Source organism: Schaalia georgiae DSM 6843 (assembly GCF_000429245.1).
GTDB lineage: Bacteria > Actinomycetota > Actinomycetes > Actinomycetales > Actinomycetaceae > Pauljensenia > Pauljensenia georgiae.
The window spans coordinates 184,393-415,078 of the sequence record NZ_AUBM01000006.1 but is presented as its reverse complement, the minus strand read 5'-3'; the positions used below and the strand labels follow the sequence as shown (position 1 = coordinate 415,078).

The following is a 230,686-nucleotide window of genomic DNA, read 5'->3' as shown; positions in this document are numbered from 1 at the left end:
CCTCGACCAGGCCCACCGGGCCGGGTTCGTCCCGATGATGACCCCGACCCTGGTGTCCCCCCAGATCATGGGCGGCACGGGCTTCCTGGGCGAGCACTCCGACGAGATCTACTACCTGCCCGCCGACGACCTCTACCTGACGGGCACCTCCGAGGTCGCCCTGGCCGGTTACCACGCGGACGAGATCCTGGACCTGGGCGACGGCCCCAAGCGCTACCTCGGATGGTCCACGTGCTACAGGCGCGAGGCGGGAGCCGCGGGCAAGGACACGCGCGGCATCATCCGCGTCCACCAGTTCAACAAGGCCGAGATGTTCAGCTACTGCCGCCCCGAGGACGCCGAGGCCGAGCACATGCGCTTCCTGGCGTGGGAGGAGGAGATGCTGGCCAAGGCCGAGCTGCCCTACCGCGTCATCGACACGGCCGCCGGCGACTTGGGGACTTCCGCCGCCCGCAAATTCGACTGCGAGGCGTGGCTGCCCACCCAGGAGCGCTACATGGAGGTCACCTCGACCTCGAACTGCACGACCTTCCAGGCCCGCCGCCTGGGCATCCGCGAGCGCCGCGAGGGCGGCACGGCCCCCGTCGCCACTCTCAACGGCACGTTGGCCACTACGCGCTGGCTGGTCGCCCTCCTGGAGAACCACCAGCGCCCCGACGGCTCCATCCGTGTGCCCGAGGCGATGCGCCCCTACCTGGGCGGCGTCGAAGCGCTCGAGCCGGTGCGCTGACATGGCCGAGGCGTCCTTCCTGACGGTGCCCGGATCCGACGAGCCGACCCGGCCGTTCGCCGAGGTCGTCGACGAGGCCCGCCGCGCCCTGCCCCCCGCCTTCCCCCGCGAGGCGGGCAAAGTGATGGTGGCCCTCGACATCGACGGGACGGTCCTCACCCCCCGGGGGGCCTCCCACCACGTGCGCGCCGGGATCCGGGAGCTCGCCGGGGCGGGCGCCCAGGTCGTCATCGCGTCGGGCCGTGCCCCCGAGGACGAGATGTTCGAAGTGCTCGACGAGCTCGGCTTCACCGACGGATGGGTCGTGTGCAACAACGGCGCCACCGTCCTGCGGGTGAGCGGGGGAGGGGTGGAGGTGGTGCGGCAGGAGTTCCTCGACCCCGCGCCCTTGATCGACTCCGCCCTGGAGGCGATGCCGGAAGTGGTCTTCTACTCCGCGGTCCCCGGGGCCAAGCGCCTGCTGTCCGCGCCCTTCCCGCCCGGGGAGCTGGAGCAGGAGTCCGAGATCATACCGCTCGAGCGCATGCGCTCCACCCCGACCCCCAAGCTCGTCGTCCGGGCGCCCGGGATGGGGCGCGAGGAGTTCGACCGCGCCATCCACTCCCTGAGCGCCGCCGACCGCTACGAGGTCTTCGTCGGATGGACCTCGTGGGCGGACATCAGCCCCCTGGGCGCCACGAAGGCCAGCGCTCTGGAGTGGTTGCGCTCGCGGCTGGGAGTCCCCCGGGACGGCACTGTCGCGGTGGGGGACGGGACCAACGACATCGCGATGATCGAGTGGGCGTTCTTCGGCGCTGCGATGGGCGGTGCCATCGAGGAGGTGCGCGCCTGCGCCGACCATGTGACCGCCGCTGTCGAGAACGACGGGGCCGCTGCCGTCATGCGGGTGGTCCTGGAGCGCTGCGGGGCGGACGGGGAGCGCTGAGCCATTCACCCATGATCGTGAAGGCGCGGTCCGGGTGTCCCGGTGCGCGCTGCTGGTGCGACCCGCCCCCGCAGGGCTCCCCTGAGCTGCTTTCCGCGAATCTATCGGTGCCGCGTTCTTGGTGTTATCGTTAACAGCAGACTTTCCCGGGGACCCGCCCCGGCCTTGTCAACGACGACCACGGAGGACACAGTGACCACCGACGCGAAAGCGCTCATCGAGGGCGGCGGCACCGCCCTCGGAATCGAATTCGGCTCCACCCGCATCAAAGCCGTTCTGATCGGACCCGACCACCAGGTCCTCGCCTCGGGCTCGCACGGCTGGGAGAGCCGCCTCGACGACGGCCTGTGGTCCTACTCCCTCGACGAGGTCCGCGCGGGGCTGCGCGGCGCCTACGCGTCGCTGGTCGGCGAAGTGCGCGACAAGTACGGGCTCACGCCGACCACCTACGGCTCCATCGGCGTCTCCGGGATGATGCACGGCTACCTGGCCTTCGACGCGGAAGGGCGCCAGCTCGCCCAGTTCCGCACTTGGCGCAACACCAACACCGCCGAGGCCGCGGCCGAGCTGTCCGAGCTCTTCGGCGTCAACATCCCCCTGCGCTGGTCCGTCGCCCACCTCCACCAGACGATCTGCTCGGGCGAGACCCACGTCATGCGCGTCGCCTCCATCAACACGCTGGCCGGATGGGTCCACGAGCAGCTCACCGGCCGCCACGTCCTGGGCGTCGGCGACGCCTCCGGCATGTTCCCCATCGACCCCGCCACCGGCTCCTACGACGCGCGGTGCCTGTCCGCCTACGCGAACCTGGTCGACCGCCTGGTGCCTTGGGACCTCGAGAAACTCCTGCCGACCGTCCTGTCCGCCGGCGACGATGCGGGGGCCCTGACCGAGGAGGGGGCGCTCCTGATCGACCCGACCGGGGCGCTGCTCCCCGGAATCCCCTTGTGCCCGCCTGAGGGCGACGCCGGGACGGGAATGGTCGCCACCAACGCGGTCGCCCCCAAGAGCGGCAACATCTCCTGCGGCACTTCCGTGTTCCTCATGGTCGTCCTGGAGAAGGCGCTGGACAACCTCCACATGGAGATCGACATGGTGACCACCCCCGATGGCTCGCCGGTCGCGATGGTCCACTCCAACAACGGCTCCTCCGAGATCGACGCGTGGGTTTCCCTGTTCGTCGAGTTCGCGCGCCTGGCGGGCACGGAGGTCCCCGTCCCCAGGGCCTACGACCTGCTCTACGGCAATGCGATGACCGGTGACGCGGACGGAGGGGGCCTGCTGGCCTACAACACTCTTTCCGGCGAGCCCCTGCTCGGCCTGGAGTCAGCGCGCCCCCTGTTCACCCACACACCGGACGCGGCCTTCACCCTGGCGAACGCCTTCCGCGTCCAACTCATGACGGTCTTCGCGCCTATGCGCGTCGGAGTGGATGTCCTGCGCGGCGAGGGCGTGGTCCTCGAAAGGCTCTTCGCCCACGGCGGGCTCTTCAAGACCCCGGGCGTCGCCCAGCAGATCCTCGCCGACTCGCTGGGGATCCCCACGACGGTGGGGGAGACCGCGGGCGAGGGCGGAGCGTGGGGCATCGCCGTCCTGGCGCGCTACGCCGCCGACTCCCACGGCCTGTCCCTGCCGGACTACCTGGCTTCCCGCGTGTTCACCGAGGAGCGGGCCTCGACCTGCGAGCCCACCGCTCAGGGCGTCGCCGGGTACGAGCGCTTCCTGGAGTCCTACCGGTCCGGCCTGGGAGCGGTGAGGGCTATCGCGCACGACTGAGGCGGGTTCCGAGGCGGGGGCCGCCCTCCAGCCGCCCGGCGCGTTGGAGTGGATGTCCTGCGCGGCGAGGGCGTGGTCCTCGAAAGGCTCTTCGCCCATGGCGGGCTCTTCAAGACCCCGGGCGTCGCCCAGCAGATCCTCGCCGACTCGCTGGGGATCCCCACGACGGTGGGGGAGACCGCGGGCAGTCGTCCGCGAAGCGGGCGGAGCCGCTGTTCACACAGCGGTTGTGGCCCCGGCCGCCTCAATCGCCGCCTTCAGGACGTGCGCGTGCGAGCGCGCGGTGTCCTTCGCGGCGAACAACAGGGTGACCCGCCCACGGCGGGCCCGTTCGGCCAGCGCCGCCACACTGGGGTTCCCGTCGAGCTGCGCGGCGTACTCCTGGCGGAAGGCGCTGTCGGTGATCTCCCCGTGGTGCCACGCCCTGCGCAGGTCCGCCGATGGCGCCACATCCTTCGCCCACTCGTCGTAGTCCAGCTCGTCCTTGCGCACGCCCCTGGGCCACAGGCGGTCCACCAGCACCCGGTAGCCGTCGTCGGGGGAGGGGTCCTCGTACACGCGCTTCAGCACAACACTCATGCCCCAACGCTACGCCCGCAGCGCGCGCCGCGGTCCCGCGCGTGACCGGGTAGACGGGGGCCGGGCGGGCAGGTGGCGCCAGCCCGCATGACCTCGTGCGCAGAGGTCCGTGCGCACGACAAGGCACTATTCCTGTGGCCCGTTCTCCAGTAGGTCGATCAACCAGGGCATTGCGGAAGAGGGATTGGGGCCCCGCTCGTTGACTGCGAGCCCGTTCCACGCGCGGTGGGCACGGTCGGCGGCTGCGGTGTAGCCCTCGATGGGGAACTCCTTTGCCAGGTGCTTCCCGTCCCGGCCGGAGCCGTGCTTGTGGGACTTCAACCGTTCGCCCGCTTTTTTGGGGTTGATGTGGGCGTGGTGGTCCTCGCTGTGCCAGAGCAACCACAGCTCGAAGCACGGGTTGGTGACGATGGCGGTGATGCCGCTGCTCCGGCACTCGGTGAGAACGGCGTCGAGTGCGGCGTGTTGATCGACATCGACGACAATGACGGCGCCGTCGTACTTCTCCGCGCGGAGTGCTTTCCTGCATTCCTTCAACACCCGCGAGGGCTCTCCGCCGCCGACTTTGATGTCGAGGGCGACGTGGCGGCTGCGGATGCGCTGACGCAGGCGCTCCAAGTACTCCCGCTCGGTGACGCCCTCGGTCACCACCAGGTACCTCCGGTACTGGGGCTTCTTCTGTTTTCGGGGCCTGCTCCTCCGACTTCCCACTGCGCTTCACTCCCCCTTCCGTTCGAGCAGGCTGTGGATGAGGGAGGGGACCGTGTAGGGCACCGCTCCGAAACGCCCCTCCAGGTACTGCTTGGGCACGTTGCTCTTCGGTTGCAGAGCGAACTCGCCCAGGTTGACGAGCTCCGAGGCGCCCTCCGCGTCCTTCTCCACCAGCCACACCTGTTCGCGCTTGTCCCGCTCGCCACTGCCCGCGCCCATCAGGGACATGTCGTGGCTGGTGAAGACCAGTTGCGCGCCTGTGGCGTTGACATCAGGGTCCTCGAACCAGTCGACGATGATCCGGGAGAGATCGGGGTGCAGGGCGGCGCCGAGCTCGTCGACGACCAGCACCCTCCCGTTCCTCAGGGCGTCGAGGACCGCAGTGCCCAGGGCAAGCCACGCCATCGTCCCCGTGGACTCGTCGCGCTCGCGCAGGTCCGCCCCCTTCCGGCCGTGGGTGAAGGCCAGGTTGCGGGCGATGAACTCCCGGGCCAGGCGCGCGTCCTCCGCTTTGGTCTGCTGGTCCGGGGCGCCGTCGGCGTTCGTCGACTCCTGGGCGTTCCACTGCATCTGCTGAATGAACGCGCGGAACACTCTGCGAACCTCTTCAGGCGCCTCGTGCTCCTCGACGCGGATGCGGGTGATGCCCGTATCGGCGATCCGGGCGAGGGCGACGAGCTCGTCGAATTCGAGTCCGCCCTCGACGAGCAGGTCGACGATCCGCGCCAGGCGCGCCCTCACCTCGCGGTCCCCGACGCGGTACACGTCGAAGCCCTCCACGAGGTCCCGCCGGATCGGCGCGAGGGCCTCGTGGTCCATTTCAGCGGCGCGCGAGAGCGCGAGCTCACGCCGCGCGACGCGGGCCAGTCCGCCCACCCGTGAGACCTTCCCGTCCCGGGTGCGCCTGAGAAGGGTCGTCCACCGCTGCTTTCCCACGACTTTGAGGCTCTCGTCGCAGATGCCCTCGGTGTCGGCGGAGAAGCGGTAGTCGTAGCGCCTCCCCCGTGAGACGAACTCCAGCTCGTACTCGCCCGGGTCGCCGAGGCGCGTGGGGTCGAGCGCGAAGGGGGCCCTCGGGAACTCGGGGGCTCCGAGCCACGTGCTCGCGGAACTCTTGATGGCGATGAGCGCGTAGTGGAGGGCGTCGAGCAGGTTCGACTTGCCTGACGCGTTCGCGCCGTACACGCCATCGACGTGGTGGATGTGATCGGCCCAACGGGTCCCCTCGGGAGGGCTCAGCCTCTTCTTCAGGGGGGAGCGCGTGAGGTCGAAGACCGCTTCGTCGCGGAAGGACCGGTGGTTCCGGAAGGTGAATCTCAGCAGGATCATGACCCCTATCGTAATGCAAGAGGAATGATTGAGATATTTTTTATCGAAGTACCTTTGCTCGAATCGAATTTGTGTACAGAGCAATCCACCTGCGCGCACTGGGCGGGGGTGAGTAGGGCGCAGGGCGCACGTCTGCCCGGCGCCCCCCGCCTCGCGGGCCACCCCCGCCTCGCCGGATGGGCGGAGCCGCTACGATTGCCCCCATGGGTAAAGCAAGCCGCCGCAAGAAGGTCACCAATCCCGCCAAACTCGCCGCCTACCGGCCGCCGATCCCCTTCGTGGCGCGTCCCTACGAGGGGCTGGCCAAGGAGGTCGAGCTGGTCGCGATGCGCGAGATCATCCCCTGCGCCACGCTCACCGCGCGCACCGACTCTGCCCACGGCGGCGTCGAGTTCGACTTCGTGACCCTGCTGCCCGACGGGCACTCCGCGATGATCCGCCCCGACGGGCGCATCCTGGTCGCCCTGCAGACCCGCTTCAACTCCGCGGACCTCTCCCACGACGCGGGCGCGGCCGTCCTGGCCGCCGTCGCCGCGAAGGACAAGGGCACTGAGGGCGTCGTCCCCGTGGACGTGCGCGAGCCCTCCGAGCGCCTCCAGGACATCCTGGACCCCCAGGGCTTCACCTCCATCTCCCTGGAGGACGACTTCTCCTACTGGTTCGACCCCTCCGAGGAGGTCGACGACGAGACCAGGCGCGCCCTGGAGCGCAACCGCGAGGAGATCATCCCCACCGAGGCCGTCCCCGGCGTGCCCGGCGCCTACTGGTGCGAGATGAACCGCAACTTCGTGCGCTATGTGACCGCCGTCGACGAGTCCGCGCTCTTCACGGCCCTCGCGCGCCTCGCCGTTGACGGCGGCGCGAACGTGGGCGAGGGCTCGCGTTTCGTCGGCGCCTTCCGCGCCTGCGGCATCCCGATCCCCGTCTTCGAACTCGGTGAGGGAGTGGGCGCGGCGGACGCTGCGCCAGGCGTCGCCGCCATGGCCGAGGCGCTCGCCCGCGCGCTGAAACTCACCGACGCCCTCACCGCCGACGAGCGCCGTGTCCGCCAGGGGCTCGTTTCCCGTCAGGTGACGATCCGCTGAAGCTCTTCTTAATCAGCCACACGTCGGGAGTGCAGCGGGCCTTCAGCGTCCAACGCTCCTACAATATTGTCCGTGAACCATGCGCGAGGCGCTGCGGGCAGGAAAGCCCCCCAGAGGATCGCGGCCGTCATACCGGCGCACAACGTCGGCCATGACGTGGCCGCGACGGTGCGGGCATGCCGCGCGATCCCAGGAGTCGATCTGCTCATCATGGTGGACGACGGCTCCACCGACGACACGGGCCGCGCCGCCCGGGCGGCCGGCGCCGTCGTCGTGCGCCACTCCGTGGAACGCGGCCGCGCCTCGGCCATCGAAACAGGGGTGAAGGTGGCCGCCATGCGCGACCGTGCCGACTGGCCCGCCCGTCACCTGCTCATCCTCTCCCCGGACCTGGGCGAGTCGGCTGTCGAGGCGACCGCCCTGGTCGAGGCGGTCAATTCGGGGCTGGCGGACTGCGCCTCCTCCGTGCCGCCCGGCGAGGCGAAGGCCCAGAAGGCCCGCGCCCAGCGCATCGCGCGCTCCCTGATCCGCCGCAAGACCGGGTGGAACTCGCACAACCCGATGTCCTACCAGAGGTGCATCACGCGGGAGGCGCTCAAAGCGGCGATGCCCTTCCTGAACCGGTACGCCCTGGAGGTCGCGATGACCATCGACGTGCTGTGCGCCGGCTTCTCGGTGGTGGAGATCCCGTGCAACTTCGTGCATTCGGGCGCCGACAAGTCCCTCGGCTCGTTGAACCGCTCCGCCCGCATGGCTGATAATGTGATGGCGGTGCTGCGCCAGGCGTTCCACCACGGGGCACTGCCTGCGGGAGCCGGGAGTGCCCGGGCGCAGGCAATCGGGCAGCCCTACCCGCGCCCGGCCCGCGAACGCGGCGGGGAAGGGGGCGCGGGCACGACGGACTCATAGGAGGCACAGTGGGAATGATCGGCCGCCGCGCGCGCGAACTGGCCGTCCCCGTAGTGGTCTGCGCGCTCACTCTGGGCGTGTACTGCCTGTTCTCCGTCGGGCAGTGGCGGATGATGGCCTCCCCCAGCTGGGACCTGGCCATCTTCACAGAGGCCGTCAAATCCTACTCCCAGGGGCACTGGCCCATCGTCCCCATCAAAGGGCCCGGCTTCAACCTGCTCGGCGATCACTTCCACCCGATCCTGGCCCTGCTGGGTCCCGTCTACCGCGTGTTCCCATCCGGCCTGACCCTGCTCATCGTCCAGAACGCCCTCTTCGCGTGGTCCGCCTGGCCCGTGACGCGCGCGGCGGCCCGACTGGCGGGCAGTGCCGGGGGGTTCGTCATCGGCCTGGCCTACGGTCTGGGTTGGGGCCTGCAGGGCGCTGTCGGCGCGCAGTTCCACGAGATCGCCTTCGCGGTTCCCATGCTCGCCCACGGCGGTGTCGCCTTCGTCCAGGGGCGCTACCGCGCCTGTATGGCGTGGCTGGCGCCGATGGTCCTGGTCAAGGAGGATCTGGGGCTGACCATCATGGTCGCCGGCCTCGTCCTCGCCTGGCGCAGGCGAACGGAGGGGCGGCGCGCGCTCGCGGAGTCCCTGGCCTTCGCGGCCTTCGGCGCGGCGGCCTTCGCGATCACCACCCAGGTGCTCCTGCCCGCCCTCAACCCTGCGGGCACGTGGGCGTACTCGCTGGACGGGTCCGCGACGGGCGCGGGCAGTTCCGTCGGGGGCGCCGCCTCGGCGAAGGTGTGGCCCTCCGTCATCGAGATCCTCACCTTCCCGTCCGTGAAGATCGCGACCGTCCTCGTGTGCGTGCTGGGCGCGGGCGTCGTGGGGGCCGCGTCCCCGTGGTTCGCACTGGTGGTGCCCACCCTGGCGTGGCGGTTCATGGGGTCGGTCGCCTTCTACTACGGGTGGAGCTCGTGGCACTACAACGCGGTCCTGGTCCCCATCGCCAGCGCCGCCCTGCTGGACGTTCTCGGGCGCGCGGCCCAGTGGCGCGACCGGCGCAGCGCCGACGAGGAGCGGGCCATGGCCGACGAGGCGGGGGCCGCCGCGTGGCGCGCCGAGCGCCTCAGCTCCTGGTGGGGCACGGGCGTCATCAGCGTCGGCGTCGCGACTCCGCTGCTCGCGCTGGCCGCGACCGCGCCCCTGCTGCCGATGTGGCAGCTGACCTCGTCCGGCTTCGGCCAGGACAGCCCGCGGACCGAGGCCGCCCACCAGGCGATGGCCGCGGTCCCGGCCGGAAGCGCCGTGGAGACGGACATAACGCTCATGGCGCGCATGGTGCCCGACCACGAGGTCTACTGGGTGGGGTCCGCGAAGGACATGGACCCGCTGCCGGAGTACGTGGTCGTCGATCAGCGCTCCTACGTGTGGGGCGGGCGCGATGTCACCGCAGTCGGCTGGGCCACTGACGCCCACCCGGGGCACTCCTACGAGCTCGTGTTCGAGCGCAATGGCTTCCAGGTGGCGCACCGCACCTCGTGAACCGGGTGGGCTCGGCGGGCCCGGCTCCGCCTCGGCTCACTGGGCATGGGGCCCTGCGGGCTGATGCTCGTCTGGGACGCCTCTGGCCGCGCTCCTGGGCGTACTGCTCCATCAGGCCGGGGGCGGGCGACGCCAGCTGGGGCGCCTCTGGCCGCAGCGGTGTTCTACTCCGACCTCGAGGTCGTGGCCGCTCTGACCGCGCCTCCGAGTGCGAGCAGCGCCGCCCCCACCAGGAAGGGCGCTGCTGTCGAGAAGCGGGCCATGAGGAACCCGCATGCCGCATAGGCGATGGGCGCTGAACCGTAGGTCACCAGGTTGATCGCGGAGTAGACGCGCCCAGCGAAATCGGGGGGCGTGTTGTTCATGATGTCGCCGATCAACGTCGGCGCGGCCACTCCCGCGCACAGCCCCAAAGCGGCCACCAGCGCCAGCGACACCGGCTCCGAAAGCGCGAAATACAATGCGCAGGTGAGCGCGGCGAAAACGAGGATCCCGCCGTTGATGACCGCGTTGCGCAGTGACGGACGGTCTGCCGGGATGCGTGAGGCGATGGTTCCGCCCAGAACGCCGCCGAGGGCGAATAGGCACACCGCGACGCCGAAGCTCCCGCCGCCCCAGCCCAGTTCCAGGTAGCGCGCGGGGAGCACGATGTTCAATGCCCCCGATAACGACGCGTCGATCAGAAGGGCCGTGAGGAGTCCAACGGCGACCGTGCCGCCGTTTGTCATCATGACGGTTCGCAGCGAGGCCTTCGCGCTGGAAGGGGACTGGTCCGAGGGGGCCTTGTCGGCCGCTGGCGCTGCCGAGGGGGTGGCCGGTATCGCGTGGAACAGTGCGAACGCGGCCAGCGCCAGCAGTGCGAAGGAGAAGAACAGGCTGTGCAGCGGGACGGCCTCGAAGCTGAAGCCGCTGGTCACGCCAGCGAGCCCCGTGGCGACACTGGTGATGACTTGGACCCAGGAGATGGTGCGGGAGAAGTCCCCGTGGTTGGTGAGCCGTTTCAGCAGTGCTCCTGACGAAGGCAGGTAGAGGCCGTCGCCCGCTCCGAATAGGACCACGCCGCATGACAGGAGCGGAACACTGGGCCCTCCCAGGGAGTCCAGGCCGACGATGAGGAACGAGGCGATGCGCAGGACCAGTCCCACCTGGATGCAGCGGTAGGGCGACCACCGGTCCGCGGTCCAACCGCCGACCAGGATGAGCGCCAGGCGCGCGACCGACGCGGCAGTGAGGAAAGAAGCGGCGATCCCCGATCCGTAGGAGGAGAGGAGGAAAAGGCTCAGGATGACGAAGAACGCCTGGTCTCCAATGGCGACGATTCCGGCTACAGCGAGCCATGTGCGTAGTGGCTTCATGACGCGTCCTGCTCTTCGTGGATGGCCCCATCCTACGTTGATTCGTCTAGAGAATGCAAATAAATGGTAAAGTTACAGGCTGTTCTGTGTGTCGTGTTGGTACCGCGCATCTGTGTTCCCGAGTTGGGGGATAGAGTGCGCGCCTCGTGTTTGTGCCCAGGGTGCGCGCCCACGGCACCGATGATGGTCGCTGCCGCCGACGATGGCCACATGAGCACCAGGGCGGCGACCATGCGCGGGCGCCGATGATGGTCGCTGCCGCCGACGATGGCCACCGGAACCGGCGCCGACGCGCGTTGTCGACACCAGCGCGCGTTGTCGACACCGACGCGCGTTATAACCCCCTCGCGGTGTCGACAACCCCCTCACGATGTCGACAACTCGCGTCCGTGTCGACGACCCCCTCGCGGTGCCGACAGCGCGCAGCTCATGACGCCGAGCGCAGGCGCAAGGAGTTGAGGACCACGAACACCGACGAGCACGCCATGGCGGCGGAGGCGAGCATGGGGGAGAGCAACCCCGCGATGGCCAGCGGCACCATCGCGACGTTGTAGAAGAACGCCCAGAACAGGTTCTCCTTGATGACGTGCAGTGTGCGCCGCGAGATGCGGATCGCCGTGGCCGCGCTGGCCAGGTCGGATCCGGCCAGAGTGATGTCGGAGGCCTCGATGGCGACGTCCGTGCCCGAACCCATTGCGATCCCCAGTGACGCTTGCGCCAGTGCGGCTGCGTCGTTGACTCCGTCGCCCACCATGGCCACGACGGCGCCGCGCTCCTGCAGCTCGGCGACTGCCGCTCGCTTCCCGTCGGGCAGGACGCCCGCGATGACGCGGTCGATGCCCACTTGGGAGGCGACGTGGCGCGCTGCCGCCTCGTTGTCGCCAGTGAGCAGCACGGGCTCGATGCCCAGGGAGCGCAACTGGGCGATGGCGGCGCGGGAGGTCGGCTTGACTGTGTCGCGCACGACCAGGACCCCCAGGACCCGCGCTCCCGTGAGGCGCTCGGGCAGGGCGATCACAGGGGAGTCCGGCCCAGGTCCGGGCTGCGGGGCGTCCCCGGATCCCTGCGGGGCGACCCCGGATCCCACGGATTCCCGGGTGCCCATCTGACGGGCGATGGCGCCCGCTGCGGGCACCCCGGCGTCCACCCCGGCAATGGCGCCCACGGACATCCCTGCGGCGTCCACTCGGGCGGTGGCGGCGTCAGCAGCCTGGCCCCCGTCCTCCACGCGGGAGGTCACAGCGCCCTGGTACCCGGCGGCCCCGACGACGCCTTCCAACTCTTGGTCGGAATAGGGGCGGGTGAGGGTGATGCGCGCGGACTCGGTGGCCAGGTTGACCGAGGCGGACACGCCGGGGAGTTTCCCGAGTTTGCGCTCCACGCGCCGCACGCACGAGGCGCAGGTCATTCCGCCCACGCTCATCGTCACCGTGGTGGCGCCCGGAACGGCCCGGTCGTCGGCGCTCCGTGCTGTTCCGTCGTCGACGCTCCGCCCAGCCCTGCGCGCTCCGGGCACGGGGGCGGCGGGGGTATGCTCCCAGTCCTCGACGACGGCAACGACGACCGCTGAGGCACCCGAGGCCTCGGCGCCCCGCAGACGGTCGGCCAGGGCGCCGTCGATGGAGACGCCCAGGGACTCCAACCACGAGGCGCGGCCCACGAGTGCCAGTGCCCCCGCCTCGGAGTCGAGGACGGCGCACACCCCCAGCCCCGCCTGGTTCGTGAAGGCGGACGTGGCGGCGGGGGCGATGCCGCGCTCGGCCGCCCCCGCTACGATCGCGCGGGCGAGGGGGTGCTCCGAGGCTGCCTCCGCCCCGGCTGCCATGCGCAGCAGCTCCGAGTCGGCCACCCCCGGGGCGCCCAGCGCCGACTCCAGGGACATGCGGCCGGTGGTCACCGTCCCCGTCTTGTCCAGCAGGGCCGTGTCAATACGGCGGGTGCGCTCCAGGGCCTCGGCGTTGCGGATGACGATACCCAGCTGCGAGGCGCGCCCCGACCCCACGAGCAGCGCGGTCGGCGTAGCCAGGCCCAGCGCGCACGGGCACGCGACTACCAGGACGGCGACGGCGCTGGTGAGGGCGACTTGGAGGGCGGCCCCCGACGCCAGCCACCCGATGGCGGTGAGCAGGGAGACAGCGATGACGACGGGCACGAAGACCCCGGAGATCCGGTCCGCGAGGCGCTGGACGGGGGCCTTGCCGGCCTGTGCCTCGGCGACCATACGGCCGATCTGAGACAGGGCTGTGTCGGCGCCGACACGGGTGGCGCGCACAGTGAGGGCGCCCCACGTGTTGACGGTGGCGCCGGTGACCGCGTCCCCCTCGCGCACGTCCACGGGCACGGACTCCCCGGTGAGCAGGGAGGCGTCGATGGCGGACGCCCCGGAGACGACGACGCCGTCGGTCGCCACCTTCTGGCCCGGGCGCACCAGGAACAGGTCGCCGACGGACAGGGACGAGGCGGGGACCGTCCGCTCGACGCGCCCGCCGTCGGGGCCCTGCTCGACCAGAGTCGCCTCCGTGACGCCGAGCTCGAGGAGGGCGCGCAGGGCGTCGCCGGCGCGGTAGCGGGCGCGGGCCTCCATCCACCTGCCAGTGAGCAGGAAGACGACGATCATGCACGCGCCCTCGAAGTAGATCTCGGCGTGGCCCGAGTGGGAGGCGCGGGGGACCAGGGACATGCTCATCCGCATCCCCACTTCGCCCGCGCCGCCCAGCAGCAGCGCCCACCAGCTCCACAGGGTCGAGGCGATGACCCCCAGGGAAACCAGGGTGTCCATCGTGGTCGAACCGTGGCGCCCCGCAGCGAAAGCGGCCCGGTGGAAGGGCCAGGCCCCCCACGTCACTACGGGGACGGAGGCGAGGGCAACCGCCCACTGCCAGCCCGGGAACTGCCAGGCGGGCACCATTGACACCGCCATCGCGAAAAGTCCCAGGGGGGCGCTGATGGTGAGTCGGCGGGCGAGTTCGCGCGCGGTCCGGCGCGCGCCCTGGCCGATGCGGGGCGCGTCCTGGTCGATGCGGGTGGTGGCCGCCCGGGCCGTGGGCACCGCGGCGGGGTCGGTGGTCGTAGTCGTCATAGTGAGCGTGTTGTCCGTTCCGGGGCGCGGCCGCGGGGGGCCCTGGGCGGGCCGAGTGCCCCGAGGGGTCCGCGGTCCCCTCGGCTAGAAGTCCCGGGCGATCCCGGCCAGTTCGAAGCCCGCCTCTGAAACGGCGTCGGACAGGGCCGCGTCGTCGAGGGGGACGTCGGTGAGAACGGTGACCTTCGAGGCCCCCTGCGGGTTGAGGATCACCTCGACGTTCTTCACGCCCGGGATCTCCTGGAGTTCCTCGGTGACGCTCATGACGCAGTGCCCGCACGTCATCCCGTTGACGGACAGCTCGATGGTGCGGTCGATGTCGGTGCTCATTGTGCTCTCTCCTGGTGGGTTGTTGGTTCGAGTGGGTCAGGACTTGATGAGGCGGGCGATGGCCGTGGTGGCCTCCTCGACTTTGGCGGCCCCCGCCTCGTCGGATTCGCGGGCGGCAGCGGCCACGCAATGGTTCATGTGGTCCTTGAGCAGTGCGATGGCCACGGAGTCGAGCGCGGACTGGACCGCGGAGACCTGGGTGAGGACGTCGATGCAGTACTCGTCCTGGGCGACCATGCGCTGCAGGCCCCGGATCTGGCCCTCGATGCGGCGCAGGCGCGCGAGGTAGCGCGCCGTGTCCGCGGAGTAACCGGGGTGCCCGTGCGTGTTCGTGCCGCTCATGGGATCAATATACCCCTAGGGGGTATGCGTGTCGATGGTTGGGCGGTGGTTCTGAGCACAGCCCGGGCCGACGCGCGTAAAGCGCGGACGCCCGCGCTCCGAGGCCTTAGAGTTGGCATTGACGCACCGCGAGGGAAGGGAGCACATGGCCGCAAAGCGACGGGCGCGCGCCTCGCGCCGCAGACGCCGCCGCTACCACTCCCTGCGCCGGGTCCCCCAGGCCTACTCCGGCATCTACCTGCGGCTGCGCCTGGCGCCCATCATCCCCGGGATCGCCGCCACCATAGCGGTCGGAGCCGCCGCCGACGCCCAGTTCCTGCCCGAGGGCGCACGCCAGCGGGCCCGCGCCAGGGCCGACGCGATGGGCGGCGCCATCTCGGAGGAGGCGCAGAAGGTGTTCTTCGACCAGCCCGGCCTGGACACCCTGGTCGTCCGCTCCCTGGCCCACGCCGCCCGGCGCCTCGCCTTCCTGGGCCGCCTGTGGGCGCGCGCCGCCATCGCGGTGGGGCGCGACCGCGATGGGCGCCTGGCCGCCTCCCTGCCGCTCATACCCAGGCGCGGCTTCGACGCGCTCATGACCGGGATGCTCACCGTCGGCACCGCCGTGGGGATCTGGAGGGGCGGCGGTGTCAACACGCGGATCATCAGGGACTCCACCGCCGATCCTGCCATGCTCGAGCCCCCCGGGGGGCACCCAGAGGCGCAGATCCGCCGGGCGGCGCCGCCGGAGTGCCTGGCCGACCTGTGCGCCGACATCGACGAGCTCTACTGGGCGGCCACCACCGGGGCGGTCATCAAGATCTGCCGCGTGGGGACGGGAGAGGCGCGCCGGTGGCTCGTGTCCATGGTGGGCACCGAGAGCATGCAATTCGGCTCCTCCCACAACCCCGCTGACATCGAGGCGAACATCCGCCTCATGCTGGGCCTCGACTCGGCGATGGGCGTCGGCCTAGTGGCCGCCCTCCACCGCGCGATGGCCGCCGACTCCGTCCCCGAGGAGCAGTGGAGCAGCGAGCCCGTCCTGGTGTGCGGCCACTCCCAGGGGGGCCTCGTCGCGTCGGTCCTGGCCTCGCGCGACCCCTCCGAGTCCGGCGTCAACGTAGTGGGCATCCTGTCCACCGGGGCGCCCAACAGGCGGGTCGCCGTGCGCCCGGACGTCACCATCATCGCGGTCGCGCACGACCAGGACGTCGTTCCGAGTATGGACGGCAGCCCCGACCGCTCGCCCGACCGCAGGGTCACCGTCGGGAGGACCCTGGTGCGTCCCCGCAAGCGGCCCCTCTACTACGCGCACTCGTCGGCCACGTACACCGAGACCGTGCGCCTCATGGAGCGCCGGGCGGCCGTCGCTCCGTGGGACCGCCTCGGAAAGGCGGTCGCCTCTCTGCGGGCCATGCTGCCCGCCCCGGGCGAGGAGGTGCGCGTCACCCACCACGAGATCTGGCAGGACCTGCTGGAGCCCACAGCGGTGAGCACGTGGAACACCGTGGCCTCCCTGGAGCGTGCCGACCCCCGCGCGGTCACCTACCCCATCGACTACGAGGGCGCCCGGCCGATCTCGGCCACGGCCCGCGGCATCGGAGCCGCGTGGCGGGCGCTTCGCAACACGGCTCTGAGAGGAGTGAAGGGACTATGAACGAGCAGACCCCCTGGCGCGAGGTCCGGCGTTGGATGCGCGTATCGACTCCGGTCAACAAAGCGGGCGCAGGTGGAGCGACCCGTCGCCTGCCCCAACTGGCAGGGCCGCTGGTCATCGGCGCGCTCGGCGTCGGGGCCGTGGGCGCGGGCATCGCCTGGCGGGCCCTCGCCACGACCCGGGGCGGGGGGCTGGCCCAGCGCTTCGAGGCCATCGTGTGGTCCGCGATCGACGAGGCGGGGGCCGGACCGCACCCGGGGGGAGGCGCGCACCATGGGCGTGGATCGCGCGCCACCAAGGGGCCGCGATCGGGCGGTGCCCCCCTGTCCGCCAGTGGGGCGGGATCGGACGGCGGGAAACGCAAGGGCGCCCGGGGCGGTGCTGCCCGCGTCCTCGTCGAGGTCGGCGAGGGTTTCGGGCGGCCGAGCCTGGTCAGCGCCGACATTATCGTCGCCGACGGAGGCGGCGGGGCAGTCCCGATGCTCGACCGGGTCACCCGCGCGCTGTGGGACAACCCCGAGATGGCGCCCGTCAACGTGCGCGCCCGCGTGCTGCAGTCCACCGGAGGGGAATTGGAGGAGCCCGGCGCCCAGTCCGAATGCCTGGCGGATATGACGACGATCGGTTTCGCCGACGAGATCGCGCGGCCCGACGAGCTCTTCGCCCGCTACGGCGCCCCCGCCTCGGACCCCGCCTGGAGGCCGTGACCCTGGCCGGGGAGTTTTGAAAGCGAAGTTGAGTTCTCAAAGGGATACCGGCGCTTTGCAAGCGTTATAACACTTGCGAAGTGTGGTATCGCTTGCAAAGTGCGGCATCGCTGTGAGGATCGGCCCCGTCCCGCCTCTTCAGTGCTCCCAGTGGGCCAGGCGCGAGGACAGGCCCACGTAGGCCGCGGGCGTGAGCGCCAGCAGGCGCTCCTCCACCTCCGCGGGCAGCCCCAGTCCGGCGATGAAGTCCCCCATCTCGGCGGCCCCCACCTCGTGGCCGCGTGTGAGCTCCTTGAGGCGCTCGTAGGGGTTCGCCATGCCCGTCGCCCCGGCGATCGCGGCGGCGCGCATCGCCTGCTGCACCGCCTCGCCCAGGACCGCCCAGTTGGCGTCGAGGTCGGCGGCCATGCGGTCGGCGTCCATGTCGACGCCGTCGAGGCCGCGCACCAGGTTGTCGTAGGCCAGGACCGCGTGCCCCATGGCGACGCCGACGTTGCGCTGGGTCGTGGAGTCGGTCAGGTCGCGCTGCATTCGGCTGGTGACCAGGGTCGCGGCCAGGGAGTCGAGGAGCGCCGCGGACACCTCCAGGTTCGCTTCGGCGTTCTCGAAGCGGATCGGATTGACCTTGTGAGGCATCGTCGACGAGCCGGTGGACCCCTGCGCCGCGAGGTTCTGGTGGAAGTAGCCCATTGAGATGTACGTCCAGCAGTCGGTCGCCAGGTTGTGGGCGATGCGCCCCGCTCGGGCCATGTCGGCGTAGAGCTCGGCCTGCCAGTCGTGGGACTCGATCTGGGTGGTCAGCGGGTTCCACGCCAGGCCCAGGCCCTCGACGAAGGAGCGGGAGACGGCCGGCCAGTCGGCCCCGGGGACCCCCACGACGTGGGCGGCCCACGTGCCGGTGGCGCCGTTGATCTTCCCCAGGTACTCGGTTGCCCCGACACGCGCGATCTGCCGGCCGAAGCGGTGGGCGAACACCGCCATCTCCTTGCCCATCGTCACGGGTGTGGCGGGTTGGCCGTGCGTGTGCGCCAGCATGGGGACGTCGGCGCCCGCGCGGGCCAGGCCGATGAGGCGCTCGTGGAGGGAGCGGGCCGCGGGCAGCCACACCTGCTCGGTCGCGGCCTTGATGGTGAGGGCGTAGGCGAGGTTGTTGATGTCCTCCGACGTGCAGAAGATGTGGACGGCCTCGCGCAGGCCGGGCAGGCACGTGCCCTCCCCGAGCGCTGCTGGCGCTGCCTCCAGGTGCTCGCCGATCAGGTACTCGACGGCCTTCACGTCGTGGCGGGTGACGGCCTCTAACTGGGCGAGCCGTTCGATCTGGGGCCGGCCGAAGGAGAGGGGCAGGGCCCGCAGGTAGTCGCGTTCGGCGTCGGTGAGCGAGGGGGCACCGGGCAGGACGCGCCCGTCGAGCAGGTGGACGAGCCATTCGACCTCAACGTGCGTGCGCGCGCGGTTCAGGCCCGCCTCGCTGAGGTGGTTCGCCAGCGGCGACACCGCTGCCCGGTAGCGCCCGTCGAGTGGGGAGAGGGGCTCGCCCCCGGCCGCGAGGTCCTGGTATCCGTGGGAGGGGGAGAACAGCGTGTTCTGATCGGCGCTCATGCTCCCATGATCCCAGACGGCGGCCCCCGGTGGCCGCAGTGTCCGCGCGGGTCGTCCCTCCGAGGCGCTGCGTGTTGGACCGTGTGGGCGGCGCGTGGCAGGAACCGGACCGCACGGCCGCCTGCGTGAGGGCGGGCACGTGGGCGCTGCGGGCCCAGTGCGCGCGCCATCCACAGGCCAGCGGCACGGCCTCCGTCCGTCCACAGGGGCGGCCACGCGGTGTGCGCTGCGCGTGGCCGCCCCCCTACCGTCGGAGCCGTGGCCCCGAAGGGGGCCGGAAGAGGAGGAGGACCATGGACGCCGCGAACAGGGAGGATTTGGACGCGATCTTGTGCCAGGCGCTGTCGGGTGTCGAAAAGGCGCGCACTGAATTGCACTCCGCGGTGCCACCGGGATGGCGGGGCGGCGCGGCCGCGCTTTACTCGGGGAAGGTCACCCGCGTGGGGGCCGATCTGATGTGGCTGAGCGGCACCATCTCGCAGGCGATGGACGCCGCCAGGTGCGAGGCGCAGTGGGCGCCCCAATCGACGACCGACCGGGAGCTGGGCGGCTTCGGGGGCGCACGATGAGCCCCGTGCACCGTGTGGACCCGGACGACCCCCGGTTCCTCGAGCCGCAGGTGGTGGTGGGCGCCCTCACCGTCAATACGGACGACATGCTGGCGGCCCGCAGCGTCTTGGCCGACTTGTCCACGGGCATCGGCGGCGTGTGGCGCACGCTGGAGCACGCCCGCCACGCGGCGGAGGCCATGAGCGCCGAGCGCCCGGCCACGGCCGCCTCAGTCATGGCGTTCATCGACCAGGCGGACGCCCAGAGCCGCGCGGTGATCGCGACCCTCAACGATATGCGCCAGGCGATGGAGTCCAGCGCCGAGTACTACGCCGCCGCCGATTCGGAAGCCTGTTCCAGGGGGGTCGGCGCCTCGTCCGCCCGGGGCCTGGCGGGCGCCGTCGGGAAACTCAGCGGATTCGCCACCAGGGGAAACTACGGGGTCGTGGTCGTCGACGAGGCGGGGAACCGAGCTTTCACGGCCAACCAGTGGGGGGCGGCGCAGCCCCAGGACCACACGGCGGAGCGCGTCGCCGCGACCGCCGCCGCCCTGGGGGGCGCCTCGCACGAGTACGACGTGCCGGACGGGGCGCGCCCCAGCGCCGACGTGCTGCGCTCCCTCGATGGGATCTCCCGGGACGAGGACGCCGGGCGCGTCGTCATCGAAGAGCACGTCAGCATCGTCGACGGCGAGGAGGTGCGCTCGTGGACCGTGGTTCTCCAGGGGACGCAGAACTGGGACCCGGTTTCACGCAACCCCCAGGACCTCCAGACGAACCTCCAGGCGGTGGGCGGACTGGCGTCCGAGCAGCTCGACGCCGTGAAAACGGCGATGGAGATGGCGGGCATCGGCCAGGGGGAGCCCGTCGAACTCGTCGGGCACTCCCAGGGCGGCATCATCGCCGCCCAGCTCGCCTGCGACGCGGCTTTCGCCAGCAAGTACGCGATCACCAATGTCACCACCGCGGGCTCGCCCATAGCGGGCTACGCGCCCAGGGGCACCCCGGTCCTCGCTCTGGAGAACGACCGCGACATCGTGCCCGGCCTCGACCTCTCGCCCAACCAGCTCACGGAGAACGTGACAACGGCCACCTACCATGATGCCGCCTACGACCGGCAGTTGGGGATCGAGCGGTCCAGCGCCCACGACGCGAGCGGCTACGGCGACCAACTCGAGTACTCCCTGAACAACGGCGAGTCCGCCCAGGGGCCGATCGCGTCCTACGAGGAGCGGAGGAACCGGGCCCTCGGCCTCAACGACACGACCCGGACCACCGTCCACTCCTACGCGACCAGGCGCGTGTTCGAGCCGCCCAAGGAGGTCCCGCCGATCCTGTGACGCCTCAGCGCCCGCCCCTGCGGTCGCCCGTGTCCAGGACCGCGACGACCGCCGACGACACGACCGCCGTGATGACCGCGCCGAAGAAGCACGACCAGAAGCCGCCCGTGTGGAAGGGGAAGCCCAGGGACGTCGACAGCCATCCCGTCAGGGCGAACATCGCGGAGTTCACCACGATCGCGAACAGTCCGAAGGTGAGCAGGTAGAGGGGGAAGGCCAGGAAGCTCACCAGTGGTTTGACCAGGGAGTTCACCACCGTGAACACCAGGGCGATGGCCGCCAGCAACAGCAGCGACTCGGTCATGGAGGCGCCCTCGGCGATCTCCAGCGACGGCACCAGGCGGGTCGAGACCCACAGGCCCGCCATCGTCGCGATGAGTCGGAGTACGAATTCCATGGGCCCACTCTTGCACACCGGGACGGGGCGTGCACGGCAGCGGGCGATGCGGTAGGACTGGCATATGACGACTCTGCCGATCCGCCCCGAAGTGCTCGCCCTGCCCCGCTACGTCCCCGGCAAGACGCTCCAGGGCGCGCAGAAGATCTCCTCCAACGAGATGCCCTGGCCGCCCGACCAGCGCGTCGTGGAGGCCGCCGCGGCGGCGCTGGGGGAGGCGAACCGCTACCCGGATCTCACGGCCGCCCCCGTGCGCGAGGAGCTGGCCCGCGTCCTCGGCGTGTCCGCCGGGCAGGTGTGCGTCGGCACGGGCTCCTCCGCGGTCCTCGTCGCCGCCCTGTCCGCCGTGTGCGCGCCCGGAAGCGAGGTCGTTTTCCCGTGGCGGTCCTTCGAGTCATACCCGATCGCCGCCCCAACGGTCCACGCCACCCCCGTCCCGGTGCCGCTGGCCCCCGACTCCGGCCCCGACCTGGGCGCCCTGGCCGACGCGGTCACGCCGGCGACCCGGGCCATCATCGTCTGCTCGCCGAACAACCCGACGGGCGTGGCCCGCCCGGCCAACGACATCGCAGCCATGGTGGAGCGCGTGCCGCCCTCCGTCCTGGTCATCATCGACGAGGCGTACATCGACTTCGCGACCGACCCGGCCATCGCCCCGTGCACGGACCTGGTCGGCGCCCACTCCAACGTCCTCGTCATGCGGACATTCTCCAAAGCCCACGCCCTGGCGGGGCTGCGCATCGGCTACGGGCTGGGCGACGCGGGGCTCATCGACGCGGTCCAGGCGCTACTGGTCCCCTTCGGGGTCAGCGGCCCCGCCCAGGCGGCCGCCCTGGCCTCCCTGCACACCGGCGCCCCCACGCGCGAGGCGGTGCGGGCCGTCACGCGCGAGCGCGACAGGGTCGTCCCCCTGCTGCGCCGAATGGGCTACGACGTGCCCGACTCGCAGGCGAACTTCTACTTCCTCAAGGGCGAGGGCGCAGGTTTCGTCGAGGCGTGCGCTGCCGCTGGACTGGTCGTGCGGCCCTTCCCCGAAGGGGTGCGGGTCACCGTCGGGACGCCGGAGCAGAACGACGCGCTCCTGGCGGCCGCGGGCGGGCGCACACCCGCTGCCCGGTGATGGGGCGCCCCTGGTTCTCGGTCCCAGTTCCCCGGGCCCAGGTCGTCGGGCGGTGCTGGGCCGTCACGTTGTCCGGGGCGGGTGTGCGCCCGTATTGGGGCGGGCGGCGGGTCATTGGGGCAGGAAACGGTGCATTGGGGCAGGTCATTAACCTGCCCCAATGTGGGCTAACCTGCCCCAATGGGCGGATCTGCGCTCATGCGCCCGCATCGCGAACCGATGACGGTGGTTCCCTGCCCCAATGTGCGTTTCCTGCCCGGCGCGCCCCGCTGGGCGCCTCTGACGAACTGCTGCTGTCATTGGCGCGCTGAGCGCCTCGTGCCCATCGCAGGCGCTCACAGCGGACCTGCGGTTTGGAGAACTGGTTGCGAATCCGCTGATAAGAACTCTATAATCAAAGAAGCCGGTCTGCCGATAGCTGTTCGGACTTCAGTATTGGGCACGGAACTACGATGAGGTGGGGTGTTGCGCTGACGTGACTGCTGTTGAAGTTGCACTTTTTGTCGCCATATTATTCCTGACTTTTGTCATTCCGCACTGCGTGTCCGTTCTGTGGTATTGCCGCAGCCCTCTCAGCAGAAGAGTGCGCGGCGCGGATGTGTCCGGAGCCGCTGGAGGTCTCCGGACTCTTTTCGGATTGTTTATGGGAAGGGATGTGCGCGGGTATAGGACCACCGAAACCAGTCAGGTCGACAATCTGATGCGCGTGGGGGAGTACCTCGCCGATGATGGTTTCTCATACAGTCGCTTGAAGAAGCTGTGGATTCGGTCTCGGCGCACCCGGGAAGACCAGCTGTTCCTCGAGGCTCTCGTTGACATCAACTATTGGTGCTATAGGCGACGGGAGCACTGGCTGCGGCACGGGGTCGAGGACGAGTGGCGCTTCAATGGCTCGTCAACTGGTGAGGGCGCTCCTGATTCGGAGCAGGGCCGCGCGCTGGTCCCAGAGTGCCTGGAACTCGATAGGGATGCCGCGCTGCGGGAGTTCGGCAGGATGATCAACCGCTACGAAGGAGCCTTGAGCTGTTGGAAATCGCTACAGCAAGGCGCTGTTGTGGAGAGCCCTGTTCAATTGTGCGCCGATTCGGTGTATCAGGCGCATATGCGCAGTCGCTTTGGTCCGTTTAACAGCCCGAACTCGGTGCGCCCGCATATCCTGTTGTCCACATTCGTCTCGAATGTGAGGATGGCGGAGTGCGCGCGCATCTTTTTCTTCCGCATACACTCGCGTCCTATAGGTGTGGGAGCCATCCTGTTCATCCTCGTGGTGCTTAAATTCTTAGCGCATGAGTTAAACGGGTATCTCATGTGGAACGAGTCCACCGGCGCCGGGGCGCGTGTGGAGGGGTTTCGCGCCCTGGAGGGATTCGGTGCCTCCCACCCCTGGCCGATGGTGTTCATCCTGTTTATAGCGTTCTCTATAACGACCTATATGTCGTTCCGCGACTACCCTCCTAGTTTTTACGGGTTCAACCGGATGAAGCACGCCTACCTGTCCCAAGAGGTCATCGCCTTTTCGTTCACTGTCGAATCGGTGTTACTGACGGTGGCGGCACTATCGCCGGACGATGGGGGGAATCCTTTGATGAAGGCAATGTGCTTCCTCCTCTACGTGGTGAATGGTCTGATCTGCATTTCTGTCAGATGGCGGATCAAGGAGGTGCTCGACAGTGCCCCGGCGAAGAGGGAGGACAGATGAGGTTCCTTGCTTCTGGTTCGCGCCGGCGCGCCCCGCTGGGCGCCTACGGCAGGACGAGGGCGAGGGTCAGGAGCCCCACCCACACGAACTCGAGGGGGCCGATGATCTTCGGGGGGAGGGGGCGCGCGCGGCGCTTGGACCAAGCGGGCATCGCCCACGCGCGGACTGTCATCGCCACCCACACGGGCACGGCCCACGCGCTGATGAGGCCGGCCTCCGCCAGGCCCGCCACCGCCGCTGTGCACAGGGCGTGGAAGAGCACGGAGCCGGTCACCCACCGGTGGTCGCCGCGTCCGCGCACCATGGAGCGCACCGTCGGCACGGTGCCCGCGAACTGCGCGCCGAGCACGCCGGCCGCCACCCACACGCGAGCCGGAACCGACCCGGGGAAGCCGCCCGACGCCGACACGGAGAACGCCACGGGCAACATGAGCGAGGAGGCGGCGATCGTCGCGAGGCGCGCCGGGATCGAGCGCTCCCGCCCGGCCCGCACCTCCCACAGGGCCACGCCGACCAGCGGCGCGAACCCCACCGCCCACCACGCCAGAGCGGGGCGGAAGGCGAGGTAGGCGCCCCCGGACGCCGCCGCGACAGCGCCGGAGGCCACGACCGCCCGGACGACGGCGCTCCTGCGCCGCTTGGGGGACTTCACCCAGTGCTCCACCGCGTTGAAGCACGCGAAAGCCGTGGTCCACGCGAAGCCCAGCACCAGGTGCTCCCACGTCGGGCCCCCCAGCACCGCGCCGATCACAATGGGCAGCACCGTCATCGGCCAGGCGCCGTGCTGGTCCGGGATCCACCCGTCGCGGGCGAGGGCGCGCAACCGGGAGGGGCGCCGTCGGCCGCCCTTGCCGCCCCGCCCCCTGCCCCGGGCGCCCGAGGGGGCCGCCCGGCGCGTAGAGCCCGAGGCGGCCTGGGGCGCGGAGGACGACGCCTCGGGGCCGCCCGCGCTATCCGATGTGCTCATGGGCCTGAGCCTACCGGGATAAGCTGTGAGATGGAATACCCGCGCCTTCACTAGGCGAGACGGGCGGGTCGAGGGCGTGCGATCGCAAAAGAATGGTCGCATGTCCCCAACACACGATTCTCCGCAGGCCCTCGACGGGCCCGCAGCGATGAGCAGTGAGGACCGCGGCGCGCGCATCGCGGTCACGGTCTTCCCCTTATCGTCATCGCGGCCTTCGTCGCCGGCCAGTACGTCATCATGCCCCTGGTGGGATTCGGCCTCGCCTGGGCGTTCCGCCTGCCCGACGCCGTCGCGGTCGGAGTCATCCTGGTGGGCTGCGCCCCGCCCGGGCCAGCTTTGCCGGCACCCTACGCCCCGCCCGGGGCGACCTTGCCGGCACCCTGCGCGCTCGGCGGCCCGTGCCCGCGGGCGGGTCGGCTTGACCAGGTGCAGTCGACGTAATAGCGTCGACTCCACCTGGAGCGGAAGGGGAGCGCAATGGGAGGGAAACGCCGCCCGCACAATGAGCTGAAGACCGCCATGCGCGCGTTCCTGGCGACCCTCGACGGGGATAGTGCCACGATCAGCCAGATCCGCGACGGAGTACGGCCCCAAGTCGGGGAGGCGCCCGCCTCGTCGTACCGCAGCGCCCTGCAGGACGAGCGCTACTTCGTGAGGGTCTCCCGGGGCGTGTTCCGCCTCCGGCGCCAGGGCGAGGACGCAGATGCCGGCGCCGTCTGAGACGATACGGGACGTGGAAGCCCCGACGACCCTGCAGTCCCTCGCCTCGCTGGCCCTCGCGCTCGGCGCCGACGGGGTCGGCCCGCTCAGCAGCGCCGAGAAACGCCTGGCCGCCCAGGCGCAGGGGCGCGTCGGCTCCGCCCTGGTCCGCTCCTTGCGCGAGCGGATACACGGGGGGGAGGACCCCCTGGGCGACTTCTACTGCGCGCTGCGCACGCCCGAGGAGCGCCGCCCCCTCGGGCAGACCTACACCCCGCGGCCCATCATCGACGCGATGCTCCGCTGGGCCGACGAGCACGGCTCGCCCGCGCGCGTCGTCGATCCGGGCGCGGGCTCGGGCCGGTACCTTCTGGGCGCGGGAAGGCGCTTCCCCGGCGCCAGGCTCCACGGATCGGACATCGACCCGGTCGCGACCCTGATGCTCCGCGCGAACCTGGCCGCCTCCGGGCTGGCCGGGCGCTCACAGGTGCACCTGGGCGACTACCGGCGCCTCCGGTTGCCCGCCATCGCGGGGACCACTTTGTTCATCGGCAACCCCCCCTACGTCAGGCACCACGGGATCTCGCCCGAGTGGAAGGCGTGGCTGCGCCGCACCTCGCGCCGCAGGGGCCTGGACGCGAGCGCCCTGGCGGGACTCCACGTCCACTTCTTCCTCGCCACCGCCGAGCACGGACGGCCCGGGGACTACGGGGCCTTCATCACGTCCTCGGAGTGGCTGGACGTGAACTACGGGAAACTGGTGCGCCAACTGCTCCTCGACGGCCTCGGCGGGGAGTCGCTGCACGTGCTCGACCCCGGCGTGCTCCCCTTCGCGGACGCGGCCACGACGGGCGCGATCACCTGCTTCCAGATGGGGGCGGCACCCTCTTCGATGCGGGTGAGGAGGGTCCGCTCGGTCGCCGACCTGGGCGCGCTGGACAAAGGCCGCGCCATAGGGCGCGAGCGCCTCGAGGGCGCGGGCCGCTGGTCCCTCCTGACGCGCCCGGCCCCCAAGCTGCCCGCCGGCTACGTGGAGCTCGGCGAGCTCTGCCGCGTGCACCGGGGGACCGTCACCGGGGCCAACGCCGTGTGGGTCCGGCCCGGCGCCAGCCCGGACCTGCCCGAACGCGTCCTCTTCCCCGCCATCACGCGGGCCCGCGAGCTCTTCGGCGCGGGCGCGCGCCTCGGCAGTCTCGACAAGCTGCGGCGGGTCGTGGACCTGCCCGTGGACCTCGACGTCCTCGACGCCGACGAGCGCGCCCTCGTCGACAGATTCCTGCGCGGCGCGCTGGCGCGGGGAGTCGACAAGGGGTACGTCGCGTCGAACCGCAAGGCGTGGTGGAGCGTGGGCCTGCGGGAGGCGGCTCCGATCCTCGCGACCTACATGGCGAGGCGCCCCCCGGCCTTCGTGCGCAACGACGCGGGCGCGCGGCACATCAACATCGCCCACGGCCTCTACCCCCGCCAGCAGATGGACGCGGTGGTGCTGGACAGGCTCGCCCAGTGGCTGCGCTCCGAGGTCTCGCTCTCCCAGGGGAGGGCCTACGCGGGCGGACTGGTGAAGTTCGAGCCCAAGGAGATGGAGCGCATCGCGATCCCCAGTCCCGAGATGCTCAGCGAGGGGGTCTGAATGGAGACGGTGGGCCCACCGAGGTGGAGCGAGGCGCAGTTCGAGCAGGACGCCGCGGCGGCGGTCCTCCAGTTCCGCGACACCCGGGTGCACGAGCCCCTCGAGTCCTACCTCCACCACTTCGCGCACTACCGCGGCCTCGTCGAGCGCCTCATCGACCAGACGGACGACCTCGCGCGCCTGGCGGAACGGGCCGTCGGGGTGCTGACGGACCCCGAACGGCTGACGGCGGTGCGCTACCTGGCCTCGCCGGCGATCAGCGAGGACGATCTGAAGGTCCTGGCTGACGCGGTCCTCACGCCCAAGCGCCTCGCAGCGGATCCCGGCATGGCAGGGCGGGTCGTCGGCACGGTGCTGCTGGGCCTGGACGGCGAGCGCTTCCCGTGGGTCGCGCAGGGCCGCCGGGCCACCGAGGAGGAGCGGAAGGCCGCAGTGGTGGCGACCGCGGCGCTCATCGCCACGCAGAAGGTCCAGACCGACCGCAGGAACGAGGCGAAACGGCGCCAGGAGGGCGCAGTGGCCCGTGCACTGCTCGACGCCGGCTTCACCGAGGTCCCCACGCCCGCGGTCGCCAACGTCTCCCACCTGCCCGACCGCGGCCAGTTCTGCGCCGAGGCGCTCTTCGGCAGCCGTAAAGCGGACCTCATCATCCGCCTGTGGGACGGACGCGTCATGCCCACGGAGTGCAAGGTGTCGAACTCGTCGACGAACTCCGTCAAGCGCCTCAACAACGACGCCGCGGTGAAGGCGCGGACCTGGCTCCACGAGTTCGGCACAGCCACATGCGTCCCCGCCGCAGTCCTCTCGGGCGTGTTCAAGGTCCATAACCTGGTGGCCGCGCAGTCCGACGGGCTCACCCTCTTCTGGGCGCACAGCCTGGACCGCATGCTGGCCTTCATCGACAGCGGGAGGCCCTGAAAGGAACGACGGAGCCGCCGGGCCATACGGCCCGGCGGCTCCCGCACGAGTCGGGGTGGCGGGATTTGAACCCACGGCCTCTTCGTCCCGAACGAAGCGCGCTACCAAGCTGCGCCACACCCCGTGCGACCGCATAAGTATAACGGCCCTGGTCGCTCTACGCCAAAACCAGCGGACCGGGCGGTGCTGCCCGATCGGTCACAGGCACGCGCCCAGTGCGGGGAAGACGTGCAGCAGTGAGATCTCCGGCCTCGTTGCAACGCGGATCCGCGCGTAGCGCGACGTGCCCAGTCCTGCGCTCACGTGCAGCCACGAGGCGCGGCCATGGGAGTGCCACTGGGACAGGCCCTTCGCGTAGCGGCGCGGTATGTCGCAATTCGTGATCAGGGCGCCGAAACCGGGTAGGCCGATCTGGCCGCCGTGGGTGTGCCCCGCCACGATGAGGTCCGCCCCCCGCCTCGTGAGCGCGGAGACGACGCGCGTGTAGGGGGAGTGGGTGGCTCCGAGGCGCAGGACGCCCTCGTGCTCCCACGACGGGCCGGGATCGACGTAGCGGTCCCGGTGGATGTGCGCGTCGTCAGTGCCCAGCAGGGACAGCGCGCCCACCCCGGGGACCTCCAGGTCCCCGGCCCTGTTCGACAGATCCACCCAGCCCGCGTCCGTCATCATGCGCGTCATCGGCGTCCACGGCAGGTCGGGGACGACGCGGGGGTGGGGGGCCTTCGAGCGCGTCAGGTAGCGGCCCCAGTTCTTGCGCACAGGGGAGTAGTAGTCGTTGGATCCGAGCACGAAGAAGCCCGGGTGGTCCAGGAAGGGGGCGTAGGCCTCGCGCACCAGCTCCGCCCCGTCGGCGCCGCCGAAGTTGTCGCCCGTGGAGGCGACCACGTCGAAGCGCTCCGCGGCGGCGACACGGCGCAGGAAGTCCACGAGGAACTCCTGCCCGGGGAAGAGGTGGAGATCGGAGATCTGCAGGATCGTCACCTCGGGGACGGGCCTGGCCACGGGCACCTCGAAGCGGCGGACGACGGGCAGGCGCCTCTCCACGCCGCCCCACGCGAGGGCGGCGGCTCCCGGTGCCGCGACCGCGCCCACGGCTACCGCGGCGGCGCGCGCGGCCCCGGCGGCCGCCCTGGCCGGGGGCGCGGCCACCCGGGGCGCGGTCGGCTCCGCTAACGGCCCGCTCAACGCGGGGTGCCCGCCAGTGCCTGGGACATGTAGGGCGCCCAGATGTTCTGGCCCACGAATGTCTCGCCGAAGATCTGGTGGTAGAAGCGCCCGTTGATCGTGGTGTCCCACACCGGTGCCGAGGAGTTCTCGCCGTGGCCCACCCACGCGGAGGTGACCAGCGAGGAAGTGAAGCCCGTCAGCCACGTGTTCGAGCTGTAGTCCGTGGTTCCCGACTTCGCGGCGTAGGGCCGCCCGTCGGCGAGCTTCGTCGACGTGTAGTACTGCCCCGCCGAGGCCGTGAGCAGCGACGCCGTCTTGTTCGCGATATCGGGCTCCAGGACGCTCTTGCAGGTGGGCTCGTACTGCTTGAGCACGTTCTCGTCGCGGTCGGACACGGAGGCGATCGACTGGGGCGAGCACTGGGTGCCGCTGTTCGCGATGGCCCCGAACGCGGAGGCGACCTGCAGGGGCGAGGCCGAGGAGGAGCCGAGGATGTTCGCCGGGTAGGCGGTGGGGACCTCGCCGTCCTCAGTGATCCCCAGGTCGTAGGCGTTCTGGAAGATCTTGCAGAAGTCGACGCGGCTGGCCATGTTCACGAACGCCTGGTTCACCGACAGGCCGGTGGCGCGCACGACGTTCATGGTGCCCGTCTTGCCCGCGAGGTCCTGGACGGGGTAGGTGTCGGTGTAGATGGGCGAGCCGTTGCACCTGAAGGCGTTGGAGCCGTAGGTCGTATTGTTCGACCCGACGGTCTCATTGGCGGTGTGCCCCTCCTTGAACCACTCGATGAGGGTGAAGACCTTGAACGTCGACCCGACCTGGAACTTGCCGTCGGAGGCGTAGTTCGACATGGTCTCCCCCGCGCCCACGCCGTAGGTGGTGTTCTGCGCCATGGCGACGATCTTGCCAGTCTTGGGGTCCAGGGACACGAGCGCGTCGTTGACTCCGGACGCGTCGCCGACTGGGATCGCCCCCGTGAGCGCGGAGTAGGCCGCGTCCTGGTTGGCGGGCTCCAAAGTGGTCCTGATGGTGATGCCGGAGGTCTTGAGCATGTGCTCGCGGTCGGCGCGGGTCTCGCCGAAGGTGGGGTCCTCCAGGAACTGGGAGAGCACGTAGTCGCAGAAGTAGGCGCGCGAGTCGTCGGCGCCCGAGCAGCCCTCCGGGGTGACCGTCGGGTGGAGCATGTCCGCCAGGGGCGTGGCGATGCCCTTGTCGTACTCCTCCTGTGTGATGACGCCCTGGTTGAGCATGACCGACAGGATGACGTCGCGGCGGTCCTGGGCTGCTTCGGGGTGGCTCAGCGGGTCGTACTGGACGGGGGACTGGACCAGGCCGGCCAGCAGCGAGGCCTCGAGGTAGTTGATCTCGGAGGCGGACTTGGAGAAGTACCTGAGGGAAGCGGCTTCGACGCCGTAGGTGATGGGCCCGAAGGGGGCGATGTTGAGGTAGCCGGTGAGGACCTCGTCCTTCGTCATGATCTTCTCGATGGCGAGGGCGTACTTGGCCTCGCGGAGCTTGCGCTCCGTGGTCTGCTCGGTCGCCGCCGCCACCTGGTCGACGTCGCCCTCGAGGTAGCCGCGCTCGGCCAGGGCGTTGCGGACGAACTGCTGGGTGATGGTCGAGGCGCCCTGGGTCCCCGACTCGCCCAGGTTCGACACGAGCGCGCGGAGCATGCCCGTGGGGTCGACGCCGTGGTGGTTGTAGAAGCGCTTGTCCTCGATCGCGACGATCGCCTTCTTCATGACGTCGGCGATGTTGGCCGAGGGCACGACGATGCGCTGCTTGTCGTAGAAGCGCGCGATGACGCCGCCGGACGCGTCGAGGAGCTGGGACTCCTCGGCGGGCTCGACGACCTGGATGTCGCTGGGGATGTCGTTGAAGACCGTGGGAGCGGACTTCGTCACGATCGCGAGGGGGCCGACGACGGGGACCAGTATGCCGGCTCCGACGACGCCCATGAGCGCGGAGACGCTCACGAAGGTGAGCAGGAGTCCGAACAACTGCGTGGGCCTGACGGCGCGGGGGTTCGAATGCGACATGCTCCAAGGATACGTGCCCTGCGGTTGTGGTGGGGGAGAAGGTGACGGGTCGCCCTTTTTCGGCCCTGCTCCGGGGCCGTGCGCGATGTGAACGTTCACATTTGCAGAGGCCCTCGCTTGTGCGTAGTATCACAGGTACGGCTCGGCGTCGAGCGACCTGGAGATGAACGATGAGCACGCACGATGATGACCACAGCTGGGTATCGCGCGCCCTGTGCGCGGGTTACGAGCCCGACGCGCTCTTCGTCCAGGGCGCCTCGCAGCGGCAGGTCCGCCAGCGCTGCCTCATGTGCGAGGTGCGGATCGAGTGCCTCGCGGACGCGCTGCAGTCGGGGGCCAACTACGGGGTGTGGGGCGGACTGACCGAGCGGGAGCGCCGGGCGATGCTGCGCCACTACCCGGATGTCGATGACTGGCTCGACTGGTTGCGCCACTCCGACGACCCCCTGGCCGGGGAGATCAGGCTGCCCAAGGTGCCCAAAGTGCTCGTGATGGTGCGCGGGGAGTCCGCTGTAGGATGATCCCATGACTAAATGGGAGTACTCGACGATTCCGCTGCTCACGCACGCGACGAAGGCAATACTCGACCAGTGGGGCGCGGACGGGTGGGAGCTCGTCCAGGTCGTTCCCGGTCCGACGGGCTCCGACTCGCTGGTCGCCTACCTCAAGCGCCCCGTCCAGGAGTGAGCGCCGAGGGGCCGGGGATGCGCATCCCCGGCCCCTCCGCTGCGGTTGTGGCGCCCTGATCGCTCCGCCCGGGCGCTTCAGCGCGCGCGCCTGGCGAGGCGGTCGACGTCGAGCAGAGTCACGGCCCGTCCCTCGAGGCGGATCCAGCCCCGGGAGACGAAGTCGGCCAGCGACTTGTTCACGGTCTCGCGCGAGGCGCCGACCAGCTGGGCGAGCTCCTCCTGCGTGAGGTCGTGGGGGACGTGCACGCCCTTGTCGGTGGACGTCCCGAAGCGGTCGGCCAGGTCCAGCAGTGCCTTGGCGACGCGGCCGGGCACGTCGGAGAAGACCAGATCCGACAGGGACTCGTTGGTGCGGCGCAGGCGCTGGGCGAGTGCGCGGAGCATGTGCTTGGCCAGCGTCGGGTTCGTGTCGAGGACGTGCATGAGGTCCTCGTGCTCCAGGAACAGCAGCGAGGCCGGCGACACCGCGGTCGCGGTCGTGGACCGGGGCCCCGGGTCGAAGAGGGTGAGCTCGCCGATGATCTCGCCGGGGCCGAGCACCGCCAGCAGGGACTCGCGTCCGTCGTTGGAAGTGTGTCCGAGTTTCACTTTGCCCTCGGTCACGATGTACAGGCGGTCGCCGAGGTCGCCCTCGTCGAAGAGGGTTTCGCCGCGACGCAGGGTGGTGTGGCCCATTTTCTGTTGGAGCGACACCTGCTGAGCGTCGTCAAGGCCGCCGAAGAGCGGGACCTGGCTGATGAAGTTTCCGTCACCGATCATCTCGGAGGATCTCCGTTCTGCTCATGCCCGGCGGTTGTCGGGCCCGATTGGGGATTCACGCGACATCCCCGTGCGTAATATCGATCACTCAGAGGTACCGCGTATCACACCATTATGCCCCATCGAACAGAGATCACGAAGTTTATCCGCCGTTTTTTGTGAGGTGTCTAATCACGGTCCGATGTGTCCGCGAGGTCGTCGAGATGGGCGGTGAGGGCCCGCGCGACCTGTGAGGGCGCCTCCTCGGGTAGGAAGTGCCCCGACTCGCGGATGACCACGCAGGAGTGGGGGGCGTCGACGAAAGTCGTGTCGTGCGCGTGGTCGATGGGGGACCACGCCCCGTCGTCGCCGCCCTGGATCGACAGAACTGGAACGGCGATGGTGGTGGAGCGCAGGATCCGCCGGGCCTCGCGCGACGGGTGGCGCGCAGCGCGCAGCGCCCTCAGCGCCGTGTGGGGGGCGAAGGGGCGGGCCAGGGCAGCGCGGAACGGTCCGGACTGGGAGTCGAGGCGCTCGCGCGAGGACGGGGACGCCCACGACCGGTAGACGGCGTCGAGCATCCGCCCGTCGCGCAGCGCCCGGGTGCGCCCGGTGGGCAGGGCGAGCCTGCCCTGCAGGAGGCGCCCGCCCGACCAGGGGGCGTGTCCGATGACGGGCTGGACCCCCAGTGGGTGGGGCGCGCCCAGTGCGATGAGGGAGCGCAGCTCGGAGGGGGCCAGGGCGCCGATCATCCAGGCGATCGCCCCGCCGACCCCCGCTCCCGCGACGCTGAACGACGAGATGCCCAGGGCGCGTACCACGCCGATCACGTCCTGTGCGAGTTGGACCAGGTCGGAGGCACCGCGCGACAGGTCGGAGGTGCCGCATCCTCGGATGTCCATCGCGACGACGCGCCGCCCGGTGCCGGCGAGCGGGGGGATGATGTCCCTCCAACTCCACCAGTGCTCCGGGAAAGCGTGCAGGAGCACGAGCGCGTAATCCATCGCCGTGCCGGCGTCGGCGACGTGGAACGAGGCGCCGCCCGCCGTGATGTGGCGGTGGGTCCAGGGGCCGGGCAGTTCGATGGCTGCGGCGCCCCCGGCGGCTCTCATCGTTTCCCCTCCGCCCGGTGGGCGCGCCGGCGCTCCCGGGAGGTGAAGTGCGCCCCCGACGGGTTGACCCTCTCGACCTCGGCGCGCCGTGCCTCCTCCGCGCGTCCGATGCGCCTGGTCGTGTGGGACACGTAACCCAGGCCGATCAGGACGACGCCGATGAGCAGCAAGCGGCCCGAGTAGCCCGACGCCTGCAGGTGGTGCTGCAGGTTCGCCCCGACCGCCCCGGAGGACTGGAGGGCGCTCATCACCGGGAACATGGCGGTCGCGGTGAGCCCGGGCACCAGTACCCACGGCAGGCCGATCAGGGTGAACAGCCCGCCCACCGCCCAAGCGCCCAGCGACGACTGCCGGGCGGAGGCGATGAGGAGGACGGAGAAGGCCAGGGCGCCCAGTAGCTCGCCGAGCGCGAGGAACGACGCCGTGCCCGTCACCATGGGCGCGTTGTCCGCCAGAGTCATGCGCGCCCCGGCGTCGGCGGCCAGGAACCAGGCCAGCGGAACCCCGATGGCGAAAGCGACCAGCCCCACCCAGTGGGCGCGGGAGCGGTTGGGGAGCTCCGCCTTGACGGTCGTGCCCTCGAAGATGGCGTCGTCCAGGGAAGCGGCGCGCGGGGACTCCTCGAACTCCTCCGCCTCCTCCTCAGCTTTCTCGGGGGTGGGGGCGGGGGGCTCCTCCTCGTCGGAGGACAGCAGCGAGCGGCGGGTGGGCGCGATGACGCCCGTCTCGTCGATGTCGGGCTCGGCGCGGACTGGCTCGGACTCGACCTCCTCGGGCGAGTGCCAATAGGTCCGGGTCATCTCGTCGTTCCACGAGGAGGACTGCCCGCCCGGGGACCCGGCTACCGGCAGCGGGCTGCTGGGCCAGGACGAGTGTGCGGAGCGGGAGTCGTCGGCCCCGGCGCCGCCACGGAAATCCGTGTCCTCGGCCGTGCCGGTCGCGTCATCCGCCTGTGCGGAGTCCTCGTCGGACCGGGCGCCCGGGTAGGCGGCACCTGCGGAGTACGCGGTGGGGTAGCGGATCTCGTCGGAGTACGCGGCCGTGGGGTACGCCGACTTCTCCTCGCTCACGGCGGGTTCCTCGGCGGCGGGCTCCGGAGCGGGCCGGGGCGCGGGGGCGGGCTGGTCCCATCCGAGGCGCGCGCGCCGGGACTTGCGGGTCTCCAGGGGCGGGCGGCGGGCGGTCGAGGGCGGCTCCTCCGCAGGCGCGGCGGGCTCGTCAGCGGGCGCGGCGGGGAACCGCAGTGCGGAAGCGGACTCCGGACGGGGCACGGACGGTTCTGTCGCGACTGCCTCTGGGGGCTCCTCGTCAGCGGGCGCGGGGGCGGGCCGGTCCCATCCGAGGCGCGCGCGCCTCGACATACGGGTGGCGGGGGGCGTCGGGGGCTTGTTCCGTCCGGCGCCCCCGGGGGCGCGCGGGGACTCGGCATCCGCGTCCGGCGCAGCGGTCGCGGAGGACTCTTCGCTGTCTTTGGCGGGGGCCTCGCTGACCCCGCGCCGACGGGACCGCCGGGGCGCGCCCGGCGGGAGGACCGACCACGGGGAGGGCGAGGCAGAGGGGGCGTCCTCCGCAGCGGACGGCGGCTCCTCCCTGTGCTCGTCCTTGGGCTTTTCCGCGGACTTGGGCCCCTCCGGCAGGGGCGGGGCCGGGGGCTCCTCAGCGCGTTCGCCGGCGCGTTCCGATTCTGGGGCGCTCGGCGCCCCATCACTATCCGCCCGGGGCGGCTCCGCCGGCCCCGTGCCGACGGGAGGTTCCGGGACTTCCGGTTGCTCCGGCAGGGGCGGGGCCGGGGGCTCCTCAGCGCGGTCGCCGGCGCGTTCCCCGGCGGCGTGTTCCGCTTCCTCGGGGGCGGGGGGCTCCTGGGCGGCGCGGGAGGAGAACAGCCAGGAGCGCCGCTTGGGGCGCTGCGCCCCTGCGTGCTCCTCGGGCAGTGGGATGCCGTGCCGGGCGCGCCCGTGCGGCGAGGGCGCTTCGTCGGCCCCCTCGGAAGCCGCAGGGGGCTGGGCCGCTGGCGCCGGTGCTCGGTCGGCTCCCGCGGAGGGCTCTGTAGTGGGCGCGGGGGAATCGGCCCCCTCGGGAGCCGCAGGGGGCTGGGCCGCAGACCTGGGCGGTTCCGGCGGCTCCCCGTCCGCAGACGGAGCAGGCGCGGGGGGTTGGGGCGCTGGTGCGGGCGCATCGTCGACCCTCCGGGGGGCCGCAGGGGGCTCGGTGGCGGGTGCGGAGGAGTCGGGCGTCCCCTTCGGGGCGTTGCCCGCCCCGTCGTGGTCGGATCCTCCTGTGGCGGGCGCGGGTGGCGCGTCCTCCGGCTCCGCACCGCCAGCGCCCTTCACGGTCCCGGGGGCTTCCGCCGCGCCCGTGTCCTTTCCGGCGTCCCGTCCCTTCCCGGCCTCCGCTGCGGAGCGGGGGACCAACGGGTGGTCCGAGATGATCGTGTCCTGCGTGGAGCGCGTGTCCGAGGGGGAGGGCGGGGGGAAGGCGGCGTCCGCCGGATCCGGCGCATCGGCGTTGGGGGCGGGCTCGGGGGAGGGAGCCGACTCCGCCTTCGGGGCGGGCGCGGATCCCGAGGGCGCCTCGGGCGCCGGGGTCGGTGCGGGGCCCTCGTCCACGCCGTCGGGGGAAGCGTCGGGCGCGCCGGGTCCAGGAGAGTGCGCGGAACCGGGCTCCTTGGAGGGGCCGTCGGAGGGAACAGGCCCCCCAAGGCCGGAGGAGTCCCCGCTCCTCCCCTCCGCCCCGGCGCCCTTTACTGTGCCCTCCGGGGCCTCCTTCTGCTCCTGGGCCGCCTCCGAAGCGGCCCCCGCCTCTAAAGCAGAGGCGGCCGACGGATCCCGCCCGGAAACGCCGGAGTCCCGCGGGCCCGCATCCGGCTCGCTGTCCGCCCCGGCGCCGGGAGCCGGGACCACCGGGATCTCGGACGCCGAGGGAACGGGGGCGACAGGGATCTCACCAGTGGAGATCCTGTCCTCGATCTTCGGTTGGAGGGGCCCCACATTGGGGTTCGAGGAGCGCCGGGCGCCGACGGACACGGCCTCGATCTCGCCGGTGACCACCGGGACGCTCGACAGCCCGACTATGTCGGCGGCGTCGCCGTATTCCGCGCCGGGCAGCTCGATCTCCTCGCCCGTCAGCGCGTGGTCGCGCCCGCGGTCCACCGCCCAGTCATCGGGGCGCGGGTGCTGGGACGCCTCGGCGTCGGGGGACTCGTTTTCGGACATGGGACTCCTCCTCTTCACGCACACGATAACGGACGCGCTCCCACAAGGTTACTTCAGGACCCGGCAGGCCCTTGATCGTCCCCCTCCGTCGCGGCGGACAACGCCCGCAGCGCTTTCGTCCGCGACCACAAGGTCCCCAACGACGTCGTCGCCACCGTCAGGCCGAGCGCCGTCAGCACGGGGGACGCCACAAGCAGCTGGGTGATCGGCGACTTGCCGGGAACCACCACATTCCCCGTCAAAGACGCCCACACGGGGACCACCAGGTACGAGGGCAGCACCAGCACGGCCCAAGCGCCCAGCTGCGTTCCTGTGATCGACCACCGGGCGCTCAGCGCCATCGCGGCCAGCGCCCCAGCCCCCGCCAGCGCCATGGCCGGATGGTACTCGTAGGAGGAAACGAGGCCGATCAGGCCCTCGTGCGCCACGCCCACGGAGTTGTTCGGCGCGATGTACACGTACACGGCGAATACGACGGCGGCGGCGGGCAGGGCGACGGAGGCCCCGAAAGCGCTCCGGTGGGTGCGGGCGAGCGGCATCCGTGTCGTCTCCCCCGCCCGCACCCGCACGGACTTCACGGTCACGGCGCTGGCGGCCAGGATCGCCGCCATCGCCACCGGGTACATGCTCCACGACATCGCTGCCAGCATGTCGTGGGGGCGGATCGGGGACTTCATGAGCATCGGCACCTGCAGGTAGCCCGCCATCTGCGCCGTGCCGATCACCAGCGACCACCCGAAGGCCACGAACATCCCGGCGGACGAGTCGTCGCAGTTCATCGCGATCAGGGCGAACAGCGTCGAGGCCAGTGCCAGCCCGATGAGGCCCTCCACCGACGCCAAGGGCTGTCCCGCGGCCGTCAGCGACTGCACATCCGCCATCGACGACCCCATGAACACCAGGGCGATGGGGGCGAAGACGAACGCGAAGACCCCGCTGCGCAGGCGCGCGGAGTCGAGGTAGTGCTTCAAAGTCGGCATGCCCCTAGTGTAGGGGCGTGACTATGGAAACCCCGGCCGGCCCGGCCCCCGCCACGGTCCGCGCCGCAGCCTCGCGCCCCGGGGTCCGCGCGGCCTTCGACCGCGCCCACCAGGCCCTCGGGGACCTGCGCTTCGCCGAGGGCCTGCGCAGGGGCTGGCAGGAGGCGCGCGCCGAGGCCGCCGTCAGGGAGGCCGCCGCCCTGGCCGTCCTCGAGGGCGCGCGCGTCACAGTCGACGACCTGCGGACCCACTCCATGCGGGACACCGGGGGCGCCGACTTCGATCCCGCGACCGCGCTCGCTGTGGGGATATGGCGCTCCCAGTGGAACATGGCGTTCCGCTTCGAGCCCCTCAACCAGCGCCGCGCGGGGGCGGGGCGCGCGCCCATGCCCTTGCCGGCGCTCGTGGCCTCCCTGCACCGCGACGCCTGCTCGGCGCTCGTGGCATCGGGCCGACTGCCGGCCGGGCGGGTCGCGATCCCCGCCTCCCCGGCCGTGCTGGCCGCCGCCATGGCGCGCACCCGTATCGACGCCCCTGCCATCGCCCGCGCCGGGGCGGTCATCGCACACTTCAGGCAGTGCGAGGTCTTCTCACCCGCTTCCGTTGCGGTCGGTGCCGGTCTGGCCCGTTGGATACTCGTCTCGAGCGGGGTGGATCCGACGGGGGCCGCCGTGGTCTCGGCTGCCGACGCGCTGGACCCAGTCGGTGCCGCCCGCGCGCTCGCGGGCTGGGCGTCCGGCGACGAGGCGGGGGCCGGCGAGTGGCTGGTCCACGTCGCCCAGTGCGTGGAGTACGGGGCGCGGATCGGGCGCGACATCGCCGTCCACGTGCAGGCGCGGACCCTGGGGGACTAGGCCGGGGTGCTGGCGCTCTTGCCGCGCCCAGCGCCCGGGTACGCACACAAGGACCCCGATTTACGCAACACGAGTCGCACACAAGGGCGGGATCAAGCCCTTGTGTGCGGTGCCGTGTTTCCTAATTCCGTCCCTTGTGTGCGACATGGGGAAGCGCAAGGCCGCGCAGAGCCAGCTGAGGGAACCGCCGCCGTGATCCGGCTGGTGCCGGTATCCACAGGCCGCCGGGCACCCGGGGCCGTGTCCACAGGGCGGGGCCCGCCAGTGGCGGGATCAGGTCCGCCGGGAGTGTGCTTGGGGCATGGACACGCCGCAGAAACCCACAGTCGCCATGGTCGGCCTCACTGAACGGGAGAGGGAGAGCGCCGCAGCCGTCGCCTCCCTGGCGGGAGTGGGGGTCGTCCCCGAGGGGGCGGCGCCCGACCTCGTCATCGCAGGGGAGGGCGCCCCCCGGGCGCCGGGCTCCCCCGTTCCCCGCGTCAGCGTGGGCCCCCGCGGGCAACTGCGCCTTCCCAAGGACGAGGCGGTCCTCATGCGGGTCCTCGTCTCCCTCGCCCTGCGGCGCGCATCCAGGGGGCTGCGCCTCCTCGTCGCGGGGTGGCACGGCGGTGTGGGCACCACGGCCCTGTGCCGCGCTCTGGCCTTCTCCGCCTCGTGCCCCCTCATCGACGCCTCCGGGCATGCGCCCGGGGTCCTGCGCCCCTCCGACGGGCGCGCGCCCGGCGTCCGGTGGGCGGACCTGGACGCTGCGGAGACCACCTTCCTGCCGGCCCTCGCCTCGCAGTTGCCGTCCATCCGCTCGTCCCCGGTGCTCGCCGGGGACCGGCGGGGGTGCGCGGACGCAGCCGACCCCAGGCTCGGCCCGGTGCTCTCCGCCCTCGAGGGGGCGGGAGCGGCGCGGGCCGTCGTTGACTGCGGGCGCTGGGACGCCAGGGCGCTCCGGGCGGCGCAGGGAGTCGGGGACGCGCTCGTCCTCGTCGGCTGGGGGGACGCCGCCTCCGCACTCGCCCTCGCGCTCGACCTGCGCCGAACACCCGTGCCCATCCCGGCGCTCACCCTCCACAGGCGGGCGCGCCCGGACCCCGGGCTGCGCGAGGAGGCCCCCGGCCCCTGCGCCCGCTACGCCAGGGCCGGGCGCGTGTGGCGCCTTGTGGAGAGGACCCTCGATGTGGCCGCTCGGTGAGAGGAGGGCGCGGCGTCGCGCCGACGGGGTGGGAGGCGCCGGGGGAGCGCGGAACGCCGCGGGGGTGAGGAGCAGCGGGGGAACACGGACCGCCGAGGATGTGCGGCGCGCCGGGGACGAGCGGAGCCCCGAGGGGCCGGGGCCCGAGTCCGCCCTCAGGGCGCTCGCCGCGGGCGAGGACCTGCCGGAATCCGTGAGCCGGGGGGTGCGCCCCGGGGCCGGGTCCGACGAGATCGCCCGGTGCCTGGCGGGCCTGCGAGCCACCAGTGGCGGCCTGGGGCCCGCCCTGGCGCCCCTCGTCGCCGATCCGCGCGTCACCGATGTCCTGGTCAACGGCACCCAGGTGTGGGTGGACCGGGGAAAGGGACTCGTGCGCGCCGGAGCCGATGTCGGGGGCGGCGACGACGTGCGCCGCCTCGCGATCAGGATGGCCGCGGCGTGCGGGAAGCGCCTCGACGACGCGAGCCCGATCGTGGACGGCACTCTGGAAGGCGGAGTGCGGCTGCACGCCGTGCTCGCGCCCGTGTCCGCCTCGGGCACGCTCATCTCCCTCAGGGCGGCGCGGGGGCGCAACCTCTCCGTCGACGCGCTCGCGCGCTGCGGGACGCTGGCGCCCCGGGTCGCCTCCCTGTTGCGGGCGCTGGTGCGGGCGCGCGCCAATGTGCTCATCTCGGGGCAGACGGGCAGCGGGAAGACGACGCTGCTCGCAGCCGTCCTGGCGCTGGTTCCCCCCGACGAGCGCATCGTGTGCATCGAGGAGACAACGGAACTGCGCCCCGATCATCCCCACTGCGTGAACCTGGCCGAGCGGCGCCCCAATGTGGAGGGGGCGGGCGGGGTGACCCTGGCCGAGCTGGTGCGCGCCGCGATGCGCATGCGCCCCGACCGCCTCGTCCTGGGCGAGTGCAGGGGCGGGGAGGTCCGCGATGTCCTCACCGCCCTCAACACGGGCCACGACGGCGGCTGGGCCACTGTCCACGCCAACGGCGTGCGGGACGTGCCCGCGCGGCTCCTCGCACTGGGGTCGCTGGCCGGGATGGGCGAGAGCGCCGTCGCCGCGCAGACCGTTGCCGCCTTCGACGCCTTCGTCCACTTGCGCAGGCACTCGGGCGCGGCCCCGGGCTCCCCGGGGCGCTGGGTGTCCGAGGTGGGGGTCCCCGTGCGGAACGGCTCTGGGCTCCACGCCGACCTCGCCCTCGCGGTGGACCAGGGGGGCGGCGTCGAGGAAGGGCCCGCGTGGCCGCTCCTGGCCCAGCGGTGCCGGGTGCCGTCATGAGCGCGCACGACCTCGTCGCGGGCCTCCTGCGCGCGGGACAGGGAGCCGGGGCACTCCCCGTGCCCGGGGCGCCGACCGTGTTGGCCGTGCCCGCCGTTCCCGCTGGGCGCCTGTGCGCGGCGCTCCTCGTGGCGGTCGCGCTGCTCGTGGGGCTGGGGGCAGCCCGGCGGGCGCGGTGGCGCAGGATCTCGCGCTCGTGGCTCGAGGGGGGAGCGGCGCCGCGGGCCCGTCCGGAGCGCCCGCGGCGCTGGGAGCCGGCCGACTTGTCCCTGCTGGTCAGCGAGGTCGCGGCCCGCTTGGAGGCGGGTGCGCCCGCCGAAGGGGCCTGGTCGGAGTCGTGGCGGCGCGCAGGCCCGGGCCAGTGGGACGGGATGGACGACGAAGGGGTCCCCCTGCCGCTCGCGCGCCTGGCCGCTCCTCGCCCCTGGTACCGCGCCGGGGGAGCGCGGCCCGCTTTGGAGGCGCTGCTGCGGGGGGCGGTGGCGCGCCGCATGGGGACTGCGGCCTCGTCCGTGTGCGCTGCGTGCCGTTTCACGCACCGTCTCGGCGCACCGCTCGCCCGCGTCCTCACGGTCATCGCGGACGGGGTGGACGACGCGGAGGACATTGAGGAGGCCAGGCGGATCGCCTCGGCCGGGCCGCGCGCCTCGGCCCGCACCCTCACCGCGCTGCCAGCGGTGGGGATCGTCGTCGCGTGGGCCCTGGGCGCCGATCCGTGGGGGACGCTCACCGGTGGGGGAGCGGGGAGCGTGTGCGGGGTGGTCGGCCTGCTGTTCCTCGTGGCGGGGCACGCGGTCTCGGCGCGGCTGCTCGCCCGCCTGCGCTCCCGCGACGGGGCCGTCGATGAGGCAATGGCGTGCGACCTGGTCCTGGCGGGCTTGCGCTGCGGGGCGTCGATACCGCAGGTCCTGGCTGCGCTGGGGGGCGCTGTGGGCAGTGACGGCCTGGTGCGGATCAGCCGCGAACTGCGTCTTGGCGTGGGGTGGGCGGCCGCATGGGATCCGACGCCGCCCGGCACGGAGTTGCTGCGGGAGGGGCTGGAGGCGGCGTGGCTCCAGGGCGTTTCGCCCGAGGCCCAGTTGCGGCGCGCGGCCGCCCAGACCAGGCGCCACCGGATCGCGGACGCGAAGAAGGCCGCGGAGGAGCTGGGGATCTCCCTGGTGGCGCCCCTGGGGGCCCTGCTGCTGCCGGCGTTCGTGCTGCTCGGGCTGGTGCCGATCGTGATCCACATGTTCGCGGGGATCCTCGGGAGTGTGTGAACGCCCCCTGGTCCTGCCCGGTGCCGGCCGATTAGGGTCGGTCCCATGGAAGGACTGCTTGGCCGATGGGACTCGACCCATCGCTCGACCCGTATGCGCGGCTGGGATTTCTCCGTCCTGGAGGGCGCGATGGTGTGCGGGGAACCGGACTGGGACTTCGAGGCGGAGTGCCGTGGCGCGCTGGTGGCGCTGGCCGACGCGGGCGGCGGCACCGTGCTCGACATGGGCACGGGCGGGGGCGAGCGCCTGGCCCTCCTCCTGGGCTCCCTCGACGCCGGGCGCCGCAGCCGCCTCGACATCGTGGCCACCGAGGGGTGGGAGCGCAATGTGCCGGTGGCCCGTGAGCGGCTGGAGCCCCGGGGGGTGCGCGTCGAGGAGCACGACCCCGAGCGCGGCGCCCCCTTGCCCTTCCCCGACGGCGGCGTGCGACTGGTCATGAACTGCCACGAAGCGCTCGATGCCCGTGACGTGGCCCGCGTCCTGGCTCCCGGCGGGCTCTTCGTCTCCGAGCAGGTCGACGGCACCGATGCTCCCGAGGTCCACGACTGGTTCGGCACCCGGCCGGCCTACCCGGATGTGCGCCCGGCGGTGATGGCGGACGCCCTGCGCGGGGCGGGGCTGGTCGTGGAGGAGACCGCGCAGTGGTCGGGGCCCATGGACTTCGCCGACGTGGACGCCCTCGTCGCCTATTGGGCCCTGGTCCCCTGGGACGTTCCGGAGGACTTCACAGTGCCCGGTTACGCCGACGTGCTCGAGCGCGTCCACCGCGAGTCCGGTGGCGGGCCGGTGCGGCTGACGGCCCGCCGCTTCCGCGTCCGGGCCCGCCGTCCGATGTGACGGCGGAGGGCTTGCGCACGCCCTCAAAAATAGATATCATTTTGCTACCAAAGGAGGTAGTCATGTCCACACAGCACCCGCAGCCGTCCCAATCCGAGTCCTCCGGAGGGCCCTCGCGATCCGCCCGGCACGCCACCGAGGAGGAATCGCCGGGCCGCGTCCCGAACGCCCCCGGTTCGCCGTCCCCCCGCGTCGATATCGAGGAGGAAGCCGCCCGCTCAGTCGGGTCGGGCGCCGCCTTCCTGGTGGCCTTCCTGCTCCTGCTGCTCCTCGCCGGAGCCGTGGCCGTGCTGGTGCTCGCAGCCATGGACGCGAGCGCCGACCCCGACCACGTCCACGCGGGGGCGGTGGCGCGGATCGTCGCCGGGGCGCTCGGCATCGCCGCGGTCGTCGTGGTGGCCACGGGCTTCGACATCGTCGTCCCCGGCCAGACCAGCGTCCGCCAGTTCTTCGGCCGCTACATCGGCACCGTGCGCCGCACGGGCCTCGTGTTCGTCCCCCCGCTCACGAACGGCACGAAGGTCTCCATCAAGGTCCACAACTTCGAGACCACTGAGCTCAAAGTCAACGACTTGGACGGCAACCCCGTCAATATCGCCGCCATCGTCGTGTGGCAGGTGGCCGACACCGCCCGCGCGGTCTTCGCCGTCGAGGCCTACGAGGAGTTCATCAGGGTCCAGGCCGAGTCCGCGTTGCGGCACGTCGCCACCATCCACCCCTACGACGAGTCCGGCCCCGGTAAGACGTCCCTGCGGGGCGGCACGGACCTCGTCTCCGCGGAGCTGGCGGCCGAAGTCGCTGAGCGGGTCGCGCTGGCGGGCCTGGAGGTCGTCGAGGTGCGCATCTCCTCGCTGGCCTACGCCCCCGAGATCGCCCAGGCGATGCTCCAGCGCCAGCAGGCCGGGGCCGTCATCGCCGCCCGCGAGCAGATCGTCGAGGGCGCTGTGACCATGGTGGACCAGGCCCTCAAGCGCCTGGAGGCCGACGACATCGTCACCATGGACGAGGAGCGCCGCGCCCAGATGGTCTCCAACCTGCTGGTGGTGCTCTGCTCCGACCAGCGCACCCAGCCCGTCGTCAACACCGGCTCCCTGTACGCCTGAGCCGTGGCGGGCAAGGAACGCAAACAAGTCCTGCTCCGGTTGGATCCTGCCGTCCACGCGGCGATCGCCAAGTGGGCGGCGGACGAGCTGCGCTCGGTGAACGCGCAGATCGAAGTGATCCTGCGCCGGGCGCTCGACGAGGCCGGGCGCGGTGTCAGGGCCGCTCCCCTGCGCGGAAGAGGGCGTCCGCGCAAGGACGGGGAACGCTGATGGGCGCCTCGGCAGCCCCGTCCCTGCCCCCCGCACGGGGGGCAGGGACGGGCCGCGCCGTCGGCATGCCTCGGGCGCAAGTGTGGGCGCGCGTTGTCGACACCGCGAGGGGGTTGTCGACACCGCGAGGGGGTTATAACGCGCGTCGGTGTCGACAACGCGCGTCGGCGTCCAATGGTGGTAGTGACGTAGCCATTGTGGGCGTAACCGCCACCGGCGCCAGGTCGAGCCCGATCCCCGCCCGGCACACTCAAGAGGCGCGCCCTAGTAGGGTGGGCTATTGGCCGCACTCCTGCGGGCGGTGCGGCTGCGGTGCGGCCGCCCGGCCGCGCTGGGCCCGGGAGCGCTCGACTGCGCCGGCCCTCCGATCGCCTGGGACGCACCAGGACGGGGGCTCTGCGCCCGCCTCGCGCACCGGGCCGAGGAAACCCAGAGGAGTTGCACATGAGCACGATGAGAGCCGTTCGCTTCGACGAGTACGGGGGCACCCCGGTCCTCGAGGTCCGGGAGGTCCCCAGCCCCCCGCCGCAGCCGGGGCAGGTGCGCGTCAAGGTTGCCTACGCCGGGATCAACCCCGGGGAGGCTGTGATCCGAGAGGGGCTCATGAAGGAGTACTTTCCCGCGCGCTTCCCGGGCGAGGGCCAGGGGAGCGACTTCAGCGGCGTCGTCGTCGAGGCGGGGTCCGGTGTCACCGGGGTCCACGTCGGGCAGAGCGTCATCGGGATGAGCGATGAGCGCAGTGCGCAAGCCGAGTTCGTCACAATCGACCAGGAGCGCGTCGTCCCCCTGCCTGACGGTGTCGATCCCGCCGTCGGAGCGTGCTTGTATGTGGCCGGGACCACAGCGTGGGCGCTGGTCGAGGCCATCCAGCCCCGACAGGGCGAGGTTGTTGCGGTGTCCGCCGCGGCCGGCGGCGTCGGCTTCCTGCTGTCCCAGCTGCTGCGCCGGGCGGGTGCTCGGGTGGTCGGGATCGCGAGCGACGCGAGCGCCCAGGCGCTGGAAGGGATCGGCGCCACCCAGGTGGCCTACGGCGATGGACTGCTCGAGCGTCTGCGCGCCGCCGCCCGCGGCGGCCTCTCGGCCTTCGCCGACTGCTTCGGGGGTGGCTATGTGGAGGCCGCCATCGATTGCGGCGTGCCGACGGAGAGGATCAAGACGATCATCGACATCGCGGCGGCCCGGCGCTTCGGGGTCCAGATGGTCGTCATGGCCGGGGTCGCCGACCCGGGCAAGGTTGTGGGGGAGCTCGCGGACCTGGTCGCCGCCGGTGAGCTCCGGGTGCCCATCCGCGCGCGCTACCCCTTGGACCAGGTGCGCGCCGCGTACGAGGACCTGGCCACGAGGCACGGAGTGGGGAAGATCGTCCTGAGCGTCGGCGGGGAGCCGGCGGGCGCGGTGCTGTGAGGGCCTGATCGGCTGCCGCTCGGGCGGGGGATGGGCCGGGGCCACGGGGTCCACGGGCGGATCCGTCTGCCCAGGGGCTCACAGCCCACCGGCTCCTCCCCCGTGTCCCGCGACGGCGGATCCGTCTGCCCGGGGCCGCTCAGGCCGAGGGGCTGTGGCCGAGGGCCCTGTCAGAGGCCCATTCCGCGAGTCCCAGTGGGCTCGCGACCTCGTCGAGGGCGATCTCGACGGCTCCCATGAGCGCTCCGTCGTCCCCGAGTCCGCTGGCGGCGATACGCGGCCTGTCGTCGCGCAGGCAGCGCATGAGCCCCTTCGCCAGCGAGTCTTCGAAGGCCGCGCGCGAATGGGTGAGAAGGGCCGGCGCGATCCCGCCGAGCGTGACGATGTCGGGGTCGGTGGTGTTGATCAGTCCGGCCAGGCCGCGGCCGAGGCTCGCGGCTGCTGCGGCGACCGCGGTGCGGTGGGCCGGATCCTGCCGCGCGATGGCCGCCTCGACGGCCGACGAGTCGTCACTGGTCCTGAGCCGTTCGGCCAGGGGCTTGGTGCCCAGAACGGTGTCCCAGCACCCGCGCGCTCCGCAGTCGCACACCGCCTCGGGATCCCCGAACGGCAGGTGCCCGACTTCCATGGCCAGGCCTGTTGCCCCCAGCACGGGCGCCCCCTCCAGCACGAGGCCGCCGCCGACCCCGGCGAGCACCGCGAGGTGGAGGGCGGCGCGGGACCCCCGGGAGGTTCCGCGCCGTGATTCCGCCAGGGCGGCGCACGTGGCGTCGTTGGAGACGTGGAGGGTGGTCCGCGGCATTCTGAGGGGGGTGAGGTCCACGCGCTTCCAGTCCAGGACTGAGGACTGGACCACGGCGCCGTCGCGGACGGTGGCCGCCGCGGTGACCGACACGGCCCTCACGCGGCCCGCTCGGGCCTTCGTCTCCGTGGCAATGGCGCGGCGGATGGGGGGCAGCACATCAGCGGGGCCGCGTCCGTTGTGGGGGGCTCGGGCCACGTGGTTCAGGCGCCCGTCGATCCCCGCGCCCGCCAATCGCCAGCCCGTGGCTGTGATCTCGACGGCGAGCACGAGCGGCCCCCGGGGGTGGGGTGCGAGCGCCGATGTGGGGCGCCCCCGTCCGTGGGGGACTGGTGCCGCTTCGGTGAGAATGGCGGATGCGCGCATCCTGGTGATGAGGTCGGTGGCTGTGCCGGTGGAGATCCCGAGTTCTCTGGCGACCTGCGCGCGGGTGATGCCGGGGGTTCGGCGCGCGAGGGAGCAGACGTCGGCCGCCAGGGCCCAGCGGAGCCGGTCTGCGGTGCTGTGTCGTCGGGCCATGCGTTCGTTCCTCGTCCCCTTGTCCCCGGGCTGATCCTTCTATATTGCCTCGAATTTGGCGTCCTCGCGCCAGTCCGGGTTCCTGGTTCCCGTTCTGCCCCGTGCGCCAGTCCGGGCGCCGCACGAGCGCGCCAGGAGGAACGCTTGGCTCTTCCTCCCCTTGTAATTTAATCGATTAACGAGTTTAATGGGTGTGTGATCCCGAATGTGAATGAGCTCGCCCGGTGCAGGGCTGTGCTCCTCGATATGGATGGCACTCTTGTGGACTCCGCGCTCGCAGTGGAGTCCGCTTGGGCCGCGTGGTCCCAGCGCAACGGGCTCAACCCCGAAGAGGTCCTGGCGGTGTGCCACGGACCGGACGCGGCAACCACGATACGGCGCTTCCTGCCGGGAATCGGGCCGTCCGAGCTCGCCCGCCACGTCGAGGCCCACCTGGAACGCGAATGCGCCGACACCGACGACGTGCGCCCCGCTGCGGGCGCTCAGGAGCTGGTCGCCTGGCTGGATGGGCAACAGGTGCCCTGGGCGGTCGTCACCAACGCGCACCTGCGCTTGGCGCGCGCACGGTTGGGCGCGGCCGGGATCGAGGCCCCAGTCATCGTGTCTTTCGAGGACGTCGTCCACGGCAAACCGCATCCGCAGGGGTACCTGTTGGGAGCCCGGCGCCTCGGGGTCGAGCCGCACAGCGCTGTCGGAGTGGAGGACTCCGACCCTGGTCTGGCGGCAGCGCGAGCCGCGGGACTGGTCGTGGCATCGGTGGGCGGCGCCCGGTCCGCGGACATCGTGTGCGAGGACCTGCGCCAATTGCTCCGACTCCTCGCCCTGTCGAGGGGGTGAGCCCATGAGGCTCGCGAACGTTGGCGCCGTTGTGATCGAGTCCATTGATCCGGCGGCGAGGACGGTGGCCGACGGCGGTCTCGGCCTCATAGCGGCACTGGACCTGCGTGCGATCCCGTGGAGGGTCCTGCCGCACCGGTTCACGGCGCACGAAATCCGCAGGGAAGCGCGCGGGCTCAATGTCGCGGCGCGGCGCTGCCTCGTGATCGTCCATACGGCTGAAGGCGCGGAGGCCGCAATGGGAATGGGTGCGATCGTGGCTCCGGTGCCACCGGATAGTGGTCTCGGGGGGTTCCTCGATGAGGTGAGAATCGGGCTTCCGCCGCCACCGGAAGCGGAGAGCGCATCGGCGAGGCTCATTCGGTGGTTCCGTTCCACGGGGCTGCGGATTACAGGGGCCGTGGCCCACCAGTGGTGGGCATGATTCCGCGACCGCGGTCGTAAGCGCTTCCACGGAGCGCGGGTCGGCCCGGGGGCGGTGATCGGTGCGCGAGACCGTGCGCGGCGGCAGTCCGCTGCTTGGCGCGTCATCCACAGCGGCGCGCCCTGCCCGGCCCTCGTCCACAAGCTGCGGCGGCCGAGGTGCCAGCGCGACTGCAGCCCGTCCATGCTGAGAAGCCCGGGGAACCCCGGGGCTCGCAGTCCCGGCGCAGCCGGGCGATGGAAGGACACAGCCATGCCAATCCGCAACCGAATAGAACGCAGCCTCATCCAAGCCAGGAGCCGCCTCGCCGAAACGGCGTCCCGCCTGGTCCGCCCCCAACCGGGCGACACCGATGGCGAGGAGGGGGCGACCACCGTCGAGTACGCCATCGGCACCATCGCCGCGGCGGGGTTCGCCGGGCTCCTCATCCTCATCCTCAAATCCGACACCGTGCGCTCCGCGCTCGAGGGCCTCATCCAAGAGGCCCTCGCCACCCGGTGACGCCACCGGCCCCGGGCGGCGCCGAGCCCCCGGGGCCGCGTGCCAGAACCGGGACCGGGAGAGGAAACACCATGGACGGACCGGAGAAACGCGGCAGCCGGACCAGTGGGAGGAACAGCCGCCGTTCCAGGCGGTGGGCGGACCGGCCCCGCGACTCCCCTCTGCGCAGCGCTGAGCGCCACGCCCCTGCCCCCCGCGGACGAGTGCGCACCCTCCCCCTGCGCCGCACGGAACGCGGGAGCGTCACAGTGGAGCACGCGATCGGCCTTATCGCGGTCGTGGGGATGATCGGATTGGTCGTCTGCGCCGCCCAGGCCAGCATCACATCCACGGCCCTGTGCCAGGCGGTCCGAGACGGCGCCCGCGCCGCCTCCATCGGGGGGAAGGACCCGCGGGCCGTCGCGGCCACGAGCTTCTCCGCGACCTCGTCCGCACCAGCCTCCTTCGCCGTCGCCTACGACGAGGAGTGGGTGGAGGTGTCGGGGAGCGCGGCCTACCGCGGTCCGATCGGCTGGGCGGGCGGAACGGCCACGTGCGCGGCGCGCACCCTCGTCGAGGGGACGGCCCCATGAGGCCGCCCGTGACAGGGGATGCGCTGACAGGTCCGCGGCCCCCGCGCGCCGGTGCCGCACGGGTTGGTCCGGGCGGGGCGCTTCCGAGTGCGGCGCCGGACCGCCCGGCCCCCGAGGCGGGGGGCGGCGCGGGCGAGTGCGGTTCGGGGAGCCTGTACGCGGTCGGAGTGCTCGCTCTCGTCGTCGCGGTGATCGTGGTCGTCGTGGGAGTGGGCCAGGCCTTCGCGGCCCGCACCCGCCTGCAGGCGGTGGCGGACCTGTCGGCGCTCGCGGGCGCGGAGGCCGCGGCCGTGGCCGCGTGGGAGGACGTGGGGGACGGGCCGTGCTCGGCGGCGGCCCGTGTCGCCTCGGCCAACGGCGCTTCCACTGAAAAGTGCGATCTGCAGGGGAGCGACTGCCGCGTCGAGCTGGTCAGGCGCGTTGCGATCGTTGGAATAACGGTCCACGTGCGGGCCCGTGCGCGCGCCGGGATCGAGCCGTGAAAAATTCCCAGGGAACTCGCAGGTTCGTTCAATGGTTCCACAAGGTAGGGCCCGTAAGTTGTATACCAACAAGGACACGAAACCACAGGGGTTTCGGGGGAAAGGGAGTTCATCGGAAGACTTGCACTGTGTTGATGGGATGCTTGAAGGGCTCGGCCGCAAGGCCGGGCCCTTCAAGTTTCTCCCGCGGCCAGCCCCCTGCGGCCCGACAAAGCCCATGCCCCTCATGCGCAACCTTCCCGCCCCCCTGCGGCCAGCCCCCTGCGGTGCTCCCGGGGCGCTGGCTCGTGCAGAAGGTGCACGCGCCGCAGGGCCGCACTCCGCCTGCGGGCCTGATTGCGCTCCCCATCGCGCCTAGTGGTCCAAAATGCGTCTGGGTTTCGCAGTTCTAGGACGGCTCTGCGGTGGTCTGGTCCAAAAAGCGTCTGAGTTCAACCGTTTCGGCGCGATCCGGGTGAAATCGGGCAGACTCAGACGCATTTTGGAACAAGCGCCTGTCACGCCACCATTTCCGCCCGAAACTCAGACGCATTTTGGAACATCCGACGGGACTCGCCCGCCAAGCCGCGGACAGCATGCGCCATCGGCTCAGTAGCCGGTGTGCTACGGGACACCCACATCCGGAACTGTGGAAGGCCTGTCCCTCCCGCGTAGCGCCCGCCGCGCGGGTAGCGCGGAGAGCATGGCGGACTACCGCTGCTTGTGGGGTACAGGGGGTCGCGGCCCGGTGCGGACACTGCTGAAGGCGCAGCGCCGCTTCGCCGAGTGGGTCGGTTCCTCCAGGGGTGCCGTCCGCGGGCGCGGCCCGGTGCCCGCCCGCCCCGCCCTCACGGGCAGCGCTCGAGGACGAACCCGAGCAGGGCGACCGCCCCCGCCTTGGAGAGGGGCTCATTCCCGTTGCCGCACTTGGGCGATTGGACGCAGCGGGGGCATCCGTCGTCGCACGGGCACTCCCGCACCGCCTCCAGGGCAGTCCCGATCCACTGCGCGGCCCGGGCGTACCCGCTGCGGGTGTGCCCGGCGCCCCCGCGGAAGGCGTCGTGGACGAACACGGTGGGGCGGCCGGTGTCGTCGTGCGACTGGGTGGACAGTCCCCCCAGGTCCCACCGGTCGCAGGTCGCGATGAGGGGCAGGATGGCGATCATCGCGTGCTCGGCGGCGTGCAGGGCTCCGGGCAGGTCGGCAGCGCTGATGCCGAGCACCGCCTCGGCTCCGCGCTCGAGCTGGAACCAGGCGGAACGGGTGGGCAGGGTGCGCGTGGGCATGGCGAGCTCGTTGTTGCGGATGAACTCCAGGCCCGGCAGGCGCAGGAGGTCGTAGTCCGTGACCCGCGTCGACACGTCGGTGGGGCCGAAGCACCAGGTGAGCAGCCCGTCGGGACTGGTCCAACTCGCCTCCACGCCTCGGATCGCGACGCTGGTGTGGGTGGAGGCGCGCGTGCGCAGCGGGGTGCGCACCTCCTCGACGACGGCGACCCGCTGGTCTCCGGGGCGGACGGGGGCGACCAGGGACGGAGTACCCGCCGCGCCCGGCAGGCCCGGGCTTCTCACTCCGCTTCCGCTTCCCGCAACGTCCGTGCCTTCTGCTTTGCTTCCGCTTCCCGCAACGCCCGTGCCGCCGGCGGGGCCCTCCGCCGGGATGCTCCGGATGCCCGCGCTCCACTTGTCGGCGCTTCCGGGCAGCGCTCCTGCTGGCGCTTGCCCCCAGTCCACTGGCAGCGCCCCGAAAGGCGCCCGCCCCCAGCCGCCCGGACCCGCGGGCCCGGTCACGGAGGACAACGACAGCACGCGGTAGGTGCGCCCCTGGTGGACGTAGATGGCGTCGGGGAAGACGTGCGCGTCCGCCGATGCCTCGTCGATCGTGCCGATGACCACGCCCGCTGGGTCGACGATCTGAACGTCGCCCCCTCCTCCGCGCAGGTCGGTGAGGTCGCCGGGCCGCTCGGGGCGCGTGGCGTCCCAGAACCACCCGGCCGGCCTGCGCCGCAGGAGCCCGTCGCGCTCCAGGGCACCGGCGATGTCGGCCAGGCCGGGGCCGAAGTACGTGGAATCGGCCTCGGTCAGGGGCGCCTCGGCGGCAGCTGCGCACAGGTGCGGGGCCAGCACCCACGGGTTCGAGGGGTCGATGACTGCGGCCTCGACCTCGGCGAGGATGTCCTCGGGGTGGCGCACCAGGTAGGCGTCGAGCGGGTTCTCCGAGGCGATGAGCACCGACACGCCCGCCCGACCGGCCCTCCCCGCGCGGCCGATCTGCTGCCACAGGGAGGCGCGCGTGCCGGGCCACCCGGCGGTGACTGTGGCGTCGAGGCCGGAGATGTCGAGCCCGAGCTCCAAGGCGGATGTGGTGGCCAGCGCGCACACCCGCCCGCTGCGGATGGCGGCCTCCAGGGCGCGGCGCTCCTCGGGCAGGTACCCGCCCCTGTATGCGCCGACCCGCCCGGCCAGGGGGGAGCCCCGCGAGGAGAGCCGGTCGCGGACCTGCGCTGCCACGGCCTCGGCGCCGGCCCGGGAGCGGACGAAGGCGAGAAGCCTAGCGCCCTCTTCGATGAGGCGCGCAGTGAGCCCGGCGGCCTCCGCGCCCGCCGAGCGCCGGATCACAGGGGCCCCGAGGACGCGGTCGCCGTCGGCGAGGGCCCCCGGGGAGGGGGGACCCGCATCAGGCCCGTCGTCGACGAGGCGGCCCTGCCACAGGGCCAGGTGGTGCGGCCCGGCGGGGGAGCCGTCGCGCGTGACGGCGGCGGCGGGGCGCCCCGTCATGGCCGCGCCCACCAGGGCGGGGTCGCGCACCGTCGCGGAGAGCATGATGACGCGCGGGTCCGCGCCCAGACGGTGGCAGGCGCGCAGCAGGCGCCGGACCACCAGGGCGATGTGGGAGCCGGTGACGCCCCGCCAGTGGTGGAGCTCGTCGATGATGATGTAGCGCAGGCTGGCCAGCACCCGCGTCCACCGGCCGTGCGTGGGCAGTATCACGTGGTGCAGGTAGTCGGGGTTGGTGAGCAGCGCGTCGGCGTTGGCGCGCGCCCACTCCTTCGCCTCGCGGGGGGTGTCGCCGTCGCATGTGGAGGCGTTGGCCAGGCGCGGACCGCCCTCCATGAGGGCCTCCAGCGAGGCGGACTGGTCCGCGGCCAGGGCCTTGGTGGGGGACAGGTAGATGGCGGTGGGGCGCCTGTGGACGGCGGAGATCCGGGTCGTGGATCCCACGCCCGCCAAGTCGGACAGGAGGGGGGTCCACGCGGCCAGGGATTTGCCCGAGCCCGTTCCCGTCGCCACGACCACGTCGGCGCCCGAGGCCGTGGCGTCCATGGCCTCGCGCTGGTGCGACCAGGGGCGCTCGACGCCCCGGCGCGCCCATGCCCTGCGGACCAGGGGGTGGACCCATTCGGGCCAGTCGGAGGCGCGCTCGGGGCGCCCGGGCAGTTCCACCAGGCCGACGAGGCGGTCGTCACCGGCGCTCAGGGCGCGCAGCAGCCGGACCAGCGCCTCCGGGTTGGGGCGGTCGGCTGGGGCCCCGTCAGCCGTCGGCATTGGAGCCGGAGGGGCCGGACCAGCCCAGGGTCTTCGCCGCCGCCTCCTTCATGTACTGGATCGCTGAGACGCCGGTGGAGATCCCCGAGCCGACGGTGTCGCGCAGCTGCGCCTCGGTCAGCCCGGCCTTCGTGTCGACTGTGAGGTCCGCGAAGACCCCCAGGGAGCCGTCCTCGGAGATGAGCGTGTAGACGGTGGGGAAGTACTTCTCCCGGTTCCAGTTGTCGGCGGCGGCGAACATGGGGTGCTGGGCCTCGGCGCCGTCCAACCCGGTTATCCACGCGCCGCGCACCGACATGAAGCGCCCGTCGGAGTCGAAGGAGATGAGGAAGGGGATGGAGTCGAATATCGCGCCGACGGAGCGCCCCTCCTCCACGACGTCGAGCTGGTAGCCCATGGCGCGCACGCTCGCGAGGACCCGGTCGAGGGTGACGGGGTAGGGGGTGGCGTCGTCCTCGGGATCGGGAACGGCGAAGGGCGTGTTCATCGTATCTCCTCGTTCCAATCGACGAAGTCGGGCAGGGCCGCTTCGATGTCGGCGAAGAAGCTCATGATCATCGACATCGCCGTCTCGAAGAATGTGTCCAACTGGGCGGGGGTGAGACCCGACATGACGACGATGTTGCACTCGGCGCCGAGCCCGTAGCGGATCCCGTCCTCCAGGGGGGCCAGGTACGCCTTGGGGCCCGAGCGCGTGGCGTTGCACCTCTCGACCTCTTCGACGAGGGCGGTGAACTGGGCCTTCGTCGAGGCGATCCCCCTCCACTGGGCCCGCAGCTGCAGGATCTGCGGGTTGGTGGCGTTCCAGAAGAATGCTGCGTTGGGCGCCAGGTAGACCAGCTCGGAATCGTTGTAGTCGCCGAACTTCACGTTGCGGCTGGTGAGGAGTTCGCGGATGCGATCCGTGCTGACCGGGGTTGACGTTGCCACTTCGTCTCCTGCCGGGTGGGCCGTTGGAAAGGACACGTCCACTCTATCGGAGGGCTTGGCGGCGCGCGCGCCCGTGCGCCGCCCGTATAGAGTGGGAGGCGCGAGCGTGAAGGAGGAGATTATGGGTGACCCGCTTCCCGTGCCCGACCCTTCCCTCGACGACGCGTACGGCAGCGCGCCGCTCGACGACGGGTACGGAAGCGCGTCGCGCCCGCCCCGTCCGGCGAGGCGCGCCCAGCCCGCCCAGCCGGGGCGGGAAGGCGGCACTCCCCCCGCCCGCCCACGGGCGCCGGCGCAGAACGAGTGGGCGCCCCCGGGTGCGCGGGAGAGCGCGGCCGGGCGCCCGGCCCGCCGCCCGCGGACGGTGGAAGGGCCGGCTCCCCGCAGGGCGCGGAAGGGCGCCAGTGGGAGCGGCGGGCCCCACGACCGAGCGGAGCGCGCGGCCGGGGACGGGCGCGCCCCCGGCGCTCCGAGTGGCGAACGGGCCCCCCAGGCCGGGGCCGACGCGTGGTACCGGCGCAAACTCACCCGCCGCATCGTCGCTCTGCTCGCGTGCGTCGCCCTGTGGCTGCTGGTGTCCTACACGGCGATATCGACGGCCGCCGGGCAGGTGCTGGACACCCTGCTCATGGAGGCCACGATGCGCGCCACCGGGCGTTTGGCTTCCTTCACCTCGATCGTGACGGGGGTCGTGTCCGTTCCCGTCATGGTCGCCGCAGGCGTCGTCGTGGCGCTGGTGGCGGTGGCGCGCAAGCGCCCCACCCTGGCTGGCCGCGCCCTGGGCATGGTGATCGGCGCGAACGTGACCACCCAGCTGCTCAAGGACATGATCTCGCGCCCGGATCTTGGGGTGACGACGGGGATCTCCAACTCACTGCCCTCGGGGCACACGACCGTCGCGGTGACGCTGTCGCTGGCCCTGGTCGCGATCGCTCCGCAGTGGCTGCGCGCACCCTCCGCGTGGATCGGGTGGGCGTGGACCTCCCTGATGGGGGTGTCCGTCATGATGGCGGGTTGGCACCGTCCTGCGGACGTGGTCGTCGCGGTGCTGATCGCGGGCGCGTGGGCCCTGGCGCTCACCCCCATCGAGAGCCGCGCCCGGCACGGCAGGAAGGTGTCGAAGGTGATGCTGTGGGCGGTGCTGGCCGCGGGGGCGCTGGCCCTCGTGCTGACGCTGGTCGGCCTGCGGGGCTTCTCCATGTCGGCGGGGGCACCGGGCTCGGGCTACGGCTTCAACGACTTCCTCTCCGTCCGCCCGTGGCGGTCCCTCGTACTGGGGATGGGGGCGTGCGCGTGGATCGTGGCGGTCGTGGGCGCCGTGGTGCGCGAGGTCGATCTGCTCGCCGACGACTCGCGCAGCGCGTGAGGAACGCCCGGGCGCCCGGTGCGCATATAGTCGTCCGTGGGACGTTCGAGGGGCCCCGCGCCCCGTGGAAGGAGTGCCATGAGCGATAAGACCCCCCGCGCGGCGGGCCAGACGGTCGCTTCGGCCCCGGGGCGGTTCGTGCTCGCCCTGCTGAGGATCTCCGTGGGCTTCGTCTTCCTTTGGGCGTTCCTCGACAAGACCTTCGGCCTGGGGTTCCCCACCTCCTCCCAGTGCGCCTGGATCCACGGGGGCGGGCCCGCCCGGGGGTACCTGCTGGGCGCCCTCGATGTGACCAAGCCGTTCACTCCCTTCTTCCAGTCCTTGGCCACGCCCCTGGCCGACTGGCTCTTCATGTCGGGACTGCTCTTCGTCGGGGCGGCCACTGTGCTCGGCGTCGCCTCCCGCCTGGCGGCACTGGCCGGAGTGGTGATGATGGTCATGATGTACCTGGCGGAGGGGACTTTCGTCGTGGGGTCCGCGAACCCCGTCGTCGACTCGCACCTGGTCCACGCCCTGGTCCTCGTCCTCGTCGCCCTGCTCGGCGCCGGCGACACGCTGGGACTGGGGAAGTGGTGGAAGCGCCTCGGCCCCGTCAAGAGGGTTCCACTGCTGGTGTGAGCGGGTTCATGGCTCCTGCGCGCGATCCCGCGCGGGGCGGGGGCCTTGGAATGACGCGGTTCTTCCACCGTCCTGCAAGGACCATGGTCCCAGATCTGATTATCCCGGGCAGGTTCCTCCGAGGTGGTGCGGCGCGTCGGCCGTTTCGGTCGTGATTCCCCATCGGGCACTAGATATAGTGTTCTTCGTTGGTTCGAGCCACTAGATTTAGTGACTCTTGGAACCAGGGCGAGGTGGCCCCAGCCGCCCGCAAGTATTTGGAACACGCAGAGAACCAGGTGAAACATGACCGCCAGCGCCGCCTTGACCATCGATCCCGTCGCCACAGTCGACGAGTACCTGGACCGCTCCGACTGGCGGGTCAACGCCAACGCCAACCAGGGGTACTCCCTCGGCGGGCTCATCCTCAACTCCGCCGGCAAGATCATCGCCAACTACTGGCTCGAGAAGGTCTACGCCCCGCAGATCTCGGCCCCCCACCGCGAGGGCGACTACCACATCCACGACCTCGACATGTTCGCCGGGTACTGCGCGGGCTGGTCCCTCAAGCGCCTCATCCAGGAGGGGTTCAACGGCGTCACGGGCGCGATCGCCTCGGCTCCGCCGCGCCACTTCTCCTCCGCCTGCGGCCAGATCGTCAACTTCCTCGGGACCCTGCAGAACGAGTGGGCGGGGGCGCAGGCGTTCTCCTCCTTCGACACGTACATGGCGCCCTTCGTGCGCCTGGACGGCATGGACTACGACGAGGTGCGCCAGTGCATGCAGGAGCTCATCTACAACCTCAACGTCCCCAGCCGCTGGGGCAGCCAGTGCCCCTTCACCAACCTCACCTTCGACTGGACGTGCCCCGACGACCTGGCCGACGAGCACCCCATGATCGGCGAGGAGGTCGTGGACTTCACCTACGGGGACCTGCAGCCCGAGATGGACATCATCAACCGCGCCTTCATCGACGTCATGAGCCAGGGCGACGCCGACGGGCGCGTCTTCACCTTCCCCATCCCCACCTACAACATCACTCCCGACTTCGACTGGGAGGGCGCGAACGTCGACGCCCTCTTCGACATGACCGCCAAGTACGGCCTGCCCTACTTCCAGAACTTCATCAACTCCGACCTGGACCCCCACATGATCCGCTCCATGTGCTGCCGCCTCCAGCTCGACCTGCGCGAGCTGCTCAAGCGCGGCAACGGGCTCTTCGGTTCCGCCGAGCTCACCGGCTCGGTCGGCGTCGTCACCCTCAACATGGCCCGCCTCGGCTATGTCCACAAGGGCGACGAGGCGGCACTGGTCGCGCGCATGGATGAGCTCATCGACCTGGCGTCCGCCTCGTTGGAGATCAAGCGCGCCACCATCCAGGAGCAGATGGACAGGGGGCTGTTCCCCTACTCCAGGCGCTACCTGGGCACCCTGGACAACCACTTCTCCACCATCGGCGTCAACGGCATGAACGAGATGGTGCGGAACTTCAGCGATGACGCCTACGACCTCACCGACCCGCGCGGCTTCGATATGTGCGTGCGCCTGCTCGACCACGTGCGCGAGCGCATGGTCCAGCTGCAGGAGAGCACCGGGCACCTGTACAACCTCGAGGCCACGCCCGCGGAGGGCACCACCTACCGCTTCGCCAAGGAGGACCGCAAGCGCTACCCGGGCATCATCCAGGCAGGCACTGACGAGCAGCCCTACTACACGAACTCCTCGCAGCTTCCTGTCGCTTACACGGACGACCCCTTCCAGGCGCTCGAGGACCAGGAGGTCCTGCAGGGCAAGTACACGGGCGGCACCGTGCTGCACCTGTACATGGGCGAGCGCATCAGCTCGGGCGCCGCGTGCCGGGAGATGGTCCGCCGCTCCCTCATGGCCTTCAAGGTCCCCTACATCACGATCACGCCGACCTTCTCCATCTGCCCCGTCCACGGGTACCTGGCCGGCGAGCACTTCACCTGCGACAAGTGCGCGGCCGCACGCCCCGGCCGTGAGCCCCAGGCGTGCGAGGTGTGGACCCGTGTCATGGGGTACTTCCGCCCCGTCCAGTCCTTCAACATCGGCAAGAAGGGCGAGTACAACGAGCGCCAGATGTTCTCGGAGGGCGCGGCCGACGCCCACGGCGAGCTCGTCGGCGCCTACGGGGCCAGGGCGTGACCACCCGCCCACCGAACGGGGCCGGGGCGGGAGCGGGCGCAGCGCACGGCGCTGGGGCACCGCCCCCGCCCGCCCCGGGCCCTCCCGCCCCCGTACTCGCGCCGCGCCTCCCCGGCGCTGCCGGGCGGGGGCGGGCCCCTGTTCCCGACGATCTGCAGATCGCGGGCCTGGTCCCCATGTCCACCGTCGACTGGCCGGGCGAACTCGTCGCCTCCCTGTTCCTGCAGGGCTGTCCGTGGGTGTGCCCCTACTGCCAGAACTCAGCGATCATCGACCCGCGCGTGCCGGGCGTCGTCGCCTGGGAGGCCGTTGAGCGGCTGCTCGCCAGGCGCCGGGGCCTGCTCGACGGGGTCGTCTTCTCCGGGGGCGAGGCGACCCGGCAGATCGCCCTCGCCCCCGCCATGCGGCGCGTGCGCGAACTCGGATTCGCCGTCGGCCTGCACACCGCCGGCCCCTACCCCGCGCGCCTCGGAGCGCTGCTGGACGAGGGACTCGTCGACTGGGTGGGCCTCGATATCAAAGCGGCCCCCGCGAACTACCCGGCCGTGGCGGGCCGCCCGGGATCGGGCGAGCGCGCGTGGGAGGCGCTGCGGGTGCTCATGGACCACCCCGAGGTGGATCATGAGGTGCGCCTCACCGTCTTCCCCGGGGGGCCGGATGACGGCCTCGAAGTGGCGCGCGCGGTGCGGCAGGCGGGCGCACGGTCCTTCGCGCTCCAGCAGGCGAGGCAGACCGGGGCCCCCGACGGGTTCGCCGCGCGGGCCCCGGGGTGGGACGACCAAGTGCGGGCGTTGGACCGGGACATAGGGGCACTGGGCTTCGACGCCTACGAGTTCAGGAGCGCCTAGAACCCGATGTCAAGGGACAACGCCGTAGGGGGCGTGGAAGCTGTCCGTAAATTGGGCCGCGCCCTCGGTTAGGGGATAAAGTGGGACGGCATCTGTCCCGCACGACTTCTGGAGCACAGCATGGCTGACGAGTTGCATTTCGATGACCCGCTCAGGGCCGCCTCCGACCCTGCCACGGATGCCGAAGCCCTCCGACAGCTGGCGTACCGCTACCCGGAGACCCGCGCGGCCGTCGCGGCCCACCCCCACGCGTACAGGGGGCTGCTCGACTGGCTGCACCAGTTCGGCGACCCCGCTGTCAACGCGGCGCTCGAGGCGCGCGACGACTACGACGGGTACATCGACTCCAACGGGTTCCTCGTCATGAACGGGGACGTGTCGGGCGCTGTCGCCGGATCCCAGATCCGCACGGCCGAGCACGGGATGTACGTGCTCGGGCAGGGGGGCGTCAACAGCTACTCCCAGATCGAGCGCACCACCCCCTACTCCGCGGTCGCGGGCGGCGCCTCGCCCAAGCCCGAGGTGCAGAGCCGCGAGCAGGTCGTCGCGCAGGTGCGGCGCACCTCGATCTTCGCGAACCGCACGGCGGGCCCCGGTGAGCAGGAGGCGCGGGCCGCTTCCGCCGTGGACGCACCTGCGGCGCGGACCTCTGCGGTTGATACTGCGGTGTCGGGCACCTCTGCGGCGGGCGCCCCCACGGCGCGGACCTCTGCGGTTGATACTGCGGTGTCGCGCGTCCCCGCAGCGGGCACCCCCGCGGCGGACGCCCCCACGGCGCGGATGCCCGCAGCCGATGCCGGGGCCACCCACGTCATGGGCGCTACGGCGGGCGCCACAGAGGTCTTCCCCAAGTCCGCCTCGCCGGCGGGCGCCGCCGCCACCACACCGCTGCCCACGGCCGACCCGCGCCAGCAGGCCACGCGGACCATGTCCGGTGCGGTCGGCCGAGACTCCGGCAGCCCCTACGCGCCCTCCGGCGCCTCCCCTTACAGCGCGTCCTCCGCCACCAGCCAGTACGCGCCCTCAGGGAGCGCCTCCGCCTCGGGCTACCCCACTGCGGGCGGGCCCTCCTCCTTCCCCGCCCAGTCCGCCGCAATGGATGCCCCGTCCACCTCGAAGCCCGCCACCGCCGCCGGGTATGACGGCAGTGACGACGAGGCCGCCCCGAAGAAGCGCACGGGCGGTCCGAGCGCGCTGGGCATCATCTTCAGCATCCTCGTCGTCGTTGCGATCGCGCTGCTCGCAGTCGTGATCTACGTGTTCACGCGGGGGTTCGAGTCCCCCAACCCCTCGCCGACGACACCCCCCGCCGCGCAGGCCGCGCCCACGACCGCGTCCCCCACCACGCCCAGCCCCAGCCCGTCGACCACCGAAGCGGTCCGCTACCCGGCCCCCGTGAACGCCCAGCAGCTCACGGCGTTCGCCACTCCCTCGGGGAATATCTCGTGCTCTTTCAGCTCCACGGGCGTGAGTTGTGTCATTAACTCGAACGACTGGGCGGCGGGGAATTACGCGTCCTGCTCGGGCAGCTCGCACGGCACCCTTTCAATCAGCGGTGACTCCGCGGTCCAGTCCTGCGATACGGCCGGCCCCACGGGCGCGACCAGCCTCACCTATGGCCAGTACGCCGTCAACGGCGACTACGCCTGTTCGTCGACGGCGGATGGCGTGAGTTGCTGGAACACGAAGACAGGCGCTTCCTTCGCCCTCGCCCGCGGCGGGTGGATGACGGGAAGCGGCGGGGAGATCGCCCCGGCCCAGTACTCCTGGAACCAGTAGGGCGGGCCGGGGGCCACGGCGCCCCCGCGCTCGGACGGCCCAACAAGCCGCCGTGCCCACTCGGACCATCCGCAGGCCCCCGCGCCCGCCCGGCCTGGGAGCGGGGCGCCCGGGATCCATGCGGGCCCGGCCCGCCTCGTCAAGTCCTGGCACGCGCCCTCCCCGGTCGTGCTGGCCCGCCGTGCGCGCAGAAGCACGGCGGGTTTTCTTGCGGGCAGTATATGCGCATGTCTATAGTCATAAACATGCCGACGAAGAACGTGTACATCGCGGAGGCCGACCTTCCGTTGTTCGAACGGGCAGCGCGCCTCGCGGGAGGGAACTCCGCGGCGGTCATCGCGGGCATCAGGCTCTACCTGGACCACCACGGGAAGAAAGGGCGGCGCGAGATGATGGGGACAGTGGAACTCGAGGTCGATGACGGCCCGGTTGTGAGGGCCAAGCGCTTCACAGGGCGCCTGTGCCTGAAGTGGAGGAGGCGGGCGGAAGGCCTGCGGGTCCAGACCTTCCGGGTCTACGCGACCGCGAAGGGCCAGTACGCCGTCCACACGCGCGACGACCCCGACTGGAACGGGATGGGCTCCAAGGACTGGGACTCGCCCGAGGAAGACGGGGCCGACGGCGCGCGGACGTGGGAGGGGGAGTGGTGGCGGCCCCGGGAGCGCAGCCTCCTCGTCTTCCCCGATACGGCCAGCATGCGGGGACGGCTCCCGGACGGGCTCGTCGACGAGGTCGAGCGGATGGATGCCGCCCCCCTGGTCGAGGACCTCGATATCTGAAAGGCGGGGCGCGGCCGCCGCGACCCCCGCGCGCTCGGACGGTTCGCCAGTCCCCGGCGCCTGCCCGGCCCGGGAGCGGGGCGCCCGGGGTCTGTGCCAGCCCGGATGGCCCGCCGGCCCCCGCCCCCGCCGGGACCTCCCCGGGAGCTCCCTCAGCTCCCGACGGGCCCCAGCACCAGGTTCGCCCAGGCTCCGTGCAGGGACTCCTGGTCGGAGGGCTGGAAGATCCCGGCCAGCGCGTCGCGGTACAGGCGCGAGAGCTCATGGGAGTTGTAGTACGCCGAGCCCCCGCACGCGCGCATCGCCTGCTCGACGGCGCGCAGGGTCGCCTCGGCGGCCGCGTTCTTCACGGCGGAGAGCTGCGGCATCCACGCTGCGCCCCGGTCCGCCCCCGCCTCCACGTCGCGGGCGAGCTCGCGGATCTGCGGCCCGACGGCGTTCATCGCCAGCGCCGCCTCGGCGATCCGCCACCGGATGTCGGGATCGTTGGAGTAGGTGGTCTGGTTCTTCACGGAGCGCCGGACCTTGACGTGCTCGGCGGCCACTTGGACCGCGCGCTCGCCGACTCCCTGGTAGGTGGCGGCCAGCAGGATCTCGAAGTGCGCGAATATGCCGAAGACCACGGGATCCTTGGAGGGGCCCGGATCAGTGACCGTGAGGATCCGGTCGTCGGGGACCACGACCCCTTCGAGGCGCGTCGTCATCGACTGGGTGGCGCGCATCCCCAGGGGGTCCCAGTCGTCGATGATGGAGTACCCGGGGTCGCCTCGGTGGACCAGGCCGAACACTGATTTGGGCCCCTCGTCCAGGTCAGCGCGCCCGAAGACCAGCAGGCGCGTCCACACGGGAGACAGCGAGGTGAAGATCTTGGTGCCCTCGAACGAGTACCCGCCGCCGGGCGCGGGCGACGCCTTCGTGGTGGAACCGAAGAGCACGAGGTCGTTGCCCGGTTCGGAGATGCCGAAACCGAAGACCTCCCCCGCGGCGGCGTCGCGGAGGATCTGCTCGCCGCGCGGGTTCCCGTGCGCGACCAGGAAACGCCCCAGCCCCACGATGATCTGGTGCATATTGATCCCCAGGGCCGTGCCAGGAGCAGCTGCGGCCAGGCGCGTCTGCTCGGCGGCGATCGCCGTGAGGCCCAGGCCGGATCCGCCGAACTCGGTGGGGACGAACGCGCCCAGGTACCCGGCGTCGCGCAGGTCGGCGAGGTCGTCGGCGGGGAAGGAATTGGTGGCGTCCGCTTCGCCCGCGCGGGAGCGGATGCGGGCCAGGGCATCGTCGGAGAGGAAATGCATCGGTGGTCCCTTCGGTGGGTGGTGCGGCGCGCCCGGGGCGCCCCGGGCAGCCCCCACTCTATCCCGCCGGTCCGCGGGTGCCCGATGCAACGCCCCACAAGGGTGCCGATGGAGTGCGCGCCCGGCCTGTGATCGGCTACGTTAAGGACTGTGAGTAACCCAGAGGCACCCTTGACCCCGCGCCAGCGCTACTTGATGAGGAGGCAGCGGCGCCAGACGGCCGTTTTCTCGATCACGGGCCTGAGCCTGGCCGTCGTCGCCCTGGTGGGGGTGCTGGTGCTCATCGGCGTCATCCCGATCCCCTTCGGCAATTCCTTCTCCGAGTCCGTGAAGTACGCGGAAAAAGGCGACCTGGTGTGCCCGAGCGTTGGCGCGTACCCGACACCGGTCGAGGACGTGAATGTGAAGGTCGTCAATACGACCGCCCACCAGGGGCTCGCCACGGACGCCACGGAAATGCTGATCAGCGCTGGTTTCACGCCGCAGGATCCGGACAACTCGACGACCGAGTACGGGGGGAAGGCCCGCATTTTCGCGGGCATCTCGGGCGTCGATGACGCTTACACGGTCGCCCGGTACTTCCCGGGGGCGAAGGTGGTCCTCACCGCTGCCACCGACAAGGCGGTGACGGTGGAGCTCGGGAACTTCTACGACAGTCCGATCGACGCCGAGGAGGTCGCGCACATATCGCGGTCGAAGGATCCGCTGGTGCGGCCCGAGGGGTGCTTGCCGGTTCCGCCCAATGGCCTGCAGTCGGGGGACGAGCCCTCCTGATCCGCCGCTCGCTGCCCCGGGCCGACGAGGTGGGGGCCGCACCCCGGGCGCGCCTCAGTCGGAGGGCCCCGCCCCGTCCGGGCCGGAGTCCTCGTCGGTGCCGATCAGGGAGGCGAGCCGCGGGAGCCCGCCCCTGCCCCTGACATTGGCCAGGAGCGCGTGGCCGTCCGAGCCGTACCACACGGGGATCTGCTCGGGCACGGTCCACAGGGCGTCGGGGACCATCGCGTCGAAGGAGCCGTGCGACATGAACTGCTCGATCTCGGACAGGGAACGGATCGCGATGCCCGCCACCTGGTGGGGGCACTCGCGCGCGAACTCAGCGTAGATCTCGGGGTCGTGCTGCCCGTCGTCTCCGACGAGCAGCCACCGCACGTGGGGGAGCATTCGTGATAGGCGGCGCAGTTCGCGGCGCTTGTGCTCGGGCCCGGAACGGAACCAGCCGGTGTTCGACGGGCCGAAGTCGGTCATGAGGAAGCACCCGGTCGGGAAGTGGGTGCGCTCCAAGAAGGAGCGGAGCGCGGGTACGACGTTCCACGCCCCCGTGGACAGGTACAGGACGGGCGCGTTGGAGGGGTCCGGGGCGGTGGTGTGGGACTGGGCCGCGTCGGTGAGGAACTCCGCCATGCCGTCCACCGCCTCGCGCGAGGAGACCCGGTCGACGAAGGCGTGCTTCGCCGCCGTCAGCAGGCGGGGCAGCATCGAGACGATCACAGTGTCATCGACATCGGAGACGATCCCGAAGTCCTCGGAGTCTCCGACGATCCGGATGGTGACGCGAACGGGTTTGCCCGCGCGCACGCGCCGGTGGACGTGCCCGCCCGGGCGGGCCGGTGCCCCCGGGGCCGGGGCCGCCAGGCGCAGCGCGTCGCCCTCGCGCAGACCGAGGGCGCGCACGTCCGCCTCGTGGAGCACCTGGATCGTGGCGTCGTGCCACCCGGGGGGCAGGCCGTGCCCGTTGACGACGAGATCGACGTAGCCCCCCCGATCCGCGAAGGTGAGCCGCCGGGAACGGCCGACCGTGACGAGGACCGGCTGTCGGGGGACCTGCGCGTTGAAGAACTGGCGCCAGCCCCGCCTGCCGGACAACCACGAGCGCTGCAACAGGTCGCGGTCCATGAGGACGCGGCCGAGCACCCGAGCACTGCGGAGGGAGCCGATGCCGCCGAAGCCGACGATGCTGGGGTGGAAGCCGCACCCGGCGAGCGCGTGCGCCAGCACTACCGAGGCGAGCTCGCCGGTGCCCGCCGCCAGGGACAGCAGCAGGGAGGGAGACTCGTCGTCGAACAATGGCGATGGAGGCATGGGAATCATCCTAGGCGAGGGCGGCGGTGCCGCGTTAGTCCTCTGTGATGGCTCTCCTCAGGGCGCCCACGCCCGCGGCCATCAGGAGCACCATGACCCACGCCGACCCCACCATCACCAAGTAGCCGCCGTGCGAGCCGCCGGCGTCCACTGCGGGGCCGGTCAGAGCCGAACCCAGTGACGCGCCCAAGTTGAGCGACGTCGACATCCACGTGAGCCCCTCGGTGAGCCGGTGCGGCGGCACGGTTTTCTGGATGATCATGTTGACGTTCGTCATGGTGGGCGCGTAGGCCATGCCCGTCACGGACATCACCAGGGCCATCGTCCACAGATCGGAGGCCGCCAGGTAGGCGGTGGCGCCCAGGGCGATGGCGACGACGCACACCGCGTAGAGCCGCCACATGGGCCAGCGCCACACGCGCACCCCGTAGGCGAGGCCGGCCAGCAACGAGGCGGCTGAGGACAGCGCCAGGAGCACCCCGGACATGGCGGGCGCCCCCCTCTCCGTCGCGAAGGCGACCACGGCGACGTCGTTCGCGCCGAACATGGTGCCCATGCCGATGTAGGTGAGGGCCATGACGGCGACTGCCGGCCTGCGGATGACGGAGCCGCGCGCGCCGTGCCCCCCGCCCCTGGTGGGCTCGGGCTCGGAGTCCCGCCCCGACAGGAAGAGCACGCCGCCGACGGCCAGGAAGACTACGGACAGGAGGACTCCAGCGCCCGGGTGCGCGAGCGTGCCCAGCACCGTGGACAGGACCGGGCCCAGGATGAACACGAGCTCGTCCATCGCGGACTCGTAGGCGTAGGCCGTCGTGAGCTGGTCGGCCTTGTCCAGGACCGCCGCCCACCGGGAGCGCACGAGGGCGCCGGGAGCCCCCCACGTGGCCCCCGCGACCGCCGCGGACACGAAGAGCAGCCACTCGGGCGCGCGAAGCACCGCGCAGGCGAGCAGGGCGGCCATGGCCGACGACGACACCGCCCAGGACGGCCCCATGACGCGCAACTGCCCGCGGCGGTCGACGAGGCGCGCCAGGGCGGGCGCGCAGCACGCCGTCGCGATGATGTTGACCGCGGACACCGCTCCGGCCAGGGCGTAGTTGCCGTACTGGGCGCGCACGAGCAGGATGATGGAGATGCCCACCATCGACATGGGCAGGCGCAGGACGAGCCCGGCGGCTGAGAACCGCCAGGCCCTTTCAAAACGCAGGACGCCGAGGTACGCGGAGAGCACCAGGCGATTCTACCCGCGGCGCGCGGGCGCGTCGGCGCCGCAGGGCAGTGGGGGCTGCCACGGCACTGCCACGCGGGGCCCTCGCGGGGCCGGGCGTCACAGCCGCAGGAGCATGACGCCGTTGGCTTCGAGCCCTGGGACCTCGGTGAAGCCGAGGGACGTGTACAGGTCCTTGGAGAAGTTCCCCTCCTCCACCGAGAGGCTGATCTGCGCGGCGCCGCGCTCGCGGGCCTCGGTGAGGATCGCGCCCATGAGGGAGCGCCCGATGCCCTTGCGCCGTTCCGCTTCATCGACCCAGAGGGACAACTCGGGGGTCGCCTCGTCGACGAAACCGAAGCCGGGATGGTCGGCGGGCAGGAAGAGAGCCCACACGACCCCCAGCGCCTCCTCGTCGCGTTCGGCGACGATGCCGAAGTCCCCCCGCAGGGGATCCGGCTGCGTGTAGTGCGCGAACTCCGGGGTCCGGCGCACGTCGTCCATGGTGAAGCGCTGGCCGCACCAGTTGATGTTCCCCAGCGTCGCGCGCTCGAGCAGGTCTGTCTCGGTGGCGAACAGCGGTCGCAGGATCACAGAGCCCATAGGGCGATTGTAGGCGCGCGCCGGCGCCGTTGGGAAGGGGCGGGCACGGCCGGGCCCGGCTAGTCCGTCACCTCGAACACCCCGGTCTGGCCCTTCTCGGCCAGGGACAGAGCGTGGTTGACGAAAGCGTAGTGGCCGGCCTCCATGGGCGTGAACTCGACGAAGCCGCCCTCGGCTGCGCCCAGGGCGAGGACCTGGCCCCAGCCGCCTCCGCTGCCCCCGCCCCGGATCACGTAGGCGCCCTCGCGCCACACCGTGTCGAATTGGGTGCCCACCACGTGGTAGGTGATGGGAAGGTTGGGGCCCGCGTCCATGACCCACACGCGCACGCGCTCGCCGGTCTTGACCCCGATGGGGTGCGCCTTGTACTGGAAGGGAGTGCCGTTGAACGCCATGGCGTTGGGCTGTAGCGCGGAGAGCAGGGACGCGTCGGCGCTCTGGCCGTCTTGGCCGAGGTAGAGCTCGTTGGCGATCATCACGTACTCGTGGTCGACGGCGCCCAGGTCGGTGGGGTCGATGACGACGGCCCCGAACATGCCGTTGGCGATGTGCGTGGACATGGGCGCGGTCGAGCAGTGGTACAGCCAAATGCCCGCGTTGGCGGCGGTGAAGGTGTACTCCAGGGTCTCGCCGGGGTCGATGGAGCGCATGTTCTGGTCGGGGGAGACCAGTCCCGCATGGAAATCCAGGGAATGGCTCATGGTCCCGTTATTGACCAGGGTGATGTGGAAGGTGTCGCCGATGCGCCCGCGCAGGATGGGCCCGGGGGAGGTGCCGTTGAACGTCCAGTGGGCGCGGGTGAGGGTGTCGGTGACGTCGATGGTGCCCTCGGTGGCTGTGAACGTGTAGTGGCGCTCGGTGGCCGAGTCCGCGGGGGGCAGCACCGGGTCGCGCGCCTCGACGGCGGCGGCGTGCTCCTCCAGCTCCTGGGCGGTGGCGGGCCCGCCGGTGGCCGCCTGGTGGCCCGCGTGCCCGGAGTGGTCAGCGTGCCCGGGGTGGTCGGTTCCCCCGCCCGCCGTGGGCGCGCCGACCGCAGTGATGGTGAGCGTCATCCCGTGCTCGCGGTGGGCGGGGATCGAGCACCAGCCCTCCATGTCGGCTGAGATGACGCCCGCGTCCAGGGTGGCCGAGGCGCCGGGGGCCAGCACCCCGGATTCGACGCCGTTGGGGAGCACGAGGTCATGGCGCTGGTCCCCGGTGTTCGTGAAGGCGATGACGAGGCGGTCGCCCGCGGGCACTTCGATCCTGTTGGGGGTGAAGGCGAATCCGGAGACCCCGACCGCGACCTCGGTGGTGTGTCCGGTGGGCGCCACCTGGGCGGCGCCCCCTGTCGCGGTGCCCGTGCCCGCGGTGGTCTGCGCCCCGGGGGCCGACGGGTTCGACAGGAACACCGCCAGGGCCAGGGCAGCGACGCAGACCAGGCCCATGACGCCCATCGCCGTGCGGCTCAGGGGGTCGGCGTCACCTGCGGGGTTCTTGGGACGGGGTTTGCGGTCAGCCACGGAGACCTCCGGTGTTCGAGGGGGACGGGGACGGCGGCGCTGTGCGGGCGCGGGCCTGCGCGGCTCCCGCGCGCGCCATGAGGGCGATGTCCGCCAGGTAGGTGGCCAGGACGACGACCCAGCAGGCGGTGGCCAGGGGCGCGGCAGCCGGGGCCTGCGAGGCGGTGGCCGCCGCCAGGAGCACCAGGGCGGCATTGCGGGCGGCCTCGCGCATGGGGGCGGCGGCCTCGAGGGCCCCCACGCCGACGCGCACGGCGCGGGGCCCGCCTCCGATGACGACGGGCATGAGGTAGGTGAGGGCGCCGATGAACACTTGACCGAGCCCTCCCGCTCCGATGATCGGCAGCCACGGGAGGTTCGCGGCGCGCAGCTGTTCCCCCGTGCCGGTGACCCAGGCGTGCTGGGCGACGACTGCGACGCCGACGAGGATCCACGCGGTGCCCAGGCACATGGACCAGCTGCCGTACTCGGAGGGGCCTTTGCGCATGGCGGCGCGCGCCAAGGGGTAGACGATCCCGGCCGCCGCCGCCAATCCCACCAGGGCGAGGCCAGCGGCGACGGCGCGCATGTGTCCGGCGAGGGCGCCCGCGACGGCGGCGAGGAGCCCCGCCGCCCACACGGGCAGGGCCAGGGAGGCCAGGTCGACGGCGCGGGGGTCCATGCGGGTGCGCACCGCCGTGGGCCCCAGTGTGACGATTGTGCCGCCCATGGTGAGGCCCACCCAGCCGCCGACGCCCGCGATGGCATGGGCGACGGTGATGGTCGAGCGCGCCCCGACCAGCCACTGCGGCGCTGAGGCCGCGAACGCGGCGGTCACCACCAGGCCGGCCAGGAGGGCGGCGAGGACCAGGAACGCGGCGGCGGTCGCGTAGTAGCGCAGGACCACTGCGAAGCGGGAGGCCAGGCGGGTGCGCGCGGCGACGACCAGTGCGAGGCCGTGCCAGGCGGCCACTGCCCCGACCCCCGTGGCGCCGATGACGGCTCCGGGCGCCCACTGGGCCCACATGGAGGCGATCAGGACGACCAGGGCCGTGTTGAGGGCCAGGATCCTGCGGGTGTTGTCCCGCCCGGAGTGGCGGTCCCCGGGGGGCAAGCGCAGCAGGGCGCGCGCGAAGTACCAGGACCATTGGAGGATGCCGTTGGTGAGGACGCCCAGAGTCACCAGGTGGATGGTGGTCCACAGGGGCTGGGGCAGCGCCGTGCGGAGGACGGTCGTGGCGCCGGCCGCCAGTACTGCCAGGCACAGCCACACGGTGGTGAGGCGGTCGGTGCGGGCCGCGCGGGGGCGGCCCTGCGCCCCCGCGCGTTCGCCAGTGGGGCCGGGGGAGCCGATGGGGATGGTCCCTCCTTTGGCGGGCGCGCTGGAGGGGGTGTGCGCGTCGGTGGCGCCGGGGGCTGGGCGCTCCCCGCCTGGGGGTGTGGCGCTTCCGGGGGGAGGGCCGATGGTGGGGCTCATGCTCCCTCCCCGGTGGAAGGGGTTCGGGCCGTGCCGGTGGTGCTGTTGGCGGCCCGAGCGGTGCCAGAGGGCCCATCGGCAGGGTACTGGTCCCCTCCGTCCGCCTCCGCCTCGTCCGACGGGGCCCGGGCCGCCCGAGTGGCGCCCCTGGCAGCACGGATGGTGACGGTGAGTGTGGTGAGGACGAAGACGAGCATCCCGACCACGCCAAGGGCGCCGCCGAAGCGCCACGCGCCCGCGGCCCCGCGCGCCCCGGCCAGCAGCCGGACGGCCAGTGAGGCCTGGAGGAGGGCGAAGGGGATCCACATGGCCGGGTGGTAGGGGACCGGCCGCTTCGCGACGGCGGGGATGATGACGGGGGCGTGGGCGATCACCATTGAGACCACGAAACCAATGGTGAGGGCGTGGACGGCGGCGTCGTAGCCGTAGCCGTCGAAGACCGGAGGGGCGACCACCCACATGAGCGCGGGCACCAGTGCCCAGCCGTAGCCGCACAGCATGGAGGCGGCCGCCAGGCGCGGCACTCCCGCGACCCTGATGGTACGGCGCGCCACGTCGTGCCAGGCGGCATCGGCGGACACGACGCCCAGGGCCAGGCCCAGCACAGGGTAGCCGACCGCAGGGGCGAAAAGGGTGAGCGGCAGGGCGAGTAGAACAACGCACACCTCCGCGGTGATCCGCCGCTCGGTGGAGCCCGCCAGGAAGTTCAGCCGCGCCAGCTCCAGGCGCTCCCCGATGATGGTGACGACCAGGAACATGAGCCACCAGGGGACGATGGCGGCCACTTCGAGGCCGCGCCACCACGCCAGGGCGCCGCCCAGGCCGATGAGCGCCCCGACCATTTGGACGAGCACCGCGTAGGATGCCTGGCGGCGGCGCCAGACGTGCGCGTAGACGCAGACCAGCAGGACCATTCCGGTGGTGATGAGGAGCCCGGGCGCCATGCGAGAGCTCTGGAACCCAGCGAGGTGGGCGGCCAGGAGGCGGGGGATGGGCATGGCGGCCATCGCCTCGCGCAGACCCGCGTTCAGAGCGAGGACGACGGCGCAGGCCCCTCCCGCGCCTGTGGCGAGGGGAGCCAGGTAGGCCCACCGTTTGGGGCCGTCCGAGCTCGTCCGCACGGCGACGGCGCGTTCCAGGCAGATCGCGGTCCCCAAGAAGCCGTACACCATGAGCAGACCGTGGACGGCGCCCAGGTCGGTGGAGGGGACGGGGGCCGTGGCCGCCAGGCGGACCAGGGCGGCGTCGAGGCCCGCGAGCAGGCAGATCCCCGCGAAGAGCAGGAAAACGAGCCGCCCGGCTGGCAGTCGGGGGTTCGCGGATGGAGCCTGGGGGCGGGTCACGTGGCCTCGTTTCTCTCCTCGTCCTCTGAGTGCGGGCGGGCGCTGGCGCTACTCCCACGGTAGGTGAGGCTTGCCTGAACGGCCAGCGGAGCGGGGGCGCCATCGGCGGAGGCTCGGCCGTTGTCCGCGGGCGCGGCCCCCTCTTTCCGGGGCAATGGGTCGACGAGGCTGATGGCGGGGTCGTGGAGGGGCCCGGACTGGGCGGCAGTGCGTGTATCGTCTTGCCCGTTCTCGGGATGACGGACGCGGTGGCGGGCCAGGACGAAGGCCCAGGCGACTCCTGCGAGAGCCGTCAGGGCACTGAGTTGGATGTGGTACGGCGTCACCCGGGTGGAGAACGATGTTTCCGAGGCGCGGAGTGCGATCATGCTGCCTGCCACGATGGCGCTCCACACCAGGACGACGACGAGCGGCAGGGCCGCCGCCCGCAGGACGCTCGTGCGCTGTTCGCCCTTCTGGGCGCTGCCGTCCGCGCGCGCCAAAGGGAGTGGCCGCAACCACGTCATGAGGGGGATGAGGGTGAGGGGGCCCGCCAGGACTGTGAGCAAGGCGAATCCGGGGATGTTCGGCGTGAATATCGGCAGGGCGACGCAGAGGAGCACGAGGAGTGCGCAGTACTTCGCCAGCGCCTTCGCCCGCTCGCCGCGATCATTGTCCATGGTTGCTCCTCAGGGCTCGTCGGTGTTCGTTGTCTCGTCGTCCCCTGCCGGGGTGGGCGCGTGCGCGCTTTGCGGTGCGGCGCGCGATTGGGATGTGGTGGCGCCCGAGGCGGGGTCCGGGTCGTTGTAGGGCGCGTCGTCCCGGCCGCCCCACAGGTGGGGTGGTGGGTGGAGGCCGGGGATGAGTTTGTTGCGCCAGAGGATGGGCGGGTCGACGGTGAAAGCGGGGTCGGGGGCGAAGCACACGGTTGCCCACGGCCAGTCTGTGCCGAAGAGGATCCCCGGCCCGTGGACTTCCTCGAGGGTGAAGGAGCCGACTCCTTCGACGGACATGGACTCGCCCGCGTGCAGAGTCCGGGTCGTGGGCTCGGGGTGGTCCTCTTCGTCTTGTTCTCTTTGGAAACCGACGAGGACGCGCGCGGATTGGATGCCGAAGAACGTGGAGACGTCGTTGAACCCCACCCACGCGTAGCGTCCGTTGGTGGCCATGCCGATGCGCGAGTCCCCCGTCGGGGGTATCGCAATCCGTTCCTTGACGCGGCTGTCGGCCCTGGAAATGTGGATGCTGCTTGGGCACGACGCGGCCTCCTGTGGAGGGGAGTCCAGGCGCAGGTGGGCGGATAGGAGGTCGTTGAGCACTAGGAGTGCCACGCACACCGCGCACGCGCTCCACTTCACTCCCTTCCGCGCGCTCATGGTGTCTGTTCCTGGCCCGGGGACGCCTCGTCGGTGGATAGGGGAGAGTTCTCGGCGGGGGGCCGACCGCCGCTGGCCGGAGAGGCCCCCTCTTTCCGGGGTAGCGGGTCGACGAGGCTGATGGCGGGGTCGTGGAGTGGCCCGGACTGGGCGGCAGTGCGTGTATCGTCTTGCCCGTCCCCGGGGTCGCGGTCTGTGGGGCGGTGGGCGTCGATCCACGCGAGGAGGAGCGCCCACGCCGCGCCTCCGATCGCGTTGATGACGGCGAGTTGGATGACGTAGGGCGTGACGGTCACCCGTGATACACCCCGGGTGAGGTGGATCGCGAGGGCGGTTATCGTATAGCAGCCCACCCACCACGCGAGGACGCACAACTGGGCGATGAGGGCTTGGGCGAATGGGGGCCGGGCAGGGGGCCACAAGTGGCGCGTGCGCAGCCAGGTCGGCGGATACGCCTGGAATCCCGTCATAACGGGAATGGGGAGTACAGCTCCGATGTACAGGGTGAAATAGGACAGGGTCCCGCCCGACACCGATGCGGCAATGGTGGCGATGAGCACGAGGGCCGTGGTTCTCGCGGCAACGGCGAGTCCTCGCGCACGGGTCCGGCGAATGTCCATGGTCCCTCAGCGCCCTCCGGTGGTTGTCGTTCCAGCGTCCTCCGCTGTGTCGGCTGCGGGCGCGTTCGGCGCGGTACTGGACTGGGGTGTGGTTGGTGGTGCAACGTTTCGGGGGGCTGGTGGGGCGGTGGCGCCCGAGGCGGGGTCCGGGTCGTTGTAGGGCGCGTCGTCCTGGCTCCCCCACAGGTGGGGTGGTGGGTGGAGGCCGGGGATCAGTTTGTTGCGCCAGAGGATGGGCGGGTCGACGGTGAAAGCGGGGTCGGGGGCGAAGCAGAATGTTGCTCGCGAGGTGGCCGGGCCGAAGACGAAGCCCGCAGGTTCAACCTGCTCCAATGTGAACGCGCCGATATCGGGTGCGGTGTAGGTGTCACCGATGTTCAGCAACTTCGCTGGGCTCTCCTGGTGCCCTTCGTTCCCTCGAAAAGCCGCACTAGCATATGCGCGCTGATGGCCGAACACGATTTCCATATCAGCAACATTTAGCCATGCGTAATTCCCGTTGGAATCACTCCCAATGGGAGTGTTTCCAAATGGGTCATGAGAGCTGTGCCCCGCTTTTGTGATGTGAATGCCGCTTGGGCACGACTGCGCCCCCGGCGGCGGGGAGTCGAGCCGCAGACAGGCGCACAGGAAATCGTTGAGCAGAAAGAGCGACACGCAAGTGACGCCCGCGCCGTACCCGATCAGCTTCCTCGAGATCATGGAATCCGCCCATACGTGTACGACATGAAGCAGCGCCTGTAATCGTCCCATGACATCCGGAACGTGCCGCCGACTTGCGGCTTGTTGTTCGCGGGACTTCCCGAGCCGCCGGCCTCGTTGTTGTGCCCCCATGGGTTGGAGATTGTGATTCCTCCATCATCCGCTGCGATCACCGTGTACGCGTGTGCCGCCTCGATAGTGATCGTCTTACGGGTTCCATCGACTTCGACCTCCGCGGTGTGGGACACGGGCGAAGTCTCCGTTGTCACTGGATGACCTTGGTCGAGTGCGAATTCAATGTGCTGGGGTATTCTCTCCGCTTTAACGGGGTCGTTGGTGATGATTGCGATTCCTCCCTTGTGCCCCGATAACACGTGCATTCCTACTGCGCTGAATCCGCTGCCCGCACCGAGTGAGTAGAGGGACTGGGTACCCGCCGGGCACGTCTGGGCCAGGGCCGATTCGAAGATGGAGGCGATGTTCGGTTGAGCGCCGTTGGCGCCCCTCACATAGGTGTCGGACACGAAAACCGTGTCCTCCCCCGATGGGTTGGGGTCGTGCGGCGTCCCAGGCATCGTGACCAGGAAGCCATCGACCGCGCCCTCGGCATCCCGGTGGACCCGCACCAGCGAGTAGAGGTAGTCGCGGCCCCGCTGCGTCTGCGCGAACGCCCCGACGGAGGCCAGGAAGTAGCAGTCCCCGATGCTCCCCTGCGCAATGGCGAACGGCGGGTGGGAGCCGTGCTCGATCTCCTCGGCCAGCGAGTCGAGCGTGCCCTGGGACATGGCGCGGAGCTCGCTGGCGTTGAACGGGGATTGATCCGCGTCGTCAGGCTTCCGTATGTCCACCGGCTCCACGTGCAGTGCCTCGCGCAGGACCGCCGCGCAATCCGCCTCCGCCTCGGCGCGCCTGGCCTTCACATCGCCGTATAGTGCCTGCAACAAGGCGAACTGCGCGTCAATCGCGGAGGACTGCTCCCACGCCTCGGACCACGACAACCCGTCGTAGTAGGCGTCCAACTGCTCGGCGCGGTACCGGATGTCCGCGACCTCCCAGTACTGGTTGTAGCAGACTCCAGCGAACGCCTCGACGGCCTGGTACGCGCGCGACAAGCCCTCGCACAGGGCGTCCATCTGGCCGCGCTCGGCTACAACCGTGCTCACGAACTCCTCCTGGGCTTTCCCCTGCCACTCGGTGTAGCCGTGCAGCGCGTAGCCCAGGTCCTCGTAGATCGAGAGCGCCTTGGTGTGCCACTCGCGCAATTCGCTGGCGAAGTGGTTGATCGTGCTCGTGTGGCCGGGCAGGTCGGGGAAGTAACTGGCGTAACGGAAGAGCCTCATGGGTGGTGCCCCTTCTGCATCGGGTCGAACGCCCACTCGAGGTCCTTGGCGATATCGGCGTCAGTGGCCGCAGTCGCCTGCTTGGTGTGCTCAAGGGCCTCCGCCGTGTGATCCGCCCAGAGGGCCCCGTCCTGGTGGCGCTGCCAGCCCCCGTCCAGCAGCACGCCTATCGCGTCGTCGATGCCGTCGCACCCGAAGACCTCGGCGCCGGGCTGCGCGGGCCGCACGATGGCGCGCTGGGCCGAGGCGATCGCCTCGACACGGCGCTTCAGTGACTCGAGTTCGTCGATGTCGATGTGGAACCCACTGCTCACGGCGCCTCCCCGCAGTGTTGGAGTACCAGGTGCGCTCCCAGACTACGCCGGCGGCTGCGCATGTGGGAAGACCCTGGCGCTCAGATCCGACCGGTCCACTCCCTGAGCGCTCCGATCCCCTCCGGGCTGGCCAGGCGCCCGCGCTCCCCGGGGTGCTGGGCCACCTGGATGATGAGGGCGATGACGGCGTCGCGGGAAGTCGGCCTATCGAAGCGGGCGGGCATGACCTGGGCCTCGAGCGCCTCCTCGAGCGCCGCAGCCGCTCTCCTGTCCCCGGGGGCCACGGTCGGCAGGTCCGACCACCTCGCCGTCCATGCGTCCCCGCGCGCGGGCAGGATGGTGATCCGCGTGTCGTTGACGAGGACGCGCGGCCTGAGGTGGGACTGCGACAAACGGAGCACGAGCCCGCCGATGCCGGATGGCACGGCGCAGGCGCCGAACACGGTGATGTCGATCCCCGTTCCCGGAGCCCAGGCGGGCGGGAGGAAAGCGGTCGCGCCCAAGGCGGTCAGCAGCAGGGTCGCTCCCCAGTCGGCCACCACCAGCGCCCACGGCGAGCTCAAGTGGAAACCGTCCGCGCCCCACCGCCAGTAGCGCTCGGGGCGCACGTTCATACGGCGGGTCACATGGTTGCAGGCGAACGCGGTGAGCGCCCACACCATGACTCCCACGCGGTAGTACGTGGCGTAGCGCGCTGCTGGTCCGGCCCCGTCGGACAGGAAGAAGGGGAAGGCGAACGCGAGCAGCAGCAGCGACCCCTGGTACACGCAGCTTGAGGTCCAGTCGTTGGAGAACACCGCCGCCACCTCCCGGATCAGAGGATCTTCGCGAGCACGGCGGCGCCTTCGGCGGTTCCCAGCGCCCTGCGCTCGATGGGATGGCGGGCGAGCAGGGACACGGTCCGCTGCAGGTAGCTGTGCCCGCAGGGGGCTCCGTGCATGCCGATGAGCCATCCACTGTGGGTGCGGTTGTCCATGTGGACGCAGGAAAGGCCCCGGGAGTCCGTGATCTCCGTGCGCTCGTCCCATTCCGCGGTCCATTGGTGCGCGCTGTTGCACCGCACGCTCAGTAGGGCGGGAGACACGAAGACCTCCGGCAGGAACGGCCGGAACAGGAACGGCCGTACCACCGCCCCCGCGGACTTGAGGAGCACCATGAGCAGCCCTGGAGCGAGCATGACGCGCACGGGCGGCGTCACGACACGCGTGTAGGCCAGGAACCACAGGACCGCCGGTGACAGGACGACCAGGCCGAGGCCGGTCACGGTGTGGGTGAGGGCCAGGGACCCCGGTGTTTTGAGCAGGTACCCGCCTTCCACGCGCCGCCAGCGCCGGGGCGCGCTGCTCTCGACGGCCAGGGTGTGCCAGTCGTCGATCGTTATGAGGAGCGTCATGGCGCCCAGCAGTGCGAAGAGGGCGCCGCGCTGGAGCGAGCCAATGGCGAACATGACGACGCAGACCGCAGCGCACACCACGGACGCCCCCAGAGAAGCACGCATCCCAGCGCGCCGCAGGTCGTCAGCCGTGCCGCACAGATAGTTCTTGCGCACCGCTGCTCCCATCCTTCATCCTCGCAGGGCGGTCCTGGTCCCATGGTATGGGCGGCCTTGGAGCGGTTCCCCTTCCTCCGCCGCGTGGGACTGACTCCTACGCGGTGGCCCTGGTGAACGGCTTCAGGACCCCTTCCCCGTCCACGCGGGGTGGACGCGATCAGGAAAGGGGCCCGGCGGATAGGGGACCGACCCGAGGCGGAAGGGCCGCCGGGGCGCCCACTGGAGGGGTTCCCGGCGGCCCTGACGCGGTTCCGCCGCTGCGCCGCTACCGCGCGGGTGCGGCGGTCGCGGGGCAGCTCATGGGGGCGCGCTCACGCCCCCAGTGCGTCGGACACCAGTTTCTTCGCGGCCTCCTGGACCTCGGCCAGGTGCTCGGCGCCCTTGAAGGACTCGGCGTAGATCTTGTACACGTCCTCCGTGCCGGAGGGGCGGGCGGCGAACCACGCGTACTCGGTGGCCACCTTGAGGCCGCCGATGGGCGCATCGTTGCCGGGGGCGCGCACCAGCTTCGCCGTGATGGGATCGCCCGCCAGTTCGGTGGCGGTCACGTCGTCGGCGGACAGGGCGGCCAGCTTCGCCTTCTCCTCGCGGGAGGCCGCGGCGTCGATGCGCGCGTAGGCGGAGGCGCCGAAGCGCTCGACCTGCTCGGCGTGCAACTGCGACGGCGTCTTGCCCGTGACCGCCAGGATCTCTGAGGCCAGCAGCGCCATGATGATGCCGTCCTTGTCGGTGGACCACACGGTGCCGTCCTTGCGCAGGAACGAGGCCCCCGCGCTCTCCTCGCCGCCGAAGCCGACGGTCCCGGACAGCAGGCCGGGCACGAAGTGCTTGAAGCCCACGGGCACCTCGACCAGCTTGCGGCCCAAGGAGGCCACGACGCGGTCGATGAGGGCCGAGGACACCAGGGTCTTGCCCACCGCGCAGTCCTCGCCCCAGCCGGGGCGGTGGCTGAACAGGTACTCGATGGCGACGGCCAGGAAATGGTTCGGGTTCATCAGCCCGTCGGGGGTGACGATGCCGTGGCGGTCCGAGTCCGCGTCGTTGCCGGTGGCGATGTCGTAGGGGGTGTTGCCCTCGGCGTCGGGGGTCATCGCCTGGCGCAGGGAGGCCATGGCGTAGGGGGAGGAGCAGTCCATGCGGATCTTGCCGTCCCAGTCCAGCGTCATGAAAGGCCACGCGGGGTCGACCTTCGGGTTGACGACCGTGAGGTCCAGGCCGTAGCGCTCGCCGATGGCCGCCCAGTAGTCGATGGACGCGCCACCCAGCGGGTCGGCGCCGATGCGCACGCCCGCCGCCCGGATCGCCTCGATGTCGACGATCTGGTCCAGCTGTCCCACGTAGAAGTCCAGGTAGTCGAAGGGCGTGATGCTGGGGTGGTGGAGCAGGTCGGAGCCCACCACGCGGGGCACCTCGCGCCACTGCCCCGACTCCAGCAGCTCGTTCGCGCGGGCCGCGATCACACTGGTGGCGTCCGTGTCGGCGGGGCCGCCGTGGGGGGGATTGTACTTGAAGCCGCCGTCGCGCGGCGGGTTGTGGCTGGGGGTGACGACGATCCCGTCGGCCAGGCCGTCGCCGCTCGTGCGCAGCTGCCCGGGGGCGCCGTTGGCGCCCAGGATGGCGACGGAGACGGCGGGGGTCGGCGTGTAGGAGCCGCGCGAGTCGATGCGCGCGTCCACGCCCGCACCGGCCAGCACCTCGAGCGCGGTGCGCCACGCGGGCTCGGACAGGGCATGGGTGTCGCGCCCGATGAACAGGGGGCCGTTGACCCCCTGGGAGGCGCGGTACTCGACGATCGCCGCGGTGATGGCGACGATGTGCGCCTCGTTGAACTTTCCGTCCAAGGAGGAGCCGCGGTGGCCGGAGGTGCCGAATACCACCCGCTGGTCCACGTTCGCGGGATCGGGCTCGACATCGTAGTAGGCCGAGATGACATCGTCGACGTTGATGAGGTCTTCAGGAAGGGCTGGTGTGCCTGCTCGTTCATGCATGCTCCCAGTGTGACATTGCCCGCCCTCGTTTCGGAACCCCTGTCCCACGCCGTGGAATGAGAAGGGCGTCACAGCATGTCGTCACCAGTTCTCCGGGCTGTGGCCCCTCCCGCCACGGCCGCACGGCGGTGCGTCCGAGGCTTCCCCGGCCTCGTGGGCCGGAACAGAGCCGACGGCGCGGCGGAAGTGCCCATGGGGAGGCCGCCCCGGCCTCGTTGGCCGGAAGTCTGCGCGAACGAGGTGGGCGGGCGCTACCCTGGTTCCAGGCCGACGCAGTGTCGGCGCCCGCAGACGAAGAAGTCAGGAGGAAGGCCAATGGGCTGGTTCGACTCGCTCGAGCACAACAGGTGGCTGTCCACGCAGATGCAGGCCCTCATCGCCGAGGCGGAGGGCGCGATCGTGCCAACCGGGTTCGCGCACCTGGACGCCGAGGGCAAACCCGATCCGACCAGGTCCATCGACCTCGCGGTCACGGGGCGCATGGCCTACGTGTTCTCACTGGGCGTGCTCATGGGGCTGCCCGGAACCCGCCGCTACGCGGACCACGCCGTCAAGGCGCTGTCCACCTACTTCACGGACCCGGTCAACGGTGGCATGTGGGTGTCGATCAAGCCCGAGGCCGACGCCGACGGGCACGGCGTCCCCTGGGACGAGGACGGGCGCGTGAAATCCCAGTACCACACCGTGTACGCGCTGCTCGGCGCGGCTGCGGCGGCCGTCGCCAACCGACCCGGGGCGCACGAGCTCCTCAACTCAATGCTCGACGAGCAGAAGGAGCACTGGGCCGACGACTACGGGCTCGTGTGGGACCAATACGACGAGGCGTTCACCGCGCCCGTCCCCGTCCACACGCTGGGCACGCTGATCCACACGATCGAGGCGTACATGGCCGCCGCCGAGGCCACCACGGAACCCGAATGGCTGGACCGCGCCGAGAAGATGGCCGCCTTCGCCCACAAAATCGCCTCCAAGAACGACTGGCGCGTCCACGAGTACTACGACGAGGAGTGGAACCCGAGCCCTGGGGGCGGGAAGCTCCTGAACGACGGGCGCCGCCACTACGACGGCTACGTCACCGGGCACTCCATGCAGCTGGCCCGTTTCGCCCTGCAGGTCCGCTCCGGCTTGCGCTCGATGGGGTGGGCGGTGCCCGACTACCTGCTCGAGATGGGGACCGAGCTCTTCGAGCGCGCCCGCGTCGACGGGTGGCGCCGCACCGACGGCTGCCCCGGGTTCGCCACCGTCGTGGACGACGAGGGCGACCCCGTGCCCGGGGAGGACGAGCACCAGCAGTGGGTCGTCTGCGAGGGCGTGTGCGCGACCGTCGCGATCCGCCGCGCCATGCTGGACGACGGCTCCCGCGTCTCCGAGGTCGAGCACTTCGAGCACTGCTACAGGTCCTTCGTCGACTACATCCACGACTACCTGATCGGCCAGCCGGGCCGCTGGGTGCGCCGCCTCGGCCCCCGCAACGAGAGCGTCCAGCCTGCGAAGTCCTCCCGCTGGGACGTGTACCACGCGATCCAGGCGACGCTGGCGATCCGGGTGCCGCTGTGGCCGCCCACGGCCCCCGCCCTCTCCCGGGGCCTCCTCGACCACCCCGAGGAGCCGGCGCCCGACAAGAAGTCCTGGAACTTCTTCGGCCTGCGCGGTTAGGGCCCGCCCGGCGCCCGCCCCACGGCGGCGGACGGGGCTGACCACGGCGGGTTTTCGCGTCCGCCCGCCGTCCTGTAGGATCGAGCCGTCTGGAGGGCTGTCCGAGCGGCCGAAGGAGGCGGTCTTGAAAACCGCTGTGCCAGCAATGGCACCGGGGGTTCGAATCCCCCGCCCTCCGCGGCCGACCGCAGATCACACGGCCAGCGCCTCGCGCGGGGCGGCGAAGTGTTCTAAAGTGGTCGGCACTGGAGACGTCGCATAGTCCGGTCGAGTGCGCCTCCCTGCTAAGGAGGTAGGGGTGCATAGCCCCTCGCGGGTTCAAATCCCGCCGTCTCCGCCCCTGGCCCCGGGATCCCATTGGGATCCCGGGGCTTTTCCGTCGGGGGTCATCGCGATCCCATCGGCGCCGCGGTGCGATCCCCCGGGGCAGGCGGAGCCCGCACGGCCCCATCCGGGGCCCACGGCGCCGGGGCGGGGACTCCTCACGGTGGGGCCGGCCCCCGCCTCGTCGGCCGGGTGGATGGGGCGAGGCGGAACACCGCGGACGCGGCCCCGGCCTCGTGGAACGGAGGATCAGTAGATCGTCACGTAGGTCCCCGAGGGGATCGTGTCGTGGAACCACTTGGCGTCCTCGTAGCGCAGGCGCACGCACCCGTGGGAGACGTGCCCGCCCAGAGTCCCGTCCATCACCGTGTAGGTCCCCTGGTAGTACAGGACAGAGTGGAACAGGTAGTCGCCCGAGAACTGGGTCCACCAGTACGCCGTGTACCCGTGGCCGAAGGACGGGCCGCGGCTCTTGATGGTGAAGGTCCCCTTGATCGTGGGGGTCGACGGTTTGCCCACCGAGCACGGCATGTCGGTCAGCGGCTGCCAGGAGTCGTCGGCCCAGTAGAACGTCATGCAGTGCGGGGCGTTGGTGTCGACGACCACCAGGTAGTTCGTGGGGCTGTACAGGGTCTTCGCGTAGTTCCAGTCCGCCTCGAAGTCCGCGCGGCCCGAGACCCAGAAGCCCTTCCACCGGTCGAAGTAGTTCCACGCGCCGTTCACGACGGCCCACCCCCCGGGGACCATCGCCCCGCCGCGGTCGGGATCCAGGTAGTACCAGCTGCTGCCGTCCTGCAGCCACCCGGAGGCCAGGGCCCCGGACGAGTACAGGTAGTACCAGGAGCCGTCGGTCTGCACCCAGCCGGTCCGCATCGCGCCGTCGGGGCCCGCGTAGTACCACGTGCCATCCGCGATGAACCAGCCCGAGGCCATCGCCCCGCTGCCGCCCAGGTAGTACCAGGCGCCCGCCCAGACCCACTTCGACGCGGCCATCGCGCCCGAGGACTCGAAGTGGTACCAGGTCCCGTCGATCTGGAACCAGCCGGTGACCATGGCGCCACCGGAGGTCATGAAATACCAGGAGCCGCCGGTGGGGAGCCAGCCGGTGTCCATCGCCCCGTTGTCGGCCAAGTGGTACCAGGTGCCACCCTCCCAGTACCAGCCGGTGCGCACGCCGTTCTTGGTCGACACGTACCACACGCCGTTGGGATCCTTGTACCAGCCGACCGGGACGTACCCGTCGGCGGTGAAGGCGTAGCGGCGTCCCTCCACGTCGAAGACGCCGTTCTTCAGCAGCGTGCCGTCCGGCAGTTCGTAGCTCCATCCGGCTCCGCGGCGCACCCACTTCCCAGTGGCCGGGTTCGGCGGCTCGGGCTCCCCGTCCTCTCCCGACGAGGCGGGAGTGCCGTCAGCAGGCCCGGCGTCGGGGCCGTCAGGGGCCTGCGGGGCGGCGTCCCGGTCCTGGGGGTCGGTGGTCTGGCTCTGGGGATCTGTGGTCTGATCCTGGGGGGCGGGTCGCGCCTCGTCCCCGTTCTGCGCCGCAGGGGCGGACTGTGGGGCGGACTCACCGCCGGGGGCCGAGGCGCCCGCCGTGCTCACCGCCGGACCACCGGATGCTGCTCCGCTGTCCAGACTGTCGGCCATCGCGGCCAGGGGGGACAGGCCGGCGCACACGAGTGCGGCCGCGGTTGCGCCGATGCAGCGGAGGAAGCGGATGCGGATTCTACTCATGATTGCACCTCACTCGAATGGGATGAGTCAATCCTATGCGTTATGAGGAACCACAGGGCAGGGTTCTTGGTGCGTTCGCCCCATTGTTGCCGTCTTGTTGCCTTCGAGGCGGGGGCGGTGGGAATGGAGGTGGGGCGTCCCATTGCTGCCGGTTGCGAGTCGGAGACGGAGGCCGGGGCGCCCAGCTGTTGCGGATCGGGGGCTGGACGGGGACATGGGCGGCGCCTGGCTGCTGCGGGTCGAGGTGGAGCGGCGTCCCGTTTCGAACGGAGACGGCGACTGGCTCCGCGCACGTTGCCGGTCGGGGCTGCTCGGGCTGTTTTGCGGGCGATTCCGTGGTTTCAAAGGGAAGTCTCTCACCTGGGGCGGGCACAGTGGACTGTTTTGCAAGCGAAGTGGAGTTCTCAAAGGGATACCGTCACTTTGCAAGTGTTATAACGCTTGCAAAGTGTTGTATCCCTGTGAAAGTGGAGGTATCGCTGTGAAAGCGGGGCCCACCGTGTCGGTACCGCTGTGAAGGCGGAGGTGTTGCTGTGAAAACAGGCCGTGGTACGCAGCGCCCGGGTTCAAGCGCTCGCCGGCAAGGTGTTTCCAGTGTGGAACACCGTTCCTGACTGACAGGCGCTGCGCGTTCCGGCGTCCGAGGGGCAGGCCAGCCCCGCCACAGAACCCTCCCGAGCCCAACGGAGGGCATTGGGGCAGGAAACCACCTATTGGGGCAGGTTAGCCCACATTGGGGCAGGTTAATAACCTGCCCCAATGTGGGCTAACCTGCCCCAATGCGACAGTGCACCCGCCCCAGCAGTGCCCGGCTGCGGAGAAGCTGCTCCCATTGCCTACCCTGATGACCCGTTGCCTACTCCGATGAGGGGCCCGCCCAGCCCGGTGGGGCTCGCCCGCCCCGGCGGCGCCCGACGTGCTCGCCCCGCGCCCCGGGGCCGGGGTGGGCGGGCCCGTCCTCGGCGCCCGGATTCCCGAATCCCTGGGGGAGGGCACGCGAACGCCCCCGCCACCGTTTACCCTGGAGGGGTGACAACAGCTTTGTACCGCAGGTACCGCCCCGACACTTTCGACGAGGTGATCGGCCAGGAACACGTGACGGAGCCGCTGAAAGCGGCGCTCCGGGCGAACCGCGTGACGCACGCCTACCTGTTCTCGGGCCCGCGCGGCTGCGGCAAGACGACGTCCGCGCGCATCCTGGCGCGCTGCCTCAACTGCGCGCAGGGGCCCACGGACGCGCCGTGCGGCCAATGCGCCTCGTGCGAAGAGCTGGCGACGGGCGGCTCGGGCTCCTTGGACGTCGTCGAGATCGACGCGGCCTCCCACGGCGGCGTGGACGACGCCAGGGATCTGCGCGAGCGCGCCACTTTCGCGCCCGTGCGCGACCGCTACAAGATCTTCATCATCGACGAGGCCCACATGGTGACGAACCAGGGCTTCAACGCGCTGCTCAAACTGGTGGAGGAGCCCCCCGAGCACGTGAAGTTCGTGTTCGCCACGACTGAGCCCGAGCGCGTCATCGGCACGATCCGCTCGCGCACCCACCACTACCCGTTCCGGCTGGTGCCGCCCGACGTGCTGGGCCCGTACTTGAAGGAGCTGTGCGCCCAGGAACGCGTTCGCGTCGGCGATGGCGTGCTGCCGATGGTGATGCGCAGCGGCGGGGGATCGGTGCGCGACACCTTGAGCGTGCTCGACCAGCTCATGGCGGGCGCCATCGACGGCGAGGTCTCCTACACCACTGCGGTGGCGCTCCTGGGGTACACGGACTCGGCGCTGCTCGACGAGTCGGTGGATGCCCTGGCCGGTGGCGACGGGGCCGGCGCGTACAGGGTCGTGGAGCGCATGGTCGAGTCCGGGCACGACCCGAGGCGCTTCGTCGAGGATCTGCTCCAGCGCCTGCGGGACCTGCTGATAATCGCGGTCGCGGGCGACGGGGCGCGCGATGTCCTCTCCGACGCCCCCGCCGACCAGTTCGAGCGGATGCAGTTGCAGGCGAAGAACTGGGGCCCCAAGGGCTTGTCGCGCGCCGCCGACCTGGTCGACGAGGCGTTGCGGTCGATGACTGGCGCGACTTCCCCGCGCCTGCAGTTGGAGCTCCTGGTGGGCCGCATCCTGGTGCCTGTTGCCCCCGCGCAGCCGGAGGGGGCGCTGGAGGGCGCCGTCGGCCTGGTCGGCGGCGGTTCCCCCCACGAGGCCGCGCCGGTTGGCCCGGATACCGCCTTGGGCGCTTCGGGCGGGGAGGCCCGGGGCGAGGGGCGTTTCGGCGCCCGCCAGGCCCGCGAGGAGTTGGAGCGCGCGAGGCGCAAGCGTGAGGCGGGGGAGCGGGGCCACAGCACCCGCCGCGGCGATGGGGTGGCGGCCCCCGGGGCGCGAGGGCCCGAGCGCGGTGGGCGCGCCCAGGACTCGGCGGGGTGGGCGCGCGCAGAGACGGAGCCCAGGCCCTCGGCGCCGACGTGGGCGGACGCTCCCGAGGGGGGCGACGGCCCGGCGGGATCCGGTTCTGTGCCCGCGTGGGGGGGGCCGGAGGCTGGGGCGCCGGCCCCGCAGGGCGCAGGCGCGGACAGCAGGGACCGCGGCAGCGCGCGCGATGGCGAGCGCCGCGATGACAGGCGGGGCCGCAGCGGCGCGCGCGATGGCGAGAACCACGGCGACCGGCAGGGGGGCGGCGCCCCCAGGGGTAGTGCCCGCGACCACGGCGGCGCCCGGGTGGGCTCGCGCGCGGATGGCGCGGACAGCACGGATGGTGGCGGGCAGCGCGGCGCCTCCAGCTCCTCGGACGCCGACATGCTGCGCGGCCGGTGGACCGAAGTAGTGGAGCGGCTCGCCTCCATCAGCCGCGTCACCTGGTCGATGGTGGGGGGCAACGGCCAGCTCGGTGCCGTGGACGGAACCGAAGTGGTGGTGCTCTTCCCGGTCGAGGCGATGGTCGGGGCGTTCACGCGTGGGAACCGCGCGGGCGATGTCGAAAGGGCCATCCGCGAGGCCACAGGACTGAAGGTGACTGTGTCCGCCCAGGTCGGCCAGGCCGGCGGGGGCCAGACAGTGACCGGGCCGTCGGCCCAGGCGGCCCACCCCCAGGGCGGAGCGCGCAGATGGGTGTCCCAGCCGCCCCCTTTTGACGGTGCCGCCCCCGGGGCGGCTGAGCGGAGCAACGCGGACGCCTTCACCGCGACGGGTTCTCCTACCACGGCGGGCGCCCCCACTGCGATGGAGGAGCCCGCCCCCCGAGCGTCCGATGGGTGGCCTGAACCCGCGGGTGTCCAGTCGGCTTCCGGGCCCGCGGCGCCTCCCGCCGGTCCGGCTCCTGCGGAGGGCGGCGGATGGCCCGAGCCTGCCGGGGTCCCCGATGATCTCCAGCACGGCACGGACTCGCGGAGCGGAGCGGCCCCGTCGGCGCCGACCGGCCGCGCTGTCCGAACGGCTCAAGGGGCCCCCCGAGAAGGAGCAGGGGCATCGCACGACGGGGCAGGGGCCGCGCGCGGAGGGGAAGTCCCGCGGGGAGAGGCGGCGCCACAGTCCGGAACAGGCTCGCATGGAGACGGGCACGCAGGGGGCGTCGCGGCCGCCGAGGGCGCTGCGCAGCGGTCCCGGCGCAAGCGCGCCTTCACGGTCTTCACCTATCCCGGCGACGAGGAGGCGCCCGGAGGCGGCCACAACGCGCAGGACCGGGGGAGCCCGGCATCGGCCCACAGTGCGCAGGACCGGGGGAGCCCGGCATCGGCCCACAGTGCGCAGGACCGGGGGGATCCTGCCCCCGCCCCGCAGTGGAGCGGGCCCGCGCGCGACGGGGCCCCGGATGCCCCGCCCGTTTCGGCCCGGACCCCGGAGCCTGCTCCCCGCGACCCGTCCCTACCCGACGAGCCTGCTTTCGTGGACGGACCGGACGATGACTGGGCGGACACGACCCCTTCCCCCGCGGTTCCCAGTGGGTGGTCCGAGGCGGTGGCGGTCCCCGGCGGCGCCAGCGTATCCTTCGAGGACGCACCCGCCCCCCGGGCCCCGTCGCCGTCGCGCGGAGGGACCCCGGATGCCCCGCCCGCCGCCTGGCCCCCGTCGCCCGCAGCGCGTGCCGCGCAGGAGGAACACCCACTGCCCACCGGTCGCCAAGCCGCTGAGGCGGCGCTCCGCGAGCGGGCCCTCCGCGCCCCGGCCCCGGGGCCGCGCGTGGGCGCCGCGGACGACGACTCCGCCAGTATCGACGACGAGGACATCTCCGACTCCTCGGTCGTCGGCCTCGCCGCGGTCCTGGAGGTGCTCGGCGGGCGCGTGATCGAAGAGAAGACCACCGAAGGGACCTACTGAATGTACGAGGGCGCCCTCCAAGACCTGATCGACGAGTTCGGCCAGCTGCCCGGCATCGGCCCGAAGTCCGCCCAGCGCATGGCCATCCACGTCCTGGAGGCGGACGAGGACGACGTGGCGCGCCTGGTCGATGCCATCAACGCGGTCCGCACCCGCGTGCGCCACTGCGAGATCTGCGGCAACGTCACGGAGGAGCCGACCTGCTCGATCTGCCGGGACGCGCGCCGAGACCCCACGAAGGTCTGCGTCGTCCAAGAGCCCAAGGACATCCAGGCGGTCGAGGCCGCCCGTGTCTTCCGGGGGCGCTACCACGTGCTCGGAGGGGTCATCGACCCGATCCACGGGATCGGCCCCGAGCAGCTGAGCATCGCGGCGCTCATGAAGCGCCTGGGCGAGGGCGAGATCACCGAGGTGATCCTGGCCACTAACCCGAACGTCGAGGGCGAGGCGACCGCCGCCTACTTGGCCCGGATGCTCTCCACCATGGGGATCGAGACCTCGCGCCTGGCGATGGGCCTGCCCATGGGCGCGGACCTGGAGTACGCCGACGCGGTGACACTGGGCAGAGCGCTGGAGGGCCGCCTGCGCGTGTGAGGGCCTGCGCGCGGACGGGGGCGACCGGCGCTGATCCACGCGCCCGCGTGTGAACTGCGCGGTGTTCCACGTGCGCCGCACGGACCCGGGTTAGGCTTGCTCTCCGTGGAATCGGACGCTCCCCTGCAGAACGCCCCCGCCTCCGGCGATGCCCCCGCCGCACGGCCGGAGCCCTTCACCCCCCGGCAGTGGGGGATCCTCGGCGTGCTCACGCTGGCTGTCATGCTGCTGGCGATCGACGGCTCTGTCCTCTCCCTGGCGGTGCCCTCGCTGAGTGCCGACCTGGACCCCACTGCGAACCAGATCCTGTGGATCGGCGACATCTACTCCTTCGCCATCGCGGGGCTGCTGGTCACTGTCGGCAATATCGCGGACCGTTACGGCCGCAAGCGGACCCTGCTGGTCGGTGCCACCGGTTTCGCAGTGGCCTCGCTGCTGTGCGCCCTGTCGCCAGACGCCAACGTCCTCATCCTCGGGCGCTTCCTGCTGGGGGTCTTCGGCGCTGCGATCATGCCCTCGACCCTGTCGATCGTGCGCGACACTTTCGACGACCCGTGCCAGCGCACGCGGGCGATCGCGATCTGGTCGATCGGCACCACGGGGGGCGCGGCGCTGGGCCCGCTGTTGGGTGGCTTCCTGATCGAGCACTTCCGGTGGTCCAGTGTCTTCTTCATCAATCTGCCGATCATGGTGCTGGTCCTGGCGGTGGGCGTCCCCATGCTGCGCGAGTCCTACGGGAACCGCGAAGCCAATGTCGACATCGCGTCCTCGGTGCTGTCCATCCTCACGATCGTGCCCATCGTCTACGTCGTCAAAGAGGCGGCCCACGGCGGCTTCGGGTGGCCCCAGGCCCTTGCCCTGGCCCTCGGAACCGCCAGCGGCTGGGCGTTCGTGCGCCGCCAGCGCCGCCTCGAGCACCCCCTCCTGGACCTCGGGCTCTTCCGCATCCCCGCCTTCTCCGGCGCCGTGCTCACTGCGGGCATCGCGATCTTCGCCCTGGTGGGCCTGCTGTACTTCTTCTCCCAATACCTGCAACTCGTCCGGGGCATGGCCCCCCTGGCCGCCGGACTCGTCGAGATGCCCGCGACCGTCACCGGCATCCTGGCCGCGCTGACGGCTCCGCGTCTGCTGCCGAGGCTGGGGCAGGGCGGGGCCATCGCATTGGGAACCGCGCTGCTGGGGGTGGGCATGGGCATCGTCGCCGCCGCCGAGTCCGTTCCCGGCATCGTCCTCATCCTGGTCGGCGTCGGGATTCTCGGTTTCGGCTCGGGCCTGTCCATGACGCTGTCGACGGACGCGATCGTCGGAGCCGCCCCCACCTCGCGCGCCGGAGCGGCCTCGGCGATCTCCGAGACCGCCTACGAGCTGGGGGCCGCCTGCGGAATCGCCGTCCTCGGGTCCGTGCTCTCCTCCTACTACCGGTGGTTCGTGGCACTGCCCGACGACTTCGAGTCCGCCCACGGCGCGGGCGCCTCGGACTCCCTGGCCCGGACCCTGGAGGCGCTGGGGGCCAGCGGGACCGCCGGAGCGGACGGGGTGCCCCCCGGCGGCTCCGACCCTGTCCTGGCTGAGGCGGCGCGGCTCACCTTCGCCCACGGCATGCAGGCGACCGCGGTGTTCGCGGTCCTTCTGTGCCTGGCTGCCGCACTCGTCGCGTGGCGGGCCATCCCGTCAGGGCCCGCGCGGACGGGGGAGTGAGGATTCCGGGGCGGGACAGCGCGATCCCGCCCCCGGGCCCCGCGCCTACGGGGCCGCCCGGGCCGGGAGCGGCACCGGTGAGCTTTCGCACCAATTGGAGGGGAAGCCCGCCGAACTGCGAATCGTGGCGCCGACCAGTTGTTAGACTCGAACGGCCACGCACCCCTTCGACGGAAGACCACTATGTCTGTTCAATCCTCGTCGCAGGCGTTCACCGGGCGCCAGTGGGGCATCCTCGGCGTCCTCACGATGGCCGTCATGCTGCTGGCGATCGACAACTCCATCCTCTCCCTGGCAGTGCCCTCGCTGAGCGCCGACCTGAACCCCACTGCGAACCAGATCCTGTGGATCGGCGACATCTACGCCTTCACCATCGCGGGGCTGCTGGTCACCGTCGGCAATATCGCGGACCGCTACGGCCGCAAACGGGTGCTCCTGGTCGGGGCGGCCGGTTTCGCCGCCGCATCCCTGGTCTGTGCGCTCGCCCCCACGGCTGAGATCCTCATCCTGGGCCGTTTCCTCATGGGAATCTTCGGCGCTGCGATCATGCCCTCGACCCTGTCGATCGTGCGCGACACTTTCAACGACCCGTGCCAGCGCACGCGGGCGATCGCGATCTGGTCGATCGGCACCACGGGGGGCGCGGCGCTGGGCCCGCTGTTGGGTGGCTTCCTGATCGAGCACTTCCGGTGGTCCAGTGTCTTCTTCATCAATCTGCCGATCATGGTGCTGGTCCTGGCGGTGGGCGTCCCCATGCTGCGCGAGTCCTACGGGAACCGCGAAGCCAATGTCGACATCACGTCCTCGGTGCTGTCCATCCTCACGATCGTGCCCATCGTCTACGCGATCAAACAGATCGCCCACGGCCTGTTCGACACGACCCTGGCGATCGGCCTCGTGCTCGGCCTCGTCTCGGGCGTCCTCTTCGTCAGGCGCCAGATGAGCATGGAGCACCCGCTGTTGGACCTGTCGCTCTTCCGCATCCCCGCGTTCACGGGCGCGGTCCTGGGCTCAGCGGCCTCAGTGTTCGCCCTGGTGGGCCTCGTGTACTTCTTCTCCCAGTACCTGCAACTGGTGCGCGGTCTGTCCCCTCTGGCCGCTGGACTCGTCGAGATGCCCGCGACCGTCACCGGGATCCTGGCCGCGCTGGCGGCCTCCCGCGTGCTCGCGAGGCTGGGGCGGGGCCACGCCATCGGATTCGGGGGCGCGTTCATGACCCTCGGCCTGGGCATGGTCGCCGTCGCCGCGTCCGTGTCGGGCGTCATCATGATCATGGTGGGCGTCGGAGTCCTGGGATTCGGCGCGGGCATGGCCTCGACGCTGACCACGGACGCCATCGTGTCCGCCGCGCCGCGCGAGCGCTCAGGGGCAGCCTCGGCCATCTCCGAGACGGCCTACCAGCTGGGCGCCGCGTTCGGCATCGCCATCCTGGGGTCCATGCAGTCGGCGCTGTACCGCTGGTTCGTGGCCCTTCCCGCCGACTTCGACCAGGTCCACGGGAGCACAGCCGGTGACTCCCTGTCGGGCACACTGGGGGTCCTCGACCTGGCCGACCCCGCCGACGCCGCCGTCGCCGAGGCCGCGAAGACGGCGTTCACCCACGCCATGCAGATCACCACGGTGTTCGCCCTGGTCCTCATCGCGGCCTCTGCGGCAGTCGTGTGGAGGGTCATCCCCTCGTCCAGGCCCGACAGGGGAACGCCCCGGGACCACTGAACGGCGGTCCCGGGGGGCTCACACGAGGCCCAGCGCCCGCCGCGCGCGGTAGCGGCCCTCGCCGCCGTCGCGCGCGCCGACGACCGCCCTGGCCGCAGCCTCGCACTGGTCCATCGTCACGGTGGCCAGCATCGCCCCCACGCCCGGGATCGCCCCGGACGCCATGGACAGGGACGACACCCCCATGCCGACCAGGACGCAGGCGAGCAAGGGGTCCGCCCCGGCCTCGCCGCACACGCCGACGGGCTTGCCCGCGCGGGCGCCCTCCCGGGCGACCTTCGCGATCAGCGACAGGGGGGCGGGCTGCCACGGGTCGGCGTACTCGGCCAGGTCCGCGGACGTGCGGTCGGCGGCCATCGTGTACTGGGTGAGGTCGTTCGTGCCGATGGACACGAAGTCCACGGCCTCCAGGAACTGGTCGATGAGGATCGCCACGGAGGGGACCTCCACCATGATGCCGGCCCGCAGATCGACCCCGTAGGTCTCGCAGCGCTTGCGGACCATCGCTGAGAACCACTGCGCTTCCGGGATGGTGGAGACCATGGGCGCCATGACCCACACCCGCGTCTCCGGGGCGCTCATAGCCGCGATGGCGATGGCGTCCAACTGGTTCGCGAGTATCGAGGGGTAGGGGCCGGAAGTGCGGATGCCGCGCACGCCCAGAGCCGGGTTCTCCTCGCCCGGCAGAGTGGCGTAGGCGACCGGCTTGTCCGAGCCTGCGTCCAGGGTCCGCACGACGACTTTGCTCCCACGCCACGGGGCGATCGCCTGGGCGTAGGCGCGCACCTGGTCGGTGACGCCCGGCTCGGCCGTGGATTTGAGGAACGCCAGTTCCGTGCGGGCCAGGCCGATTCCCTGGGCCAGTCCGCCCTCGCGGGCGGCCTCCGAGGCGGCCGCGTCCCCCACGTTCGCCAGGAGCTCCACCGCCCGCCCGTCGCTGGTCGCGGCGGGGCCGCGCCACTCCTCGACCAGGGCGCGGCGCTGCAGGTCCCCCTCGACCAGGGAGTGCGCCACCCGCGGGTCCACGCCCGTCGTCAGCAGGCCGTCGGCGGCCTCGACCAGCACGGGCTCCCCCTCGGGGATCTCGCGGAGCCTGCGGGCGGCCACCACGCAGGGGATCCCCAGTTGGCGGGAGATGATCGACGTGTGCGAGGTGGGCCCGCCCAGGCGCGTCACGATCGCCTGGCACAGCGAGGGGTCCAGCCCGGCGGTGTCGGCGGGGCTCAGGTCGTCCGCTAGCAGCACGAAGGGCTCGGACACGGTGGGGATCCCGGGTTCGGGCGTTCCCTGCAAGTGGGCGATGACCCGGTCGCGCACGTCCATGAGATCCGTGGTGCGCTCGGCCATGACGCCGCCCGCCGTCTCGAACATCACGACGAAGCGCGCGGTCGCCGCCATGACTGCCTGGATGGCGGGGGTCCCCTTGCGGATGCGCTCGGCGACATCGCGCGTCCAAGCGCGGTCGGTGGCGATGGAGGCGGTCACCACCAGGACGTCCGCGGCCTGTTCGGTGGCGCGCAGGGACTTGTCGAAGAGGGAATCGGCGACGGCGCTCTGCGCCTCCATGAACCGGCGGACCTCGTCCTCGCGGTGCGGTGCGGGCAGCGCCGGGGCGCTCTGGTGAGGCAGCGGCGGCCTGTGGGCCCACACAGCCGGGGCGTAAGCGACTCCGTGCACGACGGGGGTGCCATACAGTGCCAGTGATTCGGTCATCGCGTCTCCTTCGTGTGCCCTGCCCCCGGCTCCTGCGCGGGCATGCTCCAACTTTAGGGACTACCTGTACTCCATGTCACGGGTTCGGCGCGGATCCGGGCCCACGAGGCGGGGGCCGCTCCGCCGGTCCCGCGCGGTGCCGCCTCCAGCCCCGTCGTACACTCCGGTGCCGCCTCCCGGGCCGCTGACTGGTGGTCCCGCCCCGTCGTTCCGCCCGGCGGCGCCCCCCGCCCCGTCGTTCCGCCCGGCTCGCTGACGGCCCTCGCGCCCGGCACCGGCCCCGGGCCGCAGCCCGGCGCAGGGGCCCGGCGCTTCCCACATAACGGTCGAATCGGGGAAGCGGCCCCGGGAGTCATAGGATTGTGGGCGGCGGCTCAGGGCCGCCCGCGGGCCGCGCCCGTCGCGCCGCCCCGTGACGCCTGCAGAAATGAGTAACACGTGGCACTGATCGTGCAGAAGTACGGCGGGTCCTCCGTGGCCGACACCGCGGCCATGGAACGGGTGGCCCGCCGCATCGCCGACACGCACAACGCCGGCCACCAGGTGGTGGTGGTCGTCTCCGCCATGGGCGACACGACCGACGACCTGCTCGACGCCGCCGCAGAGCTCAGCTCCGAGCCCCCCGAGCGCGAGATGGACATCCTGCTGTCCGCGGGGGAGCGGATCTCCATGGCCCTCCTGGCCATGGCCGTCGGAGAGCTCGGTGTCGAGGCCCGCGCTTACACGGGCGCCCAGGCGGGCATCCGCACGGACTCGCACTTCGGTGCCGCTCAGATCATCGGCATGGTCCCCGAGCGCGTCGCCCGCGCGGTCAGGGACGGCCAGGTCGCCATCGTCGCCGGGTTCCAGGGGGTCTCCAAGGACGAGGACGTCACCACCCTGGGGCGCGGGGGCTCGGACACGACCGCCGTCGCCCTGGCCGCCGCCCTGGGCGCCGATGTGTGCGAGATCTACACCGACGTCGACGGCTTGTTCTCCGCCGACCCGCGCATCGTTCCCAAGGCCCACCGCTTGCGCACCCTCACCCAGGAGGAGACGCTGGAGATGGCAGCGCACGGCGCGAAGATCCTCCACCTGAGGGCCGTCGAGTTCGCCCGCCGATACGGCGTCCCCCTGCACGTGCGCTCCTCGTTCTCCGAGAAGAACGGCACGTGGATCTCCGACGCCCCCGCCCACCCCGACCTCAAGGGCCTCGTGCCCGACGCCGCACTGGCACACCCCGAGGAGCCCACCATGGAAAAACCCATAATCTCCGGGATCGCGCACGACCGCTCCCAGGACAAGATCACGGTCACGAACGTGCCCAACAACCCCGGTGTGGCCGCCCGCGTCTTCGCGGTGGTCGCCGAGGTCGGCGCGAACATCGACATGATCGTCCAGAACATCCCCGTCTCGGACCCCACGAAGGCGAACATCACGTTCACCCTGCCCGAGGACCACGCCCGCGCCGCCCTCGACGCCCTGGGGGAGGCGCGCGCCGAGATCGGCTACGACGAGCTGCGCTACAACCCGGACATCGGCAAACTGTCGCTGATCGGCGTCGGCATGCGCACCAACCCGGGCGTGTCGGCCCGCCTGTTCTCCGCGCTCTCCGACGCGGGCATCAATATCGACTTGATCTCCACCTCCGAGATCCGCCTCTCCGTCGTCACTCGCCTGGAGGACCTGGACCGCGCGGTCCAGGCGGTGCACACCGCCTTCGGCCTCGACGCCTCGGAGACTGAGGCGGTCGTCTACGGCGGCACCGGCCGCTGAACGCCGCCGAGGCCCGGGGCGCTCGCGCGTCCACGCGCGGCCGGGCGCCCCGGTTCGGCGGACGGCATTGAGTTCGGCGGTCCGCGCCCGGCCGGGCGCCCCGGGCCGGACGGGCCTCGTCGCCACAGATCCCACCCCGCGCCCGCCCCGTCGTACGGGCGCGCACAACAACAAGGAGAACACCATGAGCGGACTCAACGTCGCCGTCGTCGGAGCAACGGGGCAGGTGGGGCGCGTCATGCGCACCCTGTTGGAGGAGCGGGACTTCCCGGTGGGGACGATGCGTTTCTTCTCCTCCGCGCGCAGCGCCGGAACGACCCTGGCGTGGAAGGGCGGGGACATCGTCGTAGAGGACGTTGCCGCGGCCGACTACTCGGGCATCGACATCGCCGTGTTCTCCGCGGGTGCCACGGCCTCGCGCGAGTACGCGCCGAAGTTCGCGGCCGCAGGCGCGGTCGTCGTCGATAACTCCTCAGCGTGGCGCAAGGACCCCGACGTGCCGCTGGTGGTCTCCGAGGTCAACCCCGCGGACACCGCGGACCGCCCCAAGGGCATCATCGCCAACCCCAACTGCACGACCATGGCGGCCATGCCCGTCCTGGGGCCCCTCGTGGACGCGGCGGGAGGGCTGAAGCGCCTCTTCGTGTCGTCCTACCAGGCTGTCTCCGGCTCGGGGCGCGCTGGCGTCGCCGAGCTGACCGGCCAGATCGAGGCCGGGGCCAGCCAGGACCTGGCCGGCCTGGCGCTCGACGGCCGCGCCGTCACCCTGCCCGCCCCGGTCGTGTACGCCGCGCCCATCGCCTTCGACGTGGTGCCCCTGGCCGGGTCGATCGTGGACGACGGCAGCGGGGAGACCGATGAGGAGCAGAAACTGCGCAACGAGTCGCGCCGCATCCTGCACATCCCCGACCTGGCGGTGTCCGGCACGTGCGTGCGCGTCCCCGTGTTCACCGGCCACACCCTGACGATCCACGCCGAGTTCTCCGGTCCGATCACGCCGGGCCGCGCCCTCGATGCGCTGGCCGGGGCGCCCGGCGTGCGCGTCGTGGATGTGCCGACCCCGCTGGAGGCCGCGGGCCGCGACGAGGTGCTGGTCGGGCGCGTGCGCCAGGACCAGGCGGTGGGGGAACGGGGGCTCGTGCTCGTCGTCTCCGGCGACAACCTGCGCAAGGGCGCGGCCCTCAACGCCGTGCAGGTCGCCGAGCTGGTCGCCGCCGAGCTGCTCGCCCGCTGACCGGGCGCGGACGCGCCGAGGGCCCCGGGGTTCCCGGGGCCCTCGTTGTTCAGCCGCTCGCGGCGCGGAGCGCCGTCCGGCTGACTGCCGCCGGGGCGTCACGCCTCCTGTTCGGCCGCCGCGGCGATCTTCGCGCGCACGTCGTCCATGTCGAGGGCCTCGATCTGGCCGATGAGGTCGTTCAGTGCCGACTGCGGGAGGGGCCCGGAGTGGCGGAACACTGCGACTCCGTCGCGGAAGGCCATCAGCGTGGGGATGGACTCGATCTGCGCGGCCATGCCCAGTTGCTTCTCCTGGTCCGTGTCGATCTTGCCGAACACCACATCCGGGTGCGCCTCGGAGGCCGCCTCGAAAACGGGCCCGAACTGGCGGCAGGGGCCGCACCACGGCGCCCAGAAGTCCACGAGCACGATGCCCGATCCGGCGATGGTCTTCTCGAAGTTGTCCTGGGTGAGGGCGACGGTTGCCATGCTTCTCCTTGTCTCTGTCGCTGTTGTGGTGTTCAACGAGGCGCTGCGCGAGACTATTCCGGGGCCCCTGCTCCCTGGCGTGTTACCTCTGCCACTTTCTGCTCGGGTACGCCGACGGCCCGCAGGACGAAAGCCTCCGTCATGCGCAGCGCCGCCCCCCGCTCCTGCGGGTCCCGGGGCAGGCGCTGGCCCGCTATCGCGGAGTGGATGAGGTGGACCAGGCCCAGGGTGTTCTGCGCGGGGATCGCCCCCTCGGCCACGGCGTCGTCCAGGATCGACAGCAGCACCCCGCCCACGACGCCCGCGTGGTCGCGCAGGTGCGAGGAGTTCTCCTGCGACATGTGCTTGCGCAGAGCCACTCCGCTCATCAGGTGGTAGCGGTCCGTCATCTCCATGTGGGCCCGCAGGTAGACGCTCAGGCGCCGGATCGGATCGGGCTCCTCGTCGAGGCGGCGGCGGAGGACCTGCGTGAACTCAGTGGTCACCTGGCGCATGTAGGCCAGCAGCAGCACCTCCTTGTCGGCGAAATGGTTGTACACCGCCGTGCGGCCCACTCCCGCCTTCTGGGCGATCCGGGACATGGTGATCGCATCGAAGGGCTCCTCGGCCAGCAGTGCGCCGAGGGCGTTGAAGAGCCGACTCCGGGTGAGCTCCCGGTGGTCGGCCAAGGTGGTACCGATGATCTTTGGCATGCCGTTATTCTGACAGACCGGGTCCGTCTGTCGCCAAAGGTGGTGCGCCGCCCGCCTCGTGCGCTGGCGCCCCTGCTCTCTTTCCCCGGCCCGGCGTTGCGACGCCCGCCTCGTGAAGACACACCTCCACCACGGCCCGCACTACGTCCAAGTCGTGGCCGATCCAATCCAGGGCCTCGACCTGGTCCAGCCGCACCCACTCCAGGGAGCAGTGGGACCCGCTGGCCGTGGGGGCGGGCGAGCCGGGCGCCACCTCCGCCAACCACACGCCCATCACCCTGCCCTCCAGGATCGGCCACCACGACGGCCCAGGGGAGGCATCCCCGTCCCCGGACGAGGGGGCCCGCACCTGCTCCCCGACCCTGATCTCAGTGGACAGCTCCTCGCGGATCTCGCGGGCCAGGCCCTCCAAGGGGGCTTCGTCGGGCTCGAGCTTCCCGCCGGGGAGCTCGTAGCGACCGCGCAGCTGCGGCGGATAGGCGCGCGTGGCGCACAGGAGCCTGGTGGGGGCGTGAAGGGAGTCGACGATGGCGGCGGCAACGACTGGGCGCGGAGTCATCGCCCCAGGATACGTGCCCCGCGGCTCCCTCCGGATCCCGGGCGCGGGGGAGGACCCGTCGGCACGGGTCACCCAGCTCTCGCCCGGCCGGCTCCCGGGTGCGCGGGGGAACAATTCGGGCAGGGGTGGACGCGGGCCCCAGTTCCCGCTATGATCATTGAGTCTTCCTCACAAGGGGGGGACGCCTGCGGGCGTAGTTCATCGGTAGAATGGAAGCTTCCCAAGCTTCAGAGGCGGGTTCGATTCCCGTCGCCCGCTCCAGCCAAGCCCCGGTACCGCGACAGCGCAGTGCCGGGGTTCTTCGTGCACGCGGGCGCCGTCGCTGAGCGCATCCGGGTGCCGCCCAAGGGCCGCGCCGCGGACACCCGGCAATCGGCCTCACATACTCTTGGCCTGACGGCGCAGTTCCTCGGCCTCGGCCGCGCGGCCCTGCGCCTCCACGACTCCGGCCAAGTGCCCCATACAACTGGCGCGGACCTCCTCGGTGCCCGGGACCGCGGAGAACAGGCCGATCGCGCGGCGGTAGCTCCGCTCGGACTCCGCCAGGCGCCCCATAGCGCGCAGTGCGAGCCCCAGGCCGAAGCAGCAACTCGCGCTGTCCCTTTCGGCGCTGCCGATGGCCGAGTACAGGCCGAGCGCCTTGTGGAACATGGCCTCCGCGCGCGACGGACGACCCAGGTTCGTGAAGGTGAGCCCCAGGGAGCTCAGGCAGTTCGCCCGCTCCCGTTCGGCGCCCTCAATTCCCTCGAACATGTCAAGCGCCTGACGGAAGCAGCCCTCCGCCTCGACGAAGCGATTCATCGCGCGCAGCGTGTCCGCCAGATCGAAAAGGCACTCGGCTCGGTCGCGGTCGTACACCCCGAGGCCCCCGTAGAGGTCGAGCACCTGGCGGAAGAACTCCTCCGCCTCAGACAGCCTGCCGAGCTCCTTAGTGGCCAGCGCCAGGTTGTACAGGCAGTAGGCCCTCCTCAGCTCGGCGTCGGGCAGGCCCAGCTGGTCGGGCAGCGTGTAGAGCGGGAGCGCCTGCCGGTACAGGTCCACCGCCTCGGCCGCCCGACCGCCGTCGACCAGCACCAGGGCGAGGTTGTTGAGGCAGCGGGCCTGGTTGCGCGCCGTTCCCTCGATGCCCCGGTAGAGGGGCAGGGCCCGGCGGTAGAAGTCCTCGGCCTTGGAGCGGTCCAGGTTCCGGTGCGCGTCCCCCAGGCCCCGCAGGCAGTCGGCGCGGTCCTGCTCGGTACCACCGACCCCCTCGTACAGGGTGAGCGCCTCCCGGTAGAAGGCCGCGGCCTCGGCGCAGTGGCCCTTCGCTGCGACCAGGTGCGCGAGGTTGTAGAGGCAGTCGGCCTTGTCGCGCTGGGCGGCGTCGTCCAGGTTCGCGTACAGCCGCAGTGCCTGGCGGTACATGTCCTCCGCCTCGTCGAGGCGGCCCACGGACGCGATCGTGTTCGCCAGGTCGTTGAGGCACTCCGCCTGGGCGTGCTCCGTGCCCTCGAAGCGGGTGTAGAGGGCCAGCGCCTCGCGGTGCAGGCCCTCCGCCTCGGCGGGGCGCCCGATCCGTGCGAGCGCGCAGGCCCTGCGGTACAGGCACGTCGCCTGGATGTACTCGGTTCCCCGGTATTGGCGGTAGTACGCGAGCGCCTGCTGGTACAGCTCCTCCGCCTGCGAGTGGTTCCCCAAGGACTGGGCGATCGCTCCGATGCGTTTGAGGCAGTCGGCCTGGAGGCCCTCGGCCCCCTCGAAGGACGCGTAGAGGCCGAGCGCGCGGTGGTAGTGGAACTCGGCCTCGCCCAGCCTCCCCAGGTAGTAGATGGCGGTGGCCATCGAGTACAGGCACCGGGCCTGCTCCAATTCCGTTTCCTCGCGGGCCTCGTAAAGGGCGAGGCTCTGGCGCAGCAGTGCCTCGGCTTCCGCCAGGCGCCCCTGGTCGAGTTCCTCCTGGCCGCTGGCGAACAGGGAGTCGGGATCGCCGTGGTCCGCGGCGCTGTCCGGCATGGCCCCTCCTTGGTGACGGCGACTGGTGCCCGGTCCCGATCCACGCGGTGGGCGCGACCCGAAGCGGTTCTTTCATTGTTGTGTGGCCCCGATGGGAGCGTCAAGTGATCTGCGCGACGCCCCTCCGCTCACAGAGGGGGCCTGCGGTAGATGAGCTCGTGGTCCGCGTGGGAGCCGACCATGAACGCGTACTCGCCGACGCGGGAGAACTCGTGGCGCTCGTAGAGGCGCTGGGCGCCGGGGTTCCCGCTCCACACGCCCAGCCACACCGGACGAGGGCCCTCGCGCTCCAGCCAGCGCAGTGCGGTGGCCAGCAGGGCGCTCCCCCTCCCGTTGCCCTGGTACTCGGACAGCACGTAGAGCCGCTGGACCTCGCCGTCGTCGGGGCGGACGGCGTCGTGCGGCAGGGCCGCTGGGCGTGCGCTCGCGTACCCCACCGGCGCCGGCGCCGCCCCCTCCGGGGAGCTGGAGTCATCCGGGCCCGCGGGGGCATCGAGGCCGCCGGGCGCGGAGTCGGGGAAGAGCAGCCACGTCGCCCGGTCGGGGTCGGCCAGCTCCGTTCGGAGCACGTCCGGCGCGTAAGCCTCGCGCAGGAAGGCGTTCAAGTCGTCGTTCCTGTAGAGGTGGCCGAAGGTTTCGCTGAACGCCCGCGAGGCCAGGGCCGACAGGGCGTTCGCATCAGCTGGGGTGGCGCGGCGGATCATGGTGCTCCTCGTGTACGAGTTGGGGGCCGGGGCTGGGCCTGGTGGATAGTCCCGGGTTTGCGGAGGGGTGTGGTGCTTCCACTATGCGCTCAGGTCCGACTGGGAGGCACTCGAATGGGCAAGGCGGAGGGTTGGTGCTGTTTCCACTATGCGCTCAGGTGGCCGGGGGCTCAAGGTGCGTCCGCGTGTCCCGCGCCGTCCGTATGCTTTGTGCCACATGCTCTATCGAAGTTGGATGTGTGGCATGTAGAACTGAACCAATCGAGCCCCGGCCAGGCCTCTGTTCCATGCCCAAATGGTCGGGGCCTTTATTATCGGAGCTCTGTATTGCGAAGCGGGGTGGTCAGAGCGCGTGCTCGGGGCTGTTTTGCAAGCGAAGCGGAGTTTTCAAAGGGATACCGTCACTTTGCAAGTGTTATAACGCTTGCAAAGTGTGGTATCGCTGTGAAAGCGGAGGTATCGCTGTGAAAACGGGGCCCGTCGTGTCGGTATCGCTGTGAAAACGGGGCCCACCGTGCGCGACGCCTGGGCTCGGGCGCCCGTGGGCCAGGTGCAGCCGCGCCCGACGCGCTTCCTGTGCTTCCCGGGCTCCCCGCGCTTCCCCTGGCGAGTCCCAGGCGTTCTCGTCGGAGCTGACGATCCCCGGCGCGCTTCCCCTCCCCGGCGCTCGGCGAGCCCGCCAACACCACCGCCCACCCACCCGGGTGCGTCGGCTCAAATGTTTTCCCCGCACACGCGGGGATGAGTCCACCGCCCACCCACCCGGGTGCGTCGGTCCGCTCAGCGGCTCCATTGGTGCGCCCACTGCATTGGTGGACAGCGGGTACCGCAGAACGCGGCCTTGGCCCTAGACTGTCGGTACTGTTCGAGGCAACGATCCGTGCGGGAGGCATTGTGGCTGCTAGGAGCCGCGCCACGAGGGTGCTGGATGTCGTGAAGGTGCTCATATGGGCCGCGATCGCGGTCGCGCTGGTGAAGTTCGCGTTCTTCCCCGGCTCGTCGGCGGAGGAGGCCCAGTCGTTGGACCCCTCGGGCGCCTACGGGCAGATCACAACGATCGTGACCAGGGGGTCCGTGAAGAACACGGTGACGCTCACGGGCACTATCGAGGCCGATGAGGCCACCCAGGTGCGCGCCACGCTGGACGGGCAGGTCTCCAGGGTCCTCGCCGACGACGGTGCCGCAGTGGATGAGGGCGATCCGCTCCTGGAAGTCCGCAAGGAGGTGCCCGGCGAGGACACGCAAACGACGGGTCCGGAGGGGAACACGACGACCCAGCCGGGCAGGCCGTCATTCAAGTCGGTGATCGTCCGGGCGCCCATTTCCGGCACGCTGCGCATGAGCGCGCTGGTGGGCCAGTCCTTCGCTGTCGGCGACACCGTGGGCACGGTAGCCCCCGGCACTTTCTCCGCGGTGGCGTCCCTGGACGCCGAGCAGCTCTACCGCCTCCAGGATCCCCCTTCCACGGCCACCATCGCTGTGAAGAACGGGCCTGCTCCCTTCGAGTGCTCGGGCTTGGCGATCGGCGCGCCCCAGTCGCCCCAGGGCCCCCAGAAGGAGCAGAACCCCTCTTCGTCGGCCACGCCGGGCGGTGTGAGGGCGAAGTGCGCGATCCCCTCCGACCAGAAGGTGTTCGCCGGTCTGAAGGTGACGATGGACGTGACGGCCGGCGAGGCCACCGATGTCCTCGTGGTCCCCGTGTCGGCCGTCGAGGGCCGTTACCAGCAGGGAACGGTGTACCTGCCCTCCGACGACGGCACCCAGACCAAGGTCCAGGTCGAGCTCGGCCTCACCGACGGGCGCGTCATCGAGGTGAAGTCGGGGCTCAGCGAGGGCGAGGAGATCCTCGAGTTCACACCCAGTGCCCGCAAGGAGGACGCGGAGCGGGGCGGCTGGGAACCGGGCCCGGGCGGCGACTACGGCAACGGCTTCACCGGCGGCCAGGGAGCGGGAGACTCCGAGGGCAGGGACTGATATGGCGCTCGTCGAGCTGCGGGACGTGACCCGCACCGTGTCCCTGCCCGACGGGGAGGACTTGCGCATCCTGCGCGGCGTGACGCTGGACGTCGAGGCGGGCGAGCGCGTCGCCATCGTGGGGCGCTCGGGCACGGGCAAATCGACTCTGCTCAATATTGTGGGGATGTTGGACCGGCCGACTTCCGGGACCTACCGCGTCGACGGGGTGGACGTCGTGGACCTGCGCGAGGGGCGCCGGGCCCGTCTGCGTGGGGCCTCCTTCGGCTTCGTGTTCCAGCAGTTCAACATATTCGCGGCGCGCACGGCGGTGGAGAACGTCGAGGTCCCCCTGCTCTACGGGGCCGGCCCCTCTTTCTGGCGCAGGCGCCGCCTGGCGACCGAGATGCTCGAGCGCGTCGGCTTGGGGGACCGGGCCGACTCCTACCCTTCCCAGATGTCGGGCGGCGAGCAGCAGCGCATCGCGATAGCCCGCGCCCTGGTGCGCAAACCGAAGACGATCCTGGCCGACGAGCCGACCGGGGCGCTCGACCCGCACACTGGGGGCGCGGTCATGGACCTGCTGGAGAGCGTCGCTCAGGAGAATGACTCGGCGCTCATCACCATCACCCACGACATGGCGATCGCCGCCCGCTCGCACAGGGTGTTCGAACTCTTCGACGGGGTCCTCCACCGCCTGGGCGCCGCGGACGACTTCGTGGGGGGCGCCCCGCAGGAGCCGCCGCCCCGGGACGAGTGCCCGTCCGCAGCGGGAGCCCCCGGGGTGGAGAGGGCCGGGACGGAGGCTCCCGGGACTCGGAGCGCCGGAGCCGATGGGAACTGCGCGCCGGAGGAGGAACAGTGAGGGCACTGCATCAACTGTTCGGCGCCCTTGTGGAGGCGTGGGGCGAGGTCAAGGTCCAGCGTGCCCGCGTCGTCCTGTCCCTGGTGGGCGTCGTCGCCGCCGTCGCCGCCATGTCCACGGTCATCGCCCTGGGCGACCTCATCGTCCAGTCGAGCAAGGAGATGACCGAGGCCATGGACGGGCGCGCCACGACCCTCCACATCACCGCCTCGAAGTCGGGTTCGGACGCCGGGGACTCACCGGCGGCGCCCGCCCCGGCCCCGTCCTCGTCGGACACCGATCCGGCGGCGGAGGGCAGCCAGTCCCCGACAGCGGTCCCGGACCCGGTGGGGGACGCCATGGCGACCGTGGCCGACCGCCTGTCCATCCCCTACTGGGCCCGGGTGGAGAACGGGGGCGTCACCCTCGACGAGATCTGGCAGTCCCGTCAGACCGGCGAGTTCCGGGGGCACCCCGTGGTCGAGCCGGAGCTCGGATGGCAGGACCCGCTGGTCCGGGCCGTGGACCCGGCCTACGGCATCATCTACCGGATCAAGCCCCTGCGGGGCAGGTGGGTCCAGGACGCGGATGCCGACCAGCGCCTGACCCCCGTCGTCATCAACGCGGCGATGTGGGACGCCCTGGGCCGCGCCCCCATCGACGAGCGGCCCATCGTCCTGCACTCCTCCGACTCCGACGCCCAGTTCCGCGTCGTCGGGGTCGTGTCGGCCAAGACCCCCTACGAGCCGCCCGTCATGTACGCCGCCTACTCCGCGTGGGCGAATGTGCGCGCCTCGGCCTCGCCTGGACGGTCCCAGGAGCCGGACCGCTCCTCGGTGGAGATGCTGGTGTGGGTGGGCTCCGACCAGGTCGACGAGGCGCGCCAGATCGTTCCGCGTGCGCTCGCGTCGGTGCTCGGCAAGGGCTGGGAGGGGACCGTCTCCGGAGGGGACCGGGACAGCGCCGACGCCGGCGGTTTGGGGCAGATCCGCACGGTGATCATGGTGATCGGGGGGATCGTGGTCTTCCTGGGGGCGCTGGGGCTACTCAACGTCGCGATCGTGACGGTGCGCCAGCGGGTCCGCGAGATAGGCATCCGCCGCGCCCTGGGGGCGTCGGCCGGCCGAGTGTTCTTCGCCGTGTTCATGGAGTCCGTGGTCGCGACGTTCCTGGCGGGCGTGCTCGGCGTGGCGGTCGCGATCCTGGTGGTGCGCTTCCTCCCCTTGGAGACGATGGGCATCATCTTGCAGGACAAGCCGGCGTTCCCCCTGGGCGCCGCTTTCGACGGCCTCGCTATCTCGACGGGGATCGGCGCGCTGTGCGGGATCATCCCCGCTTTCGCCGCGGTGCGCATCAGGCCCATCGACGCGATCCGGTACTAGGTGTTGTGGGGCGGGGCACCCAGCCGCCTCCGGCCCCATCGCCCACCGCCTCGGGCACGGGGATGCCGAGCTGCTGGCGGGGCACCCGGATCACGGGGGTCACGGGAGGGTGATCCGCGAGGACGCCTCGTCGTAGGCGACCAGCTGGTCGGCGATGAGTGAGGCGAGTACGCGCTGGGCCTGGCCCTCCTCGGCGCCGGGCAAGGTGGCCGCCCTGAGCGCTTCGGCGTGGGATATTCCTGCGCGCCCCCGGGGCGCGGCGGAGTGCGCCGTGCGCAGCGCCGCTAGGACTCGCCCCCGGGCTTGCCGGTCCGTTCCCCGCCACGCCTGGGCCCTGGGGCGCTTGGCGGCGCGCGGGTAGCCGCGCTCGGCCCACTGGCACTGCTCGCGGACCGGGCACGCGGGGCAGTCGGGCGAGCGCTGCGTGCACACGAGTGCCCCGAACTCCATGAGCGCCAGATTCCACGCCGCGCATTCGTGGCCGTCCTCGGGCAGCACCGCGTTGGCGCGTTCCCGTTCGGCCCTCGTCGGCGCCGAGGAGGCGGGCAGTTCGATTCCGTCGAAGAGGCGCGAGGCGACGCGGCGGATGTTGACGTCCAGCACGGCGGTCCTCTGGTGGAACTGGAACGAGGCGAGCGCCGCCGCCGTGTACCCGCCGACGCCGGGGAGCTCGAGCAGCTGGGCGTGATCAGTGGGAACCGCTCCGCCGTGGGCGTCCCGTATTCGGGTGGCGCACTGCTGGAGGCGCAGTGCCCGGGAGGGGTAGCCCAGGGTCGCCCATTCGACTAGGACGTCGGCGGTCGGGGCGCCGGCGAGGTCCGCGGGGGTGGGCCACAGCGCCATCCATCTCAGCCAGACCGGCGTGACGCGGACCAGTGGGGTCTGCTGGCTCATGACCTCGAACACGAGCGTTCCCCACGGGGTGACGCCGTCGGCGCGCATCGGCACGTCGCGCCCGTTGTGGTCGTACCACGAGGTGAGGGCGCAGAACAGGGCGGCTGCTTCTGCGGGTTCGGGGGTGCGGATCATCCGCACCAGCGTATCGGCGGGCGCTGTCACCGTCGCGCGGAGGGCAGGAGCAGGCGGCGCCGCGTTGTGGACGCGCCGTGCGCCGACCGGACGCGGAGTCGTATTGTGGGCGGGACACTGTCTGGAGCCGCGGGTTCCCGTGGCGCCGCAAATACCCTGTGCGAGGAGACTGAACGATGACGACCCCCGACCCGCAAGAGTCTGGTTTCCCTTTGGATCCGCCGGTGGTGGGGCCCTACGCGCCCAACGGGGGTCCCTCCCCGTCGGCCGCTGAGCCCTGTGCGCCCCCGCAGGGAGGGGCAGCGAACCCCTACGCGGAGCCCTATGCCTCCCCGCAGGGAGGGACGACGAGCCCCTACGCTGAGCCGAATGCGCAATACCCCGCCGCCGGACAGGGGTACTGCGCTCCGGCGCCGGCGAAGTCCTACACCGCCGCGCTGCTGCTGCACCTGTTCCTCAGTGGTGTTGGTGCGGGCGACTTCTATATGGGTTTCAAGAAGACCGCCTTCGGCAAACTGGTGCTCAACATCGTGGGGATCGGTCTGATCGTTGCGTCCATCGTGATGGTCGCCATGATCGTCACGGATCCCAGTTTTGGCCCCTACAACGACAAACTCCCGACTCCGGACCAGGTGCGGGCGCTGGAAGGATCGTACCGGCTGTTCAATGTGGGCTGCGCGGCTCTGGGGGCGTTGGTGGTCTGGGCGTTGATCTCGGTCATCATGGTGGGCGCGCGTGTCGGGATGTACCGCGCGGACGCGAATGGCGTGCCGTTGGCTTGACCCCCATAGTATATTACTGAGTAATCAGGGCTTTTGTGGGGAAACCTGGATCGTTCCTGCTCCGCACGTTGCGTATGCTGGAGGCGTCGTCAATCGTTTCCACCAGGAGGAGGAAGCATGAGTTCGTTCGACAGGCCTCAAGACCCGGACGCGGCCCCGCGCGCGCTGGGCGCCGCTTCCGCTTCCATGCATTCGTCCTCTTCGGAGCGCGACGAGGCGGGCGCCGGCCCCCGCGCCCAGGACTACGACTCGAGGTCCTACTCCGCCGGGAGCGGCCCGCAGTACGGGGAGCCGAGCGGGTACGCCAGTCCTCAGTACGGGGTGCCCGATTGGTACAGCCAATCCCAGTACGGGGAGCCGGGCGTCGGCGGCCCGCAGTACGGGGAGCCGGGCGGGTACGGCCGTTTCGAGTCGGGGCTGGGCGGGGTGCCCCAGCCCCCCAGGCAGATGCTCATCGTCGTGCTCCTGGCGTTGTTCGCCGGGCTCTTCGGCCTCCACAACTTCTACCTGGGCTATACCAACCGTGGACTCGCCCAGCTGCTGGTCACTGTGTGCACCCTGGGCTTCGGGGCGCCCATCGTGTGGCTCTGGGCGATCGTGGAGCTGATCCTGATCGTCACCCGTTCGGGCTCCTACGCTTTCGACGCGTTCGGGCGTCCCCTGGTGTGAGGCGCTCGCGGCGCCCGTGCTGCTTCGGGACGCCCTCCGCCGGTCCGCCACGACCGCACCCGGTCCACCACAATCGTTCCTGATGTGGGACAATCGTGGCATGTTGCTCAGTGACCGCGATATCAAGGCGGGCCTCGACTCCGGCCGGATCCACCTGGATCCGCTTGACCGCGGCCTGGTCCAGCCGGCCAGCATCGATGTGCGCCTGGACCGCTTGTTCCGCCTCTTCGACAACCACAGGTACGCGGTGATCGACCCGCGCGCGGACCAGTCGGATCTCACCCGCCTCGTGGAAGTCGATCCTGAGAAGCCCTTCGTGCTGCACCCGGGCGAGTTCGTCCTCGGGGCCACGTACGAGCTGGTGAGCCTGGGCGCTGATATCGCGGCGCGGCTGGAGGGCAAGTCGTCCCTGGGCCGCCTCGGCTTGCTCACGCACTCGACTGCGGGCTTTATCGACCCCGGGTTCTCCGGGCACGTGACCCTCGAGCTTTCGAATACGGCGACGATGCCGATCCTGCTGTACCCGGGCATGAAGATCGGGCAGTTGTGCTTCTTCGACCTGTCGTCCCCGGCGGAGGCCCCCTACGGCAGCGAGGGGCTGGGCTCCCACTACCAGGGGCAACGCGGACCCACGCCGTCGCGGACCCACCTGCGTTTCACGACCACGCGCATTGGCCGGTAGATGACGCCGCTGGCCCCGCCGCCCCGCCCGAAACGCAGACCGGACGCGTTCACTCCTCCCAGCACTCGGAAGGAGGAGCCTTCGACGCCAATGGAACCCCGTTCCGCCGGGGAGCCGGGGACAGTGCCAGAACCTCCCACGCCGGCTGGTGATCCTGTGGCGCTGCGCGAACCGGTCAGACCGCCCAGGCCGCCGAGGCGCTCGCCCTCCCCTTCTCGGCGTTCCGGGTCTCCGCAGTCGTCGCCCTCGTCTGAGCGGGCGCCCGAGCGGGTGGTGGAGCCGGGGAGTGGGAAGCGCGCTGTTCCAGCTGATCCGCCGTCCGAACGCCAGCGGCGCGTTGTCCCCATCGCACCAGCGCCCCAGCGCGGGCAGCGCGCTGTTCCGTCCTCCCCGGCGCCGCGGACGCCGGGGCGTGATCCGCGTGTCGTTCCCGTCGTCCCGCCCTCCGAGCACGGGCCGAAGCGGGAGCCGCGTTCTGTTCCCGTCGTCCCGCCGTCCGAGCATGAGTCGGAGCATGGGCAGCGCACCGTTCCCGCCTCCCAGGCCCCCGCCCGCCAGGGCACCCTTGGGCCGGGGACTGCGCCCGTGCCCCGACAAGAACCTGTTCCCCCCGCCGGGGGGGCTTCTGCGCCCGGACCGCAGCGCCCCCGGTCCACGGGCGTCATCCAAGGCATTGCCCTGCCGGGGATGGTGGCGCGAGCAGAGGCGGGGCCGGATCCTTCGGGTGAGGCGTCGCCGGAAAGGCGCTCCGTGAAAGACCGGCTGGCGGATGCCCAACCGAGCTTGGCGGATGCCATGCCCACGGGAACAGGGGACAACCCGCTGACGAAGACTGCGCTCGGCATCTCCGCTTTTACCACCACGGAAGGGGCGTTCACGATCGATTCCTCCGGCGTGATCACCCGCTCCGGCTCCGCCTCGCCGATAGCCGTGTCCTTCGACGTGCAGGGCCCGGCCGGCGCCATCGACGTCGAACGGGTGCGCGATAAGCACGTGCTGGTCCTGTCCGACGAGGTCGATCCCGCCGAATTGGAGGCCCTGGCGGTGTCCATGTGGGACGACGCGGGCTGGGTGGGCCCCGGCGAGCTGCGCCTGTCCTCCTCGGCGACCCTGCGCGGCGCGTGGAGTGTCGATGATGCAGCGCGGCGCGCCCTGGGGACACCTGAGGTCCTCACGCAGGCATGGGTGCTGGATTGCCCCCAGACCCGTTCCGAGGAGGTCTCGGAGTCGATGGGGGAATGGGCCAAGGCATTCCCCGACGGCTTGCCGACCGGCCTCGAGTACCGGATCCTCCAGGCGCTCGCGCGGATGGCGCGGCGGCTGGCTGGCGCGCTGCGCCTCGCCCCGTCGGGCTTCGTGATGGAACCCGACGCGGAGTCCGCGGTCAACCTCACCGTTTACTCGCCCAGGTGGATCCCCCCGGAGGATCTGCTCGGCGCCCTGCGCGACAAGGGCGGCTTCACGGGACTGGCCGATGCCCGCGACCTCTCGCCCGCCGGGTCCTCCCCGCAGATGGAGCACGCCGAGGAGCAGAGGATCGCCCAGCTCCGCGAGAACCTCGGGCCCATGCGCGCGGACATCGCGGAGCGGATCGAGCGGGAGCGCCAGGAGCTCGCAGCCACCGGGGAATCCCAGAAGGTTGTCGAGGGCTATGCCCTCGTGGGCCCTATCGGGGGGCGTTCCGAAGTGATGGTCGAGGTGCACGCGGTCCCCTCGCCGCCCCGCGTCCTGCGCTGGGAGCCGTGGACCGCCTCGACGATCATCGAGTACCAGGTGCGATGGCTGCCCGGGGGGTCGCTTGACGCGCCCGACGCCACCTTGTCGCGCTCGGCGCGCCGCGAGCGCCTCCGCTCGGCGTCGGACATCGAGAGCATCGCGGGTCTCATCGCCACGATGGCGGGCGGCAACGTCATCGATGAGGACGGGTTCTTGGTGGGCCTGGAGGAGATCCAAGTGGCTGACGACCAGGAGCCGCAGGACTGAGGGGCCGGTTCCCCTCCCCGGCCCCGGGGTGCGCCGGGTGCCCGGACGTGGCATTCTATGTGTTCCTTTGCCGAACACGAGGAGGAAACGTGAAACTCTCAGCCCGCAACCAACTGCCCGGCACCGTTGTCGAGGTCACCGAGGGCGCCGTCAATGGGATCGTGAAGATCGAGGTGGCCCCCGGCCTGGTTATCTCCTCGTCGATCACGAACGCTGCCATCGAGGAGCTCGGCCTCAAGCCCGGTTCGCGGGCGGTCGCCGTCATCCAGGCGTCGAACGTCATCGTCGGCGTCGACGACTGACCCGCCCCTGTGCGGCGCGGATCCGGCCCAGGACCCCGAGTGTGCTCCCGGGCCGGGCGGGTCCAGCGCCCGCGCCTGCTCTGCTCAGTCCCGTTCCGGCGCCCGCCCGTCCTGGCCCCGGCGCACCGCCTCCAGCAGCATGACGGCCACGTCGCGCACCTGGGGCAGTCCAGTGCCCGAGGCCGCCTCCCCGGTCGACCCGCCCGGGACGAGTCCCGCGCTGGATCCGGAGGCCGACCCCAGCATCTGCGAGCAGAACGGGCACGCCGTCGCCACTACGTCGGCGCCCGTCTGCGCGGCCTCCGCGATCCGGGCGTCGGCGATGCGGGTGCCCCGTGTCTCCTCGAACCACGCGTGCGCGCCCCCGGCTCCGCAGCACATCGCACGGTCCCTGTTGCGCGGCATCTCGACCAGTTCCACGCCCGGCAGGGCCGCCACAAGCTCGCGGGGCGGCGAGTAGACGCGGTTGTGGCGCCCCAGGAAGCACGCGTCGTGGTAGGTGACGCGCAGGGGGGCGCCACTGTCCGGCGCGGCCCCGGCGGCGTGGCCGCCGCCCACCCCGTCGGGGGCGCTCCGGGCGGTGGCCCCTGTTCCCGCGGCCCCCGCCTCGTCGGCGCCGTCGGAGGGGGCGCCAGTCGGCCCGCTGGCGGGTACGGGTGTGAGCAGCCCTTCGCGCACGAGCCGGTTGAGCAACTGCGTGTGGTGGATGACCTCGAAGCGGCCGCCCAGCTGAGGGTACTCCCCGGCTATCGTGTTGAAGCAATGGGCGCAGGAGACGACGATCCTCTGCGGCGCGGCCTCGGTGAGGGCTTCGATGGCCTGGGCGGCCAGCATCTGGAAGAGGACCTCGTTCCCGGCGCGCCGCGCGGGGTCGCCCGTGCACGACTCCCCCGAGCCCAGGACCGCGAAGGACACGCCTGCGGTGTGGAGCAGTTCCGCGATGGCGGCGGTCGTCGCCTTCGCCTTGTCGTCGTAGGCGCCCGCGCAGCCCACCCAGAACAGGTAGTCGACGCCCGAGGCGTCCTCCACGTCCTCGCCCACGACGGGGACCTCGAAATCGAGGCCCTTGGCCCAGTCCATGCGCTTGCGGGCGGGTTGGTTGTAGGGGTTCGCCTTGGACTCCATGCCCCGGAAGGCTCGCGCCAGTTCGCGGGGGAAGGCGGACTCCATGAGGACCTGGTGGCGGCGCAGGTCCAGGATGTGGTCGATGTGCTCGATGTCAACGGGGCACTGCTCCACGCACGCGCCGCAGTTCGTGCAGTCCCACAGGACCTCCTCGGAGACGACGCCGGGCACCAGGGGGCCCGCCACGTCGAGGACACCGCCGGGGCCTGTGGCGCCCGACGCGGTCAGGGCGGTGACCAGGTCGAAGGAGTGCGGGGAGGGGGCGACGCCCTTGTCGAGCAGAACGGCGTCCTCCTCTCCGGCCGTCTCGGTTCCGGTCGGCCCGGTCCCGGTTCCGCTGTCCCCATCGGGTCCCGCGTCGCCGTCGGAGCGGGTGATGATCTCCTTGGCGGAGGCGGACTCCATGTGGTCGCGCAGGCCCATGACGAGGAGCTTGGGGGACAGGGGCTTCTGGGTGTTCCACGCGGGGCACAGCTCCTGGCACCGCCCGCATTCGGTGCAGGCGTAAAGGTCGAGGCGCGCTTTCCACGAGAAGTCCTCGACCGTGCCCACGCCCAGGGTGGCGTCCTCGGGGAGCTCGTCGAAGTCGTCGGGGGAGGTGACGGGCTCTCCGTCAATGAGCATGTGGTCGGCGGGCCCCAGGGACTTCGTGCCGTCGGGGTTGCGGCGGGCGTACAGGTTGAGGACGGCGACGAAGCGGTGCCAGGCGACGCCCATGCCGGTTTGCACTCCGACGACCATCAGCCACATCATCGACGTGATGACCTTGACGGCTGAGACGACGACGACCGCGTTCGCCAGCGCCGGGGCCGAGGACGAGGCAGCCGATGCGAAGAGGGAGCCAAGCCACGCGGTGAGTGGGAAGTGGAGGGCGCTCGCGTGGCCCTCCAGGCCGGGTGAGGCGCCGAGGAGCGCGAACTCGAGGGCGCGCAGGGCGACGACGCACGCGCATACGATGAGGACGACCCATTCGACGAAGAGGGCCTGCCAGTGCGTGGATCCCAGGAAGCGCGAGGCCAGTCCGCCGGGGGAGGAGTCCCGCGGATGGGGTCTTGTGAGGCGCGAGGGCACCGCGGGGTCCTCAACGCCCATCGCCTCTGCCGCGACGGAGGCCGCCCGGTCGGGGTCGTCGTTGGACAGGGCGGCCTCAGCGGGCGAGCCCCTGCCGGCGGCGCGGCGCACGGCCATGAGGATGACGATCCCGGCCAGCCCTGCCCACGCGAAGGCCTCAGTCACCCATTCCCAGGGGATGAAATGCCCCAGGAGCGGCAGCGCCCACGTCTGGTCGCGCAGTTGCGCGTACCCGGAGACCAGGGTGAGGAACAGCAGGGGGAAGGACATCATGACCAGCCAGTGAGCGGCCTTGATCCACGGACGGCCCTTGAACTCGCGGTGGGTCAGCGCGGTGGTGACAACGCTCCAGAGGCGCCGGCCGACGGGGCGCAGGCGCCCGGGGTCGGGCGTGCCCGAGGCCACGGTGCGCCACATGTGCGCCAGGCCCCGCGCGAATGCCACGAGCGCGATCGCCGTGACGAGCAGCGCGAACGCCCACATAATGGCGCTGAGCGTCGGATCGGCCACAGGGGTTCCTCCTTGCACGGCCGCTTAAGTCGATAGCCGTCCCATTGTCGCACTATCGGCCTCCCCGGCCCCGGCGAGCGCGCTGGGACGGGCGGGTGGAGGCGGCGCACCGACGCAGGGCCGCGGATTCGTCAGTGCCCTCGGCAGCGGGGCGCCGTCCAGGGGTGGTGCTGGCGCGCCGCCGCTGTCCCGCACTCCGGGGTGCCGCCTGGCCGCGCGCCGGCGCAGCCACTCACCCTGCCCGCCGCCGACATCAGCCACGCGGCTTCGGGCGCGCGCTGGCGCGCCCGCACGGAGGAGGGGTGAATCTCACGCGGACAGTTACCATGTGACCGGGGAAACTGTGCGACAGTTGGGGTGTGCTTCCAGTCTCGCAGCAGATTGACCAGTCACTTCCCGGCCGCGGGGTCCTCGAGGACGACCGCCCCCACGACCAGTGCGGCGTTTTCGGGGTGTGGGCCCCGGGCGAGGACGTCTCCCGTCTCACGTACTTCTCCTTGTACGCGCTGCAGCACCGCGGCCAGCAGTCCGCGGGGATCGCCGCCTCCGACGGGTCGAAGATCCTCGTCTACAAGGACCAGGGCCTGGTGAACCAGGTGTTCTCCGAGCAGTCCCTGCAGGGCCTGAGGGGGCACATCGCGGTCGGGCACGTGCGCTACGCGACGACGGGCGCGGACGTGTGGGAGAACGCCCAGCCCACGCTCGGCCCCACTCCCGACGGCACCGTCGCCCTCGCCCACAACGGGAACCTCACGAACACGGACGAACTGCTCGCCCTCGCCGCCTCCATCGCGCGGGAGGGGGAGGACTTCCAGCACGGGGCCACGACGGACACGTCGCTGGTGACCGCGCTGCTCGGCATGGCGGAGGGGATGCCCGGGCCCCGGCCGTTCGTCGCCACCCCCTCCGTCCTCGACCCCGGTGGCGGGGCGGGGGCCGCGGAGGGCGCCCGCCGCGCTGCGCCCGGCCGCGGTGCCCCCGCGCAGTCCGCTCCTCCCGCGCCGCCAGTGGACGAGGAGGACGCCTGCGTGCCCCTGGTGCCCGCCGCCCTCAAAGTCCTGCCACGCCTCAAGGGCGCGTTCTCACTGGTGTTCATGGACGAGGACACGCTGTACGCGGCGCGCGACCCCCACGGCTACCGGCCCCTGGTGCTGGGCCGCCTCGACTCCGGGTGGGTTGTGGCGTCCGAGACCGCCGCCCTCGACCTGTGCGGCGCTGCCCTCGTGCGCGAGGTCGAGCCAGGGGAGCTCGTCTCGATCAGCGCCTCGGGCGTCCACTCATGGCGCTTCGCCGTGAGCCGCGCCAGCACCTGCGTCTTCGAGTACGTGTACCTGGCCCGCCCGGACACGACGATCGGGGGCCGGCGGATCGTGGCCGCGCGCCACGAGATGGGGGCCGCCCTGGCCCGGGAGAACCCCGTCGACGCGGACCTGGTGATGCCCACGCCCGACTCGGGCACGCCCGCGGCCATCGGCTACGCGCAGGAGTCGGGCATCCCCTTCGCCCAGGGCCTCGTGAAGAACGCCTACGTGGGCAGGACCTTCATCGAGCCCACCCAGTCCCTGCGCCAGCTCGGCATCCGCCTCAAACTCAACCCCCTGCGCGAGGTCATCGAGGGCAGGCGCCTGGTCGTCATCGACGACTCCATCGTGCGAGGCAACACGCAGCGCGCGCTGGTGGCGATGCTCCGCGAGGCGGGGGCCGCCGAGGTCCACGTGCGCATCTCCAGCCCCCCGGTCGCGTGGCCGTGCTTCTTCGGCATCGATTTCCCGACCCGTGAGGAATTGATCGCCTCGTCGATGGGCGTCGACCGGGTGCGCGAGTCCATCGGCGCGGACTCCTTGGCCTACTTGTCCCTGGAGGGGATGGTGTCCTCCACGGGCCAGGGCACCTCCTTGTGCCTGGGCTGCTTCACGGGGGACTACCCCGAACCGATCCCTAGGGGCGCCCCGGTCCCCGGAGCACCCGGCACTGCCTCCTGCTAGGCGCGCCCAGGCGCCCGGCCGGGCGAACGTCCTCAGACCCGATAACCCAGACACGGCGTCGTCGAGCGCCCCACCGCGAAAGGCCCCATCCATGACCGACAACCCCCTTGACTACGCCACCGCCGGAGTGGACACCGCCGCAGGAGACCGCGCTGTCGAGCTCATGAAGGCCGCTGTCGCGCGCACCCACGACGCCACCGTGGTCGGTGCGACTGGCGGCTTCGCCGGGATGGTGGACGCGTCGGCCCTGCTGGGCATGAGGCGGCCCCTGCTGGCGACTTCGACGGACGGGGTGGGCACCAAGATCGCGATCGCGCGGGCGATGGACGCGCATGGCACGATCGGCCAGGACCTGGTCGGCATGGTCGTCGATGACATCGTGGTGATCGGGGCGCGCCCGCTGCTCATGACGGACTACATCGCGTGCGGCCGCGTCGTCCCCGAGCGCATCGCCTCCATCGTGGAGGGCATTGCGCGGGCCTGCGAGGCCACGGGCACGCCCCTGGTCGGCGGCGAGACCGCCGAGCACCCCGGCGTCATGGAGCCGGACGACTACGACATCGCGGGGGCCGCGACGGGCGTCGTCGATGCGGACCGCGTTCTGGGGCCCCAGCGGGTCGTCGACTCCGACGTGGTGGTGGCGATGGCCTCGTCGGGACTGCACTCCAACGGCTACTCCCTGGTCCGCTCGGTCGTGGCGCGCACGGGCGCTCCGCTGGACGCGCACGTCAGTGAGTTCGGGCGCACCCTGGGCGAGGAGCTCCTGGAGCCGACGCGCCTGTACACGCGCCTGTGCCTGGACTTGGTCGAGCGCTTCGGCGTCGGGGGCGGCGACGGGCGGGGCGTGCACGCCCTGTCCCACGTGACGGGCGGTGGCCTGGCGGCGAACCTGTCGCGCGTGCTGCCCTCCGGGTCGGTGGCGTCGGTGGACCGCGGCTCGTGGCGGGTGCCCGCCGTGTTCGACTGGGTGCGCAGGGGCGGCTCCGTGTCGTGGGAGGCCATGGAGGATTCCCTGAACCTCGGGGTCGGCATGGTCGCCGTGGTCGGCGAGGCGGACGCCCCGGCGGTGGTCGGCGCTGTGCGCCAGGCGGGCGTGGGCGCGTGGGTGCTGGGGGAGGTGCGCTCCACGGCGGCAGGGGCCGGGGTTGGGGAGCGCGTGGTCCGCGGCACCAAGGGCGTCAACGCGGGTTCCGTGCGCCTGCACGGCTCCTACCGGGTGGGGTGAGCGCCCAGGCGCCCTACTTGTCCGAGGGCTTGCCCGTCCAGAACGACTCGTCCAACTGCGCGGGGTCTATGTCGTCGGGCTCGTCCGCGACCGTGGCGAAGTCCGCGTACTTGGCGTAGAGGTCGTCCTCTTCGTCGGGCTCGTCGACGTCGGTGTCCGCGCCGTCGCTGCCCTGCTCCTCGTACATGTCCTCGGGCGCCAGCTCACGCTGAAGCGCGTCCAGGTCGGTGTCGGGGCTGAAGTACTTCAGCTTCCGAGCGACTTTCATCTGCTTTGCCTTTTGACGGCCGCGCCCCATGGCGTCGACCCCCTCCGCGTAGTTCGGGTCCGCATGGCGCGGTTCCCTGGGTGTTCACAATGTTTCGTGGCTTCATCATAACCAAAGAGGCGCAACGAATTGAACTTGAATCCGATTTTGCGCGCGTGGCGGAACGCGCCCGGGGCGTCCGCCCCGAGAGCCGTCGGGCCAGGTGGGGGCATGTTGGAGCGGCCCCCGCCTGGGGCGCGTCAGCGCCGTCTGCGGGACCAGGCGAACGCGAGGAGGCCGATGGCCACCAGGGTCGCGCCCACGGCGATGCCGATCCGTTTGATGGCCTCGGAGTCGCCCTCGCGGGCGGCGGCTGCGGTGTCGCGGACGCTCTTCCGGGCGCCCGCGACGGCCTCTGCCGCGGCGGCCTTCGTGTTCGCGACGATGGCAGCGGGCTGCAACTGCTCGTAGAGGTCGTCGACGGAGGCCGCCAGGGCAGCGCGCGTGGCCTCCAGGTCGGCTCGGATCTGCGCTTCGGTGCGGGGCGCGGCTGCGGGTTCCGTGGGAGTGCTCACTTGGTAAGTCCGTTCTTCACAATGTGGACGGCCTCGGTGATGCCGGCCTTGGGATCGGGTTTGCTCTCCTGGGCCTTGCGCAGTGCCCGGAAGCCGAGGAGGGCGAGGACCGCTACGACGACGGTCAGGAGCCCGACGACGATGAGGGAGGCCGCCCATACCGGCAGGACCGTGGCCAGTGCCGCTTCGATGGTGTGCAGGACCCAGCCCAGCAGGAAAAGGGCGAAGACGGCGGCCGCAGCCATTAGGACGAGGCCGGTGCGGATGCGCGCGAGCATGGTCGCGGTCTGGACCTTCGCCAACTGGATCTCGCCGCGCACGATCGAGGAGAACTGGCTGGTGATATCGGCGATGAGCCTGCCCACGGACGGCTTGCGCCGCGCCTGCGGACCCGTCTGGGTCTGCGTGTCCGGGGCGCCCTGCCCGGCCTGGGGATCCGGGTCGGGGGCGGCCTGCGCCGGCGGGGCGTAGGCGCGGGTGGTCGATGTCCTCGGCGGCAGGTGGGTGCCCTGGGCGGACGCGGCTCCCGTGCCGGGCTGCTCCTGGGCGGTGGGCTTCTGCGCTTGGGAGGCCGCCGGGGCCCGCCCCTGGGCGGAGGGCCCCTGCTCCCGCGTGATGGGCGTGGGGGCGGGATGCGCCGCGGGTGCCTGCTGGACGGGCTGAACGGGGGCAGAAGCGCGCTGCGGAGTCTGGGAGGGCGATGCCTGTGGTGTGGACTGTCCTTCGGGGACACCCGGGTTGGACGGTTGGGTCATCTGAGCGACTGCCTTCCTGCGTGGCGGTGCCTGGTCGACTACAGGCTATGTCACACAGTTAATCACGAAGGCGGCTCGGCGCGCAGCCGCCCAGCATGTGTCCTCAGTCCTTCACGCGCGCCGGGACCGCGGCGCGGGCCCAGCCGACTCCGGTTGCCGCCTCACCGTGCCCCGGCAGTCGGGGAAACATCGCAGCGCGGGCCCAGCCGACTCCGGTTGCCGCCGCGATCCGCGGTGTGCCCACACCTGCGGCGCGCGCCTCGTCGGCACCAGGGCGGCAGGACCGAAAGCCGCTCATGTGCGGTGGTGCCCACTTCGCAGGCGCCGGGGATGGGGGCGGGCCCTGGTTTCAGTCCTCGGGGGCGATGGAACCGGGCAGGTCGGAGAGGATCCTCTTGGCCTGCACGATCAATTCGTCGACGTCGGTGTCCTCCTCGGGGACGGCGGTGGCGGGGATCGCACCCGTGTACGTGGCCGTTTCGTCGATCTCATCGTAGGTGGCCACGCTCGACAGCGGCGCCGGATCCGTCGGATCCACAACGTTGAGGGAGTGCCACGCGACGGAACCCGGGTCCTCGTCTTCGGCCCCGGTGGCGTCCGCCTCGTAGAAGAGGGGGGAGGCGGAGGGGATGGGGCCCAGGAGGTTCTTCGGATCCTCCGGGCAGCGCTCGAGCGACGAGTCGATGGCGTCGAGCGTGGGCGGCGCGGCGTCCAAGGAGACGCTGCCGTTGGCCAGCATGATGACGCGGTGCGCGCGCAGCGCGGTCTCCGGGTGGCGCGTGGCCACGACGACCGCGCACCCTGCGGCCGCCACGGCCCGCAACAGGTCCACCAGCTCGTCCGTGTCGTGGGCGGGCAGGACCGACGGCTCCGTCACCAGGAACACCTCCGCGCCCGACACGATGGCGCGCGCCACCGTGGCCTTGAAGCGCTCCATCGGCGTCAGCTCTGCGGGATGGGCGTCCACCTTGGTGCGCAGGCCCGTCAGTTCCAGTGCGCCCACCAGGTTGTCCCAGTCCGCCACCGATCCCGTGGCGGCCAGGGGCGCCAGGATGTTCTGCCGGATCGTGAGATCCCTGTCGAGCGTGTCGCGCCCACCCAGCAGGGCAACGGCCCCGATGCGCCCCGCCCACCTCTGGCGCGCAGAACGGGGCTTGGCGGACACCACGCGGCCGGCGTCCGGGTCCTCCAGGCCCGCGAGCACCAGGAACAGGGCACGGGAGCGGAGGCCGGACGGATCCAGCACCGCCGTGATCCGCCGTGCGCGGAAGGCGACGTCCACTCCGTCCAGCATGCGCGCGCCCGACGACGGATCCTTGTAGGACAGGCCGAGCCCGCCGAGCAGCACCCGCCCGCCGCCCCCATGGGCGGCGTGCGCCTTTCTGGAGCGCCACCACGGCTTGTGAGCCGGACGGAGTGACGCCCTCTCCTGGGCCTCAGAGTTCGACATGCTCCCATTCTGGCAGCGGATACCCAAAAACGCTCAGGGGCGCGCGGGGGGAGGGGTGAGAAGGGGAGGGGGTTGGTTCAAGGCGCGCCCGGGGGTGCAGGTGGAAGCTGGTGCCAGCGATGGGATAATGAGGGCAGGTGATCGGCCTTGGCTGCTGCGGCTCCGCAGCGTTCCCCGCTAGCGCGGGGGTGAGCCCTCTAAACGAGGCGCGACCAAGGCGCGATGGCTGTTTTCCCCACGCAAGTGGGGTCAAGTTCGGTGAACTCTAATCGCGGGGCAACTTTAGTGAACTCTAATCGAGGTGCGTTTGCAACGAAGAATCTCGTCTGATAATCTTCGAGCACCGCAGCAGGGGCTGTGGTGCTCGAAGGAACTGTCGGGCTGGGAGAACTGATGGGGTCGACACGCAGAGTGGCGACCCCATCAGGCAGAGCTTGTGGCTCAAGATGTGACAGTCGCAGTCTACAAGCTCTGATCGGGATCTCGAAAGGAGGGTTTGTAGAGTGATGACGTTCGTTGAGGACGTGGCTGTGGTTGTCCTCGGTGTTCTGCTCCAAGGCGCTGTCGATGTTTTTGTCGCGAAAATGCTGCGGCGATGATTGGTGCGCGCACCCCGTTCAGCGGTCGGCTTGATCAAGGGTGAGTGGCACATTTACCATCGGCGCCCGGAAATGTGAGGAACCTCTCCCATTTCCGGGCGTCGAGGGTTATTATGAAACGGATTTCGTCTCAGGGTTGAGAGGGAGAACAGCATGGCCCGGAAAATCGATGGCAAGGTCGTGGAAGCACCAGCGGTGACTGCTGCGCCGCCGCCCCCGGAGTTCCCGCGGGCTGAACCCGGCCTGACCGCCGAGGGGCTATCCATGCTCACCCGCTCCTTCTGGGCGAAGAGCGGCAAGCGGAACCCCAAAGACTGGCTGTCCGTCCCCCAGCACCTGATGGACGCGGCCGACGTGGCGGGCAGGCTCTTCGACTCCTACCTCAGCGAGCACCACCGCGCGATCATGGCCTCCGTGTGGGGCGGCGACCAGGCGAAGGCGCGCGCCAGCCTCGTCTTCCTGACGGGCGTCCACGACGTGGGGAAGGCGTCGCTGCCCTTCTGCTGCCAGCACGGCCCGCTCGCCGACTTCGTCCGCGCCCACGGTGTCCTTGTCCCCCAACGTCGGGACGTACCGGACCGTGGGGTTCTTCCCCATGGTTTCGCCAGTCGTTTCGCGCTCGTCGATGCGATAGTAAAAAGGGGTGGGGACCGTGACCGTGCGGATCAATGGGCGGCGATCGTCGGCGTCCACCACGGGCGTTACCCGGATGGCTCGCAGATCGGAGCGGCGGGCGACGCCTACAAGGGCGAACTCGGCCGCCCGCAGAAAGAGCCGCGTTGGGAGCAGTCCCGCCAGGAGCTCATCGAGTGGATGGCCCGTCGCATCGGCTTCCCACTGAAATCCCCGGCGCCGACGGCGCTCCCGGAACTGCCGATCGCGGTCGCCTCGGCCTACGCCTCGGCGGTCGTCATTGCCGACTGGATCGCCTCGAACGAGGACTACTTCCCCCTGCGCCGCCAAGCCGAACGGGAACGGGAACTCACCGCGGACGAGCAGTGGGAGCGCGCCGAACACGGATGGGAGAGCGCCGACATGCCCCGCCCGATGACGGTGCCCGCCACGGCAGGTGGTTCCCCCGAGTCGTACTACCGCCACCGCTTCGGCTGGGGCACGGAGACCACTCCCACCGATGCGCAGATCGCAGCGGTGAGGCTGGCCGAGGAGGCCGACCCCGACCTCATGATCGTCGAGGCCCCGCCGGGGTCGGGGAAGACCGAACTCGCCTTCGCCGTCGCCGAGCGGATGGTCCGCTCCCGGGGGCTGCAGGGCGTGTTCATCGGGCTGCCCACGCAGGCGACCACCAACGCCATGTACGAGCGCGCCACGAAATGGCTGACGAACCTGCTGGGCGACAGCCCGCAGCGCCTCGGCGTCCACTTGGCCCACGGCAAGAACGACCTCAACGACGCCTTCGTCGAATTGCTGGACCGCGACTGCGGGTATCCGGTGCAGGTCCACGACGAGGAGGAGGACAGGCCCGGGGAGGACTACTCCTCTCTGCGCGCCAGCGCGTGGATGGCCGGTCGGTGGCGCGCCACCCTGTCGCCCGTCGTGATCGGCACGATCGACCAAGTCCTGCTGACCGCGCTCAAATCGCGTCATGTCCTGGTCCGCCACCTGGGACTGATGGGGAAAGCCGTGATCCTCGACGAGGTCCACGCGGCCGACACCTACATGGGCACCTACTTGAAGGCAGCGCTCACCTGGCTGGGGATGTACGGGATCCCCGTGGTCCTCCTCTCAGCGACCCTTCCGGCGGAGCGCAGGATCGAACTCGCCGAGGCGTACAGGCGGGGCCGGTGCCGCCGCGAGGTCGACGACAGTGCCCGCCTTGACGGCAATATCGGGTATCCCGTGCTCACGACGGTTTCACGGGGCGGGCAGGAAGTCGATGTCCACGTGGTCGGAGGCGGGGGCCCCGAGGCGCGCAGAACGATACTTCCGCTGGTCGCGCAGTCCCCGCAGGATCTCGTGCCCACCCTCGACGAGGCGCTCGCCGAGGGCGGGTGCGCCGTCGTCATCCGCAACACCGTGAAGGACGCGCAGGCCACTTACGACGCCCTCGCCCCGCACTTCGGCACGGACGGGGTGACGCTGCTGCACTCCCGTTTCATCGCGAGCGACCGGGCGGAGCGCGACGAGCGGATGCTGCGCCTCTTCGGCAAGGACAGCGCTGCGCGTCCCCGCAGGCATGTGGTCGTCGCCACCCAGGTCATCGAGCAGAGCCTCGATGTCGACTTCGACGTGATGATCACCGACCCCGCGCCCATGGACCTCGTGCTGCAGAGGATCGGGCGGCTCCACCGCCATCCGGGCAGGGAACGCCCTTCTGGGCTGCGGGAAGCCCGCTGCCACGTGATGGTCGCCGACACGGGGTCAGCGCCGTGGGCATACTCGGGTGGGACCGACGTCGTCTACGAGCGCTTCCACGTGCTCCGCGCCCTCGGCATCCTGGCGGACCGTGGACGGATCGGCGTCGAGCGGCCCGCAGACTACGCGGAACTCACCCAACTCGCCTACTCGCAAGAGCCAGTCGGTCCCGCGACCTGGGCCGGGGCGCTCCAGGAAGCGGAGTGGGAGGCGCGGAATAACGCGAATACCGCGGTGGATCGTGCGAGAACGTGGTGCCTCACCGGCCCCAGGCTCCCACAATGGAAAGCGGACAGACTCGAGGACTCCTTCGTCGGCAACGCCTCTACTGGGGACGGCGCCCCCAAAGGCAGGCAAGCCGCCGCACAGGCTGCTGTCAGGGACTCCGAGGACCAGATCCCCGTTCTCCTGGTCGCGGTCGATCCCGGTATGGGTTGCGTCCCCATCAAGCCGCCCTGGCAGGTCGACACCGACGGGGAGACCATCCCCATTGACGTGAGCACCTGGCCCAGTCTCGGCCTCGTGCGGGAGATGCGCACGTGGAGCGTCTCGCTGCCACCGTGGCCGTTCCGCGAGACCGGGAAAGCGATCGACGAAGTGGTGGACGCAGTTGCGTGTGCCATCTGGGACGATGAGGCCACCAGGGATTGGGAGTGCCTGGAGCACCCGTTGCTCCGCGGCGAACTGGTCCTGGCGATGAACAAGACCGACGAGGGGTCCCCCCGGTTGGAGCGGGACCTGCTCGGATGCCACCTCATTTACACCCAGGAGAGAGGATTGGAGGTGCGGGCCCGATGACGGACCCTGATTACAACCTGCTGGACGAGGCGTGGATCCCCGTCCGGCTGCTCGACGGGAGCGTCAGGAAAATGGGGTTGCTCGACGTGTTGCGCAACACCAACGAGATCACGGATCTCGCCTGCGAGCTCCCCACTCAGAAGATCGCGATCCAAAGGATCCTGTTGGCGATCTGCTACCGCGTGACTTCCCTTGAATCAGCGAAGGACTGGAGGTGCCAATGGGACGCCGGTGCTCCTACCGACGAGGCGATCGCCTACTTGGAGCGGTGGCGTGACAGGTTCTTCCTCTTCGGTGGACAGCGCCCCTTCATGCAGGCCCCGGACCTGCGCACGGCGAAAGACGCGGTGTCCGGGCTGGAGAAGATCATCGCTGATATTCCGAACGGCGAGCAGTTCTTCACGACCCGGAATACCAGGGCTATCGCGCGCATCCCCGCCGATGAGGCGGCCCTCTGGCTGGTCCACGCCCACGCCTACGACCCCTCCGGTATCCGATCCGGCGCCGTGGGGGATCCCGAGGCGAAGGGCGGGAAGGGCTACCCGATCGGCCCCTCGTGGTGCGGGCAGACGGGGACGGTTCTGCTCAAGGGCAAGAACCTCGACGAGACACTGGTCCTCAACCTCGTCCCATTCGATTCGGGATCCTTGCAGGGCCCGGACCCCACGGGCGACAAGGGGGCGTGCACGTGGGAGGCCGAGGACGTCGAAACCGCGCGACGCCGGGACTTCAGCCGGGATGGGGACCCCGATCCTGCGGGGATCAGCATTCCGCGGCTGTTCACGTGGCACTCGAGGCGCATCCGCCTGGTCGGCGACAGGAGCGGGGTGACGGGGGTTGTGCTGGCGCAGGGCGACAAATTGGCTCCGCAGAACATGCAGCGCTTCGAGCCGATGAGCCTATGGCGCTACTCGATGCCGCAGTCGAAGAAGTTCCGCGAGCACACCTACATGCCGAGGAAGCATGAGCCGGGCCGGGCGCTGTGGCGGAACCTGCCGGGAATACTGCCCGGACTTAGGGCTGTCGACGGATTCGACAAGACGGCGCAGACGGAGTTCCTCTCCTCGCAGACACTGAGTTTCCACAATCGGATCAAGCAAGGACCTGCTACGGAATATCCCGTGCGCGTTCGGGTCGAAGCCGTTGGCGTCACCTACGGGCCGAAGGAGGCGACCTTCGAGGACCTGTACCACGACGAACTCAGCTTTTCGACGGCGCTCCTCAAAGAGAAGGGACCAGGCCTCCCTGACCTCATTGACAGCCAGGTGAGGGGCACGGAGCAGGTGGCCTCGCACGTCGGCGTTTTCGCCGCGAACCTGGCCAGGGCAGCAGGCCAGAGCGGCGATGGCGCGGGCGACGGCGCGCGCAGTCGTGCGAAGGAGCAGTTCTTCGCCCTCGTCGACGACCCGTTCCGCCGATGGCTCGCCCGACTCGACGGGGACTCCGATGTGGACGCGGCGCGCGGCGAGTGGCACGGGGAAGTGAGGCGCATCGTGAGGCTCCTCGCCAAACGCCTGGTGGATGAGGCTCCGCCCAGTGCGACGATCGGCCGCGACACGGGAATGGTCTTCATGAACACCGGCATTGCGGAGAACTTCCTGTGGGCAGCCGTGAACAAGACAATGCCCAGAACCGAAGACCAAATGAAAGAAGACGAGAAATGACTGGTGAAGAGGCCGGCGCCCGGCAAGCGAATCCCGCGCAGGACGAGGCGTCCGGTGAGCCCAATCGTTCCTGGGAGAGTGCTGAGAAAGTGAGGAAATGGGTGCGGTGGGTGATCCCACACCAACTCGAAGGAAAAGAGGCATCGCCTACGGCCGCTCGCGCCCAGTTGCGGCACGGCCTGGGCAAGGAAGTCGGATCCGTCCCATCGATCTGGACCTACACGCTCGAATCCGAGAGGCCGGGGCTAAGGGATAAGGAACCGTCCTGGGGGGAGAGGGCGGTCCATACCTCCTTGACCCTATGGGCACGGCACCAAGGATCCAATGCCGGGTCCATGCACGTGGGGGGAACGAAGGAGAACTCCCAGCCATTCGGCGTAGCCGTGCGCGCTCTGGCGGAGAAGGGGAGGGGCGACAAGCGGCCGGAGGAGACGCCCGTCTACCGGCGCCTGTCCTCGGTGGTCTCCGCCCAGACCTACGACGCCCTTGAGCACCACCTGAGGAGCATCGTCGACCTGCTCGAGGCCGCCGAGATACCCATGGACTACGGGCTCCTCGCCGCAGATCTCTTCCGGTGGCAGATTCCGCAGTTCCGCAGCGCAGTCACCCGCGCTTGGGGGCGCCAATTCGCGCGCACCCCCATTCCCGCCGAGAGCGCCGAGGACGAGGCCTCGGAGTAACCACCCCCCACCTGTTAGCAACGACGCACACCGAAAGGAACACCTTCAATGTCTCGTTTTATCGATATTCACGTCCTGCAGACCCTTCCCCCCTCGAACCCCAACCGCGACGACACCGGCGCGCCCAAGACCGCGACCTTCGGGGGAGTGCGCCGGATGCGCATCTCCTCGCAGGCCATCAAGCGCGCGACGCGCGAGGACTTCGAGAAGCGCGCCCCGGAGGGGAACCGAGGGATCCGCACCAAACTCGTCGTCGAACTGGTGAGGGCGGCGATCGTCGAACGTGCCCCCCAGCTGGCCCAGAGTGCCGCGGAGCTCGCGGAAATGGGTCTGGTCGAAATAGGGTTCAGACTCACCGAGCCCAGGCGCAAGAAGAACGAGGAAACGACCGACCAAAAACTCAAGGAAGCGGGTTTCCTCGTGTTCCTCTCAGCGAAGCAGATCGAGCACCTCGCCGAGGCGCTGGTCTCCGTGGCGGACGCCGAGGACCGGAAGAAGGCGTTCAAAGCCCTCAAACCGAAGACCCTGGTCGACACGGACCACTCGATCAGCATCGCGCTCTTCGGGCGGATGGTCGCCGAACCCAATTCCCTCAACGTCGACGCCGCCTGCCAGGTCGCACACGCCCTGGGAGTGGGCGAGGTCGAGTCCGAGTACGACTACTACACCGCCGTCGACGACGAGAAGAAGCGCAACGACGAGGCCGATGAGGGTGCTGGGATGATCGGCACCATTGAGTTCGCCTCGGCCACCGTCTACCGCTACGCGACGATCAACGTCGACCTGCTCGAGGAGAACCTCGGCTCCGTGGACGCCGCTGACGACGCGATCAAGCTGTTCATCGACAGTTTCGTGCGCGCTATGCCCACGGGCAAGGTCACGACCTTCGCGAACCGGACCCTCCCCGACGCAGTCGTCGTCCAAGTGCGGGACGATCAGCCGATCAACCTCGTCGGCGCGTTCGAGGAACCCGTTCCCGCCAAAGCTGAGGACGACGGTACGCAGAAGGGTTTCGCGGGACCCGCTGTCAAGCGGCTCGTCGCATTCGAGAAGGACATGCGGGCGCTGACCGGGATGACGCCGAAGGCCTCGTTGGTGGCGTGGACCACGCACAAGGCCGAGCCGATCGCCGAACTCGGCCAGCAGGTCCGCCTCGTCGACCTGGGCGGCGCCGCCGTTGACGCTCTTCGAGGGCAGCAATGAGTGAAGTCCTGGTACTGAGACTGGCGGGTCCCTTGCAGTCATGGGGCTCCTCCAGCCGGTTCACACGGCGATCGACCGAGGCGTTCCCGACGAAAAGCGGGATCGTCGGGTTGCTCGCCGCCGCCCAGGGGCGCAGGAGGACGGACCCGATCGAGGACCTCGCGGAACTGCGCATGGCCGTGCGGATCGACCAGCCGGGCGAGCTGCTGCGCGACTTCCACACAGCTCATAGGGGCAAGACCGCGATGCCGCTCTCCGACCGCTTCTACTGGTCCGACGCGGTGTTCGCCGCCTTCGTCGAAGGCCCCGACGGGCTGATCGACGCCCTCGCTAACGCGATCCGCCGACCGGCGTTCCCGCTGTACCTCGGGCGCAGGGCGTGCCCCCCCACGCTTCCGCTGTTCCTCGCGGTGGAATCCGATCCGATTTGGGAGGTCGTCCGGAGCACTGGGTGGCTCGCTTCGGGATTCCACCGAAAGCGCCAGCGGGCCAAGCGCGAGGTCCAGGTCCGGGTGGTCGCCGACGCGGGGATCATCCCCGGTGCGGACGAGTCCACGCCCGGGCGCACGCTCCAGGATGTGCCGGTCAGTTTCGACTCCGAGCGGCGGCTCTACACGTTCCGCCAGGTCGAGGAGGCAAGCGTGCCCTTGCAGAACCCCGAGTACGTCGAGTCGGCGCCTGGGAGGGCGCTGACGGGCGGCCACGACCCCATGGAGGTGCTCTGAATGTTCCTCACCCGAATCTTCCTCAACCCCCGCAGACGGGGGTGCAGGGAACTGATCTCGAGCAGGCAGCGCCTCCACGCGGCGGTACTGTGCTGCTTCCCCCGGGGTGCCCTGGATGCCGCCGAGGAGGGCAGGCTCCTGTGGCGGCTCGACGGGTCTGGCGCGGCGCGGGCCTCCAGGCGGGCCACCGGCGGTCGCGCTCATGAGGCACTGATCCTCTACGTCTCCAGCCCGGTGATGATGGATCCGTCGTGGATCGTGGAAACAGCGGGGTACGCGACGGACGAGGGGGTCACGGTGCGCGACACGAGCAGGTTCCTTGACGCGCTGCGCCCCGGGCAGCGATGGGGTTTCCGTATCACCGTCAACCCCACGTTCCGCGACGCCAAGCAGCGCAACGGGAAGGGGAAGAAGAAGACCCTCGCGCACGTCACGGTCGCCCAACAGACCCAGTGGCTGCTGGACCGGACCGAGGCGAACGGCTTCTCCATCCTTACCTCCCGCGAGATCGGCGGGGACCTGCCGGTCCTCGAGGACGAGGCGGGGGAGCGCGTCGACGGCGCCAGCCTCGTCGTCGACTGCGTCGGCCGGGGCATCGAGAAGTTCCGGCACGACGGCACGTACGTGACGATCCAGATGGCGACGTTCCAAGGAGTCCTGGAGGTGCGCGACCCCGCGAGACTCCGCGCCTGCCTCGTCGGCGGAATGGGGCGGTCCAAGGCCTACGGCTGCGGGCTGATGACGTTGGCGCGGCCATGACGCCGATACCGGGAGCGCGGCCCCCTGACCCGAAGGACCTCGTTCGGGTCAGGGACCGCCTCACCTTCCTCTACGTGGAGCGGTGCGTCATCCACCGTGACTCCAACGCGATCACCATTACCGACAGTAGAGGGGTGGCGCACGTCCCCGCCGCAGCGCTGTCGGTCCTCCTCATGGGGCCTGGCGTCAAGATCACGCACTCAGCGATCTCAGTGCTCTCCGAGAGCGGGTCTACTGCGGTGTGGGTGGGGGAGAACGGCGTGCGGTACTACGCCCACGGGAACCCGCCGTCACGTTCCTCCAGGCTTTTGGAGGCCCAGGCCAAGGCTGTCAGCGATCCCGCGCTGCGCCTCACCGTCGCCCGCCAGATGTACCTCATGCGCTTCCAGGGTGAGGATGTCGCGAAGCTCAGCCTGCAGCAGTTGCGGGGGCGCGAAGGGGCGCGGGTGCGGCGCCTGTACCGGCACAACTCCCGGCGCACCGGGATCCCCTGGGACAGGCGCGAGTACGACCCGGATGACTTCGAGGGCGGGTCGGTGGTGAACCAGGCGCTCTCGGCCGCCAATTCCGCCCTGTACGGAGTGGTCCACGCGGTGATCGTCGCCCTCGGCTGCTCGCCAGGACTCGGATTCGTGCACAGCGGCACCTACAGGGCGTTCGTCTACGACATCGCCGACCTGTACAAAGCGGACCTTTCCATCCCTGTCGCCTTCGACGTCGCCGCCCTGGGAGGCGAAACGCCGATCGGCACGGAGGCGAGGCGGCGCGTGCGCGACGCCGTCCGCGAGTACCGCCTGCTCGAGCAGGCCGTGCGGGACATCAAGGCCCTCCTCGCGCTGAGCGGCGACCCCGTTGACGCCGACGATGACGACGAGGCCCTGATCGTCGACGACTTGCACCTGTGGGACGACTTCGAGGGGACCGTCGCCGCGGGGGTGTCCTACGAGGAACGGGCCGTGACATGATCGTGCTCGTTCTCTCGGCCGTGCCCGAAGGGCTGCGCGGGCACGTCACGCGATGGCTCCTGGAGATATCGCCGGGCGTGTTCGTGGGAAACCTGGGCAGCCGCGTCCGAGAGCGGCTGTGGGAGATCGTCATCAAGACCATGGGGAGCGGCCGGGCGATCATGGTCTACAGGGCCCGCAACGAGCAGGGCCTCGAGTTCCTCACCTGGGGCGACCCCTGGCGCCCAGTGGACTTCGAGGGCATACGGCTCATGATGCGCCCAGCGGTCGCCCAAGGGCGGGGCCAGTACACGGATCCCGCAGACGCGCCCGACGCCACCCGCCGTTTGCGCGGGCGCCCGGGAATGAGTAGCTTTCAGAGAAGGCGTAAGGCTCGAGGGTTTCCAAGATCCGACCGGCCTGAGCGATAAAAGCCCAGGTCAGGAAGTGTTTTCCCCGCACGCGCGGGGATGAGCCGTCGGCGAGCGTGGCCTTCACGATGCGGATCAAGTTTTCCCCGCACGCGCGGGGATGAGCCCTGGCGGGACTGGTACCCGGCGTCGCCGGAGCAGTTTTCCCCGCACGCGCGGGGATGAGCCCTCCGCGCCGCCGGGATCACACCATCGGACCGTGTTTTCCCCGCACGCGCGGGGATGAGCCGTCCGAGTCATTGGTTTTCTTCACGTCCCCGCCGTTTTCCCCGCACGCGCGGGGATGAGCCCCGCTTCTCCACGGAGATCAAGCAGGCTATCGCGTTTTCCCCGCACGCGCGGGGATGAGCCTTCGTGATCAACACGGTGTACACGAATGGTATCGTTTTCCCCGCACGCGCGGGGATGAGCCTCGGGCAGCGACTCCACCGCCGTGGCCTGCCAGGTTTTCCCCGCACGCGCGGGGATGAGCCCACCGGCAAGGGATTGGTCCTCGGCATCGACGAGTTTTCCCCGCACGCGCGGGGATGAGCCCACCTTGGAGTACGGGCGCCTGAAGGAGAACACGTTTTCCCCGCACGCGCGGGGATGAGCCCACGGTCCTGCTTCGACGAGTTGCACCGACGATGTTTTCCCCGCACGCGCGGGGATGAGCCGCGAACGGCTCCATCAGACGAGGCCCTCTTCGGGTTTTCCCCGCACGCGCGGGGATGAGCCCGCCGTGACGATGGGGAGGAGCTTTTCTCCAAGGTTTTCCCCGCACGCGCGGGGATGAGCCCGCCTGGAGCCGCCGCGAATCCACCGGCCCCATGTTTTCCCCGCACGCGCGGGGATGAGCCGTGGCGGCGGCTGAGGCGCGCCTCGCTGAGGCCGTTTTCCCCGCACGCGCGGGGATGAGCCGTGGCGGCGGCTGAGGCGCGCCTCGCTGAGGCCGTTTTCCCCGCACGCGCGGGGATGAGCCCCAGAGGCCCCGCCGCACCACAGCGGGTGGGCGGTTTTCCCCGCACGCGCGGGGATGAGCCCTACACGGTATGCGACCAGACCATCACCCACCAGTTTTCCCCGCACGCGCGGGGATGAGCCGCACCAGGCGCCGCCCCGCCGGGCCCGCCCAGCGTTTTCCCCGCACGCGTGGGGATGAGCCGTGCATCAAGGAAAGAGGGGACTGGTTCTCAGCGTTTTCCCCGCCCCCGCGGGGCAGGCCCTGCCCCGCCTCATCGCAGCCCTCGCCTGGCGTGGCGCCCCAGGGGGCTGCGGCCCTGGCCCCCGCCTCGTGCGCACAACCGCACAACCGTGCAACCGCACAACAAAATCCCCGAAGCCCAGGGGGCTTCGGGGAGGCGGTGGCTCCGACCGGCGTCGATCCGGTGACCTTTCGATTTTCAGTCGAACGCTCTACCAACTGAGCTACAGAGCCAGGACCGGGACCGTTACGGTCTGGTCGGCGACCCCGACGGGACTTGAACCCGCGACCTCCGCCGTGACAGGGCGGCGCGCTAACCAACTGCGCTACGGGGCCTTACAACAGGTAAGACCTATTGAATTATTGCGCTTCCACGATTGCAGGAGCCGTACCCCCAACGGGATTCGAACCCGTGTCGCCGCCGTGAAAGGGCGGTGTCCTAGGCCGCTAGACGATGGGGGCCGTTTGGCCGCCGGACTGGCGCCCGAAGACGAGGATTACTTTAGGCAGAACATGCCTTCCAGGTCAAAACGCCCGCTCGTGACCCCTGACACACCTTATGTCTTTCAGGAAGCGGTCAGGCACGGGGCATACGCTTCCGCCATGCGCACTATCCCACCCCAATTTGGACACGTTCTGGCGGCGTCGGGCGACTCGGGACAATCCGATGGAGCCTCTGAAGTGGTCACCCACGCCCTCGACATCGCTTCGCTGCTGCTGGGCAGCGCCGTCGGCGCCTTCATCGGCCTGGTCATCGCGGTCCTGGTGCACGCCGTCGCACGGGGCGCGCTGGCGAAATCGGCCATCGCCTCGGCCCTGCTGGCCCGCACCCGCACCGCGTCCTACGGCTCCTTCCTCACGTGGGGCGGGTGGATCGGCCTGCAGGTGACTCTGTCCAACATCGACCTGACGGACTGGTCGAACGGCACCACGGTGTCGGTCATGTCCCACCTGCTGCTCATCGCCGCGCTCGCGTGCTTGACGTGGGTCGGCTACTCGGCCGCGTGGGTGGTCGAGGACGCGGCGAAACTGCGCCAGAAGCAGGACAAGGGGCGCTCGCGCCGCTTCGAGACCCAGGCCCAGGTCATCCGACGGCTCATGCAGGTGGTGATCAGTGTCGTCGGCCTGTGCGCGATCCTGGGCACTTTTGAAGCCGCCCGCCAGGCGATGACCACGATCCTCGCCTCCGCCGGCCTCGTCTCGGTCATCGCGGGCCTGGCGGCCCAGCAGACCCTCGGCAACGTGTTCGCGGGCGTCCTGCTGGCGTTCACTGACGCCATCCGCGTGGGCGACGTGGTCGTGGCGGGCCAGAAGGGCGAGACCGGTTCCGTCGAGGAGATCACCCTGAGCTACGTCGTGGTCCGGGTCTGGGACGAGCGCCGCCTCATCACCCCGTGCACCTACTTCACGTCCACGCCCTTCGAGAACTGGACGAGGCGCGCCGCCGCCCAGTTGGGCACGGTAGAGCTCAAGCTCGATTGGAGCGCCCCCGTGAACCTCATCCGCCGCAAGGTCGAGGCGCTCCTCACCAGGACCGATCTGTGGGACGGGCGCACGTGGACGGTGCAGGTCACCGACTCCGACCAGGACACGGTCACGGTGCGGGTCCTGGTCTCCGCGAAGAACTCCGGGACCTTGTCCGACCTGCGCACCTACCTGCGCGAGCACCTCATCGCGTGGATTGTGGCCGAGCACCCCGCCGCGCGCCCGGCCCGCCGCTTCGAACCCCTCAGGACCGTCACTGTGACCCACGACCCCACAGGGGAGAGGGCCGCCTCCCTGGCCGAGGAGCTCGCCGGCATCGTCGGGAACGGCGCGACCGGGGCGGGGGCCGCGCTCGTGGCCCCTCCTGCCCCCTCGGACGCGCCGGCCCCCGGGTCCGACGCCTCGAAGACCCCCACGGACGCGGCCCACGCCGCCCGCATGGTCGCCGCCCGGCGCAAGCACAAACTCGCCAGGCGCAGGGCGATGGCGGAGCGCCAGCGGGAGCTCGCCCACGGGGGGCCGTCCCAGGGCGAGGAGACCCAGGTGATGAGCGATACCGCCGTCGGCCGTGTCCTGAGCGAGGGCAGGGTTGGGGTGCGTCCGAAGAGCACCGACGGGCCGGCCACCGCAGTCCACGGGATCGACCGGACGCGGATCATGGAGGCGGTCGGCGGCAGTGGGAGGGGGCGCCCCGCGCCCGCCGCAGCCGGGGCGCCCGACCCGCGCCCGGGCACCGCTGTGGGTCCGGCCCCGGCCGCCTCCGCTGCCGACGGGGACTGGGCGGGCTCCTCGGAAAGCACGCGGGTGCTGCCCGCTGTCGGCTCCGGGCCCCTGCCTCCCCCACCCGCCGTCTCCCGGCCCCGCCAGTCGGCGCCCGCCGAACAGAACGGGTCGGCCCCGCGTTCCGTTCCAGCGCCCCGGGAGGCAGGCGCGTCGCCCGCCGGCCCGGCCTCGTCCGCTGAGCCCGCCGGCCCCGCCTCGTCGGCTGCTCCCGTCCCCGCGCGGCCAGCGGCAGAACCCGTCGAGCGGGGCGAGCGCTTCTTCTCGGGCTCGCCCGAGGCCGATGAGCGCAACGCGGCCATGGCCGGACGCAGGTACGACGACGAGGAGGGCGACTAGCGGTGTTGAGCCGAGCAGCCCGGGCAGCGCGCCATGGGCGGCGGGAAGGGCCACAATAGGGGCATGAGTGATTTCCCAAGCCTTGACGAGGCCTCGGCCCTCACAGACGCCCAGTGGCGCTCCCGGCTGACCCCCATGCAGTACCACGTGCTGCGCGAGGGCGGCACCGAGCGGCCCTTCACGGGGGAGCTGCTCGACGAGCACCGCGAGGGCGCGTACCATTGCGCCGCCTGCGGGCAGCGGCTCTTCGACGCGGACACCAAGTTCGAGTCGGCGTGCGGCTGGCCCAGTTTCTACGAGGCCGACGAGGGGGCGACCAGGGACCTGGTCGACACCAGCCACGGCATGGTCCGCACGGAGGTGCGCTGCTCGCGCTGCGGCTCGCACCTGGGCCACGTCTTCCCCGACGCCCCGGACCAGCCCACGGGGATGCGCTACTGCATGAACTCCGTGGCGCTGGTCTTCACCCCCGCCCAGTAGATGGCCTTCGCCGACCGGGTGCCGGCGCAGCTCTTCATCGTCGGCTCCGCACTCATCCAGTACGTCGGCGCGGCGGTGGCGGTCGTCGCTTTCGCTGCGGTGGAGCCCGCTTCGGTCGCATGGTGGAGGGCGGCCACGGGCGCGCTCGTCCTGTGCGCGTGGAGGCGCCCGTGGCGCGACGGGCTCAGCCGCCGCGACCTGGCGGCGTCCGCGCTCTTCGGAGTGGTCCTGGTGGCGATGAACTCCTCGTTCTACGAGGCGATCGCCCGCCTGCCCCTGGGCACCGCCGTTTCCATCGAGTTCGTCGGTCCAGTGGCGGTCGCCGTCCTGCGCGGGCGGGGGTGGGCGCCGCGCGTCGCAGCAGTCCTGGCCCTGGCAGGGGTCGCGTGCATCGGGGGGCTGGGGCTCGACCTGTCGCAGGGGCGGGTGCGTGTCGGCCTGGCGTGGATCCTGGCCGCTGCCCTCGCCTGGGCGCTCTACATCGTCCTCGGGCAGCGGGTCGCCTCTACGCGCTCGGGCGTGACGAACCTGGCACTCGGGTGCTTCTTCGGGGCGGTGCTCTTCGCGCCCGTCCTGGGGCCGGGCGCGTCGGTGGCGCTCACGGACGCCGGCTTGTTCGCCGCAGTGGTCGGTGTGGGACTGCTCTCAACGGTCGTCCCCTACTCGCTGGAGGCCCTGGCGCTCACACGCTTGCCCGCGGCCACTTTCGCGCTCTTCACGGCTCTTCTGCCAGCCTCGAGCGCCGTGGTCGGCGCTCTCATGCTCCGCCAGGTCCCCGCTCCCGCGGAGCTCGCCGGGCTGGTCCTGGTGTCAGTGGCCGTATGGATCGCCTCGGGCAAGCACCATATGGCGCGGCGGGAGGATTGACGCGGGCCGTGCGGCGGTTTCCCTGCGGGGCTGTCCCGCGTCCTCCTGGTGCCGCACACAAGGGAGGGAATTAGGTAACACGGCGTCGCACACAACGGCTTGAATCTGCCGCCCAGTGCGGCGCGTGTTTCGTAAATCGGGGTCCTTGTGTGCGCAACCCGGCGGGCGGGCCTCGCGCGAGGCGCTGGCCAAGGCCCCGCGGAGACCGCCCAGAACACGTGGCAGCCCTTGCGCCGTGTGCGCCTACCGGGCGACCCCGTCGGAGTGTGCGCCGCGCCGGGCGATCACCCAGAAGGCCCGCCACGCGCCGATGGAGCCTGTGACCATGACCACGATCATCGGGGTCGCCGACGAGCCGCCGGAGGTCGCCAGCGGCGCGGAAACGGCGTTCGCCAGCGACTGGGCGACGCCGAGGACCGACGAGGCGGTCCCTGCTAGCTCGCGCGACTGCCCGAGCGCCAGCGACGCCGCGTTGCCGAAGATGAAGGCATTCGCGCTCATGATGAGCATGAACCCGGCGCACGTGGGGACCAGCGCGAGGCCGAGGGCGGTGGCCGACACCACCAGGGTCACAACCCCCAGGGCCGCCAGCGCCAGGCCCACGACGATGAGCACGCGGGGCTCGAAGCGCGCGATGAGGCGCACATTCACCAGTGCCAGCAGCGTGGGCACCAGGGCGTTGAGGGCGAAGACCAGGGAGTACTGGAAGGGGGAGAGCCCCAGGGACTCCTGTAGCACATAGGTGGCGTTCGAGATGTACCCGAACATGCAGAAGCTCGACAGTGCGTTCGTCAGCATGAATCCGACGAATGGCCGGATTCGGACCACTTGGGCCAGGCCGCGGAAGAAACGGGGCACTCCGCCGCCATGGCGCTCCCCGGGCGGCAGCGACTCGGGCACGAAGCGCCACGCGAGGACCGCCATCAGCAGGGTGAAGGCCGCGAGCGCCCAGAACACGGCCCTCCAGGGGGCGCGGGTGACGATGAAACCGCCGAGCACGGGGGCGACCATCGGGGCGAAGCCGACGACGGCCTGCAGCAGCGACATGGCCCGCGCCAGCATTCTCCCGTGCGCGACATCGACCAGGACGGCTCGGCCCACGGACGAGGCGGCGCCGCCCCCGAACCCCTGGAGGACCCGCCCGGCGATGAGGACGCCCGCGTTCGGTGCGAAGACGCACACGAGGGAGCCCGCCAACGCCGCCAGGCAGCCGGCGACGACGGGTCCGCGCCTGCCCAGCTGGTCCGAGACGGCCCCACCCAGCACCTGGCCCACCGCGTAGCCGATGAAGAACGCCGTGAGCGTCAGCCCGACCATGGTCGAGGTGGTGGACAGGGAGGCAGTGATCTGCGGGAACGCTGCGGAGTACATGTCGGTCGCCATTGGGGGCACTGCGTTGAGCGCCGCCAGCGTGAGCAGGAGGGCGGGGGTGAGGGGGCCCCCGATCAGGGAGGCGCGGGGGCCTTCGGTGTTGCGTGGCATGCGTGTCCTAATGATGGGCGAGGGCGCGGGAGGCGGCCTCGATCTCAGCGCGGGACGGGCAGGTGGCCGGGCCCACTTGGGTCGCGGCGAGGGCGCCCGCGCAGTTCGCCAACCGCAGGGCTTCGAGGATGTCCACCCCCTGTGCCAGGGAGGCGGCCAGCACCCCGGAGTGCGCGTCCCCGGCGCCGTTCGTGTCGACCGCCGTGATCCGCGGGGTGGGGATGAGGACCGCTGATGGTGGGCGCTGCCTCCGGGTCCGGCCGTTTGCGGAGGTGGGGGACCCGACCGCCCAGCGGGGGTCGGCGGGCTCACCCGGGGCGTACCACGCCCCGTGTGCGCCGCATCGCACGATGACGGGGGAGCCCAGGGCGCCGGCGAGTGCGGCCGCGAGCTGTGCGGCGTCCCCGGGGGCCGTTCCGGCCGGTGGTGTCGCCTCACCCGGGGGAGTGCCTCCGTGCGGGGGCGCGGCGGACGCCCGCGCGAGGCGGCCCGCGAGGATCCCCGCCTCGCGCTCGTTCATGGACCACAGGGGGGCCAGGGCCCGCAGGGCGAGCAGGTCGTCGAGGTCCACGTCGCCGACGACGGGCGACACGTCGACGATCGCGCGGAGCCCTGCGGGCAGGTGCGCCGAGAGGAACTCCCGCAGCGCTGCGGTGTTGGCCGGGTGGGCCAGCGCGTAGCCGTCCACGTGCACCACGTCCCCGCTGCGCAAGCGGGCCGCGTGGGCGGACCACGACCCGCGCGGCAGGCGGGCCTCCGCGCCCCTGGTCGAGACGAAGGTGCGCTCGCCGTCGCCGTCCGTGATGGCCACGCAGTACCCCGAGTCCGTTCCCGCGACGCGCGGTCCCTCGCAGGAGGCGCCGATGCGCTCCAACGCAGCGGTGATGATCGAGGCGAATCCGCCGTCCCCGACGCCGGACAGGCTCACTGCCTCCGCTCCCATCCGGCGCGCAGCGGCCAGCACGTTGAAGCCCCCGCCCGCGTGCATGCCCGCGTCCTCTGCGAACACGTCGCCGCCGGGAGCGGGCACGCGCGGCGTCAGCAGTGCGAGGTCGACGACCACCTGCCCGAGCAGGACGACCCTGCCCTCCTGCGGTGCTGCGACTGGCTCCCCGTGGGCGGGCAGTCGGGATCCGTGGGCGCGCAGGCGGAGCAAACCGTCGGCGGTCTCGCGCAGCCGCAGCCCGGAGACGGCCTCCACTCGTTCCAGCTCCTGGGCGGGCCAGCACCGGGCCCCCAGGGCGGCGCCGAGCACGGCGCCGGTGATAGCGCCGATCGTGTCGGTGTCACCGCCGAGGTTGGCGGCGACGCACAGGCCCCGCCACGGATCGGCGGCGTAGCGCCAGGCGATGGCGAATGCTGCGGGGACGGACTGGGCGGCCTCCACGGAGGCGCCGACGCGTGCCCGCAGTGCCCCGGCGAACGCCCGGTCGTCGTCGGCAGTACCGGGGGCGAGGTCGTGGGCGCGCGCGAACCGCAGCGCGTAGCGGGTCCGCTCGCACACGTCCGGCTGGGGCGTCCACGCCCCCCGGCGCCCGAGTCCCTCCACAAGGGCCAGGGCGCGTTCCAAGGAGGCGCGGGCGGAGTCCGAAGGGCTGTCCGCCCCTGCTCCGTCGATGCCGAGGGAGACCGCTGCCGCCACGAGCGCGGCGGCGTGGAAGCCCTGTTCGGTGGCGTGGGTGACGCGGCACGACTCCCACACGGTGTCGGCGAAACGCGGATCCCGGGTGGAGGAGGCGATCCCGATGGGCGCGACTCGCATCGCTGAGCCGTTGGTGGTGCCCGCGCCGCCCACGCGGAGGGGGTCCTCCCCGGCCCGCACGCGTTCCAGGGCGGCCTTCGTCGATGGGCCCAGCAGGTCGAGGGAACCGCGGGCCGCCATCGAGTCCTCCCAGTCCAGCAGGGCGCGGGAGAAGGCGTGGGGGTCGATGCCGCCCCCGCCCGATACCAGCAGGCCGGCGACGAGCAGCGCCTGCTCCGTGTCGTCCGTGACGCTGCCGGCGGGCATGCCGGGCGCGTAGGGCTGCGAGGTGTCGGCTGGGACCAGGGCGTCCACCCACCCGTAGGTCAGCCTGATCTGATCGGCGGTCATCGCCTGGGTCGGCATGCCAAGGGCGTCCCCCAGCGCGAGTCCCGCCAGGGCGCCGTGGGCCCTGTCCGCGTCGTCGGACATGGCGACCTCCATCCGTCGGCAGCGCGTCGGTACCGGCGCAGTGCGGCAACCGCCCCAGCCGGCGGGGCTGGGGCGGGCGAGTAGGCCCAGGGGGACTCGAACCCCCAACCTACGGATTAAAAGTCCGCTGCTCTACCATTGAGCTATAGGCCCGTCGCACACCATTGTAAGAGGATGATGCCAAAATGGCCGAACCGACCAGACCGAGGCGTCCCGCGATGCTCTCCGCCTCCCGAGCCGAGGCGATCATCGGGGACCAGGACCCCGCCGAGTCCGCCGCCGTCGCGCACACCGCGGCGTGGGCGCTCATGGGCGTGGGCGATGACGAGTTCGATGACGAGGCGGTGGCCCGCCTGCGCGCCCATGTGCGCGAGCACGGGGCCGACGCCATTGCGCACGTGTGGGCGCGCAGCCCCGCGTTCACGCTTCCGGGCGCGCTGTGGCGAGCCTACCTGTTGAGTGAGTGGTACCACCGGGACCCGGGGGCGGTCGCCCGGCGTTACGAGGCGGGGGCCGCTTCGCCCCGTATCGACGGCCTCGAGGCCCCCGTGGATGTGAGACCCCTCTCATTCGTGATCGGGGAAGTCGATTCCCTGTTGCGCGGGGACCTCACCGACGACGACCTCGACTTCGTCTTCGCCCAGGCCGCCCGGGCCTGCCGCGTCCTGGCGGCCGCCGACGCCACGTGGATCGACGACCCCGACGACCCGTTGGCCCACGCCGTCACGACGCGGAGCCGAGCACTGGTCCGCACCGCCGACGAGCTCGACGCTGCGGCCCGCGAGGCCGCTTCCGGCGCGCTCGACTAGCCTGCGCCCCCGGGAAGGGGATGGAGGCGCGAACGTGCGCGCAGCGCACGGGACGGGTGTGCGAAACCCCGGCCACCAGTCCGGCGGTGCCCGACGCGGGCCGCTACCCTTGAGAGGTGACTCCCACCCCTTCCCCCAGGCCCCAGAAACTTGTGCGCTCCGCGGGGGCGCTCGTCTGGCGCTTCGCGGACCCCGGGCGGGCGGGCGTCGTCGGCGAGTCGGTCGATCCGGCCGACATCGAGGTCCTCATGGTCCATCGGCCGCGGTACCGCGACTGGTCGTGGCCCAAAGGCAAAGCCGAGCCGGGGGAGCCCATCGTCGTCGCCGCCGTGCGCGAGGTGGAGGAGGAGACGGGGGTCGCCGTCACTCTGGGCGTCCCACTGGCCACGCAAAGGTACCGTCTCGGTTCGGGGCACACCAAGGAGGTCCACTACTGGGTCGGCGCGCCGGTGCTCGCCGGATCCATCGCCGAGAGACTGCGCGCGCCCGTTGTTCCCGCTCCGCGCGGGGAGATCGACCAGATCCGGTGGGCCCGGCCCGATGCCGCCGAGGCGATGCTCACCCGCAGGGGTGACCGGCGCCTGCTGTCCGAGCTCGCCTCCCACGCCCGTGCGGGCACTCTGCTCACCACCGCGGTCGTGCTCGTCAGGCCCGGGAACACCTTCGGCTGCGGCGCGCCAGGGCGGGGGGGCGCGGCCCGGGACCCCGCAGCACCGGTGCGCGCGGATACGGACGAGGGGGTGCGGACCGCCGCAGCCGTCGCTCCCCCCGAGGAGGGCGGGGAGCCCGCCACGAGTGACGAGGGGGTGCTGAGCCGCCTCGGCGTGCGCCACGCCTTTGACCTCGTCGAACTCATGAGCGCCTTCGGCATCGACCGGGCCTGCGCGGCCCGTGCCGCCGGTGCGCGCAGGACGCTGGCGCCCTGGGCAGCGGCCGGGGGCGGGCAGGTGCTCGTCGTGGAGGGGGAGGCCCCCCGTGGGACCGCCACGGGAGTGGAACCCGCGCGGACGGGGGAGGGGCGGTCCGGCCCCGCGGCGGTTGCCGCGGCCAGTGGCCTCGTCCCTCCGGGGCAGAGCCGCGCATCCGGTCCGCTGACACAGCTCGCAGCAGAGGATGCCTCGCGGCCCCCGCAGCGCGCGGGGGGAGGGGCCGCGGACCCGCACGGCCTTTCCGCTTCCAATGCCGTTCAACCGGACGCGGGCGCATCCACCGGCTCCGATTGGGTGGCCGCCCTCGTGCGCTCGCTGCTCGTGCGGACGCGGGGGGCGTCGCTACTGTGCGCCCCCCGCGAGGCGGTGGAGCGGGGAATCGGAGCCCTCCGCGGGGCGATGGCGCCGAACTCGCAGGGGGCGCTCCCGCAGGACCTCGGCCGCGCCCAGGTCGTCGTCGCCCATGTGGCCCACCACGACGGCGGGCACGCCGTCATCGCCGTCGAGTGCCACGCCTTGCGCACAAGGCGCGCCCCGGTTCCGAAGGAAGGACAGGGAGAGGGGCGTCCGCGTGCCCATGCCCGGTCGAAGCGCTCCGCTGGCCCCCGCTGAGGAGGGGCCGGTGCGGACGGCTGACCGCTGGACGGAGCGTGGGGCCCGGCGCGCAACGCGCCGGGCCCCACGGCAAGCCCTCGGCCATCACAGGCTCATAGGCTCACAGGCCGGAGTTCTTCGCGGACTGGTTGAGCTTGTGGCCCTGCATGTCGGTGACCATGCAGACGATCTCATGGTCGTTCTGCGCCCACGACTGCGTGGTGGGGACGAACCAGGTGACGTCGAGCGAGCTCTCCTCGTAACTCGTGCCGACGTATCCCTGGAAGGCTGCGACGCAGACCTGTTCGGCCGTTGAGGCGAGCGACTCCTGCCCCGGGTAGTCGGAGCCTTCGAGCTTGTGGAGGAAGAACACCTCGGCGTCGTGCGGCTTGGAGCAGTCGACTGTTTCGACGGTGGAAACCTGGTCGCTCTCAGGCTGTTGGATGCACTGGCCGATGCTCATGTGCATCACGGACGAGGTCGCGCAACCCGCCAGCGCCATGGCGCTGAGGGAGGCTGCGGCGGCGCATGCTGCGAGCGTGCGCAGGGGTGCATTGAGGGTGCGGTGGTTGCCTTGAAGGGAGGGGGTGGTGATGGACATTTTCAGACTCCTACGATCCAGGCGGCGACCCAGTACAGGACTGCCGAGACTGCTGCTGCGGCGGGGAGGGTCAGGAACCATGCGACCACGATGTTCCCCGCTACGCCCCATCGGACCGCGGAGAACCTCCTCGTGCAGCCGACGCCCATGATAGCGGTAGAAACTACTTGGGTGGTCGAAATTGGCGCGTGGACGACGTAGGAGCACAAGTACAGGATCGAGGAGGACACGGCTTCGGCGGTGAAGCCCCGCGCCGGATCCAGGTCGATGATCTTGCGGCCGATCGTGCGCATGATGCGCCCGCCCCCGGCCATCGTGCCCAGTGAGATCGCCAGAGCGCCGGAGACCTTGACCCATATGGGCACCGTCATGTCGCCCGTCAGCGGGTCGTAGATCTGGTGCGTCTCGCCGTAGCCCCCGGCCAGCAGCGCCATGATGATGATGCCCATCGTCTTCTGCGCGTCCTGGATGCCGTGGCCCAGGGCCATCGCCGCCGAGGAGAAGCGCTGCGCGGCGCGGAAGCGGCGCATCGTGCGGTGGTACTGCGCGTTGCGCAGCAGTCGCAGGACGCAGCGCATGACGAAGTAGCCGACGACGAAACCGATGATCGGGGAGGCGAACATCGGGATGATGACGTGGTCGAGGATGCCCTGCCAGTGGACTGCCGTGCCGCTCACAATGCCGGCGCCGACGAGGCCGCCGATGAGGGCGTGGGACGAGGAGGAGGGCAGGCCGAACCACCACGTGATCAGATTCCAGATGCAGGCGCCCAGCAGTGCGGCGAGGATGATGACCAGGCCCTTGTGCTGCATATCCGCCTGTGTCGATTCGGCGTAGCGGCTGATTGAGATGATGCCCTGGCCGACGGTCTTGGCGACGGCGGTGCCCATCATGGCGCCTATGACGTTCATGACTGCCGCCATCAACAGGGCGGCCCTGGGCGTCCACGCGCGTGTGGACACCGAGGTCGCGATCGCGTTCGCGGCGTCGTGGAAGCCGTTGGTGTAGCTGAAGAACAGCGCGACGGCGATGACGACGCAGACGAGGATCAGGTTCAGATCCACGGCTCAGGATTCCTTCAGGGCGAGGGACTCGATGACGTTGGCCAGCTCCTCGAACGCGTCGGCGCAGGACTCGAGGCCCTGGACGATGTCTTTGAGCTTGATGATCGTGACCGCGTCCAGGCCGGAGTCGAAGAGGGCCGTGAGCGTGCGGCGGTAGGCCAAGTCGCCCTCGTTCTCGAGGCGGTTGATCTCGATCCAGTAGTCGCGCAGGTCCACGGGGGACTTCAGCGAGGGCATCGACTCGGCGGTGAGCCCGGCGCAGTTCTTGATGACGTCGATCTGCACGTCGAGCAGGGAGACCAGGGAGGAGGGGATGTCGGCGATCCCGTAGACGACCAGCAGGTCGCCGGCTTCGTCGATGAAGTCCAGGCAGTCGTCCAGGTGGGAGGCCAGGGACTGCAGGTCCTCGCGGTCGAAAGGTGTGATGAACGAGGAGTTGATGCGCTGGATGATCTCGTGGTTCAGTTCGTCGCCGCGGTGCTCGACGGCGTGGAGCTGGTCGCGCAGCGCGACCCTCTCCTCCGGGGAGGCGGCGTAGACCTGCGTGAGGAGCTCGACGCCTTCGACGAGGTGGTTGGCCTGCTGACTGAAGTACTCAAAGAAGTCGGGGCCCTGGGGCTTGCTGCGGATTCCCACGTTGTTCCTCCGGTCTGTGTTTGTTGGCGGAGCGCGGTGTTGCGTCCCACGCCAATCGTCCGCTAAGGCGGGACGGTTCTTCAACTTCAGGGGCGGGCGGGGGGCCGCGGGGCTGGGTGTTCTCCACCACACGAGGGGGTGGAATCCGTTAGAATCGGCTGTTGACCGGGACCAAGCGCCCGCATTTCGGTGCTCCTGTTCCGGCAAGATTGACCCTGTACGACGAGGGCGCGAGAGGCGGCCTCGGAAACTGAATGCCCAGGAGGCAAAATGTCCGTGACTGAACAGGACGTGCGCGCGGCGGCCCCGTCCAACGCTCCCGAAGACGTGCTCGAGTGGGTTGCGAAGATCGCCGAGCTGACGACCCCGGACGCTGTCGAGTTCACTGACGGCTCGCAGGAGGAGTGGGACCGCCTCACCGCGCAGATGGTCGCCAGTGGCATGTTCACGAAGCTCAACGAGGAGAAGCGCCCCAACTCCTTCCTCGCCCGTTCCCTGCCCTCGGACGTCGCCCGTGTTGAGTCCCGCACCTTCATCTGCTGCGAGAAGGAGGAGGACGCCGGCCCGACCAACCACTGGGCGGATCCCACGGAGATGAAGGCCACCCTGAAGGAGAAGTTCACGGGCGCCATGAAGGGCCGCACGATGTACGTGATCCCCTTCTCCATGGGCCCCCTGGGCGGTCCGATCTCGCAGCTGGGCATCGAGATCACCGACTCCCCCTACGTCGTGTGCAACATGCGCATCATGACGCGGATGGGCAAGGCCGCGATGGACCTGATCGCTGCGGGCAAGCCGTGGGTCCCCGCCGTCCACTCGGTCGGCATGCCCCTCGCCGAGGGCCAGGCGGACACCGCGTGGCCCTGCAATGATGAGAAGTACATCACCCACTTCCCGGAGACGAACGAGATCTGGTCCTTCGGCTCGGGCTACGGCGGCAACGCCCTGCTGGGCAAGAAGTGCTTCGCACTGCGCATCGCCTCGACCATGGCCCGCCGCGACGGCTGGATGGCCGAGCACATGCTGATCCTGCGCCTGACCCGCGAGTCCACCGGCCAGCAGTTCCATGTCACCGCCGCGTTCCCCAGCGCCTGCGGCAAGACCAACCTCGCCATGCTCCAGCCCACGATCCCCGGCTACAAGGTCGAGACCGTCGGCGACGACATCGCGTGGATGCGCCCCGGCCCCGACGGGACCCTGCGCGCCATCAACCCCGAGGCCGGCTTCTTCGGCGTCGCCCCCGGCACCTCCTACAAGACCAACCCCATGGCCATGGAGACCGGCAAGGCCAACTCCATCTTCACGAACGTCGCCCTGACCGACGACGGCGATGTGTGGTGGGAGGGCATCGACGGCGACGTTCCGGCGCACCTGATCGACTGGCACGGCAAGGACTGGACGCCCGCCTCCGGCGAGAAGGCCGCGCACCCGAACAGCCGCTTCACCGTTCCCGCTTCGCAGTGCCCGATCATCTGCCCCGACTGGGAGGCCCCTGAGGGCGTTGCGGTCGACGCCGTCCTCTTCGGCGGACGCCGCGCCACCAACGTCCCGCTGGTCGCCGAGCAGTACGAGCCCGCCCACGGCGTGTTCATCGGCGCCTCCGTGGCCTCCGAGGTCACTGCGGCCGCGACCGACGTCAAGGCCGGCTCGCTGCGCCACGACCCCTTCGCGATGCTGCCCTTCTGCGGCTACAACATGGCGGACTACTGGGGCCACTGGATCGAGATGCAGAAGAAGGTCGGCGACAAGTTCCCGAAGGTCTACCAGGTCAACTGGTTCCGCAAGGACGAGGACGGCAACTTCATGTGGCCCGGCTACGGCGAAAACAGCCGCGTCCTGGACTGGATCGTCCGCCGCGCCGCCGGCGAGGTCGAGGCCATCGACGGCGTGACCGGCCGCTACCCGAAGTTCGAGGACTTCAACCTGGACGGCCTGGACATCGACGAGGCCGTGTGGGCGAAGCTCTTCGCGATCGATCCCGACGCCTGGGCCGCCGAGATGGACGACACGGAGGAGTATTTCTCGCAGTTCGGCGATAAGCTCCCCGCCGCCATCACCGAGCAGCTGGCCAAGTTCCGCGCGCGCATCGCCGCCGCCAAGGCCTGAGCGATTCGCTGCGCGTCGCGCACACCGAGTGCGGGAGGCCGGGCCCGATCGGGCCCGGCCTCCCGTGTTCCGCTGGAAGTCGGCTTCCACAGTCCCAGCCTGGGCGGGCCCAGCAACAGCTCCCGCAGCCCCCACCCGGCCCCGGCCAGGTGCCGCAATGGGCCCCTGCGGCGGCCACGGGGCACTGGGGGCGTTGAACGGCGTGAGTGGAATGTGCGCAGAGGCGAGGAAAGGGACGAGATGAGCGGACAATACCCTGGCTCGAACCCGCAGAATCCGTATGCGTGGTTCACTGCTCCCCCGGTGACTCCGAATAGTCCGGGCAACGTCCCAAATGCTGGGGGCGCGAGCGCAGTCGGCCCCACGGCATTCCAGCCAATTTTGGCACCGAATCAGATGTGGATGGCGCAGGAGCCGCTCGTGTTCAAACGATCCGCTTCCCGCTCGACATGGTCGAAGGCCATGTGGGTCGGCGGGATCTGTCTCTCTTTGCTCTGCCCGTTCGTCGTGGGGCTGATTTTTCTCACCAACCCGGATAGCGGGTTCCGAGCCATCCGGTCGTCCTTCGACGCCGTTGCGCTCGTCATCATGTGCGTGGTTCCCTTTTGCGTGATCGGCTACTACGTCTACGACGTGAAGATACGCGGCAACGACCGGCTCGTCGTGGACCGAGCGGGTTTTCACCTGGTCGAGGGGAGAAACCGGTCGGACTACGCATGGCCGAGATCACATTCGGATCTCTTTATTTGCCTCAGTGAGCCGAGTGACTACGGGGGTGGCTATATCGCCGGTAGCGTCAAGATCCACCTGCTCACGCCCGGTTATGGCGATGTGCCGTTGATCGGAGTCGGGTATTTCAACGACTACTCACGTAAGGCGATCGTCACGGCGCAGTTGCAACTCGAAACCCTGTGGGCCTGGGGCGCAGCGCGTGGGGTGACGGTCGAGTCGGGTGTGTACACGGGCCTTGTCAACCCCGAGGGCGAGCGCAAGCGGCGCGCCGACTTCGGGACGGTCGTGCGTGTCGTCCAGGGTGCTGCGGGCTAACCCGGCGACGCGTGCGGGCCCGGAGCGGGGTGCGTCTGGCCACATGGCCCCCAAAACGCGCCCCGCGCATTAAACTAACCACAGCAACACTTTTCACCCGTGCCCACTAGGAGACTTCGTGGCCGTTTACCTGACCGACGCGGAACTCGCGCAGGCCAAAGACCTTCTGAACCGCATCGCCGTGATCTACCAGGCGAAAGTCGTTGGACAGGAGGACCTGCGCAGAGCGCTCACGGCGTGCCTGCTGGCGGACGGGCACGTCCTGGTCGAGTCGGTCCCCGGCCTGGCCAAGACCACTGCCGCGCAGACCCTGGCCTCGGCCGTCTCGGGCTCCTTCCACCGCATCCAGTGCACGCCGGACCTGATGCCCAACGACATCGTGGGCTCGCAGATCTGGAACCAGGCCTCGGGCGAGATGGTCACCCAGCTGGGTCCGGTCCACGCGAACCTGGTCCTGCTGGACGAGATCAACCGCTCGAGCGCGAAGACGCAGTCGGCGATGCTGGAGGCGATGCAGGAGGGGCAGACCACGATCGGCGGTGTCAACCACCGCCTGCCCAGGCCGTTCATGGTGATGGCGACGCAGAACCCCATCGAGGAGGAGGGCACCTACGTGCTCCCCGAGGCCCAGATGGACCGTTTCCTGCTCAAGGAGGTCATCACCTACCCGACGCCGGTCGATGAGCTCGAGGTCCTGGAGCGCATCGACTCGGGCGCGATGAGCGCCCCGGTCTCCGCGGAGCCGGTTTCCGTGGAGGACGTCCTGGTGCTCCAGGACCTGTCGCGCCGCGTCTACGTGCACAACACCCTCAAGGCGTACATCGTCGACATCATCAACACCACCAGGGGCGCGGGCCCGAACCCGCTGCCCGGGTGGACCAAGCACGTGCGCGTGGGCGCCTCGCCGCGAGGCGGCATCGCGCTCATGCAGATCTCCCAGGCCCTGGCGCTCATGGACGGGCGCAACTACGTGGTCCCGGACGACATCAAGAAGCTGCGCTACGCGATCCTGCGCCACCGCATCATCCGCACCTTCGACGCGCTGGCCGACAACGTCTCGGTCGAGGGCCTGATCGACGCGGTCTTCAACGCGGTGCCGGTGCCGTGACGGCCGCGGTTCTTTCCCGGCGAGGCGGAGGAGGACGAACGTGCCAGTAAGATCGCGTGAGATCCACGCGCTGTCGACGCGCATCCAGCTGCCCGTCATGCGCAAGCTCCTTTCCGTCATGGACGGGCAACACTCGGCGCTGAGGTGGGGGCGCGGCTGGGAGTTCATGGATCTGGCCCCCTACCAGCCCGGCGACGACGTGCGCGAGATCGACTGGGCGGCCACTGCCCGCACGGGGACCCCCACGATCAAGCGGCACGAGGCGACGGCGAACGTGCAGGTGATCCTGGTCGTCGACACGGGGCGCGAGATGGGCGCCCTGGCGCCGTCGGGGGAGCCGAAGGAGGACGTGGCGCTGACGGCGTGCGAGGCGATCGCCTGGTTGTCGGTGGCCAGGGGCGACCAGATCGGCCTGGTCGCCGGGGACTCGCGCAGGGTCCGTTTCATGCCCGCCCGCACGGGCAACGGCCACGCGGAGACGATCATGCGCCGCATCGCGGAGGACATCACCCTGGGATCCCCGCGCTCCGACGTGCCGCGTCTGCTGCGGCGCGCGCTCACGACGACGAGGAGGCGCTCCCTGATCGTGATCGTCAGTGACGAGACGCAGCCGCTGCCGTCGAAGGAGGCGGATGACGTCATCAAGTCCTTGAGTGTGCGCCATCAGGTGATGCAGATCTCTGTGGCCGACGTGGATCCGGCGGAGCTCGGCGCGGAGATGACGGTCATCGACGTCAACGAGGGTGTGCTGCCGGACTTCCTGCGCAGGGACGAGCAGTTGGCCAAGGAGGCCCGCAACGTTGCCGAGCAGCGCCGCGCGGCGGTCGCACGGATGCTCGACGCCCGGGGCGTCATCCAGGTGCGGGTGGCGTCCTCGGAAGAAGTGCCCCGTGCGCTCATGCGCGCGTTGGAGCGGTCGAGCCACCGCAAGTGAGAACGCTCCCGGACAGTGGCGGAGCCCCGTTTTCGAGCGGGGCGCCGCCGCTTTCCATGTCGGCGCCGCTGGTCAGCGTTCGGCCCCAATGGGGGAATGGGAGTGACGGGGACCGCAGGAGAACCTCCCGGTTCCCGGGGGAACTAACGTCCCCGTCACATTTTCCGGTAAATATCGTATTGGCTCAAAGGTTCCTCTATACTCATTACCGAATCACCCAATCCCGTCACCACACAGAGTGCGGAAGTTTTGAGAGGAAGACGAGTGAGCAGGAAACACGCGCCCCTCGGGCGGCGGATGATCGCCGCCGCCGGGGCCCTGAGCATCGGGGCGGCGGGCGTCATCGCGACCGGCGCCGCGGCCTTCGCCAAGGACCCGGCTTATGGCACCATTGATCAGAGCGCTATCGGCTCGATCATCGTCCACAAGCACCTGAAGAACGATTCGGGCACCATGGGCAAGGTCGATGGCACCGCTGACGCTGGTGGCGACGGCGTCGCGGACGTCACCTTCAAGGCGTTCAAGCTCTCCGGGCTCGACCTGTCCAAGCCCACCGACTGGGACAAGCTGTCCGCCCTGGCCGGCAATGTCCCGGCCAACGCCTGCGCGGATCCGACGGCCCCGACGCTCGGCGCCGGCGCGCCCGCGGTCGACGCCAATCCCGCTGCCGAGGGCACGACCAATGGCACCGGCGTGACCACCCTGGCGAACCTGCCGGTCGCCGCCTACCTGGTCTGTGAGACCAAGGCTCCCGCCAATATCGTCGAGAAGGCCAAGCCCTTCGTTGTGACGATCCCCTTCCCGAACACCACGAACGATGGCAACGGCAAGTGGCTCTACGACGTGCACGCCTACCCGAAGAACCAGAAGATCGAGATCGACAAGACCATTGCCGATCAGAAGGCCAACGGCTTCGGCCTGGGCTCGATCGTCGAGTTCCCCGTCTCCACGACCACGCCGAACCTTGACGCCGAGTCCCAGTTCACGTACTTCTACATGCGCGACAAGCTGGACTCCCGCCTCACCGAGGGCAAGGTCACCAAGGTCACCCTGGGCGACGAAACCCTGGTCGAGAACACCGACTACGAGCAGACCAACACTGACAACCTGGTCGTCGTCTCCTTCAAGCGCGCCGGCCTGGCCAAGCTGAAGGCCAACCCCGGCAAGAAGCTCGTGGCGATCTTCTCCGGCAAGGTCAGTTCCGTCGGCGACGGCACCATCAAGAACAAGGCCGACCTGGTCCAGGACACGACCTACGGCGCCGTCCCCCCGGACGAGCCGCCCTCGCGCCCCCCGTTCGAGCCCGACAATCCGCCGACCTCCCCCGAGGTCTCCACTGACTGGGGCAATGTCCAGCTCTTCAAGTACGACGGTGACACCGAGAACACCACCAAGGTTGGCGTCCGTGGCGCGAAGTTCAACGTCTTCAACGCCGCTGACCCCTACGCCGCCGACTGCTCCACCGCGACCAAGACCGGCGACCCCATCCCGGTGAGCATCAACGGTGGCGCGCCCCAGACCGACTTCGTCTCCGATGCGAACGGCATTGTGAAGATCGATGGCCTTTACGTCGGCGACTCCGTCGGCTCGGCCGGGCCCGGCTCGAAGGACGCCGCCAAGCGCTGCTACGTCGTCGAGGAGATCGAGGCCCCTGCTGGCTTCGTCCTGCCCCAGACGGCCACCACCCCCATCCAGGTCGCCAAGGGCGTTCAGACCCTCACCTCGTACAACGCCCAGATCTCCAACACCAAGCAGTCCGTGCCCCAGCTGCCCCTCACGGGTGCCAACGGCCAGCTGCTCATGACCATCGGCGGCGTCTCCCTGGCGCTCATCGCCGTGGGCTCCACCCTGGTCATCCGCTCGCGCAAGCGCGGCGAGGCCTGACAACCCCGGGGCCGCGGGGCTCTGCCCCGCGGCCCAGACCCTGCGCGGGTCGGCACGGCCGGGAGACCGGTTCCCCAGTCGTGCCGACCCGTGGCGCGTCCCCCACAGTATTTACATAATAAAGTTTTCCGTGAAACCTAGTCATTGGAGTTGAAGTGTCCCAACACGTCCGTCCACAGCCCCGCACCAGGCGGCTCGCGCGCTTCGTGGTCGCGTTCGTGGTCTGCGCGACCATCGGCGCCACCCCCGTCCTGGCCAATACGGCGCAACCGGCGCAAGCGGCAGTCGAGGGCATCCCCAGCAACTCACTGCCCGCGACCTTCGCCACGGGAGGCTCGGGGCGCTTCAAAGAATCCATCCAGTGGCTCCAATGGGCCGACTACGACACGAACTTCAAGGGTGTTGAGAAGCCCAACGTCCCCGTCCTCGACGTGGGGGAGAAGCCCAAGGACTTCGTCAACCACCGGGACCTCGGGGACGCGGGCTCGTTGGTCACCACCTGCACCCTGTCCAACCTCACCCATGACACCCCCGCGCCTGGAACCCCCAAACAGCAGTCCGAGGGTCCCCTGGTCGCCACCATCCCCGGCGCTTGGGCCGGTGACGCACTGGACAACCTCTACAACGTCGGCGGTCCCGGCTCGTGGAAGGACGGCTCCGAGGAGTGGCACGCCGGCCTCACCTACCCCCAGGACTACGTCAACAAGAACCAGATGGTGATCGGCCTGGCCAACGGCTACGCCTACAACGGGGGCAACGCCTGGGACGGGAAGAAGTGGAATGAGACCACGGACCACCGCCCCACGGGCTTCAATGCCCGCGTCAGCGTCGACTACAGCTGCAAGGCCGCGATCTACGGCAAGGACGGCTCCATCACCAATGTGCCCATCCAGGGCCTGGTCTTCGCCGACGCCGAGGCGTCCTCCAGGCGCTACGGCATCAAGAACTGGGCGACCAGCGACCGGCAGGATGAGTGGATCGAGGCCACGGTGAAGACGACCGCAGGCAACAAGCCCCCGCGCTGGAGGGTGCTCGACACCATTCGTTCGCGGCAGTGCATCAGCAAGAACACGGGCAAGCAGGTCACCACCGACGGCATCGTCTCCAACGGCTCGCGCACCCTGCGCCTCATGCCCTCTGACGATGAGTGCGTCTACCAGTCGGGCGGCAGCTACAAGAACCCGAACGGGTACGGCGGCCCTGACGCCGTTATGTTCATGGAGGGCGCCACCTCCGCCACCGTCACCCTGCAGGGCGCGGGGTACTCCGCCGTCGCCCTGGGCCTGGTCGTCGCCACCGACTACGGCGACGCCCCCGAGTCCTACGGCGTCGCCTCCTCCCTCTTCCAGCCCTCGTGGCGCGGGGGCGAGGTCAGGGCGACCACCGACCTCTTCCAGGTCTCCCCCCAGGCCGAGATGTACATGGAGAAGGGCTCCCCCCGCCTCGGCGAGCGCATCGACGCCGAGCCCATGCAGTCGTTCAGCGCCGACGCCAAGGGCGACGACATCGTCGGAGAGCCCAACGACGAGGACTCCATCACCGTGCCCGCGGACGGCATCCGCACCCAGCCCGGCGCCACCCACACCCAGGTCGTCACGTGCGAGGGCAACGGGAAAGTGGCAGGCTGGATCGACTGGAACCACAACGGCGTCTTCGACGACGCGGAGAAGTCCGACGAGGTCGCCTGCTCCGCCTCCGACAGCGCCACCCTGTCGTGGACTGTGCCCAACGATGTCGTGCGCTCCGTGGACGGCGAGGACGGCACCGGCACCGAGACCTTCATGCGGCTGCGCATCACCGCCGACAACAATGGCGACGGCCAGAAGCCCACTGGCGGCACCGCCACTGGCGAGGTCGAGGACTACCGCATCGCCGTGCGCGTGCCCACCCTGCAACTGGTCAAACAGGTCGATGACAAGTACTCCTCGAACGAGGTGGGCGGCCTGGCGGCCGACCAGTGGGCGCTGACGGGCGGGGCCAACGGCTTCACCCTGAGCGGCAATGGCACCACTGGCGGTCCGACGGTGGTGCGCACCGGGAAGAACGATATCGCGGAGACCACTACGAACCCCGCCGGCGCCGCCTACGAGTCCGGGCAGTGGAGCTGCAAGGAGGCGCCGGGGACCCGGGGCGAGAACTACTCCTCGTCCGTGACCGGGGCGACGGTCGACGGCAAGGGGCAGGTCCTGGTCCAGAACACCGACCGCGTCCTGTGCTCCATCACGAACACCGGCAAGCCCGGATCCCTGACCTGGCAGAAGGTCGACTCCGACGGGGCCACGCCCCTGGCGGGCACCAGCTGGCGCCTGAGCGGACCGGACGTGCACGGCAACCCCACAGTGGAGGACTGCACCGCGGGCCCGTGCCCCGCCGGCCCCTACAAGGACCAGGACCCCGTGCCCGGATCCTTCAAGGTTGACGGCCTCAAGTGGGGGACGTACACCATCCGCGAGGCCAGTACCCCCGCCGGGTACGAGCTGAACAACGCACGGCTCACCTTCCCGACGATCACCCCCGGCGCTCTGAACGCCGCCCTGGACAAGGCCGTCGTCAACGAGCGCAAGACCGGGTCCGTGACCTGGAAGAAGGTCGACGCCTCGGACGGCGCCACGCCCCTGGCGGGGTCGGAGTGGACGATCAGCGGCGGCGCACTGCCGAACGCGGTGACCATCGCGGACTGCCAAGCCGCCTCGGCCGCCCAGTGCCCCAAGTCCCCTGACGCCACGTACTACGACACGGACCCCGCAGCCGGATCCTTCACCGTGAAGGGCCTGCCGTGGAGCGAGAACGCCTACACCCTCACGGAGAAGAAAGCGCCCGCCGGGTACCGCCTGGACACGACGCCGCGCAACTTCACCATCGGCAAGGACGCGCTCGACTACGCCTTCACACCGATCACCAATGAGAAGCAGACGGTTCCGAGCCTCCCGCTCACCGGCGGATTCGGTGCTGACGCCTACCTGATCGGCGGTATCATCGCGGGCCTGGGCGCCGCTGGAGCAGGCGCGGCCATCAAGCGCCGCAAGAGCAGGCAGTCCTGACGCGACTGGGGGGAGCCCGCGCCCCGGGCTCCCCCCAGCGCAAACGCGCTATGACACGCATACCCCTACCCCACAGCGCGAGCGCCGCGCATGACGCCCCCGCTCCGCCCCCGCCCCCGCCCGCCAGCGGCTCCGCCTCCCCCAGCGCGCCCGCGGAAGGGGGGGCCAGTGCCCCCGCGGAATCCCGCGACCCCGCCCCCCGAGGGCGGAGGTGGAGGTTCTCGCCCCTGTCGCTGGTCCCCTCCCTGCTCGGCCTCGCGGGGCTGCTGCTCTTCCTGTACCCCTCGATCTCCGCGTGGGTCGCCCAGTACAACCAGTCGCAGGTCATCGCCCAGTACGAGGGCTCTGTGGGCCGCGCCGACCCCTCGGCGGACGAGCAGCTCGCCCTCGCCCACAGGTACAACGACGCCCTCAGCGCCGGCGCGGTGCTGGAGGCGAACACGAACGTGCCCACCGGCGACGGCACCTCGGGGGACCACAGCCTCGACTACAACTCCATCCTCACTGCGGATGGGACGGGCCTGATGGCCCGGCTGAAGGTCCCCGCCGCCGACATCGACCTGCCCATCTACCACGGGACCTCGGACGACACCCTGCTCAAGGGCCTGGGGCACCTCGAGGGGACCTCCCTGCCCGTCGGCGGCCAGGGGCAGCGCACGGTCATCACCGGGCACCGGGGGCTGGCCGAGGCGCGGATGTTCACCGACCTGGACAAGGTCGAGCTGGGCGACACCTTCACCTTCGAGGTCTTCGGCGAGGTCCTCACCTACAGCGTGATCGACAAGAAGGTCGTCGAGCCCGAGGAGACCGAGGCGCTGCGCGCCGATCCGGGGCGCGACCTGGCGACGCTGGTGACGTGTACTCCGCTGGGCATCAACACCCACCGCATCCTCATCACCGGGGAGCGCGTCTACCCCACTCCCCAGAGGGACGTGGACGCCGCGGGGGCCGTTCCCGAGATCCCCGGGTTCCCGTGGTGGGCCGTGGGCCTGCTGGGGGGAGTTTCACTGATCGGTGTCTACATATGGCGCTCCGGGTGCCCCTCCCGCTCGGAAAACCGCGCGAACGCTGAATGATTTATTAAAAACCCTGTTAAGTAATTTCGTTCTCTGGGGGAGTCCGCCCCGCGAGGGGGCCGCCTCCCGGCGATAGCACTATCGCCCCGGGCGTGGCACAATCAGGTGAACGCGGCGTCGGTACCAGCACGTGACCGGGTGGTCGGCCACCGGCGCCCCAATGGAACAGGGAAGAGAATCGGAATGGCACTACGAGCGACGGACGCGCCCCGCACCGCTCCCGTCCGCACCGCCCCGCCCGCCCGCGCGGGTGAAAGGGGCGGCTATGTCCGGTGACGCCACCGATTACCTCCGCGACCCCGTGATCTACCCGCACTGGATGTGGGTCGCGGGCGCTGCGATCCTGCTCCTCGTGGTCGGCTGGGTGGCCTACAGCCTGTGGAGCTGGTGGCACTCGCGCGAGCGCACCGTCACCGACCTGCAGAGCATTTCCGACGCCCGGCGTTCGCGCTACTACGAGTTCATCGACCAGATCGCCCAGCGCAACGCCAGTGGTGAACTCGACGAGCGCGGCACGCACCTGGCCATCGCAGGCCTCATGCGCGCCCTCGGCACCGAGCGCTCCGGACGCGACCTCGAGGTCGCCACAGTCGCCGAGATCCGCGCCCTGGTGCCCACATGGCCCCAGCTGGCGGAAGTCCTCGAGGCGTGCGAGGAGCCCAGCTTCGTTGGCGACGAGGAGGACGCCGCCCAGGACCGCGGCGCGCGCTCCGACAACCCCTTCCTGGCCGCCGGTTGGGACGTGGCGCCCCCGCCCTCGCCCCGCCGCCCCTCGGTGGACGGAATCCTGGCCCTCGCCTCGCAGGCGGTGGGCGCATGAGGTTCACATGGCTCGTCTTCGTCGTCATCGGCGTCGTCCTGGCCGCCACCGTCATCGGCTGGTGGCTGGCGCGCGACGCCGGCAAGCGCGCTGGCAAGAAAGGATGGGTGGCCAACACCGGCTACCTGAGGTCCCTCCCGAAGTACCAGGCGCTCGTGAGGCGGACCCGCCTCGTCTTCGCCTCCGCCGTGCTCTGCTTCTTCCTCACGGTCGTCGCCGTCGCCGTCAGCGCCGGTGCCCCGGTGGACCGCCAGGTCAAGCACGACAAGCTCTCCACCCGCGACATCGTCCTGTGCCTGGACGCATCCGGATCGATGATCCCCTACGACGGCAAGATCGGCGAGGCGTTCCGCCAGATCGTCGAGCACTTCTCCGGGGAGCGCATCTCCTTGCAGCTCTGGGACGCCCGCTCCGTCACGAAGTTCCCCCTCACCGACGACTACGCGCTGGCCGACGACGTGCTCAAGGAGATGAGCGAGATCATGGAGAACGGCTTCCAGGGCAAGAGCAGCTCGGGAGTGTACGTCTCCAACGAGCTGCTGGAGTACCTGGAGGACACCTTCGACTCCCAGGGGGGCAGCTCCTCCCTGGCCGGTGACGGACTGGCCTCCTGCGTGCTCGGCTTCGACCACTACGACCAAGAGCGCTCGCGGATGATCCTGCTGGCCACCGACAACGAGGTCCTCGGGGACCAGATCTACTCCTTGAAGGACGCGATCGATTTCGCGAAGCGGCAGAACGTCGTCGTCACCGCGCTGTACCCCTCCGACGGGTCCCCGTTCATGTCCAGTGAGGGACAAGAGCTCGAGAGGCTCGTCAAGGAGACGGGGGGCGAGTTCTACGACGCCTCCAACCCCGCCAGCGTGCAGGGCGTCATCGCGGCGATCGAGCAGCAGCAGAAGGTCGACCTCGAGGGATCGGGGGACGTCCTGGAGACGGACAAGCCCGCCTCGGCGCTCGCGTGGACGGTCCTGGGCATGTTCGCACTCTTCGGCATGATCGCCCTGGGGAGGGTGTGACATGGTATTCCGGCCAATCGCCCACATCGCGGTCATCATCGCGATCCTGATCATTGGCGCCGCCATGGTGTTCCTCATGTGGAAGCGCTCGGCGCGCCCGCACTTGAACGATGCCGTGCGCCGCGCGCTGGCCGTGGTCGTCGTGGCGCTCATCTGCGCGGGCCCCTCCGTGGAAGGCGAAGCGACCCAGGTCAGTTCCTCCGTCGAGGTCTACATGGTCATCGACCGCACCGGCTCCATGGCGGCCGAGGACTGGGACGGCAAGAAGCCCCGGATCGACGGGGTCCGCCAGGACGTCGCCACCATCCTCGAGAAGATGGCGGGCTCGCGCTTCTCCATCATCAGCTGGGACTCCGGCGTGCGCACCGAACTGCCGCTGACGACCGACTCCACGGCGGTGACCTCGTACATGGCGACCTTCGTCCAGGAGCTCTCCGAGTCCTCGCAGGGCTCCTCCCCGGACCGGCCCGCCGCCCACCTGGCGAAGATGCTGGAGAAGAACAAGGAGAAGCACCCGCAGAACCTCCGCACCCTCTTCGTCTTCACCGACGGGGAGACCTCCAACCAAGACCACTGGTCGGCCACCTCCCCCGGTCAGGAGAGCGACTGGGACCAGGTCAAGCCCTACATCGACGGCGGCCTCGTCATAGGCTACGGCTCCAAGGAGGGCGGGCCCATGAAGGTCAGGCGCATCGGCGCCGACCCCACTTCAAACGCCCAATCGGGCTCGGGAGGCGGCTCCGGGGAGGACGAATACATCCACGACCGCACGCAGGCCGGGAACCCCGTGGCGATCTCGAAGATCGACGAGGACAAGCTCCAGGCGATCGCCTCGCGCCTCGGGGTCGACTACATCCACTCGCCGAGCACCGCGGACATCGAGGGCAAGTGCTCCTCGCTCATGGACGGAGCCTCCGACGTGGCCGAAACCCGGAACCTGCTCTCCACATACCGGTACATCGTGTGGCCGCTCGCCCTCGTCCTGGGTGCCCTCATGGCTTGGGAGGGCGCCGCACTGGCAATACGCGCACGCTCTTTGAGGAGGTCCCATGCCATCTAACGGCCAGTTCCCGCCCGCCGGCCCCCCCTCCGCCGACCCCGATGACGTGCTCGTTCCCTTCGGCGCGCCCGAGGCGGACAAGGGCGACTCCTCGTCCAAGGCGAAAGCCGCGCGCGGCCCTGCCGCCAAGCCCCGCAGGTCCCGCAAGGCGTTGCGCCCGCTGCTGTGGTCCCTTCCCTTCGTGCTGATCGGCCTCGCCGCGTCCACGTACCTCATCGGCCTCACCCTGTGGTCCCGCGCCTCGCTGGGGCATTGGACCGACTCGGACTACACGAGCGCCCAGGCCGGCTACGAGGGGCAGAAGACCCTCACGAAGAGCGGTGTCGAGTCCTGGGTGGCCAACTACAACCTCGGGACGACGATGCTTCGCGAGGGCGACACCGAGGGCGGCATCGACCTGCTGCGCACGGCGAAGGAACAGGTTCCCACAGCCACGGAGATCGAGCCCGGCCGCATCGAGACCTACTCCTACGAGTGCCAGGTGCGCATCAACCTGGCCCTGGGCATCGAGATCCAGGGCGACGCGAAGGCCGCGTCGGACGACTGGTCCGGGGCCGCCACCGCGTACTCCGAGGCCAAGGACATCGTTTCCCCGTGCCAGTCCCCCTCCTCCAGCCAGAACCAGTCCGGCGGCGGGGACCAGTCCGACCAGCAGAGCGGCGGGCAGGGCGGTGGCGGCCAGTCCGACCAGCAGAGCGGCGGGCAGGGCGGTGGCGGCGGCCAGCAGGACCCCGGCGAGCAGGCGGACGACTCCACGGACCGCCTCGGCGACAAGGAGCAGCAGGCCAAGGACAAGCAGGACCAGGGCGGCCAGGGCCAGGACCAGCAGGACAAAGGCGGTCAGGGCCAGGACCAGCAGGACAAAGGCGGTCAGGGTCAGGACCAGCAGGACAAGGGCGGCCAGGGCCAGGACCAGCAGGACAAGGGCGGCCAGGACCAGCAGGACAAGGGCGGCCAGGGCAAGAACAAGAACAAGAACGAGGGGTACGACAACGAGAGTTCCTCGGACCGCCAGAAGCGCCAGGACCTGCAGAATAAGAACCGCGGCAACGAGAAGGACCGGCAGGACCGCTCCGACTCCAAGCGGTCCGGCAACCCGAACGGGGCGTGGTGAGCCCGCGTTCGCGACTGGGGCTGTGACGTGCGACCAGGAACGGGGCGGCGTCGTCGCCCCGGCCGCCCCGGTCGCTAGAATGGGACCGTGAAGGTCCTCCTCGTCGGCAACGGCGGGCGCGAGCATGCGATCGCCCGCGCGCTCGTGCGCACGTCCACCACCGACCACCCTGTTGAACTCGTCGTCCAAGCCGGCAACCCCGGCCTCGAGCAACTGGGCGACTCGCGCACCCTGGATCCCCTGGACCCCGACGACGTGCTGCGCCGCGCGCTGGGCGAGCAGGTGGATCTGGTCGTCGTCGGGCCGGAGGCCCCACTGGTCGCCGGGGTCGCAGACGCCGTCCTGGAACGGGGGATCCCCGTCTTCGGCCCGACCCGCGCAGCCGCGCGCCTCGAGGCCTCCAAGTCCTTCGCCAAACAGGTCATGGGGGACGCCGGCGTCGCCACCGCGGCATCGCGCACCTGCCGCACCATCGACGAGGCCGGGGCCGCCCTGGACGCCATGGGGAGCCCCTACGTGGTCAAGGACGACGCCCTGGCGGCAGGCAAGGGCGTCGTCGTCACCGGGTCGCGGGCCGAGGCGCTCGCGCACGCCGCGGCCTGTCTGGCCCGTCAGGGGGGTGCCGTCGTCATCGAGGAGTACCTCGACGGGCCCGAGGTCTCCCTCTTCTGCCTCAGTGACGGGGCCATAGCCCTCCCCCTGGTGCCCGCGCAGGACTTCAAACGCGCCGGCGACGGGGGCACGGGCCCGAACACCGGCGGCATGGGCGCATACAGCCCCCTTCCGTGGCTGCCCTCCGGCGCCGTGGAAGAGATCGTCCGCGACATCGCCCAGCCCGTTATCGACGAGATGGCCCGCCGGGGCACCCCCTTCGTCGGCCTGCTCTACTGCGGGCTCGCGATGACCTCGAGGGGCATCCGCGTCGTCGAGTTCAACGTCCGCTTCGGGGACCCTGAGACCCAGGTCGTCCTCGAGCGCCTCGATTCCCCGCTGGCGCCGCTGCTCCACGCCGCGGCGACCGGCTCCCTGGCCTGCGCCGCGCCGCCCGCGTGGTCCCCCGACGCGGCCGTCACCGTCGTCATGGCCTCCGGCGGCTACCCCGGGCCCACGGACACCGGCCACACCATCACGGGCATCGACGCCGCCGAACGACTCGACGGCGTCCACGTCATCCACGCGGGCACCTCCGAGGAGATCACGGACGACCCCGCCGATGTGGCGGCCGGCTGCTGCGGATTCGAACCCACCCTCGCCCTGGTCAACTCCGGGGGGCGCGTCCTCGACGTCGTCGCGCGCGCCGACACAGTGGAGCGCGCCCGCCAGCGCGCCTACGAGGCGGTCGGCCTCATCCGGTTCCAGGGCGAGCACCACCGCACCGACATCGCGACGTGGCCCGCCGGACTGGACGGCTGAGGCGCGGGGACCAGGAGGAACAATGGACGAGCACGTCGAACTCACCGGGTGGACGCACCTGGCCTCCGGCAAGGTCCGGGACATCTACGCCCCCGACGGGGAAGACCCCTCGGCCGCCAGCGCCCTGCTCATGGTCACCAGCGACCGGATCAGCGCCTACGACCACGTGCTGCCCACCCCCATCCCGGGCAAGGGCAAGATCCTCAACCAGATGGCGATCTGGTGGATGGGGGAATTGCGCGGCATCGTCGACAACCACCTCCTCGCCGTGGGGCGCGCCGCCCCCGCGAACGCGGCCGGCGCCCTCGCCGGGGCGCCCCACCCGCCGCTGCGCGCCGTGCCCGCCGCCGTGGACGCGCGCGCCGTCGTGTGCCGCCGCCTCGACATGGTCCCCATCGAATGCGTGGTGCGCGGCTACCTCACCGGCTCCGGCCTGGCGGAGTACCGCCGCACCGGCACCGTCTGCGGCATCGTACTGCCGGACGGGCTCACCGAGGGATCCCGCCTCGACACCCCGGTCTTCACCCCCGCCGCCAAGGCCGAGGCGGGCGAGCACGACGAGAACATCACCTTCGAGCGCGCGGCCGCCATGGTGGGACGGGAACTGGTCGGCCGCCTCAGGGACGCCTCCCTGGCCCTGTACGAGCGGGCCCGGGGGGTCGCCGCCGAGCGCGGAGTGATCATCGCCGACACGAAGTTCGAGTTCGGCCTGGATCCGGACACGGGGCGGATCGTCCTGGCCGACGAGATCCTCACCCCCGACTCGTCGCGCTTCTGGCCGGCGGACCAGTGGCGCCCCGGCCGCCCGACCCCCAGTTACGACAAGCAGTACGTGCGCGACTGGCTCACCTCGGCCGAATCCGGGTGGGACCCCGCCTCGGGGGAGAACCCTCCCGCGCTGCCCGACCCCGTGGTGGCCGCGACCGCCGCCCGGTACGCCGGGGCCTACCGCCGCCTGACGGGCGCCGACCCCGTCCTGTAGCAGACTTGCCCGCCGGGCGAGGTGCGCGGCGGGATCCTCACCGACAACACAAGGAGGAACGCCGTGGGGCGAATCATCGTGGAAGTGATGCCGAAGCCTGAGATCCTGGACCCGCAGGGCAAGGCCGTCGGTTCGGCGCTGCCCAGGCTCGGGATCACGGGCTTCCAGGCCGTGCGCCAGGGCAAGTGCTTCCACCTGAGTGTGGAGGGGCCCGTCACCGACGAACTCCTCGCCCACGCCCGCAAAGCCGCCGAAGAGGTCCTCTCCAATCCCATCATCGAGGACGTCGTGCGCGTCGAGGCCATCGACGAGGCCGACGCCCGGTACACGGGAGGCGCCCGGTGACGCGCATCGGAGTAGTGTCCTTCCCCGGCACCCTCGACGACCGCGACGCCGCGAGGGCGGTGCGCCTGGCGGGGGCCGAGCCTGTGGCGCTGTGGCACAAGGACGCCGACCTGCGCGGCGTCGACGCCGTCGTCGTCCCCGGCGGATTCTCCTACGGGGACTACCTGCGCTGCGGGGCCATCGCCGCCACCGCCCCAGTCATGGCAGAGATCGTGCGCGGGGGCGGGCGCGGCCTGCCCGTCCTGGGCATCTGCAACGGCTTCCAGATCCTGTGCGAGTCGCAGCTGCTGCCCGGGGCCCTCATCCGCAACGACCACCAGAAGTTCGTGTGCCGCGACCAGGTGTTGCGCGTCGAGAACCCCGGTACCGCGTGGACCCGGGGGTTCAGGGCGGGCGACCCCATCACCATCCCCCTGAAGAACGGGGAGGGCAATTTCCAGGCGTCCCCCGACGAGCTCGCCCGCCTCGAGGGCGAGGGCCGCGTCGTCTTCCGCTACGCGGGCCCCAACCCGAATGGCAGCGCGAACGGCATCGCGGGAATCACCAACGACGCGGGGAACGTGGTCGGCCTCATGCCACACCCAGAGCACGCCACCGAGGCGGGCTTCGGCCCCCTCGCCCACGACGGCGCCGTCGCCGCCCACCACGGCGGCACCGACGGCCTTCGGATCTTCCAGTCCGTCCTCGCCCAGCTGGCAGGCTGAGGGGCCCGGGTCCGCAGAAGGAACGGACCGGCCCCTGCCTCGTGAAACAATGTACGAACGGAGCGAAGCATGACCGCCCAGGCCACCCCCACCAACCCCCGCGAACTGCCCGACACGGTCGAGGACGCCGCCGCCACCCCCGACAAGGAGATGCCCTGGAGGGAACTGGGGCTCAAAGAGGACGAGTACCAGCGCATCCGCGCCATCCTCGGCCGCCGCCCCACGAACGCCGAGCTCGCCATGTACTCGGTCATGTGGTCCGAGCACTGCAGCTACAAGTCCTCCAAGAAGCACCTGTCCGAGCAGTTCGGCGCCCGGACCACGGACGCCATGCGGCGCCGCCTCCTGGTCGGGATGGGCCAGAACGCCGGGGTCGTCGACATCGGGGGCGGCTGGGCCGTCACCTTCAAAGTCGAGTCCCACAACCACCCGTCCTTCGTGGAGCCCTACCAGGGCGCGGCCACCGGGGTGGGCGGCATCGTCCGCGACATCATCTCCATGGGCGCGCGTCCCGTCGCCGTCATGGACCAGTTGCGCTTCGGCGCGGTCGACCACCCCGACACCGCGCGCGTCGTCCACGGCGTGGTCGCAGGAGTCGGCGGCTACGGCAACTGCCTGGGCCTGCCCAATATCGGCGGCGAGACCGAGTTCGACCCCTCCTACCAGGGGAACCCCCTGGTCAACGCCCTGTGCGTGGGGACGCTGCGCCACGAGGACATCCACCTGGCCAACGCGACCGGCGAGGGGAACCTCGTCGTCCTCTTCGGTGCCCGCACAGGCGGCGACGGCATCGGCGGCGCGTCCATCCTGGCCTCGGAGACCTTCGAGGACGGCATGCCCGCCAAGCGGCCCAGCGTCCAGGTGGGCGACCCCTTCATGGAGAAGGTCCTCATCGAGTGCTGCCTGGAGCTCTTCGGGGCCGGGGTCGTCCGGGGCATCCAGGACCTCGGCGCCGCCGGGATCTCGTGCGCCACCTCGGAGCTGGCCTCCAACGGGGACTCCGGCATGCACGTCGACCTGGAGAACGTGCTGCTGCGCGACCCGACCTTGACCGCGGGCGAGATCCTCATGAGCGAGTCCCAGGAGCGCATGATGGCCATCGTGGCCCCTGCCGACCGGGAGCGCTTCTTCGCGATCATCGACAAGTGGGACGTGGAGGCGTCCGTCATCGGCCGCCTCACCGGAGACGGGCGCCTCACCATCGACCACCACGGGCACCGGATCGTCGACGTCGACCCCAAGACCGTCGCCCACGAGGGGCCCGTGTACGACCGCCCCTACGCGCGCCCCGCGTGGCAGGACGACCTGCAGGCCGCCACCTCGGAGCCGCTGCGCAGGCCCGCCACCCGAGCGGAGCTGGTCGAGGACCTCGAAGCGGTGCTCTTCGACGCCAACCAGGCCTCCAAAGCGTGGGTCACCGACCAGTACGACCGCTACGTGCAGGGCAACACGGCCCTCGCCCAACCCGACGACGCGGGCGTCATCCGCGTCGACGAGGCCACGGGCCTGGGGGTCGCCCTGTCCACGGACGCGAACGGCTGGTACACGAAACTGGACCCCGCGGCGGGGGCCAAACAGGCGCTCGCCGAGTCCTACCGCAATGTCTGCGTGGTGGGCGCCGAACCCGTCGCCATCACCGACTGCCTGAACTTCGGCAGCCCCGAGGACACGGACGCCATGTGGCAACTGGTGACGGCCATGACCGCGCTGGCCGACGGCTGCGTCGAACTGGGGATCCCCGTGACAGGTGGGAACGTGTCGCTGTACAACTCGTCGGGGGCGCGCAAGAACCTGCCGACCTCGTCGATCAACCCGACCCCCGTCGTCGGAATGCTCGGGATCGTGCAGGACGTGGCGCGCGTGAACCCCTCCGGTTTCACCGAGGAGGGGCTGGCAGTGGTCCTGCTGGGCACCACCCGCGAGGAGTTCGACGGTTCGGCGTGGGCGCGCATTGCCCGCTCGCACCTGGGTGGGGTGCCCCCGGAGGTGTCCCTGTCCGCCGAGGTCGCGCTGGGGAATGTGCTGCGCGCGCTGAGCGCCGCCGACGGCCCCGGCGGGCGGCCGCTGGTCCGCGCCGCCCACGACCTGTCCAACGGCGGCCTCGCGCAGGCATTGGTCGATTCCGCACTGCGCTTCGGCGTCGGCGGGTCCTTCGATCTGGCCTCCGCCGCCCGGCGCGATGGGGTGGGGGACTTGGAGATGCTGCTCTCCGAGTCCCAGGCGCGCGCTTTCGTGGCGGTCCCCGAGGCGGCGCTGCCAGCCGTGTTCGCGGCCGCTGAGGCCGAGGGCGTCGAAGCGGTCCGCATCGGCACGACCGGCGGCGACCTGCTGGCAGTGGCCGGCGTTGACCTGCTGGCGGCAGAGGGGAGTGGTGGCGGTTGGGTCGTCGACCTCGCCGAGCTGCGGGAGCGCTCCGAGGCGGTGCTGCGGGACCGGTTCTGAACGGCTGGTCCTGGGGCGCGGTGGGCAGTCGGGGCCTACTTGTCCTCGCCGGTGGCGGTGCGGATGAATCCGGAGATCATGAACCAGCCGCCGCCCACCCAGAAGACGATCAGGAGCCATAGGGGCTGGGCGGGGTAGAGGACCACCAGGGCGCCGCAGGCGAAGATCCACAGGACCACTGAGACGATATTGATGGCGCGGAAGCGCTTGACCCGGGCCGGGTGCGTGTAGTGGATGGGCACCAGGGTGAGGGCGGCGAGGGCGATGGTGGTGGCGATGTTGGCCCACGCGGGCGTTTGCAGGACGTACATGATGATGGCGACGCAGTTCCATGCGGCGGGGAAGCCGACGAAGTAGTTGTCGTTCGACTTCTCGCCGTCGTTGGCGTAGCAGAACACGGAGGAGACGATCATGAGGATCATCATCAGCAGCGGCACGGGGGCGGGCCCGAAGGGGAGCACCATGCTCATGAAGAGCGCGGGCAGGAACGTCCATGTGAGGTAGTCGACCAGGTTGTCCACGACCGCCCCGTCGAACCACGGGATCACTTCGCGCACGCCGACCTTGCGCGCAAGAGTCCCGTCGACGCCATCGACGACGAGGGCGATGGCGAACCAGAGCCACATGAGGGGGATGTCGTCGTTGAGCAGCGCCTGGAGGGCGAGGGCCGCCCAGACGAGCCCGGATATAGTCAGTGCGTGGACGGCCCACGCGGCGACTGTGCGTCCGAGGCCGGGGGCGGTCGTTGACGGGGGTTGTTGCGTATGCTCGGACACGGGTGCTCCTAGTGCCATGCGGCTCGAGTGGGTGGGGCGGCGGGGCCGCCATCAAAGTATGCCAAAGTTTTGCGTGGGCATGGGGGGCTTTTGGCTCGGGTGGGACCCGCGGTGCTGTCGCAGTTGAAAAGGGGCTAGATAATGAGAGCTAGATCTCCTATAGTTGTATGAGGTGGGCCTATGTGAAGTTATGCGGCCCTGAAGTGATGGGAATGACAATGTCTGAAACTCCGAACGAGGCACGCGCCGACGCCGAGCCCGAGCCGACCAGCAGGGTAGTGCGCACCTCCGCCCGCAAAGGCCTCGTGGACTCGGTGCTCGGCACCCGCAACCTCATGACCATCGCAGCGCTGGTCGTGTGCAACTGCATCATCTTCATCCCCATCAACTACGTGTCCGTCCTGACGGCGGGAACGCAGCGGGGCGTCTACCTGGGTGTCGGTCTCATCGGGTTGTGGACGGTCGACTTCCTGCTGCCCGTGACCATCGTGCGCAGGCCCGGGGCCGCCATCGTCGCCGGGCTGCTCTACGGCCTCATTGGAATGGTCGCGACACCGGTGGGCCCCGCCGCGATCGTCGGGTGCCTCCTGGGCGCCGCCTTCGTGGAGCTGCCGCTGCTGCTCACCTTCTACCGGTTCTGGGACTGGCGGATGTTCATGGTGTGCGCCACCTGCTTCGGCCTGCTCAACAGCCTTCTCTACGTGGCCTCGATGGGGGCCCTCATCGGCTCCGACATGAACGCGCTGCTGGTCGCCATCGGCGTCGCCTCGGGCGTGGTCGGCGGCCTGCTCGTGCTGGGGGCGACTCGACTGCTCAACATGGCGGGCGTCGGGATCGACCGCGATGCCCGCTGACACCCTCGTCGCCTGCGAGTCCCTGTCCGTCCACTACGTCGGTGCGGACACGTGGGTGCTCGATGATGTGTCATTCGAGCAACTGGCGGGCCGGGTGACAGCGGTCATCGGGCCGTCGGGATGCGGGAAATCGACGCTGGTGCGCGCCTGCTGCGGGCTGGTGCCCCACTCCATCCCCTCCGAGTACTCGGGCAGTGTCACGCTGGATGGGCAGGAGGTGGCCGACGCGCCCGCCGACATGCTGGCCGGGGCGGTCGCCTACGTGGGGCAGAACCCGGACGCGGCCGTGGTGACCAGGAGCGTGCGCTCCGAAGTCGAGTTCCCCCTGCAGAACCTGTGCCTCGGCCGCGACGAGATCACAGAGCGCGCTGACGGCGCCCTCGCCGCGGTGGGCATGGCAGGACTGGGCGGCAGGGACCCGTGGACCCTGTCCGGGGGCCAACGCCAGCGCCTCGCCATCGCGGTCGCCCTGGCGATGCGGACCCCCCTGCTGGTCTTGGACGAGCCGACGTCCACCATCGACGCCGAAGGGTCGCAACGGTTCTACGACCTCGTGGCCGGCCTGGCCCGCCAGGGGACCGCAGTCATCGTCATCGACCACGACCTGGACCCGATTCTGCCCTGGGTGGACCAGGTCCTCGCACTGGACGCGAAGGGGAGGGGCATCGCTCTGGGCACCCCCCGCGAGGTGTTCGTCCGCCACCGGGCGGCGCTCGAGGCGGTGGGCGTGTGGATGCCCCGCGCACTGCGCGCGGACGCCGTTCCGACTGCGGAAGGGGGGCGCGCAGGGGACGAGGACCGGGTGGCCGCCCCGTGTTGTGGGGGGAGCCCGCGCCGCAGCACTCGTGGGGAGCACTCGGCCGGTGCCGCCCTCACCACTGCCGAAGCGGGTATCCGCGTCCCCATGTTGGGCGACATGGTGTCGCCGGGGGGCGTGGCCTACTGGCGCAAGACCGACGGCCAATGGGAGCGCGTCGGCGCCCTCGACGCCCAGGATCCGGTTCTGGCGTTGACCGGGATGCGGGTACCCGGGCGCTGTCCCCGGATCAGCGCGCGCGTGGGTGCGGGCGAGCTCGTCGGGGTCGTCGGCGTCAACGGGGCGGGCAAGTCGTCGCTGCTGTCCGCCCTGGCCGGCCTCGGAGCCTTCGAGGCGGACGAGGCCCTCATCGGGGGCCGCCCACTGCGGCGTGGCCGCCACATCGCCGGGTACGTCTTCCAGAACCCCGAGCACCAGTTCGTCTCGTCCACAGTCTCCAAAGAACTGGCAGTCGGGGGCGCGCCGCCCGCGCGCGTCGACGAGCTGCTCGAGCAGTTCCACCTCGCCGGGCACCGCAATGCCCACCCCCTCACCCTCTCAGGCGGCCAGGCGAGGCGCCTCTCGGTGGCGACCATGGCCGGGGCGCCCCACGGCCTGGTCATCCTCGACGAGCCGACGTACGGGCAGGACTGGGCGAACACCCAGGAGCTCATGTCCTTCATCGATGTCCTGCGCGAGCGGGGCAGTTGCGTGCTCATGGCCACCCACGACCTCGAACTGGCGCGCCGCCACTGCACCGCCATCATCGCCCTGCCGGACCCGGAGCGGGGAGCCGGCGCGGACCCCTCGGACCCGGTTTCCCCGGAGGACCCCGCCCCGGGCGCCGCATCCCCCAGCGGGTCGACGAGCCCCGCCCCGTGCGCCACAGCGCCCGACCAGTGCGGCAGGCCCCAGGGAGGCGCCTTCGCCCCGTTGAACCCCCTGACCATGGGACTGGCCGCGCTGCCCCTCATGGTGGCCGTGGCGCTCGGCGGCACCACCCGGGTGAACCTCGTAGTCATGGCGGCGGCCACACTGGGCGTCGTCGCGGCGCGCCCGCCCGCCCGGCGCCTCGTGGCAACTGCCCTGGCGCCGTGGCTCACCGCGGCGCTGCTCCTGTTCACGCTGCGCTACTTCGTCACCTCGCCCCTGAGGAACATCGAGCTGTACTACGTCGCGTCCCCGGCCTCGGGCGCCACCACGGTCGGCGCGGTACTGGCGCTGGTGCTCCTGGGAGGAGCGGCGGCCCCGGCGGAGGCGCAGATACGCGCGCTGACGACGACCCTGCGCCTGCCCTACCGGCTCGCCGCAGCGGGCACGGCGGCCGTGTCCTTCCTCAGACGCTTCAGTCGGGACTTCGCGCTGCTGCGCACAGCGAGGGCGCTGCGGGGAGTCGGCTCGGGATGGGGGCCTCTGGCGCCCGCCGTCCGGTGGGTCGCGTCCGTGGTGCCGCTGATGGTCATATCGGTGTCGCACGCCGAGCGGGTCGCCCTGTCGATGGACGCCCGCGCCTTCGGCGCGCACGCCCGGCGCACGGAAATGGTCGATGAGCGCTGGCGGACGCGCGACTGGGCGGTCGTCGCCCTGGCGCTCCTGGCCGCCGCCGTGGTTCTCTACTGGAGGTACCGATGAACGCGTCGGAGAACAACAACCCTGGCATGAAGGAGCTGGTCCGCCCCGCGGTGCCCGCGATGGCGGGGGCGGCGGCGCTCACCGCGCTCGCGGCGGTCCTGGGGATCGTCCCCTACGCCGCGATGGCCCGCCTGGCGGAGCTGTGGCTCGGCGAGGAGGGCGCGCCGCCCGGACAGATGTGGCTCCTGGCGGGCGTGGCCGTGGCCGCGCTCTTCGCCGGGCAGACGTGCTACTCGTTGGGCCTGGGGGTCACGCACATCGCCGAGGCGCGGCTGCGCCACCGGTTGCGCGAGCGCGTCGTGGCGACCATCGGGAACATGCCCTTGGGGGATGTGTCAGTGCTCTCAGCGGGTGCGATCCGCAAGATGGTCGCCGACGACACCTCCGCCATCCACACGCTGGTCGCCCACCTGCCGGGGGACACCACGCACTCCCTCGTCGGCGCGGCGGCCGGATTCGCGTACCTGCTCTGCGTCGACTGGCGCCTGGCGCTCGCCCTGATGGGGGTGTGGGTGGTGCTGATCGGAGCGATCGCCCTCGTCTCGATGCGCGGCTACGGGGCGATCGTCTCGGAGTTCTCCGAGCAGCAGACCGCCTTGGCGGCCGCCACCGTGGAGATGGTCGAGGGCATCGCGGAGATCAAGAACTTCCAGGCCGCCGACGCCACCCGAACGCGCTTCACCACCGCCAGGGAAGCGTTCTCCGCCCTGTCCTACACGTGGACGAAGCGCTCGGGGGCCGCAGTGGCGCTCATCAGCGCGATCATCCGGCCGTCCTCCGTGTTCGCCACCGTCGCCCCTCTGGCGGCGCTCTTCGTCTGGCAGGGCTGGACGACGCCGACCCAGGCGCTGCCCTTCTTCTTCGTGGCGCTCACCCTGCCCTCCGGCCTGCTCACGCTGATTCAGATGAGCCAGCACGCCTACGAGGCCCGCCAAGGGGCGCGGGCCACGGCGCAGCTGCTGGCGAGCCCCCTCATGCCCGAGGGCCACTACGAGGGCGCGGCGCCCCAGCCGGGCGCGGTCTCCTTCGACGGCGTCTCCTTCGGCTACTCCCAGGACGCGCCGGTCCTGCGGGATGTGTCGTTCTCGGTGGAGCCCGGCACGGTCACGGCGATCGTGGGGCCCTCCGGCGGTGGGAAGACCACCATCGCCCGCCTGGTCGGGCGCTTCTGGGACGCCGACTCGGGAACGGTGCGCGTCGGCGGAATCGACGTGCGCGAGGCCACGCACGCGTGGCTGCTGTCGCAGTTGGCGATCGTCTTCCAGGACGTCGCGCTGTGCCACGACACGGTCGGCGCGAACATAGCGCTGGGCCGCCCCGGCGCGACCCAGGAGCAGATCGAGGCCGCCGCGAGGGCCGCCTGCGTCCACGACCGCATTATGGCGCTGCCCGAGGGCTACGGCACAGTCATCGGAGAAGAAGGGGGCTTCCTGTCGGGCGGGGAGCGCCAGCGCATCACCCTGGCGCGCGCCTACTTGATGGACGCGCCGATCCTGGTGCTCGACGAGGCCACCGCATCCGCCGACCCCCGCTCCGAGCGCGACATCCACCGAGCGCTCAGCAGCTTGTCCGAGGGGCGCAGCGTCCTCGTCATCGCCCACCGCCTCTCCACCATCCGCGACGCCGACCAGATCCTGGTCGTGGACCAGGGGCGCGTCGTCGAGCGCGGCACCCACGACCGCCTCATCGCCCTGGGCGGCGCCTACGCCAAGCTGTGGCGGACGCAGAACCCCGACCCGGATGGTCCGGACGGCTCCGACTGCCCGGGCGGCCCTGGCGGCGGTGCCGGACGCACGGGAACGCAAAGAGGGGAGAAATGACCATGTGGGGCAAACTCATCCGCGTCGTCAACGCCCGCCAGATGCGCATGATCCGCAACTGGTTCGTCGCCTCGGCCGTCCTCCAGGGCATCACCCTGTCGCTCCTGATCCCCTTCCTGCGGGCCTTCCTCGACGCCGCGCCGGAGCTGGGGATGTGGACGGCCCTGGTGGTGGGGGTCGGCCTGTGCGCCCTGGTGGTCGATACCGTCGCCATGTTCGTCTCCTTCCGGGTGAGCGTCTACGACGTGTGCGACTCCATGATCGACCGCGTCGCCTCCCGGGTGCTGGCCCTGCCGCTGGGGTGGTTCGACGCGAAGCGCGAGGCCCAGGTCGCCTCGGTGACCTCCCGCGAGGTGAACACGATCTCGCACATCGTGTCAATCGTGATCCCGCGCCTGACGAACGCCTTCGTGGTCCCCGCAGTCATGATGGCGGCGACGGCGCTGTACGACTGGCGGCTCGCCGTCATCATGGCCGCAGCGGTCCCGCCCCTGTGGTGGGTGCTGCGCCTCACCGGCTCGGCGACTGAGCGCGCCAATACCACCGAGTCCAGGGTCGCCACCGCGGCAGCTGGACGCCTCATCGAGTTCGCCCGCCTGCAGACTGTGCTCCGCGCGACCGGCGCGACCAAGCGCGGATGGACGGTCCTCGACGACGCCCTGGACGCCGAATCGGACACTGTGCTGTCCTCCCTGACCATCAAGTCGCGCCCCTTGCAGGGCTTCTCCCTGATCATCACGCTCACCTACGCGGCCCTGGTGGCTGCGGGCATGGCCCTCGTCATGGGCGGGGAGCTCAACCCGGTCGCCTACCTGGCCCTCATGGCCGTGTGCGCGCGCATCAGCGGACCCATCGGCGAGGCCGCACTCATCGCCGCCGAGGCCAACAACGCGGGCGTCGCCTTCGACCGCGTGCTCGACATCCTCGAATCGAGCCCGCTGCCCGAGGTCGACCCGTCCCAGGCGCGCACCCCCTCGGGCGCCTCCGTCGCCTTCGACCACGTCTCCTTCGCCTACGAGCAGGGAAGCCCCGTGCTGCGGGACGTGTCCTTCGAGGCGGAGCCGGGGACCGTGACCGCGATCGTCGGCCCTTCGGGAGCAGGCAAGTCGACGGTGCTGCGCCTGGCGGCGCGTTTCTGGGACGCGGACGCCGGGGCGGTGCACGTGGGCGGCGTGGACGTGCGCGACATGACGAGCACGGAGCTCATGGGCATGACATCGATGGTCTTCCAGGACGTCTACCTCTTCGACACGACGATCCGCGAGAACCTGCGCATCGCGCGCCCGGACGCCACCGACGGCGAGCTGGCCCGGGCCGCCCGGCGCGCCCGCCTCGACACGGTGATCGAAGCCCTGCCCGACGGGTGGGACACCCGCGTGGGGCCGGGTGGGCTGTCCCTGTCCGGGGGCGAGCGCCAGAGGGTCGCCATCGCCCGCGCCTTCATCAAGGACGCGCCGATCCTGCTGCTCGACGAGATCACCTCCGCCCTGGACGGTGAGAACGAGTCAGCGATCACCCACGTGGTCTCCGAGTTGTCGCGAGGGCGGACCGTCCTGGTCGTCGCCCACCGCGTCTCCACGGTGATGCGCGCCGACCGCGTCATCGTGCTGTCCCCGGACGGGGCGGGCGGCGGGGCGCGCGTCGAACAGACGGGCGCCCCCGACCAACTGGCCCGGGGCAGCGGACTGTTCCGGGAGTTCATCGACGCGAGCCAGGAGGCGTCGCGCTGGCACCTGCGAGGGGGCGGGGAGGAACGCCACTGAGACGGCCGCGCGCGGAGGAGCCCTGCGGCCCCGGGGATGTCATGGCACAAGCATAAGGGGAGCGTCCCGCCTTACGGGCCGGTGGGCGCCAACTCGTCGTCGGGTTCGAGGCACCGGCGGGCGAGGCCCCGCCTCACCGCGCTGTCGCGCATCGCCCGGTAGACCTCCAGGAAGATCGCGGAGAAGAAGATCGCGGCGACGACCAGCCACACGCTCAGGGGGGCGTGGCGCCCGTACATGAGGAAGTACACGTAGGGCGCGAAGAACGTGACCGCAGTGGTGATCGCTCCGATCACGCGGTGCCATAGCTTCTGGCCGGCGACCATCTCGATGATGCCCCACGTGTAGGGGATCGCGGTGATGATGTCAATGGCCCACAGGACCCGCCAGTTCCCCTTGAAATGCGGCACGTACATGACGGGCACGGCACGGATGAGCGAGTAGGCGAAGACGACCACGTAGGCGATGAACTTCGGGTTGCGGCACAGCCTGAGGAAAACGGAGCGCTCGATGATGGGCGCTCCCACCTGCCGCGCCGCCCACGTCGCCGTGGAGGAGGTGGTGAGGGTGTCCAGGCCGGCCATGGACTTGCGGACGAAGGCCCGTTGCCGGTCGGAGCCCTGGGACCACGCTTTGAGGAGCTCCAGGGGCGCCAGGGCGACCGGGGTGAGGCCCTCGTCGGGGGCACCCGCGACGTGGACGATGCCCTCGCCCAATTCGGAGCGCAGCCGATCGAGGTGCCCGGTGGGGATCCCCGCCATCCACAGGCGGCATCGGCGCTGGATGGCGTCGTGGAGCTCGTGGGAGAGCGCGCGCTCGATCGCCGATCCGGGGGTGATCCCCTGGGAGGCGATGTCGTAGAGGACCCCGGGGTCCTCGGCGACGCGCGGGGAGAGGTCGCCGGGCCTGTCCACGCCGGACAGCTCGACGACCAGCGCCGCGTCCCACTCGAAGCGCCGGGCGATGTCGAGGTCCAGGATCGAGCGGAGCGTGATGAGGTTCGAATTGACGCGCACGTGGAGCCTCTCGTCGGCGGATAGAGCGAGTCCATTGTGCCCCAGGCCGGGGCGCCGCGGCATCAGTGCCATCCCTGACTGGTCCCCGGGCCTACACTGGCGGCATGGCGAGAAGACGCATCGACCAGCGGGATGGCATGGCAGCGCTCGGGGAGTGGGCGGCCGAGGGGGAGGCAGCGCCCCGGCGCCAGGTGGCCACTGCGGTGCGTTTCACGTTGGAGGAGGTGGGAGCGCTGCACCCGGGGCGCGCGGTCGAGGTTCGGGTTCCACCGGCCGGGGCCGTCCAGATCCTGGCGGGGACCACCCACCGCCGGGGCACCCCTCCCGCCGTCATCGAGACGGACGCGCACACGTGGCTGGCCCTGGCCACCGGGCGCCTGCGGTGGGACGAGGCCGTGGGGAGCGGCCGCGTGCAGGCGTCGGGGGAGCGCGCGGATCTGTCCGCGTACTTGCCCGTCATCGACCTCCCCTCGGCCCGCGCGACGGTCAAGTAGGCGCTCCCGCCCGCGATCCCGTCGGCCCGGCCTCGGCCCGCCCGCGCGCCAGTCAGCGCTCGAACCGCGGTCGCTGTGTGAGGGCGACCGCCTCGGCCCCCGCGCCGGTCAGCGGATCGGCCAGCCGGGCGGACTGCTGCGGGACGCCCCCTGGTCCCCGCGCGGCGATCAGGCGGTGACGGACGACCCCTTCAGGCGGGGGGCGATCCACTTGCGCGCGCCCTTGTAGGCGTAGCGCTGGGCGACGGCGGCGATAGCGGCGGAGGCCGCGGCGAAGGCCACCAGCGTCGCCAGTGCGGTCCCCTCGTCGTCCTCGGCGGGAACGGGCCTGCCGGTGGCGGCCTTCCACCCGAACTCGAAAGCGGTGCTCGCCACGAACGCGGCTCCTGCCAGCACCGCCGCGTTCGTGAGCTTCCAACCCAAGCCTTCCATGACTGCTCCTCATCGGTAGGGGACTGTGCTCCAATGATGCCCCACTGGGGCGTCCCGCGCGCCCGAACGACGTGGATTCGACGCGGGGGCCCCTGGGCGGCCTATGCTGAGGTCACATGCACGGCACTCATCCGAGGGGGAACATGTCCAACGCGCGCGCCACCCGGGTCGTACTGCTGGCGGTGTCAGCCCTCGTACTGGCGGCTTGCACCCCGGCCGTCCCCGCGAACGCACCCGCCGACCCCTTCGTGGACCCCATTGTGCCGCAGGGGGGATCCGTGCAGTCAGGGGGCCAGGGGACAGGGTCGGCCTCCGCGCCCCACAGGGGGTCCGGCGCCGTCGGCGTGGCGCTGGTGGGCGGCGCGCAACTGCCCGAGCAGGTGGTGTCGGCCTTCACCAAGGACACGGGCTTCACCGTGAGCACCGCGGCTTACGACGCGGTCGGCGACGTGCCGGCCCAGGGCACCGATGTCGTGCTGGGGCTGGACGGCGCGGACGCGCTCGCGGCCGCAGGAGCCTCGTTGGCCGGGCACGTGGCGGTCCCACAGGCGCGGACCGAGGCCGGGACCGAGGTGGCGGGCGCCGAGGGCGCTGTGGCCTACGGGCGCGACGACGTGTGCGTCGTGGCGGACCGGGCGTGGATGAGCGCGAACATGCTGGCCGTGCCGTCGTCGATCCAGGAGCTCGCCAGCGCCTCCTACGCGGGACTCCTGGCCGTCCCCGACCCCGCGTCGACCAGCGTTGGCCGCGCCTTCGTGCAGGCCGTCTCCTCGCAGGTCGGCCAGGGGCTAGGGGCGTTCGCCACCTCCCTGTCGCCACGGGTGGGGGCCACCACGGGGGAGGCCCTGGCGCAGTGGAGCGCCGCCGACCGCGTCACCGCCTCCTACTGGTCCTCCCTGGTCGGGGCCCCCGCTTCGACTCCTTCGGCGGGCCTGTATCCGTTGGTCGTCGCCCCCGCCTCCCTGGCGTCGGCCGCCCTGACGAACACTGGCGCGGAGAGTTACGGGGCCCCGGTCGCCCCGACGTGCATCGCCCGGACCCTCTACGCGGCGGGGGTGCCCTCGGCGGGAGCCGTCTCCGACGGCGCCGCGTCCCTGATCGCGTGGCTACAGGGCGGGGCCGCCCAGCGCGCGCTCGCCGAGGCGGGGGCCGCCGCGCCGCTCGATTCGGGGGTTGGTGAAGGGACCCGTGCCTCGTGGGCGTCGCAGGGCTCGGGCCGCGAGGCGGACGAGACCACCGCGGACCCGCAGTCGGTGGCCGCCGCCGTGTCGGCGTGGGGAGCCCGCTGAGGCCGCTCGGCGTCCAGGGTGCGCGTCGACTGCCAGCCGTTCCATCAAACACTGTTTACCAGTAAACCAGCGCTACGCCGACGCGCGTTGTCGACTGCCAGCGCGGGTTATCGGCACCGACGCGCGTTATATCCCCCTCACGGTGTCGACAACCCCCTCACGGTGTCGACAACGCGCGCCCGCACCCATTTCGAGGCGCGGCCTAGTCGTTGAGCATTTCCGGGCTGATTTTGCACTCCTCGCCAATGGCCATGGGGGCGATGGCGCCGGCTTCGCGCAGTTCGAGCAGGCGCGGCACAGTCTTCTCGACGACCTGCCACGGGTCGATGGTGTTGAGGTAGATGCGTGTGCCGCCCTCGAACCCGGCCAGAGTCGAGATCCGCCACTTGAGCAGAATGCGCCAGCGCATGGGAGTCGCCACGGAAGGGGGCCGGTGGTACCACTCCTCGTTGCAGGGCACTGAGGCGCCGGTGGCGGCGTGGGCGGCGTGGAGGAGGTCGGAGATGGCGCGCATCTGCTCCTGGCCGACCTCCCAGGGGTTGCGGGGGGCGTGCAGGGGCCACACGGCGATCCCCGGGAAGCGGTGCCCGAAGCCTGCGAAGGCGACGGCGTGCTCGTTCTGGGCGATGACGAGTTTGCGGGTGGCGCCGACCTTGAAGATGATGTCGTAGATGTCGGGCTGGGAGCGCAGACGGTCCAGTTCCGCTTCGGTCTGGACGGCCAGGTCGTCGATGGCGACCAGCTGCTTGTGGAGGTGGTCGAAGGAAGCGCCGGCCGGTTTGAGCCAGTTCTGGAACGTGGCGACGTAGCGCACCGCTGGGTCCAGGTGGTACAGGTCCTCCATGGAGCGGGCGGTGTACGCGGTGTACTGGTAGTGCTCCTCGGGGGTGAGGGAGCCCGATCCGGCGACCTGGGAGGCGTCGGTGGCGCCGTCGATGAAGTGGCGCCGCGCCACGATGAGGTCGTGCCCGCCGGAGAAGAACCCGTTCGCCGCCTGGAGCTTCTTGGTCTCGCTGATGGCGTCGAACTCCTCCGGCGTGGTGCCCGAGGCCAGCATCCGGGCGCGGACGACGGACATGATGTGGTCGTAGCCGGCGCTGGAGGCCAGGTACTCCGCCATGCGCCTGCGCGCGGCCTCGGAGGGCATGTGCCCGTGGTTGAGGTGCCAGTAGTTGTAGGAGACGATCTCGAAGAGGTTCGGGATGCGCCGGAACTCGGCGGTCGTCTGGGACAGGGCGTCCGCGCTCAAGCCCGTCAGCTCGCGCCACGAGCCGTCCGCGTCGCGCACCAGGCGGGACTTCTCGGGCGGGGTGTCGAGGTAGCGCCCGGAGCAGAACGCGCAGTGGTGCCCGTCTGCCGCGTGGTCGATGGGAGTGCGGACCGCCGGCGGCAGGGACAGGGGCCTGTGCCCCCGCCCGGGGACCGTCCACACCTCCGTCCCGGTCAGCAGGTTCTGCTGTTTGACCGTGCCGTCCGCCAAGCGAACGATCGCGCGGTCTGCCCTGGAAAGATGACGGGCCATGTCACATCCTGTCCATTGTGGCGGGGTGGGAGCCGGTGCGGCCCTTCTCGCCCTCGTTGAGGGCGTTGATCGCGTCCATGTCCGCGGGGGCCAGCTCGAATCCGAAGATGTCGAAGTTGGCGGCCATGCGGTCGGGGCGCACCGATTTGGGGAAGACGACGTGGCCTCGCTGGACGGCCCACCGGAGGGCGACTTGGGCGGGCCCTACTCCGCAGCGCGCGCCGATGGAGGCCAGTAGGGGATCGTGGGGGGCGCGCCCGCGCGCCAGTGGGGACCACGCCTCGAAGACCATCCGGTGGCGCTGGGCGAAGCGGAGGATGGCGGAGTTGGGCATGTAGGGGTGGGATTCCACTTGGATGGCGTGGGGCTTGACGGCGGCGCGGTCCATGACGGCGCGCATGTGCGCGGTCTCGTAGTTGGACAGGCCGATGGCCAGGCACTTCCCCGCTCGGTAGGCGTCCTCCAGCGCCGGCCATGGCAGAGCGACGTCGCCGTCGTAGAGAGTGGGCAGGGGCCAGTGGACCAGGAAGAGGTCGAGGCTGGCCAGGCGGAGGTCCTCGAGGGAGCGGGCGATGGAGGCGGCCGCGTCCTCGGGCCGGTGGTTCCCGTTGTCGAGCTTCGATGTGACGAAGAGCTCTTCGCGGGGGATGCCGGACGCCTCGATGGCCCGGCCGGCCTCCGCCTCGTTCCCGTACATCTGCGCGGTGTCGATGTGCCGGTAACCGGTGTCGAGGGCGGCGCGGACGGCGTCGTAGGCGTCTTCGGGCGCGATCTTGTAGGTGCCGAAACCCAGCTGGGGGATTGCCCGTCCGGTGGGAAGGGTGAGGCTGGGGGTGGGGGGCTGTTGCGGGGCCGGGGTCGGCGCCGTGGGTGAGTTCATCGGTGATCCTCCTGGTAGGGATCCTACTCGCACAGGGGGCCCGGCGGGTGGTGCGGTGTACGGGTGGGGGCACTGGGGCTGTTGTTCCCAATGGGTCGATCGTCGCGCGCCGGGGCGCGGGCCCGCCGACCGGTCGGGAGTGGGGCGGTAGCAGGAAGCGACTCCATAAAGTGATCTATGGCATAGAAATCTCTGACCGATGTGTCCAACTTTGCGGAGCGTGTCTCAGTGGATGGCACGATTTCAGCGATTTTCAGCGATTTCTGGCGAAAACTAGCGTTTAATCATCCGGTCGGAGTATTGTTGAGTATTGTCAAGTAACCCGCTCGGATATGAGCCCCAGGTCTTGAGCTAGCGTAAGGTAGTTACAGATCAACCAAGCGGGACCGGATAAGACGAACGGAGAGCAGATGTCAGTCCGTAATGCCCTTCTGGCCCTCGTTGCCCAGCAGCCCGCCGGGGTCTACCGCCTCAAGCAGATGTTTGAGGAGCAGACCTGTGGCGCGTGGCCGTTGAACATCGGCCAGGTGTACCAGACCATGCAGCGCCTCGAGCGCGACGGCCAAGTCGTCTCCCACGCGGAGACGAACGCCGGCCGCGACTCCGAGGTCTTCGAGCTCACCGAACTGGGCCGCGAGGTCCTCGACGCGTGGTGGGCCACGCCCGTCCCCCGGGAGAACCCGGAGCGCGACGAGCTCGTCATGAAACTCGCCGTCTCCGCCGCCGACCCGACAGTCGACGTCGAGGCGATGATCCAGACGCAGCGCCGCTCGACGCTGTCCGCACTGCGCGATGTCACCCGCCTCAAGGCGAGTGCCGACGAGGGCGAGCTCGCGTGGAAGCTCATCCTCGAGCGCCACATCTTCGATCTGGAGGCCGAGCTCAACTGGCTCGACCACATCGAGTCCGGCGCGGTCTCCGAGGCCGCGCGCCGTGCCGCCTTCGCCGCCGCCAAGGGCCGTGCCCGTACCTGGGCCAACGTTCCGGAGCCCGCGACGGCGCGATGAGCGGTGGGCCGAATCCAGTAAGGATGAGCGGCGTCGGACATGATTTCGGCGCGAACGACGTCCACGTGCGAGCGCTCGACGGGATCAACCTGGAGGTTGAACCCGGCGAGCTTCTCGCTGTCATGGGGCCGTCCGGCTCGGGCAAGTCCACCCTCTTGTCCATCGCCGGCGGCCTCGAACGGCCCAATCGCGGTTCCGTGTTCATCAACGGCGTCGACCTGGCCACCCTGGACGGGGTCCGTCGCGCCCAGGTGCGCAGGCGCCAGATAGGGTACGTCTTCCAGGACTACAACCTCATCCCCTCACTGTCGGCCCTTGAGAACGTGGAAATGCCCCTCCAGCTCGACGGCGTGCCGAACTCCAAAGCGCGCGCCCTCGCGATGGAGGCCCTCGACGAGGTCGGCGTGGGCGGCCTCGCGGACCGCTTCCCCGAGCGCCTCTCGGGCGGTCAGCGCCAGCGCATCGCGATCGCCCGCGGACTCGTGGGCAACCGGTCGGTCATCCTCGCCGACGAGCCCACCGGCGCCCTCGACTCGAACACGGGCGAGCAAGTCATGATGGTGTTGCGCGACCATATCGACGCCGGAGCAGCGGGTATCCTCGTTACACATGAGGCGCGCATCGCCGCGTGGGCGGACCGCACGGTGTTCCTCAGGGACGGGCACATCGTCGACCGCTCGCGCACGGACTCGATCCGCGACCTCCTCCGTGATCCGACAACAAGGGACTGATGGCACAACTGAGGCGGCGCTTGAGCCGGTGGGGGATAGCCCTCCGCATCGCAACGCGTGACGCCCACCAGAACGGTGGGCGCACTAGTGCTGCCATCATCCTCATCGCCCTGCCCATCATCGTGGCGATCGGCGCCGTCGCCGTCTGGGACGTCACGACCTCCCAGCGCTACGTCGCCTCCGAATGGCTCGGCCGCGACACAGGCGTGCAAGCCGTCGCCACGCACTACTCCTCGGGCCCCATCTACCAGGACGCCACGAACTCGCGCGCTGTCGCCGCGGACTCCACCGAGGTCTCCGTCGACTCCTCGACCCTGGCGTCGTGGGTGCCCGACCAGGACGCTCTTACCCCTGTGGACAACCTCTACCAGCTCTCCCTCACCTCCTCAGGGGCCTCGACCACCGTCGCCACCGCGACCCAGACCCCCCGCCTCGACGTGCCCGTCCTGGCCGAACTGGGACGCAGCGGGCCCTTGGAAGCGGGCAAGGTCGTCATCAGCCAGGACCTGGCCACCCAGCTCGGGGTCGGCGTGGGCGACTCCGTGGAACTCGGCCTCACCGTCGAGCAATCCCGCCTCACGAAGAAGCTCACGGGCACCGCGGTCGTCGACGCGCTGGTCCCGGGGGAGCGCCGCGCCGTCGCGGGCGCGGGGACCCTGGACGTCGATCCCTACGCCGTGGCGGGCAAGACCTTCACCTCGTGGTACGTGACCGGCCCCGTTCCCATCGGCTGGGACAAAGTGGAGGAGCTCAACGCCTCCGGGTTCCGCGTCACCTCCCGCGCGGTCCTGGCCTCACCGCCGCCCGCCTCGCAGCTCAACGCCGACATCGCCGCCTACGCCCAGCCCTCCCGTTCCGTCAGCCCCTGGCAGTACCTCCTCATTGTCGCCGGGATCCTGCTGGTCCTGACCGAGATGATCCTGCTGGTGTCGCCGCTGTTCACCGTCACGCAGCGCTCCGTCATGAGGACTGCCGCCATGATCGTGGCGAACGGCGGCGACAACACGGACGGGCGCCGCCTCACCATCGCCCACGGCCTCACCGTCGGTCTCTACGCCGCAATGTTCTCCGTCCTCGGCTCCGTGGGCGTGCTCCTGGGGATCGGCCACTGGTCGCGGCTGGGGATCGGGATCATCCCGTGGTGGACCCTCGTCCTGTCCCTGCTGCTGCCACTCATACTGTCGATCATGGCGTCCCTCTCGCCCGCCCACACCTCGGCGCACATCAACACCTCCGCGGTCATTGGCGGGCGCACCTGGGAGCCCTCCCGCCTGGTCCGGCGGCGCCTGGCCTACCCGGTGGTCCTGCTCGCAGCCCTTCCGATCCTGGGGGTCGCCGCGTGGCTGGGGCAGATCGGGCTGCTCATCCTGGGAATCGCCCTGCTGGAGACCGGTCTGATCGGGTCCATCCCCTACCTGTTCATGCGGTGGCGTTCCCCGAACCGGCGCTCGTCCATGAGCATGCGCCTGGCGCTGCGCGACGCCGTGCGCAACGGGCACCGCACCTTCCCGGCGATGGCCTCCATCCTCACGACGGTGTTCGTCGCGTGCGCGCTGCTCATCACGCTCAACTCGTCGAACGAGGCGGGCTGGAACGCCACGGCGCACGTGGGCGCGCGCGGGCGGGTCTTCGTCAAGGACGCGGACATGACCGAGTCCGTGCTGCGCACCCGCCAGGTCCACACCACCGCCCGCGACGCCATCGCCTCGGCCAACCCCGTCGTCTCCGAGGTCACCCTCACCGGCATGGCGTGGAACTCCGCCCCCGGCGGCCCCACGCGCTCCGTCGGCGCGATCTCCCCCATCGACGGGCAACTGATCCCGCAGATCACAGGCGAGGGCCGCCCCATACACGAGGTCGACCCCGTCTACATCGTCGACGACGGCACCTACCTGCGCGAGTCCGGCATCGTCTCCGGCGACGAGATGGTCCGGGCTGTCACCACCCTCGCGGCCGGGGGCGTCCTGGTGCCCGAGCCGTCCCTGATCGACGGGACGGGCCAAGTGCGCCTGAGCTCCCTGGACCTCTCCGAGATCGCCAAGGCGCGGGCCGCCGGCCAGACCTCGAACCTGCCCTTCGCCTCCGTCATCCAGACGGTCACCTTCAAAGCCATGCCGTTCACCGATTTCAACGTCGTGGTCCTCTCGCCGCAGGCCGCCTCGCAGCTCGGCCTGGCCGCCCGGCCCCTGGGGCAGCTCCTCACCGTCCAGAACCCCATCGGCCCTTTCAGCGCGAGCGCCTTCACGACCCAGATCGCCCGCGAGGCGCCAGGGGCCTCTGTCACCGTCCTCGTGCCCTCTGTGCGCTCCGTGCTGCTGCCCTACATCGCGGCTTTCATCGCGGTCGTCGCCGCGGGCGCGACGGTGGCGCTGGTCGTGGCGCTGTCCGCCTCGGACATGCGCCCGGACCTCGACACCCTCGACGCCATCGGCGCGGGCCCCTCGATGCGCCGCCACGTCACCACATGGCAGGGCCTCGTGCTCGCCATCAACTGCATTCCCGCCGCCGTCCTGTCCGGGCTCATCGTGGGCGTGCTCGCCGTGCTGGCCGTCGCCAGGTCGCAGGTCTTCCCGGAGCTGTCGACATTGACCCCCGTGATCCCCTGGTCGGCGCTGATCGGCATGCTCGTCGGCATGCCCGCCCTGTGCGGAGTCGTCGCCATCGCCCTCACCCCGCGCGGGCAGAAGCGGTTGCGACGCATTGACTAGAGCGTGCCCCGGACGCGAGTGCGGGTGCCCGCTGTCAACACGGAGGCGAGTCGCCCACTGTTGGAACTGTGAGGGGGCCGTTGGCGCCATGAGGGGGATATAGCGCGCGCTGGTGCGAATAATGCGCGCCTGCGCAGGTTCGGGCAACCGCCGTCGGCACCGAGGGCGGTCCCATCCGGGGATGGAACCGCCCTCTCACGCCCGCTTCCGCTTCCGCACACCGACCAGTCAGCGACCGTCCGGCCGGCGCGACAGTGGGCAGGCCCCGCCGGGGCCCGTCGGCCGCGTCATTGGCCGGTCGGCCACCAGGAGTTCACACGCGCGATGCACATCGTGCCGTACGACGGGTCGTAGGGCAACGTCGCCGAGACCGTGCCGGAGGAGCCGACGGCGACCGTGGTCGGCGTCGCCGTGACCTCGGAGTACGTCAACGGAGTCAGAGGACTCTCCTTGTCGCGGAACCCCGTTTCCACCCAGACGTCGACGGAGTCAATGGAGCCGAAGGCGTCGTTGGTGGCGACCGATACCGTCGCCGACATGCTGACCGTCATCGTGCTCTCGTCGAGGACGCACTTGATGGAGTCGTAGCTGAAGATTCCGTCGTCCGCAGGGGAGACCTGCGTAACCGCCTTCGCCGTCTTGTACTTGTCGGCGCAGAGCCGCTGCATGGCGTTCGCGATGTCGTCATGGGCATCGGGGTAGGCGCGGAACAGCGATGCGACCGTACTGCGGTTGTCACGGGTGATCGCGTCGCACACCTTCTGCGCCTTGATGTCGACCGCCTGCTGCTCCAACTGCGAGGCCTGCGTGTCCAGGTTGCGCGCCTCCTCGTTGCGGCTGCGGGCGCCGACGACGAGGACGATGGTCACGACCAGCAGCACAACGCTGAGGGCCGCGCCGATGACCGTCGCAATGGCGAGTCCCTTGCTTTTCCTCGGGGCGGACGCCACGGGCGGCTGGGCACCCGCCGGACGTGGGTCCGACCCGTAGGGGAAGGCCTGCGCGTCCTGGGCGCCGGGCGTGTGCGGGGATCCGGTGCTGTTCGTGCTCATTCGCTGTCTCCATTCGGGCTGAGGCCGAGGCTGTTCGCGTCGTCGACGGCCTGCTGGGCGTCGGTCACGCCCTGCCGGGACTCTTCAACGGCTCTGCCCGCCTTGTTGAAGGCGCTCAGGGAAATAGTCACGGCCACGCATAGGATGACTGCGACGGCCCATGCTGCGATGCAGGCGGCCAGCATGCCTTTGTTGGGGGCCGGGCGAGCGGGTCCGGCGGTCGGCGCCGGGGTGGCGGGCGTGCTGGAGGACTGCTGTGTTCGCGCTCCTCCGACCGTCTGCTGCTGGGCGGAGGGGTTCGAGGCGGCGGCGGGGGCGGTCTGGAACTGCTCGGTCCACTCGGTGCCGTTCCACCAGCGCAGCCGACCGGAACCCGCGGGGTCGGCGTACCAGCCCGGGGTAGGTGTGCTCACGGTTTCTCCTTCCACGTAGTGGGATACGGGAAGAATGCTACCGGATGGGAGGAATCGCCCTCGCTGTTATGAGACGGTTCCCATGGGCGGGATTGGTAGTCTTGGGCCATGGCCGCCCTGCTCCAGACGCACCCCCTCCTCGCTCTATTCCTCGTGGTGGGACTTGGGGCGGCGCTCGGCGCGATCCGCTTCGGGCCCCTGCGTTTCGGCGCGGCCGGCGCCCTCTTCGTCGGGCTGGTCCTCTCTGCCTCGGTCCCTGAGACGGCGGGGGAGAACATGCGCATCGTCCAGCAGATCGGCCTCGCGTTCTTCGTCTACACGGTCGGCATCTCCGCGGGAGCGACCTTCTTCCAGGATTTGCGCAAGCAGACGGGTCTCCTGGCGTCCTGCGCCGCCGTGTGCCTCACCGGGGCGGTCCTGGCACTCGCGGGCGGGCGGGTGCTCGGCCTGGGCGAGGGCCTCACCACGGGGCTCTACACGGGCGCGCTGACCGCCGCCCCGGCGCTGGACGCCGCGACCAGGGTCACCGGGGACCCCCAGGCGGCGGTCGGGTACGCATTCGGCTACCCGATCGGGGTCGTCGTGGGGATCCTCGTCGTCACGATGACTGTGACCCGGCGGTGGGCGGGGGCGCGCGACACGCCCTCGTTGGCGGGTGAGAACCTGGAGACAGTAACGGTCCTGGTGGCCGACACGATCAACATGCGCCAGATCGCCGCTTGGCGCGAGCAGCGCATCCGCATGTCCTACCTGCGGCGGGGGGACCGCACCCGCGTCGTCGCCCCCGGCGAGGACCTGCTGGCGGGGGACCACGTCCTCATGGTCGGCGACGCCGCGAGCGTCGAGGAGGCCGCGCGCGACGTGGGCGAGATCCTGGGGCACCGCCTCGAGGACGACCGCAGCGATGTCGCCTTCGAACGGATCCTCGTGTCCAACCCCGACGTGGCCGGCAGGTCCGTCTCCCAGCTCAACGTCACCAAGCGCTTCGGCGCGACCATCACGCGGGTGCGCAGGGGCGACCTCGACCTGCTGGCCCGCGATGACCTCGATCTGCAGCTCGGGGACCACGTCGCCGTCGTCGTGCCCATCGAGGAGCTCGACGCGGTCTCCGACTGGCTGGGCGATTCCGAGCGCCGGGTCGCCGAGGTCGATGCCATGGCCTTCGGGATCGGCATGGTCCTGGGGATGCTGCTCGGCATCGTGTCCTTCCCCATGCCCGGGGGGTCCTCCTTCCAGCTGGGCTCCGCCGCCGGGCCCCTGATCGTCGGCATGGTCCTGGGCGCCCTGCGACGGACGGGGCCACTGGTGTGGACGCTCCCCGCGGCCGCGAACCTCACGATCCGCCAGATCGGGCTCATGCTCTTCCTGGCTGCCCTGGGGCTCAACGCGGGCCCGCAGATGGCGGCGCTGCTCCAAGGGGGTGAAGGGGGCAGGGCGGCGCTCCTCGCCCTCGTCATCGTCGCCGTGTGCTGCGCCGCCCAAGCCCTGGCCGGGCGCTTCCTGGGACTGTCCTCCGCGCGCGCCGCCGGGGGAGTGGCCGGGTTCCTCGGCCAGCCCGCCGTGCTCCAGGCGGCCGAGGCGCGTGTCGTGGACGAGCGCGTCGAAGCGGCCTACGCGACCCTTTTCGCGTTCTCCATCATCGTGAAAATCCTGCTCGTCCCCCTCATCACGACCTTCATGTGAGGCTCCCAATGGCAACACCCGAATTCGTCCTCGAACTGCGCCGCCACGTCGGCCACGCGCCACTGTGGATGCCGGGCACGACCGCGGTCGTCCTGCGCCGTACGGAGGGCTCCCCGGCACCGGGTTGGTCCGCGGTCCGCCTGGATCCCTCCGAGGTGGAGGTGCTGTGTGTGCGCCGCGCGGACAACGGCGCGTGGACGCCCGTCACCGGCATTGTCGACCCCGGCGAGGAACCAGCCGTGGCAGCCGCCCGCGAGGTCCTGGAGGAGACCGCGGTCGTCGCCCGTCCCACCCGCTTGCTCTCCGTGGAGGTCGTCGGTCCGGTGACCCACGGCAACGGCGATGTCACGACCTACCTGGATGTCGCCTTCGCGTGCGAGTGGGCGGAGGGGAGCCCGGAGCCCGCCGACGGGGAGAACACGGAGGCGCGCTTCGTGCGCGCGGACAGCCTGCCTGAGATGAACGCGCGTTTCACGCGGACGATCGCCCGGGCCCTGTCCGGCGAGCCGAATGCGACATTCCTCACGGAACCTGTGTGAGACGCGGGCGCCCTCTTGTGGGACTTGAGTCCCAGTGGTGAGATGGGCGCATGAACACACCAACGAGAATCGCCTACTCCGTCACCGCGCAATCGACCGGCGGCCGCGCCGGGCGCGCCACCACCGCCGACCCGGAGCTCGCACTCGACCTGCGCGCCCCCGTGGAACTCGGCGGCCCGGGCGGTGGCGCCAACCCCGAGCAGCTGTTCGCCATGGGCTACGGCGCCTGCTTCCAGGGGGCGATGGGCCTGGTCGCCAAGGAGTTCGGCCTCGACATCTCCGACTCCGTGGTGCGCACAACCATCGGTATCGGCCCCGAGGGCAGCTCCTTCGCGCTGACCGCCGTCATCGAGGTCTTCGTCCCCGGCGCGGACACCGCGCGGGTCCAGGCCCTCGCTGACAAAGCGCATGAGCTGTGCCCCTACTCCAAGGCGACGCGCGGGAACGTCCCCGTCGAGGTCAAGGCGGTCGCTGCCCTCTGACCCCCTGCGGCCCGCTCCGATCCGGTGGGCCCGCACAGCCAGGCCCCCGCTGCCCGTGAGAACGGGGAGCGGGGGCCGCGCGTGGGACGAGGGCGCTGCGCCACTCGCGCCCGCCTGGCTAGGCGCCGCGCCAGTACGCCTCCAGTGCGCGCGACAGGGCGTGGATGTCGCCGATGTGGCTCATCTCCCGGGCGGAGTGCATGGACAGCAGGGGCACGCCCACATCGACGGTGAGGATGCCCAGGCGCGCGGCCGTGATGGGGCCGATCGTGGTCCCGCAGGGCATCGCGTTGTTCGACACGAAATCCTGGGAGGCCACGCCCGCGGCCGCGCACGCGCGCGCCCACAGTGCCGCGCCCTCGGCGTCGGTCGCGTAGCGCTGCTTCGAGTTGATCTTGAGCACGGGCCCGCGCCCCATGACCGGGCGGGTCTGGGGGTCGTGGCGGTCGGCGTAGTTGGGGTGCACGGAGTGCGCCGCGTCGGCGCTCACGCACGAGGAGGACGCGAGCATCCGCTCGTGCCCGTCGGGGGTGCGCCCCAGTGCCTGGGCGGTGCGGCGCAGGACCGTCTCCAGGATCGGCCCGCCCGCGCCCGTGCGCGTCTGGGAGCCGACCTCCTCGTGGTCGAAGCAGGCGAGGACCACGATGTCCCCCGCCTCGGGCGCCGCCCCGGCCAGGCGCTCCATGGCGACCAGGGCGGGGTGGACCGACGAGAGGTTGTCCTGGCGGGAAGCGGCGATGAACTGCCCGTCCTCGCCGAAGAAACCGGGCCCCTGGGAGGGGGTGAGGATGAGGTCGTAGGAGGCGACCTCATCCTCACCCGACAGGCCCGACGCGCGGGCGACGTGGTCGAGCAGGCCCGTCGGGGAGTCCACGGTCCACACGGGATGGAGGTGGCGCTGGGGGTCCAGGGACAGGGAGTCGTTGACGGAGCGGTCCAGGTGGATCGCCAGCTGGGGGATGCGCGCGATGGGGCCGGTGCGTGCCAGCACGGCCTGCCCGGAGGTGGTGATGAGGCGTCCCGCGATGGTGAGTTCGCGGTCCAGCCACGAGTTCCACATCATTCCGCCGTAGGTCTCGACGTCGACCAGCCCCCACCCGTCGGGGGTGGTCGATTGGACGGAGGGCTTGACCGACAGGGCCGGGGAGTCCGTGTGGGCGCCGACGACGCGGAACCCGGCTGAGTCGCCGACGCGCGGCGGGACCAGCCAGGCGGTGACGGCGCCCCCGCGCACCATGACGTGCCCGCCGGGGGAGGCGTCCCACGCCTCACGCTTGTCCTGGAGGGCGAAACCCGCGTCGAGGAGGCGCTGGGCGACCAGGTCGGCGGCGTGGTAGGGGCTGGGGGAGTCGAGGAGGAAGTGCTGGTAGTCGACTGCGTTCGCGTGGACGTCATCGAGTTCGAGTGTGGCCATGTCCCAATGGTAGGACCGGCGCGGCGCGACGGCATGCGCGTGGCCCGCGGCCCGGGCCCACCGGCGCGGAATCGGCCCGATGCGCCCGCCCCGTATGCCGGAGCGTGGTGGCATATGCTTGACGGATGAGCGAGTTGAAAGTGCCCTCTTACGTCCTCAATGACGGTTCCGACCTTCCCGCAGTCGGGTTCGGGACCTACGGCCTGCGCGGGAGCGGGGGAGTGGACGCCCTGGTGAGCGCGGTGCGCAACGGCTACCGCTTGCTCGACAGCGCCTTCAACTACGAGAACGAGGGAATCCTCGGCGAGGCGGTGCGCCGCTGCGGCGTGGCCCGGGGGGAGTTGCGCCTCGTGTCGAAGCTGCCGGGCCGCTGCCAGCACTACGACCGGGCGGTCGCGACGGTGGAGGAGTCGCTGCTGCGGGCTGGCCTGGACTACTGGGACATGTACCTCATCCATTGGCCGAACCCCGGGCGGGGCCTGTACGTGGAGGCGTTCGGCGCCCTCGTCGACTTGCGCGCGAGGGGGTTGATCCGCTCGGTCGGCGTGTGCAACTTCCTGCCCGAGCACATCGAGCGCGTGCGCGACGAGGTCGGCGTGCTGCCCAGCGTCAACCAGATCGAGCTGCACCCCTACTTCCCGCAGGCCGACGCCCTGGCCTACCACGCCTCGGTCGGCGTGCGCACGCAGAGCTGGAGCCCCCTGGCCCGCAAACTCAAGGCCGTCGAGGATCCGGCGATCACCGCCCTGGCCGACGAGGCGGGGGTCAGCCCCGCGCGCCTCATCCTGCGGTGGCACTACCAGCTGGGCACCATCCCCCTGCCCAAGTCGGCGACTCCGTCCCGCCAGGCCTCGAACCTCGATGTCTTCGGCTTCTCCCTCACCGAGGAGCAGATGGGGAGGATCTCGGCCCTCGGGCGCTTGGACGGGCGCCAGGCGGGCCAGGACCCGGCCCACTACGAGGAGTTCTGAGTCACTGTCCGTCCAGCGCCACCCGGTAGACGTTGGTCTCGCGCTGGACGAAACCGGCGCGCCGGTAGAGGCGGTTCGCGGCCTCGCGGGAGGGGCGCGACGTGAGGTCGACGGTGCGCGCCCCGATGCCCTTGGCGTGCTCTAGGGCGGCCTCGACCAGTGCCAGGCCCGCGCCGTGGCCGCGCGCGCCGGAGTCCACCACGACATCCTCGATCCAGGCGCGCACGCCCGTGGGGATCTCGAAGACCGCCAGGGAGAGCATGCCCAGGATCGGGCGCGCGCCCGAGGCGTCGGCCGAGTCGGGGCGGAACACGAAGAGGTGGACGCCCCCCTGGGAGAGCAGGCGCTCCACGTCGTCGGCGCCGAGGGGGGAGGCGCTGCGCGAGAGCTGGGGGAGCAGGCGCCCCATGGCTTCGACGAGTTCGGGTGTGGGGGTGGTGAGTAGCTCGACTGACATAATTCTCCTAACGGTCCCGCCCATTTTATCGGGCGCGCCCACGGAGTCCACCCCCTGTTCCGGACACCCGCACCCAGTGTCCCGGGTGGCCCTTCCTCGGCGGTCCGGGTGCCGCGCCCGGCAAGAACGCTGTGGTGCTGGGGCAGGGCGGGGGCGGCGTCAGACCGTGATCTCGATCTGATTGCCCTCGATGGCCACGACGCAGCTCTCGTAGTAGCCGTCACCGGTGGTCCTGGGGCCGCTGACGACCTCGTGTCCCGCGGCCTTCAGCGTGTCGGTCAGTTCGTCGACCGCTTCCGCGCTCCCGACGGAGAACGCGATGTGGGCGTAGCCCGTGCGATTGGGGTCTTTGTGGTCGTCGGCCATCTGCGGCCTCGTCATGACCTCCAACCGCGGCCCGTCGTCGAAACTGATGAAGTACGAGCGGAAACCCGTGGTCGTGTTGTGGTAGCCGTCGTTGGAGCGGCCGCCGAGGTAGCGCACGAAGAAGTCGCGGGCGGCCTCGAGGTCGTTCACATACATCGCGACGTGTTCGATCCTCATGGTGATGGGCCTTCCGGGTCGGGGTTCTGGCTGACGTGCAATAGTCTAGGGGTGCTGTCCGTTCCGGTTGCCGAGCGCCTGTCGGCCTGCGGCTGTCGGGCGGGTTGCCCGCACCTGCACCACTTAGACACTGCCTGCACCACTTAGGCCCCGACACGCCGGGAGGACCAGGACCCACTCGGGCCCAAGTGGTGCAGTGGCGCGCTAAGTGGTGCAACGGAACGCTAAGTGGCGCAGCAGCGGGCGGATCCCGCTGCGGTGCACGAAGCCGCGCAAAAAGCCGACAACGAGCCGCACGCGCAGTCCCTTCCCACAACCACGCGCACAAGGAACCGGAATCAGACAACACGGCCTAGTTGTGCCGATCGCCCTCACCGGCCGCCGCCAGTCCGCTCGAGCAGCACGGCGACCTCAACGTGCGCCGTGTGGGGGAACATGTCGAAGACGCGGCCGTGGGTCGCGCGCAAGGAGGGCATGGCCGCCAGGTCTTTGGCGAGGGTGGTGGGGTTGCACGAGGAGTAGATGACGCGGGGCGCGCCGCACTCGTTCAAGAAGGCGGCCAGTTCCGGGCCGATGCCCCGCCTCGGGGGGTTGACGACGACCACGTCGGGCGCCCCGGAGGCCGACTGCGCGCGCGCCCAAGCGGTGGCGTCGTCGGCGATGAAGCGCGCCCGGTCGCGCGTGAGTCCGAGTTCCCTGGCGCGGCTGATCGCCGAGGCGATGGCGGCCTCGGACACTTCGACGCCCGTCACGGCTGGCACGCCCGCGTGAGAGGCGTGCAGGGCGAAGCCCCCGACGCCGCAGTACAGGTCCCACAGGGAAGAGGGGGCGGCGCCGCCGGGCAGGGGCAGCACGGCCCACTGCGCGGCTTGGCGGTAGAGGCGTCCGGCGACTGCGGCGTTGGTCTGCGTGAACGAGCGCGGCCCCAGCTCCAGGCGGAGTCCGCCCGCGTCCAGGGGCAGGGCGCGCCTGCGCGTGAGGACGATCTCCTCGGGCCCTTCGACGCGCGCCTCGTGCGCGGGGTGGATGTTCGCAGTGACGACGTGGACGGAGGGGATCAACTGCCGCAGGTGGGGCAGGGCGCGCCGGATGTCGGCCACGCGGTCGCGCGAGCGCAGGACGAAGCGCACCATGAGGCGCTCGTCGGCGCCGACGGTGATGAGGATGTTCTTCAGCTCCCCGCGCCTGGTGGGCACGTCGTAGGGGGGCAGCGAGAGTGCGCGGATGAAGCGTTTGAGGCCGATGGAGGCGCGGTTGACCGCGGGGTGCTGGATGGGACAACCCGGCAGGTCGACGCCCCTGCGGTCGGGTCCCAGGGCGCCCAGTGAGGGGCGCCGGGCGGTGCCGCCGACGACGAGTTTGGCCGAGGTCCGGAAACCCCTGGGCTCTGATGCGACGGGGGGCAGCCACCGGATGCCCGGTGCGCCGGGAACGGACGCGAGGGTGGCGCGCACCGAGCGGGCCTTGTCGGCCAGCTGGTCCGGGTAGGGCGTTTCGATGAGCGCGCACGAGTGGCACGCCCCCGACTCCCAGTGTTCGCAGCGCACGGGCCCATCCTATGACGGGTCGTCGTCCGGGGCGGGGCGCACTGGGGTCAGGAGTGCGCCCTGCGGCTGCGGCGCGTCAGGAGGGTTCCGGCCCCTGCGGCCAGGGCGGCGCCCAGGATGACCGGAAGCGCGCCGGAACCCGTGCGGGCGAGGCCGCCGCCGGGCGCGGCCCCGTCAGCGGAGAACGCGGCGCCCGACTGGTCGGACGACTGCCCGGAGGGATCGGGAACCGGCACCACCACGGCCAAGGGGGCGCTGGCCGACTCCCCGGTCCCGGAGTCGACGGCGACGACCTGGTGGTCGCCCCCGGCGGTGCCGACGGGGACGGCGGCTTCGGCGGTGAACGCGCCGTCAGAGCCCGCAGAGGCGGTCCCGATGCCGACGGGGTCCGAGTGCAGGGTGAGGGCCACGGAGCCGCCCGGCCTGAAGTCCTTGCCCGTGATCGTCACCGTCCCGCCCGCAGCGGACGAGGCGGGGGAAACAGTGACCGAGGCGGGGGCCTTCACGGTGGTCGCGGTGACGGTGACCGAGGAGACCTTCGTGTCCTTCCCGAATCCCTTCATCGGGTAGTACGGGTCGTCGTAGGAGAGGGTCGCACGGTAGGTGCGGCCCGCCTCGAGGGTGAAGGGGCCGACCCCTTTGGACAGGTCCGCGGTGGTCAGGCCGCGGATCTCCTGGTCGCCGACGGTGACCTTGTAGGCCGCGTAGTCGTCGGTGAGGCCCGTCGCCCCGAAGGCCAGGGAGACCCCCTCGGCGCGCTTGTCCCCGGAGGTGAGCGAGGCGATGACCTGGGTCTCACCCGTCTTGGGGGTGGGCGCCTTGAACTTCTCCAGCCGCGCGTCGGCGATGGTGGTCGTACCCTGCTCCACGGTGGTCAGGCCCACGGGCACGTAGACGGGCGCCGCGGCGGTCTTCACCGTGATAACTGGCAGGTGGTCGTCGGGACGGGCGGGCAGGGCGATGACCAGGTCGTTGCCCTTGACCTCGTGGGGAAGCTCCTGGCCGGTTCCGTCCAGGGTGACGGATTCGATGGTGTTGGCGCCGGCCCCCCTCAGGGTGATGGCCGCGCCCTCCTCCCACTTCTCGACGCCCATGTAGATGTTGGAGTCATCGACCATGGTCTTGCCCCACTCCTCGATGGGGAAGTACGCGGGGCGTGAGTTCGTGAGGACGCCGGGGTGCGCGGCGTTCCACTCGCCGATGGCGCGCAGCACGGAGGCGTCCCATGGGTCGTAGGAGCCGTCGAACTTGGGGCCGACGTTGAATAGGAACTGGCCCCCCAGGGCGACTGTGGAGAACATATTGCCGACGATCTCGGTGGTCTTCTTGGCCACGCCCTTCGGGTCCTTGCGCAGGGCAGTCGTGTTGTCGACCTGCCGGATATGGTCCCACTCCTCTTCGGAGTAGTCCGGGTACCCGGTGTCCTTGTATGTGGGCGCGGCGTCGTCCCAGTTCGCGTAGCCCCAGGTCTTGTGGAAGATGGAGACGGCGGACTCCCAGGGGCCCTGGGTCTGCTCGGTTTGCATCTCGTTGTCCCAGCCGACCTCGAAGTCCGCCCTGTCGTTGCCGACGCGCGAGTTGATCATGATGTCCGGCTGCAGTTCGTGGGCCCAGGCGCGCAGCTGGTCCGATTGGGCGGGGTTGGGCTTGCCCATGTCGTACCAGAGCTCGGCGACCTCCCCGTACTTGCCTCCCAGGAGCTCCTTGAGCTGGGCGTGGATGTAGTCCATGTAGCCCTCTTCGTCGAGGGTGTTGTCGTTCGCCCACGGGTTCTCGGGCTGCTTCTCCCAGTCGATGTTCGAGAAGTAGAGGCCGAACTTGATGCCGACCTGCTTGCAGGCCTGCGACAGCTCCAGGAGGGGGTCGCGGTGGGAGGGGGACTGCTTGGTGAAGTTGTAGTCGGTCGTGGCGGTGTCCCACATGGCGAAGCCGTCGTGGTGCTTGGAGGTGATGAGCAGCATCTTCATGCCGGTGTCCTTGGCCTGTTGGCACCACGCGATGGCGTCGAAGTCCGGGGCGTCGAAGGTCTGGGCGGTGGCCAGGTACTCGTCGCGCGGGATCCCCTGCAGGGGGATCCGCTGGTCCCAGGTCTGCTGGTGGCCCCAGGCTTTGATCTGCTCGGGGTAGCCGACTTCCTGCTTCTCGCCCTTGTACCACCCGGCGTAAGAGGAGTAGATGCCCCAGTGGATGAACATGGCGAACTTCATGTCCTGCCAGGAGGCGACCTTGTCGACTCCCGAGGCGGGGATGGCGGCGGGTATCGAGTACGCCGGGTTCGCGGAGGGCGCGGGGTTGGGGTCGGCCATGGCGGTTCCTGCCATTCCTAGGGTGGCGAGGCCAGCCAGGGCGGCACCGACCACTCTACGTGTGTGGGACATCGAGTCTCCGTTGAGTTGACGGGGTACTTCGGTTTGGAGGCGGTGACAGTGTAGCGGAAGGGGAGTGATGGCTGCTATTCCCGTTGGGCGCGACGAGGGGTGCTCCAGAGGTCGAGCGCGTATGGGCGGATAGCGGCGGTGTGTGAAACGAAGAGGCGGAAGCGGGTCGTTGGAACTTCCGCAAGTGGGTGGGGGTGGTGGTCAGCGCCGGCGGTGCCCCCTCTATCGGCCCTGGTGGTCCCGGTGCTGCGGAGGGCTCCGCCCTGGTCGGGATGGGGGCCGGTGGTCTCGCCGCCTCCCTGGTGGCACTCGGTCTGCTCGTAGCGGGCGGCGGATCCGTCGGGGCCTACCCGGGCGTGTGGCGCACCGCACTCCTCTGTCGGTCAGGACTGGGAATAATCGAAGCCCGATGAAGTTGAGTACATCAGACTCAAGTTTGGAGCGGCCGGGTTGCGCAGTGAAAACCCCTCGCCTAAAGTTGAGCGCAAGAGACTCAAGGATGTCCGGGCCCGCGGGCCTGGACCGCAGACCACGAAGGGCGTGCGCCCAGGGTGCCGCGCCCGGACGAAAGGAAACACGAATATGGCACGCGCAGTCGGCATCGACCTCGGTACCACCAACTCCGCCATCGCCGTCCTCGAGGGCGGCGAGCCCACCATCATCCCGAACGCCGAAGGATCCCGCACCACCCCGTCGGTGGTCGCCTTCTCCAAGACCGGCGAGGTCCTGGTCGGAGAGATCGCCAAGCGCCAGGCGGTCACCAACGTCGACCGCACCATCTCCTCGGTCAAGCGCCACATGGGCACCGACTGGACCGTCGAGATCGACGACAAGAAGTACACCGCGCAGGAGATCTCCGCCCGCATCCTCGCCAAGCTGAAGGCAGACGCCGAGGCCTACCTGGGCGAACCCGTCACCGAGGCCGTCATCACCGTCCCCGCCTACTTCAACGACGCCCAGCGCCAGGCCACCAAGGACGCCGGCCAGATCGCCGGCCTGAAGGTCGAGCGCATCGTCAACGAGCCCACCGCGGCCGCCCTGGCCTACGGCCTCGAGAAGGGCAAGGAGGACGAGCTCATCCTGGTCTTCGACCTCGGCGGCGGCACCTTCGACGTGTCCCTGCTGGAGATCGGCAAGGACGACGACGGCTTCTCCACCATCCAGGTTCGCGCCACCTCCGGTGACAACCACCTGGGCGGCGACGACTGGGACCAGCGCATCGTCACCTGGCTGATCGACCAGGTCAAGGCCAAGACCGGTGCCGACCTGTCCAAAGACCCCGTCGCCCTCCAGCGCCTCAAGGAGGCGGCCGAGCAGGCGAAGAAGGAGCTGTCCAGCGCCACCAGCACGAACATCTCCCTGCAGTACCTGTCGATGACGGCCGACGGCCCCATCCACTTGGACGAGAGCCTCACCCGCGCGAAGTTCGAGGAGATGACCTCGGATTTGCTCGACCGCACGAAGCGCCCCTTCCATGACGTGATCCGCGAGGCGGGTATCTCCGTGGGCGACATCGACCACGTCGTCCTGGTCGGCGGCTCCACACGCATGCCCGCGGTGAGCGCAGTCGTCAAGGAACTGGCCGGTGGCCGCGAGCCCAACAAGGGCGTCAACCCCGATGAGGTCGTCGCCGTGGGCGCGGCCCTGCAGGCCGGCGTCATCCTGGGTGACCGCAAGGACGTCCTGCTGATCGACGTGACCCCTCTGTCGCTCGGCATTGAGACCGAGGGCGGGCTCATGACGAAGCTCATCGACCGCAACACCGCGATCCCCACGAAGGCCTCCGAGGTCTTCTCCACCGCGCAGAACGGCCAGCCCTCCGTGCTCATCCAGGTCTACCAGGGCGAGCGCGAGTTCGCCCGCGACAACAAGCTGCTCGGCACGTTCGAGCTCTCCGGTATCGCCCCGGCCCCCCGCGGCGTCCCGCAGATCGAGGTCACCTTCGACATCGACGCGAACGGCATCGTCCACGTCTCCGCGAAGGACCGCGGCACCGGCAAGGAGCAGTCCGTGACCATCACCGGCGGCTCCGCCCTGCCCAAGGAGGAGATCGACCGCATGGTGCGCGAGGCCGAGGAGCACGCCGCCGAGGACAAGGAGCGCCGTGAGGCCGCCGAGGCCCGCAACACCGCCGAGCAGGTCGTCTACCAGACGGAGAAGCTGCTCAAGGACGAGGCGGACAAGATCTCCGAGGAGACCCGCACCGCCGTGCAGGCCGACGTGGACGCCGTCAAGGAGGCCCTCAAGGGCGACGACGTCGAGGCTGTGAAGTCCTCGATGGCCAAGCTCAACGAGACCAGCCTCAAGATCGGCCAGGAGATCTACCAGGCGCAGCAGGCGGCCGAGGCCGCGGGCGGGGAGGCGAAGTCCGAGGACGACGTCGTCGATGCCGAGATCGTGGACGAGGACGAGTCCAAGTGAGTGCCCCCGACGAACTGGGCGCGGACCCCATGCGGGACGAGGCCGGGGCCGACTCCGTCGAGTCGGCCCCGGCCCCCGGGGCGGCGCCCGCCCCGGGCACCGCGGGTGAGGCTCAGGGCTCTGCCCCCGCCTCGGACGCCGGTCGTGGGACCGACGGGGAAACGGCCCCTGAGGGCTCCGCTCCCGCCTCGGACCCCGAGGGCGGGAGCACCGCCAGCGGCTCCGACGGGGGAACGCCAGTGGACGACATGGGCGCCTTCGAGGAGCAGATGGGCGACTCCGAGCTGGCCAACGCTCTCGAGCGCGTGGCCGCGGTCGAGGAGCAGCTGGCGCGCGCCAACGCCGACCTGTACAACCTCAACCAGGAGTACGCCGGGTACGTGCGGCGCTCGAAGGAGGCCGCGCCCGCCCACAGGGCCTCGGGGCAGGACGAGGTCATTGAGTCCCTCATCGGGGTGCTCGACGACATCGACGCCGCCCGCAACCACGGCGACCTGGACGACGGCCCTTTCGCCGCCATCGCCGTGAAACTGGAGGACTCCCTGCGCAACCGCTTCGAGTTGGAGCGCTACGGAGCAGCGGGCGAGGACTTCGACCCCGCCCTGCACGAGGCCCTCATGGCCACCGTGGACGCCGATGTGGACCACCCCGTCATCGGGCAGGTGCTCCAGCCCGGCTACCGGCGCGGGGAGCGGGTCATCCGTGCGGCGAAAGTCCTCGTGAGGAACCCTGAGTGAGTGTGGAACAACTGTGGAACGCCGAACCTGTGAAGGAGGTGACGCGGCGTGAGCGAACAAGATTGGCTGACCAAGGACTTCTACAAGGTCCTGGGCGTTGATAAGGGCGCCGATAAGAAAACCATCACGAAGGCCTACCGGAAGCTGGCGCGCTCGTACCATCCGGACCAGAACCCGGGGGACGCGGCGGCGGAGGCCAAGTTCAAGGAGATCGGCGAAGCGTACGCGATCCTGTCCAATGACGAGGACCGCAAGCGCTACGACGCGATCCGGGCGATGGGTGGCGGAGGCGCCCGCTTCGCCGCCGGCACGTCGGGGGGCTTCGAGGACCTTTTCGGTGCCTTCAACCCCCGGTCGGCGGGCTCCGGCGGGGGCGGTGCCCGCTTCCAGGCGGGCGGGGCGGACCTGGAAGACCTGTTCTCCGGCCTGTTCGGAGGCGGTCCCCAGCCCCACGGCGCCCAGTTCGGCGCCGGCTCCTTCGGTGCCCCCTTCGGGGCCCACGGCGCCCAGGGGCGCGGTCCCCAGTCGCGGCCCCGACCGGCCAAGGGCGGGAACCGCAAGGCGAATCTGACGATCAGTTTCCGCCAGGCCGTCGAGGGGGCCGCCCTGTCCATCAAGGTCGCGGGGAAGACCATCAAGGTCCGCATCCCCGTCGGCATCAAGGACGGGCAGAAGATCCGCCTCGCGGGGCACGGCAAACCCGGTGCCCACGGCGGCCCCGCGGGCGACCTCGAGGTGTCGGTGTCGGTGGAACCGCACCCGGTGTACTCCCGGGAGGGCGACGATGTCGTGGTGACGGTTCCTGTTTCCTTCGCCGAGGCGGCACTGGGGGCGAAGGTCGACGTCCCGATGCTGGACGGGTCCACACGGAGTGTGAGGATCCCCGCCGGATCGGGCGCGGACACGGCCATCCGCCTCAAGGGCAAGGGCTGCGCCCTCAAGAAGGGCACCGGCGACCTGCTGGTCCGGATCCGCATCGACGTGCCCACTGCTCTGACGCGTGAGCAGAAGAGGGCGGTCGAGGGGCTCTCCGAGGCGCTCGGCCCCGTCTCGCGCGAGTCCTGGTTGGAAGCCGCGAAGGAGTAAGCCATGGTGGGGCGTTCAGGGCCGGGCGGGGAGTCCGTGACCTTCGTGATCTCGGTCGCCGCCGAGCTGGCCGGGATGCACCCGCAGACCCTGCGCCAGTACGACCGCCTCGGCCTGGTGGTCCCGGCCCGCACGAAAGGGCGGGGACGGCGCTACACGAAGCAGGACATCCAGCGCCTGCGCGACGTCCAGCGCATGAGCCAGGACGAGGGCATCAACCTCGAGGGGATCCGCCGCATCCTGGAGCTTGAGCGCCGGGTCGAGGCCCTCGAGGCTGAGCGCGCCCGGATGAGGGCGCAACTGGCCGAAGCGGAGATGCGGCGCAACCGCGTCTTCGCGGCGTCGCCCACGGGCGAGGTCCGGCCCATGCGGCGGGGCGAGCGCCCGTGGGCGGGCGGGGGAGGGGCCGCCCGCCGCGTGCCGCGCGCCCTGCTGCCCGCCCCGCTGGTGGCGGTGCGCGCTGTCATAGAAGGGGCGGTCGTGCCGGAGCGCCGGTAGGGCCGCCGCCCTGCGTGGAACAGGGAACTGCGGGACCCACCGAAACGGCGGGCCCCGCAGTGTAATTCGATCGGCAGTCCGGGGGCACACTGGAGTGCCGACCGAAGTCTGTGGCCATGAGGTGGCTCTCATGCTGCCTGCTGATAGTTTTACCAGCTCAGAGGTGTTTTCGTGAAGCGTTGACCATGTGGTGGCGCCCAATGGTACGAATGTGCACGGGGGCCGGGCCTCCGTGCAAATAATGCCACGCCTCCCCCTGTTCAATGCGCCCCCACCTGCGAAGACGCCGGGGATTTGCCGTTTTCTTTGAAAGCACGCGGATCGTAGTGCGCCGAAGGGGCGCGGGCCGCGGTCCGCCACCGGGCGTCCGGTGCGGGAAGGCGGTCTTCGGCCAGGAGGGGGAGTGGCGTGTGATACGTCGGTATGGTGTTCGTAACTCTTTTCGCCTTCCCCGGCCCCGCTGCCACGACGCGCGCAGGTACCCGCATCGGGGACGGTCGGCGCAGCCCGCCCCGCGCCATGTGCGATACCGTGTGCACATGACTCAGACTCCTCGAATCCCCTTGCGCTCGCGGGTCGCCCTGGCGGCCGGGGCGGGCGCCAGGACGGCCTCGCGCCTGCTGGGACGCGGCTCGGGCGGCATGATCGGCGGCGAGGTCGCCCTGCGCCTGTCCCCCACGGTGCTCGCCGACCTGGCGGCCCGCATCCCCAGTGCCGTCATCACGGGCACCAACGGCAAGTCCACGACGACGCGCATGGTGCGGGCCGCGCTTCAGACCCGTGGGAGCGTCGCCTCGAACACCAACGGCGACAACATGACCTCGGGGGTCATCACGGCGTTCATGAACACGCGGACCGCCTCGGCGGCCGCACTGGAGGTGGACGAGATGCACGTCCCCGCAGTGGCCGCCGCAGTGCGGCCCCACGTCTTCGTCTACCTCAACCTGTCGCGCGACCAACTCGACCGCGTCGGCGAGATCGGCGCCGTCGAGCGCAGACTGCGCGAGGGCGCGGCAGCGCACCCCGGCGCCGTCGTCGTCGCCAACTGCGACGACCCGCTCATCGTCTCCGCCGCCTGCGACAACCCCAATGTCGTGTGGGTGGCCGCAGGCGGCGGCTGGGGAGGGGACAGCGCCGCCTACCCCAGGGGCGGGCGCGTCGTGCGCGAGGAGGGCTCATGGCACCTCATCCCCTCCCGCCCCGGGGAGGAACTGCCCGCCCTCGCCAGTCGCCCCGAGCCCGATTGGTGGCTCACAGACGTCGATCTGCGCCCTGAGGGGCCGCGCGCGACCCTCAACGGCCCGGACGGCACCGCTGTCCCCCTCGTCCTCGCACTGCCGGGGCGCGCCAACCTGGGCAACGCGGCCCAGGCAGTCGCCGCAGCCGTCGCCATGGGCGTCGATGCGGAGGCCGCGGCGCGCGCGGTGTCCGGGGTGGACGAGGTCGCGGGCCGGTACTCGACCCACGACGTCGACGGCCGCCTCGCCAGGCTCATGCTCGCCAAGAACCCGGCGGGCTGGCAGGAGGCCATGACGATGATCGACCCCCGCGTCGACCAGGTCGTCATCGCCGTCAACGGGCAGGTGCCCGACGGGCAGGATCTGTCGTGGCTGTGGGACGTCGACTTCGCGGCACTGGACGCCCAGGGGCGCCGCGTCGTCGCCTGCGGCGAGCGGGGGGCGGACCTGGCCGTGCGCTTGGAGTACGCGGGCATCCACTGCCAGCTGGCGCCGTTGCCGATGGACGCCCTGGCGCTGTGCCGGCCCGGAAAGGTGGAAATGCTGCTCAACTACACGGCCATGCGGGACTTCAAGACGGTCCTGGGCGAGAAAGGGGCGCGGCGATGAGCGACTCCACACTGACGATCGGCGTCCTCATGCCCGAGGTGCTCGGCACCTACGGGGACACGGGCAACGCCATGGTCTTGCGCGAACGCGCCCGCCGGAGGGGCATTGACGCCTCGATCATCACGGTCGGCCTGACGGACGCCATCCCCCGCTCGCTCGACGTCTACACACTGGGCGGCGGAGAGGACACAGCGCAGGCCCTGGCGGCTGAGAAGTTCCGCGCCGACCCCGGGCTGTCCGGCGCGCTCGCGGACGGGCGCCAGCTCCTGGCGGTCTGCGCCTCCCTGCAGGTCCTGGGCATGTGGTACCGGGACGCGCGCGATCAACGAGTGGAGGGGATGGGCGTCCTCGACATCACGACCGACCCGCAGGGGCACCGCGCGATCGGCGAGCTCGTCACCGAGCCCCTCGTCGACGGCCTCACCGAGCCCCTCACCGGCTTCGAGAACCACGGTGGGGGTACCGTGCTGGGCCCCGGGGCGCGCCCCCTCGGACGGGTCGTCGTCGGCGTCGGGAACGGCACTCCCCTGGGGCACGAGGCGGCCGCCGAGGCCGTCGACGGCGTCGTCCAGGGGTCCATCATCGCCACCTACATGCACGGGCCGGTGCTGGCGCGCAATCCCCAGTTGGCCGACCTGCTGCTGTCGAGGGCGGTGGGCGGCCCGCTGGAGCCCCTCGAGGTCCCCGGCACCGCCGCCCTGCGCGCCGAGCGCCTCGACGCCGCCGGAATCCGCTGAGGCCGCGGCCCCCTGAGGGCCGGGTGGAGGACGCGCGGCACAAGGGGAGTGGGGGCCGCCCGCAGGTCGCGGGCGGCCCCCACTCGGGCGGTGCGGATCAGCGCGCGCGGACCCGGGCCACGAGCTTGCGCAGCTCGTCGACCCACAGGACCAGGGAGGCCATGACGATGACGACCGCCCAGTGAACCGGGTCCAGCGATGTCGTCGAGAAGGCCGCCTGAAGGAAGGGCACCTCCACCACGGCGACCTGGAGCACCAGGGTCAGGCCGATCGCACCCCACAGCCACTTGTTGACGAAGACATGGCTGAAGGCGCTGACCGTCTCCGAACGGGAGTTGAGTGTGTTGAACAACTGCGCCAGGACCAGGGTGGAGAAAGCCGCTGTGCGCGCGGTGTCGAGGCCGTCCGTGGACAGGGAGGTCTCGATGAGGCCGCCGGGCAGGAAGATGTCCAGCGTGGCCAGGGTGGAGGCGGCCATGACCGCGCCGACCAGCATCACGCCGCTCCACATGGCGCCGTCGACCACCCGGTCCGTGGGCTTGCGCGGCGGGCGGGCCATAACGTCCTCCACCGAGGGGTCCACACCCATGGCCAGGGCAGGCCCGGAGTCGGTGACCAGGTTGATCCACAGGATCTGGGTGGCCAGCAGCGGCAGGACGACGCCGGACTCGCTGTGCCCGCTCAGGCCGATGGCGCCCGACAGCACCACGCCGCCGAAGACGGTGAGGACCTCGCCCATGTTGGAGGACAGCAGGAAGCGCAGGAACTTCTTGATGTTGTCGAAAATGCGCCGGCCCTCGCGCACGGCGTCGACGATGGTGGCGAAATTGTCGTCCGCCAGAACCATCGTGGCGGCCTCCTTGGCCACCTGGGTCCCTGTGACTCCCATGGCCACGCCGATGTCCGCGGCGCGCAGGGCGGGGGCGTCGTTGACTCCGTCGCCGGTCATGGAGACCGTGTGGCCCTGGGACTTCAGGGCGTGGACGATCCGCATCTTGTGCTCGGGGGCGACGCGCGCGTACACGCTGGTGGCGGCCACGGCCCGGGACAGGGCGCCGTCGTCCATCCCCTCCAACTCGCGGCCGGTCAGGACCGGGGCGCCGCGTTCGACGATGCCCAGGTCGGCCGCGATGCGCCCGGCGGTGGCCGGGTGGTCGCCGGTGATCATGAGGACGCGCACGCCCGCCCGGTGCGCCTCGGCCACCGCTGCGGCCGCCTCGGGGCGCGGTGGGTCGATGATGCCGACGACGCCCGCCAGCACCAGGTCCCTCTCCAAGTCGGACAGGTCCGCCCCGCCGTCGGAGTCGGCGGCCCTGCGCACCCGGGCGGCCTCTTCGTCGGTGAGGATCCGGTAGCCAACCCCCAGGGTGCGCAGCGCCCGGCCCGACATGTCCGCGATGTGTTCGACGAACCGGGCCCGGACCTGAGCGGTCAGCTCGGTGTCGGCGTCGCCCACGCGCACCCGCGAGCAGCACTCCATGAGGACGTCGGGGGCCCCCTTGGACATGATGACCGTGCCGTGGGCGGTGTCGGTGAGCAGCACCGACATCATCTTGCGCTCGGAGGTGAAGGGGACCTCGCCGACGCGCTCGAAGCGGCCCTCGCGGTGCCCGTCCGTGCCGAGCTTCTTCTCCGCGACCAGGAAGGCCCCCTCTGTCGGGTCGCCGACGACGCTCCACACGTCCTCGTCGGCGCTGAGCTCGGCGTCGGAGGCCAGTGTCCCGCCGGAGAGGACCACGGTGGCCTCGTCGCGCAGGGGCCCTTCGAGGGGATCGGCGTCGGGCCGGCCGTCGCGGTCGGCGTCGGGGGCGACCTCGCCGTCGGGCGCGTACCCGATACCCGTGACCACACACGTGCCCGAGGCGGTGACGACCTCCTGGACCGTCATCTCCGAGCGGGTGAGCGTGCCGGTCTTGTCCGAGCAGATGACGGAGGCGGAGCCGAGGGTCTCCACGCTGGTGAGTTTCTTGACCACGGCCTTGTGGACGGCCATGCGCTGCACGCCCAGGGCCAGGACCACCGACAGGATCGCGGGCAGTCCCTCGGGCACCGCGGCCACGGCCAGTGAGACCCCCAGCAACAGGGAGTGGACGATCGTGTCAGGCGTGCGGTCGGTCGCCAGGAGCAACAGGGTTCCCACAACGACGACGGCGATGACGACCACGACGATCCCCAGCATCTTGGAGATCGAGTGGATCTCCTTCTGCAGGGGCGTGTCCTCCTCCTCGACGGAGTCGAGCATCCGCGCGATCGCGCCCATCTCGGTGACCGCCCCGGTGGCGACAACGACGGCGCGCCCCGTCCCCTGGGCCACGGACGTGCCCCGGTAGACCATGCAAGTGCGGTCGGCCAGGTCGGTGTCGGCGCCGACCGCCTCGGGGGTCTTGACGACAGCATCGGCCTCACCGGTCAGGGAGGACTCGACCACGCGCAGGGCGGCGGCTGAGAGCAGGCGCGCGTCGGCGCCGACCTGGTCGCCCTCGCCCAGGACGAGCACGTCGCCCACCACGAGCTCGGAGGAGGGGATGACCAGGCGCGAGCCGTCGCGCAGCACGGTGGAGGTCGCCTCGGTCATCGCGGACAGGGCGGCGACGGCGTCGGCGGCCTTGTTCTCCTGGACGAAGCCGAGGACCGCGTTGAGGGTGACGACGGCCAGGATGACGATGGAGTCCACCGGTGCGCCCTCGGCGCCCTCCAGGACCCAGGCGGCGGTGGAGATGGCAATGGCGGCCAGCAGCAGGTATACGAGAGGGTCGTTGAACTGGCCCAGGAAGCGCTTCCAGGCGGGCACCGGGGGCTTTGAGGGGAGCTCGTTGGGCCCGTCGGCGGCCAGTCGGTCGGCCGCGGATCGGGCGCTCAGGCCGGTTGGGGCGTCGGTCCCGAGGTCGGCCGCGACAGCCCCGGCCGGGCGGGAGTGGGGGGAGGGGGCACCGGGTGCGTGGGGCGTTGGCATGGGCGCTATCCCATCAATGCCGGTGGCGCCCTGTCAAGGCATCGGCGATGCGGTGCGTCCCGCGGGCCCTGGGCGGGGCTACCTGGAGGACTGTCAAGGCACCGGCGTTGCGGTGCGTCCCACGAGGTTGCGCGGCGCGCATAGATTGGGACTAACGGTGACGGGCCCGACAGATTCCACTATGCTGGCGGCACCACTCCCACTCCGATGATCCCGTTCCGAGGAGGATCCATGTCGACTCCCGCGCCCGACGACGGGAATAAGGCCCCGTTCGCGGGGCAGCAGCCCGACCAGCCCGCCACGCCCTGGCCGCAGTACGGGCAGCAGGCCGCTCCGGAGCAGTCCGGGTTCGCCTACGGGCAGCAGGCGGCCCCTGCGGCTTACGCGGCGCCGCCGCAGCTCCCCAGCCGTGTGCCCGGCGTGCTGTGCATCGTCTTGGGCCTGGTGCTCATGATCATCGTCGCCCCCGTCGTCTTCTTCACCACCGCCGTGTCCTCAATCAGCGACGAGATCACGAACGCGGCCGCCGGGGTTCAACGGCTCTCCAATGGCGGTGGCGTCACCCTGGAATCCCAGGACGGGTACTTCCTGCAGGTCGTGCCGCCCGACACCGCGACGGCATGCGCCCTGACCGACTCCGGCGGCCAGTCCCATGCGATGCAGAAGCAGGACAGCGCCGGGAGCACGTTCGCCGCTGAGGGGCTGCAGCCCGGCTCGTACACGGTCGAATGCGCAGGCGTGTCCGACACCGCCACGTTCGTCGGAGTGCCCTTCTCCGGTGACGTTCTGCAGAACACCGCGCGCAGCAGCCTCATCTGGTCCACGGTGGTGGGGGTGGCCGGCGTGGGCGTGCTGATCCTCGGCATCGTGCTGGTCGTGAAGACGAACAAGCGGCGCCGCAATATCCAAGTGGACATCATGATGTCAGGAATCCAGCGCCAGTAGTGCACCAGGAGCGCGGCGCCAGGGATCCGGCGCCGGTGCCCGCTGCGGGGGCCAGTGCCCAGCGCGGCGGGCGGAACTGAAAGGCCCTCATCCATGTCCTCCCTGTCCTTCACCGGTGGGCGCTCGGTGCGCTACCCCGCGCCCGATGTCGCGCGCGGCTTCATGCTGCTGCTCATCGCGCTCGCGAACGTCCCCTACTGGCTGCGGTACTTCCCCGCCTCCCCCGGTGGCTCCTCCTCCGCGGACCGCTGGTGGATCCTCATCCGCGCCGCGCTCGTTGATCGGCGGGGGTACCCGCTTTTCGCCCTCCTCTTCGGTTTCGGCGTCGCGACGATGGTGCGGCGCCGCATCGAGCGCGATGTCGAGGCCGCCCACCAGTTGGTGGATCCGCAGGTGCGGGCGTCGTGGGCGCCCCACGTGGCGGCGCAATGGGAGGCCCTCGTCCGCCAGGATGCCACCGACGACGCCGCGCGCCTGGTGCGCCGCCGCGGATGGTGGATGATCCTCTTCGGGTTCGTGCACGGCATCGTCTTCGCGGGCGACATCATCGGCGCTTACGGCATCGTCGCCGTCCTCTTCGCGGGAGTGGTCGCGCGCAGGAAGAACATGTGGATGGCGGTGTGGGGGTGCGTCATCGGGTTGGTGAGCGCGTGCAGTTTGATTGGGGTCGGCTTCTGGAAGGCCAGCCTGAGCGATCTGGGCTCCGTGGTCCACCCGCACGCTTCCCTCTCGGTCTACTCCGTGCTCACCTCCGTCACCCAGTGGGCGATGACGGCGCTGATCACGGTGCTCATCTCGATGGTCGTCCCGGCGTTCATGATCGGCGCGCGCTTGGGGCAGACGGACATCCTCGCGCGCCCCGACCGGCATCGGGGCCTGCTGTGGGCGGTCGCGGTCGCGGGCATGCTGATCGGCGTCGTCGGCTCGCTCCCCTACGGACTGGGGGTGTCCGGGATGGTGTTGCCGGTACCAGTGTGGAGCGTCGTCCTCTTCCATGTCACCGGCATCGCGGGGGCGTGCGCGTGGCTGGCGCTGTTCGCGCTCTTCGCGGGGGTCGGGGAGCCCCGGGGGATCCGGCGGGTGCTCGCCGCGGTCGGCAAGCGCTCGATGACCGCCTACCTCGGCCAGACGATCCTCTTCGTGGTGGTCCTGGGCGGCATGGGGCTCGCTGGCGTTCCCGCGGTCTCCGACGCGTGGGGTGCCGTGATCGCCGTGTTCGTGTGGGTGGCGACCGTGGTGCTGTGTTTCGGCCTCGAGGTCGTCGGATTCGAGCGCGGCCCCTTCGAGGTCCTCCTGCGGCGCGCGGTGGCGCGGTCGGCGAGACCGCGGGCGGAGTTGCCCGCGCCTCCAGGGACTGGCGTTCTGGAGGTCCCGCCCGGTGCGTCCTTCCCGCCCCCGGGCGCGCGGATGGCTCCTTCGCAGGGGTCTCAGCCCCCGTCGGCTGGGACTCGGGGGCGCTCCCCGGGTCCGGGGACCGTTCAGTCGGGGCCGCCCGGGCCATTGGAGGACGGTGCCCCGGCGGGGCCCGGTGCCGATCGAGGGTAGTGGGAGGCCGAATGGGAGGAGAGTAGACCCACCCCGCTCTACAATTGACCTGTGTTCGTCGTCACGTTATGCTCATCGTGGCGCGGTGCTGGTGCGCCCCGGATGTGTGCGGACGTCGTGCATTCCGCCCATGACCTGCGGTTTTGGTCCGCGGGTGGTGGCGGGGGCTGCGGCCGCGCTGGGGCGGGTGTTCGCCTCGTGCCCGCGAACCATTGGTTTTCTGCGGATTCTGGGCTACTGTTGATGTAGGTGTATGAGGCGGATTACACCATTGAGGACAGGAGAGGGGAACTGATGCGACAAGAAGCCACGTCGGCGCGGCCCGCGACATCCGCCGACCGCGTCCGTCCCGTCACCTACGATCGTCTCAAGAGCCTCCTCGATTCCCAGGGGCTCGCTTGGAGCGTCGATGACGACGGCGAGCTCACGGGGACGTGGGGCGGTAGCCCCTACTTCCTGATACTGGCCGGGCGCGACCGGCAGGTCCTCCAGATTGTGACGGTCTGGAAGGAGGCTGTTCCGATCGATGCCCTCGAGGCTGTCCGGCGGTCGATCCTGCAGTGGCACCGCACCAGGCCGTGGCCAAAATGCTCCCATCGCATCGACGACGACGGGACCGTGCGCGTGGTCGCGGAGACCGTCGTCGGCTGGCAGTGCGGGGCGACCGACGCGCACCTGGTGCGCCAGATCGCGAACGCCATCGCGCTCGCACAAGACTTTTTCAGCGAGCTCGCCCGCGATATCGATATAGGGAGTTAAGAGGAAGAATCATGGGATGGTTTTGGAGAAAGGGCGCTGATGGCGGCTCCGATCCCAACGACTCCGAACGCCCCGACGGCGCTCAGGGGCCCATAGATCCGTGGGGGTACGAGCCCAGTGCCTCCGGCGGTGGGGTGCGCACGGGCAACTCCGAGTTCGAGGCCCATCGCTTCGACATGGTCCGCCCGATCTCGCAGGAGAGGGTCGGTCTGCTCTTCGACGGCGAGGGGTGGGAATGGGAGATCGATCAGGACGGGGACCTGCGCGGGACGTGGGAGGGACAGCTGTTCTGCTTCCGCTTCCTCGGGGACTCGCAGGAGGTCCTGTCGATCATCGCCTTCATGGGCCAGACGATCCCCGCCAAGTACGAGGCGGAACTGCTGCTCTTCCTGGAGGGCTGGCACCGCGAGTACCTGTGGCCGAAGGCGTACTTCCACCGCGAGGCGAAAGGCGGCCTGCGGCTGGTGGCCGAGGTCAACAGCGACTACGAGTACGGGGCGACCGACGCCCAACTGGTCCAGCAGTGCATGTGCGCCCTGGCGACGACCCTGCAGCTCTTCCGTGCGGCTGGCGAGTGCTTCGGGCAGCCGGGGGGCGGGTCGGCGCCCCCGGATGACGGGGGCGGAGGGCGCCAGCGGGGCTTCGACGGCCCGGCGTGGCTCCCGCCTTCCTCTTAGGCGCCCCGTGGGTGCTCGGCGCGGCGCGCCGAGCACCCTTCCCGCATTCAGCCAGCGGGGGCGGAGCCGGTGTTGCTCATGCCACTGCGGGTCCATAACTTGAGTGGAATAGACTCAACTTTAAGTTCGTTGACTTCAGCAGGACGCGCCGGAGCAGACCGGCGCACGTGTGGATGCGACGCATCCGAAGGAGACAACATGAGCACAGAGTTCACCACGAAGGCGCAGGAGGCCATCGCCTCGGCGCTCCAATCCGCCGCTGCGGCAGGCAATCCGCAAGTGGAGCCCATCCACCTGCTCGCCGCGCTCCTCGAGCAGCCCGAGGGGATCGCGGCCTCCCTGCTGGAGAAGACGGGCGCCGACCGCACCCGGATCGGCGCGCGGACCAGGAACGCCCTGGTCGCCCTGCCCCGAACGCAGGGCGCCGCGGCCCAGCCCCGGACCTCGCGCGCCCTCATGGCGGTGGTCGCCGACGCGAGCGACCGCGCCGCGAAGGCCGGCGACCGGTACGTCTCGACCGAGCACCTCCTCATCGCGACCGCGGCCTCAGACAGCGAGGCCGGGCGCATCATCACGGAGGGGGGCGCCGATGCCGAGGATTTGGCGGCCGCCCTGGCCCAACTGCGCCCCGAGCCCCTGACCAGCCCCGACCCTGAGGGGTCCTTCGAAGCGCTGGCCAAGTACGGGCGCGACCTGACCGAAGTCGCCCGCGAGGGCAAACTCGATCCCGTCATCGGGCGCGACAACGAGATCCGCCGCGTCGTCCAAGTGCTGTCGCGGCGCACGAAGAACAATCCCGTCCTCATCGGGGAGCCCGGCGTCGGCAAGACCGCCGTCGTCGAGGGCCTCGCCCAGCGCATCGTCGCCGGGGACGTCCCGGAGTCCCTGCGGGACAAGCGCCTCATCGCGCTCGACATGGCGTCGATGGTGGCCGGGGCGAAGTACCGCGGCGAGTTCGAGGAACGGCTCAAGGCCGTTCTGGCCGAGATCCAGCGCAGCGACGGGGAAGTCATCACCTTCATCGACGAGCTGCACACCGTCGTCGGCGCGGGCGGCGGTTCCGAGGGCGCCATGGACGCGGGCAATATGCTCAAGCCCATGCTGGCGCGCGGGGAGCTGCGCATGGTGGGTGCGACCACCCTGGACGAGTACCGCGAGAACATCGAGAAGGACCCGGCCCTGGAGCGCCGTTTCCAGCAGGTGTTCGTCGGCGAGCCCTCCGTGGAGGACACGGTGGCGATCCTTCGCGGCGTCGCCCCCAAGTACGAGGCCCACCACAAGGTGACGATCTCCGACGGGGCGCTCGTGGCCGCCGCCCAGTTGTCGAACCGCTACATCACCGGGCGCCAGCTGCCCGACAAGGCCATCGACCTGATCGACGAGGCCGCTTCCCGTCTGCGCATGGAGCTCGACTCCAGCCCCGTCGAGATCGACGAGCTGCGCCGCGGCGTCGACCGCATGCGGATGGAGGAGTCCTATCTCACCGAGTCCGATCCCGACGGGAAGGACGAGGCCACCGGCGAGCGCCTCGCGAAACTGCGCGCCGACCTGGCGGACAAGCAGGAGGAGCTCAACGCGCTCGTGAGCCGGTGGGAGGCCGAGAAGGCCGGGCACAACCGGGTCGGCGACCTGCGCGTCCAACTGGACAACCTGCGCACGCAGCTCGACCTGGCCGTGCGCGAGGGGCGCTGGGACGAGGCGGGGCGCCTGCAGAACGGCGAGATCCCCGATGTCGAGCGCCAGATCCGGGACGAGGAGGAGCGCGCGGCGCTCGCCGAGGCCTCGGCCGCCGCCCAGGAGCCGATGATCGCTGAGAAGGTCGGCCCGGCGGAGATCGCCGAGGTCGTCGAGGCGTGGACGGGCATCCCCACGGGGCGCCTGCTGCAGACCGAGACCGAGAAGCTGCTCCACATGGAGGCCGAGATCGGCAAGCGGCTCATCGGGCAGAAGGACGCTGTGAAAGCGGTCTCCGACGCCGTGCGGCGCTCGCGGGCGGGCATCTCCGACCCCAACAGGCCCACCGGGTCCTTCCTCTTCCTGGGCCCCACGGGCGTGGGGAAGACGGAGCTGGCCAAGTCCCTCGCGGAGTTCCTCTTCGATGACGAGCGCGCCATGATCCGGATCGACATGTCCGAGTACTCGGAGAAGCACGCGGTGGCGCGCCTGGTGGGCGCCCCTCCCGGGTACGTCGGTTACGAGCAGGGCGGTCAGTTGACGGAGGCCGTCAGGCGCCGCCCCTACTCGGTGATCCTCCTCGACGAGGTCGAGAAGGCGCATTCTGAGATCTTCGACATTCTTTTGCAGGTGCTCGACGACGGACGGCTCACCGATGGTCAGGGCCGCACCGTCGACTTCAGGAACACGATCCTCATCCTCACCTCCAACCTCGGCTCGCAGTTCCTGGCCGATCCGGGGATGGACGCCGAGCGGAGCAGGGAGGCGGTCATGGAGGCGGTGCGTGCGGCGTTCCGCCCCGAGTTCTTGAACCGTTTGGACGAGATCGTCACCTTCGACGCGCTGAGCAACGAGGATATCGGGCGGATCGTTGACCTCATGGTCGCCACAATGGCCCGCCGACTGGCCTCGCGGCGCATCTCCCTGGCGGTCAGTGAACCGGCGAAGGGGTGGATCACGCGGGTCGGCTACGACCCCGCCTACGGCGCGCGGCCGTTGCGCCGCTTGATCCAACGCGAAGTAGGAGACCGACTCGCCACGTTGTTGCTTGCGGGAGGGGTCGTTGACGGGGAAACTGTAACTGTAGACGTTAACGATGATCTCGATGGGCTGACCATGAATGTTGTGGAACCCTGAGAGTTCACGTTAAGCTGGCAATAGTGTGTAGTGGCAAGCCGTCCAAGGCGAAACCCGAAGATGGCAGGAGATGATATGACGGCGCAGAGGAAACCCCGCGGAGCGTACTCCGTTGGCCAGGCGACTCGCGAATCCATCCTCTCAGCGGCGATGGTGCTGATCGCGGAGCGTGGTTACAACGGGTTTTCTCTGCGGGACCTGGGACGCAGGGTGGGGATCTCGCATCCCGCGGTCGTCTACCACTTCCCGTCGAAGGAAGCGATTCTGCGGGCCGCGATCCAGCGCCACGAGGATATGAACGCCCTATTCAGGGTGTCCATCAACGAGGACGTCGAGGGCGGCTTCGAGGAGGGCGGCATCACCGCCGAGTCCTTCGTCGACTGGGCGGTCGGGGAAATGCGTTTCGCCATGATGCCCGAGGCGGACAACGCCATCGCCTTGGACTGCGTCTTGTGGGCCGAGGCGTCCTCGGAGTCCCATCCCGCCCACGTCCACTACAAGTACCGCACCGCCCAGATGGAGGAGGCCCTCACCTCCATGATCATAGCGTTCGTCGAGGAGAGCCGCGTCGATATCGGGACCAAGCCTCGCACACTGGCGAAGATCCTCATCCGCTACTGGTACGGCTCCGTGGTCTCGGCCCGCTACGCCGACGAGCCGATCGACGCGCGCGAGTTCGTCTCCGACTTCCTGGCGGTGTGCGTGCAACTGCTGCACCTGCCCGCGCACTACGTTCTGCGCCTGGGCGCCTCGGTGCCCGAGGAGGTGGCGGAGGTCTACGCGCGGATCCTGCGCAAGATCAGTGAGACCAATGAGATGAGCGAAGCCCCTGAGGCCACAGCGTGAGCAGTCCAGTGGACTTCCCCTTCGATATCGCCCTCGTCCTGCGGGTCGGGGGCGATGTCGTTGCGTCGTGGGGGGACGCCTCGCGAGCGAGGCCGCTCGCCTCGGTCACGAAACCGATCATCGCCTGGTCCGCGCTGGTCGCCGTGTCCCAGGGCGCCCTCGCGCTTGACTCGCCCGGGGGTCCTGCGGGGGCGACCCTGCGCCACCTGCTCGCCCACTCCTCGGGGCTCCCCCTGGACTCGCGCGAGCCCGTGGCGGCCCCCGGGAAGCGGCGCATCTACTCGAACGCGGGTTTCGACATCATCGGCGGCATGATCGAGGAAGCGACGGGGATGCCGCTGCGGCGCTGGGTGGCTCGCTCGGTCTTCGGCCCGCTGGGCATGGCCAGCGCCGACGTGCCCGGATCGCCCGCCCACTCGGGGGTGTGCGGCGCTGCGGATCTGTCGCTCTTCGCTGCCGAGCTCACCCGTCCGTCACTGATCCCCGCCGACCTCGGGGCCGAGGCGGCCGCAGTCCAGTTCCCCGCCCTGGCGGGCGTGGTGCCGGGCTACGGGCGGCACTCGCCGTGCCAGTGGGGCCTGGGAGTGGAGATCCGGGGGGAGAAGTCGCCCCATTGGACGGCGTCCACGGCCAGTCCCGCCACCTTCGGGCACTTCGGCCAGTCGGGTTCCTTCGTGTGGGTCGACCGCGCGCGGGCGGCCAGCGCCGTCTTCCTGGGGGACCGTCCGTTCGGGCAATGGCACAAGGACAACTGGCCTGCGCTCAACGAGCGCCTGCTCTCCATGGTCGATGGCCTCACGGACTGCCCCGGCGCGCGCTAGGGGCTCGGCGCGTCGGTATCAGTAGTGGGTGACCACTGCGGTGCCGATCTCGTCCCAGTCGTACATCCACTGCGCCTCTTCAACGGGCATGTTGATGCAGCCGTGGCTGGAGGCGTCCGATCCGATGCCGAAACGCGCCACCCATGGCGCCCCGTGCATCGCGTAGGAGCCCTCGAAGTAGGACACCCACGGAACGCCCCGCGCGCAGTAGGGCCATTCGGGCGTGCAGCCCATGTCCTGCGCGGCGTGTTTCTGGTAGACGTGGAAGGTTCCGACGATGGTCTCGTGCCCCACGCCCCCGTGGTTGATGTCCACTGGCCCGCGCACGACGGTCTGGCCCTCGTAGGCGGTCAGGGTGGAGTTCGCCAGGTTGATGTCCACCCATTTCTCGCCCTCGTGGGCGGGGTACGCGTATGACTCGTAGCCGGGCATGGCCGCCATCGTCCTGGTCGATCCTGTGGTCTTCTTGTAGTCGAAGTCCCCCTCGTAGTTGGAGGACGACTCCAGAGCGCTGACGATCCCGGAGACGACTTCGTCGGCGTTGTCGACCTCCAGGCCGTCCGAGCCCGGGAAGGAGCGAACCAGGACATTGCCCTGGGGGTCTACGTTGTCGATGGCGTCCTTGGCCTTGACGTTCGTGGACTCCGCGGTTGCCTCCACCCACGCCGACACTCCCGCCCGGTCGATCGTGGGCGTTTGGAGCGCTCCGTTGTGGGTGGTGATCGCCACCCACTTGAGTTTGTCCACTGCCTCGGCGGTGTACGTGTCGATGCCGTCCGTGACGCTCACTTCTGGGGAGATCAGCCGGTTGGCGGTCTCGGCGGCGGAGGCGGCGTCCGCGTAGGCGATGGTCGGCTCGACGTCGGAGGCGGTGAACTCCGCGCTGGACGGTGCCAGCGTTTCGGCCAACGAGGTCGCGGCCTCCTTCAGCGCCGCAGTGTCGATGCTCTTGCCGGCGTGGCCCCTCACGGCGACGAACGCCCCCTGGTCCGCGTCGGGCGACACGCCCGATTCGACGGCGGCGGGGCCCGCGGCCAACGACAGGTCTGATCCGGTCCGGGCCAGCGCGTCCTCGTCCAGGGAGTAGACGAGGGGGGTCTGGGTCGTGTGGAAGGGGGCGGTCAGACGCGCCATGATCGAGGCGTTGGCGGCCAGTGCCTGGTCCGCGCTCGCCTGCGCGTCGACGGTGACGCCCAGGTCCGCCAGCTGCAGCTCGGTGGTCTTCCCGGACACGGTCGCGGTGAGCACGGTCTGCGAGGCGCGGGCGTCAATGGCCTCGGCGATCTGATCGTGGGTGAGGCCGCTGATGGGGACGCCTGCGACGGAGGCGCGGGGGAGCCCGATGCTCGCGTAGTGGGCCGCGTAGGCGGCGGCGCCGGCTCCCGCCACGAGGACGAGCGCGGTGGCCGCTCCCGCGATCCACAGTGTTTTCTTCGATGGTCTACCCATGAGATGAATCCTAGGGAAGTATTTCCTATTGCGCAGTCTTCCCCGGGCACCCGTATCCGGGGGAGGACGCCCGGGAAGGATCCCGGTGCGCTACACCGCAGACTACCGCACGTCGAGGACCACCGGGACGTGGTCCGAGGCGCCCTTGCCCTTGCGTTCGTCCCGGTCGATCCGCGCGCCGGTGATGCGGGCGTCGAGGGCGGGGGAGACGTAGGCGAAGTCGATGCGCATCCCCTCGTTCTTGGGGAAGCGCAGTCTCTGGTAGTCCCAGTAGGTGTAGTTGGTGGTGCGGGGGCGGGTGGCCTCGATCCACCCATCCGCAGCGAAGGCGGCGAACGCCTCGCGTTCGGGGGCGGAGACGTGGGTGGCGCCTTCGAAGGCTGTCATGTCCCACACATCCTGGTCCTGGGGGGCGACGTTCCAGTCGCCGACCAGGGCGATCAGGGCGGCGGGGTCGGCGTCGAGCCACGCGCGCGCCTGGGCGCGCAGCGCGGCCAGCCACTCCAGCTTGTACGCGTAGTGCGGGTGGTCGAGCTCGCGCCCGTTGGGCACGTACAGGCTCCAGACGGTCAACTCCGTCGGCGCGGGGGACCCGGGGGCGCCCTCGAGGGCACCGGAGACGTCGATCACGGCCCCCAGGGCCCGCGCCTCGACGACGGCGGGGTCGCCGAAGGCGGGCTGGCCGGGGAAGTGGTCGTGGACGCGCAGGATCGGGTGGCGAGAGGCAACGGCCACCCCGTTCCACTGGTTGAGGCCGTGGACGGCCACGTGGCAGCCGGCCTCCTCGAAGGCCCCGGTGGGGAATTGCGCGGGTGTGCACTTGGTCTCCTGCATGGCGAGGACGTCGGTGCCCGAGCGCTCCAGGAAGGCGGTGGCGCGGGTGGCGCGGGCGCGGATCGAATTGACGTTCCAGGTCGCGATTCTCATGCCCCCAGAGTAGTAGGGGTGAGTGCGCGGTTTGCGCGCGGGGCCGCATGGATAGATAATGATTCTCATTAACAATGTGATTGGAAAAGGCATCCCATGACACGAACCTCCCAAGCGGGGGCGATCGCCCTCGTGATCGCCCTCGCCGCGCTGTCCCTCGCGGCCCCCGCCGCCTCGGCGGGCCCCGACCAGGACAAGGACTGGATCGTCTCCCGACAGCACGTGGACGCCCCCGTGCCCGTCTGGCACGCGGATACCAAATCCTTCTCCCTCAACACCATCACCACGCCGATGGAGAAGACCGCCCTGTGGCTGCCCAAGGCGTGGACCGGCGATGCCGCGAGCGGTGAGGCCAAATCCCAACTCGTCATCCCGAAGGGGCGCGCGGACCTGGCCTTCCTGGGCGGGGAGGGCACCGTCCTCAATGCCGCGCCCCAGAACCCCGGCCCCGGGAACACCCCCATTTGGGCGGGCCTGGGCACGGATGCCAGCGCCGAATGGGCCGCCCCCGACGAGTTCGACGGTGGGACCTACACCCTCGACCTCGTCAACGTCGACGGGCCCGGCCGCATGGAGATGTTCATCGACAACGGGGACTCCGTCTACCGCTTCCTCTCCAGCCACGACATCGCCTACCGCAGTGTCTACAACCCCCGCCACACCCACCTGTACACGACCTTCACCCAACCCGGTCGCTACACGGCCAACTTCATGGTCACGGCCCGGGCCGCCAACGGGACCGCGCTCTACACCTCGCCCATCACCCCCCTCGTGTGGCAGGTCGGGGGAGAGGACCCCAAAGAGGGGAAGATCAAGGACGTGCGCTCCGCCTACAGCGCAGCCCGCGCCGAGCGGTCGGACGGCTCCGACGCCCAGCCCTCCCTCACCCTGGCCCCGTACTCCGGGCGCGAGCACCCCGGAGACCAGCACCTCACCGAGATGTCCTTCTCCACGGGCAACCCCTCCGACACTGGGCGCGTGTGGCTCACCGTCAACGGCTACTTCCTCACGGAACTGCCCGTTGAAGGGGGTAAGGCGACCGCTCGCGAACTCCTCGGCGACGCCGACGCGAGCATCCAAGCCGTCTACATCCCCGACGGGGCGGGGGCGGCGGCCCGCTGGATCTCCGCGCCCCAGGCATACTCCCAGCGCGACCAGCAGGCCGTCACAGTGACCGAGGGCGCTGCGCAGATCGCCCCGGAATCCAATCCCGACCCCTCCCCGGTGTGGAACCCCGACTCGATCGACGTCGCGGATGGCGCGGTCTCCGTCCGGTACACGCGCGCGGCGGGGGCCAATAACCACATGGTGGCCATCCGTGCCCGCGACCCCCAGCTCCGTGCGGCCTACAAGGTCGAGTTCTTCGAGACGAAGGGCGACTTCACACCCTGGTGCGCCGTTGAGGGCACACTGGGCGCCGGGGGCGCGGACGTCAAGGAGCAGGACCTGGGGGTCTGCAAGGACCAGCCCATGTACATGCGGGTCACCCTGCGCCCCCACCCCAGGTCCAATGCGACCCTCACCTCCGCCGGCGTCGAGGATCTCAAGGTCTCCGACGAGTTCGGCACCGAGGTGTCGCTGAAACTGCGCGGGGCGCCCGAACCCTCCCCGTCCTCGTCGCCGCAGCCCACTGCCGCCCCGGATCCGACGCCCACGGCGACGCCGACCCCATCCCCGTCCCCATCGTCGTCGCCGCAGCCCACTGCCGCCCCGGATCCGACGCCCACGGCGACGCCGACCGCGCCCCCCGCCCCGGCCCCGGACCCTGGGCCCTCGGACCTGCTCACCGTCCCCGTCACCCTCTCACGGGGGCACCTCGACCTGCGCGTCACCCAGGGCACCGACGGGAACGGGAGGCCCTCCTACGGGATGGCCGTCAAGGACGACACCCGGATCGCCGCGCGCTCCTCGGTGCTGCGCTCACTGCCCTCCGTGACGCTGGCCGTCCACCCCAACGCCTACTACGTGCGCCCCCGGTCGCTGTCCGACCCCGGCTACGACGTGCTAGGCGCCGTTGGCACGGGCTCCTACGTGCTGCCGCAGACCCAGAACTCCGACATCGTCTGGCCCGGGTTCTCCACTGAGGGCATCGACTACGCAGGCCTGCCCGATGGGGTGGACATCGGCGTGCGCCTGCTCGACGGCCCGGCGGGCGCCTACGTGGCGTTCTTCCAGAGCGGATCGCTGGGAGGGTCGCCGACCGTCTACTTCGACTCGCGCGACCCGTCGAAGTCGGCCATCCACACCACCTCGTCCACCCACATGCACGGGAACTGGGTGTTCTCCGCCCCGGGCACCTACCACATCGCAGTTGGGGCCTCCAGCGGGGGCAGGGTCCTGGCCGCCCCGCAGGCGCTGACCGTCACCGTCGAAGGGGCGAGGCGTCCCGGTGGCGGTGGCGCCACCCCCTCCCCGGCGCCCCCGCTGCCCGCACCCACCGTGCCGGGCCCTCCTCCCTCGCAGGACGGCCAGACCCTCCCGGGCACACCGCCCTCGCAGGACAATCAGGCCCCGCGGGCGCAGGATCCCTCCGGCGCACAGGGGAACGGGGGAGGGGGCGCCGCCCCGGTGAAATCGGGGATCAAACCCGCCTCTTCCACCACCCGGCGCGTCTCCCGCGCCGCCTCCGCCCCCGCAACCGGGCAACGGACGGCGGCGAAGGGGGCAGCAGGAGCCACGGCCCAGTCGGGTGCTCAATCGGGGGCGCAGTCGGGAGCGGATGGTCCCCAGAGCGGGGTGGATGCCGCGCACGCCAGTAGCGCCTCCGGTCCCAATCCGGGCGGATCCGGGGTCGCGGCCGCAGCCATGGGCCACGGCGGTGGCGGCTCGTGGAGCCCGTACTGGCTGCTGCTCCTCATGATCCCCGCCGCCCTGGCCGGGGGCGGGGCCGTCCACCTGATCGGACGCGTCCGCAAGTAGCGCGCTGGCGCAACGGCTCCGGTGGCCTATCGTGGTCCTATGGGAACAGCGTTGGTCACCGGAGCCACTTCCGGTCTCGGGGAGGAATTCTGCTGGCAACTGGCCGCCGGGGGGCACGACCTAGTGCTCGTCGCCCGCCGGGTGCAGGTCCTGGAAGCGCTCGCCGACAAACTCCGCAATGTCGCCGGGGTCGGCGCCCAGGTCATCGCCGCCGACCTGTCGACGCCCGAGGGGGTGGCCGCGGTGTCCCGGCGCCTCGACGCCGGGGGCCCGGACAGCCCCCGTGGTGCAACCGGGAGCGAGGAGGGGCCGGGGGCCGCCTCCGAGCGGCCCGTGGACCTGCTGGTCAACAACGCGGGCTTCGGACTGGGCAGGGCCTTCGTCGATAATTCCGTGGCCAACGAGGAACGCGGACTCGACGTCATGGTCCGCGCCGTCATGGTCCTCAGCCACTACGCGGCGCGCTCGATGAGGAGTCGTGGGCGCGGGGCCATCCTCAATATCGGGTCGGTCGCCTCGCGCACGGGTGGCGGGACCTACTCCGCGCACAAGGCCTGGGTGGTGGCCTTCACCGAGGGCCTTTCCGAGGAGCTGGCGGGCAGCGGCGTGAGTGCCACCGTCGTGTGCCCCGGCCCCGTCGCCACCAGTTTCTTCGCGAACGCGGGAATCGACCTCGGTGGGCGCCTGGCGGTGGCGACCCCCGAGAGGGTCGTCGCCGACGCCCTCCGGGCAGTGCGCGCCGGGCGTGTCCAAACCACCCCGACCCTCACCTACAAGGCCGCGATGGCCGCCATGAAAGTGGCGCCCCGAGCGCTCGTTCTGCGCGCCATGCGCTTCTTGCCGCACATGTGAGCCCCGCGCCCCCGGGGGCGGGCCCGTCAGGCCCAGGGGCCACGCGGGCGCGCTGCTGTGGGGCGGTTGTGATCTCCGTCGTCGCGGTGATGTGGCGGGGCGCTGTCCGGGATGCCGCCTGCCGGTGCGCCTTCTGCCCCCGGTCCCAATGGCTCTGGCGGGGCAGGCGCAACCGCCTGCTGGGCGTCACCCGAATACGCACACAACGGGCACGAAATAAACAACACGAGTCGCACACAAGGGCGGAATCAAGCCCTTGTGTGCGACAACGTGTTGCGTAAATCCGGCCCTTGTGTGCGTAACCAAGGGGGCGGCGGGCCGCCCGCGTGGACCCGCAGAACCGGCCGGGCGTCAGGCCAGGCCGATGTCGCTCAGGCCCAGCGCGTAGAAGTAGGGGAAGCCCTCTGCCCTGATGCGCTCCTCCGCGCCGGTGGCCCGGTCGACGACGACGGCGACGGCGACGACCTCCGCGCCCGCCTCGCGCAGCGCTAGGGCGGCCTCCAGTGGCGATCCGCCCGTCGTCGATGTGTCCTCCAGGACGACGACGCGGCGCCCAGTGACATCGGGGCCCTCGACGCGGCGCCTCATGCCGTGGTCCTTCGCGGCCTTGCGCACCACGAAGGCGTCCAGATCCAGGCCGCGCGAGGCCGCGGCGTGCAGCATCGCCGCGGCGACCGGATCCGCGCCCATCGTCAGACCGCCCACGGCCCCGTAGTCCTCGCCCACCGAGAAACCGGATTCCTCCAGCAGATCCAGCATGACGTGCCCGATGAGGGGCGCCGCCTCGTGGTGCAACGTGGCGCGGCGCATGTCCACGTAGAAGTCGGATTCGCGGCCGGACGCCAGCGTGACCCTCTCGCGGACGACGGACAGTTCGCGGACCAGTGCGGCCAGGCGGGCCTTGTGGGAGTCGTTGGTCATGGTGTCTCCAAATCGTGCGGGGCGGTCGGGGGCTCAGCCGACGGCTGAGCCCACCAGTTCGATGAGCTCGCCGACGCCCTCGTGGATGCCGAAGGGGCGGAACGGGTAGTTCTCGATCTCGTCCACCGAGGTCGAGCCGGACAGGACCAGGTGTGTGCGCAGGCCCGCCTCGACGCCCGCGCGGATGTCCGTGTCCATGCGGTCGCCCACCATGGCCGCGTGCTCAGAGTGGGCGCCGATCTTGTTCAGGCCCGCGCGGATCATCACGGGGTTCGGCTTGCCCACGAAGTACGGGCGCCTGCCGGTGGCCGCCGTGATCATCGCGGCGATGGCGCCGCACGCGGGCAGGGTGCCCTCGTCGGAGGGGCCGGAGACATCGGGGTTGGTGGCGATGAACTTCGCGCCGCCCTCGATGAGGCGGATCGCCCGGGTCAGGGCGTGGAAGTCGTAGGAGCGGACCTCGCCCAGGACCACGTACTCGGGGTCCGTCTCAGTCATGACGTAGCCCGCGGAGTGGATCGCGGTCGTCAGCCCGGCTTCGCCTATGACGTAGGCGGTGGAGTTCGGTGACTGCTGCTGCAAGAACGCAGCGGTCGCGTTCGCGCTGGTCCAGATGTTGTCCTCGGGGATCTCGAGGCCCGAGTGGGCGAGGCGGGCGGACAGGTCCCGGTTGGTGAACACGGAGTTGTTGGTGAGGACCAGGAACGGGTAGCCCTTGGATCGCAGTGCGTCGAGGAACTGCGCGGCCCCGGGAAGGGCGCGTTCCTCCTTGATCAGAACGCCGTCCATGTCGGAAAGCCACGCCGACACGGGAGGGAGGTCGGTCAGGGGCTTGGTGTGGTTCGCTGATGCGGTCATACTCCAAGTGTAGGCGGGCGCTAGTGTGGTGGGGATGAACGACAGGGAAAACGAGGGACAATTCGCAGCGCCTGCGGCCAGGGGCGTTCCCCCGTGGCCGGGCGGGCCCGGGCAGTGGCCGCGCGACGCGCGCTACGATCCCCACCTGCTGGCCGGGGGCGATAGCCGCAATGTCGAGGACCGCTACCGGTACTGGACGATGGAGGCGATCCGCGCGGACGTGGCCTCGCGGGCGCTCCCCTTCGAGGTTGCCGTCGAGAACCTGGGGCACGACTTCAACATCGGTTCGATAGTGCGCACGGCGAACGCCTTGGGGGCGCGCCGCGTCCACATCGTGGGGCGGAGGCGGTGGAACCGGCGCGGGGCGATGGTGACCGACCGGTACATCGAGGTCGATCATATGGAGGGGGCGGCGGCGCTGGCCGGGCACTGCCGCCGCGAGGGCCTGGTGCTGGTCGGCTTCGACAACGTCCCCGGCTCCGTGCCCCTGGAGGGCCTGGCCCTGCCCGCGCCCGCGTGCCTGCTCTTCGGCGAGGAGTCCGGAGGGCTGAGCGAGGGGGCGCTCGCAGCCTGCGGTGCGGTCGTCGCGATCACGCAGCGCGGATCGACGCGCTCGATGAACGTCGGCCACGCCGCGGCCATCGCCATGTGGGCGTGGTGCTCCCAGCACGGTTGAAGGCAGGTTCGTGGATCAACGCTGACCGGATGGTTAGAGGAGGTGGTACTATGGCCGCAGGCCCAGAACGACCACGAGGAATCTCGTTCCGGCAGGGGCTGACCGATGTGAATGGGATTCCGCAATGCCGCGCCCCGGGGCGCGGCGCCGCGAAGGAGGATCATGACAGCGCGCGTACCTCAGCACCTCCCGCCGGGGGTGTCCCAGAACGCCCCGCTCGGTGCCGCCGTCGTGTGCCTGCTGGCGGTCGTCGTCGTACTCGGCGGCCTGCTCGCGTGGGGGCTGGCGGCTGGCGGCCAGATCGCGCCCTCCCCGGCCACGGCGGTCGTCGAGACGGCGGCCTCGTCCGAGTAGTGTCCACCCCGGTGCCACTGGGACTTCCATCCTCGCGTGACGGGGCCCATGTGTGACACAATTGGCTACGACAGATTTGTCGCTTTGATTAGGAGGCTATACCGTGCCTATCGCAACCCCTGAGGTTTACGCCGAGATGCTGAATCGCGCGAAGGAAGGCAAGTTCGCCTACCCCGCGATCAACGTGACCTCTTCCCAGACCGTGACCGCTGCCCTTCAGGGCTTCGCCGAGGCCGAGTCCGACGGCATCATCCAGGTGTCGGTCGGCGGCGCCGAGTACGGCTCCGGCTCGACCATCAAGAACCGCGTCACGGGTTCCCTCGCCCTGGCCGCCTACGCTTACGAAGTCGCCAAGAACTACGGCATCACCGTCGCCCTGCACACTGACCACTGCGCCAAGCAGAACATCGATTCCTGGGTGCGCCCGCTGCTGGAGATCGAGGCCGGCCAGGTCGCCGAGGGCAAGCTCCCCACCTTCCAGTCCCACATGTGGGACGGCTCGGCCGTGCCGCTCGACGAGAACCTCGAGATCGCCAAGGAGATGCTGGCCCTGTCCGTCAAGGCCAACACGATCCTGGAGATCGAGATCGGCGTCGTCGGCGGCGAGGAGGACGGCGTCGTCGGAGAGATCAACGAGAAGCTGTACACCACCACCGAGGACGCCCTCAAGACCGTCGAGGCCCTGGGCCTGGGCGAGAACGGCCGCTACCTGACCGCCCTCACCTTCGGCAACGTCCACGGCGTGTACAAGCCCGGCCACGTCAAGCTGCGCCCCGAGATCCTGGGCACCATCCAGGAAGAGGTCGCCGCGAAGGTCGGTTGGAAGAACAACCGCCCCTTCGACCTCGTCATGCACGGCGGCTCCGGCTCCACCGCGGACGAGATCGCCCTGGCCGTCGCCAACGGCGTCATCAAGATGAACGTCGATACTGACACGCAGTACGCCTTCACGCGCCCCGTGGTCGATCACATGATGCGCCACTACGACGGCGTCCTCAAGATCGACGGCGAGGTCGGCGTCAAGAAGCAGTACGACCCCCGCTCCTGGGGCAAGGCCGCCGAGGCCGGCATGGCCGCCCGCGTCGTCGAGGCCTGCCAGCGCCTCGGCTCCGTCGGGACCCAGATGCGCTGAAACACTGCAGTCCTCCCGGCGCGCACGACTGCGCCGGGAGGACTCGGGCCCACCGGGGCGCGCTTCCCCGGTGGGCCCTTCCCATACCCGCGCCCCCGGCGCGCCGATCCCATGACAACACCCGCGCAAGCAGTGAGAACCAAGGAGCTGATCCCAATGAAACGCGCACTCGCCGCCATCGGTGCCATTGCCATCGTCCTCGTCGCACTCGGGGGGTGCAGGGAGCGAGCAGTGTCCAGGAAGCCGGTGTTGTATTTGTATCCGGAGCGGGTTGTGTCGTTGGGTGTGGGGTTGTCGTATGACGGTGTGGTGTCGGATTCGTACCCGGTGGCTGTGGAGGGTGTGGGCGCTGATGGCAGGGCGTTGGCGTCGTGGAGTGTGACGGCTGGGCCTGATGGGGTGCTGCGCGATGGGGGTGGGCGCGTGTACCCGTATTTGTTCTGGGAGGGGCCCACGGGTGCGGACTTGGGCTCGGAGTCGGGTTTCGTGGTGGCCAGGGATGATGTGGTGGGCTTCTTGGAGGAGAAGTTGGCGCTGTTGGGGCTTGATGAGCGGGAGGCGGCTGATTTCATCACGTATTGGGCGCCGCGGATGCGGGTCAATGAGTACACGCTGGTGTCTTTTGATTCGGGCGCGTACCGGGAGGCGGCGCGTTACACTTTCACGGCTGATGATGGGTCGGTGGTGGAGCCGGATACGTTCATCCGGGTGTTCATGACGATCAGTGCGGCCAGTGCCAACACGCGGGTGCCCGAGCAGGTGCTCGATCCCGCGCCTGCGCGCACGGGTTTCACGGCCGTCGAATGGGGCGGCGCCGAACTATGAGAGGGAGCGGGCCCGCTGAGGCACTCGGCGCCGAACTATGAGCATACAACCGTGACACACCAGTGCCCGCGACCCCAGTGAGGGGACGCGGGCACTCGTGGAGAGCAGGCCCGAATGGAAGGGCTGTGGAGCTGGGCCCACGCGGTCGCGGGCCGGGCAGAGCGACTACCGCCGGACGGTGGGTCCTCTCAGGCGCTCGGCGCAGCGGTCGTACGGCCTCCCGCTTTCGGCGGTGGGATCCGCTCAGGCCTTCGGCGACCGGTCCTGGGGCTTCGCCGCCCCGCGCACGCCCTCCTCCACAGCGTCGGCGATAGTGGGCGACACCAGTTTCGCACCCACGAGGGCCGAGAACAGCTGCTGGAGGTTCAGACCCAGCGAATCGCCCAGGCCAGAGTTGACCTGGGTGATCGACTTCGTGATGTCGGCGACCATTTGAGCGCTGTTGCCCTCGCCGTACATCGTGATCGAATCGACATTGGCCAAGGGCTCGGCGATTGCGCGGGCGACCTCGGGAAGTGCCCGGAAGTACATCTCGAGGACCGCGGCCTGGTTCATCTTCGTCATTGCCTCGGCCTTCTTCTCCAGACCCTCGGCCTCGGCAGTGAGCTTCGCGCCGATGGCGGTCGCCTCAGCGCGTCCCCGCGCCTCGATGCCCTGGGCCTCGGCCAGCATCGCCTGCTTGTCGGCGTCGGCCTTCTTCGTGCGCTCGAATGCTTCGGCCTCGGCGTCGCGCTGGCGCGTGTACAGGGCGGCGTCGGCCTTCTTCTCCATGGCGTAGCGGTCCGCGTCCGCCTTCGCGTTCACCTCCGCCTGCAGGGCCTGGCGGGTGACCACGACCTCCTTCTCCTTGATGACGGCCTGTTGCTCCTGCTTGACGATGTCAGCTTGGGCGGTCTCCCGCTCGATGTCTCGGCGCTGGACCTGGGACTGGATCTCATAGGCGGCGTCCGCTTTCGCCTTCTCCGTATCCGCCTCGACCTTCAGCGCGGCCTGGCGTTTGGCCAGGTCCGTCTGCTTCTGAGCGATCTCCAGCTGGGACGCGACCTGGGCGTCGTTCGCCTCTTTCTCCGCCACCGCGGTTGCCTGCGCGACCTCCTTCTGGGCGTTCGCTTTCGCGATGGCCGCAGTCTTGCGGATCTGCTCCGTGTTGTCGATGCCCAGGTTGTCGATGACCCCGTTCTGGTCCGTCACGTTCTGGATGTTGAAGGCGACGATCTCCAGGCCCATCTCCTCCAAGTCGAGCGTCGCGTTCTCCTGGACGCGCTCGGAGAAGGCCGCACGGTCCGTGATGATGTCCGTGAGCTTCATCTGCCCGATGATGGCGCGCAGGTGCCCCTCCAAAGTGTCGCGGACCTCCTCGGAGATCTCGCGCGTCTCCTTGTAAAGGAAGTTGCGGGTCGCGGCGCGGAAGAGCGTGGGGTCGTCAGTCGCGATACGGACTTTGACGGCGGCGTCCACGCGGACGTTGATGTAATCGTTCGTGGGAACGAAGTCCGTTGTCTGGGCGTCGACCGAGATCATCGACGCGGTCATGGAATCGACGCGCTCCAACAGGGGGACCTTCCACCCCGTCTTCCCGTGCAGGACCCTCTGGCCGCGGGGCCCGGAAATCACCTTGATCTCACCGGGGGAGGCGGAGACGAAGCTCGCCCACAGGAACAGGAAGACCAGGACGACGCCGCCGATAACGAGCGCCGCGATCGATGGAATTGACATGGCATATTGCTTTCATTTCGGGATGCGGCGCTCGTGCGCTGAACGCCGCGCAACAGGTCAGAATAGCAGCGTGCGGTGCATCACTCAACATTGGCTCGTCGCTCGTGGGCGCGTGGCGTGGTCAGAGGTTTGTCATCCCTTGTGAGGGGCTTGAAACGAGGCGAACACGGATCCTATGATGAGAAAACTGCCGGAAGCGGCAAGCGACGACCCAACGACGGGCGTATCAGGAGTGGGGGGATGCCGTGAAAAGAATACTGAAGAGAATACTGCAGATACTACTCGTGGTTGTGGCCTTGTGTGCTGCGGTTGTACTCTTCCTCGAGGTCTCCCACGCGATGGAGGATCAGAGGGCGTACAAGCCGGTGCTGTACCTGTATCCGGAGCAGGAGCAGGCGGTAACGGTGACGCTGGATCTGGAGGGGACCCTCGACACCGTGTACCCGGCCCCGGACCAGGCCGTCTCCGCTGACGGGCGCACCCGAGCCTCGTGGACCGTCGATGCCGCGACCGACGGCACGCTCATGGATGCGTCCGGGCGCACGTATCCTTCCCTCTTCTGGGATGCGACGATGGCGCTGCCCGAACCCGGCAGCGGCTTTGTCGTATCCCGCGACGAGGCGGTGCCCTTCTTGGAAGACAAGCTCGCCCAGCTCGGACTCAGCGATCGGGAGGCCGCCGACTTCATCGCCTTCTGGGCGCCCCGTATCCGCTCTCACGAGTACACATTCGTGTCTTTTGATGCGAGCGCCTACACGCAGCGCGCCTCCTACGGTTTCACCGACGCCTCCGGCGAGCAGATCGTCCCCGATACGTTCATCCGGGTGTTCATGACGATCCGCGAGGCCGACGCCTCCACCGTTGTCCGGCCGCAAACCCTCACGCCCCCGCCCCCGCGGGCGGGATTCACCGCGGTCGAATGGGGTGGCACCGAACAATTATGAGGGGGAGTGGGCCCGCTCGGGCGCTCGGCGCTGGGGCGCGGGGTTCCACGGTCCTGCGCCCTTGCCCGTGCCCCTGCGCTGGAGCGGGTCCTGGGAGTCGGTCCGCGGCCGCCCCGATCCTGGATTATTCGTCTGACATCAGTTTCACGGTCCGAATCTTTCAGGAACTGTGCCATCTTGTGTCGGATTTGGTTCGCGCAAGTAGTCGCCAACCATGGGCGCCATGCGCCACAATAGGGGTAACCGCGGCGCGATGAGGGCGCCGCAACAGCGAAAGGGATAGGCGCCATGACCCAGGACTGGACCCGCGCGGAAGGCATGATAATCGGCAACGAGCTGGATCCCAACGCCGTCCGCGAGGAGTTGCACGAACGCGGAGTGCTCGCCCAACTCGAATGGTTCGCCTCGACCCCGCACATGCTCGGCCTCACGGTCGCCACCGATGGGGAGCACATTGCCACGGTCCCGGTCGGCTCCGAGCAGGTCGAGGCCGGCCCCGCCCTCGAAGAGCTCGCCGAGGACATCGCCGTCCTCTTCAAGGCCGAGGTGCGCATCGGCTCCACCACTGCGGACCACCTTCCCCAGGGCGACTCCCCCCTGGGCCGTGCCGCCTCGGAAAACGGGGCCCCCAGTGCCGACGGGGAAGGCGCACCGACCCGCATCGTCGAGATAGGGCGCACCCCCGCCTCCTCCGTCCCCCTGCTCGCCGCCCTTGAGGGCGTCGACTTGGGCGACCTCGAACTCGACGAGGGGCACCGCGCCCTCCTGGCCGAGCTGCCCCCTGAGAAGGAAGGGTGGAACTTCGGGGAGCTCCCCTTGGTCACCCTCTCCGTGTCCGACTCGGAGTTCCAAGTCCTCTTGGTCACCGACGACCACATCGAGCACATCGTCAGCCACAACTGGGGCATGGAAACGGCGCTCGTCCCCGGCGCCCGCGCCAAGGCCTCCGAACTGCCGGACGAGGTCATCGACCTGGTCGGCGACCGCCCCGACCTGGAGGCCATCGCCGCGGCCGTCCCCGGCGCCGACCCGGCTGCGCTGTGGGCCACCGCGACCACCACGCACGGCGAGGAGTCCGTGTGGAAGGTCGTCAAGGCGCTCGGACTGCCCGCCGGAGTCGCGGGGTTCCTCCTGGGGGCCACCGAGGCGTCCGAGGTCGAGGGCGTCACCGTGCACCTGGCACGCGGCATCTCCAACGCCATCGGGCGCAGCGTCGATATCATGCTCGGCGAGCCCGAATCCGCTGTGAAACCGCTGTGGAACTCCTACGAATCCGTCGCCGTCCAGCGCCCCTGGCTGATCCACGCCGCCGTCGGCGCGGAAGCCATTATCGGCACCGGCCTGGTCGTGACGGCGGCGCGCGCCTCGTCGCCGCGCTCGGGGTGGACCCGGTTCGCGGGCGTTGTCGGCGCCCTCATGCTGGTCGACTCCATCGCGGAGCTCTCCCTGGCCAAGCACGTCGCCAAGCGCTACCTGCGCCGTCAGGGCTGAGCGGGCGCCCGCCGACCGGAGCGGAGGACCGCCCCGGAGCAGTCGGCGGGCGCGGGCTCCGGCCGGGGCGGCGGCCGACGCCGGTCAGAGGCGCGCCAGGGCCTCGGCCGGGAAGTCCTGCGGAACGTCCGTGAACACGCCTGTCACGCCCCACTGGGCCAGCCGCTCTGCGCACTCGACATCGTTGACGGTCCAGACGTTGACGTCGAAGCCCGTCGCACGCATCTCCGCGACCTCCTCCTCGGTCAGTCCCTCCAGCGGCGGGTGCACCGCCGCGCAGCCCAGGGCATCGGCGCCCCCGCGCCACGAGAAGGGGGTCTCGCCCCTTTTGACGAGCCAGCCGAGGGCAACGTCGGGGCGCGCCCCGTGGAACGAGGCCAACAGGTCGTGGTCGAAGGAGGACACGACGAAGTGCGCGGGGTCGCCCACGGCGTCGACGGCAACGGCCAGTGCCTCGACGAGGCGTTCCCGCAGGAGCGGATTCCGGCGGCAGGGCTTGACCTCCAGGTGCATGCCCATTTGCGCGGTGTTGCCGAACTCGATCGCGTCAGCGGCCTCGGGAACGCGCTCGAAACGGTACGTGCCGGAGAACCAGCGCCCCGCGTCCAGCTTGCGGATGTCGGAGAAGGCGAGGCCGTCGTAGCCGCCCGAACCGGTCGTAGTCCGGTCCAGCGTGTCGTCGTGCATGACGATCAGGGAACCGTCGCCGATGACGCCCACGTCGAACTCGAACCAGCGCGCGCCCACCTCCATCGCCTTGGCGAAGGCGGCGATCGTGTTCTCGGGGGCCAAGGAGCTCGCGCCGCGGTGGGCGATGATGCGGGGCAGTGGCGTCATGGTTCCTCCAGGTCGTGTTGCCGGGCGCACCCATTGTGCGCCATTGGGTGCCGTCGGCGCGGTCACCACAGGTCGGGGTTGGACGCCGCTGAGGCCGGGGCGCCGGCCTCGCCGGGGTCGAGCAGCACCGCCTCGTCGGGCTTGCCCGGCAGGATCGTGTCGATGTACGAGCGGATCACCTCGTCGCGGGGGAGGTCGTGGCCCGCCTGCTGCGCCAGGTACCAGCGGTGGTCGAGGAACTCGTGGTAGATCTGCGCGGGCTCGAGCTTCGCCGCCAGGGCCGGGGGGACTGCTGTGACGACCGGGGTGAACTCGTCGGTCAGCCACTCGTGGGCGGCCAGCTCGATGGGCGTGGCGGAGCGGCCCGTCGTGGCCCGCCACGAGTCGATGTCCGCCAGAAGGCGCCTGGCCTGGTTCTCGCCGACGTCCATGCCGGTCAGGCGCATGAGTTTGCGGTGGTGGTGGCCCGCGTCGACGACCTTCGGCTGGATGCTGAGGTGCTCGCCCGAGGCGTCTGAGGCCATCCGCAGTTCGGCGACGTCGAAACCCAGGTCGTTGAGGCGGCGGATGCGTTCGGACACCTTGTAGCGCCGCTGGCCCCGGCTTATGGTTTCCTCCCCTGTGAGCTCATTCCACAGGAGGCCGTACTGGGCACAGATCCGGTCCCCGATCTCGATGGGGTCGGCGTCGTCGGGGAAGTAGCCGCCGGCCTGCAGGTCCATGAGTTCGCCGATGATGTTCGTGCGGGCGAGGTCGACGTCGTACTCGCGCTGCCCATCGGTCAGCCGCGGGTGGAGTTCGCCGGTCTCCGCGTCCACCAGGTACGCGGAGAACGCGCCCGCGTCGCGGCGGAACAGCGTGTTGGACAGGGACACGTCGCCCCAGTAGAAGCCCAGCAGGTGCAGCCGGACCAGCAGCAGGGCCAGCGCGTCGATGAGGCGCGAGGCGGTGTCGGGGCGCATTCTCAGCGAGAAGAGCGCGCGGTAGGGCAGGGAGAAGGTGAGGTGTTCGGTCACCAGCGCCGCGTTGAGCTCTTCTCCGGTCGGCGACGTGCGGCCGGTGACCACGGCCGTGGGGATGACGGATGGGGCGCCCAGACGCGCCAAGTCGCGCAGCATGTCGTACTCGTGGTGGGCGACGGAGGAACCGATCTCCTTGACCGCCAGGATCCGGCCCGACAGGTTGACGAAGCGCACGATGTGGCGCGAGATGCCGCGCGGAAGGGCGGCCAGGATGGAGTCGGGCCATTCCTGGAGGGGGGTGTCCCACGGGAGGTCGAGGAGGGCGGGGTCGACGTTCGCCGCCGTGATCTCCATAGTTTCAGGCATGCCTGTATTGTCTCACTGGACGGTGGCCTGGGTAAACGTCCTGCGGGCTGCGCGTCGGGGTCGCGGCGAACACCACAAGGGCGGCGGTGCACCAATCCCGCTCGCGTCACACGGAGAGGGGTCCCGGCCCCGCTGTTCCGCGGGGCCGGGACCCGACTCCCGTCAGCTCCCTCTGGTGCCGCTCACTCCGGCAGGCGCTCGCCGGTGGAGGCGGAGAAGTTGTGCTGCTGGCCCTCGCGGATGCGCACGTGGACGACGCCGCCGCGCTCTGGCGCGGTGCGCGGGGGGACGCGGACGATCAGCTGTTTGCCGGTGCCCTCGGCTCCGGAGCCCAGGTTTTCGTCTTCCTCGGCTCCGGCCAGGTGGCCGTAGACGTAGGCGTCGGAGCCGAGTTCCTCGACGAAGTCCACCTCGACGGGGATGGTGCCCTCGGTCCCCTCGGGGACGACGTCCAGGCCCTCGGGGCGGAAGCCGATCTTGATCTTTCCGCCGTCCTCGTCGGTCATCGCGGCGCGGGTGGCCTCGGACAGGGCGACGCGGGCGGGGCCGAGCTTGGCCCACTCGCTGTCCACCGTGAAGGTGCCCAGGTTCATGGCGGGGGAGCCGATGAAGCCGGCGACGAACTCGTTGGCGGGGCGCTCGTACATCTCCTGCGGCGTGCCGACCTGCTGGAGGAGGCCGCCGGCGAGGACTGCGATGCGGTCGCCCATCGTCAGCGCCTCGGTCTGGTCGTGGGTGACGTAGACCGTGGTGACGCCGAGCTCGCGCTGCAGGGATGCGATCTGCGTGCGGGTCTGCACGCGTAGCTTCGCGTCCAGGTTCGACAGGGGCTCGTCCATGAGGAACACCTGGGGCTTGCGCACGATGGCGCGGCCCATGGCGACTCGCTGGCGCTGGCCGCCGGACAGGGCCTTGGGCTTGCGGTCCAGGTAGGGCTCCAGGTCGAGGATCTTAGCGGCCTCCTCGACGCGCTTGTTGATCTCTTCCTTGGGGGTGCCGGCGATCTTCAGGGCGAAGCCCATGTTCTCGCGCACCGACATGTGCGGGTAGAGCGCGTAGTTCTGGAAGACCATCGCGATGTCGCGGTTCTTCGGGGGGACGTCCGTGACGTCCTTGTCGCCGATGAGGATACGGCCGGAGTTGACGTCCTCCAGGCCCGCGAGCATGCGCAGGGAGGTGGACTTTCCGCAGCCGGAGGGGCCGACCAGAACGAGGAACTCGCCGTCCTTGATCTCCAGGTTGAGCTGGTCGACGGCGGGCTTGTCGGAACCCGGGTAGACGCGGGTTGCCTTGTCGAAGGTGACGGTTGCCATATGCGATTCCTTCCCACCGGCAGGTACGTGCCGGACGATCCGTTGTGGGTGTCCGTGGAGCGTCTTCGCCCACGTGGCTCTGTTCCCGGACCATTCCGGGAATGTCGCCACTGAAAAAATAGCACGTGGCGCGGTGGTGTGTACAGGGGTGTTCCCGTAGGGGTGGTCCAGCCGTTTCCGGGGAGTGGATGGCGGTTCGCTGGAAACGGGTGGCCGCCCTTGTAATCTGGACGGGTGGAAGAAGGAAAGAACCTCGGCGGATACCGGCTGATCCGCAGGCTCGGCACAGGGGGTGCGGGCACCGTGTGGCTGGCGGAGGACGGCGGCGGTACTGCCGTCGCCCTCAAGGCCCTGCACCCGGCCCTGACCTCCT

At 70.6% G+C, this 230,686-nt stretch carries 193 protein-coding genes, 8 tRNA genes, 1 pseudogene and 1 CRISPR repeat array (2 of these 203 running past the window's edge); of the genes and pseudogenes, 122 read left to right on the top strand and 80 right to left on the bottom strand.

The features are described 5' to 3' along the window. The 3 genes from serS to G447_RS0101860 all read left to right on the top strand — a co-directional run. Nucleotides 1-730: the 3' portion of a serine--tRNA ligase gene (gene serS, locus G447_RS0101870; protein ID WP_005870011.1), read on the top strand. The gene continues 545 nt to the left of window position 1, outside the view; the window shows 730 of its 1,275 coding nt (coding positions 546-1,275); its start codon lies beyond the left edge, outside the window; the stop codon is at nt 728-730. Between the two features lies 1 nt (nt 731). Continuing rightward, the gene (locus G447_RS0101865; RefSeq protein WP_005870057.1) at nt 732-1,655 is read left to right on the top strand and encodes an HAD family hydrolase; all 924 of its coding nucleotides are present in this window, start codon (nt 732-734) and stop codon (nt 1,653-1,655) included. A 192-nt stretch (nt 1,656-1,847) separates the two neighbouring features. After that, on the top strand, nt 1,848-3,431 hold the full coding sequence (locus tag G447_RS0101860) for a xylulokinase (protein WP_005870021.1): 1,584 nt from the start codon (nt 1,848-1,850) through the stop codon (nt 3,429-3,431). 216 nt (nt 3,432-3,647) lie between these two features. Here the strand turns inward: G447_RS0101860 and G447_RS0101855 are convergent, their stop codons facing one another. The 3 genes from G447_RS0101855 to G447_RS0101845 form a co-directional block, all read right to left on the bottom strand. Then, the gene (locus tag G447_RS0101855; protein WP_026429826.1) at nt 3,648-4,010 is read right to left on the bottom strand and encodes a DUF488 domain-containing protein; all 363 of its coding nucleotides are present in this window, start codon (nt 4,008-4,010) and stop codon (nt 3,648-3,650) included. Between the two features lie 126 nt (nt 4,011-4,136). Next, nucleotides 4,137-4,721 (bottom strand): RloB family protein, encoded by a 585-nt coding sequence (locus G447_RS0101850; protein ID WP_081697828.1) that lies wholly within the window; start codon nt 4,719-4,721, stop codon nt 4,137-4,139. Nucleotides 4,722-4,727: 6 nt separating this feature from the next. Next, nucleotides 4,728-6,050 (bottom strand): AAA family ATPase, encoded by a 1,323-nt coding sequence (locus G447_RS0101845; protein ID WP_026429824.1) that lies wholly within the window; start codon nt 6,048-6,050, stop codon nt 4,728-4,730. A gap of 203 nt (nt 6,051-6,253) precedes the next feature. Here G447_RS0101845 and G447_RS0101840 point away from each other — a divergent pair, with 203 nt between their 5' ends. The 3 genes from G447_RS0101840 to G447_RS0101830 all read left to right on the top strand — a co-directional run bounded on the left by G447_RS0101840 (nt 6,254) and on the right by G447_RS0101830 (nt 9,573). Then, nucleotides 6,254-7,135: a DUF5926 family protein gene (locus G447_RS0101840; RefSeq protein WP_026429823.1), complete on the top strand. Its 882-nt coding sequence runs from the start codon at nt 6,254-6,256 to the stop codon at nt 7,133-7,135. Nucleotides 7,136-7,207: 72 nt separating this feature from the next. Further along, a complete protein-coding gene (locus tag G447_RS0101835) occupies nt 7,208-8,044 on the top strand; it encodes a glycosyltransferase family 2 protein (RefSeq protein ID WP_005870043.1) in 837 nt (278 codons plus the stop codon). 14 nt (nt 8,045-8,058) lie between these two features. Continuing rightward, nucleotides 8,059-9,573 carry a DUF2079 domain-containing protein gene (locus G447_RS0101830; RefSeq protein WP_034475915.1) on the top strand — a complete coding sequence of 505 codons (1,515 nt, stop codon included), beginning with the start codon at nt 8,059-8,061 and terminating at the stop codon, nt 9,571-9,573. A gap of 164 nt (nt 9,574-9,737) precedes the next feature. Here G447_RS0101830 and G447_RS0101825 read toward each other — a convergent pair whose 3' ends face one another. The 4 genes from G447_RS0101825 to G447_RS0101810 form a co-directional block, all read right to left on the bottom strand. After that, entirely contained in the window at nt 9,738-10,928 is a 1,191-nt protein-coding gene (locus tag G447_RS0101825) for an MFS transporter (protein WP_026429820.1), read from the bottom strand. A gap of 427 nt (nt 10,929-11,355) precedes the next feature. Then, on the bottom strand, nt 11,356-14,007 hold the full coding sequence (locus G447_RS0101820; RefSeq protein WP_026429819.1) for an HAD-IC family P-type ATPase: 2,652 nt from the start codon (nt 14,005-14,007) through the stop codon (nt 11,356-11,358). Nucleotides 14,008-14,091: 84 nt separating this feature from the next. Continuing rightward, complete coding sequence (locus G447_RS0101815; RefSeq protein WP_026429818.1) at nt 14,092-14,337, bottom strand: heavy-metal-associated domain-containing protein; 246 nt, start codon at nt 14,335-14,337, stop codon at nt 14,092-14,094. Between the two features lie 36 nt (nt 14,338-14,373). Continuing rightward, a complete protein-coding gene (locus tag G447_RS0101810) occupies nt 14,374-14,679 on the bottom strand; it encodes a metal-sensitive transcriptional regulator (RefSeq protein WP_026429817.1) in 306 nt (101 codons plus the stop codon). A 145-nt stretch (nt 14,680-14,824) separates the two neighbouring features. Between G447_RS0101810 and G447_RS0101805 the strand changes: the two genes are divergently transcribed. Then, nucleotides 14,825-16,315 carry an alpha/beta hydrolase family protein gene (locus tag G447_RS0101805; RefSeq protein ID WP_026429816.1) on the top strand — a complete coding sequence of 497 codons (1,491 nt, stop codon included), beginning with the start codon at nt 14,825-14,827 and terminating at the stop codon, nt 16,313-16,315. Next, nucleotides 16,312-17,022: a hypothetical protein gene (locus G447_RS0101800; protein WP_026429815.1), complete on the top strand. Its 711-nt coding sequence runs from the start codon at nt 16,312-16,314 to the stop codon at nt 17,020-17,022. Before G447_RS0101805 ends, G447_RS0101800 begins: the two co-directional genes overlap by 4 nt. A 138-nt stretch (nt 17,023-17,160) precedes the next feature. Here G447_RS0101800 and purB read toward each other — a convergent pair whose 3' ends face one another. Then, nucleotides 17,161-18,621: an adenylosuccinate lyase gene (gene purB / locus G447_RS0101795; RefSeq protein ID WP_026429814.1), complete on the bottom strand. Its 1,461-nt coding sequence runs from the start codon at nt 18,619-18,621 to the stop codon at nt 17,161-17,163. Nucleotides 18,622-18,914: 293 nt separating this feature from the next. On the opposite strand from purB, the gene G447_RS0101790 reads away from it, so the two are divergent. Both G447_RS0101790 and G447_RS0101785 read left to right on the top strand, forming a co-directional pair. Next, a complete protein-coding gene (locus tag G447_RS0101790) occupies nt 18,915-19,190 on the top strand; it encodes a hypothetical protein (protein WP_026429813.1) in 276 nt (91 codons plus the stop codon). Further along, the gene (locus G447_RS0101785; protein ID WP_034475914.1) at nt 19,187-20,509 is read left to right on the top strand and encodes a lipase family protein; all 1,323 of its coding nucleotides are present in this window, start codon (nt 19,187-19,189) and stop codon (nt 20,507-20,509) included. The genes G447_RS0101790 and G447_RS0101785 overlap by 4 nt, the downstream gene beginning before the upstream one ends. A 4-nt stretch (nt 20,510-20,513) precedes the next feature. Here G447_RS0101785 and G447_RS0101780 read toward each other — a convergent pair whose 3' ends face one another. Then, entirely contained in the window at nt 20,514-20,906 is a 393-nt protein-coding gene (locus G447_RS0101780; RefSeq protein WP_005870056.1) for a phage holin family protein, read from the bottom strand. A 64-nt stretch (nt 20,907-20,970) separates the two neighbouring features. Here G447_RS0101780 and G447_RS0101775 point away from each other — a divergent pair, with 64 nt between their 5' ends. Beyond that, entirely contained in the window at nt 20,971-22,026 is a 1,056-nt protein-coding gene (locus tag G447_RS0101775; RefSeq protein ID WP_026429810.1) for a histidinol-phosphate transaminase, read from the top strand. Nucleotides 22,027-22,501: 475 nt separating this feature from the next. Further along, nucleotides 22,502-23,725 (top strand): hypothetical protein, encoded by a 1,224-nt coding sequence (locus tag G447_RS0101770; RefSeq protein WP_243442279.1) that lies wholly within the window; start codon nt 22,502-22,504, stop codon nt 23,723-23,725. A 43-nt stretch (nt 23,726-23,768) separates the two neighbouring features. On the opposite strand, the gene G447_RS0101765 is transcribed toward G447_RS0101770, so the two are convergent. Continuing rightward, nucleotides 23,769-24,692: a YwiC-like family protein gene (locus G447_RS0101765; protein WP_051226188.1), complete on the bottom strand. Its 924-nt coding sequence runs from the start codon at nt 24,690-24,692 to the stop codon at nt 23,769-23,771. A 148-nt stretch (nt 24,693-24,840) separates the two neighbouring features. Between G447_RS0101765 and G447_RS11870 the strand changes: the two are divergent. The 4 genes and pseudogenes from G447_RS11870 to G447_RS0101750 form a co-directional block, all read left to right on the top strand. Beyond that, nucleotides 24,841-25,028, top strand: a pseudogene (locus tag G447_RS11870) (bile acid:sodium symporter family protein); the annotation flags it as partial. Between the two features lie 141 nt (nt 25,029-25,169). Beyond that, the gene (locus tag G447_RS0101760) at nt 25,170-25,412 is read left to right on the top strand and encodes a hypothetical protein (protein ID WP_005870008.1); all 243 of its coding nucleotides are present in this window, start codon (nt 25,170-25,172) and stop codon (nt 25,410-25,412) included. After that, nucleotides 25,396-27,021 (top strand): Eco57I restriction-modification methylase domain-containing protein, encoded by a 1,626-nt coding sequence (locus G447_RS0101755; protein ID WP_034475911.1) that lies wholly within the window; start codon nt 25,396-25,398, stop codon nt 27,019-27,021. Before G447_RS0101760 ends, G447_RS0101755 begins: the two co-directional genes overlap by 17 nt. Then, nucleotides 27,022-27,939, top strand: coding sequence for a XamI family restriction endonuclease (locus tag G447_RS0101750; RefSeq protein WP_026429806.1), 918 nt, complete (start codon nt 27,022-27,024; stop codon nt 27,937-27,939). It begins immediately after the preceding gene. Between the two features lie 50 nt (nt 27,940-27,989). Here the strand turns inward: G447_RS0101750 and G447_RS0101745 are convergent. The 3 genes from G447_RS0101745 to G447_RS0101735 form a co-directional block, all read right to left on the bottom strand. Then, nucleotides 27,990-28,063, bottom strand: a tRNA-Pro gene (locus G447_RS0101745). A gap of 74 nt (nt 28,064-28,137) precedes the next feature. Next, entirely contained in the window at nt 28,138-29,088 is a 951-nt protein-coding gene (locus G447_RS10860; RefSeq protein ID WP_424141087.1) for a metallophosphoesterase, read from the bottom strand. A gap of 32 nt (nt 29,089-29,120) precedes the next feature. Further along, the gene (locus G447_RS0101735) at nt 29,121-31,145 is read right to left on the bottom strand and encodes a transglycosylase domain-containing protein (RefSeq protein ID WP_026429805.1); all 2,025 of its coding nucleotides are present in this window, start codon (nt 31,143-31,145) and stop codon (nt 29,121-29,123) included. A 170-nt stretch (nt 31,146-31,315) separates the two neighbouring features. Between G447_RS0101735 and G447_RS0101730 the strand changes: the two genes are divergently transcribed. Both G447_RS0101730 and sp36 read left to right on the top strand, forming a co-directional pair. Continuing rightward, entirely contained in the window at nt 31,316-31,666 is a 351-nt protein-coding gene (locus G447_RS0101730; RefSeq protein ID WP_005871969.1) for a WhiB family transcriptional regulator, read from the top strand. Nucleotides 31,667-31,670: 4 nt separating this feature from the next. Beyond that, the gene (sp36, locus tag G447_RS12205) at nt 31,671-31,832 is read left to right on the top strand and encodes a Sp36 family protein (RefSeq protein ID WP_005871962.1); all 162 of its coding nucleotides are present in this window, start codon (nt 31,671-31,673) and stop codon (nt 31,830-31,832) included. Between the two features lie 77 nt (nt 31,833-31,909). Here sp36 and G447_RS0101720 read toward each other — a convergent pair whose 3' ends face one another. From G447_RS0101720 to G447_RS0101705, 4 genes are all read right to left on the bottom strand, one after another. Further along, nucleotides 31,910-32,593: a Crp/Fnr family transcriptional regulator gene (locus tag G447_RS0101720; protein ID WP_005871971.1), complete on the bottom strand. Its 684-nt coding sequence runs from the start codon at nt 32,591-32,593 to the stop codon at nt 31,910-31,912. Nucleotides 32,594-32,760: 167 nt separating this feature from the next. Next, nucleotides 32,761-33,684 (bottom strand): alpha/beta fold hydrolase, encoded by a 924-nt coding sequence (locus tag G447_RS0101715; protein ID WP_005871957.1) that lies wholly within the window; start codon nt 33,682-33,684, stop codon nt 32,761-32,763. Next, nucleotides 33,681-36,896, bottom strand: a complete 3,216-nt coding sequence (locus G447_RS12200; protein WP_051226186.1) for a hypothetical protein — start codon at nt 36,894-36,896, stop codon at nt 33,681-33,683. Before G447_RS12200 ends, G447_RS0101715 begins: the two co-directional genes overlap by 4 nt. Nucleotides 36,897-36,949: 53 nt before the next feature. Then, complete coding sequence (locus G447_RS0101705; protein ID WP_026429804.1) at nt 36,950-37,876, bottom strand: hypothetical protein; 927 nt, start codon at nt 37,874-37,876, stop codon at nt 36,950-36,952. Nucleotides 37,877-37,899: 23 nt separating this feature from the next. Between G447_RS0101705 and G447_RS0101700 the strand changes: the two genes are divergently transcribed. The 8 genes from G447_RS0101700 to G447_RS0101660 all read left to right on the top strand — a co-directional run bounded on the left by G447_RS0101700 (nt 37,900) and on the right by G447_RS0101660 (nt 46,002). Beyond that, on the top strand, nt 37,900-38,730 hold the full coding sequence (locus G447_RS0101700) for a hypothetical protein (protein ID WP_243442278.1): 831 nt from the start codon (nt 37,900-37,902) through the stop codon (nt 38,728-38,730). A 301-nt stretch (nt 38,731-39,031) separates the two neighbouring features. Then, entirely contained in the window at nt 39,032-39,913 is an 882-nt protein-coding gene (locus G447_RS0101695; RefSeq protein WP_026429802.1) for a hypothetical protein, read from the top strand. Beyond that, on the top strand, nt 39,897-41,189 hold the full coding sequence (locus tag G447_RS10850) for a TadA family conjugal transfer-associated ATPase (protein ID WP_081697826.1): 1,293 nt from the start codon (nt 39,897-39,899) through the stop codon (nt 41,187-41,189). The genes G447_RS0101695 and G447_RS10850 overlap by 17 nt, the downstream gene beginning before the upstream one ends. Then, nucleotides 41,186-42,448 carry a type II secretion system F family protein gene (locus G447_RS10845; RefSeq protein ID WP_131295648.1) on the top strand — a complete coding sequence of 421 codons (1,263 nt, stop codon included), beginning with the start codon at nt 41,186-41,188 and terminating at the stop codon, nt 42,446-42,448. The genes G447_RS10850 and G447_RS10845 overlap by 4 nt, the downstream gene beginning before the upstream one ends. Before the next feature lie 45 nt (nt 42,449-42,493). Next, nucleotides 42,494-43,285, top strand: a complete 792-nt coding sequence (locus G447_RS0101675) for a class I SAM-dependent methyltransferase (protein WP_026429801.1) — start codon at nt 42,494-42,496, stop codon at nt 43,283-43,285. A 62-nt stretch (nt 43,286-43,347) separates the two neighbouring features. Beyond that, the gene (locus G447_RS0101670) at nt 43,348-44,388 is read left to right on the top strand and encodes an SPFH domain-containing protein (protein ID WP_026429800.1); all 1,041 of its coding nucleotides are present in this window, start codon (nt 43,348-43,350) and stop codon (nt 44,386-44,388) included. Between the two features lie 3 nt (nt 44,389-44,391). Continuing rightward, a complete protein-coding gene (locus tag G447_RS0101665; RefSeq protein WP_026429799.1) occupies nt 44,392-44,598 on the top strand; it encodes a type II toxin-antitoxin system antitoxin in 207 nt (68 codons plus the stop codon). 444 nt (nt 44,599-45,042) lie between these two features. Continuing rightward, the gene (locus G447_RS0101660; protein ID WP_026429798.1) at nt 45,043-46,002 is read left to right on the top strand and encodes an NADP-dependent oxidoreductase; all 960 of its coding nucleotides are present in this window, start codon (nt 45,043-45,045) and stop codon (nt 46,000-46,002) included. Nucleotides 46,003-46,141: 139 nt separating this feature from the next. Here G447_RS0101660 and G447_RS0101655 read toward each other — a convergent pair whose 3' ends face one another. After that, nucleotides 46,142-47,323: an ROK family protein gene (locus G447_RS0101655; RefSeq protein ID WP_026429797.1), complete on the bottom strand. Its 1,182-nt coding sequence runs from the start codon at nt 47,321-47,323 to the stop codon at nt 46,142-46,144. A gap of 195 nt (nt 47,324-47,518) precedes the next feature. Between G447_RS0101655 and G447_RS0101650 the strand changes: the two genes are divergently transcribed. The 5 genes from G447_RS0101650 to G447_RS12750 all read left to right on the top strand — a co-directional run bounded on the left by G447_RS0101650 (nt 47,519) and on the right by G447_RS12750 (nt 50,139). Further along, nucleotides 47,519-48,160: an HAD-IA family hydrolase gene (locus G447_RS0101650; protein WP_243442277.1), complete on the top strand. Its 642-nt coding sequence runs from the start codon at nt 47,519-47,521 to the stop codon at nt 48,158-48,160. A 4-nt stretch (nt 48,161-48,164) separates the two neighbouring features. After that, the gene (locus G447_RS0101645) at nt 48,165-48,584 is read left to right on the top strand and encodes a hypothetical protein (RefSeq protein WP_026429795.1); all 420 of its coding nucleotides are present in this window, start codon (nt 48,165-48,167) and stop codon (nt 48,582-48,584) included. Nucleotides 48,585-48,836: 252 nt separating this feature from the next. Next, a complete protein-coding gene (locus G447_RS0101640) occupies nt 48,837-49,085 on the top strand; it encodes a DUF4244 domain-containing protein (protein WP_005872276.1) in 249 nt (82 codons plus the stop codon). A 71-nt stretch (nt 49,086-49,156) separates the two neighbouring features. Beyond that, on the top strand, nt 49,157-49,657 hold the full coding sequence (locus tag G447_RS12805; protein WP_341532727.1) for a TadE/TadG family type IV pilus assembly protein: 501 nt from the start codon (nt 49,157-49,159) through the stop codon (nt 49,655-49,657). After that, nucleotides 49,654-50,139: an Rv3654c family TadE-like protein gene (locus G447_RS12750; protein ID WP_081697825.1), complete on the top strand. Its 486-nt coding sequence runs from the start codon at nt 49,654-49,656 to the stop codon at nt 50,137-50,139. Before G447_RS12805 ends, G447_RS12750 begins: the two co-directional genes overlap by 4 nt. Nucleotides 50,140-50,966: 827 nt before the next feature. Here the strand turns inward: G447_RS12750 and G447_RS0101625 are convergent. The 3 genes from G447_RS0101625 to G447_RS0101615 are packed head-to-tail and all read right to left on the bottom strand — an operon-like array spanning nt 50,967 to nt 54,593. Then, on the bottom strand, nt 50,967-53,663 hold the full coding sequence (locus G447_RS0101625) for a DEAD/DEAH box helicase (RefSeq protein ID WP_131295646.1): 2,697 nt from the start codon (nt 53,661-53,663) through the stop codon (nt 50,967-50,969). After that, nucleotides 53,650-54,150: a YbjN domain-containing protein gene (locus tag G447_RS0101620; protein ID WP_026429792.1), complete on the bottom strand. Its 501-nt coding sequence runs from the start codon at nt 54,148-54,150 to the stop codon at nt 53,650-53,652. The genes G447_RS0101625 and G447_RS0101620 overlap by 14 nt, the downstream gene beginning before the upstream one ends. Continuing rightward, nucleotides 54,147-54,593 (bottom strand): YbjN domain-containing protein, encoded by a 447-nt coding sequence (locus G447_RS0101615; protein ID WP_005867952.1) that lies wholly within the window; start codon nt 54,591-54,593, stop codon nt 54,147-54,149. Before G447_RS0101615 ends, G447_RS0101620 begins: the two co-directional genes overlap by 4 nt. Before the next feature lie 121 nt (nt 54,594-54,714). On the opposite strand from G447_RS0101615, the gene G447_RS10835 reads away from it, so the two are divergent. The 6 genes from G447_RS10835 to G447_RS0101585 all read left to right on the top strand — a co-directional run bounded on the left by G447_RS10835 (nt 54,715) and on the right by G447_RS0101585 (nt 62,128). After that, nucleotides 54,715-55,959 (top strand): phosphatase PAP2 family protein, encoded by a 1,245-nt coding sequence (locus G447_RS10835; protein WP_051226178.1) that lies wholly within the window; start codon nt 54,715-54,717, stop codon nt 55,957-55,959. Nucleotides 55,960-56,037: 78 nt separating this feature from the next. Continuing rightward, nucleotides 56,038-56,577 (top strand): DoxX family membrane protein, encoded by a 540-nt coding sequence (locus tag G447_RS0101605; RefSeq protein ID WP_026429791.1) that lies wholly within the window; start codon nt 56,038-56,040, stop codon nt 56,575-56,577. 285 nt (nt 56,578-56,862) lie between these two features. After that, nucleotides 56,863-58,722: a ribonucleoside triphosphate reductase gene (locus G447_RS0101600; RefSeq protein WP_026429790.1), complete on the top strand. Its 1,860-nt coding sequence runs from the start codon at nt 56,863-56,865 to the stop codon at nt 58,720-58,722. Nucleotides 58,723-58,874: 152 nt separating this feature from the next. Continuing rightward, nucleotides 58,875-59,570 (top strand): anaerobic ribonucleoside-triphosphate reductase activating protein, encoded by a 696-nt coding sequence (locus G447_RS0101595; RefSeq protein ID WP_026429789.1) that lies wholly within the window; start codon nt 58,875-58,877, stop codon nt 59,568-59,570. Between the two features lie 120 nt (nt 59,571-59,690). Continuing rightward, nucleotides 59,691-61,349, top strand: coding sequence for a variant leucine-rich repeat-containing protein (locus tag G447_RS0101590; RefSeq protein ID WP_026429788.1), 1,659 nt, complete (start codon nt 59,691-59,693; stop codon nt 61,347-61,349). A 245-nt stretch (nt 61,350-61,594) separates the two neighbouring features. Continuing rightward, the gene (locus G447_RS0101585; RefSeq protein ID WP_026429787.1) at nt 61,595-62,128 is read left to right on the top strand and encodes an EXLDI protein; all 534 of its coding nucleotides are present in this window, start codon (nt 61,595-61,597) and stop codon (nt 62,126-62,128) included. 152 nt (nt 62,129-62,280) lie between these two features. On the opposite strand, the gene G447_RS0101580 is transcribed toward G447_RS0101585, so the two are convergent. Beyond that, nucleotides 62,281-63,423 carry an acyl-CoA dehydrogenase family protein gene (locus tag G447_RS0101580; protein ID WP_005867920.1) on the bottom strand — a complete coding sequence of 381 codons (1,143 nt, stop codon included), beginning with the start codon at nt 63,421-63,423 and terminating at the stop codon, nt 62,281-62,283. Between the two features lie 150 nt (nt 63,424-63,573). On the opposite strand from G447_RS0101580, the gene G447_RS0101575 reads away from it, so the two are divergent. Then, the gene (locus G447_RS0101575) at nt 63,574-64,197 is read left to right on the top strand and encodes a LytR C-terminal domain-containing protein (protein WP_026429786.1); all 624 of its coding nucleotides are present in this window, start codon (nt 63,574-63,576) and stop codon (nt 64,195-64,197) included. A 54-nt stretch (nt 64,198-64,251) separates the two neighbouring features. On the opposite strand, the gene G447_RS10830 is transcribed toward G447_RS0101575, so the two are convergent. The 15 genes from G447_RS10830 to pgm all read right to left on the bottom strand — a co-directional run bounded on the left by G447_RS10830 (nt 64,252) and on the right by pgm (nt 79,484). Continuing rightward, nucleotides 64,252-65,502 (bottom strand): App1 family protein, encoded by a 1,251-nt coding sequence (locus G447_RS10830; RefSeq protein ID WP_005867910.1) that lies wholly within the window; start codon nt 65,500-65,502, stop codon nt 64,252-64,254. Nucleotides 65,503-65,536: 34 nt separating this feature from the next. Then, nucleotides 65,537-66,733 (bottom strand): MFS transporter, encoded by a 1,197-nt coding sequence (locus G447_RS0101565; protein WP_026429785.1) that lies wholly within the window; start codon nt 66,731-66,733, stop codon nt 65,537-65,539. Nucleotides 66,734-66,829: 96 nt separating this feature from the next. Next, nucleotides 66,830-67,312, bottom strand: coding sequence for a GNAT family N-acetyltransferase (locus tag G447_RS0101560; protein ID WP_026429784.1), 483 nt, complete (start codon nt 67,310-67,312; stop codon nt 66,830-66,832). 59 nt (nt 67,313-67,371) lie between these two features. Continuing rightward, complete coding sequence (locus G447_RS0101555; protein WP_026429783.1) at nt 67,372-68,814, bottom strand: multicopper oxidase domain-containing protein; 1,443 nt, start codon at nt 68,812-68,814, stop codon at nt 67,372-67,374. Continuing rightward, nucleotides 68,807-70,270: a hypothetical protein gene (locus G447_RS10825; protein ID WP_279378344.1), complete on the bottom strand. Its 1,464-nt coding sequence runs from the start codon at nt 70,268-70,270 to the stop codon at nt 68,807-68,809. The genes G447_RS0101555 and G447_RS10825 overlap by 8 nt, the downstream gene beginning before the upstream one ends. Beyond that, nucleotides 70,267-71,613 (bottom strand): membrane protein, encoded by a 1,347-nt coding sequence (locus G447_RS0101530; protein ID WP_026429780.1) that lies wholly within the window; start codon nt 71,611-71,613, stop codon nt 70,267-70,269. The genes G447_RS10825 and G447_RS0101530 overlap by 4 nt, the downstream gene beginning before the upstream one ends. Then, complete coding sequence (locus G447_RS11655) at nt 71,610-72,272, bottom strand: hypothetical protein (RefSeq protein ID WP_051226176.1); 663 nt, start codon at nt 72,270-72,272, stop codon at nt 71,610-71,612. The genes G447_RS0101530 and G447_RS11655 overlap by 4 nt, the downstream gene beginning before the upstream one ends. A 9-nt stretch (nt 72,273-72,281) precedes the next feature. Then, nucleotides 72,282-72,968, bottom strand: a complete 687-nt coding sequence (locus G447_RS11650; RefSeq protein WP_026429779.1) for a hypothetical protein — start codon at nt 72,966-72,968, stop codon at nt 72,282-72,284. Beyond that, the gene (locus G447_RS0101510) at nt 72,965-73,588 is read right to left on the bottom strand and encodes a hypothetical protein (RefSeq protein ID WP_051226174.1); all 624 of its coding nucleotides are present in this window, start codon (nt 73,586-73,588) and stop codon (nt 72,965-72,967) included. Before G447_RS0101510 ends, G447_RS11650 begins: the two co-directional genes overlap by 4 nt. Nucleotides 73,589-73,594: 6 nt before the next feature. Next, complete coding sequence (locus G447_RS0101505; RefSeq protein WP_026429777.1) at nt 73,595-73,972, bottom strand: hypothetical protein; 378 nt, start codon at nt 73,970-73,972, stop codon at nt 73,595-73,597. Nucleotides 73,973-74,286: 314 nt separating this feature from the next. Further along, nucleotides 74,287-75,630: a calpain family cysteine peptidase gene (locus G447_RS0101500; protein WP_026429776.1), complete on the bottom strand. Its 1,344-nt coding sequence runs from the start codon at nt 75,628-75,630 to the stop codon at nt 74,287-74,289. After that, a complete protein-coding gene (locus tag G447_RS0101495; RefSeq protein WP_005871403.1) occupies nt 75,627-75,944 on the bottom strand; it encodes a hypothetical protein in 318 nt (105 codons plus the stop codon). Before G447_RS0101495 ends, G447_RS0101500 begins: the two co-directional genes overlap by 4 nt. Nucleotides 75,945-76,024: 80 nt before the next feature. Next, nucleotides 76,025-76,741, bottom strand: coding sequence for a hypothetical protein (locus G447_RS0101490; RefSeq protein ID WP_131295642.1), 717 nt, complete (start codon nt 76,739-76,741; stop codon nt 76,025-76,027). 17 nt (nt 76,742-76,758) lie between these two features. Then, nucleotides 76,759-77,493 carry a hypothetical protein gene (locus G447_RS0101485; RefSeq protein WP_131295640.1) on the bottom strand — a complete coding sequence of 245 codons (735 nt, stop codon included), beginning with the start codon at nt 77,491-77,493 and terminating at the stop codon, nt 76,759-76,761. A 314-nt stretch (nt 77,494-77,807) separates the two neighbouring features. Further along, on the bottom strand, nt 77,808-79,484 hold the full coding sequence (gene pgm, locus G447_RS0101480) for a phosphoglucomutase (alpha-D-glucose-1,6-bisphosphate-dependent) (protein ID WP_005871392.1): 1,677 nt from the start codon (nt 79,482-79,484) through the stop codon (nt 77,808-77,810). 315 nt (nt 79,485-79,799) lie between these two features. Here pgm and G447_RS0101475 point away from each other — a divergent pair, with 315 nt between their 5' ends. The 3 genes from G447_RS0101475 to G447_RS0101465 all read left to right on the top strand — a co-directional run bounded on the left by G447_RS0101475 (nt 79,800) and on the right by G447_RS0101465 (nt 81,477). Beyond that, entirely contained in the window at nt 79,800-81,140 is a 1,341-nt protein-coding gene (locus G447_RS0101475) for an AGE family epimerase/isomerase (protein ID WP_026429773.1), read from the top strand. Nucleotides 81,141-81,231: 91 nt separating this feature from the next. After that, a tRNA-Ser gene (locus G447_RS0101470) sits at nt 81,232-81,318 on the top strand. 69 nt (nt 81,319-81,387) lie between these two features. Next, a tRNA-Ser gene (locus tag G447_RS0101465) sits at nt 81,388-81,477 on the top strand. A 236-nt stretch (nt 81,478-81,713) separates the two neighbouring features. On the opposite strand, the gene G447_RS12745 is transcribed toward G447_RS0101465, so the two are convergent. Further along, the gene (locus G447_RS12745; protein ID WP_026429772.1) at nt 81,714-83,195 is read right to left on the bottom strand and encodes a L,D-transpeptidase family protein; all 1,482 of its coding nucleotides are present in this window, start codon (nt 83,193-83,195) and stop codon (nt 81,714-81,716) included. A gap of 1,029 nt (nt 83,196-84,224) precedes the next feature. Between G447_RS12745 and G447_RS0101455 the strand changes: the two genes are divergently transcribed. The 4 genes from G447_RS0101455 (at nt 84,225) to G447_RS0101440 (ending at nt 91,508) form a co-directional block, all read left to right on the top strand. Continuing rightward, on the top strand, nt 84,225-87,500 hold the full coding sequence (locus tag G447_RS0101455; protein WP_026429771.1) for a DNA polymerase III subunit gamma and tau: 3,276 nt from the start codon (nt 84,225-84,227) through the stop codon (nt 87,498-87,500). Beyond that, nucleotides 87,501-88,094, top strand: coding sequence for a recombination mediator RecR (gene recR, locus G447_RS0101450; RefSeq protein WP_026429770.1), 594 nt, complete (start codon nt 87,501-87,503; stop codon nt 88,092-88,094). Between the two features lie 96 nt (nt 88,095-88,190). Then, entirely contained in the window at nt 88,191-89,792 is a 1,602-nt protein-coding gene (locus tag G447_RS0101445) for an MFS transporter (RefSeq protein WP_026429769.1), read from the top strand. Nucleotides 89,793-89,975: 183 nt separating this feature from the next. Then, the gene (locus G447_RS0101440) at nt 89,976-91,508 is read left to right on the top strand and encodes an MFS transporter (RefSeq protein ID WP_026429768.1); all 1,533 of its coding nucleotides are present in this window, start codon (nt 89,976-89,978) and stop codon (nt 91,506-91,508) included. Nucleotides 91,509-91,526: 18 nt separating this feature from the next. On the opposite strand, the gene G447_RS0101435 is transcribed toward G447_RS0101440, so the two are convergent. Next, nucleotides 91,527-93,221, bottom strand: a complete 1,695-nt coding sequence (locus G447_RS0101435; protein WP_026429767.1) for a phosphoenolpyruvate--protein phosphotransferase — start codon at nt 93,219-93,221, stop codon at nt 91,527-91,529. 438 nt (nt 93,222-93,659) lie between these two features. Here G447_RS0101435 and G447_RS0101430 point away from each other — a divergent pair, with 438 nt between their 5' ends. Further along, the gene (locus G447_RS0101430) at nt 93,660-94,976 is read left to right on the top strand and encodes an aspartate kinase (RefSeq protein ID WP_026429766.1); all 1,317 of its coding nucleotides are present in this window, start codon (nt 93,660-93,662) and stop codon (nt 94,974-94,976) included. A gap of 184 nt (nt 94,977-95,160) precedes the next feature. After that, the gene (locus G447_RS0101425) at nt 95,161-96,210 is read left to right on the top strand and encodes an aspartate-semialdehyde dehydrogenase (protein WP_026429765.1); all 1,050 of its coding nucleotides are present in this window, start codon (nt 95,161-95,163) and stop codon (nt 96,208-96,210) included. Between the two features lie 98 nt (nt 96,211-96,308). Here the strand turns inward: G447_RS0101425 and trxA are convergent, their stop codons facing one another. From trxA to G447_RS10810, 3 genes are read right to left on the bottom strand one after another with little or no spacing between them, the layout of a single operon-like run. Beyond that, complete coding sequence (gene trxA / locus G447_RS0101420) at nt 96,309-96,716, bottom strand: thioredoxin (RefSeq protein WP_341532726.1); 408 nt, start codon at nt 96,714-96,716, stop codon at nt 96,309-96,311. A gap of 17 nt (nt 96,717-96,733) precedes the next feature. Then, a complete protein-coding gene (locus tag G447_RS0101415) occupies nt 96,734-97,372 on the bottom strand; it encodes a TetR/AcrR family transcriptional regulator (protein ID WP_026429763.1) in 639 nt (212 codons plus the stop codon). Nucleotides 97,373-97,376: 4 nt separating this feature from the next. After that, nucleotides 97,377-97,931: an NUDIX domain-containing protein gene (locus G447_RS10810; protein ID WP_081697823.1), complete on the bottom strand. Its 555-nt coding sequence runs from the start codon at nt 97,929-97,931 to the stop codon at nt 97,377-97,379. A gap of 187 nt (nt 97,932-98,118) precedes the next feature. Between G447_RS10810 and G447_RS0101405 the strand changes: the two genes are divergently transcribed. Continuing rightward, nucleotides 98,119-98,192: transfer RNA gene (locus G447_RS0101405), tRNA-Gly, on the top strand. A gap of 117 nt (nt 98,193-98,309) precedes the next feature. On the opposite strand, the gene G447_RS0101400 is transcribed toward G447_RS0101405, so the two are convergent. Beyond that, complete coding sequence (locus tag G447_RS0101400; RefSeq protein ID WP_026429762.1) at nt 98,310-99,923, bottom strand: tetratricopeptide repeat protein; 1,614 nt, start codon at nt 99,921-99,923, stop codon at nt 98,310-98,312. Nucleotides 99,924-100,051: 128 nt separating this feature from the next. After that, on the bottom strand, nt 100,052-100,627 hold the full coding sequence (locus tag G447_RS0101395) for a GNAT family N-acetyltransferase (RefSeq protein ID WP_026429761.1): 576 nt from the start codon (nt 100,625-100,627) through the stop codon (nt 100,052-100,054). Nucleotides 100,628-101,521: 894 nt separating this feature from the next. Between G447_RS0101395 and G447_RS0101390 the strand changes: the two genes are divergently transcribed. Genes G447_RS0101390 through G447_RS0101380 form a run of 3 tightly spaced genes read left to right on the top strand, consistent with a single transcriptional unit; the run spans nt 101,522 to nt 104,806 of the window. Further along, the gene (locus tag G447_RS0101390) at nt 101,522-102,601 is read left to right on the top strand and encodes an efflux RND transporter periplasmic adaptor subunit (protein ID WP_026429760.1); all 1,080 of its coding nucleotides are present in this window, start codon (nt 101,522-101,524) and stop codon (nt 102,599-102,601) included. A gap of 1 nt (nt 102,602) precedes the next feature. Next, nucleotides 102,603-103,445, top strand: a complete 843-nt coding sequence (locus tag G447_RS0101385; RefSeq protein ID WP_026429759.1) for an ABC transporter ATP-binding protein — start codon at nt 102,603-102,605, stop codon at nt 103,443-103,445. Then, entirely contained in the window at nt 103,442-104,806 is a 1,365-nt protein-coding gene (locus G447_RS0101380) for an ABC transporter permease (RefSeq protein WP_026429758.1), read from the top strand. Before G447_RS0101385 ends, G447_RS0101380 begins: the two co-directional genes overlap by 4 nt. Nucleotides 104,807-104,905: 99 nt before the next feature. Here G447_RS0101380 and G447_RS0101375 read toward each other — a convergent pair whose 3' ends face one another. Beyond that, nucleotides 104,906-105,835: an HhH-GPD family protein gene (locus G447_RS0101375; RefSeq protein ID WP_081697821.1), complete on the bottom strand. Its 930-nt coding sequence runs from the start codon at nt 105,833-105,835 to the stop codon at nt 104,906-104,908. A gap of 176 nt (nt 105,836-106,011) precedes the next feature. On the opposite strand from G447_RS0101375, the gene G447_RS0101370 reads away from it, so the two are divergent. The 5 genes from G447_RS0101370 to G447_RS0101350 all read left to right on the top strand — a co-directional run bounded on the left by G447_RS0101370 (nt 106,012) and on the right by G447_RS0101350 (nt 110,253). Next, nucleotides 106,012-106,617 (top strand): TM2 domain-containing protein, encoded by a 606-nt coding sequence (locus G447_RS0101370; RefSeq protein WP_026429756.1) that lies wholly within the window; start codon nt 106,012-106,014, stop codon nt 106,615-106,617. A 117-nt stretch (nt 106,618-106,734) separates the two neighbouring features. Next, nucleotides 106,735-107,286 carry a TM2 domain-containing protein gene (locus G447_RS0101365; RefSeq protein ID WP_026429755.1) on the top strand — a complete coding sequence of 184 codons (552 nt, stop codon included), beginning with the start codon at nt 106,735-106,737 and terminating at the stop codon, nt 107,284-107,286. A gap of 100 nt (nt 107,287-107,386) precedes the next feature. Beyond that, nucleotides 107,387-107,968, top strand: coding sequence for a dCTP deaminase (gene dcd / locus G447_RS0101360; protein ID WP_026429754.1), 582 nt, complete (start codon nt 107,387-107,389; stop codon nt 107,966-107,968). 795 nt (nt 107,969-108,763) lie between these two features. Next, a complete protein-coding gene (locus G447_RS0101355) occupies nt 108,764-109,951 on the top strand; it encodes a hypothetical protein (protein WP_034475904.1) in 1,188 nt (395 codons plus the stop codon). 89 nt (nt 109,952-110,040) lie between these two features. Further along, on the top strand, nt 110,041-110,253 hold the full coding sequence (locus tag G447_RS0101350) for a TOBE domain-containing protein (RefSeq protein WP_026429752.1): 213 nt from the start codon (nt 110,041-110,043) through the stop codon (nt 110,251-110,253). Between the two features lie 84 nt (nt 110,254-110,337). Here G447_RS0101350 and G447_RS0101345 read toward each other — a convergent pair whose 3' ends face one another. Beyond that, nucleotides 110,338-112,959, bottom strand: coding sequence for a (Fe-S)-binding protein (locus G447_RS0101345; RefSeq protein WP_026429751.1), 2,622 nt, complete (start codon nt 112,957-112,959; stop codon nt 110,338-110,340). A 359-nt stretch (nt 112,960-113,318) separates the two neighbouring features. On the opposite strand from G447_RS0101345, the gene purF reads away from it, so the two are divergent. Further along, nucleotides 113,319-114,944 (top strand): amidophosphoribosyltransferase, encoded by a 1,626-nt coding sequence (purF, locus tag G447_RS0101340; RefSeq protein ID WP_026429750.1) that lies wholly within the window; start codon nt 113,319-113,321, stop codon nt 114,942-114,944. A 91-nt stretch (nt 114,945-115,035) separates the two neighbouring features. Beyond that, nucleotides 115,036-116,169: a phosphoribosylformylglycinamidine cyclo-ligase gene (gene purM / locus G447_RS0101335; protein ID WP_005869056.1), complete on the top strand. Its 1,134-nt coding sequence runs from the start codon at nt 115,036-115,038 to the stop codon at nt 116,167-116,169. 13 nt (nt 116,170-116,182) lie between these two features. Here the strand turns inward: purM and G447_RS0101330 are convergent, their stop codons facing one another. The 4 genes from G447_RS0101330 to G447_RS0101315 all read right to left on the bottom strand — a co-directional run bounded on the left by G447_RS0101330 (nt 116,183) and on the right by G447_RS0101315 (nt 119,196). Then, nucleotides 116,183-116,467, bottom strand: a complete 285-nt coding sequence (locus G447_RS0101330; protein WP_005869053.1) for a DUF3073 domain-containing protein — start codon at nt 116,465-116,467, stop codon at nt 116,183-116,185. Nucleotides 116,468-116,676: 209 nt separating this feature from the next. Further along, nucleotides 116,677-116,991 (bottom strand): DUF3618 domain-containing protein, encoded by a 315-nt coding sequence (locus G447_RS0101325; RefSeq protein WP_005869048.1) that lies wholly within the window; start codon nt 116,989-116,991, stop codon nt 116,677-116,679. After that, nucleotides 116,988-117,746: a phage holin family protein gene (locus tag G447_RS10805; RefSeq protein WP_081697820.1), complete on the bottom strand. Its 759-nt coding sequence runs from the start codon at nt 117,744-117,746 to the stop codon at nt 116,988-116,990. The genes G447_RS0101325 and G447_RS10805 overlap by 4 nt, the downstream gene beginning before the upstream one ends. Before the next feature lie 349 nt (nt 117,747-118,095). Continuing rightward, nucleotides 118,096-119,196 carry an ATP-binding cassette domain-containing protein gene (locus G447_RS0101315; protein ID WP_243442275.1) on the bottom strand — a complete coding sequence of 367 codons (1,101 nt, stop codon included), beginning with the start codon at nt 119,194-119,196 and terminating at the stop codon, nt 118,096-118,098. A gap of 752 nt (nt 119,197-119,948) precedes the next feature. Here G447_RS0101315 and G447_RS0101305 point away from each other — a divergent pair. From G447_RS0101305 to cas2e, 8 genes are read left to right on the top strand one after another with little or no spacing between them, the layout of a single operon-like run. Beyond that, the gene (locus G447_RS0101305; RefSeq protein WP_026429748.1) at nt 119,949-122,966 is read left to right on the top strand and encodes a CRISPR-associated helicase/endonuclease Cas3; all 3,018 of its coding nucleotides are present in this window, start codon (nt 119,949-119,951) and stop codon (nt 122,964-122,966) included. Then, nucleotides 122,963-124,630 (top strand): type I-E CRISPR-associated protein Cse1/CasA, encoded by a 1,668-nt coding sequence (gene casA, locus G447_RS0101300; RefSeq protein WP_026429747.1) that lies wholly within the window; start codon nt 122,963-122,965, stop codon nt 124,628-124,630. Before G447_RS0101305 ends, casA begins: the two co-directional genes overlap by 4 nt. Beyond that, nucleotides 124,627-125,310 (top strand): type I-E CRISPR-associated protein Cse2/CasB, encoded by a 684-nt coding sequence (casB, locus tag G447_RS11850; protein WP_081697819.1) that lies wholly within the window; start codon nt 124,627-124,629, stop codon nt 125,308-125,310. The genes casA and casB overlap by 4 nt, the downstream gene beginning before the upstream one ends. Before the next feature lie 48 nt (nt 125,311-125,358). Beyond that, a complete protein-coding gene (cas7e, locus tag G447_RS0101290; protein WP_026429745.1) occupies nt 125,359-126,513 on the top strand; it encodes a type I-E CRISPR-associated protein Cas7/Cse4/CasC in 1,155 nt (384 codons plus the stop codon). After that, nucleotides 126,510-127,238: a type I-E CRISPR-associated protein Cas5/CasD gene (gene cas5e, locus G447_RS10800; protein ID WP_034475901.1), complete on the top strand. Its 729-nt coding sequence runs from the start codon at nt 126,510-126,512 to the stop codon at nt 127,236-127,238. The genes cas7e and cas5e overlap by 4 nt, the downstream gene beginning before the upstream one ends. Continuing rightward, a complete protein-coding gene (gene cas6e / locus G447_RS0101275) occupies nt 127,239-127,997 on the top strand; it encodes a type I-E CRISPR-associated protein Cas6/Cse3/CasE (RefSeq protein WP_026429743.1) in 759 nt (252 codons plus the stop codon). Beyond that, a complete protein-coding gene (cas1e, locus tag G447_RS0101270; RefSeq protein ID WP_026429742.1) occupies nt 127,994-128,962 on the top strand; it encodes a type I-E CRISPR-associated endonuclease Cas1e in 969 nt (322 codons plus the stop codon). The genes cas6e and cas1e overlap by 4 nt, the downstream gene beginning before the upstream one ends. Further along, nucleotides 128,959-129,372 carry a type I-E CRISPR-associated endoribonuclease Cas2e gene (gene cas2e / locus G447_RS0101265; protein WP_026429741.1) on the top strand — a complete coding sequence of 138 codons (414 nt, stop codon included), beginning with the start codon at nt 128,959-128,961 and terminating at the stop codon, nt 129,370-129,372. The genes cas1e and cas2e overlap by 4 nt, the downstream gene beginning before the upstream one ends. A gap of 18 nt (nt 129,373-129,390) precedes the next feature. Then, nucleotides 129,391-130,516: a CRISPR direct-repeat array (repeat unit 28 nt; unit sequence GTTTTCCCCGCACGCGCGGGGATGAGCC). Nucleotides 130,517-130,716: 200 nt separating this feature from the next. Here the strand turns inward: cas2e and G447_RS0101260 are convergent. From G447_RS0101260 to G447_RS0101250, 3 genes are all read right to left on the bottom strand, one after another. Next, nucleotides 130,717-130,789: transfer RNA gene (locus G447_RS0101260), tRNA-Phe, on the bottom strand. 28 nt (nt 130,790-130,817) lie between these two features. Further along, nucleotides 130,818-130,891 (bottom strand) — tRNA-Asp (locus G447_RS0101255). Between the two features lie 53 nt (nt 130,892-130,944). Continuing rightward, a tRNA-Glu gene (locus G447_RS0101250) sits at nt 130,945-131,017 on the bottom strand. 219 nt (nt 131,018-131,236) lie between these two features. Between G447_RS0101250 and G447_RS10795 the strand changes: the two genes are divergently transcribed. The 3 genes from G447_RS10795 to G447_RS0101235 are packed head-to-tail and all read left to right on the top strand — an operon-like array spanning nt 131,237 to nt 134,506. Then, the gene (locus tag G447_RS10795; protein ID WP_051226172.1) at nt 131,237-133,159 is read left to right on the top strand and encodes a mechanosensitive ion channel family protein; all 1,923 of its coding nucleotides are present in this window, start codon (nt 131,237-131,239) and stop codon (nt 133,157-133,159) included. A gap of 33 nt (nt 133,160-133,192) precedes the next feature. Continuing rightward, a complete protein-coding gene (gene msrB, locus G447_RS0101240) occupies nt 133,193-133,639 on the top strand; it encodes a peptide-methionine (R)-S-oxide reductase MsrB (protein WP_034475899.1) in 447 nt (148 codons plus the stop codon). Then, nucleotides 133,640-134,506, top strand: a complete 867-nt coding sequence (locus G447_RS0101235; protein ID WP_026429739.1) for an EamA family transporter — start codon at nt 133,640-133,642, stop codon at nt 134,504-134,506. It abuts the gene before it with no gap. Nucleotides 134,507-134,749: 243 nt separating this feature from the next. Here the strand turns inward: G447_RS0101235 and G447_RS0101230 are convergent, their stop codons facing one another. The 3 genes from G447_RS0101230 to G447_RS0101220 form a co-directional block, all read right to left on the bottom strand. Beyond that, nucleotides 134,750-135,988 (bottom strand): multidrug effflux MFS transporter, encoded by a 1,239-nt coding sequence (locus G447_RS0101230; protein WP_026429738.1) that lies wholly within the window; start codon nt 135,986-135,988, stop codon nt 134,750-134,752. A gap of 7 nt (nt 135,989-135,995) precedes the next feature. Further along, entirely contained in the window at nt 135,996-138,161 is a 2,166-nt protein-coding gene (locus G447_RS0101225) for a PfkB family carbohydrate kinase (protein WP_026429737.1), read from the bottom strand. 81 nt (nt 138,162-138,242) lie between these two features. After that, a tRNA-Lys gene (locus tag G447_RS0101220) sits at nt 138,243-138,314 on the bottom strand. A 32-nt stretch (nt 138,315-138,346) separates the two neighbouring features. On the opposite strand from G447_RS0101220, the gene G447_RS0101215 reads away from it, so the two are divergent. Together G447_RS0101215 and G447_RS0101210 are read left to right on the top strand one after the other, a co-directional pair. Continuing rightward, nucleotides 138,347-138,970, top strand: a complete 624-nt coding sequence (locus tag G447_RS0101215; RefSeq protein WP_026429736.1) for a hypothetical protein — start codon at nt 138,347-138,349, stop codon at nt 138,968-138,970. A gap of 152 nt (nt 138,971-139,122) precedes the next feature. After that, on the top strand, nt 139,123-140,511 hold the full coding sequence (locus G447_RS0101210) for an NUDIX hydrolase (RefSeq protein WP_026429735.1): 1,389 nt from the start codon (nt 139,123-139,125) through the stop codon (nt 140,509-140,511). Nucleotides 140,512-140,614: 103 nt separating this feature from the next. Here the strand turns inward: G447_RS0101210 and G447_RS0101205 are convergent, their stop codons facing one another. Genes G447_RS0101205 through G447_RS0101195 form a run of 3 tightly spaced genes read right to left on the bottom strand, consistent with a single transcriptional unit; the run spans nt 140,615 to nt 142,794 of the window. Then, nucleotides 140,615-141,094, bottom strand: a complete 480-nt coding sequence (locus G447_RS0101205; protein ID WP_051226170.1) for a septum formation family protein — start codon at nt 141,092-141,094, stop codon at nt 140,615-140,617. 2 nt (nt 141,095-141,096) lie between these two features. Further along, nucleotides 141,097-142,158: an inorganic phosphate transporter gene (locus tag G447_RS0101200; RefSeq protein ID WP_005867212.1), complete on the bottom strand. Its 1,062-nt coding sequence runs from the start codon at nt 142,156-142,158 to the stop codon at nt 141,097-141,099. 3 nt (nt 142,159-142,161) lie between these two features. Beyond that, nucleotides 142,162-142,794 (bottom strand): DUF47 domain-containing protein, encoded by a 633-nt coding sequence (locus tag G447_RS0101195; protein ID WP_005867227.1) that lies wholly within the window; start codon nt 142,792-142,794, stop codon nt 142,162-142,164. Nucleotides 142,795-143,064: 270 nt separating this feature from the next. On the opposite strand from G447_RS0101195, the gene G447_RS0101190 reads away from it, so the two are divergent. From G447_RS0101190 to purL, 16 genes are all read left to right on the top strand, one after another. Beyond that, a complete protein-coding gene (locus G447_RS0101190; RefSeq protein WP_005867206.1) occupies nt 143,065-144,900 on the top strand; it encodes a phosphoenolpyruvate carboxykinase (GTP) in 1,836 nt (611 codons plus the stop codon). A 240-nt stretch (nt 144,901-145,140) separates the two neighbouring features. Continuing rightward, on the top strand, nt 145,141-145,947 hold the full coding sequence (locus G447_RS0101185) for a hypothetical protein (protein WP_131295639.1): 807 nt from the start codon (nt 145,141-145,143) through the stop codon (nt 145,945-145,947). A 118-nt stretch (nt 145,948-146,065) separates the two neighbouring features. Next, on the top strand, nt 146,066-147,055 hold the full coding sequence (locus tag G447_RS0101180) for an AAA family ATPase (RefSeq protein ID WP_005871878.1): 990 nt from the start codon (nt 146,066-146,068) through the stop codon (nt 147,053-147,055). Between the two features lie 40 nt (nt 147,056-147,095). Further along, nucleotides 147,096-147,989 (top strand): DUF58 domain-containing protein, encoded by an 894-nt coding sequence (locus G447_RS0101175; protein WP_005871860.1) that lies wholly within the window; start codon nt 147,096-147,098, stop codon nt 147,987-147,989. Nucleotides 147,990-148,253: 264 nt separating this feature from the next. After that, nucleotides 148,254-149,873, top strand: a complete 1,620-nt coding sequence (locus G447_RS0101170) for a SpaH/EbpB family LPXTG-anchored major pilin (protein ID WP_026429732.1) — start codon at nt 148,254-148,256, stop codon at nt 149,871-149,873. A gap of 155 nt (nt 149,874-150,028) precedes the next feature. Beyond that, entirely contained in the window at nt 150,029-152,914 is a 2,886-nt protein-coding gene (locus G447_RS0101165) for a CshA/CshB family fibrillar adhesin-related protein (RefSeq protein WP_026429731.1), read from the top strand. A 50-nt stretch (nt 152,915-152,964) separates the two neighbouring features. Then, entirely contained in the window at nt 152,965-153,990 is a 1,026-nt protein-coding gene (locus G447_RS0101160; RefSeq protein ID WP_005871874.1) for a class C sortase, read from the top strand. Nucleotides 153,991-154,255: 265 nt separating this feature from the next. Continuing rightward, nucleotides 154,256-154,810 (top strand): hypothetical protein, encoded by a 555-nt coding sequence (locus G447_RS0101155; protein WP_026429730.1) that lies wholly within the window; start codon nt 154,256-154,258, stop codon nt 154,808-154,810. Further along, nucleotides 154,807-155,829, top strand: coding sequence for a vWA domain-containing protein (locus tag G447_RS0101150; RefSeq protein WP_005871870.1), 1,023 nt, complete (start codon nt 154,807-154,809; stop codon nt 155,827-155,829). Before G447_RS0101155 ends, G447_RS0101150 begins: the two co-directional genes overlap by 4 nt. A 1-nt stretch (nt 155,830) precedes the next feature. Continuing rightward, nucleotides 155,831-156,889: a vWA domain-containing protein gene (locus G447_RS0101145; RefSeq protein WP_026429729.1), complete on the top strand. Its 1,059-nt coding sequence runs from the start codon at nt 155,831-155,833 to the stop codon at nt 156,887-156,889. After that, entirely contained in the window at nt 156,879-158,003 is a 1,125-nt protein-coding gene (locus tag G447_RS0101140) for a hypothetical protein (protein ID WP_051226168.1), read from the top strand. The genes G447_RS0101145 and G447_RS0101140 overlap by 11 nt, the downstream gene beginning before the upstream one ends. An 87-nt stretch (nt 158,004-158,090) precedes the next feature. After that, on the top strand, nt 158,091-159,416 hold the full coding sequence (gene purD, locus G447_RS0101135; RefSeq protein ID WP_026429727.1) for a phosphoribosylamine--glycine ligase: 1,326 nt from the start codon (nt 158,091-158,093) through the stop codon (nt 159,414-159,416). 22 nt (nt 159,417-159,438) lie between these two features. Then, nucleotides 159,439-160,398, top strand: a complete 960-nt coding sequence (locus G447_RS0101130) for a phosphoribosylaminoimidazolesuccinocarboxamide synthase (protein ID WP_026429726.1) — start codon at nt 159,439-159,441, stop codon at nt 160,396-160,398. 63 nt (nt 160,399-160,461) lie between these two features. Beyond that, a complete protein-coding gene (locus G447_RS0101125; RefSeq protein ID WP_005870641.1) occupies nt 160,462-160,743 on the top strand; it encodes a phosphoribosylformylglycinamidine synthase subunit PurS in 282 nt (93 codons plus the stop codon). Then, nucleotides 160,740-161,447 (top strand): phosphoribosylformylglycinamidine synthase subunit PurQ, encoded by a 708-nt coding sequence (purQ, locus tag G447_RS0101120; protein WP_026429725.1) that lies wholly within the window; start codon nt 160,740-160,742, stop codon nt 161,445-161,447. The genes G447_RS0101125 and purQ overlap by 4 nt, the downstream gene beginning before the upstream one ends. 69 nt (nt 161,448-161,516) lie before the next feature. Next, nucleotides 161,517-163,889, top strand: coding sequence for a phosphoribosylformylglycinamidine synthase subunit PurL (purL, locus tag G447_RS10790; RefSeq protein WP_034475898.1), 2,373 nt, complete (start codon nt 161,517-161,519; stop codon nt 163,887-163,889). A gap of 35 nt (nt 163,890-163,924) precedes the next feature. Here the strand turns inward: purL and G447_RS0101110 are convergent, their stop codons facing one another. Further along, nucleotides 163,925-164,683, bottom strand: a complete 759-nt coding sequence (locus tag G447_RS0101110) for a CDP-alcohol phosphatidyltransferase family protein (RefSeq protein ID WP_207382527.1) — start codon at nt 164,681-164,683, stop codon at nt 163,925-163,927. A gap of 200 nt (nt 164,684-164,883) precedes the next feature. Here G447_RS0101110 and G447_RS0101105 point away from each other — a divergent pair, with 200 nt between their 5' ends. The 4 genes from G447_RS0101105 to G447_RS0101090 are packed head-to-tail and all read left to right on the top strand — an operon-like array spanning nt 164,884 to nt 171,530. Further along, the gene (locus G447_RS0101105; protein ID WP_026429723.1) at nt 164,884-165,519 is read left to right on the top strand and encodes an ECF transporter S component; all 636 of its coding nucleotides are present in this window, start codon (nt 164,884-164,886) and stop codon (nt 165,517-165,519) included. Beyond that, entirely contained in the window at nt 165,509-167,947 is a 2,439-nt protein-coding gene (locus tag G447_RS0101100) for an ATP-binding cassette domain-containing protein (protein ID WP_026429722.1), read from the top strand. The genes G447_RS0101105 and G447_RS0101100 overlap by 11 nt, the downstream gene beginning before the upstream one ends. Continuing rightward, on the top strand, nt 167,944-169,767 hold the full coding sequence (locus G447_RS0101095; protein WP_026429721.1) for an ABC transporter ATP-binding protein: 1,824 nt from the start codon (nt 167,944-167,946) through the stop codon (nt 169,765-169,767). Before G447_RS0101100 ends, G447_RS0101095 begins: the two co-directional genes overlap by 4 nt. Then, entirely contained in the window at nt 169,764-171,530 is a 1,767-nt protein-coding gene (locus tag G447_RS0101090; RefSeq protein WP_207382526.1) for an ABC transporter ATP-binding protein, read from the top strand. Before G447_RS0101095 ends, G447_RS0101090 begins: the two co-directional genes overlap by 4 nt. Nucleotides 171,531-171,601: 71 nt before the next feature. Here G447_RS0101090 and G447_RS0101085 read toward each other — a convergent pair whose 3' ends face one another. Further along, nucleotides 171,602-172,609: a hypothetical protein gene (locus G447_RS0101085; protein ID WP_005870648.1), complete on the bottom strand. Its 1,008-nt coding sequence runs from the start codon at nt 172,607-172,609 to the stop codon at nt 171,602-171,604. 41 nt (nt 172,610-172,650) lie between these two features. Between G447_RS0101085 and G447_RS0101080 the strand changes: the two genes are divergently transcribed. Beyond that, on the top strand, nt 172,651-173,040 hold the full coding sequence (locus tag G447_RS0101080; protein ID WP_026429719.1) for a sterol carrier family protein: 390 nt from the start codon (nt 172,651-172,653) through the stop codon (nt 173,038-173,040). A gap of 168 nt (nt 173,041-173,208) precedes the next feature. Here the strand turns inward: G447_RS0101080 and G447_RS0101075 are convergent, their stop codons facing one another. Continuing rightward, entirely contained in the window at nt 173,209-173,472 is a 264-nt protein-coding gene (locus tag G447_RS0101075) for a DUF4235 domain-containing protein (protein WP_026429718.1), read from the bottom strand. A 143-nt stretch (nt 173,473-173,615) separates the two neighbouring features. Here G447_RS0101075 and G447_RS10785 point away from each other — a divergent pair, with 143 nt between their 5' ends. After that, on the top strand, nt 173,616-174,761 hold the full coding sequence (locus tag G447_RS10785) for a type 2 periplasmic-binding domain-containing protein (protein ID WP_243442273.1): 1,146 nt from the start codon (nt 173,616-173,618) through the stop codon (nt 174,759-174,761). Nucleotides 174,762-174,963: 202 nt separating this feature from the next. Here the strand turns inward: G447_RS10785 and G447_RS0101065 are convergent, their stop codons facing one another. After that, on the bottom strand, nt 174,964-176,283 hold the full coding sequence (locus G447_RS0101065; RefSeq protein ID WP_005867315.1) for a DUF4921 family protein: 1,320 nt from the start codon (nt 176,281-176,283) through the stop codon (nt 174,964-174,966). Between the two features lies 1 nt (nt 176,284). Continuing rightward, nucleotides 176,285-177,163 (bottom strand): aldo/keto reductase, encoded by an 879-nt coding sequence (locus tag G447_RS0101060; RefSeq protein WP_026429717.1) that lies wholly within the window; start codon nt 177,161-177,163, stop codon nt 176,285-176,287. A gap of 410 nt (nt 177,164-177,573) precedes the next feature. On the opposite strand from G447_RS0101060, the gene G447_RS0101055 reads away from it, so the two are divergent. Genes G447_RS0101055 through G447_RS0101045 form a run of 3 tightly spaced genes read left to right on the top strand, consistent with a single transcriptional unit; the run spans nt 177,574 to nt 181,609 of the window. Continuing rightward, a complete protein-coding gene (locus G447_RS0101055; protein WP_005867289.1) occupies nt 177,574-178,170 on the top strand; it encodes a PadR family transcriptional regulator in 597 nt (198 codons plus the stop codon). 23 nt (nt 178,171-178,193) lie between these two features. Further along, nucleotides 178,194-178,901: an ABC transporter ATP-binding protein gene (locus G447_RS0101050; RefSeq protein ID WP_005867297.1), complete on the top strand. Its 708-nt coding sequence runs from the start codon at nt 178,194-178,196 to the stop codon at nt 178,899-178,901. Continuing rightward, nucleotides 178,901-181,609 carry an ABC transporter permease gene (locus tag G447_RS0101045; RefSeq protein ID WP_026429715.1) on the top strand — a complete coding sequence of 903 codons (2,709 nt, stop codon included), beginning with the start codon at nt 178,901-178,903 and terminating at the stop codon, nt 181,607-181,609. Before G447_RS0101050 ends, G447_RS0101045 begins: the two co-directional genes overlap by 1 nt. 287 nt (nt 181,610-181,896) lie before the next feature. On the opposite strand, the gene G447_RS0101040 is transcribed toward G447_RS0101045, so the two are convergent. Both G447_RS0101040 and G447_RS0101035 read right to left on the bottom strand, forming a co-directional pair. Further along, nucleotides 181,897-182,661: a hypothetical protein gene (locus G447_RS0101040; RefSeq protein ID WP_005867305.1), complete on the bottom strand. Its 765-nt coding sequence runs from the start codon at nt 182,659-182,661 to the stop codon at nt 181,897-181,899. Next, nucleotides 182,658-183,074 (bottom strand): DUF2510 domain-containing protein, encoded by a 417-nt coding sequence (locus tag G447_RS0101035; RefSeq protein WP_005867299.1) that lies wholly within the window; start codon nt 183,072-183,074, stop codon nt 182,658-182,660. The genes G447_RS0101040 and G447_RS0101035 overlap by 4 nt, the downstream gene beginning before the upstream one ends. A gap of 108 nt (nt 183,075-183,182) precedes the next feature. On the opposite strand from G447_RS0101035, the gene G447_RS0101030 reads away from it, so the two are divergent. The 3 genes from G447_RS0101030 to G447_RS0101020 are packed head-to-tail and all read left to right on the top strand — an operon-like array spanning nt 183,183 to nt 185,778. Further along, nucleotides 183,183-184,757 carry an aspartate:alanine exchanger family transporter gene (locus G447_RS0101030; RefSeq protein WP_005867313.1) on the top strand — a complete coding sequence of 525 codons (1,575 nt, stop codon included), beginning with the start codon at nt 183,183-183,185 and terminating at the stop codon, nt 184,755-184,757. An 8-nt stretch (nt 184,758-184,765) separates the two neighbouring features. Further along, nucleotides 184,766-185,296 carry an NUDIX hydrolase gene (locus tag G447_RS0101025; protein WP_026429714.1) on the top strand — a complete coding sequence of 177 codons (531 nt, stop codon included), beginning with the start codon at nt 184,766-184,768 and terminating at the stop codon, nt 185,294-185,296. Between the two features lie 50 nt (nt 185,297-185,346). Further along, nucleotides 185,347-185,778: an Ohr family peroxiredoxin gene (locus G447_RS0101020; RefSeq protein ID WP_005867303.1), complete on the top strand. Its 432-nt coding sequence runs from the start codon at nt 185,347-185,349 to the stop codon at nt 185,776-185,778. 118 nt (nt 185,779-185,896) lie between these two features. Here the strand turns inward: G447_RS0101020 and G447_RS0101015 are convergent, their stop codons facing one another. Continuing rightward, nucleotides 185,897-187,192, bottom strand: a complete 1,296-nt coding sequence (locus G447_RS0101015) for a M18 family aminopeptidase (RefSeq protein WP_026429713.1) — start codon at nt 187,190-187,192, stop codon at nt 185,897-185,899. Between the two features lie 125 nt (nt 187,193-187,317). On the opposite strand from G447_RS0101015, the gene G447_RS0101010 reads away from it, so the two are divergent. Further along, nucleotides 187,318-188,163 carry an aldo/keto reductase gene (locus G447_RS0101010; RefSeq protein ID WP_026429712.1) on the top strand — a complete coding sequence of 282 codons (846 nt, stop codon included), beginning with the start codon at nt 187,318-187,320 and terminating at the stop codon, nt 188,161-188,163. A gap of 1 nt (nt 188,164) precedes the next feature. Here the strand turns inward: G447_RS0101010 and G447_RS0101005 are convergent, their stop codons facing one another. The 4 genes from G447_RS0101005 to G447_RS0100990 all read right to left on the bottom strand — a co-directional run bounded on the left by G447_RS0101005 (nt 188,165) and on the right by G447_RS0100990 (nt 193,088). Then, complete coding sequence (locus tag G447_RS0101005) at nt 188,165-188,620, bottom strand: GNAT family N-acetyltransferase (RefSeq protein WP_005867290.1); 456 nt, start codon at nt 188,618-188,620, stop codon at nt 188,165-188,167. A 159-nt stretch (nt 188,621-188,779) separates the two neighbouring features. Further along, complete coding sequence (locus tag G447_RS0101000; protein WP_026429711.1) at nt 188,780-189,163, bottom strand: VOC family protein; 384 nt, start codon at nt 189,161-189,163, stop codon at nt 188,780-188,782. 371 nt (nt 189,164-189,534) lie between these two features. After that, nucleotides 189,535-190,710, bottom strand: a complete 1,176-nt coding sequence (locus G447_RS0100995) for a methyltransferase domain-containing protein (protein ID WP_026429710.1) — start codon at nt 190,708-190,710, stop codon at nt 189,535-189,537. A gap of 47 nt (nt 190,711-190,757) precedes the next feature. Beyond that, nucleotides 190,758-193,088 (bottom strand): alpha-L-fucosidase, encoded by a 2,331-nt coding sequence (locus G447_RS0100990; RefSeq protein ID WP_026429709.1) that lies wholly within the window; start codon nt 193,086-193,088, stop codon nt 190,758-190,760. 582 nt (nt 193,089-193,670) lie between these two features. Between G447_RS0100990 and dnaK the strand changes: the two genes are divergently transcribed. The 6 genes from dnaK to G447_RS0100960 all read left to right on the top strand — a co-directional run bounded on the left by dnaK (nt 193,671) and on the right by G447_RS0100960 (nt 200,414). Beyond that, entirely contained in the window at nt 193,671-195,509 is a 1,839-nt protein-coding gene (gene dnaK, locus G447_RS0100985) for a molecular chaperone DnaK (protein ID WP_005867288.1), read from the top strand. Continuing rightward, nucleotides 195,506-196,246 carry a nucleotide exchange factor GrpE gene (locus tag G447_RS0100980; protein WP_026429708.1) on the top strand — a complete coding sequence of 247 codons (741 nt, stop codon included), beginning with the start codon at nt 195,506-195,508 and terminating at the stop codon, nt 196,244-196,246. Before dnaK ends, G447_RS0100980 begins: the two co-directional genes overlap by 4 nt. 48 nt (nt 196,247-196,294) lie before the next feature. Then, nucleotides 196,295-197,332: a DnaJ C-terminal domain-containing protein gene (locus G447_RS0100975; protein WP_026429707.1), complete on the top strand. Its 1,038-nt coding sequence runs from the start codon at nt 196,295-196,297 to the stop codon at nt 197,330-197,332. Between the two features lie 3 nt (nt 197,333-197,335). Beyond that, nucleotides 197,336-197,830: a heat shock protein transcriptional repressor HspR gene (locus G447_RS0100970; protein WP_034475892.1), complete on the top strand. Its 495-nt coding sequence runs from the start codon at nt 197,336-197,338 to the stop codon at nt 197,828-197,830. A gap of 539 nt (nt 197,831-198,369) precedes the next feature. Beyond that, nucleotides 198,370-199,677 carry a MurT ligase domain-containing protein gene (locus G447_RS0100965; RefSeq protein ID WP_207382525.1) on the top strand — a complete coding sequence of 436 codons (1,308 nt, stop codon included), beginning with the start codon at nt 198,370-198,372 and terminating at the stop codon, nt 199,675-199,677. Further along, the gene (locus G447_RS0100960; protein WP_005870874.1) at nt 199,674-200,414 is read left to right on the top strand and encodes a type 1 glutamine amidotransferase; all 741 of its coding nucleotides are present in this window, start codon (nt 199,674-199,676) and stop codon (nt 200,412-200,414) included. The genes G447_RS0100965 and G447_RS0100960 overlap by 4 nt, the downstream gene beginning before the upstream one ends. A 97-nt stretch (nt 200,415-200,511) precedes the next feature. Here G447_RS0100960 and G447_RS0100955 read toward each other — a convergent pair whose 3' ends face one another. Then, a complete protein-coding gene (locus G447_RS0100955; RefSeq protein WP_026429704.1) occupies nt 200,512-203,367 on the bottom strand; it encodes a cation-translocating P-type ATPase in 2,856 nt (951 codons plus the stop codon). A 231-nt stretch (nt 203,368-203,598) separates the two neighbouring features. Here G447_RS0100955 and G447_RS0100950 point away from each other — a divergent pair, with 231 nt between their 5' ends. From G447_RS0100950 to G447_RS0100920, 7 genes are all read left to right on the top strand, one after another. Then, nucleotides 203,599-204,312 (top strand): hypothetical protein, encoded by a 714-nt coding sequence (locus tag G447_RS0100950; RefSeq protein WP_026429703.1) that lies wholly within the window; start codon nt 203,599-203,601, stop codon nt 204,310-204,312. Nucleotides 204,313-204,405: 93 nt separating this feature from the next. Further along, nucleotides 204,406-205,857, top strand: a complete 1,452-nt coding sequence (locus G447_RS0100945) for a DUF418 domain-containing protein (RefSeq protein ID WP_026429702.1) — start codon at nt 204,406-204,408, stop codon at nt 205,855-205,857. A gap of 294 nt (nt 205,858-206,151) precedes the next feature. Further along, nucleotides 206,152-206,616: a YbjN domain-containing protein gene (locus G447_RS0100940; protein ID WP_005871935.1), complete on the top strand. Its 465-nt coding sequence runs from the start codon at nt 206,152-206,154 to the stop codon at nt 206,614-206,616. Between the two features lie 11 nt (nt 206,617-206,627). Further along, nucleotides 206,628-207,293, top strand: a complete 666-nt coding sequence (locus G447_RS10780; RefSeq protein ID WP_026429701.1) for a type III secretion system chaperone family protein — start codon at nt 206,628-206,630, stop codon at nt 207,291-207,293. Between the two features lie 198 nt (nt 207,294-207,491). After that, nucleotides 207,492-210,104 (top strand): ATP-dependent chaperone ClpB, encoded by a 2,613-nt coding sequence (gene clpB, locus G447_RS0100930; RefSeq protein WP_026429700.1) that lies wholly within the window; start codon nt 207,492-207,494, stop codon nt 210,102-210,104. Between the two features lie 75 nt (nt 210,105-210,179). Then, nucleotides 210,180-210,950, top strand: coding sequence for a TetR/AcrR family transcriptional regulator (locus G447_RS0100925; protein ID WP_005871921.1), 771 nt, complete (start codon nt 210,180-210,182; stop codon nt 210,948-210,950). Nucleotides 210,951-210,958: 8 nt separating this feature from the next. Continuing rightward, a complete protein-coding gene (locus G447_RS0100920) occupies nt 210,959-211,771 on the top strand; it encodes a serine hydrolase domain-containing protein (protein ID WP_026429699.1) in 813 nt (270 codons plus the stop codon). A gap of 18 nt (nt 211,772-211,789) precedes the next feature. On the opposite strand, the gene G447_RS0100915 is transcribed toward G447_RS0100920, so the two are convergent. Further along, a complete protein-coding gene (locus tag G447_RS0100915; RefSeq protein WP_026429698.1) occupies nt 211,790-213,220 on the bottom strand; it encodes a L,D-transpeptidase in 1,431 nt (476 codons plus the stop codon). Nucleotides 213,221-213,322: 102 nt separating this feature from the next. Beyond that, nucleotides 213,323-214,147, bottom strand: coding sequence for an exodeoxyribonuclease III (locus G447_RS0100910; protein ID WP_026429697.1), 825 nt, complete (start codon nt 214,145-214,147; stop codon nt 213,323-213,325). 96 nt (nt 214,148-214,243) lie between these two features. Between G447_RS0100910 and G447_RS0100905 the strand changes: the two genes are divergently transcribed. Both G447_RS0100905 and G447_RS0100900 read left to right on the top strand, forming a co-directional pair. Continuing rightward, nucleotides 214,244-217,066, top strand: coding sequence for a choice-of-anchor M domain-containing protein (locus G447_RS0100905; RefSeq protein WP_026429696.1), 2,823 nt, complete (start codon nt 214,244-214,246; stop codon nt 217,064-217,066). Between the two features lie 39 nt (nt 217,067-217,105). Further along, complete coding sequence (locus G447_RS0100900; protein ID WP_026429695.1) at nt 217,106-217,918, top strand: SDR family NAD(P)-dependent oxidoreductase; 813 nt, start codon at nt 217,106-217,108, stop codon at nt 217,916-217,918. 351 nt (nt 217,919-218,269) lie between these two features. On the opposite strand, the gene pyrE is transcribed toward G447_RS0100900, so the two are convergent. Continuing rightward, complete coding sequence (gene pyrE, locus G447_RS0100895) at nt 218,270-218,839, bottom strand: orotate phosphoribosyltransferase (protein WP_005871925.1); 570 nt, start codon at nt 218,837-218,839, stop codon at nt 218,270-218,272. A gap of 33 nt (nt 218,840-218,872) precedes the next feature. Continuing rightward, nucleotides 218,873-219,697, bottom strand: coding sequence for an HAD-IIA family hydrolase (locus G447_RS0100890; RefSeq protein WP_005871908.1), 825 nt, complete (start codon nt 219,695-219,697; stop codon nt 218,873-218,875). A gap of 34 nt (nt 219,698-219,731) precedes the next feature. Between G447_RS0100890 and G447_RS0100885 the strand changes: the two genes are divergently transcribed. The 4 genes from G447_RS0100885 to G447_RS0100870 all read left to right on the top strand — a co-directional run bounded on the left by G447_RS0100885 (nt 219,732) and on the right by G447_RS0100870 (nt 222,684). After that, complete coding sequence (locus G447_RS0100885; RefSeq protein WP_243442271.1) at nt 219,732-220,373, top strand: TrmH family RNA methyltransferase; 642 nt, start codon at nt 219,732-219,734, stop codon at nt 220,371-220,373. Between the two features lie 162 nt (nt 220,374-220,535). Further along, nucleotides 220,536-220,727 (top strand): hypothetical protein, encoded by a 192-nt coding sequence (locus tag G447_RS0100880; protein ID WP_026429693.1) that lies wholly within the window; start codon nt 220,536-220,538, stop codon nt 220,725-220,727. Between the two features lie 103 nt (nt 220,728-220,830). Then, nucleotides 220,831-221,859 (top strand): class II fructose-bisphosphate aldolase, encoded by a 1,029-nt coding sequence (gene fbaA, locus G447_RS0100875; RefSeq protein ID WP_005871896.1) that lies wholly within the window; start codon nt 220,831-220,833, stop codon nt 221,857-221,859. Nucleotides 221,860-222,015: 156 nt separating this feature from the next. Beyond that, the gene (locus G447_RS0100870) at nt 222,016-222,684 is read left to right on the top strand and encodes a hypothetical protein (protein WP_026429692.1); all 669 of its coding nucleotides are present in this window, start codon (nt 222,016-222,018) and stop codon (nt 222,682-222,684) included. Nucleotides 222,685-222,927: 243 nt separating this feature from the next. On the opposite strand, the gene G447_RS0100865 is transcribed toward G447_RS0100870, so the two are convergent. Then, entirely contained in the window at nt 222,928-224,400 is a 1,473-nt protein-coding gene (locus G447_RS0100865; protein ID WP_026429691.1) for a flotillin family protein, read from the bottom strand. Between the two features lie 245 nt (nt 224,401-224,645). On the opposite strand from G447_RS0100865, the gene G447_RS0100860 reads away from it, so the two are divergent. Further along, nucleotides 224,646-225,344: a hypothetical protein gene (locus G447_RS0100860; RefSeq protein ID WP_243442270.1), complete on the top strand. Its 699-nt coding sequence runs from the start codon at nt 224,646-224,648 to the stop codon at nt 225,342-225,344. A 288-nt stretch (nt 225,345-225,632) separates the two neighbouring features. Continuing rightward, entirely contained in the window at nt 225,633-226,835 is a 1,203-nt protein-coding gene (locus G447_RS0100855) for a hypothetical protein (protein WP_026429689.1), read from the top strand. An 84-nt stretch (nt 226,836-226,919) separates the two neighbouring features. Here G447_RS0100855 and G447_RS0100850 read toward each other — a convergent pair whose 3' ends face one another. The 3 genes from G447_RS0100850 to G447_RS0100840 form a co-directional block, all read right to left on the bottom strand. Beyond that, nucleotides 226,920-227,672 carry a glycerophosphodiester phosphodiesterase family protein gene (locus G447_RS0100850; RefSeq protein ID WP_026429688.1) on the bottom strand — a complete coding sequence of 251 codons (753 nt, stop codon included), beginning with the start codon at nt 227,670-227,672 and terminating at the stop codon, nt 226,920-226,922. Nucleotides 227,673-227,734: 62 nt separating this feature from the next. Next, nucleotides 227,735-229,000 (bottom strand): DUF4032 domain-containing protein, encoded by a 1,266-nt coding sequence (locus G447_RS0100845; RefSeq protein WP_026429687.1) that lies wholly within the window; start codon nt 228,998-229,000, stop codon nt 227,735-227,737. A 182-nt stretch (nt 229,001-229,182) separates the two neighbouring features. After that, the gene (locus G447_RS0100840) at nt 229,183-230,313 is read right to left on the bottom strand and encodes an ABC transporter ATP-binding protein (RefSeq protein ID WP_026429686.1); all 1,131 of its coding nucleotides are present in this window, start codon (nt 230,311-230,313) and stop codon (nt 229,183-229,185) included. A gap of 234 nt (nt 230,314-230,547) precedes the next feature. Between G447_RS0100840 and G447_RS12740 the strand changes: the two genes are divergently transcribed. Further along, a protein-coding gene (locus G447_RS12740; RefSeq protein WP_026429685.1) for a protein kinase domain-containing protein crosses the window boundary here: on the top strand, nt 230,548-230,686 show its 5' portion. 2,105 nt of this gene lie beyond the right edge of the window; only the first 139 of its 2,244 coding nucleotides appear in the window; its start codon is at nt 230,548-230,550; its stop codon lies beyond the right edge, outside the window.

Bases quoted from the DNA above. Each gene is read 5' to 3' on its own strand.
- G447_RS0101865 (WP_005870057.1), top strand. From the start codon at position 732: ATGGCCGAGGCGTCCTTCCTGACGGTGCCCGGATCCGACGAGCCGACC.
- G447_RS0101855 (WP_026429826.1), bottom strand. From the start codon at position 4,010: ATGAGTGTTGTGCTGAAGCGCGTGTACGAGGACCCCTCCCCCGACGAC.
- G447_RS0101845 (WP_026429824.1), bottom strand. From the start codon at position 6,050: ATGATCCTGCTGAGATTCACCTTCCGGAACCACCGGTCCTTCCGCGAC.
- G447_RS0101840 (WP_026429823.1), top strand. From the start codon at position 6,254: ATGGGTAAAGCAAGCCGCCGCAAGAAGGTCACCAATCCCGCCAAACTC.
- G447_RS0101830 (WP_034475915.1), top strand. From the start codon at position 8,059: ATGATCGGCCGCCGCGCGCGCGAACTGGCCGTCCCCGTAGTGGTCTGC.
- G447_RS0101825 (WP_026429820.1), bottom strand. From the start codon at position 10,928: ATGAAGCCACTACGCACATGGCTCGCTGTAGCCGGAATCGTCGCCATT.
- G447_RS0101820 (WP_026429819.1), bottom strand. From the start codon at position 14,007: ATGACGACTACGACCACCGACCCCGCCGCGGTGCCCACGGCCCGGGCG.
- G447_RS0101815 (WP_026429818.1), bottom strand. From the start codon at position 14,337: ATGAGCACCGACATCGACCGCACCATCGAGCTGTCCGTCAACGGGATG.
- G447_RS0101810 (WP_026429817.1), bottom strand. From the start codon at position 14,679: ATGAGCGGCACGAACACGCACGGGCACCCCGGTTACTCCGCGGACACG.
- G447_RS0101805 (WP_026429816.1), top strand. From the start codon at position 14,825: ATGGCCGCAAAGCGACGGGCGCGCGCCTCGCGCCGCAGACGCCGCCGC.
- G447_RS0101800 (WP_026429815.1), top strand. From the start codon at position 16,312: ATGAACGAGCAGACCCCCTGGCGCGAGGTCCGGCGTTGGATGCGCGTA.
- purB (WP_026429814.1), bottom strand. From the start codon at position 18,621: ATGAGCGCCGATCAGAACACGCTGTTCTCCCCCTCCCACGGATACCAG.
- G447_RS0101790 (WP_026429813.1), top strand. From the start codon at position 18,915: ATGGACGCCGCGAACAGGGAGGATTTGGACGCGATCTTGTGCCAGGCG.
- G447_RS0101785 (WP_034475914.1), top strand. From the start codon at position 19,187: ATGAGCCCCGTGCACCGTGTGGACCCGGACGACCCCCGGTTCCTCGAG.
- G447_RS0101780 (WP_005870056.1), bottom strand. From the start codon at position 20,906: ATGGAATTCGTACTCCGACTCATCGCGACGATGGCGGGCCTGTGGGTC.
- G447_RS0101775 (WP_026429810.1), top strand. From the start codon at position 20,971: ATGACGACTCTGCCGATCCGCCCCGAAGTGCTCGCCCTGCCCCGCTAC.
- G447_RS0101765 (WP_051226188.1), bottom strand. From the start codon at position 24,692: ATGAGCACATCGGATAGCGCGGGCGGCCCCGAGGCGTCGTCCTCCGCG.
- G447_RS0101760 (WP_005870008.1), top strand. From the start codon at position 25,170: ATGGGAGGGAAACGCCGCCCGCACAATGAGCTGAAGACCGCCATGCGC.
- G447_RS0101755 (WP_034475911.1), top strand. From the start codon at position 25,396: ATGCCGGCGCCGTCTGAGACGATACGGGACGTGGAAGCCCCGACGACC.
- G447_RS0101750 (WP_026429806.1), top strand. From the start codon at position 27,022: ATGGAGACGGTGGGCCCACCGAGGTGGAGCGAGGCGCAGTTCGAGCAG.
- G447_RS0101735 (WP_026429805.1), bottom strand. From the start codon at position 31,145: ATGTCGCATTCGAACCCCCGCGCCGTCAGGCCCACGCAGTTGTTCGGA.
- G447_RS0101730 (WP_005871969.1), top strand. From the start codon at position 31,316: ATGAGCACGCACGATGATGACCACAGCTGGGTATCGCGCGCCCTGTGC.
- sp36 (WP_005871962.1), top strand. From the start codon at position 31,671: ATGACTAAATGGGAGTACTCGACGATTCCGCTGCTCACGCACGCGACG.
- G447_RS0101720 (WP_005871971.1), bottom strand. From the start codon at position 32,593: ATGATCGGTGACGGAAACTTCATCAGCCAGGTCCCGCTCTTCGGCGGC.
- G447_RS0101715 (WP_005871957.1), bottom strand. From the start codon at position 33,684: ATGAGAGCCGCCGGGGGCGCCGCAGCCATCGAACTGCCCGGCCCCTGG.
- G447_RS12200 (WP_051226186.1), bottom strand. From the start codon at position 36,896: ATGTCCGAAAACGAGTCCCCCGACGCCGAGGCGTCCCAGCACCCGCGC.
- G447_RS0101705 (WP_026429804.1), bottom strand. From the start codon at position 37,876: ATGCCGACTTTGAAGCACTACCTCGACTCCGCGCGCCTGCGCAGCGGG.
- G447_RS0101700 (WP_243442278.1), top strand. From the start codon at position 37,900: ATGGAAACCCCGGCCGGCCCGGCCCCCGCCACGGTCCGCGCCGCAGCC.
- G447_RS0101695 (WP_026429802.1), top strand. From the start codon at position 39,032: ATGGACACGCCGCAGAAACCCACAGTCGCCATGGTCGGCCTCACTGAA.
- G447_RS10850 (WP_081697826.1), top strand. From the start codon at position 39,897: ATGTGGCCGCTCGGTGAGAGGAGGGCGCGGCGTCGCGCCGACGGGGTG.
- G447_RS10845 (WP_131295648.1), top strand. From the start codon at position 41,186: ATGAGCGCGCACGACCTCGTCGCGGGCCTCCTGCGCGCGGGACAGGGA.
- G447_RS0101675 (WP_026429801.1), top strand. From the start codon at position 42,494: ATGGAAGGACTGCTTGGCCGATGGGACTCGACCCATCGCTCGACCCGT.
- G447_RS0101670 (WP_026429800.1), top strand. From the start codon at position 43,348: ATGTCCACACAGCACCCGCAGCCGTCCCAATCCGAGTCCTCCGGAGGG.
- G447_RS0101660 (WP_026429798.1), top strand. From the start codon at position 45,043: ATGAGCACGATGAGAGCCGTTCGCTTCGACGAGTACGGGGGCACCCCG.
- G447_RS0101655 (WP_026429797.1), bottom strand. From the start codon at position 47,323: ATGGCCCGACGACACAGCACCGCAGACCGGCTCCGCTGGGCCCTGGCG.
- G447_RS0101645 (WP_026429795.1), top strand. From the start codon at position 48,165: ATGAGGCTCGCGAACGTTGGCGCCGTTGTGATCGAGTCCATTGATCCG.
- G447_RS0101640 (WP_005872276.1), top strand. From the start codon at position 48,837: ATGCCAATCCGCAACCGAATAGAACGCAGCCTCATCCAAGCCAGGAGC.
- G447_RS12805 (WP_341532727.1), top strand. From the start codon at position 49,157: ATGGACGGACCGGAGAAACGCGGCAGCCGGACCAGTGGGAGGAACAGC.
- G447_RS12750 (WP_081697825.1), top strand. From the start codon at position 49,654: ATGAGGCCGCCCGTGACAGGGGATGCGCTGACAGGTCCGCGGCCCCCG.
- G447_RS0101625 (WP_131295646.1), bottom strand. From the start codon at position 53,663: ATGCCGACGGCTGACGGGGCCCCAGCCGACCGCCCCAACCCGGAGGCG.
- G447_RS0101620 (WP_026429792.1), bottom strand. From the start codon at position 54,150: ATGAACACGCCCTTCGCCGTTCCCGATCCCGAGGACGACGCCACCCCC.
- G447_RS10835 (WP_051226178.1), top strand. From the start codon at position 54,715: ATGGGTGACCCGCTTCCCGTGCCCGACCCTTCCCTCGACGACGCGTAC.
- G447_RS0101605 (WP_026429791.1), top strand. From the start codon at position 56,038: ATGAGCGATAAGACCCCCCGCGCGGCGGGCCAGACGGTCGCTTCGGCC.
- G447_RS0101600 (WP_026429790.1), top strand. From the start codon at position 56,863: ATGACCGCCAGCGCCGCCTTGACCATCGATCCCGTCGCCACAGTCGAC.
- G447_RS0101590 (WP_026429788.1), top strand. From the start codon at position 59,691: ATGGCTGACGAGTTGCATTTCGATGACCCGCTCAGGGCCGCCTCCGAC.
- G447_RS0101585 (WP_026429787.1), top strand. From the start codon at position 61,595: ATGCCGACGAAGAACGTGTACATCGCGGAGGCCGACCTTCCGTTGTTC.
- G447_RS0101580 (WP_005867920.1), bottom strand. From the start codon at position 63,423: ATGCATTTCCTCTCCGACGATGCCCTGGCCCGCATCCGCTCCCGCGCG.
- G447_RS10830 (WP_005867910.1), bottom strand. From the start codon at position 65,502: ATGCCTCCATCGCCATTGTTCGACGACGAGTCTCCCTCCCTGCTGCTG.
- G447_RS0101560 (WP_026429784.1), bottom strand. From the start codon at position 67,312: ATGGGCTCTGTGATCCTGCGACCGCTGTTCGCCACCGAGACAGACCTG.
- G447_RS10825 (WP_279378344.1), bottom strand. From the start codon at position 70,270: ATGAGCCCCACCATCGGCCCTCCCCCCGGAAGCGCCACACCCCCAGGC.
- G447_RS11655 (WP_051226176.1), bottom strand. From the start codon at position 72,272: ATGGACAATGATCGCGGCGAGCGGGCGAAGGCGCTGGCGAAGTACTGC.
- G447_RS11650 (WP_026429779.1), bottom strand. From the start codon at position 72,968: ATGAGCGCGCGGAAGGGAGTGAAGTGGAGCGCGTGCGCGGTGTGCGTG.
- G447_RS0101510 (WP_051226174.1), bottom strand. From the start codon at position 73,588: ATGGACATTCGCCGGACCCGTGCGCGAGGACTCGCCGTTGCCGCGAGA.
- G447_RS0101500 (WP_026429776.1), bottom strand. From the start codon at position 75,630: ATGAGGCTCTTCCGTTACGCCAGTTACTTCCCCGACCTGCCCGGCCAC.
- pgm (WP_005871392.1), bottom strand. From the start codon at position 79,484: ATGCATGAACGAGCAGGCACACCAGCCCTTCCTGAAGACCTCATCAAC.
- G447_RS0101475 (WP_026429773.1), top strand. From the start codon at position 79,800: ATGGGCTGGTTCGACTCGCTCGAGCACAACAGGTGGCTGTCCACGCAG.
- G447_RS12745 (WP_026429772.1), bottom strand. From the start codon at position 83,195: ATGAGTAGAATCCGCATCCGCTTCCTCCGCTGCATCGGCGCAACCGCG.
- recR (WP_026429770.1), top strand. From the start codon at position 87,501: ATGTACGAGGGCGCCCTCCAAGACCTGATCGACGAGTTCGGCCAGCTG.
- G447_RS0101440 (WP_026429768.1), top strand. From the start codon at position 89,976: ATGTCTGTTCAATCCTCGTCGCAGGCGTTCACCGGGCGCCAGTGGGGC.
- G447_RS0101435 (WP_026429767.1), bottom strand. From the start codon at position 93,221: ATGACCGAATCACTGGCACTGTATGGCACCCCCGTCGTGCACGGAGTC.
- G447_RS0101425 (WP_026429765.1), top strand. From the start codon at position 95,161: ATGAGCGGACTCAACGTCGCCGTCGTCGGAGCAACGGGGCAGGTGGGG.
- G447_RS0101415 (WP_026429763.1), bottom strand. From the start codon at position 97,372: ATGCCAAAGATCATCGGTACCACCTTGGCCGACCACCGGGAGCTCACC.
- G447_RS10810 (WP_081697823.1), bottom strand. From the start codon at position 97,931: ATGACTCCGCGCCCAGTCGTTGCCGCCGCCATCGTCGACTCCCTTCAC.
- G447_RS0101400 (WP_026429762.1), bottom strand. From the start codon at position 99,923: ATGCCGGACAGCGCCGCGGACCACGGCGATCCCGACTCCCTGTTCGCC.
- G447_RS0101395 (WP_026429761.1), bottom strand. From the start codon at position 100,627: ATGATCCGCCGCGCCACCCCAGCTGATGCGAACGCCCTGTCGGCCCTG.
- G447_RS0101385 (WP_026429759.1), top strand. From the start codon at position 102,603: ATGGCGCTCGTCGAGCTGCGGGACGTGACCCGCACCGTGTCCCTGCCC.
- G447_RS0101375 (WP_081697821.1), bottom strand. From the start codon at position 105,835: ATGATCCGCACCCCCGAACCCGCAGAAGCAGCCGCCCTGTTCTGCGCC.
- G447_RS0101370 (WP_026429756.1), top strand. From the start codon at position 106,012: ATGACGACCCCCGACCCGCAAGAGTCTGGTTTCCCTTTGGATCCGCCG.
- G447_RS0101365 (WP_026429755.1), top strand. From the start codon at position 106,735: ATGAGTTCGTTCGACAGGCCTCAAGACCCGGACGCGGCCCCGCGCGCG.
- dcd (WP_026429754.1), top strand. From the start codon at position 107,387: ATGTTGCTCAGTGACCGCGATATCAAGGCGGGCCTCGACTCCGGCCGG.
- G447_RS0101355 (WP_034475904.1), top strand. From the start codon at position 108,764: ATGCCCACGGGAACAGGGGACAACCCGCTGACGAAGACTGCGCTCGGC.
- purM (WP_005869056.1), top strand. From the start codon at position 115,036: ATGACCGACAACCCCCTTGACTACGCCACCGCCGGAGTGGACACCGCC.
- G447_RS0101330 (WP_005869053.1), bottom strand. From the start codon at position 116,467: ATGGGGCGCGGCCGTCAAAAGGCAAAGCAGATGAAAGTCGCTCGGAAG.
- G447_RS10805 (WP_081697820.1), bottom strand. From the start codon at position 117,746: ATGACCCAACCGTCCAACCCGGGTGTCCCCGAAGGACAGTCCACACCA.
- G447_RS0101315 (WP_243442275.1), bottom strand. From the start codon at position 119,196: ATGTCGAACTCTGAGGCCCAGGAGAGGGCGTCACTCCGTCCGGCTCAC.
- G447_RS0101305 (WP_026429748.1), top strand. From the start codon at position 119,949: ATGGCCCGGAAAATCGATGGCAAGGTCGTGGAAGCACCAGCGGTGACT.
- casA (WP_026429747.1), top strand. From the start codon at position 122,963: ATGACGGACCCTGATTACAACCTGCTGGACGAGGCGTGGATCCCCGTC.
- casB (WP_081697819.1), top strand. From the start codon at position 124,627: ATGACTGGTGAAGAGGCCGGCGCCCGGCAAGCGAATCCCGCGCAGGAC.
- cas7e (WP_026429745.1), top strand. From the start codon at position 125,359: ATGTCTCGTTTTATCGATATTCACGTCCTGCAGACCCTTCCCCCCTCG.
- cas5e (WP_034475901.1), top strand. From the start codon at position 126,510: ATGAGTGAAGTCCTGGTACTGAGACTGGCGGGTCCCTTGCAGTCATGG.
- cas6e (WP_026429743.1), top strand. From the start codon at position 127,239: ATGTTCCTCACCCGAATCTTCCTCAACCCCCGCAGACGGGGGTGCAGG.
- cas1e (WP_026429742.1), top strand. From the start codon at position 127,994: ATGACGCCGATACCGGGAGCGCGGCCCCCTGACCCGAAGGACCTCGTT.
- cas2e (WP_026429741.1), top strand. From the start codon at position 128,959: ATGATCGTGCTCGTTCTCTCGGCCGTGCCCGAAGGGCTGCGCGGGCAC.
- msrB (WP_034475899.1), top strand. From the start codon at position 133,193: ATGGGCGGCGGGAAGGGCCACAATAGGGGCATGAGTGATTTCCCAAGC.
- G447_RS0101235 (WP_026429739.1), top strand. From the start codon at position 133,640: ATGGCCTTCGCCGACCGGGTGCCGGCGCAGCTCTTCATCGTCGGCTCC.
- G447_RS0101230 (WP_026429738.1), bottom strand. From the start codon at position 135,988: ATGCCACGCAACACCGAAGGCCCCCGCGCCTCCCTGATCGGGGGCCCC.
- G447_RS0101225 (WP_026429737.1), bottom strand. From the start codon at position 138,161: ATGTCCGACGACGCGGACAGGGCCCACGGCGCCCTGGCGGGACTCGCG.
- G447_RS0101215 (WP_026429736.1), top strand. From the start codon at position 138,347: ATGGCCGAACCGACCAGACCGAGGCGTCCCGCGATGCTCTCCGCCTCC.
- G447_RS0101205 (WP_051226170.1), bottom strand. From the start codon at position 141,094: ATGTCCATCACCACCCCCTCCCTTCAAGGCAACCACCGCACCCTCAAT.
- G447_RS0101190 (WP_005867206.1), top strand. From the start codon at position 143,065: ATGTCCGTGACTGAACAGGACGTGCGCGCGGCGGCCCCGTCCAACGCT.
- G447_RS0101185 (WP_131295639.1), top strand. From the start codon at position 145,141: ATGAGCGGACAATACCCTGGCTCGAACCCGCAGAATCCGTATGCGTGG.
- G447_RS0101160 (WP_005871874.1), top strand. From the start codon at position 152,965: ATGACACGCATACCCCTACCCCACAGCGCGAGCGCCGCGCATGACGCC.
- G447_RS0101155 (WP_026429730.1), top strand. From the start codon at position 154,256: ATGTCCGGTGACGCCACCGATTACCTCCGCGACCCCGTGATCTACCCG.
- G447_RS0101150 (WP_005871870.1), top strand. From the start codon at position 154,807: ATGAGGTTCACATGGCTCGTCTTCGTCGTCATCGGCGTCGTCCTGGCC.
- G447_RS0101145 (WP_026429729.1), top strand. From the start codon at position 155,831: ATGGTATTCCGGCCAATCGCCCACATCGCGGTCATCATCGCGATCCTG.
- G447_RS0101140 (WP_051226168.1), top strand. From the start codon at position 156,879: ATGCCATCTAACGGCCAGTTCCCGCCCGCCGGCCCCCCCTCCGCCGAC.
- G447_RS0101130 (WP_026429726.1), top strand. From the start codon at position 159,439: ATGGACGAGCACGTCGAACTCACCGGGTGGACGCACCTGGCCTCCGGC.
- purL (WP_034475898.1), top strand. From the start codon at position 161,517: ATGACCGCCCAGGCCACCCCCACCAACCCCCGCGAACTGCCCGACACG.
- G447_RS0101110 (WP_207382527.1), bottom strand. From the start codon at position 164,683: ATGGCACTAGGAGCACCCGTGTCCGAGCATACGCAACAACCCCCGTCA.
- G447_RS0101105 (WP_026429723.1), top strand. From the start codon at position 164,884: ATGTCTGAAACTCCGAACGAGGCACGCGCCGACGCCGAGCCCGAGCCG.
- G447_RS0101100 (WP_026429722.1), top strand. From the start codon at position 165,509: ATGCCCGCTGACACCCTCGTCGCCTGCGAGTCCCTGTCCGTCCACTAC.
- G447_RS0101095 (WP_026429721.1), top strand. From the start codon at position 167,944: ATGAACGCGTCGGAGAACAACAACCCTGGCATGAAGGAGCTGGTCCGC.
- G447_RS0101090 (WP_207382526.1), top strand. From the start codon at position 169,764: ATGACCATGTGGGGCAAACTCATCCGCGTCGTCAACGCCCGCCAGATG.
- G447_RS0101085 (WP_005870648.1), bottom strand. From the start codon at position 172,609: ATGCCGCGGCGCCCCGGCCTGGGGCACAATGGACTCGCTCTATCCGCC.
- G447_RS0101080 (WP_026429719.1), top strand. From the start codon at position 172,651: ATGGCGAGAAGACGCATCGACCAGCGGGATGGCATGGCAGCGCTCGGG.
- G447_RS0101075 (WP_026429718.1), bottom strand. From the start codon at position 173,472: ATGGAAGGCTTGGGTTGGAAGCTCACGAACGCGGCGGTGCTGGCAGGA.
- G447_RS10785 (WP_243442273.1), top strand. From the start codon at position 173,616: ATGTCCAACGCGCGCGCCACCCGGGTCGTACTGCTGGCGGTGTCAGCC.
- G447_RS0101065 (WP_005867315.1), bottom strand. From the start codon at position 176,283: ATGGCCCGTCATCTTTCCAGGGCAGACCGCGCGATCGTTCGCTTGGCG.
- G447_RS0101060 (WP_026429717.1), bottom strand. From the start codon at position 177,163: ATGAACTCACCCACGGCGCCGACCCCGGCCCCGCAACAGCCCCCCACC.
- G447_RS0101055 (WP_005867289.1), top strand. From the start codon at position 177,574: ATGTCAGTCCGTAATGCCCTTCTGGCCCTCGTTGCCCAGCAGCCCGCC.
- G447_RS0101050 (WP_005867297.1), top strand. From the start codon at position 178,194: ATGAGCGGCGTCGGACATGATTTCGGCGCGAACGACGTCCACGTGCGA.
- G447_RS0101045 (WP_026429715.1), top strand. From the start codon at position 178,901: ATGGCACAACTGAGGCGGCGCTTGAGCCGGTGGGGGATAGCCCTCCGC.
- G447_RS0101040 (WP_005867305.1), bottom strand. From the start codon at position 182,661: ATGAGCACGAACAGCACCGGATCCCCGCACACGCCCGGCGCCCAGGAC.
- G447_RS0101030 (WP_005867313.1), top strand. From the start codon at position 183,183: ATGGCCGCCCTGCTCCAGACGCACCCCCTCCTCGCTCTATTCCTCGTG.
- G447_RS0101025 (WP_026429714.1), top strand. From the start codon at position 184,766: ATGGCAACACCCGAATTCGTCCTCGAACTGCGCCGCCACGTCGGCCAC.
- G447_RS0101020 (WP_005867303.1), top strand. From the start codon at position 185,347: ATGAACACACCAACGAGAATCGCCTACTCCGTCACCGCGCAATCGACC.
- G447_RS0101015 (WP_026429713.1), bottom strand. From the start codon at position 187,192: ATGGCCACACTCGAACTCGATGACGTCCACGCGAACGCAGTCGACTAC.
- G447_RS0101010 (WP_026429712.1), top strand. From the start codon at position 187,318: ATGAGCGAGTTGAAAGTGCCCTCTTACGTCCTCAATGACGGTTCCGAC.
- G447_RS0101005 (WP_005867290.1), bottom strand. From the start codon at position 188,620: ATGTCAGTCGAGCTACTCACCACCCCCACACCCGAACTCGTCGAAGCC.
- G447_RS0101000 (WP_026429711.1), bottom strand. From the start codon at position 189,163: ATGAGGATCGAACACGTCGCGATGTATGTGAACGACCTCGAGGCCGCC.
- G447_RS0100990 (WP_026429709.1), bottom strand. From the start codon at position 193,088: ATGTCCCACACACGTAGAGTGGTCGGTGCCGCCCTGGCTGGCCTCGCC.
- dnaK (WP_005867288.1), top strand. From the start codon at position 193,671: ATGGCACGCGCAGTCGGCATCGACCTCGGTACCACCAACTCCGCCATC.
- G447_RS0100970 (WP_034475892.1), top strand. From the start codon at position 197,336: ATGGTGGGGCGTTCAGGGCCGGGCGGGGAGTCCGTGACCTTCGTGATC.
- G447_RS0100965 (WP_207382525.1), top strand. From the start codon at position 198,370: ATGACTCAGACTCCTCGAATCCCCTTGCGCTCGCGGGTCGCCCTGGCG.
- G447_RS0100960 (WP_005870874.1), top strand. From the start codon at position 199,674: ATGAGCGACTCCACACTGACGATCGGCGTCCTCATGCCCGAGGTGCTC.
- G447_RS0100955 (WP_026429704.1), bottom strand. From the start codon at position 203,367: ATGCCAACGCCCCACGCACCCGGTGCCCCCTCCCCCCACTCCCGCCCG.
- G447_RS0100950 (WP_026429703.1), top strand. From the start codon at position 203,599: ATGTCGACTCCCGCGCCCGACGACGGGAATAAGGCCCCGTTCGCGGGG.
- G447_RS0100945 (WP_026429702.1), top strand. From the start codon at position 204,406: ATGTCCTCCCTGTCCTTCACCGGTGGGCGCTCGGTGCGCTACCCCGCG.
- G447_RS0100940 (WP_005871935.1), top strand. From the start codon at position 206,152: ATGCGACAAGAAGCCACGTCGGCGCGGCCCGCGACATCCGCCGACCGC.
- G447_RS10780 (WP_026429701.1), top strand. From the start codon at position 206,628: ATGGGATGGTTTTGGAGAAAGGGCGCTGATGGCGGCTCCGATCCCAAC.
- clpB (WP_026429700.1), top strand. From the start codon at position 207,492: ATGAGCACAGAGTTCACCACGAAGGCGCAGGAGGCCATCGCCTCGGCG.
- G447_RS0100925 (WP_005871921.1), top strand. From the start codon at position 210,180: ATGACGGCGCAGAGGAAACCCCGCGGAGCGTACTCCGTTGGCCAGGCG.
- G447_RS0100915 (WP_026429698.1), bottom strand. From the start codon at position 213,220: ATGGGTAGACCATCGAAGAAAACACTGTGGATCGCGGGAGCGGCCACC.
- G447_RS0100910 (WP_026429697.1), bottom strand. From the start codon at position 214,147: ATGAGAATCGCGACCTGGAACGTCAATTCGATCCGCGCCCGCGCCACC.
- G447_RS0100905 (WP_026429696.1), top strand. From the start codon at position 214,244: ATGACACGAACCTCCCAAGCGGGGGCGATCGCCCTCGTGATCGCCCTC.
- G447_RS0100900 (WP_026429695.1), top strand. From the start codon at position 217,106: ATGGGAACAGCGTTGGTCACCGGAGCCACTTCCGGTCTCGGGGAGGAA.
- pyrE (WP_005871925.1), bottom strand. From the start codon at position 218,839: ATGACCAACGACTCCCACAAGGCCCGCCTGGCCGCACTGGTCCGCGAA.
- G447_RS0100890 (WP_005871908.1), bottom strand. From the start codon at position 219,697: ATGACCGCATCAGCGAACCACACCAAGCCCCTGACCGACCTCCCTCCC.
- G447_RS0100885 (WP_243442271.1), top strand. From the start codon at position 219,732: ATGAACGACAGGGAAAACGAGGGACAATTCGCAGCGCCTGCGGCCAGG.
- G447_RS0100880 (WP_026429693.1), top strand. From the start codon at position 220,536: ATGACAGCGCGCGTACCTCAGCACCTCCCGCCGGGGGTGTCCCAGAAC.
- G447_RS0100870 (WP_026429692.1), top strand. From the start codon at position 222,016: ATGAAACGCGCACTCGCCGCCATCGGTGCCATTGCCATCGTCCTCGTC.
- G447_RS0100865 (WP_026429691.1), bottom strand. From the start codon at position 224,400: ATGTCAATTCCATCGATCGCGGCGCTCGTTATCGGCGGCGTCGTCCTG.
- G447_RS0100855 (WP_026429689.1), top strand. From the start codon at position 225,633: ATGACCCAGGACTGGACCCGCGCGGAAGGCATGATAATCGGCAACGAG.
- G447_RS0100850 (WP_026429688.1), bottom strand. From the start codon at position 227,672: ATGACGCCACTGCCCCGCATCATCGCCCACCGCGGCGCGAGCTCCTTG.
- G447_RS0100845 (WP_026429687.1), bottom strand. From the start codon at position 229,000: ATGCCTGAAACTATGGAGATCACGGCGGCGAACGTCGACCCCGCCCTC.
- G447_RS0100840 (WP_026429686.1), bottom strand. From the start codon at position 230,313: ATGGCAACCGTCACCTTCGACAAGGCAACCCGCGTCTACCCGGGTTCC.